This is a genomic window from Bacillus methanolicus PB1 (assembly GCF_000262755.1).
Lineage (GTDB): Bacteria > Bacillota > Bacilli > Bacillales > Cytobacillaceae > Bacillus_Z > Bacillus_Z methanolicus.
This window is the reverse complement of the sequence record NZ_AFEU01000001.1, coordinates 749,727-980,412: the sequence shown is the minus strand read 5'-3', so window position 1 is coordinate 980,412 and position 230,686 is coordinate 749,727. Positions and strand designations below refer to the sequence as shown.

Sequence of the window (230,686 nt, the reverse complement as noted above, 5' to 3'; positions counted from 1 at the left end):
GTAAAAACAGTCGGAATTATTAATCGGGATGAAGAAAATAAAGTTTGGGAAGTGGCTCAACCTGTAGGGATCGTTGCAGGAATCGTGCCATCCACAAACCCAACTTCAACAGTTATTTTTAAATCATTAATCTCAGTTAAGGCTAGAAATGCAATTATATTCAGCCCACATCCAGGTGCTGCAAAAGCTACAGCAGAAGCCGCAAAAATCATGCAAGAAGCAGCTGAGCGCGCAGGTGCTCCAAAAGGTTTAATTTCTTGCATCACTCAACCAACGTTGGCTGCAACAAATGAGCTAATGAAACATAAATTAACAGACGTAATTCTTGCTACAGGCGGACCAGGTATGGTTAAAGCTGCTTACAGCTCCGGAAAACCAGCATACGGCGTAGGTCCTGGTAACGTTCCTGTCTACATTCACGAAAGTGCAGATGCAGCAAAAGCTGTTGAACTAATCATTGAAAGTAAGACTTTTGACTACGGAACAATCTGTGCTTCTGAACAAGCTCTTATAGTTGATGAATCTATTAAAGAAAAAGTTGTTGCTGAGCTAAAACAACAAGGCGCTTACTTCTTGAATGAAGATGAAAAACGTAAAGTTGCGTCCATTATCATGGTGAACGGTGCATTAAACGCTAAAATTGTTGGTAAAGCTCCACAAGTGATTGCGGAAATGGCTGGAATTGAAGTTCCTGCTGACGCAAAAGTACTTGTTGCGGAAGAAACAGGAGTGGGTAAAGAATATCCATTCTCTATCGAAAAATTATCTCCAACTCTAGCATTCTATACAGTGAAAGGTATGGAAGAAGCAAGCGTTATTGCCCAGCAAATGCTTGATTTGGGCGGTCTAGGCCATACAGTTGGAATTCACGCTCAAGACGAAAAAGTCATTGAAGCGTATACAATCAATAAACCAGCTGGACGTATTATTGTAAATGCTGGTACAACATTTGGTGCAATTGGCGCTACAGTAAATGTAATGCCGTCCTTGACTCTCGGATGCGGTGCTATGGGTAACAACGTTACATCCGACAACGTATCAGTATATCAATTGTTCAACATTAAACGTGTTGCATTCGGAGTCCGTGAAATGCCAAAAAAAGATGAAGGCGCTCAACAAGAACCTGCCCTAACAAAATAAGAATGCAAAAAAGCAGCAGTCCTACCACAAACCCAATGATTAATCGGGTTTGTGGTTTTTTATTTCTCGGCGGGGTCTTACCTTAACGCATTAATGCTTTAACGCAATGCGGGCCAGACCCTCAGTGCATTAACGCATTAACGCAGTGCGGGCCAGTCCCTCAATGCATTAACGCATTAACGCAGTGCGGGTCTGACCCCATCCCTGCATTTGCTGCGATATTTCTCCACATTGATTTATTAATTATATTGTTTCCTTATCATACAGTTTTATGAATGCAAATCGGATATTTTTTGGGAGAATATGCATTTCAGAAAAGTGGATAACGACTTTATCAAGTGGTTACGTTAAACATGTGGAACGGTGATAATAAATGGTTAAATTGCAACTGGTACGACAGCGTATCCTATTGCTGATTTTCGTTCAGAGGACACTTGGGTAATGCAACCAGCTAATTTCGAAACCGTTCCCCCTCGAGTAAAAACAGTTTTACACTATTTATAATTCCTTAATAACAAGCAAATATTAGCTGAAATATTCCAAGTAAGGAACTTAGAGCTAAATGATGAACTTCCCACCCAGTTAGAAGATGAATCGTCAAATGAAAAATGTAAAAAGATCTTTCAGTAAAAAAATGCCAGAACAAATAGACATTAAGCTTACAGAGAGGTGGCATTCATTATGATAAGAGATAATGATTTACAATCCATTCAGGAAGTAAGTGACTATCTTGAACAAGCCAAATCAGCCCAAGACATCGTCGGAAAGATGTCGCAAAGCGAGATCGACCGAATTGTTGAAAGCATGGCGAAAGCTGGAAGAGATGAAGCGGAACGACTGGCGGCTATGGCAGTAGAAGAAACGGGCTTTGGCAAAGTGGCCGATAAAGTTGTGAAAAATCTGTTTGCTGCTAATGATGTATACAACGCAATTAAAGATATGAAAACCGTTGGGATAATAAATAGAGATGAACAAAATCGCGTATGGGAAATTGCTCAACCAGTTGGGATCGTCGCAGGGATCGTCCCGTCAACAAATCCAACTTCGACAGCAATTTTTAAATCGTTGATCGCAGTCAAGGGAAGAAACGCAATCGTATTTAGCCCTCACCCGTCAGCTGCAAAATGCACGGCCGAAGCGGTAAAAATCATGCAAGAAGCAGCCGAGCGCGCCGGTGCGCCAAAGGGTCTAATCTCTTGCATTACAAAACCGACACTGCCTGCAACGAATGAGTTGATGAAACATAAATTTACAAAAGTTATTCTTGCAACAGGCGGCAGCGCTATGGTAATAGCAGCTTACAGTTCCGGAAAACCGGCATACGGCGTAGGACCCGGAAACGTACCATCCTATATTCATGAAAGTGCGGATTTAGCAAGAGCTGCCCGACTTATCGTTGAAAGCAAGAATTTTGACAATGGAACGATTTGCGCTTCCGAACAAGCTCTTGTCGTCGATCAATCAATCAAAGAAAAGTTCATTTCCGAGTTAAAGAATCAAGGTGCTTACTTTTTGGATGACAATGAAAAACAGAAGGTAGCCTCTGTTATCATGGTAAACGGGAGGTTAAACGCCAATCAGGTGGGAAGATCTCCGCAGAAAATTGGGGAAATGGCAGGAATTGAGGTTCCGGCCGATGCGAAGGTGCTCGTTGCAGAAGAGACGAATGTAGGCAAAGAATATCCACTTTCCATTGAAAAACTGTCCCCAGTTCTTGCTTTTTATACTGTGAAGGATAAGCAAGAAGCAAGCGGTCTTTGCGGACAAATACTTGCATTTGGCGGACTCGGCCATACTTTGGGAATTCACTGTGAAGACGAAAAAGTAATAGAAGAATTCACCTTAGATAAACCGGTTTCACGTGTTGTTGTAAATGGCGGTACGACGTTTGGCGGAATAGGCGCCACTACGGCAATTTTTCCATCCTTGACACTGGGATGCGGAGCTATAGGCAATAACATATCGTCTGATAATATTGGAGCAAAGCATATGATCAATATTAAACGAGTGGCGTATGCGATCCGTGAGATGCCAAAACAGGATGAAGTTTCGGAAAAAGAACCTGCACTCACTATATAAGAAAGCAGGATAGTAAAAATTTATGAGGCTGACCCACACGTGTCTGGCTCCCGTCTGCAGTTATTAAATATTAAATTGCCCAAACATGCTTTTGATATTTAGTAACTAAGGGTGCCTGGCACTAAGATTTAGGTCAGCCTCATTCTTTTGAATCAATTCAAAATGCTTGATATTCGGTACGTACGGTTGAGTGAGTAGTCTTAATTCTTAACGGTGGCCTAGTTCCTGTAATGCTTCCTCGCTCATTCGCTCCGGTGTCCAAGGCGGATTCCACGTGATTTGTACATCAACGTCTTTAATCCCCTCAATGTTCGCCAGCGCTCGTTTTACACCACCGACAATGGAATCGTGGAGCGGACAGCCCGGTGTGGTGAGCGTCATCAAAATGAATACATTTCCTTCATTAATATTAATATTATAAATTAGCCCTAAATCGATGATGTTAATTCCTAATTCAGGGTCAATGACATAGCGAAGTTGCTCGATAATTTTTTCTTTCATATTTTGTTCAGCCTCCTTATTTGAATAATACAGAAAGGATCGAATTTGCAAACAAAAGTGAAAAGAGAACCATGCCAACTTGAGCAAAATAAAATAATGACAAGCTTGACAAGATGAACGCGCAAGCAACGCCGGTGAGGCTGAGAATGAACAAGCAGCATTGGAGTACTGCCCATTTTTCGTTCATCATTTGTTTTAATGTTGGCGCGTTTTCTTTGCCGATTTTTTTGCAGTAACGATGTGTCCACCATAAAAAAGGAACAATTTTATATAAATAGCCGATGATGCTTAAGATAATCCAGCCAAAAATGTATCCATACAGAAGGATGGCAAAACCGTACAGATGTGTATCAAAAGAAAGAAAAACAGCCGCTAAGTGCAGGAAAAAAGCAATCCCAATTGCCAGTAAGGCAAAGAGAAACGGACGGTCCAGCTTTTTCTTCACTTTTTTTTGTAAAATTGAGAACATATGATAAACAAACAATGCAAATCCAATAAACAGAAGAATTATACCAACAGGTAATAATGCGTCATCATTTTTTAAAAAGCTGAAAAAAGCAATGATGAGTCCGCTCATATAAAAAATGTATACATATCGAGCCGGCTTCATCGAAAATCCGTGCGCCAACGAAAACATCGGTGCCATTTTATAAGAAAAACCGATAATTAACAGCGTAAACCAGCCGGAAATTCCGAATAATAAATGCGCTTTCAAAAGAAATAGATGATTAAGTATTTCCGTACCGCTAAAAAAGTGAAACGCAAGAGCCAGGCCGAGAACTATGGTTAACAATAAGCAAACAAGCGCCGAGCTGACAAATAAAGTCTTTATATTTTTCTTTGATTGTTTACGTAATGTCATGAACATTTGAACGAAAAATAAAATTAGTCCAATTACAAGTAATAGACCAGGAATAAATGATAATTGCGGCTTAAACCGAATAGCATTCATGATTTTTTGGAAAGGCTCTATCTTCTTTTGTAAATCTTCGCGTACATCTAACTCGATAATTTTTCCCATTGTCCTCATCTCCTTTTTCTTTTTATGATAGTGAATTTCAATCTCAAATTTTGTGATTTTTATCACAGGAGAAAAAGAACAGTTACCTGTTCCTGATTTAACTAAAGAAGAAGTTGATTAAAGATAAAAAACAAAATGGGCTGACCAAAAGAAAGTATCAGACCTCAAAAACATAATAAATCTTATTGGTTATGCGTGAGGTCTGATACTAATGGTCAGCCTCCTTTTTTGCAAGGTTAGGGGTGTTCTTCTCATTTTTTTCTGAGCACTGAAAGCAATACAACCTTTTTTATCATCGCTCACGACACCGTTTAAAAATCCATCTATACAATAAATTTGTTTGCCGCATTCCGAACAAAATCCAACGAACTCTTCCAATTTTCATTCTCCTTTCGAGTATGTTGTGAATTATCACAACGAGTTGTGATGTATATCACTATAACAATTAAACTATGATAGTATGATGTAAATATAATAAATAGTATAATTTAAAGGAGGCATTTTTTGTGAGTCAATTTGCAGCAAGAATTAACGCGCCTGATTATGAACCGCGTGATAGACATCCGGCAATTTTCCGCTTATTTGATAGTTTAAAGCCTGGAGAAGTAATGGAACTAACAAATGACCATGATCCTCGTCCGCTTCATTATCAATTTATGATGGAACGGGAAAATCAATTTACATGGGAGTATTTAGAAGAAGGTCAGGAAGTTTGGAGAGTGGCTATTGGGAAAAAATGATAAGGATGGAGAGATTCCTGCTTAATAGGTGGGAATCTTTTTTTGTTTTGTTTACTGATACAATATAACAAAAATGTCAATTTGAAGAGTAACCGAAGTAATATATTGATCAGTTATTGAAAGGCGATGACAGACATATGTTGCTGTTACTTGACGATGGTCAAGTTGTTTGTACAAGATTTTTGGAAGATAAAATTGTTTTGGAAATGATAAATATTGTAATGTGAGTCACAATAAGGCCTCTCCCTATGTTTTACAATGAAAATGAGGAGGGAGTGTTCATAACTGAAGTAAGTAACTAAATTTAGCAGAACAGAAAAAATAGTCTAATTTGCTCCATAAGAAGGGGAACAAATTAGACTATTTTTTTCAGTGGATGAGTAGTTCAATTTTTTCTTTGGTATGTCTCACTGTGAAAAACACGTTCCAATGGATACATTTCCTTAGCGGGCGGTTCTTTGGCGGGAAATCCGAGACCAATGATGGAAACCACCCGGTAGTGATTGGGGACGGCAAGTCGTTCACGAACAAAATTTTCACGTCTGGATGATTCTTCCGGATCTTCCGAATGGTACACGGCTCCCCAGGCAGCGCCAAGTCCAAAAGATACGGCAGTCAACCACAAATATCCACCGGCAAGAGTAGCATCCTGGAGCCAGTATTTGCTCAGATCCGGATTTCCGATGATAATAACAGCCGCCGCTGTATTTTCAAGCCATTTCATATATGGAGTCGTTGGGGTTAATGCCTTCAATGTTTCACGATTGGTAACCAGTATAAATTCACGTGAAGGGAGATTATTTCCACTGAAAAAGATATAAAGATTTTACCAACTTGTCCAATACTTCATCAGGTATAGGATCCGGACTGAAGTGAGTGATCTCTCGGCGTTTCTCAATCGCTGTCAAAACATCCATAGAAATTCTCAAGAAGTTCCCCTCCTTGTTTTTATTGTAAGACATGAGGAGAGGCTTCACAGTTGCCGATGAATTCATTCACTATATTTCTCCCCAGGTTCGCATATTGGAGATGTATATCCTAGCGGATTGCTGCCGGTAAAAGCAGGTAACGTGCGCGAAACATCGCTGGCAGATATTTGTCGTCATTCACCTATTTTTCAAGATTTGAGAAACCCGGATAAGTATAAAGGAAAATGCAGCGTCTGTGAGTTTCGTTATGTTTGCGGCGGATCTCGTTCACGAGCATATGCGGTAACGGGAGATTATTTAGAAAGCGAGCCTTTTTGTGTATACATTCCAAAGGCGTTAAGAAAGGAAAGGAAGACAATTTCTACGAGCTAAGAAAAAAAGACATTAAACTGGCTTATTCATAAGAGCCAGTTTTTTTACGTTAAGAAAGCAAAAATTTTAGCAAAGAAGGAAGTTAATCCGTCCGATGTAGTGTAAATTTCTTAGGAATTATGAATAATCGGTTAGAAAAATCAACATTTTGCTTATAAGCTAACAAGAATAGTTGAAAATAAACTTTTTTTACAATATGTGACACTTTAAATTATTGTGATAAATTACACAAAATTTTCTCGATTAATTACTTATTCTGAAAATAACAACGCCTAGGTTTGTTGTAAGGATATAACAGCGGGGGGTTTTATAATGGATAAACAAAAAGCGCTTTTGCCGATAATGACTTTAGCGATGACAATTGCCTTTGCAGTATGGGCCGTATTTTCTCCGTTAGCGAGTTCGTTCCAACAGATATATGGGCTTACATCAACACAAAAAAGTATTTTAGTAGCAATTCCAGTCTTACTTGGATCGATCATGCGTATTCCACTAGGGATTTTAACGGGTCGTTATGGCGGAAGAAAACTATTTTCTCTTTTATTACTGTTCATTATTATTCCTTTGATTGGGGCAGGATTTGCTAATTCTTATGGAATGTTATTGTTCTGGGCTTTCTTTATTGGAATGGCCGGAACATCGTTTGCTATTTCTGTTACGTTTGTTTCGAAATTAACTCCACCAGAAAAACAAGGAACGGCGTTAGGGATTAATGCGATGGGTAACATAGGGACAGCGGTTGCTAGTTTTTCTGTACCAGCCATTGCAGCAGCATTAGGAGTAAAATGGGCGTTTTGGGGACTTATTTTCCCCGTTGTCATAATGCTGATTTTCGTTTGGTTTTTTACGCCTGACACACCTAAACCGGCATAAAAGAAAACCATACTCAGCTCATTATCCGTATTAAAGTATAAACATACATGGACATTATCGCTTTTCTATTTTGTCACATTCGGAGCTTTCGTTGCGTTTGGAATCTATTTACCGTCTTTACTCATTGATTTATACGGATTGACGCCTGTTGATGCGGGATTGCGAGCAGCAGGTTTTACCGTAATAGCAACGCTTGCGAGGCCTATTGGGGGAAATTTCGGCGATAAAATTGGCGCAGAACGTATATTAACGATTGTATATGCAGGGATTGCGATTGGGGCTCTTGTTATTGCATTTAGTATGGAAAATATCATAATAATGACAGCTTCTTGTCTTTTCATTGCAATTTTGGCTGGGTTAGGAAACGGTGCTGTTTTTAAATTAGTCCCGCAGCTTTTCCCACATGAAACGGGTGCGGTGACAGGAATTGTCGGTGCATGGGGAGGACCGATGATACGATTTATGCAGTTGGAAGGAAGATTCGCCATGGGTAAAAAAATGTGCCGGGTTGTTATCTTTCTTTCCCTCGGTGTGAATATCATTCTCCTTCAATGGACGGTAGAAGCTTATTATAGCTTAGAATATAAGTGGGTCCATGTTTTCACTTTGATTGCGTGTTTATCCGTGATGATAACGTTGGCAGCGTTTTTTAAGTGGAGGAAATTAGAATATAAAGAAAGAAAATAGAAGAAGTTATGCTGGCTCAAAAGAGATAAATTCCCTCAAACAGTGATGATCACAGGATATTTTAACAAGGAGACATAAATTGCAGGGGAGGGAAAGGTCTCTTTTTTTTTGAGCCAGTTATTCTTTTTTGAGCATTTTACGGCTACCATTTATTCGTTGGTTCGATTACTAAATATTCTCCATGAAATATTTGTTCTCCAAATGTAGTTATTAATGTACACTCATATACACAAGGCGATTTATCGAGCTTATAATCAAGCAGCAATCCGTTGCCAAGTTCTTTTCCCTTGCCATTGTATACAATTACTTTATGTCCTTCCAGCGATTTAAGTTTTGCTGTCAAGATAAAGTGAGACCATTTATTCCAATTCGTAATGATGTAAGCTCCTCTGCCATCAGGAAGGTAGCCCAGCAAACTATTTGAAACGTCAATGGTTCCTTTAATATGTTGTTGTAAGCTAATGATTATGTGATGAATTTGTTGGTATTCTTCAAAAGATAAATTTTTTGAAAATGAAAAGACGATTTTCTGTTCGTTTATTTCGTGTATAACATACAAGTAATTATTTCCTTTTAGTTGAATTTTCCAACCGTTTTCCGTTGCAACTCCTGATATGGTGGAGAAAATTTCATGTAAATGACTTTGTATTTGATAAGCGATGCTAGCCGTTAACATACTGATTCCTCCTGAAACAGTCAATATACAATATTATACGGATAGAAAAGAAAGTCAGTCTGTGAAACATGTCACAACTTGAACGAAATGAAATAAGCGGACTTACCTGAGAATAAGGTGCAAGTCCGCTTTTGCTTTTATACGTTTACGCTATTTTCGGCAAGGACGCGCGGGAATAATATGTTATTTTCCAAATGGATGTGCTCAAAAAGGTCCGTTTCCAATGCTTCCAGTCTTTTATAAACAAGCTGGTATGTTTTGCACGCATCTTGCGGTGGAGTGAAATCAGATGTAATCTCACGAATTTCTTTAATAATATCCCCGGCTGTATCGTGTTCTTGTACAAGATCCGCAACCACTTGTTTCATTTTTTCGTAATTTTCCATTGTTCGATTCTCTTCAAATTGTAAAATAAACGGGAAAGACTCTATTTCTTCTTTAATAGTATGTTGCTCCAACTCTGTTTTTAATTGATTATATAGCGTATGAATTTGTAACAAATGAGGGTGTCGGGCGCCGTGTACCCGCATTACTTTTGTCACATAAGGGCTTAGCTGTGGCAACTCTTCCGCCAAATAACGATGATGCTTTTGGATGATATGGTCAACTAACTCGGAGTATGAGGCTTGAGACCAATTTTTCACGTTTTTATTAGAATTAGAAGTTTGCTTGTACAGTTCAGTTAATTGCTTTAGTATCTCTTCTGCTGTTAAGTTTCTTTCTTTTAGGGCCTCCCCTAAAGGCCGGTTTCCTCCACAGCAAAAATCAATTTTATATGTTTTAAATAAATCTGCTGCTTTCGGGAAGCTAGTCACAATTTCACCAATGAAAGATTGCTCTGTAAACATTTTTTCCATTGAGAATCCTCCTCTGATTTACTATTAACACTTTAAGCATAAGCTCTTTAATTGATTGACGTTGTGACTTGTATCACATATTTATATATATTTTGAGAAATTTGTGTCTCTTCTTTTTGTCATTACAAAATTGTGATAAAAATCATAACAGGTATATTTATTTTTGATACAATGTAGACACCGGCAATCAGGTGTCGTTATGTAAAATGGTTGATGAATTGTGTGAGGGATGTTTTATCAGCAAGTAAAAGCACCTTACCCACTGAACGAAAGGTTTTTTCTTTGATTTACGTGCAAACCGGCATTCGACTAAAATTAATTCAACGAGATCATCTAAGAAGATTTTTTGAATGAAAATTTAAGTGTGTGATTTATCTCACAATCTCTTTATCTTAACTATCGTATAATAAAATTGGAAGTTAATTTGGTGAGGTGACAATCATGAAACCGCTTTTACCAAAACAACACGGTGCCTGGGCAATGCTGATCATCCCGTTTTTATTAGGGGCTTATTATGGGGGATTTTCTTGGCTTCATATTCCGCTATTTCTCGGGTGGTTATTGTTATACTTGGCAACTTATCCGTTTTTTATGGCAATTAAAAATAATAAAAGAAGGCAATATTATTTGAGATGGTTTATGGCCTACACTCTTCCAGCTGTGGTATTGTTGCTCATCCCGCTGGCAAATAATTTTAGCCTTTTATATTTTGGCTTTTCTATGATGCCGTTTTTTCTGATAAATATATATTATGCAAGAAAGAAAAATGAACGGGCTTTACTTAATGATCTTGCGGCAATAGCTGAATTTTGTATAGGAGGGCTCGCCAGTTTTTATATAGGAGAAGGAGAGCTAAATCTAAGAGCGGCAGAAATTTTTAGTTTTTGTTTTCTGTTCTTTACGGGAAGTTCTTTTTATGTCAAAACTATGATTCGAGAAAAAAAGAATGCCGCGTATAAATGGGCATCTTGGGGGTTTCATTTACTGTTAATCACTGGATTATTCATCATGGGATATCCATTATTAGTAATTGCGTATTTTCCAAGTATGATAAGAGCAATATACCTATACGGAAAATCTATATCGGTGCTGAAACTCGGTGTATTAGAAATTGCAAATTCCGTATATTTTCTTTTTGCGTTATTATTTATTCTCTAATATTTTAAAATTTAAAGGCGTTTACCGAAACTCGGCGAACGCCTGAATTTTTTCTGTATCGTTTTTGCAATCAACGAGCAATATTCCTTATATGGAGCTATTACTTGCTTTGCAAAAGTCACCAATTTTAGCGACTTTTATATCCGCTTTCTTTAATGCGGTAGAAATGTACTTTGCAAAGTCTATCGCATTTTCGCCATCTCCATGGATACAAATCGTATCTGCTTGAATTGAAACATCCGTTCCCTGAAGTGATTGCACTTTTCCTTCTTTTACCATGCGGATTACTTGGTTGACAGCAATTTCATGATTTTTTATAAGAGCATTCAATTCACGTCTAGGAGTTAAAGAACCATCTTTTTGGTAAGTGCGATCGGAAAATACTTCACTGGCAGTACGAAGTCCGATTTTTTTTCCTGCTTTGACAAGCTCTCCTCCTGCTAAACCAAAGATGATCAATTCAGGATCAACGTTGTAAACGGCTTCGGCAATCGCTTCAGATAGGGGAGCACTCTTAGCGGCCATATTATATAATGCACCATGGGGTTTTACATGTTGAAGCTTTCCGCCTTCGGATTTTACAAATGCATATAAAGCGCCAATTTGATAGACAACTAGATCGTATGCTTCCTGAGGAGAAATATCCATATTTCTTCTGCCAAATCCAGCTAAATCCTGAAGCCCGGGGTGCGCCCCAATCCCCACATTTTTTTCGAGTGCCAACCGGACGGTTTTCCGCATGGTTGACGGGTCTCCTGCGTGAAACCCACATGCAATATTTGCGGAGGTTATATAATGGAGAATCTCTTCATCTTGCCCTATTTTATAAGCGCCAAAGCTCTCTCCCAAATCACAATTTAAGTCGACAAAATGCATGGTTCAATCCCCCTGCCTAAATTTAAGAAAAATTCCTTGCTTCAGTTGCAGTATTTTTCTCTCCCTTTTTAATAAAAGGTGTTGTGCTTCATTGTGGGAAATTTCTGTAAACTTTATTGAATCTCCCGGTTTCGCTTGTGCTATCAATGGCAAATCAACTGTTGGAATTTGACCGATTTTAGGGTAGCCGCCTGTCGTTTGCCGATCAGCTAATAAAACAATTGGATTTCCATCAGAAGGAACTTGAATTGTTCCAAAATTAACTGCTTCCGATATTATTTCTGCAGTATTTTTTAATGTCAGTTTGGGTCCTTTTAATCGATATCCCATACGATCCGATTGAGCTGTAACCTCAAATGGTTCATGAAAGAACTTATCTTGGCTCTCTTTCGTAAATAAATGAAATTGTCTTCCCTTCATCACACGAATTGTAAATTTATTTTTATGGATGGGAATTAAGTCAGTGGCCACGGACCACTCCATTTCTACAAATTGTTGGTTTTCTGATCTTTTCCTTAGACGTTCAATAATTCGAGTCGAAAGGTCGCTGGGGGAGCCGAACTCCAATTGATCGCCTGCTTGTAATGCACGGCCGTTAAAACCGCCAATTTCTGCCCTCAGGTATGTGGATTTACTATTCATGATCGTTGGAACTTTAAAGCCACCTGCAACTGCAAGATAGGCCCGGCAGCCAATCTTACATGGCCCAAACCGCAATATGCTTCCTTTTTTTACGAAAACGGACCGCCATAATCGAACAGGTTTTCCATCGATTACAGGGGATAAATCACTGCCGCAAATGGATATAAGTGCATTTTCATTAAATTCAATCGTTGGTCCAAGCAATGTCAACTCTAGGGTTGGTTCATGTTCTTCATTTCCTGCTAATAAATTGGAGATTCGGTGTGAGAGTTGATCCATAACACCGCTTACGATTATTCCATATTTTTGAAAACCAAATCTTCCTAAATCTTGAACAGTTGTAAGGAGGCCCGGCTTGATGATTGTAATCATCTTTCGTCTTCCTCCATTTCTTTGTATACATTATAGCTAATTGGTACAAATTTTATTTTATCTCCCGTCATTAAAAGGCTTGGCGGCTCTTCATCAGGGCGGAACAGCTTTAGTGGAGTCCGGCCGATAAGCTGCCATCCTCCCGGTGTTTCGATTGTATATACACCTGTTTGCTTTCCTGCAATTCCAACCGATCCTGAAGGTATTTTCAACCGGGGAGTTTCTCTTCTCGGTGTAGCTATTTTTTCAGACATGCCTCCAATGTATGGAAAACCGGGAGCAAAACCGATCATATACACTAAATAATCACCGCTTGAATGAATATTAATGACTTCCTCAGTTGTTAAACCATTAAAGGAAGCAACATACTCTAAATCCGGGCCGAATTCACCGCCATAGCAAACCGGTATTTTTACAACCCGAGGTTTGATTGTTTTATCAGCCTTTAATCCAGCTAATAACTGCTGCAACTGACCACATACATAGTCATACGGAAGTATTTCATTATTTAGTAGGTTCGTTATTTTAAAAGGATCATAAAAAATAGTTGCAGTTGTAAATGCAGGTATGTATTCGATCATCCACTCGGGAGGGTTGTTATCCAATAATGAGGCTATCATTTTTATTATTTGTTGTGTCTCAATGTTTATATCTTCCCCTAGTTCGATAATGACTGCATTATCACCTAACGGTTGTAAACGGTAATCCATTGCTGCATCTCCTGTCTTTATTATTTTTAAATAGAAGATACCGTAAAAAAAAGAGTAAAAATTTTCAATAAATTATTTTTGGAATTGTGATAATAAAAGAGCGAGGTTATCCGCGATAATTTTCTGAATTTTAAACATTTAATTTCTATTATAATATAAATAATAATAGTGGACCTTTCCAAACGGAAAGCTTTCTTATGGCAAATAAATCAAGTTTGTTCCATTGCGGGACAGTCCTTTAACGCACTAACGCTTTAATGTAGAGCGGGCCTGTCCCTCAGTGCGTTAATGCGTTAACGTGACGGGGGACTGGCCCTTAACAATTAATTATGAAGGTTTCACATCAATTTGTTCTACTACGGCATGTTTCTTGGTGAGTTTGCTTAATGCCATTCCTAAACCAGTACCTGCAAGCGAGGGTACGATCCATTCCAACCCAACGGAGGAAAGGGGAAGAATGTTTCTCATGGTTTGAATCAGGCCCAAGTCCAAACCAAATGCATTTAATCCGCTAATCACGGCAAAAACTCCAGTAAATAAAATAGAGCTTCTGTATACTTTTTTCGAATCTTTAAAGAATTTGTTAAAAAAGGTGAGTATGATTAACACGATTGTTAATGGATAAGCTGTGACAAGGAACGGAACTGATATTTTAAGTATTTGGTTTAAACCCAGGTTTGATAACAAGAATCCTACAAGAGTAACAACTAATACAACTGATTTATAACTTGCTTTTGGAATAAGTTTTGAAAAATATTGGCCGCAAGCTGTAGTTAATCCCACTACTGTTGTGAAACAAGCTAATGTAAAAATTAGACCAAGCAGCGCTGTGCCACTTTGTCCCAATAAAAGTGTTGAAGCAGAGGAAAGGATGTCCGCACCGTTTTCAAACGATCCGTTTACAGCCATTTTTCCTCCGATCCATCCAATACTTACGTATACGAGTGCAAGCAATGCCCCTGCAATCATACCGGCCTTAAACGTATATTTAGTTAATTGCTTCTCCTCGCGCACACCTTTCTGCTGAATCGAGTTGAGAATGACAATTCCGAATGCCAATGCGGCCAGGGCATCCATTGTGTTATATCCTTCAATGAAACCTTTCGAAAATGCTCCATTTTGATATGCTTCTGATGGTGTTTGGAGCGGAGTGTCAAGCTTCACAAATCCGACAACACACAAGACGACCATCGATAAAAGCAGGATCGGGGTAATCCAGCGGCCCATGTATTTTTCCATTTTGGCAGGGTTTAAGCTTATTACATAGACAAGAAAAAAGAAAACAACACTATATAAAAATAAAGACAAAGTTGAGTTCCAAGATTCGCTAAGGAAAGGTTTCACACCCATTTCATACGCAACATTAGCATTTCTCGGAATGGCCAGGAACGGTCCGATACTTAAATAAACGACAACCATAAAGATCGTGCTGAATACGGGATGGACACGATTTCCGATCGTTTGAGCACCGCCCTTTACAAGAGAAACGGCAAGTAGTACTACAATTGGCAGTCCAACGCCGGTAAGAACAAACCCTGACATGGCCATCCAGTAGGAAGTGCCGGATTCAGCTCCTAAGAAGGGCGGGAAGATCAAGTTTCCAGCTCCAAAAAACATTGAAAATAACATCAATCCAATAATTAAGGTGTCTAATTTTTTCAAAGTAATCTCTCCTTTATATTTTTAGAATAATAAAAAACTCGTCCCCAAAAATAGGGACGAGTTTGCGATCGCGTTACCACCCTAATTCCGCAGCTTGCAAAAATAAGCTTACGGCTCTCAGCCAACGTACAATCATACGCGTTCCATTTTAACGGCGGACAACCCGTCAAAGCCTACTAGGATTTCAGCTTTGCATCTCAGAGACGATCTTCGGACAGGGCCTGACATCGGCTTTCACCAAACGCCGACTCTCTGTAGAACAGGGATCTTATCTTACTCTTCTCTTCATTGATTTTTATTATTTGAAAATAATTTAGCAAAGGAAAATTGAAATGTCAATATATTAAGATAGTTTATATTATTCTATTTAAATATTGATGAAACGCATCTTCGCCTTCAATATCTGGATGTAAAGAGTAAAAAAATATTAAGTTCTTTTGGACATTGTGTAAATTTGACAGACAATATTTCTTAATAAGGAAACATTTAGTAAAATATAAATAGAAATATGCCGCTTTATCAGGAAGGTAAAAGGAGGTTTCTGTAATGCAAAAACATAGCATGTGGTCATTTCGATTTTCAACCGCATCTCTCGTATTAATTCCGGCAGCTGTAGGGATCAATTATATTGGAAAGCTAATTGCAGGGTTGTTGAAGCTTCCGCTATGGCTTGACTCTATCGGTACAATACTGGCAAGCATGTTGGCAGGTCCGATTATTGGGGCTTTATCAGGCGCTATAAATAATATTATTTATGGTTTAACGGTAGATCCGATTTCATTTATTTATGGAATTACAAGCATAGCAATTGGTTTGGCTGCTGGAGTCTTATTTTATAAAGGCTGGATTTCCAGCTTGTCAAAAGCAGCAGCGGCTGGATTGATTGTCGGTCTGGTTGCAGCTGTAGTATCTACTCCTATCAATGTATCCTTTTGGGGAGGACAAACTGGCAACGTGTGGGGAGATGCATTATTTGCCGTGATTCTGGCAAAAACAGATTCTGTTTGGCTGGCTTCCTTCCTCGATGAGCTTGTTGTTGATGTGCCTGATAAATTATTGGTTGTGCTTATTAGCTACTGTATTTTTAGAGGATTGCCTCAAAATATTGTACAATTATACAGTAATAATAAATTGGAGACTCTTGATTAACGACAGGCTGCCTCTTTGCAATGAAAGATGGTGAAAATTGTTGAGATCAATCAGTTTATTTGCAGAAAGAACATCAGTCATCCATGACATTGATCCGATAAGCAAACTCTATTACATTCTTTTTTCCATATTGGTTCCAATTATTCTCCCCAGGTTCATTATATCTATTATATGCATAGGACTTAGTATTGCGCTTCTTCTTATTGCCAAAGTTTTCAGGAAAACACTTCCTGTCTTTGGCTTTGTTTTTCTCATACTTGTTACGGTGGTTATCATACAGGGGTTATTTAAACCTGATAATGAAACGGCACTCTTTCATATCGGCCCGTTTACCATATATAAGGAAGGGCTGCTGCATGCATTAAAGATTACCTTCAGGGTTATCAATATCGTTGGTGCATTTATGATCCTGGTTCTTACAACGAAACCTTCGGATCTCGTCGAATCCCTTGTTCGAAAAGGATTGTCTCCCAGAATCGGATATGTGATCATTTCAGTTTTTCAAATTATTCCGGAAATGATGGCGTCAATGTCAACGATTACGGATGCACAACGGGCAAGGGGAATGGAGACAGAGGGCAAATTAAGAGTACGAATCAGGGCTTTTTTCCCCTTAATAGGCCCCGTTGTCTTAGGATCGCTTATTAATACGAAGGAAAGAGCAATGGCGCTGGAAGTAAGGGGGTTTAACTCCCGGACGCCGAAAACCTATTTATATGATGAAAAAAAATATGCTTATAGTAAGGAAATACAGAGGGGAATATTGATAGTAATCGTAAGTGCTTTGGCCTGGAGGATATTCGCATGAAGAAAATCATCGTCGAAAATCTTAAATACAAATATCCTTTATCTGAAACGTTGGCCCTTGATAATCTGTCTTTTCAAGTAGAGCAAGGAGAATTTATCGGAATCATCGGGAAAAATTTATCGGGCAAATCAACGCTTTGCCAATCCATCGTGGGTCTCGTTCCCCATTTTTATAAAGGCGCTTACGGAGGAAAAGTAGTGGTTGACGGGCTGGAAGTTAAAAATCATTCCATTACTGATATTTCCTCAAAGGCAGGAATCGTTTTTCAAAACCCGTTTATCCAAGTCACGGGATCCAAGACGACCGTTTATGAAGAAATTGCTTTCGGGCTGGAGAATCTCGGCGTATCACGCACCGAAATGATTGAACGAATCGATTATGTACTGGACTTATTAAATATCACCCAAATTAAGGACCGGAATCCTTTTGACTTATCAGGCGGCCAAATGCAAAGAATGGCGATTGCGAGTATCATAGCAATGAAACCGGATATTATTGTTTTGGACGAACCGACTTCCCAACTCGATCCGGAAGGTTCCGAGGAAGTTTTTCGCGCTGTTCAAAGCTTGAGCAATCAGGGTATAACAATTATCATGGCTGAACATAAAATGGAGAAAATTGCACAGTATTGCAATAGGGTACTCCTGCTCAATGGCGGGAAAATGGTGGATTTTGATACCCCGGAAAAAGTTTTTTCCAGAGAGGATTTAGAGGAATATGGTGTAACAGCTCCTGTATATACAAAAGTATGCAAAGCTTTAAATATCAAAAAAGCTGGAACAGAATATTATCCTGTTACTCTGGAAGAAGCGTATAAGGCATTAAGGGGGAAAGATGTATGATCAGAGTAACCAATCTATCATTTTCCTATTCAAAAGGAATCCCTATTCTTTCCGATATAAATTTGGAATTTGACCTTAGATCTACAGCCATTATTGGTCAAAATGGCGCTGGAAAAACGACCTTCGTAAAATTGCTTAAAGGTCTTTTGAAACCATTTGACGGGGAAATTTTCATTCGAGATTATAATGTTAAAAAAACTACCGCAGCAGAATTGGCTAAGACTATAGGACTTGTATTTCAAAATCCGAATGACCAGATTTTTAAACGCAATGTATTAGAGGAAGTCATGTTCGGCCCGCTCAATATTAAACTTGATAAAAACACCGCAAAGCAAAATGCAATGGAAGCACTAGAAATGGTAGGGCTTACTGATAAACTGGACTTGAATCCCCATGATTTGAGCTTATCGGAAAAGAAGCTGCTATGCATTGCATCCGTTGTTGCCATGGATACGGATATCATTATTTTTGATGAGCCAACGATTGCCCAGGATTATGAGGGAAAGAAAAAGATCCGGAACATTATCAAGACATTAAAAGAAAAGAATAAGCTTGTGATGACGATCATTCATGACATGGATTTTGTCGCGGAGAATTTTGAAAGAACGATAGTGTTTAATGAGGGAAAGGTAATTCTTGACGGGGATACACGATATGTATTTTCTAAGAAAGAGATTTTGAAAAACGCCCATGTCGAAGCACCGGGGATTACTCGGCTTGGAGAAAAACTTGGTTATCATGAGATCTTTTTAACAGTTGAAGAGTTTATAGAAATGAAAGAAAAAGAAATGATGGGTTAAGGGTAAACATCAGAAAAACCACCAATAATGAATTAAAACAGCAAAAGAACGCGGAGAGCAATATTGAATGCCTGGCCGCGCCCGGAAAATGATTGATAACAGCAGGCCAGCAACCTGCTGATACATATATAACCCGTTGATAAGCGATATGAATTAATAGTGCCCGTTCTGTTTAATGAAGGGTAGCCTTACAGAAGGTTACCCTATCTGTTATGAAAGAATTCACTTTAAAACTCGTCTTCAATTTGAGTAAATGGTATATTCAGTCTGTTTTCCACTACACGAAGCCTTTGGTTTAATCTTCTCAGACGGCGTGTATGCCGTTCATCGTTTTGGTTTAATCGGCTGATTTCCTGGTTAATCCGGTTTATTTCTCTGTTTATACGATTAATTTCTTGATTTTGCCGATTGATTTCTCTGTTTTGCCGGTCCAGTTCTCTTGCTTGCTGTTCGTTTTGTCTTTCGAGCGCGTTTACTCTTCTTTCAAGTGCCTGAACCTGTGGGGGTTGTCTGTAAGGGTCATGTTGTTCTTGCGGCAGATACGAATAGTAATGATCATGCGGAAAATAGTCTGTTTGCGGCAGAAAATAATAACCATATGGATTCATCTGGGCAGCTCTCCTTTTCTTAAAAATCGATGTAATTCATTATAAAATATGTAGTTATAAGCGGAGTGACAGGGCAGAAACCCATAGACACCCATGTAAGAATATTAAAAGTGCTAAAGTGGTTGCAGATGTAAAAAACCTTAATAAGCAGGGATGAATGAAATAGGGGAAGAGCTGACACGGAGATTTAAAGTTGAATACATTAAGAATGTTAAACTAAGAATAATGGGAGTGTAAAAGGCAATGAGGCTTTCCGATTTTGATGAGTATATTGATGAGGTGATTCTTGAACGAGGGCTTGAATACTATCATAATGGTCAAGTTATTAGTTTAGAAAAAGAGGGTGGAAATCATTATATTGCCAAGGTCGACGGCTCAGATTTTAATTCAACATGAATATGCTTTATTATTTGAAATTGAAAAAGCTTTATCAACAAGAAGAGTGGAAAGAAGTTCTTAAAGGGATTGTTGAAAGGTTTGAAAAACAACAATACCAGTCGTTTGTGTATGAAAAAATTCTTATCGAGGAAATTTTGGTTGTTCAGCTGCTGGAATATTGCAAGCGGAATAATTCCCGAATAGCAGATCTGTATCAATATTTTATTAAGGATTTTTTTGATGAGGTTAACACGCTGTTTGTGAATTATATAAAACAGTCTGCAGAGGAAGCCGCAAACAGGCGACAGTATAAAAATGTATGCAGCATGATAAAAACTTTTAAAAAAGCCTGCGGTAAAACTAATGTGCACAGGCTAATAGAAGATCTAAAACAGCAAAACAAGAGACGTCCGGCATTTTTGGATGAGCTGAGGAAGATAAAGTAAAAATTAGTGACAGATACTTTTTTTAAAAATTGGTGCTGGCACTATGTTTTGAATTGGAATTGTACATGAAATGAATGTATATTAAGATTAAAAAAATATGTATCAAGAGGAGTAATTGTCTTGAAAGTCAGTATTTTAGGCGGAGGAAGCGAGGTAGGCGCTTCTTGTTTACATATTAATATGGCAGATACGAATATATTAGTTGACGCAGGGATGAGGATGCATGGAGAAGAATTGCTGCCTGCTCTAGGTATGCTGGATACACTTAGAAAACCGGATGTCATTCTCGTTACACATGCACATGCCGATCATATTGGAGCACTCCCCATCGTTCATTCTCTTTTCCCGGATGTACCTATGTATGCGACACCTCCAACTGCAGATCTTATGAAAATGATGATGAAAGATTCACTTAAGATTTTGGAACAGCGCTCCCGTGAGACCAATACGTTAGTTCCATATACGGAAGAACAGGTAAACTCTTTGCTTGAATCGCTTCTTCTTTTTCCTGAAAGTGGATCTTTACGGGTCGGCAATGTAAAAATAACTAGTTATCGCGCCGGCCATATTTTAGGAGCTGTTATGTTTCTTTTTGAAGGAGAAGGTGAAAGACTCCTTATTACAGGCGACTTGAGCTTTAAAGCGGGTAGAACAATTCCGGGGGCTCAAGTTCCTCATGATATTCAGCCTGACGTGGTCATTATGGAATCAACGTATGGAAACCGTGCTCATACCGACCGGAATACGGAAGAAAGACGTCTTGCTGAACATGTTTCAGAAGTAATTGCCGGCGGTGGTTTTGCACTTATTCCTGCGTTTGCTCTCGGAAGGGCACAGGAAGTGTTATTAATCTTGCAAGATTATATGGAAAAAGGACTAATCACGGAATTTCCTATTTATGTCGATGGTCTTGTAACACCTATTAGCAGAATATATAATCAATACCCCCATTTTTTAAAAGGGCCTGTAGCTCACCGTATTCGAAAAAATGGAGATGTATTTTTAACGGAAGGGCGATGCAAGGCTGTGGAGCCAAAAGAGCGCAACGAAGTGCTTAATGGTAAACCGGGCTGTATTGTTGCTTCTTCAGGGATGCTGACTGGAGGAGCAAGCTCGTGGTACGCAGAAAGGCTCATATCCGATGAAAGAAACGCGATTTTTATTACGGGCTACCAGGATGAAGAGAGTCCGGGCAGAAAACTGTTAAACGTTGCTGATGGCCTTGAAAACGAACTGGAATTGAACGGGACAAGCTATCAAGTAAAGTGCCGTGTTGGAAAGTACGGTTTATCTGCACATGCGGATGCAAATGAAATGAATCGTTTTATCCAAACATTAAATCCTACTTACACACTGCTTGTTCATGGCGATGATGAAGCTAGAAGTCAGCTCGGAAGTTTAATCGACCCAAGATTTCATCCGATTTTAGTAGAGAATGGTCAATCTTACGAGTTTGAAAAACGGAAATCAGGTAAAGGAATAGTTGGAAAAAGGTATAAATCAAACGAAAGTATGAAGCTCAGAGAGAAAATTGGAAGCCTGTTGCTCTACCAACCCGAAAATGAAAATAATTTTAAGCTGGTCATATGTACAGGAGTCCACGCAAAAACAAACTCGTTCATTTGCCAGACATTTAAAGGAAAGCAAGTAAGAGTTCATACGGGGCAAGTTGCAGAAACAGTCGGGAAATGGAATCGTTCGATCGAGGAGCTAAAAGAGGCGGCCGGACAAGTTTTTACGTTTGTTCGTCCTTTTCTTGAAAAAATAAATTGGGATGCTCTGCCTAATCAAATTTTAACGCTTGAAGACATTTTTGATGCGCTCCAAATCACTGGCATTGAAGATAAACTGGCTGTTGCTTTGGCTCTGCAAAGTATTCCGAGTGAAAACCGCCATAAAGAACAAGACGGAACAATCTATTACAAATTTGATCAAAACTTGAAGAGGCAGCTTATTCATTTTGAATTGCCGATTCAGGCACTTAAAGTGAATCCTGCTTCTGCAATGGAAACTGTCCGAAATCTATTAGCGTCCCATCCGCGGTTTATTCGCTGCGGGGTGGATGACTTAGGGACGAAAGAAGAAAGACTGACGATTTATTTTGACTTTCCGGATGCTGTGTCCGAAAGTGAGAGAAAAGAACTATATGACTTGATCAAGAAAGAAACGGGATGGACAGTCAGTTTTTCCAATTCTGTTCGCCAAGATCTTTTGCAAACCACGCTCTTAAGGTTATTTGGCAGCTCAATCGGATCGCCATCTATTCATATAAATGAAAGGAAAGTGGTTGTTCCTATAGATAGACCGAATGACGCTGAAAAATTGATAAATCAATTTAAAAAAGAAACGGGATTTGACTTGCAATTTAAAGGAGAATCTCTTCCGTCTTTACAGAATCACGTGCAAAAGGAATTGTATCAAGCGAATACTCCTTCAAAAAGGCTTGAAAACAATGAAGCAATCGAAGAAGCAAAAAAATGGGCTTTGGATCGCGGAATTACCATTTATAAGACGGGAATTAAACAACTGAACGGACAAACGATTATGGAAGTCCATTTTATCTCACCAGAAATCGCCATCCAGCATGAAACGGATTTAGAAGAACTCTCTTACAGAATAGGCATGCCGGTAACTTTTGCAAAAAATCCGAAGCAAAATGAAATCATTCGCATAACCTTTGAAACGATTCCTCATACTTGGGGATTAAAGAAAAACCCTTCCATTCATATCGATAAAAAGCTTGTGACTGTAAAGCTGGAATCATTGCCGGATGAAGCAGAACAGAGGGAAATTAGCGAAAAGATTAAGGGAGAGACAGGTTATTCTTTAGATGTCATTGTTTGAGTTTTAATGCGTTGTCAATTTTTGTAATTTGCGAAAGAACAAAATCTTAAATCATCTAGGACCGTTTACATGTCTTGGGGGAAAGGGCCAAAGCAACGCTTGCGTTTTTCGAAAACAGGAAACCAGTACATGGAAGATTTGTATTCTACGCATTATGTGCGAGCTAAAAAGCTCGGTAGCAAATCCGCACCCAATGATATAATGTAAATAAAACGGGGTGATTTATATGGGAATGCCGGAAGGAAAAAGAAAATATTCTTATGCCGACTATTTATCTTGGGATGAGGATTTGTCTTGCGAGGTTATTAACGGGGAAATGATTAGTATGTCACCCTCTCCTACTCCGAGGCATCAGGATGTGGTCGACGAACTAACTGCGGAATTCAAAATGTTCCTTCGTGGAAAAGAATGCATGGCATTTTCGGCCCCCATTGATGTTTGTTTATTTGCCACAAATGATACAAAGTATGATGAGATTAAAGACTGGGTCCAGCCAGATTTAATTGTAGTATGCGATGGAAATAAAATAGGCGAAAAATATATTACAGGTGCTCCAGACTTAGTAATCGAAGTTCTATCTCCATCAACAACAAGGAATGACCGATTGATTAAATATAAAAGCTATGAAAAAGCAGGTGTAAAAGATTATTGGATAGTCGATCCATACCATATGTCAATCGAGGTTTACAAATTAGATGGAACCGCATATAAACAAGCAGGCGTTTTTGTAAAAGACGATCGATTGGAAGTAGGTCTCTTTGAAGGTTTTTATATTGATTTGAGGAATGTTTTTAAAGGATAATTTTAAAATAAATAATTCATCATGAGCAGTGTTTAATAGAAAAGCAGGAACCAAATAAGGTTTCCTGCTTTAAATTATAATTAGAATGTATCATATTTTTTTACTTTATGGTATAATTTAACACATCAACTATTTAAGCACTCTTTTTCAATCTTGAACGCTGGCTGATAGCTTTTAATATAAATAACTTGTCTTGTAATGTCAGCATTCTCCAACATCTTACTTTGATTTTCATCAAAAATCCCTCCTCTTTTAAAATTCATTTCCAAACAATTACGCTGCTTAAGGACAACTCTACTTTTCAGACAATTTGTCAATCCTATTTTATTACGTTTTGCCGCAAATTTTTTAAAGTAAAACAACAAAAATTTCTACAAAAATAGACTAAACACTACGCAAAATCTATAAATTCTTAAATAATATGACGAAATTTAGATATAATGAAACTACCTAAACACGTTTATAGTGAAAAAAGAAAGGAGACAACTACTTGTTTGAAAAAGCACGGGAATTTTTACAATCCTATTTTGGTTTTCCCTCTTTTAGAAAAGGACAGGAACAGGCAATTCGCTTTGTATTTGAAGGTAAGAACTCACTTTGTGTGATGCCGACGGGCGGCGGGAAATCGATTTGCTATCAAATTCCTGCTCTCGTACTTCCAGGCACATCGATCGTCCTTTCCCCATTGATTTCGTTAATGAAAGATCAAGTTGATGCTCTATTGCAGCTGGGGATTCCTGCAACATTTATTAACAGCTCAATCAGTATAAGTGAAGTAAACGAACGGATGATGAAAGCCAAACAAGGACGATACAAGCTTTTATATATTGCTCCGGAAAGACTTGAATCCCGAGAGTTTGTGGAAAATCTGAAAAGCATGGAGATTCCACTCGTTGCTGTGGATGAAGCCCACTGTATTTCTCAGTGGGGGCATGACTTCCGGCCAAGCTACCGTCATATTCGCAGAATGGTAGACAATCTGACAAAAAAACCAATTGTTCTTGCTTTAACAGCCACTGCCACGCCAATAGTTCGAGAGGATATTTGTAAATCTCTTGAAATTGAAAAAAAGAATACAGTTATTACGGGATTTGAAAGGGAAAATTTATCATTTTCCGTCATAAAGGGTCAGGATCGTCTCGACTTTTTAAAAGATTTTTTGATAAAGAACGATAAAGAATCAGGCATTATCTATGCGGCCACCAGGAAAATGGTTGACCAGCTATATGAAAGGCTGAAAAAAGAAAATATAAATGTCGGCCGTTATCATGCAGGAATGAGCGATGTGGACAGGATGAGAGAGCAGGAGCAATTTTTGGCAGATAAAACGACGGTAATGGTTGCTACATCCGCATTTGGAATGGGGATCGACAAATCCAATATTCGTTACGTTATACATTTCCAGCTTCCTAAAAACATGGAAAGCTATTATCAGGAGGCGGGCCGTGCAGGAAGGGACGGGCTTGCGAGTGAATGCATCGTTTTTTACTCCCCGCAAGATGTACAAGTTCAGCGATTTTTGATCGACCAGTCAAGTGAACGGAGCCGGATATCACAGGAACTCGAAAAACTTCAGTTTATGGTGGATTATTGCCATACGGAAAATTGTTTGCAAGCTTATATATTGCAGTATTTTGGCGAAATAGAGACAAAGCCGTGCGGGCGGTGCGGGAATTGTACTGACTCCCGTGCAAGTGTGGATGTCACAAAAGAAGCACAAATGGTTTTGTCATGCATTGTCCGAATGGGGCAGAAGTTCGGAAAGACGATTACGGCTCAGGTTTTAACCGGATCAAAAAATAAAAAAATTACAAAGCTCCGCTTTCATGAACTTTCGACATACGGCATCATGAAGGAGAAAAGCGCTAAAGAAGTAAGCGATTTTATTGAATTCCTCATCTCGGAGGAATTAATTGCAGTGGAACACGGCTCATTTCCAACGATTTTTGTCACGGAAAAAGGCAAGAATGTATTGCTTGGAAAGCAAGAAGTTCGCAGAAAAGAAGCCGTTTTAACGAAGCAAGTGGCTAATGATGATCCTTTGTTTGAAAGATTGAGAACAGTCAGAAGAAATATTGCGGAAATGGAAAAGGTGCCGCCGTTTGTTGTTTTTTCTGATTCAGCCTTAAAGGATATGTGTGTAAAATTGCCTCATTCTGGCGAAGAGTTCTTGCTAGTAAATGGGGTAGGAGAAATTAGCTGAAAAAATATGGGGAAGCTTTCATCAGTGCCATTATCTCATTTTGTGAAGAACATCCAGAGCGATTGCTTTCTAAGTCAACTGAAAGCTCTCTGAAAAAGCCGGCAAAAAAAGCAGAACGGCACTCACACCTCGTGACGTACGAAATGTTTCGGAACGGTTTAACGTTGAAGGAAATTTCCAGGAAGCGGCAACTTGCCCTTTCTACAGTAGAGAATCATCTGCTTCACTGTGCAGAACAAGGACTTGATGTCGACCTCGGTGCTCTTATCCCCGCCGAATACATGCCGTTAATAAGAAAGGCAGTGGAGGAGGCAGGCAGTGACAGGTTGAAACCAATCAAGGAACTGCTCCCGGAGGAAGTCACATATTTTATGATAAAAACATTTCTGTTTCTAAACAGGCAAAAAGAAAAAGTATAAATAGATAGAAGACATTCCTTTAACACTTTAAATTAGTGAGGGACAGGCCCTCATCGTGGTAAAGCGTTAAAGTGCAAGAGGACCGTCCGTTTTTTTTTTTGTTTTTTGGGGGTTATGATAGCCTAATTCCGTACTTGTATAAAGAATTGCACTCATTATCTTATGGGGTTACTTTATTTGGAATCTTTTTTTTCTTGATGAACAACAAGACCTTGTATAAAATGATGATAGCTTATGAAAAATTTGTTACAAATTTATTCAATTTAATAATTTTCTGAAAAAGGAGGATTTTCATGAAAAAATTGCGTTTCGCAAGCATATTTTTTATTTTTTCACTTTTATTGGCTGCATGCGGCACTGGCAATGATAACAATGCAAATGGCAACGGGAAAGATAGCAATGAAGATAAGGTATACAAAGTTGGAATAGATACTACATATCCGCCATTTGAATTTAAAGAGGGAGACGAATATAAAGGAATTGACATTGATTTAATTAATGCAATAGCAGAAAGCCAAGGCTTTAAAATTGAATTATCTCCGATGGATTTTGGCGGAATCATACCTGCCTTGCAAGCCGGTCAGCTTGACGTTGCAATTGCTGGCATGAGCATTACTGACAAAAGAAAAAAAATTGTTGATTTCTCTGAACCGTACTTTGATGCGGGGTTAACATTAGTTGTTAAGAAAGACAATAAAGATATTAGTTCCGTTGATGACCTAAAGGGTAAAACAGTTGCCGTTAAAAAAGGAACGACTGGTGCAACTTTTGCACAAGAGAAAGCGAATAAGATTGGATTTAAAGTTGTGCAATTTAATGATAGCCCTTCCATGTTCCAGGAAGTGGCAAATGGAAATGCAGATGTTCTAATTGAAGATTATCCTGTCATTGCATACGCAATTGCCCAAAAAGATCTTGGCTTAAAAATCGTTGGTGATCGCCTCAACGGGGACCAATACGGCATTGCTGTGTTAAAAGGAAAAAATCAAGATCTGTTAGAAAAAATTAATAAAGGTCTTGCAGAGCTTAAAGAAAATGGCAAATACGATGAAATAATAAATAAATATCTGAAGGAATAAGCTGTTTTTACAAAAAGAAAGGCGCGCACCTGGCGCGCTTTCTTTTTGAAAGGAGATGAATAAGATGGATATTATTACTTCAGCCTTTCCTTATTTATTGAAAGGTCTCCAAGTAACCCTGCATATTTTCGTAATGGCGATAATTTTTGGTTTTATAATCGGATTAGTAATTGCATTGTTCCGATTAGCGCCGATAAAAATTTTAAATTGGTTTGGAAAAATATATGTTGATGCCATCCGGGGAACACCATTCCTCGTTCAATTGTATTTTATTTATTTTGGTATAAATTCATTGGATTGGATTTCGTTTAATAATACAACAGCAGGTATCATAACGGTTGCGATTAATGCAGGGGCATATTTTGCTGAGATTATCCGAGCCGGTATCCAGTCAATTGATAAAGGACAAACAGAGGCAGCGCGATCACTCGGCCTGTCCGCTGTTCAGAATATGCGTTATATCATTCTTCCTCAAGCCTTTCGAAGAATGCTTCCTACGATTACGAATCAATCAATCATTAGTTTGAAGGATACTTCCCTTCTTTCCATTATTGGAATTGCAGACTTGACGCAACAGGGGCAAATTCAAACTGCGGCAACATTTGAAGCATTTAAAATATGGCTGACAGTTGGAGTTATGTATTTCATTATCATTTATATACTATCTTTACTCTCCAATTTCCTAGAACGGAGGTTTGTACTGCGATGAGCATTATTCAAGTAAAAAACTTAAAAAAATCATTTGGAAATCTAGAGGTATTAAAAGATATTAATACGGAAATAAAGGAAAAAGAGGTTGTTTGTGTTATCGGTCCGTCCGGTTCAGGAAAAAGTACATTCCTTCGTTGCTTAAATCGCCTTGAGGAAATAACAGGCGGCAATGTAATCGTGAATGGTCACGACATTACCGATCCGAAGATTGATATTAACAAAGTAAGACAAGAGGTTGGTATGGTATTCCAGCAATTCAATCTTTTTCCTCATAAAACAGTTTTAGAAAATATTACGCTCGCACCTGTAAAAGTGAAGAAAATATCAAAAGAAGAGGCAGAAAAAAAGGCACTTGAGCTGCTCGATAAAGTTGGACTGCGCGAAAAAGCACAAAGCTATCCCGGAGAATTATCTGGCGGACAAAAACAGCGGGTGGCCATTGCCAGAGCGTTAGCCATGAATCCGAAAATCATGCTTTTTGATGAGCCAACTTCAGCACTTGATCCGGAAATGGTCGGTGATGTATTGGAAGTAATGAAACAGTTGGCAAAAGAAGGAATGACAATGGTTGTTGTTACCCACGAAATGGGATTCGCCCGCGAAGTAGGCGATCGCGTCCTTTTTATGGACGGCGGATACATTGTCGAAGAAAATGAACCGAGAGAACTATTCAGCAATCCGCAGCATGAACGAACTAAAGCATTTTTAAGCAAAGTACTCTAAAAACGAGGGATTTATCCTCGTTTTTTTTAATATTATTCAAAGAGAATAGATGATCAAAAGAATGTAGCAATGAATTTGACAGTTATTGGCATTTGCGGAGGGCATCTTTTTATGCTTCTGCTGTATGGAAAGGACTTTCTGCGAGGGGGAAATGGCGGTATATTTACACATTGAATAAAGATAAGAAACGAGAGGAGAGAACAGCGGTATGAAAAAGCAAAGATTGACAAAAGGGATGTATATAAACGGACAGCAGGTTTTAATGGAAGATGCTTTCATGGTTCAAAATCCGGCTACTTTCGAACCTGTAGGATATGTTCCGAACGGGACTGCAAAAGAAGCAAAGCTTGTTGTCGATGCTGCGTATGAAGCTTTTCTAACATGGTCTAAAACAACTGCTTATAAACGAGCAGATTTATTGGAAAAATGGCATCAAATAATACAAGATCGGTTAGATGATTTAGCTTTCATTATGACATTAGAGCAGGGAAAACCATTGTCTGAAGCAAAAGGTGAATTGAAATATGCCAACAGCTTTGTTAAATGGTTTGCAGAAGAAGCGAAACGAATTTATGGAGAAACAATCCCGGCTTCCGCCGGTTCCAAGAGAATTTTAGTTCAAAAACAGCCCGTTGGGGTCGTTGCCGCCATAACCCCTTGGAACTTTCCGGCGGCGATGATCACCCGGAAAGTAGCTCCTGCTCTTGCTGCAGGTTGTACAGTCGTTATAAAACCGGCTAAACAAACACCGCTTACAGCACTCTTACTGGCAGAATGTGCACATGAAGCGGGGTTTCCGGCAGGAGTTATTAATGTCGTAACTACTCAAAATCCAGCGGAAGTGGTAGATGTTTGGATGGAAGATCCGCGTGTAAAGAAAGTTACGTTTACCGGTTCTACTCCGATCGGAAAATTATTAATGAAGAAAGCCGCAGATACTGTAAAAAAAGTATCTCTTGAACTTGGCGGTCTCGCACCTTTTATCGTCGCAGAAGATGCTAATATTAAAGAAGCCGTGAAGGGTGTTGTACAATCAAAATTCAGGAATGCCGGCCAAACATGCATTTGTGCCAATCGGATTTTTGTACATGAATCAATTAAGGAAACTTTTCTATCAGCATTTCAAGAAGCTGTATTATCACTTCGAGTAGGCAATGGCCTTGATGAGAACGTCGATATCGGTCCGCTAATTGACGAAGAGGCAGTCAAGAAAGTCAAACACCAATTAGAAGATGCTGTAGCAAAAGGAGCCACTCTCCATGAAGGACCTTCAGCAAACATGGATAAAGGGTATTTTATAGAGCCGGCTGTGATCTCTGATGTAACAGATGATATGTTATGTATGCAGGAAGAGACATTTGGACCAATCGCACCGGTCAGCACATATTCAGACGATAAAGAAGTCATTCAACGAGCGAATAACACTCCGTTTGGGTTGGCTGCCTATGTTTACACCCAATCTTTGCAAAAGGCTGTTTTGTTTTCTGAAAATTTGGAATACGGCATAGTGGGAATTAATGATGGCGCCCCATCTGTTGCTCAGGCGCCTTTTGGCGGAATGAAAGAAAGTGGACTCGGAAGAGAAGGAAGCCACTATGGGATAGATGAATTCCTTGAAATCAAATATATTTCACTTCAATTAATATGAGACTAGTTTTACTAGTAAAAACGAGGCTGTCTCAAATGCCTAAGGGTCAGACCCCATAACACAATATATAGGACATAATGTTGGATAAATATGCTATATATTTTATAAATGCACGTGGGGTCAGACCCTTATGAGACAGCCTCGTTTTTTCTATATAGGGAATTTATGACCCTTGAGTCAGGCTCCAATATCCTTTATCGCTTCAGGCGTCTGTTCAACTGTATTTTCAATCCTGGTTGGCAATTCAATATTTACTTCCGTTCCTTTATTTTTTTCGCTGTTAAATTGTATCGTTCCATTGTGAGATTGGACAATCTTATAGCTTACGGTTAGGCCAAGGCCGGTTCCTTTTTCTTTTGAAGAATAAAAAGGTTCTCCGAGTTTTTTCAGCCGTTCCTTTGATATACCGCATCCATAATCTTTTACTGTAATCGAAACTTTTTCATTTTCTTTCTTGGTCAAGAAAACGGATACGCTGTCACCGCTAGATGATGCTTCAATGGCATTTTTGATGATATTAATAAACAATTGCTTCAATTGATTAGGCTCGCATTCAATCATATACTCATTGTCTTGAAGTACAAAATCAATTTCAACGTTGTGCAAGGATGCTTCTGTTTTTAGCAATGAAATTACGTCGGACAAAATATTTCGGAGATCAGCTTTTGTAAATTTTATTTTCTGCGGCTTCGCCAAAAGCAGGAGTTCACCGACGATATGATTAATACGATTTAATTCGTCCAGCATAATTTGATAGTAATATCGATGTTTTTCATCCTCAATCTGAAGAAGCTGTACAAAGCCTTTTAAAGATGTAAGAGGATTTCTGATTTCGTGGGCTACACTCGCAGACAATTCGCCCACAACAGAAAGTTTTTCTGCTCTTCTCAGCCGCTCCTCTGTTTTCCTTATTTCGGTTATATCTTTTCCGTATCCGATGATTCCGGCAATTTTCCCGTTAACAATGGTTGGAAGCGCCGTGCATTGCAGGGTAATGGGATCTCCGTTTTTATGATGGACATTAAGTTCAAATTTTTGCGGTTTCTTATCGGAAATGACATTTGAAATTAATTTTAATATATGTTCCTTTTGGTCAATTGGCAATAAGTCTTTTACATTTTTTCCAATGAACTTATCCGATTCAAAACCTGTGACCTCCTTGAATTGAGGGTTTAAATTTGTTATAATCCCGTCCAGATCAATCATGTAAACAATATTAGGATTGTACTCAAATAAAGATTTGTATTGTTGCTGGCTTTCCTCCAGCAATTTTTCTACATGTTTTCTCTCGGTTATATCTCTTCCTATAATAACTAATCCTTTTCGGCTTCCATCGGAATGGAAAAGAGGAACTTTAATCGTGTCAAAGGTTTTTACTGTGCCGTCCGGCAAAGGAATCACTTCTTCGATTCGTGTAATATCCCTGTTTTCCCACGCCTTCTCATCCGATACTTCACAGAATCTGAGAGCATCCGCGTAAAACTCTGAATACTCTGCTAATTCAGAGTCTTTTTTTCCTTTATAATCGACATTTTCCAGCTGAAACAACTTTAATCCGAATTCATTGGCTTCAATCCATCTGCCTTCGCCATCTTTAAAATTAACAAAGTCAACCATCGAATTGATAAGCGTTGACAGACGTTTTTCTTCTTCTTTTGAAGCGTTCAATTCTTCTTTCTTGTTTATGAAAAAAAAGAACAGCCACCCGGTCACTATAACATATAAAACCTCTTTAGCCCGTTCAAGAAAATGAATCAAAGGGGAAGGTTCAAACTGATAAATAAGATAGTTTGTTCCAAAAATCCAAAAGATGCTGGCGATGATATATATATATAATAGCTTTTTTCTGTTCATTTTTAACCCCTGTTCTTGGTATCTAAAACTATAAAAGCAGTTTCTTCTTTTTGAATAAAATTTAATTATATTATCAGTCGTTAACGATGACGTTAATTAAATTGTCTTCCTTCTTATAGTAGCACAGGATGAGGGAAAAGATTACAGTGAAATTTGAACATTTAGAGGAAGGGGATGGTAAAAAGGATTGCAAGATAAAGGAAATAATAGTTTAATATAGTAAATCGCTTTTAATTGTTCGGAAGATTGGCAGCTAATATACATTGGTGGAAAGGGAGAGGGTTTTGGGGAAGAAAAGTAACTGCCCCACATGCGGGGCACCGTTAGTAAGAGATTATTAGGATATTGTTGAAGAGCTCGGAAATGGAGAATATTTGGGTTGACGCCTTTGGAGCAATGGTGTGCAGTAATCGGTGCGGCTATTATGAACGGATCAATCATTCTCTGTAGAAAAAATTCACTATGCAATGAATCAATAAGGGGTCTATTAATACCCCTTTTCATAATCCACTAAGTTAACAGTTGGAGTTTTTCCCTCAAGATAGCTTTTTAAATTTGGGATAAAAATATCTTCAATTACCCGTTTATTATAATGTTCGGTGGAACCGGCGGTATGTGGTGTAATGATGACATTTTCCATATCCCATAAAGGACTACTTTCATCTAATGGTTCTGTTTCAAAGACGTCCAGCCCTGCACCGGCAATTTGCCCGTCTTGGAGCGCCTGAATAAGTTCCGCTTCATTTACAACTTCACCGCGCCCGATATTTATAAAAAATGCCGAAGGTTTCATCAGCACAAATTGCTCTTTTCCAAATAAATGGCGAGTATCTTTTGTAAGAGGCAATGTTACGGCAACATAATCACATTTTGGGAGAATTTGACTGAGATGGTCTGTTGTGAACATTTCATCGACAAATTCTTCAGGCTTGCCTGAGCGGCGCACACCTAAAACATTCATTCCAAATGCTTTTGCGATTTTTGCCGTTTCTTTCCCGATTGCACCTACGCCGATAATTCCTACAGTTTTTTGATGCAATTCAAGTTTAAGACCGGAATGGTGCCACGTTTTCGATTGCTGATTTCTGATATAGGTGTGAATTTTTCTCGTTAATGCAAGCATTAGAGCAAATATGGTCTCAGAAATCGGAAATACGTGTACTCCGTTGGCACTTGTTAGTAAAATTTTACTTTCCGCTAATTTTTCTAACGGAAGGTCATCAACACCTGCACTCCAACTCTGCAGCCAGCGAAGATGAATGTTTTCCTCAAGAAATTCCTCCATTTCTTTTTTCCAGCCAGCGATAATTTCGGCGTCTTTTAAATGATTTTGCCATACTGTACGGTCTTTTCCAATGACCAATTCCCATTCAGGTACCGTTTCTTTAATTTTTTGTATAAGGCATTCATCAAGATTATGAGTGATCACCATTTTCCTTTTTTGCATAATATTCCTCCAACCTGCAGTATTTAATTTGCATTTTAACATATTGATGGGCAGTAACTCATCTGCATGGAGCAATAAAGATGAAGATTAGAAGGACTGTCCTTTACCGCTTTAAAGCGGAGCGGGACAGTCCCTCTAAATTTAACAACACCTCGAAATTTTTCCGTCTTTACCGTTGAAGCGGGATTCCTGTGCTTCGCAGAAAAATTCTTTTCTTGATTTGATCGGTTCGCCCGGATGATGTGTTTTCATATGTTCAATGTATTTTTCATAACTTGGAACTCCAACTAACAGGCTGATGAACTGTTTTCTGTATTTCATGATTTCTTGCAGTTTTTTAAGCATACGTTCTTACATCTCCTTCGCTGCTGCGCGGCATATAAGGTGATTCGTGCAAGGTTACCTTTTTATTAGTTAAAACTTTATACCAGATGCCAAGGGCTGAAATCAAAACGGTAATAACGACAATCATGAAGATCGCACAAAGGGCAGCATCTACATAGTCATTGATGAGAACTTGCTTCATTTGTGCGGCATTTGCAGCTGGTGCCAGAACTTTTCCTTCATCCATTGCCCCTTTAAATAATTTAGCATGAGATAAAAAGCTGATTTTCGGATTTTCATGAAACAGTTTTTGCCAGCCGGCTGTCATTGTCACAATTAGAATCCAGGTTGTAGGAATAAGGGTGACCCATACATATCTTTTTTTGCCCATTTTGAATAAAATAGTCGTTCCTAAAAGCAAGGCAATTCCCGCGAGCATTTGGTTGGCAATTCCGAATAGCGGCCATAAGGTGTTAATTCCTCCAAGCGGATCGATAACTCCTTGATATAAAAAGTAACCCCATGCACCGACACATAAAGCAGTGGCAATGATATTCGGGTTTAGGGCTTCTGTTCTCGCAAATGGTTTATACGCTGTTCCGATAATATCCTGAATCATAAAGCGTCCGACACGTGTTCCTGCGTCAACTGTTGTTAAAATAAACAAGGCTTCAAACAGAATTGCAAAATGGTACCAGAATGCCATTAAAGCTTTTCCGCCGATTACTTTTGAGAAAATCACAGCCATGCCGATCGCAAGAGTAGGTGCTCCGCCGGTTCGGGACAGGATCGTTTCTTCTCCGACATTATCAGCGAGGCGTGTCAAATCATCCGGTGCAATTGTAAATCCCCAGCTGGAAACGGTCTGGGCAACGTGTACGGCATCAGTTCCAATGACGGCAGGCGGGCTGTTGATTGCAAAGTAAATTCCCGGTGTAAGTACACAAGCAGCAATCATCGCCATAACGGCAACAAACGATTCAGTTAGCATCGCTCCATAGCCGATTGGCTGTGCATGTGATTCGCGCTCAATCATTTTAGGCGTTGTACCTGAGGAGATAAGTGAATGGAATCCTGAGACGGCTCCACAGGCAATTGTAATAAATAAGAAAGGAAAAAGGTTTCCGGAAAATACCGGACCGGTGCCATCCACAAACTTTGTTACCCCCGGCATTTGCAGGTCAGGAGCTACAATCACAATTCCTAACGCAAGCGCGACGATTGTTCCCACTTTCAAAAAAGTACTTAAATAATCGCGCGGTGCAAGAAGAAGCCACACCGGTAAAACGGAAGCAACAAATCCGTAAATCATTAACATAATGGCAATCGTTTCGCCTTTAAAAGTAAATATGCCAGCAAAAGTTGGATTTTCAGCAACATATTGTCCCAGATATATTGAAAGAAGCAATAAAATAATTCCTATTAGAGAACCTTCCCCAACACGGCCAGGCCGTATATAACGCATGTAAATCCCCATTAAAACGGCGATTGGGATTGTAGCTGCAATTGTAAACATTCCCCACGGGCTTCCTGCCAGTGCTTTCACGACAACTAACGCTAATACTGCTAATAAAATAATCATGATTCCTAAAATTCCAACCATGGCAATCAGTCCTGTTACCGGGCCGATCTCTTCTTTTATCATTTCTCCAAGCGACTTTCCGTTTCGGCGCATGGATCCGAATAAAATGATAAAATCTTGAACAGCTCCTGCAAGCACAACTCCGACGACAATCCAGATGGTTCCAGGCAAATAACCCATTTGTGCAGCAAGAATCGGACCAACGAGCGGACCGGCCCCAGCAATCGCCGCAAAGTGATGCCCGAACAGCACCCATTTGTTTGTCGGCACATAATCTTTTCCATCGTTATTAATCTCGGCAGGTGTCATTCGAGAATCATCAAGCTCGAAAACTTTTCTAGCCATAAAACGACTGTAAAAGCGATAAGCAATTGCGTAGACAGAGACAGCAGCAGTTATCAGCCAAATTGCATTCACACTTTCCCCGCTATTTAATGCCATAACTGCAAAACCTGCAGCACCTAAAGCTGAAATTAGCCCCCAGATAATAATTGATTTTAAAGCTTTCAATTTAAATTTCCCCTTTCTGTGGTATAAATACATTATATCTAATTATTCTGAATTTTGAATATTTTTTTATTTTTTGAATAATTAATAATAAATTAATTAATATATGGCGTCAATTTTATCACGACAATCTCTCCTTTATTATATAAAATTAAAAAACTCGTCCCTACATATAGGGACGAGTTTGCGCTCGCGTTACCACCCTAATTCCGCAGCTTACGAAAAAAATTTGCGGCTCTCAGTCAACGTACAAATAATTATACTCGGTCCATCATAACGGCGGACAACCCGTCAAAGCTTACTGGATTTCAGCTTTGCATCTCAGCGGCGACTTCAGATAAGACTTGACATCGGCTTTCACCAAACGCCGACTCTCTGGTAGAACAGGGATCCTATCTTACTCTTCTCATCATTGATTTTTATTATATAACGATAATTTAGCAGAGGAAAATTGATATGTCAATATTTTTTGACAGTTTTAATAATTCTGTGTAAATAAAACAGTCTGCATAGTAATCTACAAACAGTAAATAGCGAGCGGCACTGGATACATAATAAACATTAGTCAGCTATCAATTTCACTTTATTATTGCGAGATGCTCATACACTTCACGCAAATTTTTAAAGCCCATTGATTGTGCCTTCTTCAGATAGAAGCTCCAAATTTGAGCGGTCATTTGTGCATCTCCGAGGGCATGGTGGCGATTCTTAATTTCTACACCACATTGCAGGCAAATTTCTTCCAATGGCAGTGATTTGACCGAAGGGTTAGTAAGGCGGATTAAAAAGGATGTATCAATAATGCGGTGTTCGAAATTAGTGCGCATTAAATCCCTGGTCATTTTCTGCATAAAGGATTGTTCGTGTTTTGCATGATGAGCAACAAGTAATCGGCTTTTTATAAATTTAAAAAATTGAATGAGAACTTCGGAAGCCGCTGGCGCCATACTCAGTTGTTCATCTGTAATATTGGTTAATAAGGATATTTCTTTCGATAGGGGAATATTTGATTTTACAAGTGAATAAAACGTTTGTTCACTTTCGATCATGGATCCGGTCATTTTTACGGCCCCTATCGAGATTATCCGATCTCCTTTATCAGGAAAAAATCCAGTAGTTTCAATATCGAATACGACAACTTCCAAATTTTTAAGAGGAGAGTCCATGTAGTTTTTTTCTTTCATTTCTTTTTGAAGCTGTCTTAAAAAAGAAATGTGATGCGGATTGGCTTGTCCTTGAACACCTGCATAAATATTTGAACCGAGTTTTCCGGACATTTGCCTGAAAAATTGAATCATATCGTTAAAGCCCATTTTAAACTTCCTTCCCTGCCAGCTTTCTTATCTCTTGATAAAGATGGGTACCGATTTTGATGATATTTTTCATTTCTCTTTTTTGCTCTTTCGATAGCTTTTCAATATCTAAGAAATGTCCTGATTCATAGTCGGAATGATTACATAAAGTCAGACGAAAGTTTAATAGTTTGATAAACTGTTCTTCAATTAATTTTTTGTGTTGAATCGGCATTACTTTTTCGGAAAGATTGTGCAGCCGGGAGAGAGTCGATGTTTCCATAATGTTTTCTTTTATGGCTAATAGTCGGATCGAATTTACGAAAGGGAAGAAGGCTGTTTCTTTCAAATTTATCATTCCGGAATGTATTCCGTGAGTTTCTACTAAAAATTGTCCTAAAATACCGACGCCTTTTTTCAGATGCATTGTGTTATCAAGCATTCTCGCCAGCAAATTCTCTTTTTGGCTTGAATGAAAGATAATTTCCTTTAGCTTTTTGATATACGATTGTTCGCCATGCAAGGACCGCCCGTCAATAAAGATTAGCAGGTTGCGGATCGATTCCCATGATGATTCCAAGATCCAGTCCGTTAATTGCTGCATCCATTCCGGAAAAGATTTGCACCATAAAGGATTGCTTGCCATTACACCCCCGTCGCAAAATGCGTAGCCTGCTTGAAAAAGCCCTTCCGATATCTCTTTTCCTAACGTTAAGAAGTATTCTTTCGCATTTTGGCTATTTTCGTCGTAGATGATCCCATGATCCTGATCACTCCAAATGCCTTGTTCGAAACGGCCTGCACTTCCCATGACAAAAAATGAAAATGGAGATGGGGCGGGCCCGAGATCTTTATTTATACGGCTAATCGATACCATTATGACCTGCTGCATGATGTAATCATGGAGATGGTTTAGCTCAATATGGTCGTGCAATACATTTTTTTTTGTTGATTCATGATGTCTCTTATCTCAGAGTAGCTATCGTGACTCATAATCGCTCCGCACCCTTCTATATATAAAATCTTAAAGGCGGTCATCCCTCGCTTTAAATGCTTAAGCGAGGTACCGCCTTAAGGAATTTTAATATATTCTTTTCGTCCGGAAAGACAGTAAGTTATGCATTAAGCTTTTGTTCCGGTCGAAGCAATTCCGGATACCCGTAGCTTCCGTGTTCACTCATATCCAAACCGATGATTTCTTCTTCTTCGGTTACTCGAAGCCCTTTCATCACAGCTTTCATTACAAATAAAATAGCAAATGAAACGATAAATGCATAGGCTCCTGATGTAAAAACTCCCAGTGCTTGAACTCCGAGCTGTTCAAATCCGCCGCCATAAAACAGACCAGGTTTTCCGATGGTTGCTAATTCTTTAGTTGCAAATAATCCCGTCGATAGCGTTCCCCAAACACCTGCTGTTCCATGGACAGACAGTGCGAAAATCGGGTCATCAATTTGTCTTCTTTCAAAGAATCGAATACTGTAAAATACGAGAATACCAGCTACAAAACCAATAACCACGGCTGCCCACGTTTCGACGAAAGCACAAGAAGCGGTGATTGCAACTAAACCAGCTAATGCGCCGTTTAGCATCATAGGCACGTCTGCTTTTCCAATTACAATCCATGAGATAATCATCGCAGCTACGGTTCCGGCAGCGGCTGCAAGGTTAGTATTAACTGCTACAAAACCGAAGAATGCCTTGTCAACCGATAACGTACTTCCTGCATTAAACCCAAACCAGCCTACCCATAAAAGGAGAACACTTAATGCTGTAAACACTTGATTGTGGCCTTCAAGATTATTGGCGGAGCCGTCTTTATTGAATTTTCCAATCCGAGGTTTTAATAAAATTGTTGCTGCAAGTGCTGCCATAGCTCCTGTTAAGTGTACAACTGTTGAACCTGCAAAGTCCTGCTTGCCATGCTCTGCCAGCCATCCGCCGCCCCAAATCCAGTGGGCAATTGGAGGATAAACAAAAATTGAAAATAATACTGCAAAAACGAGATAGGCAGATAATTTGGCCCGTTCCGCGAAACCGCCAAAAGCAATTGTTAATGAGATTCCTGCAAAAGCAAGCTGGAATAAAAAGAATACGGCTCCGGAAAGTGATAAGCTTTCTACATCATATCCAGAATAAAAGAAATCAGAAAATCCGATAAGTGCGTTGCCTTTTCCAAAGATCAATCCGTACCCGACAGCCCAAAAGACGAGCGACCCAATACTAAATGTAAGTATGGTTTTCCCGGCAATATGTCCTGCGTTTTTCATTCGGGTCGACCCTGTTTCAAGCAGGATGAACCCCCCAATCATTAAAATGACGAGAACAGCACTTACCATTACCCAAAGACTGTTCATTAAAAAAGTAGCATCCATAATTTTGCTCCCTCCAATTTTTTTGTAAAGTTTTATTACATTAAATTTATATGTATTGTTACATGCCACCGAATTCTGCGCCATTAGTTTGTTAGATAATCTGACATAATTTTTGATTTTTTTTATTATTATAAGGGGGGCAACTGTAGGAAAATACTATTATTACTAATTGACTAGCTATTTTCTGAGAATCAGCTGAATCATTATACATAAGTCCCCGGTAGTAATTACATATACATTCCAAGTCTATTTTGAAATATTTGTACTTGATGTAGAAAACGGAAAGGTAAGCAGCGGTAATATATCATGTAATTTCCCGCTTAAGGACCAAGAAACGGATAAAAATAAAATAAAAGGTATTCACGGATCCGGAGAACATAAAATTGATTTAGATGTCTCAAGCGGAAATACAAAAGTTTATTAAGGGTTCAAAATTTTTATGAAGAGAAATGATCTGCTGGATTGTAACTCTTTTTATATTGAAGTTTTATATTGAAACCGGCATGTGTTACGTTTTTATAAACAGTAATTTTCTTCCATTTAATAGGGGAGATCAACACATGAAATCTTTGTTTTTTTCCAATTAATGATACAATAAAAACATAGATTTATTTTATGAAAAAGGAGGTAACGGCAATGTTGCACAATCGTACGTTTATCGGTTATGTCGGCACTTATACAAAAGGGGAAAGCAAAGGGATTTATTCTTTTACATTGGATACGGAAAATGCAATCATGAGCAACGTAAAAGCCGCGGCAAATTTGGAAAATCCTACATATTTATCAATAACCAAAGACAATCAATATCTATACTCAGTCGCCAAGGAAGGGGAGTCAGGGGGTGCAGCCGCTTTTTCCATAAATAGCAAAACAGGAGAACTTACGAAATTAAACAGCCAAGTATCAAAAGGTGCTGCGCCTTGCCATATAAGTGTCGACAGTGAAAAAAGTTTAGTAGTAACAGCCAATTACCACAAAGGGACTGTTGAATCATTTCAAATTAATAAAGAAAATGGCTCATTGACCCCTGTTTTATCAACGATTCAACATGAAGGTTCAGGTCCAAATAAAGAAAGACAAGAAAAAGCGCATACACATTACGCTGGATTTACTCCTGATGAAAAGTATGTTGTTGCCGTAGATTTAGGAATTGATAAACTTCTTACATATGAAATAAGGAATGGAGAGTTAAAAGAAAAGAATTCCTTGTCAGTAAAGCAGGGAAGCGGACCAAGACATATTGCTTTTCATCCAAACGGCAAGTATGCTTATGTGATGACAGAGTTGAGTTCAGAAGTCATTGCTTTGGCTTATAATGCGGAAGACGGCAGCTTTACAGAGCTTCAATATATATCGACAATACCCGAAGACTTCAGCGAAAATAATCAAGGCAGTGCGATTCATATATCTTCAGATGGCCGCTTTGTGTATGCGGGAAATCGGGGACATGACAGTATTGCTGTTTTTAATGTGAATCAAGATACTGGTGAGCTTAGTTTTGTAGAACATACTTCAACTGAAGGATCATGGCCTCGTGATTTTGTCCTGGATCCTACTGAAAAATTTGTTATTGCTTCTAACCAGGAGTCTGGAAATCTTGTGTTATTTTTGCGGGACGAGTCAACCGGAAAGCTTAAACTCTTGCAGTCTGGTGTAAAAGTGCCAGATCCTGTATGCGTCAAGTTTTTACATGTAAAATGAATCAACATAAAAAATGGCTGACTCAATTGCAAAGGGACATACCCCTTCAACTATTTTCACTGTCGGAGGGAGCATGACCCTTATGAGTCAGCTAATTTTTTACAGTTTAAACGAGCTTTTCAAGGAAACAATCCGGTTAAACACAGTTTTATCCTTTGTTGAGTGTTTCGAATCTACGCTGAAATAGCCGTGTCGAAAAAATTGGAATTTGTCATATGGCTTTACATCTTTCATATTTGGTTCAATAAAGCCTTGGACGGTTTCTAATGAGTTTGGATTCACATAATCAAGGAATGTTTTTTCCTCATTTTCTTCTTCGTTTTCGTCTTCATCGGTAATGAGAGGCTCATACAGCCTGAATTCAGCTGGAATGGCATGTTTTGCGTCAACCCAGTGAATCGTGCCTTTTACTTTCCGACCTGTAAAGCCGGAGCCGCTTTTTGTTTCCGGATCATATGTGCAGCGAAGTTCAATAATTTCACCGTTTTCATCTTTAATAACTTCTTCACACCTTATGAAGTAAGCATGTTTTAAGCGAACTTCATTGCCGGGGAAAAGTCGGAAATATTTTTTCGGCGGATTTTCCATAAAGTCGTCCCGTTCGATATAGATCTCTCTCGAGAAAGGAATTTGGCGCATGCCCATTTCGGGATTTTCCGGATTGATTTCGGCATCGAGCAATTCCACTTGATCTTCAGGATAATTTGCAATCACGACTTTTAATGGCCGCAGTACTGCCATCGTACGCGGTGCTTTTAACTTTAAATCTTCTCTTACAAAGTGTTCCAGCATGGCAGCATCCACGGCCCCGGAACTTTTTGAAACACCAGTTGCTTTTACAAACTCGCGGATCGCCTCAGGTGTATAGCCCCTTCTTCTTAGTCCCGAAATGGTCGGCATGCGCGGGTCGTCCCAGCCGTCAACATACCCTTCATCCACAAGCTGTTTCAATTTGCGTTTACTCATAACTGTGTTAGTGATGTTTAAGCGGCCGAACTCAATTTGCTGCGGCTGGTTTTCCATTTCGCACTCTTTGATAACCCAGTCATAAAGAGGGCGGTGGTCCTCAAATTCTGTTGTACATAGGGAGTGGGTTACTCCTTCGATCGCATCTCCGATTGGGTGGGCAAAGTCGTACATAGGATAAATGCACCACTTGTCCCCGGTGTTGTGGTGTCTGGCATGGGAAATTCGGTATAAAACAGGATCGCGCATGTTAATGTTAGGAGATGCCATGTCAATTTTTGCACGCAGTACTTTGCTTCCGCTTTCGAATTCGCCGTTTCGCATCCGTTCGAATAAATCAAGGTTTTCTTCTAAAGAGCGGTTGCGGTATGGGCTTTCTTTTCCGGGTTCAGTCAGAGTTCCGCGGTATTCGCGGATTTGTTCAGGTGTTAAGTCATCGACATATGCTTTTCCTTTTTTAATCAACAACACTGCCCGGTTGTACATTTCTTCAAAATAGTCAGACGCAAAACACAGTTCATCCCATTCATAGCCGAGCCACTTTACATCTTCTTTGATGGCATCAACATACTCCTGATCTTCTTTCAATGGGTTTGTATCATCAAAACGCAAATTTGTTTTTCCATTGAATTCATCCGCAAGCCCGAAGTTGATAACTATTGATTTTGCATGTCCTATATGTAGGTAGCCATTTGGCTCCGGAGGGAAACGGGTAATAATTTCCTTGTGCTTACCTGTTTCGAGATCCTCTTTAATAATGCTTCTGATAAAGTTAGAATTATGATCCAATCTATCTCAGCCTTTCTTTTTATAATCAATTCCACATGTATTTCCTATTTTAATGAAAGTATTAATAATTTTCCACCTTAGAACGGCAATAAGGCGGTTAGAACAGCAATTTCCGTCGATAAGTCCAAAATTCCGGCTGATATGGCCTAGAATTAAGAATAATTTAGTAATGATTTATTACTACTTCAGGAAAAAATTCAGGCAGTACGTACAATAATAAAGGTTTACTATCCGATTCACAGATCAACCCTTTAAGACAGAAAAACTCTATTTTTATAGAGATTGGTTTTTTGTTTATTTTTTCTACATTATTTATTATTCATTTTTAAGACTTTTCATATTACAATTAAGAAAAATTCAGCCTTATTATTATTTTTCTATAAAGTTTATTCTTTCGTCATATTGCATGAATACACTTTCAAAGGTATAATTATTGCGGGTCAAAAAATAAAGAAAATAAATAGCTTGCTATTCTTTTATTATTTAAAAAATTTAAATTAAAAGGTGGTTATAAGATGAAAAAGTTTTCAATTCTTACGTTTTTTTTAATTTTTTCATTAATTTTATCAGCTTGTGGTACAAGCCAGTCTGTCGGGGAAAAAGAACCTGACGGTAGTTCGGGAAATGAAAAGAAAAAATTGAAAGTTGCCACGGATGCAAACTATGCACCGTTTGAATATATGGACAAAGGCGAAATTGTCGGCTTTGATGTAGATTTTGTAAAAGCAGTGGCAGAAGAAGCAGGTTATGAAGTTGAAATTGTGAACGTAGGATGGGATCCTTTATTTGTTGAAATTAAGGACAATATCTCTGACTTGGGGATGTCTGCTATTACCATTAATAAAGAGCGCAAACAAACGTATGATTTTTCTGTTCCTTACTTTTTGTCGACCAACAAGATTTTAGTTCCTGAAGGCAGTGATATTAAAAGTGCAGCCGACTTGAAAGACAAAGTAATAGCGGTTCAAAACGGCACGACAGGACAAGAAGCGGTTGAAAAGCTGCTCGGCAAAAACAACAAGAAAATTAAGAAATTTGAAAATAACAATCTGGCAATCATGGAACTGACTAGCGGCGGCGCTGACGCAGTGGTTGCTGATAATACAGTTGTAGAAGAGTATGCGAAAAATAACCCTGATAAAAAGCTGACTGTAATTGAAGATGATAACGCCTTTGAAAAAGAATATTACGGTCTAATGTTCCAGAAAGGAAGCAAACTCAAAGCAGATTTTGATGCTGCGATTAACAAAGTCTTTGAAAATGGCACATATGCAAAAATTTATAAAAAATGGTTTGGAACAGAACCTGATATAGAAACATTGAAAAAACAGCAGAAATAATTTCCAACTGAAAAATTGCGTAACCAATGATTGAAAAGTGTTACGCAATTTTCGGTTTCATAGGGGGATCATTATGGATTTTCGACTGGATATTTTAGCTGAATATGCTCCTTTTTTTTGGAAGGGGACATTACTGACAATTGGTTTGTCGATTGCAGGTATTTTGATTGGAACGGTTTTGGGATTACTTATTGGGCTGGGAAAAATGATTAGAAATAATTTTATTTCTTTCCCGTTTGAATGCTATATAACGTTTTTTCGGGGTACGCCGCTCTTTGTTCAAATATTAATCATTCATTTTGGCGTTGTACCGATTTTCAATGGAGAAACAAACGGAATAATTGCTACTATTATCGCCCTGTCTTTAAACTCTGCAGCCTATATTGCGGAAATATTCCGTGCAGGAATCCAATCGATAGACCGGGGGCAAATGGAAGCGGCCCGTTCATTAGGAATGAGCCATGTTCAAGCAATGAAATATGCTATTTTGCCTCAGGCATTTAAACGAATGATCCCACCGCTAGGAAACGAGTTTGTTGTCCTCATTAAAGAATCTTCCCTCGCTGCCATTGTTGCAGCTCCGGAACTTATGTACTGGGCTCGTGCCATGCAAGGACAGTATTATCGTGTGTGGGAACCGCTGCTGACCGCTGCCCTAATATATCTGGTGTTGACACTAACGTTAAGCTTTTTGTTAAGCCGTCTTGAAAGAAGGTTGGCAACAGAATAGTTCCGTGAAATTGGAATACTTGCTGTTAAATCGAAAAAATCAAGGAAAAAATCATCCAGCGCTATAAAAAGCTGCACAAATCCACAGACGGATTGTGCAGCTTTTTACATATTAAGCAAATAAATAACATAAAATAGCTGAAATTTTACACTCCGATAAAAAAATGTATTATAAATGAAAGCAACTTGAAACTTTCTGCAAAAGTATGTCTGATAGAATATTAAGGATAGAAACAGGAAAGTATTCATATTTTATAGAATACGGTATGTAAGAGATACTGATTAAATATATAGGTCGGGGGATAAAAATGACGTTAGAAAATCAACTGATCAAAAAAGCATTTTATGAAACATTTATGGAAGCGGGTGAAAAAAATCCTGTCCGTGTGCTCGGGGAAGCCTTTCTTTCCGGGCAAAAAGATGGGACAGCGGACCTTTCCGCGATCCGTTTTGCCCAAGGAGAAGTATATTTTCACAACAAAGATTATGAAGCAGCTATTTTTAAATGGGAAAACACCCATAATGATTTAGAACCGTGGGCGAAGAAAAATATTGCGGATTGTTATTATGAACTCGGGCAATTATCAACAGCCGAAGAGATTTATAAATCCATTGATGCGGAAAGCAGTGTTTTACAATCAGAAGCAATGCTGCAATTATTTTCACTTTACATAGACCAAGGCAGACTTGAAAAAGCTGATCAAGTAATTAAAAAAGTGGTATCGTTTAATCCTGATTATCCGAATGTTACCGACATTGCCCGAGCCTTTTTCGAAAAACACCAGGATTGGAAGAGCGCAATTGAATTGGCGGTAAATGAAGCAATCCGCACAGAGTCTCATCATTGGTTTGATATTTTAATAACGTATGCAGAACAAGGATTAACAAAAAGCTTTGCACCACATTATTTTTCAAAAAGCTTAGTTGTGTTATATGGAGCGGATCAGGCAAGATTTGAACAGATGGTCTTGGCATTATGGAATTCTTACAGAAACGCGAGTTCATATTTTTCATGGCTGCGGGAATTTAATCACCTTTTCCTAAGTATGGATGCAAACCGGGAACAATTTTGGAAAGAGCTGTCAGCACTTTATCAGGAAACTTATTTTGAATTGATCGATGGAAAGTACTTAATGAAAGATTTGGCGGAGATTATTCCGAACATTTTAACGAACTGGATTAAAATAGCCGATCGTTCTCATGTTTTATTTGCTTCCGCAGCGGTATTGGCATGGAGCGAGAAATTTCCCACCAGTATTAGTCCAGAGGTTATTAATGATGCCGAAAATCTTATTTTCAATTCCCGCAATGAAACAGACGGTTTGGAATACAGCCTTACTTTATTCGATTCAATCGTAAAATGGGCGGAAGCGCAGCATGTTGAACCGGGCCACCGCTTCAGATGGATCATTAGAGAACTGGTTGATTTCCAAACACATCGTTTATTTATAGCAGGAACTTCAGGAAATGGAAAGTCTGCTTTTATCAATTCGGTTCTTGGAGAAAATATCCTAACTGGTCCGACATCATCCGTTATTTTATTTAAGGGACATGACGAATCGGAGATTAGAAAAATATCCGATGAAGAATTATCGGCCGTTTCAAGTTTCCAGGAGTTTCAGGATCTGGTTGAGAGACGGTCGAATAAAAGTTTCGACAATGCGATTATTGAGTTCTCTCTTCCGTCGCCAATTTTACAGGAAAACAGCATAGCTCTTATTGATACGCCGGGATTTAATGAACGCAATCGGATTGAAAGTGAGGCGTTGAAATATCTTCATTTTGCCGACAGTTTATTATTTGTTCTTGATGCGAACGATCCTTTTACTGAAAGAGAACAAGAGATCCTTATGCAGATTCGGGAATACGCGCCAAATCTTCCAATTCATTTTCTGCTCAATAAAATTGATGAAATTTATGATGAACATGAAGCTGCCAAGATTGTTGAAGAGACTCGTTCAAGAGTTCGGGCATTTTTTCCGCAGGCGAACGTGTTTGCCTATTCATCCCAATTAAGAAGCAGAAAACAACAAAATGATCTGGCAGAGTTTTTGAAAAACTTCAACCGGCAAATTAATGAAGACGATCGAATTGAAAAAATATTAATCTTTATTCGTAAGTTAATCAGGCATTTATTGGATAAACGGGCAGAACTAGAAAACAGCTTGGCTGATTCAATTAAATGGAATGAAGAAATGGCTGCAAAACTAAGTGGTGCAATCAATCAATTAACTGATTTGGAAAAAGAAAAAGCGCGAATTATCACGAGAACGTTCCGTAAAGCTTTGGAGGAAATCAAATTAGATCTTTCCAAGAATATTCCTAAAATTTTACGAGAAAGTTCTGATATTATTCGAGAAGACAGCGATTTCCGCAAAATTCACCTTGAACTGAATGATGAGATGAACCGGAGAGTGCATGCCTATGTAAACGAGAAGGTCTTGCCTAATATTTATAGTTCTCTTCAGGAATGGATTGTAACGGCAAATGATGAACTTAATCACTGCCAATCATTCCTGGATGAAATCAGCGAGGGCTTTAATACGATGTACGGGGAAGAGAGGCTTAAGCTGAATTGCGACTTTAAAGTGCTTGATGATTGGCGGCGGGATGCAGACCGGATGACAAGCGGCGTGCAAATTGATAAGGTAAATATTTTTCTCCGCCGCACGCCATATCAAATGTTATTGAAAAGTGCCGGCAGGTTGTTTGGAAACTTTCCGCAAAACAATGCGATGTTATATAAAAAATACAAGCAATTTGTTGAAAATGAGGATTATTTGGATGTTACCGAAACAATTAGCAAAAAGTTGCTTATTCAATTCGAATTGTTTGAGAAATCGCTGGAACGTGATATTTCGATTTTCTTCAGAAACCCGTTTGCCGTATTGAATCAAATGGTAGAAGAAACGCAAAAGGAAATCAGTGAAAAAGAAAAAGGGCTGGAGAATATGAGAGCCAATCCTGAAACGTACCGCGATCCGTTAACACTATTTGAAGTAAAACTTCGGCTATATGAGTGGATCACGATCTCCGCAAAAGGAGTTCTTCAAGTATAACGAGTTTAGCAAAAAAAGGTCTGACTCCCTCCAACATGACGATATATAGAATGGTATGATTAGTGTTTAGTTTAAATGTTGGAATGGAGGGTCAGACCCTTTGTTTTTGAAAATGCACATATTTAAATTATCATTTCTAACCGATGACTAATTTAAGTTTTGTTGGATGGATGTTCGCGGGTATTGGGCTATTGTTTTTGATTTATTTAGCTGTTTTGTTCACCAAAAGGTAAATGAGGTGACTGCATGACTGATAGATGGTGTTTTTTGCAAAGATGAGAAATAATTTATTCGTTTTGGTGAAGGCCTTGCTTGACTTTGAAAACTGTTCAGCACCAGCGCCTAGGCCCTCGAGGTCACGTCACGCCAGCCAATGAAGTCAAAGAGCGACTTCACCGGCAGGACCTCAAGCAGCTGTCGGGCCTGATCAAGGCGCTTGCGCTATTCTTGAAAATATAACAAAAAGGCGCCCGATCAGCGCCATTAAAACGTATTATAAACATTTTCACACGTTTCGGCGGTTGGTTCATAAAAACAGTGAAGTTTGTAACGACCTACATGCGGCTGATTATACCATGTAGGAGGACAATCGCCCGGAGGCCTGAAATACCACAAACTGAATTTGGCCGGCCAATTTCTTTCTCCTTTTACTGAGCGTCGGGCTAACTGTTTTTCGCTTTCCCTTGCCCTCTGATAAAAATATCCTTTCGTGACGGCTTCAAAAGCATGCGGCTGAAAGACCATTTGCGGGATCGTACGTATCCCTTTGAAATCGGAACAGTTTGCTCTGATACGATTTATGCCGACATTGCCGACAAGCAGCATTCCCAATCTACCTTCTCCCTCAGCTTCTGCCCTTAACAATCTTGCCAAAAGATTAATGTCTGATTCTGTTGCCTTTACAACTGCCACAACATCACCTCCAATGTCTCATCACATTATCATATGTGTTCAGTCAGGTAGTTGATAGAAAAAAATTTTAGCGAGTTTTTTCGTATTGTCCCAATTATAAGCTGTTCTGCACTTTTCGCAGCAGTTCATAGGCATCATCGCCAGCGGCTTTGGCAAATTCTTCCCAAATTTCATCCCTCAATTGGTCAAGCTCTACAATTTTTTTCGCCATTTGGATTACTTCCTGCAAAACCATCATTAACTCATCCTCCTTTAACTTTGTATATTCGCATTTTACAATATTTCAAAAATGAATTCTTCAGAGATGTTATATTTCCTATCATATTTATATTTTAATGTCAGATTTTCTTACATAAATATGTTAACATCAAGTCTGTTATGTGTATAATTTTATTAAAGGTGTTGATTATGAAAGAGGTGTGAAAAGCGATGGCAATTGATCCTTCCTATAAAACAAGAAAAGTAATCACGATAGGAATCGTCAGTGAACTAACAGGATTATCAGAACGGCAAATTCGATACTATGAGGAGAGGAAGCTTATTTTTCCCGAACGTACGGAAGGCGGCAACAGAAAATATTCCTTTGCTGATGTAGAACAGCTTATTGAAATTGCCAATAAGCGGGAAGAGGGAATTCAAACATATGAAATCAGGCAGGAAATGCTAAAAGCAAAAGAAAAGCGAAAAGAAGAAGACAGAAAGGTGCGTAATCAAATGCTTCGGGGGCAAATAAACGCAAGGTTTGGGATTCAAAAAGAATAGAAATAACTCCCTGTATTTAATATATGGTTGAAATCCGCTTTTTTCGGGCAAAATATAAAATATTCGTTTTTAACCTTCTCAATGGGCTCATATAATTTATTACAGGAGCCGGACTAGGCAATACAAAAACTGGAGGAAAGCGGATGCCTGTTATAAAAGAGATTAATGAGATGTTATCAAAGCAGTTTTGGGAGTTTATGGGAGAAATAATTCGGAATACAAACCAAACAAAGAAGGTGCTTTACCACTATACAAGTTTGGATCGTTTTATGGGAATGATTGAAAGCAATAACCTCTGGATGTCCAAAGGAAATTTTCTTAATGATTCAAGCGAACTTATCTATATTGAAAAGGTTGCCAATGATACGATAAATAAGCTCGAGAACCGAATTATCGAAAAATATGGAAACAGCGGGACAGATGCTATAATAAGAAACGATTTTATTAAACAATTAAAGGTTGCGATCGGCAAATTTATTCATGATATCACTATTGATGACTTTGAAGTTTACGTACTTTCTTTAACACAAAATCAAGATTCTTTGACCCTCTGGTACCATTATTCTAAAGGAGACGGCTATAATATTGGTTTTTCGACAGAAGCATTGATCGATAGAATGAATGAGGTGAAAAAAAGAATTGAACATGAATTCAACATCTTCTATGGAAAAGTCTTTTACGATAAAGATCAGCAGGAAAAAATGTTAATGGAAGCATTAATCCGTTCATTTGACTGTGTTTATCAATTTAAAGACCGTTTTAGCTTTGAAGAAATGGCTGAAAATTTGTATCATCATTTCTTTTTGGTTATCACGTCTTTCTCAATCTTTTTTAAACACGAATCGTTCCGAAATGAAGAGGAGTATCGGATAGCCTTGACAAGAAGAAGAGATAGAAAACAGGAGACAGAAGTACTTTTCAGAGCACGAAATGGCATTGTCATTCCTTATATTCAGATTCATTTTGTAGAAAAACTTCCCGTACGCCATGTCACAATCGGGCCTAAAAATAATATTGCGATTGCCAAAAATGGTGTTGAATATTATTTGAGAAATAAAGGCTACAATTTGGATGAAATTACGGTCAGCAAATCGGTAGCCACATTAAGGTATTGAAAATGAAATTTTTAGTGTTTGAGGCCTCGTGAAAACGAGAGGCCTCATCTTTTGGATTGTTTATTTATTAAACTTTGCTCAGCCATTTTTACTAGTTCACGTACCATGCTGCCGCCGATATTTCCGCCAATTTTCCCTGCTTGGTGGGCAGTCAGGTTGCCATTATATCCTCTTTTCAGAGGAATTCCAGCTTCTTCTGCAATTTCAAACTTTGCTTCATCGGGATTTTTTGCCCCGCTGACCTTTGCTTTTAGTTTATTGAGTCCCTCTCTAGCTTCTGGAACGAGAATTTTATTTTTTCTTGCCATTTTGAATACCTCCTTTCATTTTAGTGTTTCCAATAGGGTACGGTAAAATTTTTTATAGTTTTTTCCTATTTTTAATAAAAGCAATAACGAGAAACAAAAGGGGGATGATTACTTGAAAAGGAAGATGCAAAACAAGCGGAACAACCTGTAATCCTTCTTTAAAGTGTTCCGAAAAATTGCTGGCAATTATGATGGATAAAAATAAAATGACAATTCCAATCGGATAAACTAACTGAGAAGTTTCTTTGACGTGAAATAAGTTTGCAGTGCCTGTTACAGCTGCATACATATATACGCTTATTTTAAAGAAGGCGCAGATCGTTAAGGCAATCATAAAAAAAACATCCAGACGTTCTAAAAACTCTGCTACTTGGATTGTTTGTATTGTACTGAGCAAAGGAAATTGCGAACGTGAAGTGAGATTAACACCGAGAACACTGATGTTAATAGCCATTACAAGAGCCAGGTTGATGCTGCTTAACCCAAGGGCCAATAATCCGGTGATTTTCGCCTTTTTTGGGTTATTCAAATAAGGGAAAATCATCGCAAAAACGATCGCTTCCCCAAACGGAATGTACCAGGTTTCAGTAAATACAGCTTTCATTACCGGCCAAAATCCCTCTTCAAGAACCGGTTTTAAATTATTAATATTTATTGAACCTGAAGCAACAATAAGAATAAAACCGGAAATAGCAAGTAAATATATGATTACAAAAAGCAATTCCCCTGTTCTTGCTAATACCTCGATTCCTTTTCGAATAGTATAAACAATTACAACCATCAATAATGCGTTCAAGATGAACAAAGGAGTTTCCGTATAGAAAAATGTTACGAGCATCTCTCCGAAATCTCGCAGCACCCTTGCAGCCAGATAGGCAAAATAGATTATGTAAAGAAAGGCAATTACCCGACCGAAAACTTTCCCCATTATTCTTTGCGCATATTCTGTTGGTAAGATATCAGGATAAAATTGATAGAGACGATGATAGACAAAAAATAATAAATAGCCGCCTGCCATTCCAATTAGAATGGCAAGCCAAGCATCTTGTTTCGCCTCAATCGCAATGGGGAGCAACAAAGCACTGCCTAGTTCAAATAATAAAATCAGGACAAACAGCTGGCCTGCATTGATTTTCGCTTTCTCCACTGATTTGTCACTTCCTTTTCATTAACGGTTCATTTCTATATCAGAAAGGTGCGGTTTATTTCTTAAACCGGTGCGGCGTATAAAAGCATCTACCGTTACTGACACTTCTAACTCAGGGAAGTGAACATCACTCCAATCGTGTTTCATCTTTTTCCATGCTTCCGGATCGGAACGGTGCAACGCTTCGCCGAAACCGAAAATATCCGATTTATTTTTCTGGGCGCGTTGAATGGCATCATGTATTTCTTTCTTGATTTCTTTTTCCAATGCTTTTTCTATGTTCGACAGTACGCGCGGATTGCTTAAATCAATAGGTACCGTTACCTCGCCAATGTCTCCTTCTGCACGGACATGAATAGAAATTTTCGGTTTTTCATTTTTCATGTTAGCAGAGACCTTCGTTTTTTGACGGATTACTTGATAAGCGATGGCCTCTTTTTTTCCTTCCCAGTTGATATTGATATCGGTTGCTTTGATTTTATCTAGTCCCCATATTACACCTCTTGCCGTTTCCCCTTGAAACCAGTCGATCAATTTCCCCTCTTTAAAAATGGCTAGACCGCTGGCTTCAGGGGATGCTTTAGGAGCGGTTTCTTGAATATTCTCGAGCTTTTTTGCATAACTGGCAGACCCGTCTAACTGAAATCCGGTGATAACTGGTTCTTTTCCGGGAGTTACGAGAGATTTCATAACTTCTTGAATATTGACTTTCATATGCTCTCCATATCTTTTTTCCGTAAACTTTAATGTTTTAATCACTTTATTTGCCGGAATTTTATCGATAGGCGTCAACGTTTTAACAATATCAGCTGCTTTTATATCACGGGCAATCACAACTGTCGCCGTGCTTCGGAATTCAGGATCACGATCAAGAGCATCAAAAATAGTGGTGATGCCTTGTTTTTTTGCCAGTTCATCACTGATGACGACAAGGTTTGTATGAGCAAAATACAGCCTTCGCGAAACCTTGGATGATGCACTTCGTCTCACTTCAAATATATTGTCTCCGGTAGCGGAAAACACATTAAATGGCGGGCTCTGATCGCTCCCACCGCCGCCTTGCAGGCCCCCTGCCACGTTTCCCGGATTGATAATTTGAAAGGTTCCGATATACCTGCCCTCTTCATTTATGTCAATGCCCAAGGCCGAAATAAATGCAAGATCGGTTAGCTCCTTTTTACTCCAGCACCCTGAGAGCAACAGTGTGATTGTCAATATTAAGAAAAGAAAAATTCTTTTATGATTCATTCCGGTCACCTTTTTCGATGTCACGATTGACCATCCCGGGTTTTTCAGGAGGCTGCGGTCTCTGATTTTTCCCTTCACGAACAGGGTTTTCATCGTTGAATAGTCTTGGTCTTTTTCTCAAAGCCCACCATGGAACTCGGACGAATGTATCACCTGCATTTGCCGGAATGAACGGCGCAATCGGAGACATATAGGGAACGCCAAATGAACGCAGGCTGCATAAATGAGCGGTCATCATGATAATTCCTATAATAATTCCATAGAAACCAAATGTTGCCGCACTGATCATAAACAAAAACCGAATTAAACGCGCAGAAATCGCAATCGCAAAAGAAGGAGTTGCAAAGTTGGCGATTGCTGTGATTGCTACGACAATCACCATTGCCGGTGAAACAATTCCGGCCTGTACGGCTGCCTGTCCGATCACAAGAGCGCCGACGATCGATACTGCCGAGCCTACGGCTTTTGGCAATCGGATCCCTGCTTCTCGTAAAATTTCAAACGATACTTCCATTATGACCGCTTCGACAAATGCCGGAAAAGGCACCGCTTCCCTCTGAGCCGCAATTGCAACCAATAACTGTGTTGGAATCATCTCCTGGTGAAATGTAGTGGCAGAAATATATACAGCAGGTCCAACAAGGGAAATAAAGAAAGTTAAAATTCGCAAAAAGCGAAGGGCCGTTGAGAGATCGAAACGAGCATAATAATCTTCGACGGATTGGAAAAACTGAATAAATACAGCAGGGGCTAAGAGCACAAACGGAGTACCGTTTACAAAAATGGCAATCCTTCCTTCAAGAAGATTGCCGGCAACGATATCCGGCCTTTCTGTATGGTAAAGTGTCGGAAATGTTGTCATCGTCTGATCTTCAATCAGCTGTTCAATATAACCCGATTCTAGAATGCTGTCGATATCAATCCTTTTTAATCGATTGCGCACTTCTTCGACGATTTTATCTTTGGCAATTCCATTTATATACATGATCGCAACATCTGTTTTTGTAATCTTGCCGATTGTCATCGACTCAAGCCATAAGTCCGGATTTTTAATAAGCCTACGCACCATTGCTGTATTTGTCCGAATGTTTTCCGTAAATCCTTCTCTTGAACCACGGACTGAAATCTGGGTACTTGGGTCCTGAATTGCTCGTTTTTCTCCGCCTTTTGTACTAGCGCTTAATGCCTTATTTATTCCATCGACTAAAATAATGGTTTCTCCTGACATTAGCGATAAAAATAACTCATCCCAGTCACTTACTGTTTTTACTTTGCCGATACCAACCATCTCTTCTGTGATGATTTCCAAAGCTTTTTTTCGAATAAGCTTTTCTTGTAAATCACGATTAATCGCCATGGATTCGATTATGAAATCGTTGATGAATTGAGTGTCTACAATGCCTTCCACATAAATAATTGCGGTTCTAATCTCAGAATGATTGCCGATTTTCAACGTTCGGATGACTAGATCTGAACTGTTTCCTGTTTTCTGTTTTATGATTTCAAGATTTGCTGACAATGAATAATCAATAGGATCAAAAAAACGTTTATTGGACTGTTCTTGACTGTTTTTCTCTTGTTTTTTTCGTTTAAAAAATGAAGGCATACCATAAAATACCTTTCTTTTTTTATAATATTTTTCGCAGTATTTACCTCAGTTATACATTTATATCTTAAAGGTATAACAGTTTGGTGAAGGAAAAAGATATGGATGGAGAGTGATCAGAAATGAAAAACATTGGTATTGCCATTTTGATGATGGGGCTTTTAATGGGATTGTCTTTAGGTATCGATATTCTTCTAGGGTTTGATATTACAACTGCGCTGCGCAAAGTATTTAATCCTTTTCTTTTGATGGAAGTTATTGAATTATTTATTGTAGTTTTATTTATTTTTTTATTAGTTATTGGATCGCTTCTTTCCTTTTTTCAAAAAAGAAGAGAACAGGCAAGTAAACCTCAGTCTGAAAAATAATAAAAGGGAACAGATTTGGTCTGTTCCCGGGATGTGTTGGATTCTGTACAACACGATAATTGGCTTACCGACTTTATCCTTTTAATACATATGAGTTTCCGTCTTCATCAAGGAATGTCGCAAAAGCTCCCCATTGCTTTTGCTTCGGTTCACTTTCGAATTGAACTCCATATGCCTTCCAGTACCCAAATTCAAGCATGCACTTATGAAGATTGACGTGAGGATTGTGGAAAATCCGCAAGCGTGCCTGGTTAAACCGTGCTACTTTGCTTAACTGTTTCGCAGACCTTCCAACTAAGTCTGAACAAAACCGTTCGGTGAAGGGGCCTGGCCCTCAACGCTTTAACGCTTTAACGTGGAGCGGGCCAGACCCTCAATGCTTTAACGCGTTAACGCTTTTATGCGAAGCGGGCCAGACCCTCAATATTTAAAAAAATCTGCGAAAAGAGCCTTTCTAAAAATTAAGATGAATTTAAGGTTGGCTGAACGTGGAGTTAAGATAAGGTGATTATATTCAATTTGTAAATAATGGAGGAGGAAGATTGTAATGGAGAATTTGATTATTGAAACTAGGAATCTTTCAAAGAGATTCGGAAGTTTTACGGCCGTGAACGATATTGATTTGAGAGTTCCAAAGGGCGAAATTTACGGTTTTCTTGGCCCAAATGGAGCCGGCAAGTCCACAACCATTCGAATGCTTCTCGGTCTAATCAAGCCGTCAAAGGGCATCGTCCACCTGTTCGGCAAACCAATTGACAAAAACAGAATGGAGATTCTCAAGAAAGTAGGCTCGCTCGTAGAAAGCCCTTCTTATTACGGGCATTTAACGGCATATGAAAACCTTGAGATTACAAGAAAAATTCTTGAGGTTGATAAAAAAGAGATTGACAGAGTTTTAGACATTGTGAAACTCTCAGATGTTAAAAATAAACTGGTAAAAAAATATTCGCTAGGAATGAAGCAGCGTCTTGGAATTGCACAGGCTCTTCTTGGAAATCCTGAACTGCTGATTCTTGACGAACCGACAAACGGCCTTGATCCGGCAGGCATTCAAGAAATACGCCATTTAATTAAAAACTTGCCGGAAAAAATGGGAATGACAGTATTGGTGTCAAGTCATATTTTAAGCGAAATCGAATTGATTGCAAACCATGTTGGAATTATCCATAAAGGAAAACTAATCTTTCAGGGAACGATAGATGAACTTCGCTCAAGAGGAGAGTCGCATATTAATATCGGAGCAAACCCGGTCTGCGAGGCTGCCAATTTTTTAAAAGAAAAAGGATATTCCATAAAGATAAATGAGAATGGAATTATTGTGAAAGATCACTCCGTCAATCCTGCACAAATAAACAGAGAGCTCGTTCTTGGTGAATTTGATGTTTATCACTTGGGCCAAAAAAAAGAGACGCTCGAGCAAATCTTCTTGAATATTACTGCAAAGGAGGACGGGAGATGAGGTTCTTAAACCTGGTAACAGCCGACTTTCTCAAGCAAAAAAGAGGGCTCATTTGGTTGTTTTTATTAGTGATTCCGCTCGGAACGACTTCTGCCATGTTTTTGGATATGTACATCAGATATGATGATTACCTATATTTCCGTGTGCAGGAAAAAGGGATTTCATCGTGGGAAATGCTTCTCGTCGAAAATCATTTAGTCTTAAACTGGGGGATGTTTTTGCCGGTGTTCGTAGGTGTAATCAGTGCTATCATCCATTATACCGAAGCAAAACAGGGTGCCTGGAAGAGCCTATTAAGTTTGCCGGTTTCAAGAACATCAGCGTTTCTATCTAAATTTTCGGTCATTGTTTTTTTTAGCTGCCTATTGATAACTTTGAATTCGCTTGGTCTTTTTCTTGTTGGAAAAGTCATTGGCTTTCCGGAGCCGTTTGAAGCCGATTTGTACATGAAATATGTTTTTTACCAATATGCCGGTATTCTTGGTTCAGCAGCCATTCATAATTGGGTAAGTTCTCTGTTGAAAAATCAAATAAATGCCATTTTGATCGGATTTCTCGGTATGGTCATTTCATTGATTCTATTATTTCAAGCACCGGATTTAAAGGAATTTTCACCTTATCTTTACCCTTATTTTGCTTATTCGCTTGAGGGAAATGAGCAAGCTACAGCTATTGTAGGCGGAGTTTTCTCTTGTGCCGTCTTTTTATTATTAGGAATTTTTGAATTTAAAAGAAGGGATATTTTATAAGGAGGAAGAAACATGTTAAAGGTCCTTAAGTTAGAATGGTATAAATTAAGGCGAACAAAATTAATTCTTACGGCAACATTGCTTCCGCTTCTTGCCGTTTTTCAAGGCCGGTTATTTGCCTTATCTAAGGAAGAAACTGAACCAAACTTATGGGGAACGATGTACACAGGAACCATGTCCCAATATACATGGCTTCTATTTCCGGTCTTGATTGCCGTTGTTATCGCGATTATGGCAAGAATGGAACACAGCAGTAACAGCTGGAAACAGCTTTTATCCTTGCCTGTAAAAAGAGAATCCGTCTATTTGTCAAAATTGATCATCAGCCTGTTCATTATTTTTTACAGTGTCTTTGTTTTGATAGCGGGAATGGTTTTAGCAGGAATTTCAATCAAGGCAAACGGGCCGATACCGATTGAAATGGTAGTTAAAAGGCCGCTTATATCTGCCATTGCTTCACTTCCTATAATTTCGCTGCAATTTTATTTAAGCTATCGCTTCTCTCATTTTGGAATTCCGCTCGCAGCAGGGATAGGCTTGAGCTTACCTTCGATGCTGGTTGCCAACTCAGAAAAGTATTGGATTTTTTACCCATGGACCTATCCGATTGTAAGCGGATTGACCGAGATGTTTGGAACAGACGGAAAAGGCCCGATCATGTTTGCGGTGTGCTTTGTATCGTTTTTGCTGTTTATTTTGTTTGGTCTACATCAATTTAGGAAAAAAGATATATTTTAGGGGCGGAAATTTTATGCATATTGAGGGAATTGCTGATCGGAAAATACTCTTGATTGATGATGAAGAGGATATTTTGGATCTTCTTGAAACAGTACTGTTAAAAGAAGGTTTTCAGCAAGTTTATAAGGCCGCAACAGGAGGGGAAGGCATTCAACTCTGCAAAGATTTAAAGCCGGATATGATTGTTCTTGATATTATGCTGCCTGATATTGATGGTTTTGAAGTTTGCAGGAGGATTCGGGAATTTTCATTTGTACCAATTATTTTTCTATCTGCCAGGTCGGATGACCTTGACAAGCTGCTTGGTCTCGGGATTGGCGGGGATGATTATGTGACAAAACCATTCAGCCCAAAAGAAGTTGCGTTTCGAATTAAAGTTCATTTCAGAAGAAAGCAGTATAACGGGCTGGAAGACGAAAAAGAAAATCGGAAATATGTGTTCGGAGATATTGAAATTGATCCAAAACGAGGCGAAGTGACAAAGAGTGGAAAACCCGTGATTTTAACAGCCAAGGAGTATCAGCTTCTCTTGTTTATGGCAGAAAATCAGAATCAAATATTAAGTAAACGGAAGATTTGCGAACAGGTTTGGGGAGAAGATTATTTTGGCTATGATAATACGATTATGGTTCACATCCGCCATTTAAGAGAAAAACTTGAGGATGACCCGGGAAATCCGGTTTATATTAAAACGGTAAAAGGGCTCGGATATAAGTTAGTTGCAAGGAGAGAATAACGTGAAGTGGAAAATTACAAGCAGGTTCCTTGCTGCAATTATTATTACAATCAATATCTCTTTATTTTGCATTATGTTTTTAAATATTATGATATTTTATAAGGGTCCGAAAGATCCGGAAAAGCTTTTAAGTGTAAATGCTTCTTCGATCACATTAGAGTATGGAGAAAATATAGAGTACCGGGATGGGAAAATTTACATACCAGAAGATAAACTTCGCGAATTAGGAAGTTATCAGAGCTGGATTCAGGTTCTTGATGAAAATGGAAATGAAATTTTTCAAAAAAATAAGCCGGCCCATGCGCCAAATCATTATACGCCTGGCAAGCTGATTTTTTACCATAAATATTCGGGGGCAATTAAGGGATATACGATCTTTGTAGGAATTTTAGATATTGATGGACGTAATCTTAGTTATATTATGGGATTTCCAGTTGAAACCGTTGCGAAGTCCTCATTTTATTTCAGCCCAAAGACAATAATTAGGGATATGTTTCTTTTTTTCGCTGGCACAACAGTTGTGATTATATTGATTTCATCGGTTGTCGGCTATTTATTTAGTGCTCAGTTAGCGAAACCAATTCTAAAGGTCATCAGCGGAATTCAGGCTTTGGCAGAGGGGAAATATGTAAAAAAAGAGGCTCCGAAAGGGATTTATAAGGATGTTCATAAGAGTTTGAACCATTTATCTGATACTCTGGAGCAAAATGAAATGGAAAGGCGAAGAACGGAAAAAATGAGGGAAGAATGGATTACAAACATTACTCATGATTTAAAAACGCCTCTTGCTTCCATTAAAGGCTATTCTGAAGTGCTCGTCGATCCTAAGTACGATTTGGCAAAAGAGGAGAGAACAAAGTACGCAAGTATTATTCTAAGCAAGTCGAAATATATGGAAAACCTTGTGGAAGATTTGAAGCTTACGTATCAACTTAAAAATGAACTTATTCCGCTGAACCGAAGCCGTGAGAATATCGTAGAAGTGGTAAGAGACACGATTATTGATATTTTAAACCATCCGCAATACGAAGAAGCACCTATATCTTTTGAAGCAGGAGCAGAGGAGATTATGTTTTTTGGGGATCAGATGCTTTTGAAGCGGGCAATATCCAATCTTATTTATAATGCGCTTGTCCATAATCCGAAAGGTACAGAAATAAAGGTAAGAGTTAAGAAAGATGAACAGATATTCCTCGAAATTGAGGACAATGGAAAAGGGATCGAGTCAGTTGAACTTGACAGGTTGTTTGACCGATATTATCGCGGAACGAACACTGGAGAAGCCCACAAAGGATCCGGCCTCGGCCTCGCCATCGCTAAACAAATCATCGAAATGCATGGTGGAGACATCCACGTCGAAAGCAAACTCAATTACGGCACAAAAGTAACTGTAATATGGGGGTCAGACCCTCAATGCATTAATGCATTAACGCATTAACGTGAAGCGGGTCAGACCCTCAACACGTTAACGCGTTAAAGCGGAGCGGGCCAGACCCTCAATGCTTTACAGTGTTAAAGTGTCTAGAGTATTCTTTTTGTTGTTTTTTCAAAGGGGTCTTGTCGAAGTAACATTGCTTCTTCCAGGGCTTTGTCTGTGATATCGGTTTCTCCACATAAATCTGATATGGTTCTTGCAAGACGAATGATCTTAATTTGGTGCCTTGTACTCAAATTTGCTTTGCTTGAAACTCGATTTAAAAATTTTTTTTGATACGGTGAGAGAAGGGATTTTTCTAAGAGTAAATCGATAGGGACTCTGGCATTGCTGATTGGAGATCCATATCTTGCATATTGAAGCTTTCTCGCAACCGTAACTCTTCGCTGAATAGAGGCGGAGTCTTCGTTATGCCTTTCGCTTTCTTCATCTATATTCACTGATTTTATGGTTAATAGTATGTCCATCCGGTCTTTAATTGGACCGGAAATTCTCCTTTGATATGCAAAAATTTGTCTGGTGGTACATACACAGTATTGAGTGTTAGAATTCAAATAGCCGCAAGGACAAGGGTTCAGAGCACCCACAAGAATAAATTTTGCCGGGTAAGAAACGGTTGATTGGACTCTACTTATCGTTACTTCCCCGGTTTCAAGTGGCTGCCGCAGCATATCAAGTGTTTTCTTTGAAAATTCGGCCATTTCATCTAAAAATAAAACACCATTATGAGCCAAAGAAATTTCACCGGGACGAGGAATAGAGCCTCCGCCAATAATAGAAACAGAGGAAGCTGAATGGTGGGGATTTCGAAACGGTGGGTCATGTATGAAAGGGTACTGTTGTCCTGCCAATTGATATAAACTCATTACTTCAAGACTTTCTTCCTCTGTAAGCGGCGGTAAAATGGCAGGGAAAGCTTCAGCGAGCATACTTTTACCGCAGCCGGGGGGTCCAATTAGCAGAATATTATGTTGGCCAGCGGCTGCAATTTCTAAAGCACGTTTTGCCTCTAAATGTCCATAAATATTGGAGAAATCTTTATTGTATGAATTTATCCCTCGCGTGGGAGGAAGAGGAACAGTATTTATTGGAAGTTCTCGAGGTTTTTGTCCTCGAAGATAAAGTATAGTCTCTTCTAATGAATTGATAAAAATCAATTCCACTCCACTCAACTTTTCAAACGGGATTGAGTTATCTAACGGGCAGAATATCCTCTTGATCCCTTGTTTTTTTGCTCCTATTATTGCAGGTAAAAGCCCCCTAACTGGCTGAACGGTGCCATCTAACGACAAGGAACCCAAAAAAGCACAATTTTCCGGGATTTCATCTTTTATAAAATGAATACTTTTTAATATACCGATTGCAATGGCCAAATCAAAAAAGGGTCCATTTTTCTTCTGTTCAGGTGGTGAAAGGTTCACGATGATCTTTTTTTCTAATAATCTTTCCGAGAAAGATGAAAGTATAGCTGCCAGCACCCTCTGTTTCGATTCCTTAACCGAAGCATCCGGCAATCCAACGATCTTAAACGAATGTGGACCATCAAAAACTTTTACTTCAACGTTAACAAGATATCCTTCCATTCCTTTCAAACCAAGACTTTTTATAACGACAGACATGTTTGATCAGCCCTTTTTATATAGAATTATGATTTTCTTGAAGCTTATTGTTATTGTAAGCAGAATTTTTGATAAATGGATTTTTGGCTAGTAAAGGAGCCAAAAGTTCACTGTTTCTTTCCTCTGAGTTCAAATAACGGATATAATTCTTATTTGAAGGTGAAGAAAAAAATGAAAGGATTCTTTCTGTGGAAATAAGAGGATTTGTTTTTTGAGGGGCAAAATAAGCTGCGCAGCTGCTCCAAGGGTAGATTTCGGGATTTTCAACCATATTTGCTTCAACAGGGTTTAAGTGAATGTATTTGCTTGCCTCCAACATATACCAATCGTCAAGAATTAATTGCGCCCAATATCTGTCTTGAAAGACATGTCCAATTAATTCATATTTCTTGTTAAAATAAATAGCATATCGGCTATTTACAATTCTCATAGTTTCACTTAAAGGGGTTTCTTTCGTTTCTAACTGGAGATGAATGTGGTTTGGCATTAGACAGTAAGTGTGGAGAGTAAATGGGAGTTTTTGCTGGGTTTCTTCCAGCAGTCCAAGATACTTTAAATAATCGTGGTTGTCATAGAAGATTTCGGATTTTCTATTTCCGCGCTGTGTGATATGGTAGGTAGCACCAGGATACCAATTTCTCGGTTTTCTGGGCAATGAAAACACCTTCCTTTCAAATATTTACAATATACTATTCTCCATTTATTAAAGAAATCCTTCTTACAAAGAGAAGAAAAAACAAAGGCCGGTATCAAAACACTAACACTTTAACACATTACCGCATTACCGCAAAGCGGGCCAGACCCTCAACGCTTTAACGCGTTAACGCAAAGCGGGCCAGACCCCTGAACTGAAAGGAATTGATTGATGTGATAGAGCTTTTGTTTTTGATGCTTGAGCGGGTTGGTATTTTGATTATAATGGCGTTTTTGCTTTCGAGGATGAAATCTTTTCGCCAAATCGTTCATAATGAACACAGGTTTAAAGAAAAAATGATCTTGATCGCCATTTTCGGGACGTTCGGCGTGATCAGCAACTATACGGGAGTTGAGATTGAGGAAGGATTGATTTCTTCCCGATCGTGGCAGACGGATGTCCATTTCGACGGCGCTCTGGCCAACACAAGAATCATGGGAGTAGCCATCGGTGGATTGCTCGGCGGACCTCTTGTCGGCTTGGGCGTTGGACTTATTGCCGGTCTTCATCGTCTGACACTTGGGGGCTTTACAGCTGCTGCATGTTCAATTTCAACAATTTTTGCCGGAATTGCGACCGGCCTGATTGGCAGGCGCTTCAACACTCAAAAAGAAAAATCACCATTGTGGGCCATGTCGATTGGAGTTTTGATGGAATGCATTCAAATGGGGATCATTCTTCTCATTGCAAGGCCTTTTGAATCTGCATTCGACCTTGTTGAAGTCATTGCTTTTCCTATGATTACCATCAATGGTTTTGGGACGCTTGTCTTCATATTAATCATCCAAACGATACTTTCAGAAGAGGAAAAAACCCGTGCATTGCACACTCATAAAGCGTTGAATATCGCTGAGCAAACCCTTCCTTTTTTTCGCCAAGGGCTGAATGTTAAGTCTTGCCGGGAAGCAGCAGAAATTATTTTAAAATATACGAACGCTGATGCCATAGCGATAACGAACGAACATCTTGTTCGAGCCCATGTAGGCATTGCATCAGACCATCATAAACCAATGGAAAGCCTGAGAACCCAATTAACAAAAAAAGTATTGGAGCAGGGCAAGATCATAAAAGCGAAATCGCGTGATGAAATCCAGTGCGTGAAAAATGATTGTCCTTTGCAGGCAGCCTTAGTTATGCCGCTTAAAGCTCACAACCAAACGGTAGGAACGCTAAAACTTTATTATTCTCATCCAGACAAGCTCGATCAGGCAGAGCAGGAGCTTGCGGAAGGGTTGAGCAGACTCTTTTCGACTCAATTGGAGCTTGCGGAAGCCGAACTGCAGCGCAAGCTGTTAAAAGATGCGGAAATTAAAGCTCTGCAGGCCCAGGTCCATCCGCATTTCTTGTTTAATGCAATTAATACAATCTCAAGCCTTATTCGAACAGACGCAGATAAAGCAAGAAAGCTTTTAATTCAATTGAGTGTGTTTTTTAGAAGCAATCTTCAAGGAGCCAGACAAATGCTTATCCCACTTGAGAAGGAGATTGAACATGTAGAAGCATATTTGTCGTTGGAACAAGCCCGTTTTCCGGACAAGTACACAGTCAGGATCGAAATTGATCCCCCCCTAAAAAAAGTATACATTCCGCCATTTACTCTCCAGCCTTTAGTTGAAAATGCCATCTGCCACGCTTTTGCAAAAAGCAAGAAAGGCGAAGTCACCATAAAGGGCTGGTCTGAAAACGGAAAAATGATTTTGACAACGGAAGATAATGGAAAGGGAGTTTCACCGGAATTGTTAAGTTCACTTGGGAATACAACGATAAAATCTTCTAAAGGAACGGGAACTGCATTATGGAACATAAAAAAGCGGATTGAAGAAATTTTTGGACAGGAAGGGGCTTTTATTATAGAAAGCGAGCCTGAAGCGGGCACAAAGGTAACAATTACCCTTCCACTTGTACAAACTAAGGAGAGTGAGGAATATGCTAAAGGTTTTTATCGTCGATGATGAACCTCTCGCTAGGGATGAACTCGCATATTTGCTGCGGAGGACCAAAGAAGTAGAAATAGTTGGAGAGGCAGACAATGTCGCATCTGCTTTGGAACAAATCAAATTGATTGAGTCAGATGCTATTTTTCTGGATATACAGCTCACTGACGAAAGCGGTTTGGACATTGCCCAAAAGCTGATTGAACTGGACCAACGGCCTGAAGTTGTTTTTGCAACCGCTTATGACGATCATGCTCTAAAAGCTTTCGAGTTAAATGCGGTTGATTATATATTAAAGCCTTTTGATGAAATACGGGTTCAACAAACAATCGAAAAATTGAACAAGCTATTTAAAAAACGGGAAGAAAAGCAGGAGGTTCTGCAAAAATCGTTTAATAAGGACCGGACGGAAAAGCTGGCTATAAACGTTGAAAATAAAATCGTTTTGATTAGCATTAAAGATATTTTATATATCTGCACGATTGAAGGAAAGACAGTGATTAAAGCAGATAAAAAAAAATATCAGGTTGCCGAGCCACTCGTTACCTTTGAGCGGAAGCTTCAAAACACCCCGATTATCCGTGTTCACAGGGCCTACCTTGTTAACCTAAATGCCATTACGGAAATTGAGCCGTGGTTTCATTCCACATATAATTTAATCATGCAAGATGGTGAAAAAGTTCCAGTCAGCAGGACATATACAAAAGAGCTTAAGGAGCTTCTTGGATTTTAATAAAGTGCGGCTAAAAAATATTCACTATTCACAACAAATTTATGAAAAAAGAGAGTATTGCCTCTAAGCAAAAACTCATTTTTGCATTTCAATATTACAATCTTGCTTTTCAGCCTTCCATTTTAGCATTTTGACATGAAAATAGTTTATGAAGGTTTTCATCAGGTATGATGAACTTAAAGAAAAAATGGAGGTTAAAGAAAAAATGAATGCGGTTACAATCGTTATCGGTTCTATTTGTATTTTAATGATCGCTTACCGTTTATACGGAACATTTATGGCGATGAAAGTCTTGAAGCTTGATGACTCAAAAGCCACTCCGGCACATGAGTTAAACGATGGCAAGGATTATGTTCCAACAAATAAATGGGTTACGTTTGGGCATCACTTTGCAGCAATTGCTGCAGCAGGTCCGCTTGTTGGGCCGATTTTGGCAGCGCAATTTGGATATTTGCCTGGACTCATCTGGCTTTTAATCGGTGCGGTAATTGGGGGGGCCGTTCATGATGCGGTCGTAATATTTGCATCAATGCGGAAAAAAGGAAAATCACTTTCTGAGGTCGCAAAAGAAGAACTGGGGCCTGTGGCCGGTTTTTGTACAGGTCTTGCCATGTTGTTCATCATCACGATTACTATGGCCGGTCTTTCTATGGTGGTGCTCCACGCTCTTGAAAATAACCCTTGGGGGACTTTCGCCGTTGGAATTACGATTCCGATCGCAATGGGAGTAGGAATATTTTATAAAAAGACAGGCAATTTAAAACTTGCTTCAACTATCGGATTTATACTTCTAATGATTGGGGTCTTGATGGGTCCTTCCATTCAAGAAACGGCTCTTGGGAAAATGCTGACTTTTGACTCAAAAACACTAGCACTTATTCTTCCTGCTTATGCATTTTTTGCGGCAGCTCTGCCGGTGTGGTTATTGCTTGCTCCGCGTGATTATTTAAGCAGTTTTATGAAAATTGGTGTATTTATAGCATTAATTGTCGGTGTATTTATTATTAATCCATCGATTGAAATGCCGGCTGTTACTCAGTTTATAAACGGCGGCGGTCCTATTTTGGCCGGTCCTGTCTGGCCGTTTATTTCGATAACAATTGCGTGTGGTGCGATTTCCGGTTTCCATGCTTTTATAGGTTCCGGGACGACACCGAAAATGCTTGACCGCTGGAGCGACATTAAAGTTGTTGGGTTTGGCGCAATGCTTGTTGAAAGTTTAGTTGGGATTATGGCATTAGTCGCTGCAACGGCGCTTCAGCCTGCTGATTACTTTGCAATTAACTCAGCTCCGGAAGTATTTAAGACACTTGGAATGAATGTTGCTCATTTGCCGGAATTAAGCAAGGAAATTGGTTTGGATCTTGAAGGCAGAACTGGCGGTGCTGTTACACTGGCCGTTGGGATGACGTATATTTTTACAAAAATACCATGGTTCAGCCATCTTGCTTCTTATTTCTTCCAGTTTGTCATTATGTTTGAAGCGGTTTTCATTTTAACAGCAATTGATGCCGGAACACGTGTTGCCCGTTATCTAATTCAGGATTTCTTCGGTGAGCTGTATAAGCCGTTGAAAAAAGTTGACTCGATTCCTGGTTCCATTTTTGCCAGCGCATTGGCATGCTTTATGTGGGGATACCTCCTGTATTCAGGAGATATTGGTTCCGTTTGGGCCTTGTTCGGGGTTTCAAACCAGCTGATGGCATCAATCGGTTTGATTGTTGGAGCTACTGTTATTTTAAAAATTGCAGATAAACGAAGATATATGCTTACATGCCTCGTTCCGTTAGCTTATTTATTCTTTACTGTAAACTATGCAGGGTATTGGATGATAACGAACGTCTACTTGAATCCGGCTGCAGCTGGATACAGTGTGTTAAACGGAATATTATCCATCATCATGCTGGTTCTTGGAGTCATCATCATGGTAACTGCCATCAAAAAATGGATTGAAATCTGGAATTCGCCGCAAGCTCGATTGGAAGCAAAAGCCGCGTAATTTAATTGAAAAATGAATCTTAGGCAGCAGGTGCTTTATTGCACCTGTTTTTTTATATGTAAATAATTAATATATATTAGTAATAACATATTATTTTTGAAAATATTAACTATAATTTGAACTTTGTAAAAAGTTATTGATTTTTTACAAAAAAATTATTAATATTTCGATATAGGTTTTTGCGAAAATTATCGAACTGTGTTTTCAGAAAATTATGACACATACTCGGAGGTCTTTTATGAGTTTATTTAGAAAAAAATCGATTGATGCTCTTTTAAGAGAAACTGACCAAAAGGAAGTTTCTTTGAAAAAAGATTTAGGTGCTTTTGATCTGACAATGCTTGGGATCGGCGCCATCATTGGAACAGGTATTTTCGTTCTGACCGGGGTTGCAGCTGCTGAACATGCAGGACCCGCACTAGTCCTTTCTTTTATATTATCAGGATTAGCATGCGTATTTGCTGCTCTTTGTTACGCTGAATTTGCTTCAACGGTTCCGGTCTCGGGAAGTGCATATACGTACAGTTATGCAACATTTGGTGAATTAATTGCCTGGGTATTGGGATGGGATCTTATTTTAGAATATGGTCTTGCTTCGTCAGCCGTCGCCAGCGGGTGGTCAGGATACTTTCAGGGGCTTCTTGCAGGATTTGGTTTAGAGCTTCCAAAAGCTTTGACGAGTGCTTATGACCCGGCGAAAGGAACTTTTATTGATGTTCCCGCTATTTTGATTGTCTTTTTTATCACATTTCTTTTAACACAGGGTGTCAAAAAGTCAGCACGCTTTAATGCGATTATGGTTATAATCAAGGTCGCTGTAGTCTTATTGTTTATCGGTGTCGGTGTTTGGTATGTAAAACCGGAAAACTGGGTGCCTTTCATGCCGTTCGGCTTTTCAGGAGTCACTGCAGGCGCTGCAACTGTATTCTTTGCATACATTGGCTTTGATGCGGTATCAACGGCAGCGGAAGAAGTACGAAACCCACAGAGGAATATGCCAATTGGAATTATCGCTTCTTTAGCAATCTGTACGTCACTTTATATTATTGTTTCCTTAATTTTGACGGGTACCGTTCCTTATGAACAGCTCGGTGTAAAAAACCCGGTTGCATTTGCACTTAATTATATTAACCAGGATTGGGTTGCCGGTTTTATTTCTGTAGGTGCTATTACAGGGATCACTACAGTGCTGCTTGTGATGATGTATGGACAAACCCGCCTGTTTTATGCAATCAGCCGTGATGGTTTACTTCCAAAAGTTTTATCACGTGTTGATAAAAAGAAACAAACACCTGTTATTAATTCCTGGATTACGTGCATTGTTGTATCGTTTTTTGCAGGTGTTATCCCATTAAGCAAACTTGCTGAATTAACAAATATTGGAACATTATTCGCGTTTATGACTGTGTCAGTCGGCATTTTGTATCTTCGCAAAGCGAATATCTCTTCAGGTAAAGGATTCAAAGTGCCATTTGTTCCGTGGATTCCTATTCTGGCATTTTTATTCTGCGGATATCTAACCCTACAATTGCCGTCTACGACATGGATTAGTTTTATTTCATGGGTTGTAATTGGTCTAGTAATTTATTTCGTATATGGAAGAAAACACAGCACATTAAACAAAACAGCCGTCCTAGAAAGAAAAGTCGGCTAAACCAAAAAAGCTTGCAGAACCATTTCTGCAAGCTTTTACTATAAAGGGGGTCAGGCCCTCAATGCAGTACCGCGTTAAAGCATCGCGGGCCAGACCCTCACCACTGTACCGCGTTAAAGCAGCAGGGGTCAGGCCCTCATTCGTTTAATGCGTTAATTGATTAAGGATTGCAGTGGGGCAGGGATTCTGCCGCCGCGTTGAATGAGTTTTTCTGAATGAAATGGATTTACACCTATTACCGGGGCACGGCCGAGAAGGCCGCCAAATTCGACGATATCTCCTTCACGTTTACCTGGAACAGGGATGACTCTAACAGCTGTTGTCTTTTTGTTGATCATTCCGATCGCCATTTCATCAGCGATAATTGCGGATAGGGTGGAAGGAGTTACATCTCCTGTCAATGCTATCATGTCAAGGCCGACAGAGCATACGCAAGTCATCGCTTCAAGTTTTGACAAAGATAGCGCGTCGTCAAGGATTCCCCGGATCATTCCATTATCTTCACTGACTGGGATAAATGCGCCGCTTAACCCGCCAACGTAGGAGCTTGCCATCGCGCCGCCTTTTTTCACCGCATCGTTCATGAGTGCCAAAGCTGCAATGGTTCCATGTGTTCCAACTCGTTCAAGGCCAATCTCTTCTAAAATTTCTGCGACACTGTCATTCATCGCATTTGTCGGTGCAAGGGATAAGTCCATAATGCCAAAAGGAACTCCCAAGCGTTCAGCGACGACCCGCCCGATTAACTCTCCTGCTCTCGTAATTTTGAAGGCTGTTTTCTTAATAATTTCAGATACTTGGCCAAGATCTGCTTCAGGATGGCGTTTCAATGCATTTAATACAACACCCGGTCCGCTGACCCCTACATTTATTACGGCTTCTCCTTCACCGGCGCCATGGAATGCTCCGGCCATAAACGGATTATCCTCAACAGGATTGCAAAAAACTACGAGTTTTGCACAGGCGATCCCGTTCCGATCGCTTGTTTTTTCTGCGGCTTCCTTAATAATTAATCCAAGCTGGCGCACTGCATCCATATTGATGCCGGTTCTGGTGGTTGCGACGGATACGGAAGCACAAACACGTTCTGTTACACTCAATGCCTCCGGAAGGGCAGCGAGCAGTGTTTGATCTCCTTTCGAAAAACCTTTATGTACGAGCGCTGAAAATCCACCGATGAAATCAACTCCAAGGTTGCGAGCAGCAAGGTCAAGCGTTTTTGCAAGCTCAACGGCCTGTTCAACTGAAGCATTTCCAAGAATTTCTGCGATTGGAGTAATAGAAATTCGCTTATTAATAATCGGAATGCCAAATTCTTTTTCCACTTCCTCGGCAGTAGATTTCAAATTCTGGGCAAAACTCATGACTTTCTTATAGACAAGTTGATTCATTTTTTCGAAATTAGAATCCGTACAGTCACGAAGGCTGATTCCCATTGTAACGGTCCGAATATCGAGGTTTTCCATTTGAACCATTCGGATCGTTTGGAGCATTTCATCTATTGCAATCGTCATTAGAATCTCTCCTTAAAAGTTATATCCGATGCATTGCCTGAAAAATTTCTTCAAGTTGAATATTTATTTTTAAACCCATTTCATCTCCCAGATCATTGAATTGCGTGCGCAATGTATCTAAATTTTCGATTCCGGAAACATCAACTATCATCATCATCGTAAAAAATTCCTGAAGGATCGTCTGACTGATGTCGAGAATATTAATTCTATTCTCGGCGAGAATCGTTGTCACTTTTGCAATAATACCAACCTGGTCTTTCCCGATAACACTTACAACAGCACGTCTTTTTTCCATAAACTCCACCTCTTCACTTTTTTTAATAACAAAAAAGATTGGATGATTCATCCAATCTCAACAAATAAGAAGAGTGCAGTTTTCCACTCTTCTGTCCTTTTGCCTGAGATTGTGAATCCTTCGGCGCCGCAATCGTGCGGTCTCTCCAGAAGCTGCTCCAGTTATAGTTTTACCCACAACCTTCATCGCCTGTTTCATTAATTTAATAATAATAAAAATAGTATCAGTATAATGCAGGTTAGGTCAATAAAAATTTTACCGCAATAATATAATGCGGGCCAGACCGCCAGACCCCTCTTCCTGGATCCCTTTCCTCTGGCCTTTTCCTTCTTGCATTTTTGAGGGTGGACGAGTAGACTTAGAATTAATTGAATAGTTTACCGGGAGCCTGCGGAAGCAGGCTGAGAGTGCGGCTATTCCGCCGCAGACCGTTTGAACCTGTTGGATAATGCCAGCGTAGGGAAAAGTGCTGAGGATATTTTCGGCTGTTATTTCACATCATTCTCTCAGTCTATTTAGTGACACTTTGCTTACGCGGAGTGTCTTTTTCGCTATTAGAGGCAACCTTCCATTTGCAAAACGTATTGGAAAAAGAGAATAAGAAATTCAAAGATCAAAATGACTTGTCCATATTATTCGCTGGCGGCTCATCAGGTGATTTTTTACCAACTTTCTAGAAAGGGATGCATGATCAAAATGAATACTGAAAACATTGCTGCTATACTTGAGAAAGTGAGAAAAGCGAATCCGCTCGTACATAATATTACGAATATCGTCGTTGCTAACTTTACTGCGAACGGCTTGTTGGCTTTAGGAGCTTCCCCGTTCATGGCAGACGCAAAAGAAGAAGTTTCGGATATTGCGAACTTAGCAGGAGCACTTGTTTTAAATATTGGCACGCTGAATCCTGAGACCGTCGAGGTAATCATGATTGCCGGAAAGGCTGCAAATGAAAAAGGCGTTCCGGTCATCTTGGATCCTGTCGGAGCGGGAGCTTCCCCTTACAGGACAGCTGCAGCGAAGCAGATTGTCAATGAACTTAAAATTTCCGTCATCAGGGGAAACGCTGCAGAAGTCGCAAATGTGATCGGTGAAAACTGGGCGATTAAAGGCGTTGATGCCGGGGAAGGCAAGGGGGATATTATAGAACTGGCCAAAAAAGCTGCCCAGCAATTGAGAACAACCATTGCTGTTACAGGAAAGGAGGATGTTGCTTCCGACGGCGAAACGACATACCTCATACGTAACGGTCATCAAATCTTAACAAAGGTTACTGGTACAGGGTGTCTGCTGACTTCGATTATCGGCGCCTTTTCTGCCGTAGAAAAAAACTTTTTAGATGCTTCTGCCGCTGCATTAGCTTGCTATGGAGTGGCAGCGGAAATCGCGGCGGATAAAACATCTGACAAAGGACCGGGCAGTTTTCAAATTGAATTTTTAGACCAGTTAGCCAAATTTTCATCTGATGATATAAGAAACTTAGCTTCAGTTGAACGAGTGTAAAGGAGGCCAGAATCTATGAAAAAAGTACACAAAGCATTAACGATTGCCGGTTCGGACAGCGGCGGCGGCGCCGGGATCCAAGCCGATTTAAAGACTTTTCAGGAACTAGAGGTTTTTGGCATGTCTGCGTTAACAGCCGTTACGGCTCAGAACACTTTAGGTGTTCAAGGTGTATACCCTCTTTCTGTCCAGGCCGTCGAACAGCAGATTGAATCGATCGGTACAGATCTTGGCGCTGATGCGGTGAAAACGGGCATGCTGTTCAACAGTGAAATCATTGAGGCGGTTTCCGGCAAAATTAAAAAATTTGGCTGGAAAAATGTTATTGTCGACCCGGTTATGATTGCAAAAGGAGGAGCGCCGTTATTACAAAATGAAGCTATCAGCGCTTTAAAAAATCGCCTGCTCCCGCTTGCGGAGGTTGTTACCCCAAATATTCCGGAAGCAGAAGCAATAACAGGAATTAAAATTGAAACCATTGAAGATCGTTTTGAGGCTGCGAAGTATATCTTTGAACTGGGAGCCAGAAATGTTGTCATTAAAGGCGGACACGAAATCGCCAGTGAAGCGGTTGATGTGTTATATGACGGTCGGGAGTTTTACTATTTTAAAAGCAAAAAAATTGAAACTAAGAACACACATGGAACCGGCTGTACGTTTGCTGCTGCAATTGCTGCTGAACTGGCAAAGGGAAATACGGTACAAAATGCAGTCCAAACAGCAAAAGATTTTATCGCAGCCGCAATTGAAAATCAACTGGGAATCGGACTAGGACACGGGCCGACAAACCACTGGGCTTACCGGCAAAAACTAGTATCTGAAAAAAGGTGATATCATGGCTGGAATTTCAAAAGAAAATATGCGGGAGCTGTTAAAAGTTTATTTTATAATGGGGAGCAACAATTGTCTCAAAGACCCTCTTGAAGTTGTATCGGAAGCACTTCAGGGAGGAGCAACCTTGTTTCAGTTACGCGAAAAAGGAAACGGTGCTTTGACCGGAGAGCTGAAAAAGGGTTTTGCCAAGAAAGTTCAAAGCATTTGCAAAAAATTCGGCGTACCTTTTATTGTCAACGATGATGTCGACCTGGCAATGGAGCTGGGTGCAGATGGGGTCCATATTGGCCAGGACGATGAATACGCCGAAACTGTCCGAAAGAAAATAGGCAATAAGATTCTTGGCGTCTCTGCCCACAATCTCGAAGAAGTCCAGTCTGCAATTCAAGCAGGCGCTGATTATGTAGGTATCGGCCCTATCTTCCCGACAAAAACAAAAAAAGATGCTAAAGAAGTACAGGGCACCGCACTGCTCCGTTTACTTCGAGAGAAGCGAATCGACATCCCGGCAGTCGGGATTGGCGGGATCAACGCACATAACGCCGCACAAGTTGTGGAAGCCGGGGCAGATGGCGTCTCTGTCATTTCCGCGATCAGCATGGCCGATTCTCCTCTTGAAAGCACAAAGCAAATAAAATATGCAGTAGTTACTTTAGCAGGATTACAAAAATAAATACTTATGTTCGAGGTAAGAGTGCTTTTTATGAGGCACTCTTTTTTCAACTCTCCTTTCGATATTCAAAAAGATGTGGAATAATACTCTCTATAAAATATAAATAAGGAGATCCAACATGTCAGAAGAAAAGTCAATCATTGCAACATTACAACCGTTTATACAGGAAGGATGGAATAAATCAGGCTTTAAAAAGCCAACGACAATCCAAAAGCAGTCAATTCCTCTTATTTTACAAGGGAAAGATGTGGTCGCAGAATCACCGACTGGAACAGGAAAAACGCTAAGTTACTTGCTGCCCTTGCTCCATAAGATCGATCCGGGTAAAAAAAGCGTACAAGCTTTGATTTTGGCACCCTCACAGGAACTTGTGATGCAAATTTTCGGCGAGTTCCAAAAATGGTCTGAAGGTAGCGGAATAAGAGGCGCTTCGTTTATTGGGGGAGCCAACATGAAGCGCCAGCTTGAAAAATTAAAGAAAAATCCACATGTTGTTATTGGTACGCCGGGTCGTACATTTGAACTAATCAAACAGAAAAAGCTGAAAATGCATGAAGTAAAAATGGTCGTCCTTGATGAAGGCGACCAGCTCCTCATTCCTGAACATGCCGATATCGTTAAAAATATTATAAAAACAACGTTGAGTGACCGGCAAATCGCACTCTTTTCAGCAACACTTACATCCAGAACAGAAGAAGGGGCTAAGAGTCTTGCGAACGAACCGGAAGTCATCCGCGTTAAAAAGGATGAAGCAATCAGCTCCTCGAATGTTGACCATATTTATTTTGTTTCAGAGCAGCGGGATAAGATCAAACTACTGGAAAAAGCAGCCCGGCTAAAAGGGATAAGAGCACTTGTTTTTGTGAAAGATATCGGAAACTTACAAGTGCTGGCAGAAAAACTTCACTACAAAAAATTGCAGGTAGAGGTGCTCCACAGTGAGCTGAAAAAAATCGAACGCCAAAAAGCATTAAAAAACTTCCGATCAGCAGAAAACAACTTATTGCTGGCAACGGATGTCGCTGCTAGAGGCCTTGATATTAAAGGAATTACGCATGTGATTCATTTCGACTTTCCGAAAGACGTGAATCAGTACGTTCACCGTTCCGGCAGAACCGGAAGATTAGGCGAAAGCGGCACTGTCATTTCGTTTGTGACAGACAGAGAAGAGCGGGAATTGAAGAAATTCGCCAAAGAGTTGAAAATACCGGTTCATAAAAAAGTTTTTTATAAAGGCGAAATAACTGACGAACGTTCGAAAACTGAAAAGGAAAGTTAGGCATCCAGGTGCTTGGCTTTTTTTGGTGAAATGAACGAATTGCTGTAAAATCGAAAAAATATCCAATTTATCTCAGTTAAAATAAAATATTCGCAATAATATCCGAAAAATTGCAATTAAATTGAAAGAATCGAGGCTGTCTCAAAAGCCTAAGGGTCAGACCCCATAACACAATAAATAGGACATAATGTTGGATAAATGTGCTATATATTGATAATGCACATGGGGTCAGACCCTTATGAGACAGCCTCGTCTGTAATTACAGCGAACCAATAATATTGCTATGGAAGGGAACGAAAGCAAGAAGAGCACCTAATTTGGAACAGCTTGCCGGGAATATTAAATATTCGAAAAACCAATACTATATTTGAAAAATAAAAAAGGAGTCGAGCTAGAATGGGGCGTACAAAACCGGCAAATGCTAACGCACAAAGAAATAACAATAAGAAAAAGGGAAACAATACGAGCGAAGAGCTGGTTGAATTTACTTCGCCAAAAAACAGGAAGAATCAAGATAATCCTAAAGACTAATTGGAGTGAACCGAAAGAGGATTCGTTCAAACGGACCTCTTTTTACTTAAGATCCAGTTGACGGACCAACCCGTTTTTTGTTATACTCCACCTAATATTATGAATTTAGAAATTATACTCTTATCCGGAGAGGCGGAGGGACAGGCCCTGTGAAGCCCGGCAACCTGCATGGTTCATTGCAAAGGTGCCAAATCCTGCAGACAGAAGTTCTGGAAGATAAGAGGAGGATATGAACTTTACGCCTCTTCTTTGTGAAGAGGTTTTTTATTATCATATTCTAAACACCCGAAAGACCATCACCTGTATTGGGAAGGTAACGGTCGTTTGGATCTGATTTTTTTATGAGTGGCGATAAAGTTTCAGTTAATTGAAGAAGGTGGATATGTTGGCGGATAGGTTTGAAACGAAATTATTGCATAGTGTAAAAAAACAAAAACTCCCTATCAAAAGTAAAGTTACCCCGATTTATCAAACTTCCGCGTTCACGTTTGAAGATCTTGATGATCTTGAACGATTTTACAGGGGAGAGGGCAACTATTTGTATACCCGTTCCGGCAATCCGAATACAGATGAACTCGGTGAAGCAGTGGCAGCTATCGAGGGTGCTCCTGCAGGAGTTGCGACATCTTCCGGGATTTCAGCGATTCTTGCCGGGGTGCTAGCTGCTTGTAAAAGCGGTGATCACATTGTTGCAGCAGATGACCTGTATGGAGGAAGCTTTCATTTATTAAAAAATGAACTGAACCAACTTGGAATTGAGACCACTTTTGTACCCTTTTCAGACCTTCAACAGGTTGAACAGGCGATTCAGTCTAATACAAAGCTCCTTTACACAGAGTCAATAACTAATCCGCTGTTGAGAGTTGAAAATCTTGAAGCTGTTGTGGACCTTGCCAAAAGGTACAGCCTTGTTACGATTGTAGATAACACATTTGCAACTCCTTATCATTGCAATCCGTATATACTGGGAGCAGATTTAGTTATTCATAGTGCGACAAAATATATTGGCGGGCACAGTGATATTACGGCCGGTGTTGTTGTCGGCAAAGAAGGGCTGGTTGCCAAAGCGAGGAAAAAAGTGGTAAATCTCGGTGCAAATGTCAGTCCGTTTGAAGCGTGGCTTACATGCCGTGGATTGAAAACTCTCGCTTTAAGAATGAAAAGCCAGACTCAGAATGCAAGGAAGCTTGCCGAAGCTCTAATGACAAATGAAAATGTGGAAAAAGTATACTATCCTTTTGACCATTCAGAAGAAGGCTTTGGGGCGATCGTTACAATCGAGCTATCGAAAAAAGTGGATGTAAATAAGTTTTTCCGTGCACTTTCTTGGGTGAAAATTATCCCTACGCTTGCCGGAGTGGAAACGACTGTTTCACACCCGATGTCAACTTCCCACCGTGCACTGCCTCCTAAAGCAAGAGAAGCATTAGGAATTACGAAAGAGGTTGTCCGCATATCAGTCGGAATTGAGCATTCGGAAGACATCATTCAAGTATTTGAAAGAGCGATTGAAAATTCTGTTTAATGAAAATTATGTTTGACTAGATTTATAAACTAAATTATAATCCTTTATAAAGTTAACGAATTAATATTTTAATTGATTATAATTAGAATACCAGTATCTCTTATCAAGAGTGACGGAGGGATCAGGCCCGATGAAGTCCGGCAACCTTCAAGCAATGCTTGAAAAGGTGCCAATTCCTGCAGACAATTCATTGTCTGAAAGATAAGAGGAGGAGCCCCCTCTTCTTATGAAGAGGGGGTTTTTTCGTAAAGAGATTTCGGAAAAGTAAAAATACATAAACAATATATAAGTATTAAACCGACTAAACCAATAAAATTAATTATCTTTAGGAGGAAAAACAATGGCAAAACATTTTGATACGTACGATGTAGAGACGATTCTTTTGCATGGAGGGCAAGCGCCGGATCCAACAACCGGTTCAAGAGCTGTTCCGATTTATCAAACAACCTCATATGTATTGTATTTCATAATACCGAACATGCCCAGAGCTTATTTTCGCTCGATGAACCTGGAAACATTTATTCAAGAATAGGAAATCCAACAGTCGATGTCCTCGAAAAGCGAATTGCCCTGCTTGAAGACGGAGTAGCAGCAGTTGCCACTTCATCAGGAATGGCTGCAATTGCTTTATCCATAATGAATATTGCTCAGGCAGGTGATGAAATTGTTGCAGCATCCAATCTTTATGGCGGTACATACAATTTATTCGCTGTTACACTTCCGAAATACGGAATTAATGTTCATTTTGTCGATCCAAAAGATCCGGAAAATTTCCGCAAAGCGATTACACCAAAAACGAAAGCTCTTTATGGAGAGATTATCGGAAATCCGAGCCTTCATGTTTTAGATATTGAAGCGGTGGCAGAGATTGCGCATGAAAATGGAATTCCATTGATAATAGACAATACGTTTGCCTCCCCATACCTTTGCAAACCGATTCAATGGGGAGCGGATATTGTCGTTCACTCGGCAACTAAATGGATTGGCGGACACGGCACAGCGATTGGCGGCCTTGTTATTGATGGGGGGCGCTTCAACTGGAATAATGGAAAATTTCCTGGATTCACAGAACCTGATCCAAGCTACAACGGCATCAGATATGCAAATGATTTTGGAACGTTAGCCTTTAGTACAAAGCTGAGAGTTCAGCTTTTAAGGGACTTTGGTTCTTGCTTAAGCCCGCAAAACGCATTCCTGTTGCTGCAAGGGCTTGAAACACTTCATCTTCGGATGGAAAAACATACAGAAAATGCGTTAAAGATTGCTCAATTTTTGAAATCTCATCCGGCAGTAGAGTGGGTATCATACCCTGGCCTGGAAGAGCACCCTGCTCACGAACTTGCGAAAAAATACTTGAGAAACGGCTTTGGTTCAATCGTGAATTTCGGAATTAAAGGCGGCCGGGAAGCGGGTAAAAAAGTAATCGACCATATAGCTTTATGGTCCCACGTTGCTAATGTCGGGGACGCGAAGTCACTCATTATACATCCTGCATCAACGACACATCAGCAGTTGAGCGCTGAAGATCTTAAGAAAACTGGTGTCAGTGAAGAATTGATCCGTTTGTCTGTAGGGCTTGAATCGGTTCGGGATCTGATAAATGATTTAGATCAGGCTTTTTATCAGGCGACCGGAATTTCTTCAAAGGGTGCTGAAAAAGGAAATACGGCAGTAAATGACGAGGGGGTTATCCGCTGGGCTCTCCAATCGCCATTTGTCCGGGAAGTTGTTGATGGGAAAGAATTGCAGCGCCCAAAAACGCTGGCAATTGTCGGTTTAAGCAGCAACCCGGGGCGTCCGAGCAATCGTTTGGCAAGGAAAATGAAGCGGCTTGGATATAAAATTGTTCCGGTAAATCCGAGAGAAACAGAAGTACTTGGAGAACAGGCATATCCTGATTTAAAATCAGTTCCATTTAAGATTGACATTGTGCAAATCTTCCGCAGCCCGGAGGCAGCAATTGAGATTGCAAAAGAAGCGGCAGAAGTTCAGCCAAAAGTTTTCTGGCTTCAGGAAGGCGTTATTTCTCCAAAAGCAGTGGAAATTGCTAAAGAAGCAGGACTCGAAGTTGTTCATAATCGCTGTACGTATAAAGAAGCGCAGCGCCTCCGCGGAACAATTGTCACTTATGCATGCGAGATTTAAAGATTAAGAGAGAAGAAAGGAGATTAGTGAGATGAAGAAATGGTTTGGAATATTGGCAGGGTTGCTGCTATTGTTCGGAGTTTCCGGCTGCTCGAATAGCACGGGTGCAAAAGGAGATAAGCCTGAAAAAATTGTACTTGATTATGCTTACTATTCCCCAACGAGCCTTATTTTGAAAGAGTTTGGCTGGGCTGAAGAAGCTTTTGAAAAAGAAGGTATTAAAGTGGAATATGTTCTCAGCCAAGGCAGCAACAAGGCGCTTGAGTTTTTAAACAGCAAAAGCGTGGATTTCGGATCAACAGCAGGAGCAGCAGCCTTAATGGCAAAAGCAAAAGGCGCACCAATTGAATCGGTTTATATTTTTTCCAAGCCTGAATGGACGGCCCTTGTAACGAACAAGGATTCTTCAATTCAGTCAGTTAGTGATTTGAAGGGAAAGAAAGTAGCTGCAACTGTTGGTACAGACCCTTACATTTTTCTTTTAAGAACATTGGATGAGGCGGGACTTTCTGCTTCAGATGTACAAATCGTAAATCTCCAGCACAGTGACGGCGCAAGTGCATTGACGACAAAACAGGTGGATGCTTGGGCAGGGCTTGACCCTCATATGGCAAAATTGGAACTTGAAGCTGATACAAAGCTCTTTTATAGAAACGCAGATTTTAACACATACGGAACTTTAAATGTTCGCAGCGAATTTGCCAAAAAATACCCTAACTACGTCAAGAAAGTCATTGAAGTTTATGAGAAAGCCAGAAAGTGGGCATTAGAAAACCCTGATAAAACGGCAGAAATTCTGTCAAAAGAAGCGAAAATTAACCTTGATGTGGCGAAAAAACAGCTTGAGCGGACTGATTTTTCTAACCCCGTGCCTGGAGAGGAACAAAAGCAGGCGCTAAAATCGGCCGGAAAAGTATTGCAAAAGGATGACATTTTTAAAGGAGACGTAAAAATTGATTCGCTTGTCGACGAACTCATTAATCCGAAGTTTGCCGAAGAAGTAATTAAATAAAGCAATACAAGATGACGTTTTAAAAACAGCTTCTTTCAGAAAGGGGGACCATTCAAATGAATAGCAAGTACACAACCGTTACGACACATATTCCTGTAAAAGAGAAAAAAAATTTATCGATTCAGCCAAAAATAAAAGCGGCCGTTTATGGGACAATTGTCCCGCTAGGATTGGTAATTGTTTGGGAGTATTTAAGCAGAATCGGGGTTTTCCCGCAGCATTTACTTCCTGCTCCAACTGCTATCCTTGATACAATTGGAGGAATGTTTCAGGATGGAACTTTATGGAGCCACCTAGGAATCACATTATATCGACTGATATTTGGATTTCTAATAGGAGTCACTGCCGCGGTATTACTTGGGGCGTCCGCAGGTTATTTTAAAACAGTAGAAAGCTTGATTGATCCGTTGATTCAGGCTTTCCGCTCTATTCCATCTTTAGCGTGGGTGCCGCTGTTTATTTTATGGATGGGAATCGGCGAGCCTTCAAAAATTGTTTTGATCGCAGTCGGAGTATTTTTCCCTGTTTATTTAAATATTGTTTCCGGTATTCAAGGTGTGGACCGGAAACTGATCGAAGTCGGCAAGGTTTATAATTTCAACTCGTGGCAATTAATCCGCAAAATCATTTTGCCTGCATCCATGCCTTCATTTTTAGTCGGAATACGCAGCGGCCTTGGACTGGGCTGGATGTTTGTTGTGGCTGCTGAGTTAATGGGAGCAAGTAAAGGGATCGGGTATTTGCTCGTGTACGGACAGAATACGTATTCGCCGGAGCTTATTATTTCTAGTATTGTTCTGTTTGCGATTTTAGGAAAACTGTCAGACTCTCTGTTAAAAAGCCTGGAAGCAAAAACCCTTCACTGGCAAGATACATTTACGAAAAAAACGTAAAGGAATGAATAATATGCTGGCTATCGAGAATGTTTCCAGAACGTTTGCAAATGGTGAAACAGGCTTAAAAAACATTAATTTAACCGTGCAAAAAGGAGAGATTATCGGAATCCTCGGAACAAGCGGCTGCGGAAAAAGCACACTTCTGCGTGTTTTGTCAGGCCTTGATGAAGGATACGCAGGCACTGTTAAAATTGACGGAGATATTGTCCGTTCTGTCCATGAAAAGATTGGTATCATCTTTCAGGAACCCAGGCTTCTTCCGTGGCTGAATGTCATTGATAATGTTGCATTCGGTCTCAAAAATAATGATCAAAAGATGGAAATAGCCAAAAAATATATCTCTTTAGTAGGTTTAGCTGGCTTCGAAAATCATTATCCGAAAGATCTTTCCGGCGGTATGGCCCAGCGGGTAGCCATTGCAAGAGCCCTTGTCACCGCTCCGGAAATATTGCTGCTTGATGAGCCATTTAGTGCATTGGACGCTTTTACAAAAATGCAGCTTCAGGATTTGCTCCTGTCAATCTGGGAGCAGTACCAATCTACGATGCTTCTTGTCACACATGATGTAGATGAGGCTCTCTATTTATGTGACCGAATTATCATTCTCCGCGGACAGCCGGGTGAAATCTGCGACATGTTAACGATTGAACAAAAACGGCCCCGCGCAAGAGGAGACGCTTATTTAGGACAATTAAAAGAAAAAATTATTAATCTTTTAGATTTATCAACGAATTCATAAAGGAGTTTTTTCCATGACTGTTTTAAATGGATACCATTTGCCCCCTGAAATAGGGGATTACAACCTAAAAGATTATAAGCAAACATACAGCCATTTTGATTGGTCAGAAGTAGAAAAACGCTTCAGCTGGAAAGAGACAGGACTTGTTAATATGGCCTATGAATGCATCGACAGGCATGTTGAGGAAGGTTATGGAGAAAAAACTGCTCTTTATTATTTGAACGGTGATGAAGAGTATAAACTTTCTTTTCGCGAAGTTAAAGAAAAAACAGACCATCTGGCAACTGTTTTGAAAAAGCACGGGGTGAAAAAAGGAGATATTGTTTTTATTTTTCTCCCTAAACACCCGGACTGCTATTTGGCAATGATCGCCGCCATTAAAATCGGAGCGATTGCAGGCCCGTTATTTGAGGCCTTTATGGAAGAAGCCGTGAAAGACAGAATTTCAGATTGTGAAGGCAAATTTTTAATAACGGACCATATTCTTGGAAAACGGGTTCCGAAACATGATCTTCCATCATTGGAAAAAATTTTTATTACAAGCGGACCGGAATATTGCAAAGAAGGCGAAATCTCCCTTGAAGCAGAACTAGAAAATACAGTTCGTGAGGAAAATATCATTGAATGGGTCGATTTAGAAGCAGGTTTAAATATCCATTATACAAGCGGATCTACCGGGAAGCCAAAGGGAATTGTACATGCGCACCGCGCGATGATTCTACAATACCAAACAGGCAAATGGGTGCTTGACCTAAAGGAAGATGATATTTATTGGTGTACAGCTCATCCCGGCTGGGTAACCGGCACCGTTTACGGAATATTTGCTCCATGGCTTAATCGTACAACTATTGTTGTGAATGGAGGAAGATTTCAGGCTCACTCATGGTATAGAACAATAGAAAAGGCTAAAGTAACGGTTTGGTACAGTGCTCCGACTGCTTTCAGAATGCTGATGGCTGAAGGAAAAGCTGTCCAGAAACAATACGATTTGAGTTCGCTTCGCCATATTTTAAGTGTAGGCGAACCGCTGAATCCTGAAGTTATTTATTGGGGTAAAGAAACTCTCCGATTGCGGATTCATGATACATGGTGGATGACAGAGACAGGTGCACAGTTAATCGTGAATTTGCCATCGGAAACGATTAAGCCGGGTTCGATGGGACGTCCGTTCCCTGGAATTGAAGCGGCGGTATTAGATGGCAATGGAGTACCGCTTCCTCCCGGTGAAGTTGGCCATCTTGCCATAAAGGCTCCATGGCCCTCAATTATGAAGGAAGTTTGGAAAAATGAACAAAAGTACCAATCCTATTTTCCGTTTCCAGGATGGTATGTTTCCGGAGATCTTGCTGTTATGGATGAAGACGGATATATATTCTTCCAAGGCCGAAGCGATGACATGATCAACTCTTCCGGAGAGCGGATCGGTCCGTTTGAGGTTGAAAGCAAGCTAATCGAACATCCGGCAATTGCCGAAGCAGCAGTGATTGGAAAGCCTGATCCTCTACGCGGGGAGATTGTAAAAGCATTTATTGTTCTCAGGAAAGGGTATCAGGCGGAAAATCAGCTGCTTGAAGAGATTATTAGATTTGTAAAGCAGAATCTCGCAGCCCATGCAGCTCCTCGTGAGATCGAAATTGTCGATTCACTCCCGAAGACAAAAATCAGCGGAAAAATATTAAGAAGAGAGCTGAAAGCACGAGAGTTGCAAAAAATGAGCCAAGGCCGAACAACATAAAAATCGGCTTCACTTTATATAAAACAAAAAAATTGGGAATATACAGAGCAGAACACTATGGAAGGGAGCTTCTTTCGCTTGTGGAAAAACACGGTGTTTCAGTAGGATTTGAAGCGACCGATAATTCAAACGTTAAGGAAGCTTTTAAACGTAAATCACATCAAAAAAGTTCATGAAATTTTAAATGGGACTTCAAATTTTATTTTAACAAAAATGTGGGTGGAAGGTCTTTCGTTTCATAAACATATGAGGTTGTCTCAAACCTCCATGGCATATCAGACACCGCGATGAATGAAAATATTTTCGACCTTTGACCTGCAATTTATAATGAAATTAGCGGGTCAAAGGTCGTTGCTTTTTTTGCTTTTTACCGGACGTTTTCGTATAAAAAGCCAAAGGGTCAGACCCCATTACACAATATATGGGACATAATATTGGATAAATGTGCTATATATTAATAAACGAACATGGGGTCAGACTCTTATGAGACAGCCTCTGATGGTTTTTTAACGAACTTGCTAATTATGATTTCTTTGTTTGCTCTTCCTCTTCAGGTAAAAGGTCCACGATAATTGAATCCTCTACGTTTAATGCTTGCCGTACAAAGTAGAAATGGACTCCGCCGACTATCCCTAAGCAAATGACAAATCCAATTGTGGTAATCCATAATATAGCTATAAAAATCCCTCCCTTTGTTAGAAAGGTATGCGCCGTTTTGAATCTTTTTTCCATGTAAATTCATAAAAAAAGGGTTATTGGCAATTGTAAAGAAATTATATAGATAGAATTAAGGAAAGGGTGACTGAAAAAAATTCTCTGATGAATATGCTTCAAGATTTCATTCACAATTTACGAAAGGAGAAATAAAAATGAGCTTTAAAACAGCTGATTTGTGTGATGATTTTTCAAATGAACTGGAAGTTTGCACTCTGGAATTTAAATCCTATGGGAAAAAGACATCCTTTTACGGTCCAATTTATACCGTAAAGGTTTTTGAAGATAATGTTCTTGTAAAGGAAGCTTTACAGGATGTACCCGCAGGGAGTGTACTGGTTGTCGATGGAGGAGGATCGAAGCGCTGTGCACTTCTTGGAGACCGTCTTGGAGAAATCGCCGAAAGCAGGGGTCTTGCCGGTGTCATTATAAATGGATGTGTTCGCGATACTGCTGAACTGAAAGACTTAAATGTTGGGATTCTGGCAATAGGCAGCAACCCATTAAAAAGCAATAAGGAGGGTAAAGGTGAAAGGAACGTTTCCGTTGCTTTCGGGGAAGTAGAATGGTCGCCTGAAAAATTTGCGTACGCAGATGAAGATGGCGTGATTGTTTCAAACAAAAAGTTATTTTAAAAAGTTTATTTGATAGGGGGTCTGGCCCGAGCGAGCCAGACCCCCTAAGTCTTAGGTCTTAGTTGAAAATAAAGCTCGGGATCGTTATAGAATGTTGTTTCCAAAGGTAAGATGAAGTCATAGAAAGGAGGAAACGAAAAATGAAAAAATTCGGATTGATTGTAGCAGGCGGGATCGCTGTGATGGTGCTGATTGCACAACTTGGCCCGATGATTGGTTTGGCTGCCAGCTTACTAATTCTGTATTTAGTTGTAAAACAATTTCTAAAAACGGAATCAACAGTAGGAAAAATCGGCTGGGGGATCGTCGGGTTTGTGGCTTTGATGGCTTCCGCATCAAATGTTCCTGCTATTCTTGGAGTCGCAGCTGCTTATGTGTTGTACATTGTCTACAAAAAATGGAACGAAGACAAAATGGTGGTAAAAGAAGAAAACGACCCATTTGCCAATTTTGAAAAGCAATGGGCGGAATTAAATCGTTATTAATGGATAAGGAGGATTCAAAATGACAAATTTAATAACACGTATTAAAAATTCAGTTATGGCAGATCTTCATGAGGTATTAGATCAAAAAGAGCAAAAAAACCCGATTGCATTGCTTAACCAGTATTTGCGCAAGTGTGAACATGAAACTGAAAAAGTTCGCAAATTGCTGGAAAGACAATATACATTAAAAGAAGAGTTTACACGTGAATATCATCATGCCCTTGAATTAGCAGAAAAACGCAAACGCCAGGCGGAAATTGCTTCAAAAGCAGGAGAAACCGAGCTTTATGAATTTGCTTCCCGAGAACAACATCAATATGAGGAACGTGCGGTAAGACTTAAGGAAGTAATGCAAACTGCATTGAAGCAGCTAAGTGAACTTGAACAAAAATATGAAGAAATGAAGCACAAATTAAAAGACATGAACATTCGCAGAATGGAGCTTATGGGACGAGAAAACGTAACCCGCGCCTATCACCGAATGAATAAAGTCCTTGAAAACAATGCTTATTCAAATAAAGCTTATTCACGATTCCATGAAATTGAATCCTATCTTGATCGATTGGAACACCAAGTAAACAGCTCTTATTACCGCAGCACAATTGATGCCCGCATCGCCCAGTTGGAAAAAGAAATGAAAAAAGAAGAACCGCATTCTCAATTGTAAAAGAAATTGGTATTCTAAAGGCGTAGAGCTCTGCGCCTTTTTTCATTAACCAATTTTTCCTAAGCCAGAAGAAGGGAGGAAACCACTATGATAAACAAAATTAAAAGCGATTATATAAGCTGGATTCTGATTATTGGTTTCGTATTGCTTTTTCTAGAAATCTCTTTTTTCAATAAAGGAATTATTTTCTCTCTTCTTGTGGCAAGTGGAATGATCTATCTAGGACGAAAAATAATGCCTGGAAAATTTGGAACTCTTCTGTTCTGGGCAGGCTTGATTTTTTTCGTTGCAAGCATATTTGGGATGATCACGTTTCGCTTCTTTCTTCTTGCCATTCTGATTCATTTAATCATTCAATTTTCGCAGTCCAAGCGCCATCCGGAAAAAATAATCCCCGTCATAAAAGAAAATGAAAAATCTTCTACAGGGGATAAAACGGTAATTAGAAGGAAGCCTGTCCTTGAAAATATTTTTTTTGGACAGCAAAAAACGCCTGAACATGTTTATGAGTGGAATGATATCAATATTCAAGCAGGATTTGGCGATACAGTCATCGATTTAAGCTATACGGTACTGCCAAAAGGCGAAACAGTGATTGTTATTAGAAAAATGATCGGGAATGTTCAGTTGCTCGTGCCTTATGACCTGGAAGTGAGTGTGAATCATTCAAGTTTAGCCGGTTCAGCGAGCATCTTTGATCATAAAGAAGAAAAGATATTTAATCAGAACCTGCACATCCAAACACCGGATTATGATAATCAGGAACAAAAGGTGAAAATCATCACCTCTATCATTGTAGGAGAATTAGAGGTGAAGCGGGTATGAATATCGTTCAACGCCAAATTATTTGGGGAGCAGGTTTCTCGATCATTATTTTCCTTTTTATTACAGCGGCAATGATTGCTTCATTTCCATTGCCGGATTGGTCGCAATTATGGAAACGTGAATTAATGGATATTCCCTTTATTGTTTTTTTACCGAGTGTCTGTATTGCAATTGGCATCATTTTTGGGCTTATTTCCGGATTATATTGGCGCAAACAAATTCAGACTGTTGATTCCTGCCTGCATCAGATAGAAGAAGGCAGGTCTATAGATGAGATAAAACAAAGCTCATTAATTGAATTTGAAGTAATTACTCAAAGAATTCAAAAAATCCAAAAACAGATTACTGAACAAACGAAGCTTTCACAGCGGCTTGCAACGGAGAAAGTAGAGGATCAGGAAAACAGAATTCAGGAAATCATTTCACAAGAGCGAAATCGGCTGGCCAGGGAGCTGCATGATTCAGTCAGCCAGCAGCTTTTTGCAGCGTCCATGCTCATGTCCGCCATCAATGAGGGTAAACCATTATCGGATGATCGGGAAACAAAACAATTAAAAATGGTGGAAGAAATGATTCATCAGTCCCAGCTGGAAATGCGTGCCCTTCTTCTCCACTTGCGTCCTGTTGCGTTAAAAGGAAAATCGCTTAAAGAAGGAATTGAAGAACTATTAGTCGAATTATCCCAAAAAGTAACAATGAAAATCCACTGGAAACTTGAGGAATTTCCAATGGATAAAGGTGTTGAAGACCATTTGTTTCGCATTTTACAGGAGTCTGTATCAAATACCCTCCGCCACTCAAAGGCAACGAAGCTTGAGGTTCTACTGATTCATCGGGATGATCTTATTATTCTCCGCGTCACGGATGATGGAGTCGGGTTTGATGTAGAAGAAACAAAAGCAGGCTCTTACGGAATCCAAAACATGTATGAACGGGCAGTAGAGATTGGCGGGACGTTAAAAATTGTCAGTGTTAAACAGAAAGGCACACGTCTGGAAGTAAAAGTTCCTATTATGATTGAAGGTGGTACCTATGATTAAAGTGTTGTTTGTAGATGATCATGAAATGGTTCGGATCGGGGTTTCCTCTTACCTGTCTGCCCAGCCGGACATTGAAGTCATTGGAGAAGCAGATAACGGAAAAATGGCAGTTGAAATGGCTTTAGACTTGCGTCCGGATGTTATTTTAATGGATCTGGTAATGAAAGAAATGGATGGGATTGAGGCAACGAGAAAAATCATTGAAAGCTGGCCCGAGGCCAAAATCATCATTGTAACCAGCTTTTTAGACGACGAAAAAGTGTATCCGGCTCTGGAAGCAGGTGCGACGAGTTATATGCTGAAAACTTCGAAGGCAAGTGAAATCGCCAATGCAATCCGGGCTACATACCACGGCCAATCCGTACTTGAACCAGAAGTAACAGGAAAAATGATGATGAAAATGAGGAAAAAAAATTCGCGTGAACCTCATGACGAATTAACAAGCCGTGAAAGGGAAATTCTGCTCTTGATGGCTGAAGGAAAAACAAACCAGGAAATCGCAGATGAACTTTTTATTGCATTAAAAACAGTAAAAACCCACGTAAGCAATATTTTAAGTAAACTCCAGGTTCAGGATCGAACCCAAGCAGTTATTTATGCATTTAAGCATTCGCTAGTTAAATAGTTTTTTTAAAATAACAAAACTGCCTGTCCTATTTAGAGGAGGATAGGCAGTTTTTTATTTTGAATTGTAAATATCTAGGGAACCCCTTCAAAAAATTTGTCCTTTTTGTTCGTAGACATCATACAACCTCCTTTTAAAACATATTACATAATACAAAAAATGTATTTTTAAAATAGTATTTCAGTATTACAACAAATCCTAAAAAGCATACCTTTTCCTCTAACCGTCATAATTAATTTGTGTAAAAAAGTGAAAAATTCATGAACAACACCTCAGCTCATCTTACAAAGTTCAAATAATCTTGATACTTGTCTCATATGTATATAACGAATCAATCTTTTTTAAGGAGAGACAACATGAGTTCTTTTTTTAAAGGAACGCTGCTGTTAGCAGCAGCGGCTTTTTTTAGCGAGTGTATCGAATTTCTTGTGAATATGATTCTTGCAAATGAACTGGGGGAACGAGGGATGGGCCTTTATATGACCATTCTCCCTTCTATCTTTTTTATCATTTTGCTTGCAAGTCTGGAATTGCCTATATCCATTTCAAAATTCATAGCGGAGAGGGATAGCAAATACCATAAAAGCATGCTTCAGCATGCGATCCGATTAACTATCATATTTACCGCTTGCTTGTTTATTTTAACGGCTGTCCTTATCCCGCATATTCCAGTATTTCAGCATTACCATCCGCTCTTAAAATGGCTTGTCATTTTACTTATTCCAGTGGTCTCATTTTCTTCTATTGCAAGAGGATATTTTATGGGAAAACAACAAATGGGGAAAATAGCTGTTTCCAATTTTTTGCGGAAAGTGGTCCAACTCGGCCTGCTTGTACTCGTTTATCAGTTATTTCAGTTTGAAATGGAAACGGCGCTTCTTGTTGCGTTTTGCACCCTGGTTGGAAGCGAGTTTATCGTTTTTGTGTATTTGATTCACATGTTTATCGTTCAGTTTCAACACTTGAAACAGGGGCCACAAAATCTTATTAGTAAGAAAACCGTTTTGCAAAACTTGATGGCCGTGTCAATTCCGACTACTGCCATGCGAATTTTTCATGCTTTTACCAACGCTATTGAGCCGTTTTTAATCAAGACAGCATTAGTTCGCTCAGGCTTCAATGAAAATCTGGCAACAGAGCATTTTGGGATGTTAGCAGGGGTCGTAATAACGATTGGATTTTTTCCGGCATTTATTGCTCATTCACTGCTTACTATGCTAATTCCAACCGTTTCAAAAGCATATACAAAAAAAGAAACGCATCGGCTGCAAAGACTGCTGCAGCAGGTGATGGTTCTAACACTTTTATATGGGTCTCTTGCAGTGACCATTATGTATTTCTTTGCCGAGCCTCTTACCAGTTTGTTTTTTCATTCCGCAACTGCAGCGGGATATTTGCAAATGCTCTGGCCATACTTTTTATTCCACTTTTTTGTTATTCCCATGCAAGCGTATTTAATCGGACTTGGCCTTTTGAAAGATACATTTATTCATTCCATATGGTCTACCGTGATTTCCTTTTCGCTTATGTATTTTCTCGGATCTCTTCATGATTTCCAAATGGGAGGAATTATTATCGGTATGAATACGGGAGCAGTATTATTAGCGCTCATGCATTATTTGACAATATGTAAAAAAATCGGCATTTCATGGAGCTTGAGAACCTATCCAAGGAATATTTAATTGCTTCAAAATTAAAAAGGTGCAGATCCAATTGACCGCACCTTTTTAATCATTACTGAAAGGATTCCAAAGATTCTCAAAAATGTGCAGCATTTCTCTTTGTTTCGTTAGCGTTCAGGATATTAATAAATAAGTTAACAAAATCAAAATATAGGTTTAAGGCCATTAATGGGACTTCTTCAGGACTAACTCCGTAATGCTTCATCCGATTAAAATCAAATAACACATGTCCACTGAAGACTAAAACACCGATGAAAGAATAAGCAAGCATTCCGGTTGAGCTTAACGGCCAGAAGATATTAAAAATCCCAATTGCAATCAAGGCAAGCAGTGCTGCAAACAGCATCCCGCCTAAGAAGGATAAATCGCGTTTTGTAACAGAAGCATAAACAGCAAGCCCCGTGAATACAACGGTTGTTGTTCCGATCGCCATTAAAACTGCATTCGCTCCAACGGTTGCAAGGTAATGCTCGACTACTGGATAAGCCGTAATTCCGGAAATAAAGGTAAATGTATAAAGGAACGTATACGAAATCGCTTTTCTCCGGCGTAAGAATAATACTCCAATTAACATGGCTGGTTCAACAAAAACGAGAGGAAGAATTAATGACGGCGGAACATAAATTCCTGCTGCCATACCAAGGACGGCAAAGGCTAATGAGAGAGCAAAAGCTCTTAATACGGAAGGCAAATACTCTTGTTCGCTATGAGCATACATATTTTTTCACCTCGAGAAATATTGTTGATAGAAAAACGAACGCCAAGACTCCAAGGTTTCAATTTCCGAAAAAATTATAATTCTATGATCCATTCTTCAGGTAACTGATACAATTCCCTTAAACGATGAAGAGTAGCAGGAATGAAATAGGTTTTCCTCTGCTTGTTGTATCTTGCATCAAGCTTCTTTGCTTCCTTAATCGGTCAATGTAAGTTCTATTTCTTTATACGGAAGGTTTGGAAGCATATTCCTTCATATACTGTCTTTTTGTTTTGCGGTGATTGGTGATTGGAAGGGAATAGGAGAAGGGTTTGCCGTAAGTGGATTATAGCCTGAATAAAATTCATCTTCTCTTCAAGCGGTATTTCGTTTTCCTTAAAGTATGTATCCATTCGTTTGAAGCTTCTCTGAAGTTCTTCATAAGATAATTCCAAGGGGTGATATTTGCTTTTCATGGTTTCACTTCCTTTGTTCGAACGTTAAAGGGCATAAAAAATCCCTAACAAGACACATGAGTTGGAGGAATTAACATATTGTCGATAGGTTATTCCCTCATGTGCCTTATTAGAGATTTTTGAGGGAACAAAACGATAGTAACAAAGTTAAAATCGCCTTGTTCTGCCATTAGTTTGTGAAGGCGGCCTTTTTCTAAAATTCATTCCACATTTTTTCCCCACCTTTTCAATCACTAAACGCTATTATACTATGCCAGCATGTAGAACGCATCCGGCTATTCAGAGGTGTTTTTTTCTTGTTGACATATGCCCTGTTTTTTCCTATAGTTACTACTGACAATTCTTTGAACCTCTCGTCACTTAACATCCTTGCAGGTTGTCTGAAGTGGGAGATTCCTACGAACACCGAAGTATCCTTCGGTTATCTTAGTAGGCTAGCCCCGCAGTCCCTGCAGTTAAAAGTCTTATGGCTTCATTTTTAAGATTGATACTTGCGTTAATATCTCGATTATGAGGGTTCCGCAGAAGATGCCTACAAAGAAAAATGGATTTGGCACTCGTACTCAAACTATTTTTCATTTATTGTAAGTTTCTCTCGAACAGTCGGACAATCGAGATGGCAAATAGCCATCCCTTGTCCGAAGGCGATTCATCTCCCACCTACTTATTAGGATAACGCCCTGTACATTCCTTGAGGTGGGAGTTTTCTAGCCTAGATAAAGATAAAAGGGAGGCTTTTTTTATGTCCGGAAGAAAAAAGGAAGAATTGAAAGATTTAACGCTGCTTGGTAATCAAGGGACTAAGTATGTCTTCGATTATGCACCGGAAGTGTTAGAGGCTTTTGATAATAAACATCCGAATCGTGATTATTTTGTAAAATTCAATTGTCCGGAGTTTACGAGCTTGTGCCCGATCACTGGCCAGCCTGATTTTGCGACCATTTATATCAGTTATATTCCTGATAAAAAAATGGTCGAAAGCAAATCTTTAAAACTATATTTGTTCAGTTTCCGCAACCACGGAGACTTCCATGAAGACTGTATAAACATTATTATGAATGATTTGATTGACTTAATGGATCCGAAATATATTGAAGTGTGGGGGAAATTTACCCCGAGAGGCGGCATCTCCATTGACCCTTATGTAAACTACGGCAGACCGGGAACAAAATATGAACAAATGGCAGAATATCGCCTGATGAACCACGATCTTTACCCGGAAAAAATCGATAATCGCTAAAAGAAAGATATTAATGGATGCTGGGATCCAGGTTTGTCATGGAAGATGAAAACAAAAGGAACAAAGTGGATCGCTTTGTTCCTTTTAATATTTAATCGTAAAAGATGTAAAACCGCTGATTTCGTTTGTTTCTGCTGTTTCTATTCGGCTTACCCTTGAAAAAGGGTTTCCATCCTTAATGCTGTTAAGAAAAAGAACTAAATCTTCCTTATTTCCTTCTGCGATGATTTCTACATTACCATTAGGCAGATTTCGTACCCATCCTGTTATACCATACGTATTGGCCTTCATTTGTGTAAAATACCGAAAGCCAACTCCTTGAACTTTTCCTGAAACAATTATCCGTAATTGTTGTACCATAACGTTTCCCCTCCGATTATAAAAATACGGATATTTAAGGATTTCATAAAGAGGCAGTAGCATTTATCGTCCCATATTCACAAGAAAGTTGTAATGACTCTTGTTACACTGCAGGGGGCTTTTTGAAAAAAAGATCATGCCAAAAAGAGTGCATGATCTTTTCAAAGGTGTTTTTAAAAAGCCCAGCCGCCTCTCCTGAACACAGGCTCTGATTTTCCGTCAGCCGTTATTCCGTCAATATCCATTTCTGCTGAACCGATCATAAAATCGACGTGTGTTATGCTTTCATTTAAACCATTTGCTTTTAATTCATCAGATGACATAGCCTTTCCGCCTTCAAGACAAAACGCATACGCACTTCCGATTGCAAGGTGGTTAGAGGCGTTTTCATCAAACAGAGTATTATAGAACAAAATGTTTGATTGGGAGATCGGCGAGTTATGCGGAACAAGAGCAACTTCACCAAGGTAGTGGGAGCCTTCGTCCGTATCGATCAGCCGTTTTAATATTTCTTCTCCTTCTTCCGCTTTTACTTCAACGATTCTTCCGTTTTCAAAAGTAAGCGTAAAGTTATTTATAATGTTTCCGCTGTAGCTCAAAGGCTTTGTGCTTGAAACATAACCGTTTACTCCATTTCTGTGCGGAACGGTGAATACTTCTTCCGTTGGCATATTGGCCATGAAATCGATGCCTTTTTCATTTACGCTGCCTGCACCTACCCAAAGGTGGTTGACCGGCAATTCGATTGTTAAATCTGTGCCGGGAGCTTTGTAATACAGTTTTTTATACCGTTTGTTATTCAAATATTGTACTTTTTTGTGAAGGGTCTCATTATGTTTTTTCCAGGCTTTAACAGGGTCTTCCAAATCAGTGCGAGTCGCTTTAAAAATAGCATCCCAAAGCATTTGGACCCTTGTTTCTTTAGGTTCATGATGGAATACTTTTTCAGCCCAAGCCTCTGATGGAGCAGCGATGACAGTCCAACTGATTTTATCGGATAAGATATATTTGCGATAGTTTTCGAGTGCTTTACCTGCTGTCTTTTGAAAATTGGAAATACGCTCAGGATCTACTCCTTTTAATAAATCAGGGCTGGAAGAAACAATTGACATAAAGGCCGCACCTTTTTCTGCTAATTCTTCGGTTTCCTTTGCCCTCCACTTAGGGTATGTAAGAAAAGCTTCATCAGGAGCCAAATCATATTTGATTCTTGTGACAATATCGTCGGACCAATTAACGACCACATTATCCGCACCGGTTTCGTAAGCTTTTTTTACAATAAGCCTTACTAATTGTGCAGCATCGATGGCTGCGTTAACTACGAGCGTTTGCCCTTTTTGAATATTGACTCCGACTTTGACTGCCAGTTCAGCGTATTTTTCTAAATTCGTTTGAAAATCATTCATTTTTTTATTCTCCTTATCAGAATCTTTTTTATTATTGTACTCGATTCCAGTCTGAAAATGAAACTTGGTTCTAAACCGTTAGCAACTTACACAGCCATTGATAAAAACAATGTCTAATAGAATAGGTGCATAATTGTATTGAAAATTTATAAAGGAAAAAAAGACCAGGCGAAAAATCGCCTGGTTAAATGATTAAGGATCATATTTTGGACTGAAGGCTCATATACGAAAATGACGGCTTATAAATCGAAATAAAGGCTCATATATCAGAACGACGGCTTATAAATTCGAATAAAGGCTCATAAATCCAAATAAAGGCTCAAAAATCCAAATAAAGGCTCATAAGCCTAATTATAAGCTCATAACCAAACTGGATTCATCATTTATTCTTTGTCTTCCAAAGCCTGCTTCAATAAATCTCCCAAACTTGTTCCAAAGGACTCATTTTTGCTGTATTTCTGAATCAGTTTCCGTTCTTCCCGTTTAGTTACAGCTTTTTTCTTTTCTTCAGCTTTTTCGACGACATTACAAGTGCGGCATTGGAAATAGGCGCCGGCTTTGCCTTCGTGAATTTCCATCCGCTTTTTGCATTGCGGGCAGCGCCGTTTTGAAAGTTTCGGATCTTTATGTTTACGGAAGCGGCACTCCATATTCGAACATACTAAAATTCGGCCATCTTTTGTCGTCCGTTCTTTTAAGAACGAACCGCATTCCGGACATTTTGAACCGGTCAGATTATGGGCACGGTAGGAACGATCGCTTTTCTTAATTTCAGAAACAAGATGCTCTGTTTGTTTGCGAATATTTTGCAGGAATGTTTTCGGGTTTCCTTTGCCGCGGGCAATCGCTTCGAGCTCTTTTTCCCAACGGGCGGTCAACTCCGGAGATTTAAGTTCGTCGTTCACGAGTTCAATCAGCTGTTTTCCTTTCTTTGTCGGGTAAAATCTTCCGTTTTGTCGTTCAACTACCTCTGTTTCGACAAGCCTTTCGATAATGTCCGCCCTTGTTGCAGGTGTTCCGAGGCCGTATTTCTCCATCAGTGAAAGAATGTCAGCTTCTGAATACCGAAGCGGGGGCTCGGTCAGTTTCTTATCCATTTCTATATTTTTAACCGTATAAGATTGGCCTTTAGCTATGTCACCAAGCTGCCCGCTGTCCGGCTCATCGTCATTTTTGCTAAGAATTGCTTTAAACCCGGCATCGACAACAACGGTTTCACGGGAGGAAAGTGTTTCGCCGTTTACGTCAAAGACAGCATGGACGGTTTCATATTGGAATGCTGGATAAAACAGCGCTAAAAAGCGGCGGGCAATCAGATCATAAAGTTTTCGTTCGTCGGCGGAAAGATCGCTAATATTTAATCGTTCTTCCGTCGGGATAATGGCATGGTGATCGGTGACTTTTTCATTATTAAACACCCGTCTGGCGATGACTCGCCCTTTGTTAGCAAGCAGAGGTCGTACTTCCTCTTTGTACCCTGACGACATTGCCTGAAGGCGGTCAAGCATAGTAGCTTCCATGTCCGTTGTTAAATAGCGGGAGTCTGTTCTTGGATAAGTCACAAGCTTATATTGCTCATACAGTCTTTGCAATACAGTCGATGTTTTCTTCGCTGAAAAGCCGAAACGTTTATTGGCATCCCGCTGAAGTTCCGTTAAGTCATAGGGAAGAGGCTGCTGTTCGCTTTTTTTCTTTCGGTCAATTGAGACAACAATCGCCTTATTGCCTGCAAGTTTATCGTGAATTTTTTCAGCCGTCTCTTTTGAAAAAATCCGCTTTTCACCGTTTCGTTCCCACGATGCGGAGAGGGAGCCGATCTGTGCTTTGATTGTCCAATATTCTTTAGGCACAAATTTCTGGATTTCTTTTTCCCGATCCATCATCATGGCAAGTGTAGGAGTTTGCACGCGCCCTGCTGAAAGCGGATCATTATACTTCGTAGTAAGCGCTCTAGTCACATTAAGCCCGATCAGCCAGTCGGCTTCCGCCCGGCAGACGGCAGAGTCATATAACGCATCAAATTGTTTCCCGGGCTTTAAATGGTTAAAGCCGTCGCGGATCGCTTTGTCTGTCTGAGAAGAAATCCATAAGCGAAGGATCGGCTTTTTCCAATGAATTTTTTTTAAAATCCAGCGGGCAACAAGTTCACCTTCCCGACCGGCATCGGTCGCGATAATACAATCCTTAATATCCGGGCGTTTTGAAAGGTTTTCAATTCCTCTGAACTGGTGGCTTGTTTGTTTGATCACCTTCAAGCCCATCTTCTCCGGGATAATCGGCAAATCTTCAAGCCGCCATGTTTTATATTTTGTATCGTAATGCTCCGGCATTTTTAATTCGATTAAATGGCCGAGAGCCCATGTAACGATATATTTATTTCCTTCAAAATAATGTTTATGCTGTTGTTTGCAGCCGAGTACCCGGGCAATTTCACGGGCGACGCTCGGTTTTTCTGCAAGAACGAGAGATTTCATAGCTTCTCCTTTCTATTAGTAAGAGGGTTGCTTTATAAGTATAACGAATATAGAGGAATTTTTACATCTATAGCGAAATAAGTTCCAGCAAGGGAGGAGAAACCGTGGCTGGTTTTATAAAGGAAATAAATATTCTTGACGAGGACACTGCAAAACACGTTTTATCACTTCAACTGGAAGCTTATAGAATCGAGGCCGATCTAATCGGTACAATGGATATTCCGCCTTTAAAAGATAGTTTGCAAGAACTGATGGTGTGCGGCGAAGAATTTGTCGGGTTTTTTGAACAAGAAGAATTGATCGGAGCCACTTCATATAAAGTTGAGAATGGACAGCTCGATATACACCGGTTGATGGTCAAGCCCGGTCATTTTCGAAAGGGAATTGCAAGAAAACTATTAAATTATCTGGAAAAAGCGAACCCGGAAGTGCATGAAATGATTGTTTCAACAGGTGCTGCCAATCTGCCTGCTGTTCAACTTTATCAAAAACTTGGCTTTAAGAAAACCGGAGAGCAGAAGACAAAGGAAGGAATTTTTCTTGTTCAATTTAAAAAAACAGTGCTAATATCAAAAAAAGCAGGGAAACATCAATAATTTCCCTGCCGCAAATACTAGTACTGATCCTTAACGAAAACAGCTGTTCCTGTTGCAACGCACATCATCATGCCGTCCCGGAGTGTTTCAAAATCGAGGTCGACTCCGACGACAGCATTTGCTCCCATCCGGCGCGCTTTTTCTTCCATTTCCCTGATGGCAACGTCACGTCCTTCTGATAGCTTATTCTCGTAAGCACTGCTTCTTCCGCCGATGATGTCAGTAACACTTGCCAAAAAGTCTCGGACTACGTTGGCTCCCATAATCGCTTCCCCTGATACAATTCCAATATAACGCTCAATTTCTTTTCCCTGCAAAGTGGGGGTTGTGGAAATAATCATTTATTTATCCTCCTTTATCTTTATACCATTTCTTACGTTTTACACAGCAGCTTAGTTTCATTCATGTCGTGAATTTTTAAAAAACAGTTTAGTTAACTGCAGTGGTGCATTTTTAGTATACAAAAAATTCAAAAAATATTGATAAGACAATCCGGATGAAAATAAAATAAATTTTAAGAAGATTTTTAGAATGGATGATTGATGTGAGACATCATAAAAATAACTTTCACATAAATAAAATCAAAGCAAAAGGGGCTGTCCTTAAAGAACAGCCTCTTTCTTTATTCTGATAAAGTGGTAGAGGGTGAATCTAATGGTTATTTTAACAGGGAAAGATTTGACTTTAAACGAAATAAATAGAGTCATTTTACAACGGGAAAAGGCTGCTGCTTCCTCCGAAAGTTTGGCAAAGACAGAGAAAAGCCATCTTGCAGTAACAAAATAATTCAACAAGGAAAAATTGTCTACGGAATAAACACCGGTTTTGGAAAACTCAGCGATGCGTTGATTGATGATTCTGATGTAAAAGATTTGCAGTTAAACTTAATCCGATCCCATGCGTGTGGAGTAGGAGAGCCGTTTCCTGAAAATGTTTCAAGAGCTATGTTGCTTCTGCGAGCGAATGCTCTGCTAAAAGGTTATTCGGGAATCAGACCGGCAATTGTGAACCGCTTATTAGAATTTCTTAACAAAGAAATACATCCGGTTATTCCCCAGCAAGGGTCTCTAGGAGCGAGCGGTGATTTGGCTCCGCTGTCGCACCTTGCCCTTCCCATCATTGGAGAGGGTGAAGTATTCTATAAAGGAAAAAGAATTCAGGCAAACGAAGCGCTGGCAAATGAAAGATTAGAACCGATAACCCTAGAAGCGAAAGAAGGGTTGGCACTAATCAATGGTACGCAAGCGATGACAGCTATGGGAGTAATTGCTTATTTAGAGGCTGAACAGCTTGCCCGCATAAGTGAAATCATTGCTTCAATGACAATCGAAGGCTTAAATGGCATCATGGATGCCTTTGAGGAAGAAATTCATCTCGTGCGAGGATATCAGCAGCAAATTGAAACGGCAAGAAGAATAAGGACTTATTTAAAAGGAAGCAAGTTGACAACGAAACAGGGAGATCTTCGTGTCCAGGACGCTTACTCTCTTCGCTGCATCCCCCAGGTTCACGGGGCATCATGGCAAGCGCTGGATTATGTAAAAGAAAAACTTGAAATCGAAATGAACTCGGCCACCGATAACCCGCTGATATTTAATGGCGGAGATAAAGTGATTTCCGGAGGAAATTTTCATGGCCAGCCGATTGCACTTGCGATGGATTTTATGAAAATAGCCGTCGCCGAGCTTGCCAATATTTCTGAACGGCGAATTGAAAGGCTGGTCAATCCGCAGTTAAATGACTTGCCGCCATTTCTTAGCCCAAAGCCGGGGCTGCAATCTGGAGCCATGATTATGCAATATTGTGCAGCTTCCCTTGTGTCTGAAAACAAAACACTCGCCCATCCGGCCAGTGTTGATTCCATTCCATCCTCTGCCAACCAGGAGGACCATGTCAGCATGGGAACCATTGCTGCCAGACATGCATACCAAATCGTGCAAAACGTCAGAAGAGTGCTTGCCATTGAATTGATTTGTGCAATGGAGGCAGTGAAGCATAGAGGAATTGAAAAAATGGCGGAGTTTACGAAGCAGTTTTATCAGCAAGCCAGACAAATTGTACCTGACATTGAAAAAGACCGGATCTTTTCAAATGACATCGAACGTGCAGCCAAATGGCTAAGTGAGCTTACTTTGTAAGACAAGAGGCTATCTCAAACCTCCATGGCATATCAGCCACCACGATAAATGAGTCTTCTAGATAAGACACCGTATAAAAAGCCTAAGGCCCGGACCCCATAACTCAATATATAGGACATATTGTAGGATAAATATGCTATATATTGATAAATGCACATGGGGTCAGATTCTTATGAGGCAGCCTCATTTATATCTTAGTCGCTTTCGACGCGATTTTTAAATGCTTCCTGGGTAACGATTAGTTCTTCATCCTCTATTCGTTCTTTCGTGTGTTTTTCCGCAATGCTGTTTTCAGGAAAATTTCCGGGATGACCTTTTTTCTTATGATTAAATTCTTTTCCTCTTGCCATTTTCCCACTCCTTTCTTTTACAGATGTATCATTCCCAATATTTCAAGAATTATTTTCGAAAGCGCACCTCTTTCAAGTTTGTTCAAAAAAAGTTTATAATTAAAGGGATTATATGACGCTTGCACAAGGAGGGGATCGGAATCGATTTTTCAGTTATTTTGTCAGAAGAAAGAATCCGCAAAGCTTATGAGAATGGCGAATTTGAAAACTTGCCCGGATACGGAAAACCCCTTAAGCTTGATGATTTATCGTCAGTACCCGATAATTTGCGCATGGCTTATCGGCTTTTGAAAAATGCAGGCTATTCTCCAGAGGAAAACCGCTTGAAACAAGAAATGATGACAATCGAAGACTTGTTGAAAACCTGTGATGACCAAGAGGAAAAAGAAAGGCTTCAAAAGAAGCTAAATGAAAAAATAATTCGCTTCAACAGCCTTATATCAAAACGGAGAATTCAAACAAATTCAAGCGTCTTTAAAAATTACTCCAGCAAAATTAACAGCAAATTCAGCTAATCATAAAGAGGCTGTCTCAAAGCCTAAGGGTCAGACCCCATAACACAATATATAGGGCATAGTGTTGGATAAATGTGCTATATATTGATTAATGCACATGAGGTCAGACCCCTTATGAGACAGCCTCTTGATTTTTATACATACACAAACTAAATAAACTGAATATATTGTCGAAATAAAAAGAGAAGCGTATTTTACAGGCCCAATCAGCAAAAAGCCGGTTGATTGCTATCAATTAAAAAGGCAAATATGATAGATTCATAAAGTATAAGATAAGACAGGTGAACTACATGGATAAAACTACATTAATCGGATTGATATTAGGTATTGTAGCAGTTGGAGTTGGGATCGTTTTAAAAGGTGTAAGCCCTAATTCACTTATTAATCCAGCAGCAATTTTGATTATCATTGGCGGAACGGCCGGGGCTGTAACGATCGCTTTTCCCAGCAGTGAGATAAAAAGAGTGCCAAAATTGTTTGGCGTTCTTTTTAAAGAGCAACAGTATATGCAGCCATCCGAACTGATTAAGCTGTTTTCTGACTGGGCTCAAATTGCCCGGAAAGAAGGGTTGCTGGCTTTAGAGGTAAAGACGAATGAAATCGAAGATCCATTTTTAAGAAATGGTCTTTCACTTGCAGTGGACGGGCAAAGCGCAGACTACATTCGGGATGTGCTTACGGAAGAAATTGAGGCAATGGAAGAAAGGCACCTAACCGGGGCAGCCATTTTTACTCAGGCTGGGACGTACGCTCCTACACTTGGAGTGTTAGGGGCAGTTGTCGGGCTGATCGCAGCTTTAAGCAATATGGAAAATACGGACGAATTGGGTCATGCTATCAGTGCTGCTTTCGTCGCTACCCTTTTGGGAATTTTTACAGGATATGTTTTATGGCATCCTTTTGCCAATAAGCTGAAACGAAAGTCAAAGCAGGAAGCAAAAATAAAATACATGATGATAGAAGGTATTTTGTCCATTCTTGAAGGCGAGGCGCCAAGAGTTATTGAACAAAAACTTGCATCTTACCTTCCGGCTGGGGAACGAAATGCATTTCTCGAGGAAAGCAGCGTGAAGAAGGATGAGTAAGCGCAAAAGGAAACATGATCTTGAAGACCACCTTGATGAAACATGGCTCATTCCATATTCCGATCTCCTCACATTATTATTGGCTTTGTTTATTGTTTTGTTTTCAATGAGTTCTGTCGATGCCCAAAAATTTCAGATATTTTCCAAAGCATTCAATGATATTTTTACTGGCGGTACGGGAGTTACCGAGTTTCAAAGCCCTATGCCTGAAGGGCAAATGGAATCACCTGATGAACGAAAAAAACACCAGGAGAAAGTTGAGAATCAAAGTACACAAAATGTAGATAAACAGGAACTGCAAAAAATTGAAAATAAAATAACTGATTATATTAAGGAAACCCATCTAACGAACAAACTCAATACTTCACTAAACGATGAAGGACTGCTGGTTACCATTCGCGACAACGTATTATTTGATTCTGGAAGTGCTGAGGTCAGACCGGAAGATGTGAAAATAGCAAAAGAAATCGCCGAACTTCTTGCTATTGACCCGCCGAGGAATATTATTATCAGCGGCCATACCGACAATGTTCCGATTCATACAGCAAATTTTGAATCAAACTGGGAATTAAGCGTCATGCGTGCTGTTAATTTTATGGAGATCATTCTGGAACATGATAAACTAGATCCCCGCTGGTTCAGTGCAAAAGGTTATGGAGAATTTAAGCCGGTGGCTTCAAATGAAACAAAAGAAGGAAGAGCGAAAAACAGGCGCGTGGAAATATTAATATTGCCGCGAACTGGAGGTTAAGCTTTTTATGCTTAGCCTTTTTTGCAATTTGCAGAAATAACAAATACTCTAAGAAAGGAACGTGAACTGTTTTGTATAAATTGTCGAAGCATGCTGAATAGAAATTAAATTTATCGCAGCAGGTTTTTTGTCATTAAAGGGTTCATATCATTTTAGTCGAACTTTTATTTGTTTCATATTCGCCATTACTCGGGAAATTTCGCTACTGGAGAACTTAAATAATGTTGTCATATATTTTCATTAACAATCATTGTTATTCTCTCTATATTTTCAAAAAAAATTTCAAATCTCCAATTGTTGGAAATGGAAAGATTCATTACGATTGTTGATGCAAAAAATTACGATGCGACTTTGTTTTAATATACTGAATCAAGACACAGGCCGGACAAGATTTCGCGTTGTTAATTTCGCAAAAAGGATTAATATTGTTTCTATCTAGACGGAAAGACTAGGCTAAAATGTTTTACTGCAACTTTGGGGCTGCACACAAATTTTTTGAAAAACGTTTCTTTCAACGGTAATATAATGAGGATAAGAAATATAATCGATAAATGATCATTACCTTCGAAAGGCAGGATACTGGATGATTGTCTTAAAATCACCACGGGAAATCGAAATGATGAAGAAGTCGGGGGAAATTCTCGCAGCATGTCATAAAGAATTGGCAACAATGATAAAACCGGGAATAAGCACATGGGAAATTGAAAATTTTGTTGATCAATTTATTAAAGAACATGGTGCTCTACCGGAACAAAAAGGATATAAAGGATACGAATTTGCAACATGTGCAAGCATTAACGATGAAGTTTGCCACGGATTTCCCCGAAAAGATCCTTTAAAGGAAGGGGATATTGTCACTGTTGATATGGTTGTAAACTATAATGGTGCCTTGGCTGATTCAGCATGGACGTATGCTGTGGGGAACGTCTCGCCAAAAACAGAAAAGCTTTTGGAAGTTACGAAAGAAGCTCTTTATAAAGGAATAGAACAGGCACAAATTGGAAACCGGATTGGTGACATCGGCCATGCTATTCAAACATATGTAGAAAGTGAAGGTTTTTCTGTTGTCCGTGATTTTATTGGCCATGGCATTGGAGCAGTCATTCATGAAAAACCTGATGTTCCTCATTTTGGGTTGCCGGGAAAAGGACCGCGCATTAAAGAAGGGATGGTTTTCACAATTGAACCGATGGTCAATGAAGGCACCTATCATACACGAATGGATGGAAACGGCTGGACAGCACGTACAACTGACGGAAAAAACTCTGCACAATACGAACACACGATAGCGATTACAAAAGATGGGCCAATCATTTTAACCGACCAAGAATCGATTTCTTAAACAGCCTGTGAAAGAATACCGGTTTTCTTTCGCTTGAAAACGATTTAAGAAGAATCCGCTGTCAAAAGGAAGGCAGCGGATTCAAGTTTTTTCTTATTTTTTTCTCAAACTTCCCAATTCCTCAGCAAGTGCCTGCATCTCACTCGGGCTAAAAGTGCATTTTTTCATGACCATTTCATAAATTTCTTTTAATTCCTCATACATTTCTTCATTAAAATGAGCAGGTTTAATTGCGCCGAAATTTAATACTTTTAATTTTTCCTTTATTTTTTCAATCATATATTCGATGTTTTCAGCTGATTTTTGCGACAGATCCATTCCGTTCATCCTCTCAGTTTTTTTTTCATCTTTTCATGTATTTAGTTAGTTGTCAATTGTGTTTTGGATGAAGAATGAAAGATTAAAACCAAACCTCTTGCATGAAAGTATGAGAATGAATGAAAATGAAGAAAGAACTGTTTTGTTTCCCCTATAGGAGGGAAATAAATACAAGCATGGAATGTAGGAAGGAGAAGAATTTATGGGAGATTCTAAATTTTTTTGGAAAAGCGTTTTATTCGGTGCAATTGCCGGGGGAGCTTTAAGCTTGCTAAATAAGGAAACGCGCCATGCGGTAATGAATGATTGCAAAAAAACAGCAAAAAATATTTCTTATATAGTCAAACACCCGGACGAAGTGGTTGATCAATTAAGACAAGTTTCAAGCAAGGTCCGCGCTACTGTAGAGGAAGTAAGCGAGGACGTTTCTTACATAACTGAAAAAGTTGCAGAACTTCGAGAAGCAGCTCCGCAAGTAGCCGAAATGGCAAGGGATACGAAAGAAGCATTCAATAAAAATGGACAATCTTAAAGGATCGGTTGTCAATCCAGCTGAAGCGGAGAGTATTTGAGGTGCGGGCATGGGACGAAAAAATTCGCTTTTTATTAGACAACTATGGATGAGAATTCAGAGAAATGATGTTCCAGGGCTGGCTGCACAGCTGGCTTATTTTTTCTTGCTCTCTTTATTTCCGCTACTGATTTTTTTTGTAACGCTTTTGCCGTATTTGCCAATCACCGAGGACGATTTACTAAGGTTAATAGAAGATTTTGCTCCCCGACAAACGATGGTGTTAATTGAATCAAATATAAATCAAATCATGAGCAAGAATGGAAAGCTTCTTTCTTTTGGAATTATTGCCGCTTTCTGGTCCGCATCCAATGGACTGGATGCCATCGTCAAAGCCTTCAATAATGCATATGAAGTTAAGGAAAGCCGGCCGTTTCTAATCGCGAGAGGAATGGCTATCTTATTGACAGTTGGAATGATCATTGTTTTTATTGTTGCATTACTATTGCCGGTTTTTGGCAGACAAATCGGTTTATTTTTATTCTCTGAGTTTGGTTTATCAAGCGAATTCCTTGTAACTTGGAATGCGATTCGCTGGTTCGTCAGCTCTATCATCCTCTTTGTAATTTTTACCGTGCTTTATTGGATTGCCCCTAACAAAAAATTAACGTGCATTAGTGCGGTTCCCGGTGCGTTGTTTGCAACTGTCGGCTGGATTTTGACATCGCTGGCTTTTTCTTATTATGTAAGCAATTTCGGGAATTACTCTGCTGCTTATGGAAGTATTGGAGCGGTCATTGTCTTAATGATATGGTTTTATTTAACGGGCTTTATAATCATCATTGGGGGAGAGATTAATGCCATATTCAGCAGGCAAAAAGAAGGATGTTAGCAAACGAGTTTTGCCTTAAGTTTCCTTACTGAAATGCAGAAAATTGGCCACAATAGTAGACGGGGGATCAATGTAAGATAAGGAGGCTTTCAAATGGCAAAGCAATCAAAGAAAGACGGCGGAACTAAGCAAAAAGGAAAAAACAAACCTAAGCATAAGACATCAGGTTCCGCTAACGGACAAAACGGATATCACTGACTTAAATATGGGGGGCCAGACCCCTCCAATATTGCCATTGCCGGAGGGAGTCAGACCCTTATTAGCCAGCCTCTATTTTAGTAAACGCAGACTGTTTAAAATAACTAAAATTGTACTTCCTTCATGGCCGATTACACCGAAAGGAAGATCCACAAGCTGCAAAAAGTTAGACGCAATTAAAAGCATGATGACACTAATTGAGAACACAACATTTTGTTTCACAATACGGTTCATCCTATGGGAAAGGTTTATTGCCTCTGCGATTCTTGGGAGATCGTTTTTCATTAAAACAATATCGGCTGTTTCAAGAGCTACATCTGTTCCTTCTCCCATCGCAATTCCGACGTTAGCTGTTGCAAGTGCTGGAGCGTCATTGATGCCATCTCCCACCATGGCAACATTGCCAAACTGTTTCTTTAATTTTTTGAGTTCTTCAACCTTTTTTTCAGGCAAACATTCCGCGACAAAGTCATTAACATGGCATTCATTTGCTATTGCATTTGCTGTTTTTTTACTATCTCCCGTCAGCATAATCGTATAAATTCCTTTTGTTTTCAAGCTGTCAATAGCTGATTTTGTTTCCTTCCTCACTACATCTTTAAGGGCAATAATAGCGACAATTTCATTGCCTCTTTGAACAAACACAATTGTTTTTCCTTCATCGGCAAGTAAACTGGCAGCTCCATCAGCAAACTCATCTGCAAAAGCTTTCCCGACAAATTCTGCTTTTCCGACTTTCCATTCTTCGTTATTAATAAACGCCTTGATTCCCCATCCCGGCACGTCTTCAATTTTTTCAGGTTCTGGCAGTTTTTCGTCAAGCTCGTTTTTTACATAGTTTACAATTGCATGGGCGAGGGGGTGATTGGAATGCTTTTCGATCGCCCCGGCAGCTAATAAAATACCATTCCTGTTTATGCCTTCTTTCGTTATCACGTTTGTTACTTCCGGTTTTCCTTTCGTCAAAGTACCAGTTTTATCAAAAGCAATTGCTTTTAAATGGCTTAGGTTTTCAAGATGGATTCCGCCTTTAAACAAAATTCCGTGCCTTGCGCCGTTTGAAATCGCAGATAAAGTGGCAGGCATGATCGAAGCCACGAGTGCACATGGTGAGGCCACGACAAGAAGAATCATGGCGCGATAAAATGTTTCATTCCAGCTCCAGCCCAACACATAATGGGGCAAAAACATCATCAAGATAACGACAGCTAATACAATTTTTACATACGTTCCTTCAAATTTTTCAATAAAAAGCTGGGAAGGAGATTTTTCACTTTGAGCATTTTGAACAAGCTGAATGATTTTTTGAAACAGAGTTTCGCTGTTCGGTTTTGTGATTTCAATTGTAATTGAGCCGTTTAAATTGACCGTTCCTGCAAAAACATCTTCGCCTTCTGTTTTTGAAACAGGTATGGATTCTCCGGTAATCGCTGCTTCATCAATTGTTGTCTGTCCCTTTGAAATTCGCCCGTCTGAAGGAACTCTTTCTCCTGGTTTGACAAGGATTTTATCGCCGATATTTAACTGTGAGACATGGACTTTTTCTTCCATTCCGTTATTGAGCCTTAAAGCTTCTTCAGGCTGAAGTTCCATTAAGGAGGAAATTTCTTTTCGGCTTTTATTAAGAGTATATGTTTCGAGAGCACCGCTCACCGCAAAAATAAAAATTAAAATCGCGCCTTCTGTCCAATAACCAATAATCGCAGAACCGATAGCGGCAAAAATCATCAACATTTCCACATTTAATTCTTTATTTTCAATGGTTTCCTCAATTCCCTCTTTTGCTTTGGCAAATCCGCCGATAAAAAAAGCAAGCAAAAATGCCGTAACAGATGCGTTTTCCATACCGATTTTTTCAAAAGTCCACCCGGCTGCAATCAAAAACCCGCTAATTATGGCTGCAATTAACTCGGCATGGGGCTTTATTTTTTTAATAAAACTTTCATTATTTTCCGCTTGTCTGGCTGCTAGAATTTTTGCTTCAGCATTCATTGTTTCTCCTCCTAATCCTCTTTTAGAAATCCGCCTTTCATTTTTATTGAGAAAAATAATCAGATTCAATATCTCCATTAAATGACGAAAGCTGCCACCATAGCGATGACAGCGAAAAGCTCCGAAATTATGGTATTTATTTATTTTTAATAATATTACCATACAGCATATGAATGTGGAAAGAATTATGCCTCTAATATTTATTTGAACTACTCACCGCTTAACGACCTTACGATCTGTTTGAAGCGGGAGATTCCTACGAACACCGAAGTAACCTTCAGTTATCTTAGTAGGCTAGCCCCGCAGTTCCTGCGGTTAGAAGTCTTATGGCTTCATTTTTAAGATTGATACTTGCGTTAATATCTCGATTATGATGGGTTCCGCAAGAAGGACAGTCCCATTCACGCAATCCAAGATTTTTAACGTCTTTGTTTTGATAGCCGCAAAAAGAACAAAGCTGACTGGAAGGAAAGTTTTTTGCAACGGTCACAACTTGTTTGCCATACCATTTTGCTTTGTACTCAATCATGGTTTTGAATTGCGACCATGATGCTTCACTAATTACTTTGGCAAGAGAATGATTCTTTAGCATATTAGCTATAGACAAATCTTCCATTCCGATAATGTCGTGGTTTTTGACAATATCGGTTGAAACCTTGTCTAAAAAATCCCTTCTTGCATTGGCTATTTTTTCGTGTATACGGGCAACTTTCTTTTTAGCCTTGTGCCAATTTACACCGCCAACGGTTCGTCTACTCATAATCCGTTGTGCTTTCGCTAATTTTTCCTCTAATGAGCGGAAAAATTTTGGATTGGAGTAAGTTGTTCCATCGGAAAGAATAGCAAAGTCTTTGATTCCTACGTCAACCCCAATAGCTGAACGGGTTTTTGGCCATTCAGATACTTCTGCCTCCGTTCCCAGAGAAACAAAGTATTTGCCCGAAGGATTACGCCGTATAGTTGCATTTAGGATACGTCCTTCTACTTCGCGGCTTTTGGCAAAACGAACAAGTCCAAGTTTAGGAAGTTTAAAATAATTGCCTTCAACAGTTATATTTCCATTTACATGTTTCGTTGTGTAGGATTGAACCGGATTCTTTTTAGACTTAAATCGAGGTTGTTTGTTTTGTTTGTTGTAGTATCGAACATAAGAGTCAGCAAGATTTTCAACTGATTTTTGCAACGCAATACTATCCACTTCCTTCAAAAATTCATACTGTTTTTTTAATTCGGGAAGTGATTTTTTGGTTTCTTTCTTGTTGAAGTATTTACCCTTCCAATTATTTATTGGAAGTTGACCATTTTGGACCATTTCTTCACAAATATACCAAAATGCGTCCTTTTCCTTCTGTTTAGCAAGAAAGAAGTTGAACACGAATCTTGAACAGCCAATCGTTTTGTTAATGAGTTCCATTTGTTTTTTGTTTGGATAGATACGAAATTTATAAGCTTTGTGAACGATGATGACGTTCACCTCACTTCCTTTGGGAACATTTGTTCTTATTATATCATAATGAGGAAGGTTTTGGCTATCGCCAACCGACATTCTTCTCCCACTTACTCATTGGGCTTTGCCCTTCACTATCCTTGAAGTGGGAGACTTCTGTCGGGAAACGATAAAATTGCGGAAAAAACAAAATAACCGAGGAAAGAATAAAATATGTTTAAAAAATTTACCCGGCCAAATTTAAGCAGACCGGGTTTTTCCTTGCAATGCACCTTTTGGCTGATAGACAGCCAACGCGATGAATATCAAAAGAAGCATGGAGCTGATGACATAAAAAAAGCTTGCTCCTTTCAAGTACTCGATGGCAAGGCCTCCAATAAACGGACCGCTGATGCTTCCAAAGCTGAAGAAGATTCCGCACATTAAATTTCCTGCAGGCAAAAGCTGTTTTGGAATAAGGTCCGCCATATAACTGATTCCGAGAGAAAAAGTTGAACCAACAAGCATGCCTGCAATAAAAAAACATACTGCAAGGCCAATAGCTGATTCTTTGAGAAGTCCGGGTGCCGTAAAGCAAATAAACCCTGCCAACATTACGGAAATTAATATGTTTTTTCTTCCGTATTTGTCGCTTAACATTCCCAGTGGTAATTGGAATACAATACCCCCAATAGCAAAAGAGGGCAAAATAAAGGATACCGAATTTATGTCAATTCCTGTTCTAAGTGCATAAACAGGAAAATTTCCGTTTAATGAAGCTTCAAGAAATCCATACCCAAACGGGGGTAATAAAGCAACCCATGCATATTTCCATACTTGGCCAAAGCGCTTTATTGTTCCGAAAAAAGAACTCGTTTCTAAATCTTGTTCAGGAAATTCATTTTTTAAAAATAAAATGGCAAACCAAGCAGCTAAACTAATAGCGGTTGAAATAAAAAAAGGGAGAGATTCATTTATTTCTACTAATCTTGTCATAACCGGCCCGGCTGCAAATCCCAGCCCGAAAAATAAGCCGTATAGTGAAATATTCCGTCCGCGTTTATTTTCTGGCGAAAAGGTCGTAATCCACGTTTGCGTACCAAAATGAAGCATATGATCGCCAATCCCGATTAACAGTCTCAGGATAAACCAAAACCAAAATGACTTCCAAATGGCAAACAGTCCTAAGGAAACAGCAACAGCAAGCGCACCAAATAAAATGATTGGCTTAAATCCAAATTTTCTTAGCGGCGCTTCCATTAAAGGCGAAGCAAAAAGAATACCGATATATAGGGCGGTAGCATGGAGGCCGTTGACGGAAGAAGAGATGCCGTCTTTTTCAAAAATAATCGCAATGAGGGGAAGCAGCATTCCTTGTGAAAACCCGGAGATGGCTACAATTCCTATTAAGATCCAAAACCGCAAATTTTGTGAATATTTCATGTATACATTCTCCCGGAAAAATATGATCCAAAATGATGGTAACGGGAAAGAAATGGTTTTGCAAGAAAAAGAAATGTTTTTTCTTGTTTTATTACGGGGAAAAATATTGTAATCTCTAAATAGAAAAAACTGTGGTGTTAACTCGGAAGAATTGTCCCGCGGTTTAATCTGTTAAAAGGGTTATTGCTGCCAGAGAAACGTTAGACAAAAAAATTGATAAAATGGAGGAGTTTATATGACAAACAAAATTTTTATGCTTCTTGCCTTTGCAGGGGTTCCGTTATCTGTAATTGGAAGCTTGCTGCATTGGCCAAGCACACTAATGTTCGTTATTTATTGTATAACGATTATTGCGCTGGCCAGTTATATGGGAAGGGCGACTGAAAGCCTGGCAATTGTTGCTGGTCCGAGGATTGGAGGTTTATTAAATGCCACTTTTGGTAATGCCGTAGAATTAATCATTTCAATTTTTGCATTAAAAGCTGGCTTGATTGAAGTAGTTCTTGCTTCATTGACAGGTTCTGTTCTTGGGAACCTTTTGCTTGTTGCCGGATTATCTTTTTTCGTTGGCGGGATAAAGTTCAAAAGGCAGAAATTCAACGAGTTTGATGCAAGACACAATTCAGGACTTTTAATGTTCGCTATTATTGTTGCATTTGTCATCCCAGAAGTTTTTTCGTTGACAATGAATGAAACAAAAACTTTATCCCTTAGTGTCGGGATTGCTATTATTTTAATTGCTCTTTACTTAGCTGCTTTATTTTTCAAACTTGTTACTCACCGCGGGGTTTATCAGCAAGGGAGTGAAGGTGCAAACCATCATGAAGAAGAGCCTGAATGGGGAAAAAATAAGGCAATATTCATTTTGGCAATTGCAACTGCAGCTGTTGCTTACGTATCGGAAAATCTGGTTCATACTTTCGAAACAGTTGCAAAGTCGTTTGGATGGACCGAATTATTTATCGGGGTCATTATAGTAGCGATTGTCGGAAACGCGGCGGAGCATGCATCTGCGATTATAATGGCTTATAAAAATAAGATGGATATCACTGTTGAAATTGCAGTAGGTTCTACTTTGCAAATTGCGATGTTCGTAGCACCTGTGCTTGTGTTAGTTTCACTTTTCTTTCCCGTATCCATGCCGCTTGTTTTTTCTCTTCCTGAATTGATTTCAATGGTATCTGCAGTGCTATTAATGATCATCATTTCTAACGATGGAGAAACAAACTGGTTTGAAGGCTTGACATTGCTTGCTGCCTATTTCATCATGGGCATTGGATTTTATTTGTTGTAGAGCCAAAAACTAAAAAAGGAGGCTGTCTCAAACCTCCATGGCATATCAGCCACCACGATGAATGAAAATGTTTTCGACCTTTGACCTGCAAATTTTTAATGAAATTAGCGGGTCAAAGGTTGTTGCTTTTTTTGCTTTTTACCGGACATTTTCGTATAAAAAGCCTAAGGGTCAGACCCCATAACTCAATATATAGGACATATTGTAGGATAAATATGCTATATATTGATAAATGCACATGGGGTCAGACCCTTATGAGACAGCCTCTTTAATTTAAATGTATAATCAATTCATTCATATTAGGGTTACTAGCCATAATTCGCTTTTTTCTAGTTATCATCACCAACTTTCATGAATGTCTTTGCACCGTTGACAATATTTTAGCAGGTGTAATTACCTTCTTTGTAAAGCGAACGATTAACAGCCCTCCTTTTCTGAAAGTACGTTTATTATATAATGATTTTTTAATTTTTTGAATATTATGATTATTTAAATTTCATTACATTTACTCTCAAAAAAGTGAGCATTAATTTTGTAGGAATGGATAATATTTGCGGACTCCGAAAAAACTATAAACAAACAAAAATATGTTGGATGATTTGAAAGGAGTTCGTACCATGAAGAAATGGTTATCTTTTGGTATTATAAGTCTAGTCTTTTTGCTGCTTTTCTTACCACCTGCCTTTGCAAAGCAGGGGGCTGAAAAGAACAATAATCCCAAGCCTGCCAGTCAATATAAAGTGCCAAGTTCTGTTCTGAACATAACAAAAGAAAACACATATCCGAACCCGGTGCAGGACATGCCGCTTTTGCAGCCAAGCGAGCTGACGCAGCAGCTAATTAATTCATCCCGGATAAAAATTGAAAATCCAGATTTAATTCGTATGCTAAATGAAACAAGTATTAACAGTACACCTTTTGCATTTGGGTACAGGGCGATTATTTACTTGGGACAATGGCCATTAAGATATGATTCAACGGAAACATCTCCAAATTGGGAGTATCAAAAGATCAATACGAATTATTTTGATAATCGAGGAGGAAATTCACCTTATAGAATTCACTATGTTCAAGAAGCGCAAAAAATAGTCCGCGGCGGTTTAACAGCAAAAATACCGAATGCCGAAAATGTGAAAAAAATGATGCTGCATAAAGCTATGGAAAAAACAAAGCTGCCTCTTTCATTTGAAACAATTATCGGAGGAGGAACGAAGAAAGACCAGGTTTACAACATTCCGCCAAAAAGGCTTGGATATTTATATGCATATGCACCGGCCGTTAATGAAAAAGGGAAGGTAACATATGGGGAAGTCTACATTATGCTAAAAGGGAACAAAAAAATGATCGTAATCAAAAACGTTACTTCCCAAGGAATTGGTGCGTGGATCCCTGTTCAGGATCATGTTTCCTTCGGTTTCATCGCTGCCGATAGGCCGCGTTAATTCATAATAAAATAAGGTCTGACTCCCTCCAACAATGACTATGTTTTGAATGGTTTTTGTTGGAGGGGTCTGACCCCAGAGAGGAATTTTCACTTTATGTTTGCTTTACGGGTTTTAAAGTCTACGTCTTTATAATAGCTGTTTTTTACGAGAACATTTGGCCCCAGGCAGCGTACTTCGGGACAATGGCAGTTTAAGGAGGAAGCCAGCTCCGTATTCATCCATTTCTGATAAACATCCTCTAACCTATCAGTTTTTATATTTCCGAGCGGAGGAGTATCTCCGAAATCTGTGACAATTACATCCCCAGTAAAAATATTCACATTAAGCCGTGATCGGCCATCCGGATCATTTCTGACCGTTACATTTTTTTCAGAATTAAGCCTTTTCAAAAGCTCCAAATCTTCTGTTTTTCTGCTGCAGGAATAGAACGGCAAAGTTCCGAACAGCATCCATACATCTTTATTGCGGATATCAAGCAGACGATGGATTGCAGACCTGATTTCATCTAAAGATAACGTATCAAGGAATGAAGCAAAATCAGAAGGATACATCGGGTGGACTTCATGTCTTTTGCACTTCATTTCTTCTGTAATCTGTTTATGAATTTTTTCAATGTGCGGCAAGGTGCGTTTATTGAGCATGGTTTCTGCAGATACGAGCACGCCGCTTTCAGCAAGAACACGGCTGTTTTCGATCATTCTTTTAAACAGTGTTTCCCTTTGCTTTACGCTCGGTTTTCGATCCATCATAGCAAAGCCGCCTTCAATAAAATCTTCAGGCGTCCCCCAGTTATGGGAAATATGCAAGACATCCAGGAAAGGAATGATTTTTTCATAGCGGCTTATGTCAAGGGTTAAATTTGAATTTAACTGGGTGCGGACTCCCCTTTCTTCGGCATATTTTAAAAGAGGCAGTACATAATTCTCAACAGATGTTTTTGACAGCATAGGCTCCCCTCCGGTAATGCTCAATGACCTTAAGGCAGAAATTTCATCGAGCCTTTTAAGGAGAAGGTCAATCGGGAGAGCATCAGGGTCCACTGTTTGAAGTGTGAATCCGACTGCGCAATGCTCACAGCGCATATTGCAAAGCGTTGTTGTTGTGAATTCTATATTGGATAAAACAAGTTTTCCGTATTGGTCAATATCCAAATAAGCTTCCCATGGGTCATAAGTGTGCGTAATTTCCAAACTTTTTTCAGTAATCATAACTTATTAGCTCCTTCTTATCGAATCATAAGTCATTATTAAAGGTAGAATCAAAAATGTCAATTCCTTTATACTTGGAAGCTGAAAAGAAAGTGGAAATATTTGCGGGGAATTTACGAAACGGGAGTTTATCAATATCTCTAAATTGACAAACCCTTTAATACTTTAAAGTGTTGAGGGACAGTCCCTCTTTCAATCACATCGTTTAGAGAATATAATAAGGAAAGTCAAACGAAAAAAAAGCAGCTAAGGGAAAGGGGAAACAAAAGTGAACATTGAAAAGTTTCTGGAAAGTATGTACAGGCTGATTGTTGAAACTTCAACAATACTTCCAAAAGATGTTCGCCGTGCAATAAAGACAGCAAAAGAACGTGAAAATGCCGGTACACGTGCAGCCATGAGCCTTGCTACGATTGCTGGCAATATTAAAATGGCAGATGAAAACGCTTCACCAATTTGTCAAGATACAGGTTTGCCGACTTTTAAAATTAAAACTCCTGTCGGGGCTAATCAAATTGAAATGAAAAAAGCAATCCAAAATGCAATTGCTCTTGCTACAAAAGATGGAAAACTGCGGCCGAATTCGGTTGATTCATTAACCGGAGACAACAGCGGTGATAATCTTGGGGAAGGTACACCTGTAATAAAATTTGAACAATGGGAAAAAGATTATATAGATGTTCGGCTGATTTTAAAAGGGGGCGGCTGTGAAAACAAAAATATCCAATACAGCCTTCCATGTGAATTGGAAGGATTGGGCCGTGCAGGTCGTGATCTTGATGGAATTCGCAAGTGCATTCTTCATTCTGTTTATCAGGCGCAAGGTCAAGGGTGTAGTGCCGGCTTTATCGGAGTAGGAATTGGCGGAGACCGTTCTTCTGGCTACGATCTTGCAAAAGAACAGCTTTTCCGTTCAGTTGATGACATTAATCCTAATGAAGATCTGCGCAAACTTGAAGAATACATTATGGAAAATGCCAACAAGCTTGGAATCGGTACAATGGGATTTGGCGGAGAAACAACTCTTCTTGGCTGTAAAATCGGTGTCATGAACAGGATTCCTGCCAGTTTTTACGTGTCTGTAGCTTATAATTGTTGGGCGTTCCGCCGCCTTGGTGTTTGTGTTGATCCTCAAACGGGAGAGATTAAGGAATGGATGTATCAAGATGGAGACATGGTGGATTTTGAAAAGTCACATGCCGCTCAGGAAACCGCCGCAGCTGCAGAAACCGTTTCTGAAGTCATCACTTTACATGCTCCGATCACTGAGGAACAAATCCGCTCCCTTAAAGTTGGAGATGTCGTACATATTGACGGCATGATTTATACTGGCCGTGATGCCATTCACAAATATTTAATGGACCATGATGCACCGGTCGATCTGAACGGACAAATTATTTACCACTGCGGCCCGGTTATGTTAAAAGATAATGAAGGCAAATGGCATGTAAAAGCTGCAGGCCCGACAACAAGTATCCGTGAGGAGCCTTACCAAGGCGACATCATGAAAAAGTTCGGCATTCGTGCCGTGATCGGAAAAGGAGGAATGGGTTCGAAAACGCTTGCAGCATTGAAAGAACACGGAGGAGTGTACTTAAATGCCATCGGCGGTGCAGCCCAATACTATGCAGACTGTATTAAATCGGTTGAAGGCGTAGACCTTTTGGAATTCGGAATTCCTGAAGCAATGTGGCATTTAAGAGTAGAAGGGTTTACAGCAGTTGTAACGATGGACTCGCACGGAAACAGCCTACATGAAGATGTAGAAAAATCTTCATTTGAAAAACTGGCTCAATTTAAAGAACCTGTTTTTAAGTAATTGTAATTAGGGACAGGCCCCTATCGCATATGAGGGTCAGGCCCGCTCCGCTTTAAAGTGTTAACGCATTAATGTATTGAGGGTCAGACCCTCATTGCTTTAAAGTGTTAAAGTATATTTGTGTTGTACCAGGGATAGAATTTTTGTTCGATCCCTTTTTTTGCTTTTTTTATGAACGAATGTTTTTTCCTGACTAACAAAAACTATGGAAAAAGCGTGAAAAGGAGGAGCAGCGGATGAAAAGAACCTGCCGTGTTCTGATCACTATTATTTCCATGTTTTTGTTTTTATCAGGAACTGCTTATGGAAGTCCCTCTAACTCGGCCATTCATTGGGGATTTAAGAAAGGCGGAGATGGAAAGCAAGCCGAGGCAGGGAAAACATTAGATGATCTGCTTGAAAAGTATGGAGCTGTTTATAAAGGAGATCCAAATAAAAAAGATATCTACTTAACATTTGATAATGGTTATGAAAACGGCTATACGGCTAAAATTTTAGATGTTTTAAAAAAAGAGCATGTGCCTGCAGCCTTTTTTATTACAGGCCATTATTTAGAAAGTGAACCTGAACTGGTAAAGCGGATGGCTAAAGAAGGACATATTATCGGGAACCATTCATGGTTTCATCCCGATTTAACGCAAGTAAGCGATGAAAGACTGAAAAACGAACTGGAGAGAGTCCGCGCCGAAACCGAGAAACTAACCGGTCAAAAGCAAATGCCGTATTTACGCCCGCCAAGAGGGATTTTCAGTGAAAGAACACTTGAACTTGCTAAACAACAAGGCTATACACATGTATTCTGGTCGCTTGCTTTTATTGATTGGCACATTGATCAGCAAAAGGGATGGAAGTATTCATACGATTCGATCATGAAGCAAATCCATCCGGGAGCTATCCTCCTTCTTCATACCGTCTCAAGAGACAATGCTGAAGCTCTTGAAAAGGTTATTAAAGATTTAAAACAGCAGGGCTACCAATTTAAAAGCCTTGACGACCTAATGATGGACAACACATTAGGAGAAAGAATGCTATATTAAATTGCACGAGGCTGTCTCAAAAGCCTAAGGGTCAGACCCTTATGAGACAGCTTCTTCTCTTTTTAGGGGCCAGACCTTCACTACAATAACGCATTAACGCGCTATTGTGGAGCGGGCCAGACCCGCTCTCGTTTAAAGCTTTAAAGCAGTAAATAAATTGTTGTTTCTTGTAAGTGTAAATGTTGCTAAATCCCTCTAGAATAATGCTATAATACGGGAAAAATAATAAAGGAAGGATGGCGTGTTGGAAAAGCTTCAAGTTAAGGGCCCTTACAATTTTGACCTAGTGTTGGACAGGCTTTCGCTTGATCCTCTGAATGCAGTCGACAAGCCGAATCGCAGTGTGAAAGTGCCTTTACTAATTGACGGGCAGCCGATAGTAGCCGAGGTGACGGCTACCGGAACGACTGAGAAGCCGGAATTTAACATAGCCGGAATAGAAGACCCTTACAAGGAAAAAGCCATAAAAAGGCTGACTCACATATTCCAATGGAATATCCCTCTTGTGAACATTCATGCTCATTTTCAAAACACCGCATTAAAAAAGATATTTGACGAGCACTACGGGACACCGCTTGTTCTCGATTTTAATCCATATAACTGTTTACTGAAATGCATCATTCATCAGCAATTAAATCTTGCTTTCGCCCATACTTTGACAGAACGCTTTGTTAAGACTTTCGGTTTTCAGGAAAAAGGGGTTTGGTTTTATCCTCTCCCTGAAAAGTTAGCTTCGTTAACAGTAGAACAGCTGCGGGAACTGCAATTCAGTGGACGCAAAGCAGAGTATGTGATCGGGATTGCTAAAGAAACTGCAAAAAGAAGGCTTCGATTTGACGAACTGGAAAAGAAATCAGATGAAGAAATAATGGAGAAATTAATAAAACTGCGAGGTGTCGGCCCGTGGACTGTCCAAAACTTTTTAATATTTGGGCTGGGCCGTCCGAACCTTTTTCCAACGGCTGATATTGGAATCCAAAATGCTTTAAAGAAGCTGTATAATTTAGAAAGAAAACCGACTTTAGAAGAGATGAATGAATATAAAAAAAACTGGGCTCCCTATTTAAGCTATGCATCGCTGTATTTATGGAGAAGCATTGAATGAGAACCAAAAACAGAGATCCGCTGTTTTTTCAAAAACTTTATTAATGCCCGGTGCCGGGTGTCTTATACGGAGTGAACACCATGAAAAAAGATAAAACATTGAAAATAAATGTGAAACAAACCTTCCCTTTGACAATTAAGAGGCTTGGTATAAACGGTGAAGGGGTAGGATACTTCAAAAAGCAAGTGGTCTTTGTACCCGGAGCATTGCCGGGAGAAGAAATTGTCGCAGAGGTTACAAAAGTTCATCCTAAATTTGCAGAAGCCAGAATAAAAAAAATCCGTAAAAGATCTGAGTATCGTGTGAAGCCTTTATGTCTTATTTATGAAGAGTGCGGCGGATGCCAGCTTCAGCATTTGAGCTATGACCAGCAGCTGAAAGAAAAACGGGATATTATTATCCAATCATTAGAACGACACACAAAACTGCAAGTGGATCAAATAGAAATCAGAGTTACGATTGGGATGGAGAATCCGTGGGGGTACCGGAACAAGAGCCAATTCCAGGTTGGATCGAAGGATGGGAAAGTGCTGGCCGGTTTGTACGGGTTAAATTCCCACCGCCTGATCAACATCGAACAATGTGCCGTTCAGCACCCTTTAACTAGCAAGGCAACGGAGACGGTGAAAAATATTTTACAAGATTTAAACATTCCTATTTATAATGAGAGAACAAAAAAAGGAATTGTGAGAACGATCGTTGCGAGGGCAGGAGTAACGACAGGCGAGCTGCAAATTGTATTGATTACATCTGTTAAAGAGTTGCCTAAAAAAGAGCTGATTATTCAGGAAATAAAAAAGCGATTGCCTGAAGTAAAGTCAATAGTCCAAAACATCAACAGCCAAAAAACATCGCTAATCTTTGGAAAAGAAACTGATACACTAGCGGGAAAAGATTTTATCCAGGAAACATTAGGCGACCTTTCCTTTGAATTATCGGCACGAACATTTTTTCAATTAAACCCTGAGCAAACAGTCAAACTTTACAATGAAGTGAAAAAAGCTGCTGATCTAACCAGCAAGGAAAAAGTCGTTGACGCTTATTGCGGTGTCGGAACCATCGGTTTGTGGCTTGCTGATGGTGCTAGCGAAATTCGAGGCATGGACGTGATTGAAGAATCGATTGCCGATGCAAAGAAAAATGCTGTCCGCCACGGTGTGAACCACGCGACATATGTAACAGGAAAAGCAGAAGAATGGCTTCCAAAATGGCTGAAAAATGGCTGGAAACCGGACGTCATTATCGTTGATCCACCGAGAACCGGCTGTGACGACCGTTTTCTTCAAACGGTATTAAAAGTCAAGCCACAGACATTCGTATATGTATCCTGCAACCCGTCAACATTGGCGAAATACATTCAGACCCTAAGCAGTAAATACAATGTCGAATATATCCAGCCGGTGGACATGTTTCCGCAGACGGCGCACGTTGAAACGGTAGTATTGATGTCAAGGGTAGATAAATAGCAGGGCTGAAAATACCCATAAACAAAGGGTTTCCAGACATTGAGTCTTTCTTGCGGCTACTTTGCCGGAGGTACCAATGTAGGGAAACCCTTATTTTTATTGTTTGAGGTAACATATCAACTGCCCTTAAGGTGATAGGGTTGAGTTGACAGCTTAGATAACGCCTATTTTTATAGGGGTTGAGGAGACAGAATAGATGTAAAATAAAGCTCAATTATCTTCACGGTTTTCTATCTCTTTTAGTGAAACCCCGTCTTTCGTTTTCCATTCTGTCAGTCCGTTTACGTGACCACCAATGACAAAAGCAGCAGCATATGATGGGCTACGGACTAAGATGTCTTCTTGCAAAATTCCGTTTTCGTCTATTTTGGCTTTTTGTCTACGCTCTTTAATTCCGGGCGGAATGCTTTCAGAATCAATAGTTTCAATACGGCTGCCTTTTAAGACGACAAAGCCCTCATTTGTTTGTTTACAGCTTGCCTCAATAACAAGTCCGCTTTTGCGGCTTTTTCGCTTCAGAAAGAGAAGCAGTTCCTCTTCAGAAGACTCTGTGGTAACAGCTAGTTTGGGTTTATCTGTCAGCGGTTCAAATAACTTGTGACCCAGAGCCCCCATTACAATCTTGGCGTAATCAATGAACTCTTCGAGCTCGCTTTCTTTTTCCTCTGTTATGTTACCAGGAGTGGGATCATTACCGTTTTTAACTATATATCTACCGGCATCCACAGCAAGCCCACAGAAACGGTTCTCAAGATAACTTATCTCTGTTGGGCCAAATGAGTTATTGGATGTAGTAAATACAACGGCCTCTGTCCAATAATCCTTATCTGGATTTCGTTTGTGCTCAATCAAGCGACAGAGAAGACCCTCTCCATTTTTACGAACTCCGGCTTGTCCAATATATACCACATTATCATCAGTTTGATCTGATGTGCCAAATAAAAAGTATACGCCGCTCTGGGATAGATCGTCGCGTCCTTTGCACTTATCAAGTTCTGTGCGTGGGATTTTATAAGCTACACCTGTCCAATTTGCCAGAGTACACTTAATCCTACCGTTTGGTGTGCCATCCATTAAAAATAGATTTATGCTTTTTCCTCTTGTAGCCAATTTTCTTACCCTCCTGTCTGAACAATCTATACCAGACCGAGATACTTCTCAAAGAATGCCATTAACTTCTCAATGACACTTTGCTTTTTAGCAGCGCGGCCTCCACCTCTGCCTCCAAAACGTGAAACAGGAGGTAGAATCTTATCAATATCTGTCCCGGTAGTCTTTAATGCCCCATCTCGGAACGAACCTGCTATGAATTTTCGTGTTTCATCTGGTTTTAGTTTCTCATCGTTAATAATCGCAGCTAAATCATTTTCCTTTTGCTCAATGACGAATTTACGCCAATCATCATCCACTTGTGTGGAAGTATTGACTTGGTTTATAAAACTTTCAATAAGTTCTTTTTTACTGCGAAGCTCAATGCTTGAGTTGATTGCTTTATCAATAGTTGTAAGGATACTCTTATCTGTACAGTTAGATTCATGATACTTCGCTACCAGCATTAGAATGTAGTCGATATTGACTTCAATTTGTTTAATCAACTCAATTTCAAATACAATATCATCGTTTATATTCTCTTTGTCAGCATCTTTGTCTTTTCGGAAGTCTTGGTATAGATCGATATAGATGCTTTGGTAGTCTTGAAAATCACGTTCACTTAATATCTCATTGCCTTCAAAATCATCAAATGCAGTGAGGATATTTTTCATTCTTAAGATTGCACCGAAAAGCCGTATGAATTCCTTTTGTGTACCTTCTCCTAAAATTGGTTGTCCCAATGGATACAATGATTGAAGAGACTCAATCAATTCTGAATATCCAGGATTGTGTTTGCCATCTTCGTCAAAGCCATTGTAGTAATCATCATAGGTTTTTAGAAGAACGATGCCGCCTGCTTCTTTGTCTCCAAAGAGGGCAATGGCATCATCAGTTGCTTGCTTAAGATCCCGGAAACAAACAATGTTACCGAAGGTTTTAACAGAGTTCAAAATACGATTGGTTCGAGAAAAGGCTTGAATTAGACCATGGTGCTTCAGATTCTTGTCTACCCAAAGCGTATTTAATGTTGTAGCATCAAAACCAGTCAAGAACATATTGACAACAATAAGCAAGTCTACCTCACGATTTTTTACTCGTTGTGAGAGGTCTTTATAATAGTTTTGAAACTTATCCGCTGAAGTGTCAAAATTCACATTAAATGTCTGGTTGTAGTCAGCAATGGCCGCATCTAAGAAGTCACGAGATGTCTTATCAAGCTTGTCTGTTTCAAAACCTTCTTCCGGTAAAGCATCTTCTGGATCATCTTCATTTGCACTAAAGCTGAAAATCGTCGCAACAGTAAGATTGCGGTTCCGTTCTTCTAGTTGCCGCTTGAATTCAGTATAATACTTCATCGCCATTGGGATTGAAGCCACAGCAAAAATTGAGTTAAACCCTGCCATGCGCTGTCCTCTTAGTGAATAAAAGCTATTACGTTTTGTTTTTTGGTCAAAGTGGTCAAGAATATAGCTCGTAACTTCTCGGATTCGCTCGGGTGCAGACATGGCTTTTTCTACATCAATCGCGCGAACCTTCGTATCGTTAATATTATCTTTTTCCTTAACTGTATTTATAAAGTCAATACGGAAAGGCAGCACATTACCGTCGTTTATCGCATCGACAATGGTGTAGGTATGAAGCTTATCTCCAAATGCTTGTGGTGTTGTTCGCATTAGGGGATTACCACTGCTTCCTGCATTAACTGCAAAAATTGGTGTTCCAGTAAAGCCAAAGATATGGTAATTTTTGAATGCCTTAATAATCTTCTGGTGCATCTCCCCAAACTGTGAACGGTGACATTCATCAAAGATCAAAACAATGTGTTGTTTATAAACATTATGGACTTTATTCTTAGTTATAAATTTATCTAGTTTTTGTATAGTTGTGATGATAATGCGTGCATCCGGATTTTCCAGTTGTTTCTGTAAAACCTTTGTAGAAGTATTACTATTTGCAGCGCCTTTTTCAAATCTGTCGTACTCTTTCATCGTTTGATAGTCAAGGTCTTTTCTATCAACAACGAATAGCACTTTGTCTATAAAAGGAAGTGCAGTAGCAAGCTGCGCTGTTTTGAAGCTGGTCAGTGTTTTGCCAGAACCAGTCGTGTGCCAAATATATCCGCCTGCTTCAATCGTGCCTACCTTCTTATAGTTGGTAGATATCTCGATTCGGTTTAGTATGCGCTCTGTTGCCGCAATCTGATAAGGGCGCATGACGAGTAGCAGGTCTTCTGATGTAAAGACACAGTAGCGAGTCAAAATGTTTAGAAGGGTATGTTTGGCAAAAAAAGTCTTAGTAAAATCGACCAAATCAGTGATCACACGATTGTTGGCATCTGCCCAATAACTGGTAAATTCAAAGCTATTACTAGTCTTTTTACTTTTGCTTCTCTTGTTGTCGGAGGATTCTTTAATGTGCTGGCTACGGGTCGTATTAGAGTAATATTTTGTATGGGTCCCATTAGATATTACAAATAGCTGTACATACTCATATAGTCCTGAAGAAGCCCAGAAGCTATCGCGTTGATATCTTTTAATTTGATTAAATGCCTCTCGGATTGCTACACCTCGGCGTTTTAATTCAACATGAACAAGTGGTAGGCCATTAACAAGTATGGTCACGTCATACCTTGTTTCGCGAGTACCTCCTGCTTCTTCATACTGATTTAGAACCTGAAGACGGTTGTTATGAATATTATTCTTATCTATAAGTAAGATGTTCTTTGTGCTGCCATCATCCCTTTTTAAAATTTGCACGTGGTCTTCTTGTATCTTACGAGTCTTTTCTACGATGCCCTCGTTCGTACTGGCGAGGTTTTGCGTAAAAAATCTTCTCCATTCGTCGTCAGAGAAGTTGAAGCGATTTAGTAATTCAAGCTGATGACGTAGGTTAGCGATTAAATCAGCTTCAGTAGAGACATTTATATGTTCATAGCCTTGTCCACAAAGGAGATTGATAAATTCTTTTTCTAATGCAGCCTCGCTCTGATAATCTACTGCACGATATGGTTCCGGCGCATATTCTGCAACAACGGTGGCTTCATTTGTAGAAGCCACTATATTATAGTTAATCATGAAGCCACCTCCTTAAAACTTAATAGCTTATCACGATAATATTCGTATTGCTTACGTCTCGCTTCAATTTCCGCTGATAAGCCCTGAGTAATATCATTAATAAGCGCATCAAAGCGGTCAAGAATGGCAACGATTCGTTCTTGTTCCTCAATTGGAGGAATAGGAATTCTAATTTCCTTCAATGCTGGAATACTTGAGTGTACGACTTTGCTTTTTACTTTTCCTTTACTTTTTTGTTTTTGTGCTTCGGTCGTGGACAAAGCATACGCTAAATACTTCGGATTTTCATTATGCTTCATGACAACAATATCACCACCTGCCAAGCATTTATCATGCCCGACATAAACGCAGGACTTTGCAATTTCATCAACGCTTTCACCTGTAATCGCAAAGAGTATATCACCATGCTCGAAATACTTTTTATTCGATATATCCATAGCATTCGTGTGTGATACACAAGTATCAAACCAGATATTATAGGTAGTATATATCTCACCATACCGAACACATGGTGTCCCTGTTTCAGTAACTTGGTCACGCTTAATTCCAGAGCCTCTGTACATGTCCGTTGCAATTTCATCTAGTGTCTTCGTCTCCACATTATTGCCGAAAGTGAGCAGAATATCTCTATAATACTCATATTGTTTCTTTCTTGCCTCCAGCTCCGCCTCTAGCTCCGCCTCCAGCTCCGCCTCCAGAGAGGTGAACTTATCAAGGATTCTTACAATCTCTTGTTGAACAGGGAGTGGAGGAATGGGGACAGATATTTTTGACATTACATTACTCATTAATTTAGGGTTTCCCATGCCCGAATTAACATAAGATTGAGCAACTACTTTAAGCACATAAAATAGAAATTTTGTAATGATTTCATCGCTGTTCACACGAAGCAATCCACACACATTTGTAATGCTAAATTTTTCATCACAGTGATAGAATACTGAGCCGGCATTTGCACCATCAGTAGTCCAGGTTATCGATTCAAAATCATAATCGTAAGAATTTATATAGCCGAATATACCATTGTTTGCGGTCTGAGAGGAATAAACTGGATATTCGCCTGCATTTTCGCGAAGATAGTCTTTAGACATTACCCTTCCACGACTAATCATGCAAATTTCATCAATGACTTTGTATTTCACTCCATTTGGACAGAGCTCAGTAATTAAATCATCTAGTTTGCTCATGCGTCTACCCCCTCTATTTCTGCAATTATTGCAGCTATTTCTCGTCGAAGTGCATCTCCTCGGGCAACGATGTTTTCAATTTCCGCATTTAGTTTAACGATGTCTATAACCTCACGAGTGTCTTCTTGCTCCACATAAGTGGAAACTGAAAGATTGTAGTCTTGTGCCGCAATGTCGTCATTATTGACAAGGCGAACAAAGTAGTCAATATTTTCACGTTTCTCATAAGCAGCGATAATTTTTGAGATGTTTTCATCTGTCAGCTTATTGCTGTTTGTAACTTTGATATATTCACGTGATGCATCAATAAATAGAGTGCTATTTTCGCTTTTTGATTTTTTTAGCACCATAATACATGTAGCTATGCTTGTGCCAAAAAACAGGTTGTCTGGCAATTGAATAACACAATCTACATAGTTATTGTCAATTAGGTATTTTCTAATTTTTTGCTCAGCGCCTCCGCGATAAAGTACACCAGGGAAGCATACAATTGCCGCTGTACCATTTGTTGCAAGCCACGAAAGACTATGCATAATAAAAGCAAGATCGGCTTTTGATTTTGGTGCAAGTACTCCTGCTGGTGAAAAACGCGGATCATTGATTAACAATGGATTGCTATCACCATCCCACTTAATTGAGTAGGGAGGATTTGAAACTATAGCCTCAAAGGGCTCATCATCCCAATGGAGAGGATCAGTTAGCGTATCGCCATGACCGATATCAAACTTGTCATAGTCAATATCGTGCAAAAACATATTGATACGACAAAGGTTGTAGGTTGTAATATTTATTTCCTGCCCAAAGAAGCCCTGACGCACATTCTCTTTTCCTAAAATCTTGGCAAATTTAAGTAGCAAAGAGCCTGAACCACAGGCTGGATCATATACTTTATTAACTTCAGTTTTGCCTACTAAAGTAAGACGAGTTAACAATTCTGAAACCTCTTGTGGTGTATAGTACTCACCTCCGCTTTTTCCTGCATTGGATGCATACATGCCCATTAAAAACTCATAGGCATCGCCAAAAGCGTCGATGGTATTATCTTTGTAATCTCCAAGCTTCATATCACCAATACCGTTCATAAGCTTGACTAGTTTGTCGTTACGCTTAGCAACTGTTCCTCCTAATTTATTGCTATTTACATCGATATCATCAAATAGCCCTTTGAAATTTTCCTCGTTACTTGTACCTTGAGCTGAGGCTTCAATGTTCTTAAATATCCTCTCGAGGGTTTCGTTTAAATTGTCATCGTTTGCTGCTCGACGACGAACATTTTCGAAAAGCTCGCTTGGCAGTATAAAAAAGCCCTTTGTTGCAACAAGGTCCTCACGGGCCTGTTCAGCATCCTGATCAGATAATTTTGCATAATCAAAGGTTTTATCACCGGCTTCCCATTCTCCCATATTGATATATGCTGTTAGATTTTCTGAAATGTAACGGTAGAATAGCATGCCTAAAACATATTGTTTAAAATCCCAACCGTCTACGCTTCCACGCAGCTCGTTTGCTATATTCCATATGGTGCGATGCAACTCCGCACGTTCTTGTTCTTTTCTGTTATCAGCCATTATTTTAATCTCCTTTGCAGTAATAATTGTTATTTTATTTTTCGTTAGATTCTTCTGAATCACTTTTTTCAGCTGCTCCGCCTGAACGAATCCATTCATCAACTTCTGAAATTTTAAATTTCCAGAGTCGTCCTACCTTATGGGCAGGCATGTTTCGGTTGTTGATCCATTGCAGTACAGTTTCGCGGCTTACACCAAGGTAATCAGTGATCGTATCCATTGAAGACCACTTTTCTATATTTTGATCTTTGCTCATTTTATAAGCCTCCATTTCTTATTGGCGAACGCCATTCAAGAATCCGTAGCGTCCATGTGACTCATCTTTAGTAAACTGGATCACATTTGCGTTGCTGTAATCTAAATCAGGAATATCATTTTCAACAATAATAACTTGACCGTGAGTCTGGTTATCCAATAGGTATTGGAATAACGCGGCTTTCATGGTGTCAGAAGCTACACCGTCTCCTTTTTCCTTCAAAGAAAGAATAGGGGAATCAATAATCAATAGCTCTGGAGCATATTTGCCTTTATCAGATAGATACTCCATAAGCGTTACAGCGAGTACCGTATTTAAGAAGGCACGATATCCCTTACCATATGTGTTTTTAGGAGTTCCATTAATAATAATGTCAAACGAGCTCGGATCTAAATAAGCTGAGCTATATGCGTCAAACTTACAAGATTCAAGTACTCTGTTTAGATAGCTATCCAATGCGGCTATGATGTCGCGACTAAAGTAGCTCTTAATTTTGAACTCTACCTCAGATTCTTCTTCAGCCATTGTTTCAAATAATTCAGCTTTCATAGTTGTTTCAAATTTACTAATAACCACTGATTCGTTACGGATTTCAATGGCTCTTCGATAATCATATAAAGTTGCTTTAAGTGCAGCAATTTTTGGTTTTAATTCCTCACTGAGGAGTAACTCAACATCTGATTTTTCCTTATTTAATCTAGCTATTTCAGATTCAAGAACTGACCGTTCCTTTATCAGGTCTTGCTCAGCTTCTACTAAATCATCTAATTGAAGTTGAATCCTATGAAGTTCAGCGTGGGATGCCTCTGCATACTTAGCTTCTTTTTGAGAAGAGGGGATACTGCTGTCACAAAATGGGCATTTAGAATTTGGATGCACTTTTCCTTTATGCAACTCGCCCTCAACAATAAAAGTCAATCTTTTAATGTCTGATGTATATTGACTCTTCAAAGCCTGATATCGATTATATAGAGTATTGCACTCGGCCAATTGCTCGCTGACAATATAAATTTCCTTTAAAAGTTGCTTGCTTCGGTTGACGGAATCAGTTATTTTTCCTTCTGTTTCGGCGATTTCAGCAAGTACATTCTCTACTTTCTCTTGAAGGTACTCTTCATCCCCGACAGGGAGTTTATTCAGTTCATTTTTACGATCAGCAAAATCAGATAATCTTTTGTTAATGTAATCAATAACAGCCTTTTTTCGAGCTTCTTTTATCTTTTTTTCTTCCTTTGGATCGGAGTCAGCAAAGTCTTGACCGGTAATCAAGAAGAAGAGGGCAGAAAGAGCTGCGGTATGTGCTGTATTTTGCTTTGGCAATATAATAGAAGGCTCTTGAAAAACAACGGATTCCTTTATGAGAAACATGTGTGAAAAAGTTCTCCAGGTAAGACGTTGTTTATCATACCTTGAGTTTTTTATAATAAAATGCTCCTCGTCAATACCTATAAGCTTTAACCATACATCACTGATATTTTTCTTCCCACTGGTTCTATAGTCTCCAGACTCTATTTTGTGATCATTACTATGGACTTGTATTTTATTCGAATCTATCTGGCGTTCAAATGTAATGCTTCCATTTTCTGTATCAACAATTATTTTGATATTGTTGTAGCCTGTGTTTCTATCAAAACGAATTTTATCACTTCCAAATAAGTAGTCGATACATTCTAGGATATAGCTTTTTCCAGTATTTGATGGCCCGCAGATAATATTTAATCCATCATCAAATTCTAAAACTGAGGGCTCTTTACCATTACCGGAAACGATCAGCTTTTTTATATAAAAGTTAGTCATTTCATTAATCCTCCCGTAGCGAATATATGGAGCGTCTATTTATAAACTCTAGAACTTCACGCTCGGTTTTATCAGATGTGAATTCCCGCACTAAGCTTACAGCTCGACGGTATGCGGTCGCATAATCACTTGATAAATATTCGCTATAATTCAAGCCTTTTTGGTTAATGGAATATGTAAAACCATTTTTGGTTGGATGTACCTTTATAAGGTCATCAAGCACCAGTTGTTTAATTGCCTTCTTTATGAGTTCACGACGTAAGGTGAACTCACTGAATTTATAGTTATTCTCCCCATGCAGATTTTCATCAGAAATACCAAATTCTTTTCCGTAAATTGAAATAAAATCTATTGCAGCAAGCATGTCTGCACTAAAACTTTGATTTCTTGAAGTCTCTAGTATAAGCAAAATACGTAGGGATGCTTCGAATGGCGTATTATACAATTTACTCATCAGTTTCAACCCACTCCCTTAGTTTGCCGTCATTTACAAGCATGTGGCAGACACCTTTCTTTTCACTAGCACCAATCCAATTAGGAATCTGGCTATATACGCATTTATCAACTCGAATAAGAGCGGCTTGAGACATAACCCCTTTTAATCTAGCAAGTCCATGAGGATACTCATTTTCATAAACGTCTATGATACCATCGTATGTTTCTTCTTTTAATACATCAAACTGATCCGGATTCGTTTCTCCAAATACATCTCTTGCCCCGCGTCTAATACTTTCAGCAGCATAGTAGTCTTTTCTTCTACGCTTAAAATCTTTCTGATACTTTGGAAAACTTTCTAATGATTCTTTTGGCAACTCATCAAGACCCTCCGCATCAGCGTAAGCGGCTAATAATTCTCTGACATAAACCATCTCATGTGATTCGATTTCTCCGGGTGGAGCAATAGGTGCTGGCATTCCTGGATGGATTTTTTCAATAAGCTCCTTTAATTTTTTTACATCACTAAGAATAGAAGGCATTCTATTATTCAAGGGAGCCGGTGACTCTTTAGAAAGTTTGTTGTCCTTTTTTATTACGTACAAAAATAAGACAGACAAAAAGACATGAAGAGAGGCCGGATCAGCAAATCGCAAGAATTCTTCTTTTTTATCTTGTGGAACAGTATCGTCACTGGATATGAGATCAGCTAATTCGGCAATCATGTCTTTTATCATTTCAGGCATAATTTCAGGCAGGACTACATCCTCAAAGTAGTCATGCGCTGCATTAATTATTGTTTGGGAGCTAGATGCTTCCTTTATTTTTTTACGCATATTAATTTTGCAGTTAAATAAGTCACTGGCAAGTTTGTCAGTAACCACAAAAGGCTCACCTTCTTGGTTTGTAACATCCTCATTGTCAGTAATTAGCCCTAACAACAATTCAGTGACACGTTTTTGACCATTAGGCTCTTTAATTGATTTTTGAACAATCTTGGCATATGTCCCAAAGCATAATCTACTCATGCGACCATCCCTTTCTGCAGAACCATAAGGTCAAAAAAGGGTCAAAAACCGGTCAAACCGAAGGGAAATACTTATAGGTTTAAAGCTTGTATCCTTTTCTTGTAAGCAATACAGGAAAGGGATTTTTTATTTTGTGGCTATGGTCTTTGAGTGATGTTATTCCCCGAAAAGACAACCCTGGTAAACCAATTGATCCTGCTAACTACATTTTATAAATTATATCACTTAAATTGGTATAATTCAATTCCTTTACCTGTAACAAAAAGCTAAACTATTTAATTCAACTTAAATACTTATAAATACCTGTTATCAAAAGAAGAGAGGATGAAAAAACAAGATGAGTGAAGTACGAAACCTAGATGGAAAACTTGTTTGTCGAGTGGATGAAGCTACGGGTACGGTAGAAATCAAGATTAAAGATTGCATCACTTTAATCAAACGAAATGCAGATGGCACAACCGAGGTTGTTAATCTTAAAAACTAATTATTTCAATTAGCCAAGTTAATAAATCCGCGAGACCGCAAGACGGCAGTGCGGAATACCTGAAAAGGTGTTCCACTGCCGTCTTTTTTTGTCTCACGGATGATAAGCGGCTCCCGCGGATTTCAAAGCCAAATTTTGAAAACCAAAGGAGCCAAAACATGTCAAGAGAGTACAAAACGAGTAAAAAGAACAGAACCAATTACATTTATTACACTGCTGAAGGAACAAAGATTGTTATTACCCCTGGTGAAGACGGAGTCACCGAAGCCGACATCGATCTATTACATTCTATGGATGATAACGAAGTAGACGAGCAGCGCCGCTACAACTACCGCGTTACATCTCATTTGGATGCTTATCACGATGGTGAGAGTGAAGCGGCAACAGATCGTAATAAGTATCTGGCAGATGAAAGTGCAAATCCAGAACAGATTTACATAGAAGGCGAAGATAAAGTTGAACATCTGGATTCGCTGGACAAGCTTGCTGAGGCTATGGGTTGTCTCTTGCCTCAGCAAAAAGAGCTTTTCAAAAAGGTTTATTTGGACAAACGTTCCAACACAGATATAGCTGCTGAAGAAGGAGTGACGGAAGCGGCTATCCGTAACCGCCTGAAAAAGATACACGAAAAATTAAGAAAAATTCTTTCTTGATGGGGGGTTCGAATGAACCCTTTTTTTCGCTTATCGGTGAGGGGCAGGAAAACCGCCCCCGGAAAGGAGACAGAATATGAGCCTTAAACACAAAGTCACAATTAATGTGGCTAAACCCGGTGGCGGACGAAGCCCTGTAATTCAAAGCAGCAGACAGACAATCCGAAGTAAACTCCTAGATTTGTTGTTTGGTAAAAAGGTGAGCCTGCTTGTAATTACGCCCGGTGACTCAGTCGAAACGGTAGAAATCAAGGAAATCAGGGAAGGAGGTGTGGAGCATGAGCAAAATCAAGCTTCTTCTCGATGTGGTCTCAGATCTTAGATCACTGGCAGACAGCGTTCAGGCTGTTGCAGACGCAATAGCAAGAAAAGCGCCTGATGAAATGCCAAAACCGGAGCCACCTGAGCCGGAAAAACAGCCAGAAGAAAAGCAGATTACCTTGGAAGAGGTAAGGGCTGTGCTTGCGGAAAAGAGTCATGACGGATTTACAGCAGAAGTTAGGGCTCTGCTACAAAAGTATGGAGCATCTAAACTTAGCGAGATTGATCCAAACAAGTATGTAGCTCTTCTTAAAGATGCGGAGGGGTTGAAATGAGCAAACATGCACTTCTCTCTGCATCCGGAGCCCATCGCTGGATGAACTGTACACCGTCAGCAAGGCTGGAACTTGAGTTTGATGATAATAGCGGTGAAGCTGCAGCTGAAGGTAGTGCTGCTCATGCATTAAGTGAACACAAGCTTCGCAGGGCGTTGAAGATGCGGTCAAAAAAGCCGGTTTCACCTTATGACTCTGATGAGATGGATACCTTCACTGATGGCTATGTTGAATTTGTACTTGAAGTCATTGAACAGGCAAAGCAGTCCTGCAATGATCCGCTTGTCTTAATCGAACAGCGTTTGGACTTCTCAAAATATGTCCCAGAGGGTTTTGGAACGGGTGACTGCTTAATTATCTCTGATGGAACCCTTCATATTATTGACTTCAAGTATGGTCAAGGTGTTTTGGTAAATGCAGAGGAGAATCCGCAGATGAAGCTCTATGCCCTTGGTGCACTGGAGCTATTCGATGGCATCTATGACATTGATACGGTTTCAATGACAATCTACCAACCACGCCGGGAAAATGTCAGCACATACACAGTAATGAAGTATAGCTTGTATCAGTGGGCAGAGGAAGTTTTAAAGCCCAAAGCGGAGTTGGCTTTTGCAGGTGACGGCAATTATTGCCCTGGTGAATGGTGCCAATTTTGCAGAGCAGCGGTGAAGTGTAGAGCTAGAGCAGAAGCAAAAATGAAACTGGCTACTTTTGAGTTTGCTTTACCGCCACTGCTATCAGATGAAGAAATCGCGGAGATTCTTTCATCTATCGGAGACCTTACCAGCTGGGCAAACGAAATTATAGCCTATGCAACAGATGCGGCTGTCAATCATGGAAAGCAGTGGCCGGGATTTAAGGTAGTCGAAGGCCGCTCTAACCGTAAATATACAGATGAAGAAGCAGTTGCTGAAGCGGCGAAGAATGCAGGTTATCGCGATATTTACAAGCAAAGTCTCATCACTATCACTGAAATGGAAAAATTGATGGGCAAATCCAAGTTTAATGAAATCCTTGGTGGACTAGTCATGAAGCCACCGGGAAAACCGACGCTAGTGCCTGTTTCAGACAAGCGTCCCGAAATGAATACATCATCAGCAAAAAATGATTTTATGGAGGTTTAATACTATGTCAAACACAGCAAAAAGAACTAACCCTACGAAAGTGATCACTGGAATTGTGAGACTCTCTTATGCCAACGTCTGGGAACCAAAATCCATTAATGGGGGCGCTGAAAAATACAGCGTGAGCCTGATTATTCCTAAGAGCGATACCAAAACCCTTAATGCCATCAATGCAGCAGTGAATGCCGCAATTGAAGAAGGCAAAGGTAAGTTTGGCGGCAAAATTCCGAACAAAGCCGCACTCAAACTCCCTTTGCGAGATGGCGATATTGACCGTCCAGATGATGAAGCTTATGCAAACAGCTATTTCATCAATGCCAATAGCAACACTGCACCTCAAATTGTAGACAGGAACGTTAATCCGATTCTTGACCATTCTGAAGTTTACTCCGGTGTGTATGCAAGAGTAAGTATCAACTTCTATGCCTTCAACTCCAATGGCAACAAAGGTATTGCATGTGGCCTTGGCAATATTCAGAAAATCCGAGACGGTGAGCCTTTAGGCGGCAGAACGAATGCTGCTGAAGACTTTGCCACCGATGTGGATGACGACTTTTTATCATGAGAACCCTCAGCATAGATATAGAAACATATAGTAGCGTAGACCTCGCCAAAAGCGGGGTCTATCGCTATGCTAAAGCTCCGGATTTTGAAATTTTGCTTTTTGGCTATAGTGTGGATGCTGGACCGGTGCAGGTAGTTGACTTGGCAAGTGGTGAAATGATTCCACGAGAAATAGAAAATGCCGTTTTAGATAGTCAAGTAACAAAGTGGGCATTCAATGCACAGTTTGAACGCATCTGTTTGTCCCGGTACCTTGGTATTTGGCTGGAACCTAATTCGTGGCGTTGCACGATGGTTTGGTCTGCGTATCTTGGACTTCCGCTTTCTTTAGAGGGTGCAGCCTTGGTTACCGGTGCTGATAAACAAAAACTTACTGAGGGTAAGGAACTGATTCGATATTTCTCCGTCCCATGTAAACCAACTCAGACAAATGGCAGACGTACCAGAAATTTACCGGAACATGCCCCAGATAAATGGGAACGGTTCAAGGCATATAACGCCCGAGATGTAGAAGCAGAACTGGCGATACAGTCGCGGCTTGAAAAGTTCCCGATGCCTGAACATGAGTGGCAGAACTATATCCTAGACCAGCAGATTAACGATAGGGGTATCCAGTTAGATTTGGAATTAGTAAAGCAAGCCATTCGATGCGATGATCAGACGAGAGAAGTGCTTACGAACCGTATGCGTGTTCTTACTAAACTAGAGAACCCAAACTCAGTTGCCCAGATGAAAACCTGGCTTTCCGAGAACGGTCTGGAAACAGAAAGCCTAGATAAGGCATCAGTTAAAACATTACTACGAACAGCACCGGATCGTCTAAGTGAAGTGCTGGAACTGCGGCAGCTACTGGCTAAGTCCAGCGTAAAGAAATACACAGCAATGGAAAATGTCGTTTGTGCTGGGCACGCGGTCTATTGCAGTTTTATGGAGCTAATCGTACAGGTCGATTTGCAGGAAGACTCATTCAGGTGCAAAACCTTCCGCAGAATCACTTGCCTGACTTGGAACAAGCACGAAGTCTTGTTCGCAGCGGACAGTTCGAAGCATTAGAGATGCTGTATAATTCTGTCCCCGGCGTATTGTCTGAACTTATCCGTACTGCATTCATCCCTAAAGAAGGATTCAAGTTTATCGTGGCTGATTTCAGTGCCATTGAAGCGAGGGTTATTGCCTGGCTTGCAGGCGAAGCATGGCGAAATGAAGTGTTTGCTACCCATGGAAAAATATATGAAGCATCAGCTGCCCAAATGTTTCGAGTTCCCATTGAAGAAGTGACAAAAGGAAGCCCGCTAAGGCAAAAAGGTAAGATTGCAGAGCTGGCCCTAGGTTACGGCGGCTCTGTTGGCGCACTGAAAGCAATGGGTGCTCTGGAAATGGGTCTTTCCGAGGAAGAACTAAAACCGCTGGTAACTGCATGGCGAAATACTAATCCCAATATTGTACGGCTGTGGTGGGATGTTGATAGATCCGTGAAAGAAGCGGTAAAAGAGAGAACCAGAACTGAGACTCATAGAATCCAGTTTGAGTATCGAAGTGGAATGCTTCTGATATGGCTTCCATCAGGAAGACAACTGACCTATGTAAAGCCCCGAATGGGAATAAACAGCCTTGGAAGTGAGTCGGTGACATATGAAGGCATAGGTGCAACAAAAAAATGGGAGCGGATTGAAAGCTATGGACCAAAGTTTGTGGAAAACATTGTGCAGGCAATCTCAAGAGATATTCTGTGTTTTGCTATGCAAAATCTAGATAAAGCAGGGTTTCAAATCGTGATGCATGTCCACGACGAGACTGTGTTGGAAGTGCCATTAGGAGTATCCTTACAGGATGTTTGTACTCTTATGGGTAAAACTCCGCCTTGGGCAAAGGGACTTTTACTTCGTGCTGATGGTTATGAATGCAACTTTTATAAAAAAGATTGATTTTAGGGGGTTCGACTAACCCCCTTTTTTTGCTTATAGCTGAGGGCAGTTCATGCCGCCCTACAACGATAAGCTGGAGGTTCTATATGAACGAATTAACTATTTTTAACTACGAGGGAAGCACAGTCAGAACAGTTCTGAAAAATGGGAATCCTTGGTGGGTGCTGAAAGATGTATGTGCTGTATTAGAAATCGGGAACAGTCGCGATGTTATGGCCCGTTTGGACAACGATGAAAAGAGAGTCGATATTATCGACACCCCTGGCGGCAAACAGGAAGTATCTATTATCAACGAAAGCGGCCTGTATAGCGTGATATTGGTTTCTCGAAAGCCGGAAGCCAAAAAGTTCAAACGATGGGTAACCCACGAGGTTCTTCCTTCTATTCGTAAACATGGGTTATATGCCGCAGATGAACTGCTTGCCAATCCCGATCTTTGGATCAAGGCGTTACAGGAGCTTAAAGCAGAGCGTGCAAAAAATGCTAAGCTATCTGCCACCATAAGCATTCAGGAACAGCAGATCGCTGAAATGAAACCTAAAGCAAGCTATTACGACGTGGTTCTTAATTGTAAGGATGCGGTAGCCATTACGACAATTGCCAAGGATTATGGGAAGTCTGGTCGCTGGCTTAATGAATATCTTCATGATCTGGGTGTTCAATTCCGTCAAGGGAAAATATGGCTCTTGTATCAGAAACACGCCCAGCATGGCTATACCGTAACCAAAACCCATAGCTACCCCGGAAATGATGGGACGATGCATTCGAAGGTCCATACTTATTGGACTCAGAAAGGCCGCTTGTTTATCTATGAATTGCTTAAAGCGCAGGGCATTCTTCCGCTAATAGAGCAAGGGCAGGAATTTGAGGTGGTATAGCGATGGACAAATATAATTCTGAAGGATATCCGGACCCAACAGCTGCGGAAGCATTGGAGAATGTAATGCGCGAAGAAAAAGCGAAAAAATATAAGCCTTGCGTTTTCATCTGCTCACCCTTTGCTGGAGATACAGCTAGAAACCTGGAGAATGCCAGAAGATACCTAAAATTTGCAGTGGAGCAAGGAGCCATTCCCTTCGCTCCCCATCTGCTATATCCACAGGTGATGGATGACTGCGATCCTGACCAGAGAAAGCTAGGTTTGTTTTTTGGCATGGTCTGGCTCAGAAAATGTGATGAGCTATGGGTATTTGGCAGCTACATCTCAGCTGGAATGCAAGCAGAAATCGACAAAGCTTCAAAGCACCGCATCCCTATCAGATATTTTACTGAAAAATGCGAGGAGCATTCCTGTAATGAAGAAATTTGAGGTTTGAAACAAAAAGAGCCCTCTTGGTATAGTACAGGGTGTCAATGCATTGACCCCGAATTAATAAGTTACCAAGGAGGACTCGATATGAATTATACGCAAAATCAAAAAATCTCGCAAATCACACCATCAACATTAATTATCGGCATTGATATTGCAAAAGACAAGCACGTTGCACGAGCACAAGATGATCGAGGAATTGAATTTGGAAAACGCTTGATCTTTGAAAACCGCATACATGGTTTCCAAATGCTTTTAGATTGGGTGAAGCGACACCAAAAAGAAAATGATAAGAATCATGTGATTTTTGGGGTTGAACCAACCGGGCCTTACTGGTTAAATCTCGCTTATTTTCTTACCGCAAAGGGCTACGACTTTGTATTAGTCAATCCAATGCATGTAAAGAAAAGCAAAGAGTTTGATGACAATTCTCCAACAAAAAACGATACAAAAGACGCCAGAGTGATTGCACAGCTGATTAAAGACGGCCGATACTCCGTACCAAATCTCTTAGACGGCATTTACGCGGAACTAAGAGAAGGCGTCAAAATAAGAGATCAGCTCACTCAACAGCTTGCCATCACAGAAGGGCGTATTCAGAATTTGATTCAACGTTATTTTCCGGAGTTTTTCGATGTTTTCGGGGATTGGGAAGGAAAAGCAGCTCTTTGCACGCTAAAACTGTTTCCATTTCCTTCTCAAATTAAAGAAATGACACCTGAAGAGGTTCTCTCAAAGTGGAAGCCATTTGTACAACGAGCAGTTGGAATAAAGCGAGCAACGAAACTAGTAGAAACGGCCAAAAAGAGCATTGGAATTCAAATCGGGATTCAGTTTGCCAAACGTGAAATGGAATATCTGATTGACCAATATGAGCTTTATCAAACGCAGTTGGAAGAGTTGGATCAGGAGCTAGAAGCTCTTGTAGAAACGATCCCAGGTGCTAAGCAAATGATGAATATTCCTGGGTTAGGTGTTACAACAGTCGCTCTATTCTTCGCTGAAGTGGGTGATCTCACAAAGTACAGTCACCCTCAGCAATTAGTTAATCTGGCAGGCCTTTCATTACGTGAGCATAGTTCTGGAAAATTTAAAGGACAAACCAGAATAACGAAACGGGGACGAAGTAGGCTGCGTAAAGCTCTGTACTTAGCGATTCGGCCACTCGTTGCCCATAATCCAACTTTTAAAGCTTTACATCAATACTATACAAAACGATCTGAAAGGCCTTTAAAAAAGCAACAGTCCCTCATCGCCCTGTGTTGTAAGCTATTACGTGTCTTATTTGTCATTGGTCAAAAACAGTGTGAATTTGATGGTTCAAAATTATTGCGAGGATTGCCTCAAATTACATTACAAGCTGCTTAAACCGATTTATTAACCAACTTATTAACCAAATTACTATCGAATACTTCAAGTATTTCTAAAGACAAACACCAATAGTGCCGAGTCGGAGTTTATTTTTACCATACGGGCTTATGACCCAGCCGAGGAGCTTATCCGACCTCCACCTCATGGATACGCAGGACGAAGGAATGTATGGATCCCAATCCGGTGATACATGGGAGGGTTAGCGACCGTGAGATGAGTGGAGATTTTGCGCACGGTCATAACTGTTATTACCAAACAATACCAGTTTGGTTGATAGGATGGCCCCCCATCTGTAAGGAATTTAAAGAAATTCAATTTATAACCATGATTTTCGGTGGATCAACTATTAGGTGTTAATGAAATTTAGAGAAAACGGGAGTATTCGGGAGAAAATTAAAGTATATAGAGGGAGTATATAGAGGGAGGTTTTGAAGCCCTGAAACCTCAGGTCAGGGAAAAGAAAGGCAGCCTTCGGAAACAGGATCCCGAGGTACTGAAGCGTGCCATTGAACTCAGGAAAGAGCTTCCAAGCCGAAGTGTGGAACAAATTATCCGCATCCTTGAGCTAGAGGGGAAGGTGCCGGTTGGATTCCTGAAACCCCGTACTCTTTCCCGATATTTTCAGGAACAGGGCTTGAGTAAGAGAGATCTTCATCACGCAGTAAAGAAAGAGTTCCGGCATTTTGAACATGAAGCACCAAATGATTGTTGGCAGGCTGACACCCAGCACACCCTTTATTTGCCGGATCCAAAAAATCCTGAAAAACGCAAGAAGGCCTACCTGATTGCCATTATCGATGATCATAGCCGGCGTATCATGCATGCGGAATTCTTTTTTGAGGAACGGTACCCCAGATTAGAAAGGTGTGTTCAAAAAGCCGTCTTAAAGTATGGAGCCCCTCATCTTTTCTTCTGTGATAATGGTTCCGTATACAATGCCAAACAATTCAAAGTGATTTGTGCCCGTATGGGCACTAAGCTGATCCACGCGAAGCCTTATTCGCCGGAATCAAAGGGTAAAATTGAGAAGTTTTTTCAATATGTAGATTCCAGTTTTACAGGCGAAGCCAACCTTTTAATCAATCAAGGAAAGCTTACTACGCTGAAGCAGTTAAACGAGTATCTTCGTTCGTGGTTGGAAGCCTACGATAACCGGGTTCATCGAAGTACAAAACAGACACCTAGAAAACGGTTTGAAGCCAACCAGGAAAATCACCGTCTGATCCCCGCAGAAATGTTAAGGGAAATTTTCCTGTGGGAAGAGGAACGCACAGTGCGCAAAACCGCCGTAATAGAGTTGGAAGGAAACATGTATGATGTCGATTCATCTTTGCGGGGGAAAAAGATTCAAATCCGCTACAATCCGTTTGACCTTTCGTACATACAAGTTTGGAAAGATGGGCAGCGTTTTGATGATGCCAAACCAGCAGAACTCCTAAGTCAAAGCCATTCTAAACTGCCGGATGAATCGGTTGACGACTCTTCTTCCACATATGTCTCCAGCTTCCTGGAACAACTAAAACAGAGGCAAGAAGAGGAAAAGCGTAAACAGCTAGGTACACCTAGTTTTGTGCAGTGGAAAGAAAAACAGTCAGGGGGGCAGGCCTGATGTTAGAATTTTTCGAAATGAAGGATGTCCCATTCACTCGTGAAATTTCACCAAGTCAGTTATTTGTAGCTTCCAGTCACACAGAGGCTGCAGCCCGGCTGGAGTACACGGCTCGCCACAGGCAGTTCTGCCTGTTGACAGGAGAGGCCGGGATGGGGAAATCAACCGCGGTTCGAGCTCTAATCCATCAATTGGATCCCATGCAATATCGGTATTTGTACATCTGTGATTCTGCTCTGACTCCAAAGCTCTTTTACAGGGAAGTCCTACAGGACTTTGGCATACAGCCTGCCTTTCGGTCAACCGATGTCAAACGGCAGTACCAATCATTAATGCTCGATATTTATGAAAATGAAAAAAAGATTCCCGTCGTGATTCTGGATGAGGCTCATCATTTTTCTGAATCGATGTTGCAGGAATTGCGCTTTATCCTTAATTTCCGGGAAGATTCAATGTCTCCATTAGCTCTCATTATCGTGGGACAGCCAAGTTTAAGAAACCAACTCAAGTCCAAACATCTGGAGGCAATCGACCAACGGATCCAGATGAGATATCAACTAAGTGGGTTAACTGAAAAGGAAACATATGCATATATTCGTCATCAGCTGGATGCGGTAGAAACCCCTCAAGAAATTTTTTCAGAAGAGGCCATCCAAGCGATTTTCAACTTCAGTCATGGGGTTCCAAGGAAAATCAATACCCTGTGTAGCCAAAGCTTGTTGGATGCCTTTGTTCAGGGACATAAAATTGTGGGTGAATCACACATTCATCGGGTGATAAACGATCTTTAAAAGAGGGATGGGCATTGAAGAGACTTGAAGAGTATTTTGTACAACTGCAGGATGGCATTGCAGAAATGGAGGCTGTAATCGAAGTACTTAGATGATGAAATTTCTGAATTGAGGAACAAAGGGATACACTACTAAAATTAATTATTAATTACACTACTAAAAAAAGAGCTAAAGAATTTGTTATTCTAGTAGGTCGATATCGACATAGAATTAGACCATTACAACTGCCAGTGGCATTGTGGGTGACTGATATTCACTTGCCATGTCATTGCCACTGGCAAACAATCCGACATCGAAGGTGTCTGCGGACAGTACAGCCAGCAACTATATGATCTACTTACCACCATTTATTAAATTCATTTTTGCATTAGAGCCTGCATGGAATGACTTAAAACAATTAAAAAGACATCATATGGAGCAATACATCCAATGGCTACACGACTATGCTAAGAATCATTTAAAGTGGAAAAACGCAAATCCCGAGCATTATATTTCGAAGGGATTAAGTATAATTCAAAAGTTCTTAGAAGACATTCAACGATATGGATACAACATCGCCCCTGAAACACATGTAAGATTATTAATATTTCCAGAGGACAAACCGAAACAAAAGAAGAAATCAATTGACCAAATTGACTATATTCCCGATTATATTTTAGAGCAACTATTCACTCATATAAATGACCTTCATAATGATGTTCAGCCTGTCATATGGATAGCATTTAAAACAGGCTTGCGTATTTCTGATGTATTAGGATTAACACAAGATTGTTTATTCAAATTGAATGAAAAATATTATATTGAAACGGACATTGAAAAAACATATGTAAAAGAACACCGTATTCCGATTGATGACGAATTAGCCAGTATTCTTTCGGTGTTAATTAATAAGTCCATTCAAAATAGCAATAATGACAACAACCCTGAAAAATATATCTTTGTTCGTTATCGTGGTTCTCGAAAAGGAAAACCATTTGAACAAAAATGGATTCGTAAACAACTAAACATTTTAGCAAAAAACAAGCATATTACGGATGAAAATGGACAAGTATTTCATTTCAAAACACATCAATTCCGCCATACCTATGCAGTTAAAATGTTAAATAGTGGTGCAGATATTCTAACTGTTCAAGAACTATTAGCACATGCTTCTCCTGAAATGACCTTGCGATACGCCAAGTTATTAGATAATACCAAACGTAAAGCATTTGAGGAAGCAATAAAACAAGGGGTATTCAGTTTTGATCTAAATGGAGAGGTTCAAAAAGTAAATCCCAATGAGGATATTCCAGTAGATATTTTAGAAACATTATGGCGTGACCATAAATTAAATGCGATTGACAACCCTTATGGAACTTGTCACGCAAGAATCAATGGAAATTGTCCTTATGCCGAAGAACCACCATGTCTGACGTGTAACGGTGGAAGTCCATGTAAGGACTTAGCCATCGGCTTTTCTAACTTGGATTTCCAGAAGTATGAACTATTAATCAAGACAACGGCAAAAACGATAGAAGCCTTAAAACAACGTGGGAGAAATGACATTGCCGAAAAGAATAAAAAGAATTTAGAACGGTATGAAAAAATATTGAAGACAATTAAAGAAGGCAGCATCATCTTCGGGAGATTAGAACGGATCAAGAGAAAGCAAGGTGTCTCCAATGACTAACTATGACCGCAGAGAACATTTAAAAGCCATTCACGCCTCAAGGAAGGTTCTTACCTATCAGAAGGTGGATGAAGCGATAAAAAGGCTCATACGAGCCAATGAGAGCATTAATTTTAATAGTGTAGCAAATGAAGCAGGCGTGGCAAAAGCGACTTTGTATAACCATCCTGAGCTGCGTAAGCGTATCGAAACCTTACGTGAACAGCAGGAACAAGCCCCCACTGCAAAACAGATAAAGCGAGAAATGAATGAAAACAATAAAGATGCTCTTATTGAATCATTGAAACGAAAAATTAAAAAATTAGAAGAAGAAAACAAACACTTACGGGATCAATTGAAAGTAGCATACGCAGAGGTATATAAAAAGTTATAGCGACAGTCTAATGAAAAAGGACACTACATATTAGTCATATAAAATATGTAATGCCCTTATATTTATTTATCTTTTTTTATTTAGGTCTTGATAAACTTTTAGGTGGGGATTATTTGACGCTTACATTGATATGTTCCCTCATACCTCGGTTTTCAGAAAAACAGCCTAAAACCCATTGATATGTTTCCGCATACGTAAGGTTCAAAAATCAGCTCAAGACATCAATGCCATCAACTCAAGCCATGTGGAAGCCGTAGCGAAACTGGTAAGAAAAACAAAAATCTCGCATATAAAACAAACTCTTCCGATTTCTCAACAAAAGTGAGAATAAAGTAAAAAGCGTGAAAAAAGCCCAAAAAAACAGGGCTTAAGTTTTTATTCAGATGAAACTTGCTGTTTTCGGTGGAGTAAAATAACAAAAAGCAAATTTATTTTAAAATTTTGTGCATTTACTCTGTTCTAATTGTTGTTCAACTTTAGATGCGTTCACTTCAAAAGAAGGATTCGGAAAATTTGCCCCATAGGTCAGGTTAATTCTAAATATAAACAAATAAAAAGGACATATGTCCTTTTTTTGTTTTAGAAAATGCTTTTTAATTAACATAAGTAAACTCCTATTCATACTTTCAGGAGGTATTCATAGATGAAAAAAATATTTAATCAAAAAGTATTAACATCGTATTTACAAGAGCATAAATTAGATGAGCTATTTAATGATGAAGTGATTAAAGGAATGGAATTGTATCAATTAAGCAGAGGTGAAATTCTATGTTCTAATGGGGATAAATTAGAACAAATGTTTTTTTTGGTGAAAGGTAAATTAAAGATTTTTACAACATTGCCAAATGGGAAATCGCTCTTATTGAGGTTTAACACCCCTTTGTCAATTATTGGTGATATTGAGTTTACAACTCGATACGAAGTTAAGGTAAACGTAGAATCAGTATTTGAGAGCAAGCTAATAGGAGTTAGTTTTGAGTTATTACATAAACACTTTTACAATAACCCAGAATTTCTCCGCTTCATCCTTGAAAAAGTTAGCTATAAGTTATATTCATTTTCTAATATTACAAGTTTAAATCTTTTATACCCACTAGAAAACAGACTCGCTAGTTATCTTCTCTCCATTATGTACCATGAAAACAACTTCCTTTTTTATGAGGATATGAGATCTGAAAAATTAACTGATGTTGCAGATTTGCTTGGTACTAGTTACAGGCATTTAAATAGAGTGATAAAAAAAATGTGTTCCGAGTCAATTATTGAAAGAACAAAAGAAGGGCTTTATATTAAAGACTTACATAAATTAAAGGAATTATCTATCGGTAATATATATGAGTAGAATCTGGGAGGAGATGGTATGTTAGGAGTTTTATTTTCTTTAATAGCAGGTATTTTAATCAGTTTACAATCTATTTTCAACACAAGGGTAAGTGAAAAAATTGGTTTGTGGGAGACAAATACAATTGTGCATGGATTAGGGTTTATAGTATCTCTAATTTTGCTTTTTATTTTAAGGGATGGCAGTATAAATAAAATGAACGAAGTAAATAAAGTGTACCTGCTAGGAGGAGTATTTGGGGCTGTTATTGTTTACAGCGTTATGAAAGGAGTGACATTGCTTGGACCCGCTTATTCGGTTTCAATTTTACTGATATCTCAACTAATTATTTCCTTAATAATTGACATCTTTGGCTTGTTTGGAACAGATAAGATAATATTTTCTGCTTACAAAGCAATAGGAATAGCAATGATGATTATTGGAATTATTTTATTTAAACTTAAATAACTTATGTTTATTGCAAAATAAAAGTACATAGTTTTGCAAGATATTTGTGCAGAACTATTACTGCATAAAAAAAGGCTTGCCAGCTTATCCAATAACCCCTACTGTTGAGTTTGAGCAGAGCTTAACAGAAGGAGGACAAGAAAGGATGCTAGCAATGCCTGAAGTTAATTATATCAAACATTTAAGAGAAGTCGAAGGTATGTCTATCTCTGAGATCGCTAAAAAAACAGGTCGAAATTGGAGAACGGCAAAAAAATACGCAGACGGTGAAGTACCAGTAGAATCACTCCCTTTTCGTCGAAGGGGAATGATGTATGAGGAAGGATACGGAGAAATTGTAGATTGTTGGCTTGAGGAGGACATGAAGCTCAAGAAAAAAGAGAGAAGAACTAATAAAAAAATGTTTGAACAACTTAGAGAAGAACATGGTTTTAAAGGTTCTTATCGAACCGTTAGTGAGTATATTCAGCATCGTAAACCACAAATTAAAGAAGAAAGTACCAGAAGATACGAACGCTTGGAGCACCCTCCGGGTGAAGCCCAAGTGGATTTTGGAAATATGACAGTTGTAAAAGACGGCGCATACAAAGATATCAAATCTCTTATTCTTAGTTTTCCATATAGTAATGCGGCTTTTTCCTATCCTTTACCGGCAGAAAACACGGAGTGTTTTCTAGAGGGCTTGAAACAATTATTTCACCAGGCTGGTGGTGTTCCGACATATTTACGAATTGATAACCTGTCGGCGGCTGTCGTAACGGTAGGCAAGGGAGAAAAAAGAACCTATACGGATTCTTTCTTACGCTTTCAGTCCCATTATGGATTTGAAGTACAACCATGCAATCCCGGTAGCGGACATGAAAAAGGGAATGTAGAGAAAAAGGTTGGCTATACAAGGAATAACTTCTTTGTAACAGCTCCAATAATGGAGGATTTTTCTCAACTGGCTCAGTGGTTGGAAGAGAAAATGGTAAACGATCGAGAGCGGCTACACTACGAAAAAGGAGTACTGATAGAAGAATTGTGGGCTGAGGAACAGAAGCATCTAAAAGCTTTACCAATTAGTGATCTTCCGATCTTTTCAATCGACTCAGCTACTGTAAATAAGTATGGCGAGATTTTAGTTGATGGAGAAAAATTCGTTATCCATAAAGCGAGGATCAAACAGACTTTAGTCATTAAAAAGGAATGGGATAAGTTCACCTGCTATACGAATGACGGTGAAATCATTTATCAAGACTTACGTCCCTATATGTTGACAACAAGGCCTATACCGTGGAACGACATTCTGGTTGACTGGGAGAAAAAACCTCGTGCTGTTAAATATTCTCGTTTCTTTAAATACCTTCCCGAAAGAGTACAAACTTATCTTACGATAAAACCTGATGAGATTAAAAAACGGGTGGCAGGCTTAAAAAAATTGTTGGAGGTGCATACTTTACAGGACATCGATAAATGCTTGGAGATAGAGCAATATATGGAAAAAGAGCCACACGAATTGGGTTCCTTATTGGAAGCTAAGAAAGCAACTTATCCGGAAAAAATGACAGAAGCCCATACCCCTTCTGTATTACTGGACTATGAAACTGATTTAAGCATGTATGATCAAAGGCTATGTCCAACCTTAGAAGGGAGGGATTTCTAATGTCCGTTCGTGATCTGAAAGAAGTGTGTAAAACCTTGCACCTTGCCTATATAGCTGAAAGGTATGAAGAAATCGTCTTTGAGAATAAAGAACAGTTTTTATATGATGTATTACTGACTGAAGTCTCATCGAGGCAATCTGCCAAGGTTTCGAGACTAATAAAAAAAGCCAAATTTAGAGAATTAAAATGGTTAAAAGATTATGAATGGAATGGCCAGATACATCTACCAGCCACCACGACAAAAGAAGAGATTTACGACCTTCGTTTCCTGCATGGGAAGCAAAATTTACTGCTTCTGGGCTCACCAGGAACAGGCAAAACCCATTTAGCAACAGCACTTGGATTAAAAGCCTGCGAGGAAGGGTTTGAGGTTCGTTTCTTTCGCGTCGCAGATTTGGTAGGACAATTAGAGGAAGCGTTAAAAGAAGGTACTTTACAACGAGTAAAACGTCAAATCGATAAGTGTGATTTACTTATACTAGACGAACTGGGTTATGTTCCTTTCCAAAAACAAGGATCAGAATTATTGTTTCACATCATAGCGGACTGTTATGAACATAAAAGTGTTATTGTCACATCGAATTTAGAGATTGGTCAATGGAATCGAGTGTTTGGAGATAACCGCTTAACTTCTGCTTTAGTGGATCGCTTGGTACACCATGCCCATATCATTGCATTCACAGGAGAAAGTTACCGGCTGAAAAATGCTCTTTCTTCTGTGAAACTTAAAGGAAATTAATGTAAAAAAGAAAGCTGCAAGCCTATGTATTTTTCGCTGCAATTCTCTGCACTTTTTGCTTGCAAAAAACAAACTCAATCTCATTGAACTATTGATACATAGAAAAATGGGGGATAAAAATGGATTATCAAACGTGGATGGCAGTTATGGTGGTTGGTTTTCTAATTGTGCTTTCTCCAGGTCCACAGTGGGCTATAACAATAAAAAATAGTTTACTTTCTAGAGAGTACGGTTTCATTACTGTTATGGGCATGTGTACGGGAAGTATAATTCACATCACCTATAGTTTATTAGGAATCGGGGTCGTTATATCTCAATCAGTTATGTTATTTAATTTAGTAAAATGGGTAGGGGTTGCTTATTTAATTTTTATAGGATTAAAATCGTTTTTGACTAAAAAGAATCCGTACAAATTTTTTGGGAAAGAAGAAGTTGTTAGTAATAAATCTAGAGGCTGGAAATATTATAGAATGGGATTACTTACAAGCCTGTTAAATCCAAAAGCTACTTTATTTTATTTATCACTGTTTACACAAGTAGTTCAACCTGATACATCCATTACTATACAATTTATTTATGGTGTATCGGTTGTAGGAATAGAGATACTTTGGTATTGCTTGATGGTTATGATTCTTTCCAACTCTTATTTACGAAAAAAATTTTTACATGCTTCTAATTGGATAGAACGTATCTCAGGCGGTTTTCTTGTTCTGTTTGGGATTCGCCTAGCATTTGTAAAGGCAAACCAATTCAATCTACCTAAGATATTTCTGTTCCTCATCCGCTGAAGAAATATTAGAAATTTATAAAGATATTGATTGTAAATATTAATAGACTGACAGGCAGTTTTTTTTATTGCAAAATAGAAATGGAGCATTTTGCAAAATAAAAATCCTGCAGTAAGAAAAAAATTATTGCCAGCATCCCTCTTCTCTACTAACCTACTAATTGGCGATAAAATTCAGTTAGAGGAGGAAGATGGATGCTTTCAATGATTCAACAACATCATATCAAATATTTGCATCGATCAGGGGCTTCAAGAGGACATGAAAGCTCCAAAGAAACTACGCCATACTGTAGCCCGTGTTTTTCATCGCCTAAAAGCCATGTTTGGGGATGACTTTAATGTTTGATTTCGGACCGTTCAATATTAAGTAAGAAAACCGATGTTCATGAATTTTTTACTGCCAAAAGTGAAATTTATCTTGACAAATTTATAACAACTGGAATAAAGTAAAAATAAACGACAGTAAGTACTGACAGTCTATTAGGGAGGTGTGAAAGTATGAGCATCAGTAATAATTTAAGAAACGATGATAAGCTGCTGTTGGCAGCGATCGATCTAATAGCGGAGAAAGGCTACAATGGTGTATCTACCAAGGAAATCGCTGCCGCAGCCGGTTTAAGCGAAAAGACATTGTTTCGCCATTTCGGCAGCAAGCAAAATCTTCTCGAAACTGCATTTGACCGGTTTCATTATACCGAAGAGATGAAAAACTTATTTGACGAGAAGCTTGTGTGGGATTTACATACAGATCTGCTCCTGATCAGCCGAACGTACCATAAAATTATGAATCGTAATCGGAAAATGATTCAGATCGCAATCAAGGAAGAAGGTCATTTGCCAGGATTTCGAGAAAGAACACAGGAGCATCCTCGACAATTAATCAAATTCTTGACGAATTATTTTAAAACGATGTCTGAGAAAGGTAAACTGATCCGGACGAATCCCGAACTACAGGCATTGTCGTTTATGATGATGAATTTTGGGGCGTTTATGAACAACTTGGATGACGATAAGAACTTTCCGACCGTATCGCTGGAGACATTTATAACGGTTAGTGTTCAGATATTTACAAGGGCTTTGACCCCTTAATTTTTTTAAGCATAATGACAGTAAGTACTTACTGTCATTATCGGTTGGAGAGTTCTCTCCGTAGCAATGCATAAAACAGGTAGAATTTTTAAATTTCATGGGAGGAATCAATCATGATCAAGATCGCAATCATTATTGGCAGTACACGTCCGGGGCGAAATGGTGAGACTATCGCCCGCTGGGTGTACGAGATCGCTAAGCAGCGCAATGATGCCGCGTTCGAGCTTATTGACATCGCGAATTCTAACCTGCCGCTGCTCGATGAGCCAAAGCCCCCGTTATTTGGTAAATACGTGAAGTCACATACCTGGGGTTGGTCACGAAAGATTGCTGCATTCGACGGCTATGTCTTTGTGACGCCCGGATACAACCAAGCAACATCCGGGGCGCTAAAGAACGCCATCGATTTCTTGTATCGAGAGTGGAACAACAAGATGGCCGGGTTCGCAGGCTACGGTATGTCTGGAGGTACCAGAGCAGTGGAAAATTTACGGCTGAACATGGGTGAACTTGCGGTCGCCGACGTGCGTGCTGAGGACAACATCTCCCTTCATATCGATTTTGAGAATTTCAACGGCTCCCTTTCAAGAGGAAAAGGTTTATGCCATGCTGGATCAGGTTGTCGCTTGGAGTGGTGCGTTGAAGACTCTGCGGGATCATGAAGACAGGAAGGGGGGAAATGAAAATGGAGCACGAACTTCAGCAACAAACAGGGGAGAAGTTGATGCGCATTGTTATGTTCACGCTGGTCCTTTCATCGATGAGTGTACTGATGTTCAACTTCGTCCTTCCCGAGATTGGTAAAACCTTCGATCTTACAAATGCTCAGGTGAGCTGGGTTACTTCATCCTACGCTCTGATTTATGGGATAGGAACGGTCATTTACGGGAAGCTCGCAGACCGTTACAAGCTCAAAAATTTGTTGACGTCAGGATTGTCATTTTTTGCTCTCGGTTCACTTATCGGCCTCTTCTTCCAAACTTTCTGGATGGTGCTTGTCGGAAGGTGTTTGCAGGCAGCAGGGGCTGCGGTGATCCCGGCAACAGCCATGCTGATCCCCTTGCGTTACTTTCCCCCGGAACGAAGGGGGGCAGCCATGGGTACAGCATTCGTCGGTTTGGCTCTCGGAAGTGCACTTGGTCCGGTTATTTCCGCATTCATTGTGGGGATCGCTCACTGGCGCTGGTTATTCTGTGTCCCTTTATTAATCTTAATCACGCTACCCTTCTATCGTAAATATTTGGGAGATGAGAGGGGATCTCTCGGAAGATTGGACTGGGTAGGGGGTGGGTTATTGGGGATGACCGTGACTTTGTTGCTTCTTGGGGTTACGAGTGGAAAGTGGAGGTTTGCTATTGTCGGATTGCTTGCTTTAGCGCTGTTCATAGCACGAATTCGTTCCGTTTCCGAACCGTTTGTTCAACCTGGGCTTTTTACAAATAAGAACTATACTCTCAGACTAACGATAGCTTTTCTAATAAGCGGAATTGGTCTTTCCCTTTACTTTCTAGGTCCATTGCTTTTGGCTCATGTACATCAACTGCCACCTAGCTGGATCAGTTTTGCGATGGTTCCTGCTGCAGTAGCCTCGGCCATTCTTGGTAGAAAAGGCGGTAAACTGGCAGACTTGAAAGGAAATTCGTATCTCTTTTTTATTGCATCTGGATTGTTATTGACCTGTTTTGTCTTACTTTCAACCTTTATTGGAATTTCTCCAGTATTCATTTCGATCTTTTTGATATTTGGTAATGTAGGGCAAACCTTTATGATGATTGCTATGTCTAATTCAATTTCTATAGCCCTACCAAAGGAACAGGCTGGAGTTGGAATGGGATTATTATCGATGCTGAATTTTATTGCAGGGGGAATGGCTTCTGGGGTTTACGGTAAGGTGGTGGATCTTGGCTCCGATGTTCATTGGAACCCGGCAAATATCTATCCAAACGGCATCATTTACAGCAATATATTCCTCGTTCTAGCTGGTTTGCATGTAGTCATTTTGTTGTTTTATTATTTGCAGTTTGGAAGAGCAAAAAGAAAAAGTAATCAGTTGGAGGGCTGAAGTTAATTAAGATCTAGTTTTACAATCATTTTATTTGGAGGAGATTAATATGACAACTTTTTTTGTAAAAGCGAACAATCGTCAAGGATCTGTTACCGGGAAATTGTATGATGCATTTTTGGAAAGCTATAAAACCTCACATCCGAATGATTCGGTGATTGAACTCGATTTATATAATAGTCAAATCAATTGTTTATTGAACATTTTCCCTAAGAAAAGCCCGATTCCTACTTAGTTTAGAGAAATCGGGCTTTTCTCTTCCAAAAAAGGTTTTAGCGTATAATATCAGCTTTTTGTCGACAGGACCCCAACCAAAGATATTTCTAAAGATAAAAGGAATGTGGATGAAGATCGGGAAACGGAACCCGCCACATTAAACGGAAAGTGTTTAAGGTGGAAACAGGTACTTTTTATTGGTTGCTGGAAAGAGAAAGACTAAGGTAAGGAAAAGCCTTGCTAATAAATCAGGGCTTTTTTCTTTTATGTTAACGTGTAATTTATACACAGGGTTTTCGATTTCTACACGTTTTTTAGCTTCTATTGTAAAACTAGGTGCTTGTTAGAAAGGAAAACATTTGCTATTTCTTTTCTTCAGAGGGGCAATTTGCTTTAATATTCAAAAATAATGTCAGGCTATCTAACGAAATAATGGCGTATATTCCTAATACATGTAACAATAAATATAGATTAATGTTATAAAACTTTACATAAAATGAAAGGAGGGGAAAGTAGTTATGGCTAAAATAAGAAATGAAAAGTTAAACAAAGCCGTTTTTGGAGGACACAAGACAGTACGTGTAGCAGCAGTACAAGGACCCCAAATTGTCTTAAAAAAAGAAAAGTCTATTGAAGTAGCTTGCAACAGAATCAAAGAAGCAGGGGCAAACGGTGCGAAATTAGTTGCGTTCTTCGAAACCTACATTCCTGTCTTTCCAGCATACTGGTATGCGAGCCAAATAGATGAATGGTATGCGTGGAATGTAGCGCTTCAAGATAACTCTATAGCCATACCAAGTGAAGACACTGAAATCATTGGAAGAGCATGTAGGGATGCGGGAGTCTATTGTGTAATGGGAGTTAACGAGATCGATGATACGGATGGAGCACGCACATTATATAATACTCAAATTCTTTTTGGTCCTGACGGTTCAATACAGGACGGCACCGTAAATTAATGCCTACTTTTAATGAGCGTCTTTACCACGGGCTTGGGGATGATAGCGATTTAGATGTGTGTCAAACCGATATCGGACGAATTGGCATGCTCATTTGCTGGGAACACCATACCATTTTAGTTAGAGCAGCTCAAATGTTGATGGGTGAAGAGTTCCATATCGCTAATTGGCCTGGGACTTGGACGTTCGGACAAAAGACAAGCAATGGTGAAAGAAAAGGGCGAATATTCCACGGAAGAGATCCTTGTGATTTGCAGTTTGCCATTAGAGAATACGCTTTTGAGTCGGGAAGTTTTGTCATCAGCGTAGCCGGTTTGTTAAGAGAACAAGACTTTGAACCTGAACATAAACATTTTATCGATAGTCCTGAGATGGATTTTAGTTGGGCTGTAGGTGGTGCCGCTATCGTAAATCCATTTGGTGAATATATTGCTGGACCAGTTTATAACAAAGATACCATTGTCTACGCAGATTGCCATGCGAATGAGCTTAAGGCAGCGAAAGTTGTATTTGACGGATTGGGGCATTATTCAAGACCGGATGCTGTTAAAATATTGTTACATGATCATGAACAAAAAAATCTTCTCCGCAGCTCAAAAGGGTTTTCTTATCAAGATTTGAAAAATATTTCAGAAAGCACAGAGGTACCACTTGAAAAATTAGAAAAAGTTATGGAAAAGGTTGAGGAGAGAGAATCAAAATTAGTAAAAAGTAGTTCATAAAACATTTAAAGTGGATTCAATACATTTTGCATTGTGTTTTTCGCTAATAATTCGATACTGAAGGAGCCTTCAGTAATCTATTGCTTGTTCCACACATAAGTCGCAAGTACTTAGTGGAACAACATATACTGAGAGGCCCGTTTTTTGAAGTTACAATCTCTGTTTGCTTTAAATAAATTAAAGTAAGAGTGATTCGCAGGGGAAGAGTGATGAAGAATGAAAAAGTATTATTGTGATCGATGCTGCCGTTTATACAATGAAAAGGAAATTTGTACAACTTGTGGATTATTAGCGTCAAACTCAATCTGGATTGAAGTCCAAAAACAAAGCGAAAGAAATCAGTCATGGTTTTTTATAACAGATAATCAGGATGATATGCGATCATGTTAAGCCCCTAGTGGTGTTATTGATTAGAAAAGAAGTCAAACAATACACCGTTGTCCAGACTAAAAGTTTTTTTTAGTTGGCTAGGTATCACAATGTTACTCAACTCGAAACGAAGTGTTCCCAACGCTGCATTCCATTACCGATATTGCCCCTGTGGGCAGTGTGGTTATTTTCGATTTCTTTGTATTTGTTGGAGGACGATAAATAAACCATTTTCAATCTCTTTAAATGTTGGGCAATTTTCGATTGATTGTTCCATGAGGGTTTTTCCTTTTTGTCTAGGTTCTTTTCAAACTCAAAAAGAGGACCCTCTTTTCTTGTATTTTTCTCCATTTACTGCGCTATCGCTTGGTGGCCACTTCATAAGGTGAAAGATGTGCCCTCCTTCACCTTATGAAGTGGTTATTTTCTTTTACTTACAAACATTTTACTCATACATCAGTGAGTGACCATATCTTTATAACCTTTTCCATCTTCATATTCAAAGAAAACACTTGGTAATACTCTATTTTGTAGTTTTCTTGCAATTTCCTTGTTTTTTATATATTTAAGGTAGACGGTAATAAGCAATATTCATCCATTTCATTAAAAACCTTTTTCATTCGTTTGCTGGTGCCGCAACTCGGAATCGAAGTAATTTTCATAATTTGTGGTGAAGCTCGCTTCACGGCAACTGGACAGTTTAACGAATAAGCTATTAACTTGAGAAAGAATGATTTTACTGGAAATATCTTCACATGATAAAATTCTATTAAAAAGGAGAGTGGTGGCGAAAATGGACCATATCCCAACTATATGGAAAAAAGATGACTTTTCAATTTCTACTGAAAAAAGTCACTTGGATATGGATGTAATATTTAATTTCTTGAATAAGGAATCATATTGGGCAAATGGAATCCCTATAGAAATTGTTATGGAATCAATTAAAAATACTCCTCTATGTTTTGGAATTTATAAAGGAGACCCAACAATTGGTTCAGCACAGCTGATCGGCTTTGGTAGAGTTATTTCAGATTTATCTACGTTTGCATATTTAGCTGATGTTTTCGTTCTAAAGCCTTTTCGTGGGTTAGGTTTATCAAAATGGTTAATGAGTATAATTAAAGAACATCCCCAGCTTCAAAGAGTCCGTAGATTTATGTTGGCAACGAACGATGCACATTCTTTGTATGCACAATATGGCTTTGAACCATTGGATAATCCATCGACTATTATGCAGATTGTTCGTAAAAATATATATCAGATTCGTGAGTAGTCACGGTAGCGGAGTTAAACAGCTCTATTTTTTGTTTATTTTTCTAACAAGGTTTGATAGTTGAATAAAATAAGTACAAAGAACGATTACCTTATTATTAATAAGTGGCTTATCATTAGGCCGATATTCAACAATTAACGATCAAAAAGATTAATTTGATTTTGGGGGAGATAAGGGAACAGAATGAAATATCATTCTTTCTCTTAATCTCTATATCCTGTTATTATGTAAGGCATTAATAAACTCCTGTCAAAATCAATATAAATATTTGACAAATGTCAGTTAGAATAATGATAAATTATATTTTTGATAAAATTTATTTTTGGTGGTCCGAAAATGCTGATCAAATGGATTATGTGCAATGTACCTGAAAATAAAAAAGAAATGTTTTCTCAGGCACAAGAGCAATGGGCTGTTCTGAAAAGCTTGGATGGGTTTTTAGGACGAGTTGGAGGTTGGGATACAAATAATACTTTAAAAGCCGGAATTAGTTGGCGACGAAGCATGTATATTTATTGAGTTCTCGGCTGGCACGAATTACTACAACGGCTAACCGCCACGACATAAATTACAGTACTCTTGTGATACACGACTGGTTGCAAGCTGCGTTCGGAAATCGTATAAATAAAGTTAAACTGTTTAGAAAAAGATGAATTGGAAAACCCGTTTTAAATAAATTCTTAAAACGGGTTTTTATTGTGCTGAATAGAAAGTATTGTTAGAACTTCATATGGAATTGCTCGAGTTAATAAGAGAAAATGCAATTCGACGAAAGCATATATTTTGAATGTGTTTAAATTTAAACAAAAATAGTTAACTTAATGGGGGATAAATATTATGAGTGGATTTGCTAAAACTCCTGAACCACCGTATTTTGCAGTAATTTTTGTTTCACAGCGAACTAAAGGTGACAGAGGATATGCGAGAATGGCCGAGAAAATGCTAGAGTTAGCCTCTAAACAGAAGGGCTTCTTAGATGTGGAAAGTGCACGTGTTGAGGGATTGGGAATTACTGTTTCATATTGGGACTCATTGGATGCAATAAAGAATTGGAAGGAAAATTCAGCTCATAAGGTTGCACAAGACAAAGGAAAAATAGAGAGGTACAAAAATTTTGCATTAAGAGTTTGCAAAGTAGAGAGAGACAAATTTTTCGAAAAATTATACAACGTACAGCTTCTACTAATTGGTACTAACTACAAAAAGGGTATCGTCTTTTTCTCATTGAATAAACGAAGCAGGATTATTGAATGGCTATTTCTTGAATTTTGTTGCTTTAATACGAACAAGAGGAGGAGGGATAATCATTCAGCCCCCATCTTCCCGAATCCTTCACCAAATTTTATGGAGTGAAGTGTGCCATAGGAAGCCCAACTATCCCTACAGGAAGGTATGAATAAAATGCATTAAATATGTTCCAGATAAATTTCGCATAAAGTAGTTCATGATCGATAAAACTTATTCAGATATTTATCCACAACTAAAAATTAATTTTTTGCAATATTCCACAAGTTTTTCCACATTACCAACAGTTCGAAGGGAGTTTCCCATGTTATTTTACAATCCTTATTTTATAAAGGATTGAGAGGTGCGCCAAATATTTATCCACTTTATCCACAACCCAGTGAATGAATGTAGTTCATAGATTGTTTAAAATCAAAACATTTTTTATGGAAAAATTGTGAAATCCATGGTTTCTCAATAGGGAATGGAGTATATTATTAGTGAAGGAAGATAGTGAAACAATTCACAAATAACAATTAATCTTTCTTCAAAAGCTGGCTGGCTTTTTTTAAAAAATTTTTCGATTAATTTGTGAATCAATTCACAAAATATTGGAGATGATAATCCATGAAATGGTGGAAAACCCCGAAAGCAGCAGTAGCGTGGACATTTTTAAGAATCTGGTTAGGTATCCAATGGATTGAAGCAGGTTGGCATAAAGTAGCAGGTGATTTTGATGCAAGTGGATTTATGGCAGGTGCAATTGCGAAAGCAGGAGGCGAGCATCCTGCGGTGCAAGGCTGGTATGCGGCGTTTCTTGAAAACATCGCATTGCCGAATGCTGGATTATTCAGCTCCTTGGTAGAATGGGGAGAAATTTTAGTATGTATCGGACTTATCCTTGGTGCAGCAACTACTCCGGCTTTAATTGCAGGTGCATTTATGAATCTGAACTTCTTAATGGCGGGGACAACAAGTACTAATCCAATACTGTATACAGTTGCAATCATTCTTCTATTCACAGGAAGTGGCGCTTACTACTGGGGCGTTGACCGCTTTGCCATTCCATATATAAAAGATCGTATGCATAAAGGCGGGCACGGGAAAGATAAAAAAGCAACATTGAGTCATTAAGTTGCTTCATAATTTGAGTATTATTGAAAAAGCAGGGATCATCTTCCTGCTTTTTTTATGGTTAGGGAATTGTTATGAGCCGTTATTTTTATTTATGAGCCCTTAATTTCATATATGAGCCTTTATTTAGATATAAGAGCCTTTATTTTAAAATATGAGCCGTCATTTAAATAAATGAGCCTTTATTCAGATTTATGAGCCTTCATCCCAGTATATGAGCCTTCCACGTGATACAGTCATGAGCCTCCATCCCAACATATGAATTATCCGCACCTCAGCATCTGTTCTGTCGTATTTCCCATATGACCTTTTTAGACAGAACCTTTTCCAGTTACTCCCGGAAGTTTGTTGATAAATAAAAGAAGGAGAGCCGCCCGCTGATTATAGTGCAGCTCTCCTTCATAATACCAAACAAAATTCTTGGCGTGAAAGGTACCTATTGATTTTTTGTTTTTTCTTTAACACGCTGGTTTGCTGCATTTGCCCGAGCAAGAGCTTCCATATCTTCCTGATCAGCCAGTTCGATCGAAAACTCTTCGTCTATACCATCTGATTTAAGGTTTTTTGGAACTTGTGGAAGTGATGCTTTGTTTTTATCTCTTGTTCTTTGGCCACGTCCCCGACCCATTTTTAAAACCCCTTTCGGACAAAAAGTACGGAAAACAAAAGCTTTCCGTACTGATATCATTTGCTTTATAAGGGGCATGTATAATTGGTAAATGCTTAATGTTTTCTTCCTCTTTCAGTAAAACCGCCTGCACGATCTGCCATTTTAAATTCACGTTTATATGTAACCTCTTGAGCGCTTGACAGTGTACTTTTCATTTTTTCTCTTTTCTTCTTTTCCATTTTTCAACCATCCTTTCATTGTGCTAATTTCTTTTCCTAGTTTTTCCTTATTCGAAAGGATTCATACAGATCATTGATAAATATCGGTTAATGCATTTTTTAATTCAGGAAAAAGAAAGGTAAATCCGTTTTCTACCAGTTTTTCCGGCAAAACCTTCTGGCCTTCAAGGACAAGTATGCTCATTTCTCCTAAAAGCAATTTTAATGCAATTTCGGGAATCGGCAGCCAGTGAGGACGATGAAGAACAGTACCAAGCGTTTTTCCAAACTCTTTCATTGTGACAGGATGTGGAGCAGTAAAATTAACAGAACCTCTAAGCCGCTCATTTTCTATACAGTATTGTATTCCTCTAATAACATCTTTAAGATGAATCCAAGATACCCATTGTTCTCCGGATCCGACTGTTCCACCGGCAAATAATTTATAAGGTAAAGCCATTCTCGGCAAGGCGCCGTCATTTTTATCCAGAATTATGCCAAAACGGCATAAAACTGTTCGTATACCAAAATCATAATAGGCTTTTATAGCCGTATTTTCCCACGCATGAACCGTTTCTGCCAAAAAATCATTACCTGTTTCTTTTGATTTTTCTGTGAAGATTTTCTGATTGGAGATGCCGTAAATTCCTACTGCACTTGCATTAATAAGGGTAGTTGGCTTTTTGTCTAATTGGCTGATTATGTTGAGAATGCTTTCAGTAACGTGCAATCGGCTATTTTTTATTTTCTTTTTCTGTTCGGCCGTCCATCTTCCGCTATTAATCGACTCACCTGCAAGGTTTATGATAACATCTGTTCCTTCTACGTCTTTTACAGGGTTGTCTCCTTCATTGAGCCATTGGATAAAGCGGCAGTTTTTACTATTATCTTTTTGATCGGCGTTGCGAGTAAGGACAAGTATTTCATGTCCCTCTTTTGCCAATTCAGCCGCCAAAGCTTTTCCGACAAATCCGGTACCGCCGATTATCGTAATTTTCATTTACTTCGCCACCTTCTTTTTCTTTAAGGTTAAATTTACGATATTCGGCTAAAGAAAACCTTTTTTTATATGGTACATTTAAATAGAGGTGATTTTTATGGCTGTGATTACGAAAATAACCGTCCAGCAAAAAAATCAAGAACGTTACAATATATATATGGATTTTGGCAAAGGCGAAGAATATGCATTCAGTGTTGATAAAGATACATTAATAAAATTCAAGTTAAAAAAAGGGTTTGAAGTGGATCCGTTTCTTTTGACAGAAATCCAATATCAGGACGATATCCGAAAAGGATATCATCTTGCGATAAATTTTTTGGCGAAAAGTATGAGGTCAGAAGGAGAAGTCCGAAATTACTTAGCTGAAAAAGAGATTGATGAGCCGATTATTAAAGAGGTTATTTTAAAACTATACGAATACAAATTTTTAGATGATCGAGAGTATGCGAAGGCATATGTCAGAACACAGAAGAATACAACTGATAAAGGGACTGAGCTAATTCGCAAAGGATTAAGGGAAAAATGGATTGGAGAAAATTTGATTGAGGAAGCCCTGAACGAATACTCTTCCGAAGAGCAAATAGACACAGCAGTGAAAGTGAGCGAAAAATTTCTTTCTAAAAATCGTCTTGAATCGGAAAGAACATTAAAATTAAAACTTGAACAGCTGCTATTAAGAAAAGGTTTTTCCATCGATGTGATTCAAGCTGTTCTGCGTGAAGTAAATTTTGATAAAAAGGAAGAAGAGGAAATGGCTGCAATACGGCATCATGGTGAAAAACTAAAACGAAAATACAATAAATTTACAGGATATGAGTTTGAACAAAAAATGAAACAGGCATTATATAGGAAAGGCTTCTCCATTGATTTAATCGAACATTATTTGAGTGAATTAGAATTATCTGATAATAAATCTTGACAGAGGAAGTCATGATTTTTTATCGGAGTTGATTTTGATTGTTTCCTTTTCCATCTCACCATGATCAGTTCAGCAACCTCTTTTAGAACGGAGCAGGCTTCTTTATTTATTTCTTAAATTTCAATATATTGAAAATAAGCAACTAATAAATAAAAACACAAGCAGCACCAAGGAGTGAAACAATGCAGCAAAAGCGTTATAGTGAAATGTCTGAATATGAATTGAAACAGGAGATAGCAAAACTCAATGAAAAAGCGCGTAAAGCGGAACAAATGGGCATGGTCAATGAGTTCGCTGTGTTGGAAAGAAAAGCTGCCATGGCAAAGTCATATTTATTAAATCCTGAAGATTTTAAGCAGGGGGAAATTTACCAAATTGAGGGCGATCCTGGAGCGTATTTCAAGATTAATTATTTAAACGGTGTTTTTGCTTGGGGATACAGATTAAGCGGAACTGGCAAAGAAGAAGCACTTCCTATTTCGATGTTAAAAAAATTAGAATGAGGCTGTCTCATAAGGGTCTGACCCAATGTGCATTTATCAATATATAGCACATTTATGCAATATATGTCGTATATATTGTGTTATGGGGTCTGACTCTAAAGCTTTTGAGACAGCCTCAAACATGTGATAACTAAAAGCTTTCGCTTTTCCAATGTCTTGAAGCGACAAGTTCCGGCTTATCTAGACGTCAGCTACGGAAATTGGGATTTCCTGTAGGAGAAGCTTTTTGCTTGTCGGGGCTATTCAAGTCGCTTCCGCTTTTCGTTATTACGATTGTTTTCTTGTTTGACGTTGTAAAATAATAGTTTTCTGCGTTAGTTGGGTTTCGCCGTTTACTTGAGAATAGGCATGTTTTGGATTATACCATGGAGCCGCAAACGAACTGGAATTAGAATTGTTGTCAAAATTTTTTTTTATATTTCTCATTGTGTATCCACCTCACCTTTAGGACAATTCGGCTTTATCTTTGTTTCGATGGGAAGAAGCATTCATCCGTTCTTGCGGATGTGTATTAATTGATCCATCTGCTCTTGTAGAGGCATATTCAGCTTTCGCTCGAGGTTCACCCTCTAATTTGATCGTTTTTGGAGTTGGATAATTCCTTGCTTTATTCCGCATTTGAAACCCTCCCAAAGACAGTTTGCAACGCGATTTAACAAATCATGAAATTTGCTGCTCACGTTAACAATAGTATTTGATGGAGACAGTTAAGATAAAACGCTAAATAAATGGTAATGGGGTGACTCATTTGAAGGATTATCAAGAAAGGCTTGCAGAAATATTAGCAGAAAAAAATCCGCATTTAACATATGTACAAGCTTTAACATGGGTTGAGCTGCTTTGGGATGATTTTGAAACGACATATGCCAAAGCAGGAAGGGAATATAAAGGAAGCGAGATGACCAACAGAATTGTCCGGCAGTGGATCGAAAATTACGGAGATCGGCTGCATGAATTTGTTGCAAGAAATCCAAAATATAAGCATTTGCTTGAGTTGGGGCAAAAAGAGGTTCATTAATAATTAGGGGCCAGGTAATCTTTAAAGTGCCTGGCCTCTCTTTTTAACACTTTAAAGCGATGAGGGTCTGGCCCTCAATGCGTTAATGCGTTAAAGTGGTGAGGGCCAGACCCCGATCTATCCGTGAATAATGTCGAGCTTTTTTCTCAGCTTTTCCTCACTGAAAATCCAACCTGTATAGGAACGGAGAATTTTCAAGTTTTTGTCAAGCTGTACGACAGCAACAAAAGGATAATGTCCGTTGCTTCGGTAGCGCAAGTCGATAAAACGAACCTCATAATAATCGTCATATTCATCAAGTTCCCACCGGTAAACCGGTGAAAACGAAAGAAAAGCGGAGAGGTTTTTATCTTTTTTGGCAGCTTGCAAAACAGGAGATTCTGGAATGGGCACCCGATTGAACCGGTCAAAAATGGAGACTTGGTTTTTATAAGCTACTCCCACAAAAAATTGGTGTTTATTCATGACAGCTATCCGCCATTGATGGAATCTCATCGTTGGTGCTATGATAATTTCCGTTGCATCAGGCACCACTTTTTTCACAGCTTTTAGGATCATTTGTTGGTACTGAAAACGGATGATATAGTACACAAGAATTACTGCATAGATAGCAAGAAACGTGTAACCCGGATGTGCGCCTAACGCCCATAGTAATAAGCCCATTACATGAATGGAGAAAATAAACGGATCGAATGTATTAATAATCCCCAGTGCGACCCATTTCGACGAAAAAGGACGCAAAGCTTGTGTTCCGTAGGCATTGAATATGTCGACAAAAACATGAAGGAAAACAGCAGCAAATGTCCAAATCCATAAATGAAGCAAATTAACGTCAGGGAAAAAAGGATAAATAAGTGCAACAATGGCAATAGGCCACATGAGAACAGCTGGTATTGAATGTGTAATTCCCCGGTGATTTCGGATATAAACAGCATTATTTTTGAGCTTTAATAAAGTATCTATATCAGGAGCCTGGGAACCGATGATAGTGCCGATTAATACACTGCTAGCTGTCGCTGTGTTTTCCATTACAGCAGGGTCAAGAGTAGACAGTCCGCCGAGTGCCAGTCCCATAACTACGTGAGTGCCTGTATCCAAGAGGAAAATGCCTCCTTTTAAAATTAGTCATAGTGAAATGTATGTCGATTTAATCAAAACTGTATCAAAGGAGATGTAAATATTGAAAAATCAGCTCCAAATGATTGTTTATTATCAGGTTAAAGATTCCTATTTTTCTCAATATAAAGAAGCAATGGATCAAATAGTTGCTTTGCTGCCCTCGTTTGGAGCGGCGGAAATTAAATGGCGGCAGATTGATTCAGACCCTTATCGTATAGTTGAATCTTTCCTTCTTCCCACTGAATCACACTATTTTGCTTTAAAAAAGCTGAGAAAATCAAAGTACCATACTGTTTTCGGCTGCCTTGACAGATTCATTTCCGGAGGGCTGCAGAAAGTAGAGTGTTGTGCTTTAATAAAGGAACTGTAATATAATATGTCCATCTTTCAGTAAAGATTAACATCTTGGAGGAACGAAAGTGTCAAAAATACATTTAGAAACGATTGAGAAAATGGATATTAAATCCTTTCAGCAAGACTTAATCAGCTGGTTTGAAAGAGAACAACGGAATCTTCCATGGAGAAACGAGCGGGATCCATATAAAGTCTGGGTTTCCGAAATTATGCTTCAACAGACGAGAGTAGAAACAGTGATTCCTTATTATAACCGTTTTATAGAACAATTCCCAACGATTGATGCTCTTGCGGAAGCAGATGAAGAAAAAGTATTAAAAGTCTGGGAAGGGCTCGGCTACTATTCAAGGGTTCGAAACTTGCAGGAAGCTGTTAGAGAAGTTAAGGAAGTATATGGCGGAAAAGTGCCTGATACACGAGAAGAGATTGCATCGCTTAAAGGTATAGGGCCATATACAGCCGGAGCTATTTTAAGTATAGCATACGGTGTACCGGAACCGGCAGTTGACGGAAATGTAATGAGAGTATTATCAAGAATTTTAACAATTTGGGAAGATATTGCAAGACAGGCGACCAGAAAAATTTTCGAAGAGGCCGTCAGGATGCTGATTTCGCATCAAAATCCTTCTTACTTTAATCAAGCTCTAATGGAACTGGGGGCGATGATTTGCACTCCTACTTCTCCATCATGTTTGCTTTGCCCGGTTAGAGAACATTGCCAAGCCTTTCATGAAGGCGTTCAAGAAAACTTGCCGGTAAAAACGAAAAAGAAGAAGCCAAAAAATGTTCAGCTTGCTGCTGCTGTGCTTACAGATCAGGATGGAAACATTCTTATTCATAAACGGCCAAGCTCCGGCTTGCTCGCTAATCTTTGGGAGTTTCCAAATACTGAAATCAATCTAACAATAAAAAATGACAAGCAGCAGTTATCGCAGTTTCTTAAAAGCGAATACGGAGCAGATACCATTATAAGAGAACCAATCGGCCAAATTGAACATGTTTTTTCACATGTAGTGTGGAATATTAACGTGTATAAAGGCACTATATTAAATAATCTAAAACAAAATAACGATTTAAGACTCGTCTCGCCTGATCATCTCAAGGAATTTGCATTTCCTGTCTCTCATCAAAAAATGTTTATGCAATTTTTAGAATCAAAAGGGAAAACGCTTTAGCTTAAGCGTTTTCCCTTTGATGAACGATCAATCGAAAGAGGTTTTCGTTCCATGAGAATAATCTGCTTCTGTACGTTCAAGTCCACCGCGCCGTTCAATTTCTTCTACAATTTCATGATGGATTGTCTGTCCTTCTGCATTTAAATAAGGCATGATCTGCTGAAGCGAATGATGAAAGAAGGCCAGTTCACTGTTTTTCCATTCCGTTTTCGGCATCATTGAAAGCTCGGTCATATTACGGCCAATATACATGGCAAACACCCTTTCACCATATTTTTATGATCTAAAACTAGTTTTTTTCGAACATTGTTTTCTATACATGGAAAAGTTAAAATATAAACAAAACTTGTGAAAAGAAAGGATTTTTGATATGAGTCAAAAAGTGGCCTTAGTAACAGGAAGCAGCCGCGGAATCGGCAAAGCAACTGCACTGCGGTTAGCAAAAGAAGGGTATGATATTGTTATAAACTATGCAAGAAGCAAAACAGCAGCACTTGAAACGGCAGGCGAAATCGAGCAATTAGGCAGGAAAGCGCTCGTTGTAAAAGCAAATGTTGGTGACGTTGAGAAAATTAAAAATATGTTTGAACAAATTAACAACGAATTTGGCAGACTCGATGTTTTTATCAATAATGCAGCTTCCGGAGTGCTCCGTCCGGCGCTGGAGATTGAAGAGTCTCATTGGGATTGGACAATGAATATCAACAGCAAGGCTTTATTGTTCTGTGCCAAGGAATCGGCCAAATTAATGGAAAAAAGCGGGGGCGGCAAAATCGTTAGCATCAGTTCGTTAGGATCCATTCGCTATTTGGAAAATTATACAACTGTCGGTGTTTCAAAAGCGGCTTTAGAAGCCTTAACAAGATACTTGGCGATTGAATTAGCACCAAAAAATATTGTTGTCAATGCAGTATCCGGAGGAGCGATTAATACGGATGCTTTAAAACATTTTCCAAATCGGGAAGAACTTCTTAGGGAAGCAAAAGCAAAAACGCCTGCTGGCAGAATGGTCGAAATTGAAGACATTGTGAATACAATCATGTTTTTAATTTCAGATGAAGCTAGCATGATCAGGGGCCAAACGATCATTGTAGATGGAGGAATCTCCCTGTTAGTTTAATTTTAACTGGTTTATTTCTGTATGAAAATGTCGAATAATTTCCGCCACGAATGGATAGATTAATGTTCGTGGAGGTGATTACAATGGCAAACAATCAACAGCCAAACAAAACGAAAGCTGGTACTAACATTCAAGAAGTAAGACAACAAAACGCTCAGTCTGGTCAAAGCCAAACAGCTGGCCAAGGACAATTCGGCACTGAGTTTGCAAGCGAAACTAATGCTCAACAAGTAAGACAACAAAACCAACAAGCTGAAGCGAAAAAGGCACAAAATTCCGGCCAATCCGGACAAAGCAGTTAATAACAAAATAACAAAAGTATTGGAGGCTGACCAATAAGTGCCCGGTGCCCGTCTGCAATTACTAATATAGAAACAATGATCATGTTTCTATATTAGTAATTAAGGTGCCTGGCTCGAGTCAGCCTCTTTTTTATGATTTTTTTCAAAATTTTTCTTCCTTTATAAAAGAAGTTTTTTTTTAATTTTTCTGAATTTACTCTTCTTTTTTCAAAATTTCCGTTATTTTTTCCAAAAAAATATCTTTTGTGAAGGTTAATAAACGATTCGACAAAACTTCCTCTCCATCAACATAACTAGATAAAGGAGTTTATGAGCTATCCACGAATAAATAAATTGAACAAAATAATGGGACGGTGATTGATATGCAGATGTTTAACCGTTTAGTAAATGAACAGATGAAAACAATGGAGAAGTTATTGTATTTACAGAGAGAACTTGAGCGCTGCCAAGAAATTGAACAGGAATTAATGATCATGCAGGAAGAAGCCGAACTTGAAAGCATTCAAATGGAAATAGCAAGAATGAAAAAGGAACTGAAGGAAATACACAGAATATTTGAACTGCAGACAGAAGAGGTTATTCGGTCATATCAAGCTTCAAAAATTACATGTTAATGTAAGTTTTTGTTTTCAATGTCTCAAGACTATCCTTTGTCAAATATCAAAAGATATTTTTGAAGGGTCATTGAAAAATGGCTCTTTTGTTTTAAATTCTTTATTTAACCGTTATAATAATATAGAATAGGAATCGTTCTTTGTTGTTTTTTTCGATTGTTTTCCTTGTATACAAGAGCCTCAAATTTAGAAACATTCGAAGACCAATCGGAATTTTTTCCATCTGCCAGATTTACACGTTCAGGTGACTGGACGTATCTACTTGTATAGTTTGCAAAAGCGTCCGGGATGAAAGTAGGGGAGATAAAAATGGGCGTACCCAACGAAGGTGAATCAATCCAAATTCAAAGTTATAAGCACAATGGGCACATCCATCGCGTCTGGGAAGAAACAACTGTTTTAAAAGGGACGCAAAATATTGTTATTGGCGGAAATGACCGTTCAATGGTTACAGAAGCAGATGGAAGGACTTGGATTACTAGGGAGCCTGCCATTTGTTATTTCCATTCACAGTGCTGGTTTAATATTATTGGAATGATCCGGGAAGATGGAGTTTATTATTACTGTAACTTAAGTTCACCTTTCATATATGATAATGAAGCGTTAAAATATATTGATTATGATTTGGATATTAAGGTATTTCCCGATATGACATTTCATATATTGGACGAAGATGAGTATGAGCGTCACAGAAAAGAAATGAAATACCCGGAAGTGATCGACCAAATTTTGAAAAGAAATGTTGCCAAACTGATCCGGTGGATCCGCCAGCGAAAGGGTCCATTTTCACCAGATTTTATTGATATTTGGTATGAACGCTATTTGACATACAGACGCTAATTTGGATGAGTCCTAAATCGCTGCCTGTTGATGCCGATTCAACAGGTTTTTTATGTGTATGAAGAAAAGAGATTTACTGTGCCGGAGGGGGAGAAGGCTTGGACAGTATTCGAAGGTATTTACACTTTGTAAAACCGTATCGTTTGCAAATTATTGGAACGATCATTATTGGAGTGATCAAATTTGCCATTCCCTTGTTAATTCCGTTATGTATTAAATATGTCGTTGATGATATTGTTTCAAATGATGTTCTTACACAAGGGGATAAGCTTTATAAATTGTATTGGATTATGGGTTTGATACTCGTCGTGTTTGTCGTTCTTCGCCCTCCGATCGAATATTACCGCCAATATTTTGCTCAGTGGACTGCAAGCAAAATTTTATACGATATTCGGGACCGTCTTTTTACGCATCTTCAAAAATTAAGCTTTAAATATTATGCAAATACAAGGGCAGGAGAAGTAATTTCCAGGGTTATTAACGATGTTGAGCAAACAAAGACTTTTGTCATTACCGGTTTAATGAATTTATGGCTTGATATGGCTACCATTATCATTGCAATTGCAATTATGTTTACGATGGATGTTTCTTTAACGATTGTGTCATTAATATTATTACCGTTTTATGCTTTATCAGTAAATTATTTTTTTGGAAATTTGCGCAAGCTTACAAGGGTTCGCTCGCAAGCTCTCGCAGAAGTCCAAAGTTATTTGCATGAGCGTGTTCAAGGCATGTCGGTTATCAAAAGCTTTGCGATTGAAAATTTTGAACAAACTCAATTTGATAAACATAACAGAAACTTTTTAGCAAAAGCTTTAGACCATACGCGCTGGAATGCAAAAGCTTATGCCGTTGTTAATACGATAACCGATATTGCACCTTTGATTGTAATTAGCTATTCAGGTTTTCAGGTGATCCAGGAAAATTTATCATTAGGAACAATGGTTGCGTTTATTGCCTATATTGACAGGCTTTATAATCCTTTAAGGAGGCTTGTTAATTCTTCGACATCTATTACCCAATCAATTGCTTCAATGGACAGGGTTTTTGAATTCATTGATGAAAAATATGATATAGAAGATTCTCCAAATGCAATCGAATGCAATCATGTTTATGGGGATATTACTTTTGAAAGTATTAGCTTTTCTTATTCTTCACAAGAAGAACATGTTTTGAAAAACATAAATCTTGAAGTGAAAAAGGGAGAAACAATTGCCTTTGTCGGTATGAGCGGAGGAGGAAAATCATCTTTAGTAAGCTTAATTCCAAGATTTTATGATGTGACAAAAGGCAGAATATTATTGGACGGGAAGGATATACGAACCTTTAAGGTAAGGAGCCTCAGAGATAAGATAGGGATGGTTCTTCAGGACAATATTTTGTTTAGTGAGTCCGTTAAATTGAACATCCTGCTTGGCAAGCCAGATGCCTCTGACGAAGAGATCATTGAAGCTGCTAAGCTTGCAAATGCTCATGAATTTATTATGAATTTACCTGATGGTTATGACACAAGAGTGGGAGAAAGAGGTTTCAAATTGTCCGGAGGGCAAAAACAAAGAATCGCGATCGCAAGAGTTTTCCTTAAAAATCCGCCAATACTGATTTTGGATGAAGCAACCTCTGCCCTGGATTTGGAAAGTGAGCACTTAATCCAGGAGGCTTTAGAAAAATTAGCAAAGGACCGAACCACATTTATTGTCGCACATCGGCTCTCGACCATTACACATGCTGACAGAATTGTTTTAATTGAAAATGGGGAAATAACCGAACAAGGAACTCATGAAGAACTAATGAAGAAAAAGGGCGGTTACTATAAACTATTTCAAGTACAGCAGTTCGGCAATTAATAGAAGAGGACCTTTTTCTGGCTAATCATTGCGAAAGGGACCGAATTTTGAGGAAAAAAGCTCCTCGAATTCAGTCCCATTACATATTCTATCATATTCTAATTATTCTGTTGAAACAGATGGATCTGCTTGTTCTTTAACCGGAACGATTTGTACAAAGTGTTCTTCCGGATTTTCTAAAAGAAGAGCAAGCTTTCTAGCTTCAGATTCTTGCCCTTCCTGTTCAAGCAATTGAACATATTTACCAAGCAGCTCTGTTACATCCTGTTTTCCTTTATCGGAAAGAGGAGAAGCGGAAACTTTCGCTCCTTTTGCAATCCGTCTTTGAATGGCTTCTTTTGTTAAGCCCATTTCAGGCTGATGGCGCAAATAAACGGCACCGCCTGTCATACCTGCGCAAATCCATGGCCCCGGATCTCCCAGAACGAGCCCTCTGCCGTTTGTCATGTATTCAAATGCAAAGCCTTTAATATTTGCTTTCGAAGCGATATTTCCCATCTCTTTTTCTGGAATCGGCTGTTTTAACTGTCCGCCGATAATCATATCTGCACCGGAAAGTCGGATTCCGGCGCGGGCATCCGCATTTCCTTGTGCCACAAGCAAACCTTTTTGTGCGCCGTAGCCAAAACCTTTTCCGACAGAACCGTTGTAATAACGGCCGTCTTTTCCTTTCGATTTAAAGATAAGAATACTTCCGCCGAAGGACGTTTTACCGACGCCATCTTGTCCGCCTCCGTCAACTTCAATGTGAATGCCTTCACTGTTGTAGGCACCAAGCCCATTTCCTAAAATGGAGCTTCGGTATTTCAGTTTGACAGGAGGGAGGCTCCGGTATGACCCATCGAGGCGCCCTCGTACCCGATGACAGGAGACGCGGCTGCCAAGTACCCGCTGTTCCGAAGTAATGCTTATGAACTCGCGGGACTGTTGCAGTTTTTCTTCCACTGCATCAAGGTATTCTGCACCTGCTGCAATTTGAAGCTGCCTTGTTTCGAGAGAAGCAGCTGCTTCATATTGTGCAATCTGTCCGATTTCAAGTGTTTTTAACAAATATTCTAAATCTAATTGGTCTTTTCCTCTTATTTGTTCAAGCAGATCTGATCTTCCGACTGCATCTTGCAATTTTTTAATTCCGATTGAAGCAGTGAGAGCTTTCAGCTCATTACCGAAGGCCGTAAATAAATTTACAATTCCTTGAACAGCTGTATCAAACTGGCGCGGAACAAAGCGGCGAAGGCCGTGTTCTTTTGCCTGGGCTTCTGATTCAATCTGTGTTGCGATACCGACATGGCAAGTATCTAAATGGCAGCCGCGACATGTAGTACAGCCGATGGCAAGCATGGAAAGTGTACCAAAACCAATCCGGTTTGCGCCGAGCAGCATAACTTTTAAGACATCGAGTGCACTTTTTATTCCGCCATCTGCCCATAATTCCACTTTATCGCGCAAACCGGCTTCAAGCAGTGCATTATGAGCTGCTTTTACCCCGATTTCAACAGGAAGGCCGACATGTTCAAGGGCGTGGATTCTGGCTGCACCGGTACCGCCGTCAAAACCGCTCAGAGTAATGATATCTGCACCGGCTTTGGCGATTCCGACTGCGATTGTTCCGATATTAGGAACGATCGGAACTTTAACGGCTACCTTTGCTTTATCGTTTGCCGTTTTCAGTTCTTGTATCATCTGTGCGAGATCTTCAATTGAATAAATATCATGGTTATTGGAAGGCGAGATTAAATCAGAGCCAATTGTTGCGTTCCTTGCTTCCGCAATTTTTGCTGTTACTTTTGAACCTGGCAGATGACCGCCTTCTCCGGGTTTTGCCCCTTGCCCGATTTTGATCTCAAGCAAGTTTGATGAATTTAATAGTTCGGCATTTACCCCGAATCGTCCCGACGCAACTTGCTGACCGCGCGTTCTTGGATATTTTCCTAACATATCTTTGATTTCTCCGCCTTCACCGTTTAAGCTGACCATATTCAGACGGTCTGCTCCTTCGGCATAAGCACGGAAGGCAATTTCATTTTGCGAACCGAAAGACATCGAAGCAATGACAAACGGCAGGCTGTGTTCTCCGACGCTAATATCAACCTCATTCGGTGAAAGAGGTGAAGAAACTTTCTTTAATCCGGTTAAATGGCGAATGGTGGTCGGATTTTGTTCCTCCTGCTCGCTGATTTTTTCGCGATAGACTCTGTAATCTCCTGTTGCTGCCACCTCTCCGATTGCTTTCCAGATTCTAGGGAATAGATGGAATGTTTTCACGATTCTCTCTTTGTCATTGTGGTAGTCTTGAGCCCTCTGAATCGCATCTTGTTTCATTGCTTCAAAGTTGTAGGCGAGCTCTTTTGATCCGAAGAAATTGACGATGTTCAAGTATTCCGCTATTTGTTCATTTAAGCCGATTGCTGAAAATAAACGTCCATATCCCCTTAGTTCATGTATTCCAATCGTAGAGATCACTTTTTCAAGACCTTTTGTTAAAGCACTATATAGATTTGTTAATGGTTTAATTGATTTGTCCCAAACGGTCATAAACATATAGTATGGGCTGATTAAATCTGCTCCCAAGCCAAATGCTACAACAATGTCATGTAAAGAGCGGATGGCTGCTGACCTTAGAAGCAATGAACATTCTCTTCTTAGTTCGGCTTTTACAAGCGCTTGGTCGATGGCGGACGTCACTAGATGCGGATCAAGCCAAAAAGTGTTATCGAGATGTGCATTTGCATCATCCAATATCAGCAAAGTTTTTCCATCTTTAACAGCCGCAACAGCCGATTCGGATAGGCGAGAAAGCGCTTCTTCTATCGTTTCTTCTTTTGTAAATGTCATAGATAAATAGACCGCCAACTGTTGTTTTTGAAAATAATAAACAACCTGATCATAGCTAGGCTGCTGAAGTTCTTTCGAACACTCGCAGCCAGCTTTTCCTTCAATCAATAAAGGAGTTGACAGTTCCATTACGGTTGATGTTTCCTGTTTTTTGAAAAGGTCCGGCCGCCGGCCGATTACAGTCCGGGTAGAAAAATGTTCCATTTCCCGTTCCCTGTCGATGGCGGGGTTCGTAACGACTGCTACGCTTTCTTTGATAAAATCAGCTATGTTTTTCCGTTCGGGATTAAGGGCAGCAAGCGGAGCATCGTGTCCAAGAGAGCGAATTGGCTCGACACCTTTTTCAGCCATTTGCTCAATTAGCTGGACATGGTCACGTTCCCAGCCGAATGCTTTATATTGTCCGTTATGAATTTTATCCGGATAATTCATGATAATTGTTTTTTCAAGAGTTGGAGGAACCAATCTCTTGCGTACATTATCCAGATTTACTTTTTCGGAAAAACTGCGATACACTTCTTCTTGGTATTGTACCTGCTCAAAAACTTGCAAACTGCCGCCGTTCCATTTTAGCCCTACTTTTTCTCCGGGAGCGAGCGGTTTAGGGTCATTCACATATTCACTTGAAGGAATAATCCCCGGCTCTGATGAAAACAGGTAAGAAGATTCTGTTTCGATCATCCATAATGGACGGAGGCCTAATGCATCTACGCTGAAAACAGCTTCATCTCCAAAACGGGAAATAATACCCGCAGGTCCTTGGGCAAAATGGCCCCATGCTTCCCGGATATATGTGTATAAATCTTGAAGATGCTCCGGGTACGCCTTAATTTCATTGATAATCGGAGGGAACAAGATGTCCATCGCTTCAAAAAGAGAGCAGCCGTCACGGCAAATGAATGTTTCAATTGTCCGGCTTAAATCTTGTGAGTCACTTCCGTCTTTCACAAGCGGAACTCCGATCATTCTTGCTTCATCACGAAGCTTTGCAATGGTGTTTATTTCTCCGTTATGACCAAGTATACTAAAGGGCTGGACACGGAAAAAGCTCGATAATGTATTTGTAGAATATCGGTTGTGCCCTAAAGTCATCGTTGAAGCAACAAGGGGGCTCGCCAGATCTTTATAGTATTTAGGAAGGATGTCGCCTGCTCCCATTACTTTGTAAACAGCATGATATTGGCTTAGAGAAGCTACGTGGACATTCTCATCTAATTCAAAATCAACAATCAGCTCAAACAATGTTTTCGACAATTCCTGGCCGGCAAGGTCAGATGAACAGGCGAACTGCCAAAACACCGGGTTTTCCTGAATCGCAATTGGACCAAGGGCAGAGGAGTCCGTTACTTCATCCGTTTGATATAGAATTTTAAAATTTAAGGCTTCTAGCTTAGAAGAAAGTACTTTTTTAATGGAGGTTGTATCTGTATTTCTATTAATAAATACATGTCCGACGACAAAATTGTCTTTTTCAGCTTGTTCAGGGTCCGCTCCTGCAAATTGCAATTTTTCCTTCCATAGCTTTCGAGGGATGTCAATGTGAATTCCTACCCCATCGCCCTCGCCGTTAATAAACCCTGCGCGGTGATTCATTGTAAGGAGAGCATTAATACAATTGTAAATATTTTCTCTTGTCGGAATTCTCTTTTTTTCCATGCAAGCTACAATACCGCAGGCATCATGTTCTTGGCGATGAAAATCTTTAAAAACAGAAGGACTCCATTGCTGTGTCATTGATTGTCGGCTTCGTTTGCGGAGGATAACTCCCTAAAGCCGGTACACCTCCTAAGTAAGAATTATTAAAAATCATCAAATGAGGAGATTCAAATCAGAGCTGGAAGTTGTAGAAAAAATGGTGGGGACAAAATACACTAAAGAAACGAATTTTCAAAATTGTACTTTAATTTATATTATCATGATAATATATGGAAATCAACATAATTATGCATAGATTTGGATAGTAAAATTGTTTGTACAATTGGAAAGAAGTCCTGTAAACACAAAAATGAAATCGATTCCATTAATAAAAATAAAAATGATGGAGGACTATTTGTCCCCCTGTAATGTATAAAAAATGAATATTTAATTGTTTGCTAATGAATAAAAAGCATTTTGAACTGCATGAATTGTCGTTTTAATATCTTCTTCATTGTGAGCGAGTGTAATAAACCATGCCTCATATTTTGAAGGAGCAAGGTTTATGCCTTGTTTAAGCATTAACTTGAAGAACTTTGCGAACGTTTCACCATCAGTGTTTTCGGCTTGTTCATAGTTTTCAACCTTTTCATTTGTAAAATAAACCGTTAATGCGCCTTTAAGACGATTTATTGTGATCGGAATTCCATGTTCTTTTGCTGCAGATAATATGCCTTCTTCAAGCATTGCTCCAAGCCGGTCTAAGTGTTCATAAACTCCTTCCTGTTGCAAAACTTCAAGACAAGCGATACCTGATAAAATAGATGCCGGGTTGCCGGCCATTGTTCCGGCCTGATAGGCAGGGCCAAGTGGAGCAACTTTTTCCATGATTTCTTTTTTTCCGCCATATGCTCCGATTGGCAGCCCTCCGCCGATAATTTTTCCGAGTGCAGTTAAATCAGGTTTAATACCTAGCATATCTTGTGCGCCTCCATACATGAAGCGGAAAGCTGTTATAACTTCATCGTAAATAACTAGTGCACCTGCCCTATGTGTCAGTTCATTCACTGTTTCAAGAAAACCCGGTTTTGGTTCAACAATTCCAAAGTTGCCGACAATCGGCTCCACTAATACTGCAGCAACCTGATCTCCCCATTTTTCCAGCGCTTGTTTAAACGGTTCAATGTCATTAAAAGGTACGGTAATTACTTCCTGGGCAATGCTTTTTGGAACCCCTGCAGAGTCGGGAGTGCCTAATGTTGAAGGCCCTGAGCCTGCCGCAACAAGCACAAGGTCAGAGTGGCCGTGATAACACCCGGCAAATTTAATAATTTTATCTCTTCCGGTATAGGCTCTTGCCACACGAATGGTTGTCATAACCGCTTCCGTTCCTGAATTGACAAAGCGGACTTTTTCCAGCCCGGGCATCGCTTCTTTCAGCATTTTTGCGAATTTCACTTCATGAGGTGTAGGCGTGCCGTAAAGAACACCCGTTTCAGCTGCCTTTTTTATTGCTACCGAAATGTGTGGATGGGCATGCCCGGCAATAATCGGACCATATGCGGCCAAGTAATCAATGTATTTGTTTCCGTCGACGTCCCAAAAATAAGCTCCTTTTGCCCGCTCCATGACAACAGGTGCACCGCCGCCGACAGCTTTAAATGAACGCGAGGGACTGTTAACACCTCCAACTATATGTTCTAATGCTTCTTTATGTAATTGTTGAGATTTAATAAATTGCATACTATGCCTCCTCAAATATTGCTGCAACTCCATTTTATCATGTTTTTCATATATGAATGATTTATTCACTTTACGGGATGATGCATGGAATTTGTCTTCATTGGCTCGATAGAGTAAACTTTTTTCTTAGGAATTTTAAAGGCAGGAGGAAATACAATGGATGATGTGATTGTAGTTCGCAATTTACGCAAAGAATTTAAAGCTTACTCAAGCCGGAGTGGACTGAAGGGTGCTTTTCGTGACCTCTTTACAAGAAATTATAAAATCGTTCCAGCTGTAAATAATATCAGTTTTCGAGTGAAACAAGGAGAAATGGTTGGCTACATCGGGGAAAACGGGGCCGGCAAATCGACGACAATTAAAATGCTTACAGGGATATTAACCCCGACTTCTGGAATGGTTTCTGTCAACGGAATGGATCCGCATAAAGAGAGGGAAAAATTTGTCCAAACAATTGGAGTTGTATTTGGTCAGCGATCACAATTATGGTGGGATATCGCTGTTCAGGAATCGTTCCGGCTTTTAAAAAAAGTTTATAAAGTTTCAGATGCACAATATAACGAACATATGGATCATGTCATAAAATCGTTGGATATCGAACCGTTATTGGACAAGCCTGTTCGCAAGCTGTCCCTGGGGCAAAGAATGCGCTGCGAATTGGCCGCTGCCTTGATCCATAATCCCCCGCTATTATTTTTGGATGAACCGACAATCGGTCTGGATGTTCTTGTTAAATTAAAGATTCGCGAATTTTTAAAGGAGATAAATAAAAAATACAATACTACGATATTGCTCACAACCCATGACCTTTCTGATATAGAAGCCTTGTGTGAGCGGGTTATTATGCTGGATGAAGGCCGAATCATTTATGACGGCTCGTTAAGAAATCTTAAAGATCAGTGGGGAGAGGGAAAGGAAATTCAGTTCCAATTTATTGAAGAAGCACAACTTCTCGATTTAGAAAGGCTGACTTCCGGCTTGGGTGCTAAGTGGAGTAAAGATGAGAAAGATCGAATCTTTATTGCACATATAGAAGACAACGATGACAAAGTTTCGCAACTAATTTCTATTGTTGTTTCTTCCTATAAGATTAAAGATATTAAAGTAAATGAAGTATCGACGGAAGAAATAATTCGTAATATTTATGAAAGAGGCATTTTGTGAGGAGAAGGTCAATGGAAAAATATTTGGAAATGATACGTATTCGATTTTTAATGATGCTGGCCTATCGAACGAATTATTATACGGGAATTCTGATCTATACTATTAATATAGGAGTATATTTTTTTATTTGGAATTCAATATATAGCGGAAAAAGCAATATAGAAGGTCTGTCGGCTGCTCAGATGACAACTTATGTCGCAATTGCCTGGATGGCAAGAGCTTTTTATTTTAATAATATTGACCGCGAAATGGCGATGGAAATTAAAGAAGGGAAAGTAGCAATTGAATTGATTCGCCCTTACCATTACCTCGGCATGAAAACGATGCAGGGATTGGGAGAAGGGATTTTTCGTCTGTTCTTTTTTTCAATACCGGGGATGGTAATCGTATCTGTTATTTTTTCGCTTAAATTTTCTGCTGACCTGTCAATATGGTTCTTATTCGCAGTCTCAATTATATTAAGTTTTTTCATTAACACACAAATCAATTTATTAACGGGAATTACTACCTTTTTCTTATACAATAATGCAGGACTAATTCGGGCAAAACGGGTTGTTATAGATTTATTTTCCGGACTGATTTTGCCGATCAGCTTTTTTCCGGCATGGGCGCAAGATATCATGAAGTTTCTTCCGTTTCAAGGAATAAGTTATATACCGAGCATGATTTTCACTGAAGGTTTTTCAAGAAGTGAAACAATCAATGCATTAATTTTTCAAGGTGTTTGGGTACTTGCCCTTATTATTCCAATTCAGATTCTCTGGATTGCTGCGAAAAAACAACTCATCATTCAGGGAGGGTGACAGATGTTTTACGTATCGATATTTTTTCAATATGTTGCCCAGTATATGAAGACAAGGCTGGAATACCGTGTGGATGTATTTGTTGAGTTGATCTCCGATTTATTGCTCCAAGCTGTGAATCTTATTTTTATTTTAGTGGTTTTTGGGCATACTGATTTTTTGAACGGATGGAGCAGAGATGAAATTATCTTTATTTATGGTTTTTTTCTAGTGCCTTATGCTATTTTTTCAGCGTTCTTCAATATATGGGATTTTAATGAGAGATACATTGTGAAGGGGGAATTTGACAGAGTTTTAACACGCCCCGTTCATAGCTTATTTCAGATCATTTTGGAAAGAATTGAACTTGAATCTTTATTTGGAGCGGTAACCGGGCTTATCGTTATGTTTTATGCTGGAGTAAGGCTGGATTTGCAAATCAGCTGGTATGATCCGCTTTTATTTGTTCTGTTTGTTGTCGGCGGAGTGTTTGTTTATGCAGGGACGTTTATCATGATTGCATGTATAAGTTTTTTCGCTGATGCTAACACATCGATTATGCCGATGATGTACAATATCGGAAATTACGGCAGGTATCCAGTTGATATATACAATCGCGCAATCCGTTTTATTTTAACATGGATCTTCCCGTTTGCTTTTGTCGGTGTTTATCCGGCTGCTTATTTTCTTAAGAAAACGGAATGGTATGCTTATTCCTTTTTGACTCCTCTCATCGGGGCAGTTTTCTTCAGTTTATCAGTGCTGTTATGGAATGCGGGCGTAAAAAGATACAGGGGTGCAGGGAATTAAGGGGTTGACTCAAAATGAAAGGGTCAGCCCCTTTTTCTAATTGTCCAGTTCCGCCTCCTATCCTCCCGAGGTCGCTTCGGTCATGCTAAGTAGCAAAGAACCGTTTTATCGCCAGGCCTGCAAGCAGCTGTCGGGGATAACCGGCAGCTCCGTATTACTATAATGAAACAAGCTTGCATATCCAATTCTCCATTCGCGTATAGATGAAATAAGTAATGCAGAAGCGAGGGAATAAAATGGCGTTTTATATTTTGTTATCAAGTGTTATTTTCTGTATCGCAATGAGTCTGCGTACTTTATTTTTACCAAATACAATAAAAGGCAAGCTTGTTTCATTGGAAAACTTTTTATTTTTGGCAGTCCTATATGCTACGATCATGATCGGATTTGGATTAATATTTATATTGTTAGAGTTCAACGGAAATGCTGTCATATTGGAAAACGGCAGAATCTTGCAAGGCAGCTTCTTCAAAAAATTGGTAACATCAATATATTTCAGTACGATTACACTTTTTTCGGTTGGGTATGGAGATATCGTACCAATTGGGATCGGGAGAATAGTGGTTGTTCTTGAGGCATTGGTAGGATATACAATTCCGGCAGCTTTTGTAGCTAAAGCGGTCCTGGATGTAGAAAAATAAAGTGAAACTTCATTTAGAATAGTTGTTTTTTACAGATATATTGGATAGGCTTAAGAATAAGAACTAATTATTGAGAATTGGAGGGATCGTTTTGCCAGTTTTAATAGGAGAGCTTGCTCCGGATATTGAACTCCCTGCAAGCAACGGGAAAACAGTAAAACTGTCAGATTTTCGCGGTAAAAATGTCGTTCTTTATTTTTATCCGAAAGATATGACCCCCGGCTGTACAACAGAAGCTTGTGATTTCAGGGATGCGTATCAGGAATTCTCCGATGTCAATACGGTAATTTTAGGGGTAAGCCCTGACCCTATCAACAAGCATGAAAAGTTTATTGAAAAACACGGGCTTCCTTTTCTTTTATTAGCCGATGAAGAACATAAACTTGCAGAAGCATTTGGTGTTTGGAAGTTAAAGAAAAATTTCGGCAAAGAATACATGGGTATTGAAAGGTCAACATTTGTCATTGATAAGGACGGTAAAATAATCAAGGAATGGCGAAATGTTAAAGTGAAGGGACATGTTGAAGAGGCATTGCAATATCTCCGTGAAAAATTATCATTATGAAGATAGAGCCTATTTTTTTATAACGAGGCTTTTGTCCATTCATGATAATAAGTTTTGAATATTATTGTATTAGGGCATACCTCCTCAGATAAGTTTTTTTGCGGATCCTTATGGGTCCGCTTTTTTTGTAGCGGACTGCAATGAAAAAATCATTTGGAAATTCAAGAACAGATTCTTTATCAAGAATAAATGAAAATCCATTTATCCAGCTTCGGAATGTTGACAAAAGCAGTTAATTATTAGTACACTAATTATAAAGATTATAAAGTAAGAATTTTTGTTAGAAAAGAGGTGCATGGCGATGGAACACAAGCATCTAAAAGAAGCGCTGGAAACCTTAAAAGAAACGGGAGTTCGCATCACTCCACAACGTCATGCGATACTTGAATATTTAATAAACTCAATGTCACACCCGACAGCTGACGAAATATATAAGGCTTTAGAAGGGAAGTTCCCAAATATGAGTGTGGCAACAGTTTACAATAATTTAAGAGTATTTCGTGAAGTTGGCCTCGTTAAAGAGTTAACTTATGGAGATGCATCAAGCAGATTTGATTTTGTCACAACTCATCATTATCATGTAATTTGTGAAAGTTGCGGAAAAATTGTCGATTTTCATTACCCTGGCCTTAATGAGGTTGAACAGCTCGCTTCCCATGTAACTGGATTTAAAGTTAGTCACCATCGTATGGAAATCTACGGAACTTGTCCTGAATGTTCAAGTCAAGAAGCTCATTAATTCGTAATTGAAGCCGGTAGCATTTGCTATTCGGTTTTTTATATTTATAAGAGTTTGAAAATGGCCTCTCGAATAAGGAAAAGGCCAATTTTCATTTCTTTCTATTGTACTTTTCATCAAATTCTTTCCCCTCAAGCTCAGGATCAAGGGTTAAAGGTTCGCGGCAGTACATGCACATATCCACTCTGCCCAGCATTTTTGTTGGTTTATTGCAATTAGGACAAACGACTTGAATGGCTTTTGTTGACAACATGCCGATCCAGAAATAAACGATTGTACTGGCAATAATAAAGAACAAGCCGAGAATCATAAAAATCGTCATGATCAGGGGATGATTTCTGAAGTAAATCCCGCCGTACATAACGACAAAGCCGATAAAAATTAAGCTTAATGCAAAACTTCGAATTTTATTTATTTTACTTGTATACTTAGCCATCACTCTTCCCTCCTAAAAATTAACTATACCATATTAATTCTGTAAGAATAAATGTTATTGTTTGAAAGTGTCGAAAATTGTCCTTTGATAAAGAAGGAGATATTTTTTGAGATGTCGAATATATTTGCTAATAATATTATGGAGGAATGATTATGGAAGACGTCCTTCGGCCTATCTACCAGGAACGTGCCAGTCATCAGGATACACTCGGTGTGCTATTGATTGAAAAAAAACAAAAGGCAATTCCGACAACCGATACATTCGACAAGGTTTTACTAATAATTGTAAAAAATGCTGAGATGCCCGTTTTTATAAAACATTACACGTTTGAAGAGAAAAAAGCGGCTATGCATATTGTAACTCAAAAACAATTAAATGAGTGGCTGTTATTCGGATCAAACCGAAAAGTAGTTGAATGGATTTATGACGGAAAAGTTCTTTTTGACCGAAATGAATACATTCAAAGTTTAAAAAATGAGCTCAGAGAATTTCCTTTCAATGGCCGGAAAATGAAAATGGGAATAGAATTTGCCAAATTAATTAGAAGATACATGGATGGCAAGTCGTTTTTTAAAAATCAACACTATTTAGATGCCTATAATCACGTTGTACATTCACTTCATCATCTTGCCCGACTTGCTGTGATAGAAAAAGGATTTCACCCGGAAGTAACTGTCTGGAACCAGGTCAAGCAAATTGATCCGGAGATTTTTAAACTTTACGAGGAGCTTGTAAATAGTGAAGAAACACTTGAAAAGCGTTTGGAATTGCTGTTTTTAGCAAGTGATTTTTTAATTTACTCCAAGACGAATCTGGGAACTTCCCATCTGTTGGATATTCTAAGAGAAAAATCATTTTGGTCGTTCAATGATATTATGGATCATAAAGAACTTTCTTCCTATTCGGTAGATCTAGGAGTTCTTTTAGAGTATCTTATCGAGAAGAATTTAATTAAAGTTGTTAATAAGGAAACAAAAGGCCAAGGAATTTTCCATAGATATTACAAGGTGGCAGAAAAAGTTTTATAAAAAACTGTTGACCTTTTTAAAAATACTTGTTATATTATAATCCGTCGTTTCAAAAGAAATAAAAAACTTTCGTTGATGACGGATTTATTTTAAAAAAGTGTTGACTTAATATCCCCTGCATGATATATTAAAAAAGTCGCTTCTGAGCGACGTGCTAAAATGTTCCTTGAAAACTGAACAAACAAAAGCGTCAACGTTAATTCTATTATTGTATGAGCTTATCTTACTCTTTTTTGGAGAGTTTGATCCTGGCTCAGGACGAACGCTGGCGGCGTGCCTAATACATGCAAGTCGAGCGGACTGATGGGAGCTTGCTTCCTGAAGTCAGCGGCGGACGGGTGAGTAACACGTGGGCAACCTGCCAGCAAGACCGGGATAACTTCGGGAAACCGGAGCTAATACCGGATAATCCTCTTTCCCGCATGGGAAAGAGCTGAAAGATGGCTTCGGCTATCACTTGCAGATGGGCCCGCGGCGCATTAGCTGGTTGGTGAGGTAACGGCTCACCAAGGCGACGATGCGTAGCCGACCTGAGAGGGTGATCGGCCACACTGGGACTGAGACACGGCCCAGACTCCTACGGGAGGCAGCAGTAGGGAATCTTCCGCAATGGACGAAAGTCTGACGGAGCAACGCCGCGTGAGCGAAGAAGGCCTTCGGGTCGTAAAGCTCTGTTGTCAGGGAAGAACAAGTACCGTTCGAATAGGGCGGTGCCTTGACGGTACCTGACCAGAAAGCCACGGCTAACTACGTGCCAGCAGCCGCGGTAATACGTAGGTGGCAAGCGTTGTCCGGAATTATTGGGCGTAAAGCGCGCGCAGGCGGTTCCTTAAGTCTGATGTGAAAGCCCACGGCTCAACCGTGGAGGGTCATTGGAAACTGGGGAACTTGAGTGCAGAAGAGGAGAGCGGAATTCCACGTGTAGCGGTGAAATGCGTAGAGATGTGGAGGAACACCAGTGGCGAAGGCGGCTCTCTGGTCTGTAACTGACGCTGAGGCGCGAAAGCGTGGGGAGCAAACAGGATTAGATACCCTGGTAGTCCACGCCGTAAACGATGAGTGCTAAGTGTTAGAGGGTTTCCGCCCTTTAGTGCTGCAGCTAACGCATTAAGCACTCCGCCTGGGGAGTACGGCCGCAAGGCTGAAACTCAAAGGAATTGACGGGGGCCCGCACAAGCGGTGGAGCATGTGGTTTAATTCGAAGCAACGCGAAGAACCTTACCAGGTCTTGACATCCTCTGACAATCCTGGAGACAGGACGTTCCCCTTCGGGGGACAGAGTGACAGGTGGTGCATGGTTGTCGTCAGCTCGTGTCGTGAGATGTTGGGTTAAGTCCCGCAACGAGCGCAACCCTTGACCTTAGTTGCCAGCATTCAGTTGGGCACTCTAAGGTGACTGCCGGTGACAAACCGGAGGAAGGTGGGGATGACGTCAAATCATCATGCCCCTTATGACCTGGGCTACACACGTGCTACAATGGATGGTACAAAGGGCTGCTAAGCCGCGAGGCCTGAGCCAATCCCAAAAAACCATTCTCAGTTCGGATTGCAGGCTGCAACTCGCCTGCATGAAGCCGGAATCGCTAGTAATCGCGGATCAGCATGCCGCGGTGAATACGTTCCCGGGCCTTGTACACACCGCCCGTCACACCACGAGAGTTTGTAACACCCGAAGTCGGTGAGGTAACCTTTAAGGAGCCAGCCGCCTAAGGTGGGACAGATGATTGGGGTGAAGTCGTAACAAGGTAGCCGTATCGGAAGGTGCGGCTGGATCACCTCCTTTCTAAGGATTTTAAACATGAAGTTGCTCGCTTTTGTTTGTTTAGTTTTGAGGGAGCAATTCCTCACAACTTCGTTCTTTGAAAACTAGATAATCGTATTGAAGAAGGCAAAAGAAGAACCGAGTATCGCCATTTTAGGTTTCAAGCCTTTTAGGTTAAGTTAGAAAGGGCGCACGGTGGATGCCTTGGCACTAGGAGCCGATGAAGGACGGGACTAACACCGATATGCTTCGGGGAGCTGTAAGTAAGCATTGATCCGGAGATTTCCGAATGGGGAAACCCCCTATCCGTAATGGGATAGGATCCTAACCTGAATCCATAGGGTTAGGAGGGCAGACCCGGGGAACTGAAACATCTAAGTACCCGGAGGAAGAGAAAGCAAACGCGATTCCCTGAGTAGCGGCGAGCGAAACGGGAACAGCCCAAACCAAGAGGCTTGCCTCTTGGGGTTGTAGGACACTCTGTATGGAGTTACAAAGGAACGGAGTAGACGAAGAGGTCTGGAAAGGCCCGTCAGAGAAGGTAACAACCCTGTAGTTGAAACTTCGTTCCCTCCTCGAGTGGATCCTGAGTACGGCGGGACACGTGAAATCCCGTCGGAAGCAGGGAGGACCATCTCCCAAGGCTAAATACTCCCTAGTGACCGATAGTGAACCAGTACCGTGAGGGAAAGGTGAAAAGCACCCCGGGAGGGGAGTGAAAGAGAACCTGAAACCGTGTGCCTACAAGTAGTCAGAGCCCGTTAATGGGTGATGGCGTGCCTTTTGTAGAATGAACCGGCGAGTTACGGTCGCATGCGAGGTTAAGTTGAAAAGACGGAGCCGCAGCGAAAGCGAGTCTGAACAGGGCGAATGAGTATGCGGCCGTAGACCCGAAACCAGGTGATCTACCCATGTCCAGGGTGAAGTCCAGGTAACACTGGATGGAGGCCCGAACCCACGCACGTTGAAAAGTGCGGGGATGAGGTGTGGGTAGCGGAGAAATTCCAATCGAACTTGGAGATAGCTGGTTCTCTCCGAAATAGCTTTAGGGCTAGCCTCAAGTGCAAGAGTCTTGGAGGTAGAGCACTGTTTGGACTAGGGGCCCTCATCGGGTTACCGAATTCAGACAAACTCCGAATGCCAAAGACTTATCCTTGGGAGTCAGACTGCGAGTGATAAGATCCGCAGTCAAAAGGGAAACAGCCCAGACCGCCAGCTAAGGTCCCAAAGTATACGTTAAGTGGAAAAGGATGTGGAGTTGCTTAGACAACCAGGATGTTGGCTTAGAAGCAGCCACCATTTAAAGAGTGCGTAATAGCTCACTGGTCGAGTGACTCTGCGCCGAAAATGTACCGGGGCTAAACGTATCACCGAAGCTGTGGGTGGACACCGTCGGTGTCCGCGGTAGGAGAGCGTTCTAAGGGCGTTGAAGCCAGACCGGAAGGACTGGTGGAGCGCTTAGAAGTGAGAATGCCGGTATGAGTAGCGAAAGATGGGTGAGAATCCCATCCACCGAATGCCTAAGGTTTCCTGAGGAAGGCTCGTCCGCTCAGGGTTAGTCGGGACCTAAGCCGAGGCCGAAAGGCGTAGGCGATGGACAACAGGTTGATATTCCTGTACCACCTCTTTTCCGTTTGAGCGATGGGGGGACGCAGGAGGATAGGGCAAGCGCGCTGCTGGATTAGCGCGTCCAAGCAGTTAGGCCGCTGACGAGGCAAATCCCGTCAGCATCAGGCGGAGCTGTGACGGCGAGGGAAATATAGTACCGAAGTTCCTGATTCCACACTGCCAAGAAAAGCCTCTAGCGATGGAAAAGGTGCCCGTACCGCAAACCGACACAGGTAGGCGAGGAGAGAATCCTAAGGTGAGCGAGAGAACTCTCGTTAAGGAACTCGGCAAAATGACCCCGTAACTTCGGGAGAAGGGGTGCTTTTCTGGGTGCATAGCCCGGAAAAGCCGCAGTGAATAGGCCCAGGCGACTGTTTAGCAAAAACACAGGTCTCTGCGAAGCCGCAAGGCGAAGTATAGGGGCTGACGCCTGCCCGGTGCTGGAAGGTTAAGAGGAGGGGTTAGCTTACGCGAAGCTCTGAATCGAAGCCCCAGTAAACGGCGGCCGTAACTATAACGGTCCTAAGGTAGCGAAATTCCTTGTCGGGTAAGTTCCGACCCGCACGAAAGGCGTAACGATCTGGGCACTGTCTCAACGAGAGACTCGGTGAAATTATAGTACCTGTGAAGATGCAGGTTACCCGCGACAGGACGGAAAGACCCCGTGGAGCTTTACTGCAGCCTGATATTGAATTTTGGTACAGCTTGTACAGGATAGGTAGGAGCCTGAGAAGCCGGAGCGCCAGCTTCGGTGGAGGCGCCGGTGGGATACTACCCTGGCTGTATTGAAATTCTAACCCGCGCCCCTGATCGGGGCGGGAGACAGTGTCAGGCGGGCAGTTTGACTGGGGCGGTCGCCTCCTAAAAAGTAACGGAGGCGCCCAAAGGTTCCCTCAGAATGGTTGGAAATCATTCGCAGAGTGTAAAGGCATAAGGGAGCTTGACTGCGAGACCTACAAGTCGAGCAGGGACGAAAGTCGGGCTTAGTGATCCGGTGGTTCCGCATGGAAGGGCCATCGCTCAACGGATAAAAGCTACCCCGGGGATAACAGGCTTATCTCCCCCAAGAGTCCACATCGACGGGGAGGTTTGGCACCTCGATGTCGGCTCATCGCATCCTGGGGCTGTAGTCGGTCCCAAGGGTTGGGCTGTTCGCCCATTAAAGCGGTACGCGAGCTGGGTTCAGAACGTCGTGAGACAGTTCGGTCCCTATCCGTCGCGGGCGCAGGAAATTTGAGAGGAGCTGTCCTTAGTACGAGAGGACCGGGATGGACGCACCGCTGGTGTACCAGTTGTCTTGCCAAAGGCATCGCTGGGTAGCTATGTGCGGAAGGGATAAGTGCTGAAAGCATCTAAGCATGAAGCCCCCCTCGAGATGAGATTTCCCATAGCGTCAAGCTAGTAAGATCCCTGAAAGATGATCAGGTTGATAGGTCTGAGGTGGAAGCGTGGCGACACGTGGAGCTGACAGATACTAATCGATCGAGGACTTAACCTAGTCATATGATGGTGATCTTCGTTCTTCATCCTTCTCATACATTATCTAGTTTTGAGAGAATGAAAATTCCTCTTGAAAAAATCAAAAAAGGCATTATAATAATGTGTGTCTTTGATCACTTAGTCTGGTGGCGATGGCGAGAAGGTCACACCCGTTCCCATACCGAACACGGAAGTTAAGCTTCTCAGCGCCGATGGTAGTTGGGGCATTGCCCCTGCGAGAGTAGGACGCTGCCAGGCTGAATATATAATTTACTATTCCGCAGTAGCTCAGTGGTAGAGCATTCGGCTGTTAACCGAACGGTCGTAGGTTCGAATCCTACCTGCGGAGCCATTAGGAGAGCTGTCCGAGTGGTCGAAGGAGCACGATTGGAAATCGTGTAGACGGTTACCGCTGTCTCAAGGGTTCGAATCCCTTGCTCTCCGTCATTGATAACTTTCTATGGCCCGTTGGTCAAGTGGTTAAGACACCGCCCTTTCACGGCGGTAACACGGGTTCGAATCCCGTACGGGTCACCACTTATTTTGGAGGATTAGCTCAGCTGGGAGAGCACCTGCCTTACAAGCAGGGGGTCGGCGGTTCGATCCCGTCATCCTCCACCATCCGAAAGAAAAGAAAGTGCTGGAAAACCTAATATTATAAAATTGGCGTGGCGTGGAGCCACGACTCGAATAAGATTCTTTGAATCTTCTTAAGCGCATCATTTGAGCCGCTCCTTGAATATGCTTACTGAAATCGGGGCGACGATTACTTCACCGAATAAACTGCGAGTTGTACCGACCGAACGGCTTCTTGGTTTAGCCCACTGAGGTCGGACAGTCCTAAGCAAAAATAAGCGTATGGACTATTAAGATTAAATAATATTACCGCGGGGTGGAGCAGTCCGGTAGCTCGTCGGGCTCATAACCCGAAGGTCGCAGGTTCAAATCCTGCCCCCGCAATATGGTCCCGTAGTGTAGCGGTTAACATGCCTGCCTGTCACGCAGGAGATCGCGGGTTCGATTCCCGTCGGGACCGCCATAACATCTCATACATAATGCTAGTTTTTAAATAATAAGAAATTAGGCTCGGTAGCTCAGTCGGTAGAGCAAAGGACTGAAAATCCTTGTGTCGGCGGTTCGATTCCGTCCCGAGCCACCATTTTAGCCGGTGTAGCTCAATTGGTAGAGCAACTGACTTGTAATCAGTAGGTTGGGGGTTCGATTCCTCTCGCCGGCATCGCTAATATTTATTGTTCCAATGAAATTTTCATGTTATAATCATATTCTCTTGGAGGGGTAGCGAAGTGGCTAAACGCGGCGGACTGTAAATCCGCTCCCTCAGGGTTCGGCGGTTCGAATCCGTCCCCCTCCACCATTGAAATAGGGGTATAGTTTAACGGTAGAACAGAGGTCTCCAAAACCTCCGGTGTGGGTTCGATTCCTACTACCCCTGCCAATCTTATGGCGGCTATGGCGAAGTGGTTAACGCATCGGATTGTGGCTCCGACATTCGTGGGTTCGATTCCCACTAGTCGCCCCATATAATTTGTACAATTTGTTATTACTGGGCTATAGCCAAGCGGTAAGGCAACGGACTTTGACTCCGTCATGCGTTGGTTCGAATCCAGCTAGCCCAGCCAATATGCGGAAGTAGTTCAGTGGTAGAACACCACCTTGCCAAGGTGGGGGTCGCGGGTTCGAGTCCCGTCTTCCGCTCCAATTTTGATGGCGGCATAGCCAAGTGGTAAGGCAGAGGTCTGCAAAACCTTTATCACCGGTTCGAATCCGGTTGCCGCCTCCATTTAATATTTTTTATAATAAATGCTAGGCATATATGGAATACGCCGGGGTGGCGGAACTGGCAGACGCACAGGACTTAAAATCCTGCGGTAGGTGACTACCGTACCGGTTCGATTCCGGTCCTCGGCACTGCCAATTAAATAATTTAATATGCCGGTGTGGCGGAATTGGCAGACTCGCACGACTCAAAATCGTGTGGGTTTATCCCGTGTCGGTTCGACCCCGACCACCGGTACCATACATAACGAAAAAACATGTAAAGTCAATGCTTTAAGTAATTCATAGCATTGGCTTTTTTGTTTTTTTATGTATTAAAGCCAATGACAAATCGTCTGGACAACAAAACAACATGCTTAAGCTTTCTTGATGAATAAGGGAGAAAAGAGGTTAAACTATCTCCTTTATTCAAACGCGTTTTGCTTTGTTTTATTCTTCGTAATTTTACTATGAGCAAATTCCTTTCTTAAAGTAGACGCTCAAAATTTGCGTTCATAAAATCTTGCAATTGATCATTGGATCGTAAAGGTATGAGAGGAAACATTTAACAAACTATTAATCTAAAATTTATAAAGTTAAAAATATATCAATAATATCTTAACAGAAGAATACTATAATTACGTTTGTACTAAGACTATAGTCGGTAGAAGAAGAGGTGAGTGAAGGAGGTTTTCAATAAAATATGTCTAATCTATTAGTACAGTAAACATCATTAAAGGAGGAGAGGATTTGAAGAAAACAACCACAGGATTAGTTATTGCTTTGGCTGTTTTAGCAGGAAGCGCCTATGCACCAATTTCCATGAATCATGCCGAAGCAGCAGCTGTTCAGCAATCATTAGCAGTTCAAAAAGAAAAAGTGCTTGTGAATGGCCAATTAAAAGAGGTCAACTATATTAATTGGAATAAAAAGAAGCTTTATTCATCGGCAGATATATCAAAAATGATGGCTGCTAAGATTACGACCAACCAAAAAAATAAGTCAGCTATCATTGAAAAAACGATCGGCAAGAAAAAAGTGAAAATTAGTCTTAAAGCAGATACAAATACAGCTGTCAGCAATGGAAAAACGGTAAAGCTTGGAGCTTCTACGAAATTGGTTGGAAAGACGTTATTCGCAGATGCCAAACCTATCATCCAATTGTTGGGCGGAGATTCGATTGCTGATAAGAATCTTCTTATTTCAACAAATGGTTCTATTAAATTTGAAACAGCAGCTTTAAATGTAGAAGGAAAACAACAGAAAGTGCAAGTCTTAAAAGCGAATGGAAAATCATTATATTCTGTTCAACAGATAGCAAAACTGTTTTCAGCTTCTACAAGTATTACAAAGGATCAGCGAATCCTGATTACAAAAAACGGAAAAACTATTCAACTGAAGCTTTCTCAAAATACGGCAATTATGAAAGGAAAAACTGTAAAATTGCGTTCTTTTCCTATTATTGCCAAAAACCAAGCTTATGCTGACATATATGATTTAGTGACGGCACTTGGCGGTGACGTGATCCCTGTACAAAACAGCCTTTTTGTTTCGACAACAGGACTAATAAGCGGGGAAACATTTAATCCGGTATGGATCGACAAGTCAATTCTTTTAGTTACGAATGAAACGGAAACAGGAGCAGTTTCATATTTAGTGGACGTTAATAGTAAAAAAGCTATTGCCAAAATAAATGGTACTGAACTTTCTGTTTCTCCGGATGGGAAACAAGCTATCTATTCTGATGAAACTGGTGTTGTGTATATTGTTGATCTCGTCACTCATAAAGTGAAGAAGATTAATGATCAGGATGACTCCGCGAAATTTGAATTTGTTTGGGCGCCAGACGGAGAAAAGGTGTATTTTGTTCAAGGAGATAAAAGCGATAAGATTTCCTTAATGAATGTCAAGGACGGGACAATTACCGAGGTTTATAAAGATGGACTTGCATATAAATATGATTTGCACCTTTCATTTGATGGGAAGAAGCTCCTTTACGCAGTTGGAAAAGAAGGAAAAACGGAATATACGGAAGATAATTCTGACGTGAAAGACATTGATGTAAAGGATACTGAAGTTCAATTATTTGAACTCGATTTGCAACAGAAAGAAATTAAGCCGGTACAGTTGACATCTACAGCTGACAATAAAGTATTTCCGGCATATCTAAAAAATGGAAATATCGTGTATGTTTCTTATGATGTGGAAGGAAATATTTCTCCTGTCCTTACAATGATTGATACAGCACGAAAAACAACTCCATTGCTTTCAGACAAAGAGATTATTGCCAGTACAGTAAATGCGCAAGGGAAAATAGTCCTTTTAGTTGCTGAAACAGACGGCAATTATGTTGTGTATGAAATGGATCCGGATAGTAAGAAACTGACAAAACTGGCCCAAACAAAAATGGAACTTCAATCAATTTCAGTTTCCAAGGACGGAAAATCGATTGCCGCAACAGCTCCTGGTCAAGAAGGAGAAAAAGTATTAATTATCAAAAATGGATTTTTTGAAGCAGTAACTAAATAAATAATTAAGTAAGGGAGAGATTCACAATGAAATTGATTAAAAGACTCGCTTTGACAATTTTAACTTTTGCAACGATTGTTGGGTTTTCATTTTCAGCCTTTACTCATTCTGCAGAGGCTGCTTCTAAAGTTTCAGGTAAAGTAGTAATTGCAGGATCTACTGCTTTACTTCCATTAACACAGCAAGCTGCAAAAGAATTTAAGAAAATCCATCCTAAGGTATCGGTGACAGTTTCAGGTTCGTCTTCTATTGCTGGACCACAGTCGGTTATGAAAGGCGCTGCCACAATCGGTGCGTGTGACTGGGATGCTACAAAACCAGTTGCAGGTTTCAATGCTTTTAAAGAATTAAAAGCTCATAAAATAGCAGTAATTCCATTCGCAACCATTGTTCATAAGTCAAATCCGGTAAAAAATTTAACAACAGCTCAATTACAAGGCATTTTTTCTGGAAAAATCACTAACTGGAAACAAGTAGGCGGAAAAGATGCGAAAATTGTTGTAGTAAACAGAAAGCACGGTTCCGGTACACGCGTTAACTATCAGATTAAAGCTTTAAAGAATGCAAGCTTTATGACAAAAGGAGAAAATTACAAAGAAGTGGGTAAAAGCGGTGAAATGCTTTCTGCCGTAGAATCAAATCCTAATGCGATTGGCTACATTGACTTAGCATATGTAAAAGGAAATGTTAAAGCGGTTAATTATAACGGCGTAGCTGCAACAACTTCGAACGTGATCAATGGCAAATATACGGTTTGGGGCTATGGATACTTATTGACAAAAGGTACTCCTAAAGGAGCAAATGCTGAATTCATTAAATATATCCAAAGCAATAAATTCCAAAATGGATCACTAACAAAGTTAAAATTTATTCCTATTAATAAAATAAAATAAACAACCCCTTGCAGGGAAAAAAGAAAATGAAATTGAGGGTGACTAATGGCTGGGAACACTTATTAGTTACCCTCCTTTTCATACTATATGGAGGAATTATGGCAAAAATAGAACAAGAGTTTCACCTGCCTTCATACAAAGTAGGTGATTTATTCAACAAACAATCAAAACGTAATTATATGAAAAATCATGTATTTAAAATAATTTGTTTTACAAGTGCTTTATTACTCGGAATAGTACTCTTGGCTATTACAGTTTTTGTTGGAAAAACTGGATTGCTTGTATTTAAAGATGTACCCGTAAAAGAATTCTTCTTTTCAAAAACTTGGGAACCATATGAAGACAAGTATGGTGCCGCAGTTTTTATTATAGGAACCCTCTCTTTAACTGGATTGACGATGCTGTTTTCTGTTCCAATATCGTTAGCTTTCGCTATTTTCATTTCTGAGATATCACCAAGCTGGATTAAAAAATTAGTAAGATCGATGTTAGATTTATTAGTCGGGATTCCCTCCATTATATATGGCTATCTTGGATTGACCATCCTTGTTCCTTTCTTAAGAGACATTACAGGGTCGTTAATGGGAGATGGATTGCTTGCTGCATCACTTGTACTGACCCTCATGGTACTCCCGACTATTACTAGGATAAGTGATGAAGCCATTTCAACGGTACCTGAAAATCTAAAGGAAGGCAGTTATGCTTTAGGGGCAACTCGTTTTCAAACCGTATTTCGGATCGTTCTTCCTGCTGCGAGAACAGGAATTTTAACCGCTTCGATTTTGGGAATGGCCCGTGCTATAGGTGAGACGATGGCAGTTGTGATGGTCATTGGAAATACACCACAGCTTCCGGAGAATTTGGTCACTCCAACTGCGGTGCTAACAAGTAACATTGTCATGCAAATTATCGACGTACCATTTGGATCAACGTGGAATAACGCCTTATATATGATGGCATTCATTCTGCTACTCATTTCCACTTTTATTATTCTCATTATCCGGAGCATACGTTCAAAAGGAGTAAAATAATGAAAGAATTAACCTTATATCAAAAGAAAAGAAAGTGGACATTAAATTTTTTAGTAGATAAGCTTTTTACTGTCGGATTATGGATCGTGAGCCTCTTAATTGTTGCTCTCATTTTTTGGCTCCTTTATCGTATAATATCCAGGGGATTGCCTTTGTTAACATTTGATTTTCTGATCGGTATACCCGATGAAGTGATGGAGGGCGGCGGTATAGGACCATTTTTATTTAACTCTTTTTATATTCTTATCATTTCTCTGATTATTTCTTTGCCAATTGGTATAGGATCCGGGATATATTTAGCTGAATATGCGCCTGATAATCGATTGACGGAAGTCATAAGGGCATGTGTGGAAAGCTTGGCATCTGTACCGTCTATTGTGTTTGGATTATTCGGATACGTGTTATTTGTTGATGTGTTCCAAATTGGATTGACAATTCTTGGAGCATCAGTTGCATTGTCGCTGCTTAATTTGCCGGTACTAACGCGTGTGACAGAGGAAGCATTACGTTCAGTACCAATGGATGTGAGAGAAGCATCTTATGCTCTCGGTGCAACGAAATCTAAAACTATTATCAAAGCAGTTTTTCCAGCTGCCTTATCCGCGATTGTAACAGGTATAAGTCTCGCAGCTTGCAGAGCATTCGGAGAATCGGCTGTTATTTTGCTCGCCGGAGGAACTGGTACATCTGGAGAAATGTGGGATTTCAATTTGTTGTCACCAGGGGGAAATCTTCCAGTCTATTTATGGTATGTACAATCTGAAGCATTGGTCCCCGATGCAAAGGAAATTGCTGAAAAGTCAGCAGCAGTGTTAGTATGTATTATTTTATTAATGAGTACCTTACTGAGAATTCCGGTTTGGTTGAGGGATTTTCGATTAAAACGGTAAAAATTAATTGAGAAAAAAGTAAAGTATATCAAGAACTTGTCACAAAAGTTTGACACAATCCCACTACATGTGGATAGCCAAGTGTTATAAACACAAAGGTTATCCACTTTTTTAATGGAATTTCTGATGATCATCGAGGGGCTTGCCAAATTTTCAGAGCGTTACTTCGAAAGAATTCATGGTCAGGGCTCTTCTTCGTCCATCTCCTTAAAATGGACAAAAGAATTTGGACCGGCACCGTGTCAAACTTGAGTTAAAGAAGTAATCAGTGAATAAGTAGGAAAGAGGCATTTAGATATTAATATTTTTTATAATTGTTTAGCATAGAATTTTTTAGAAAAAGTATGTGATAACGAGGGGTTAAAAAAATTGAGAAAAGTTATTTTAACTGGCAATGGCATATCTGTGGGTCTTAAAAGCTCCTTTATTTTACAAAATAGAGTTTTATTTATGCGGTTTTACCTAAAAGGTTTGCGATACTTCGGAAGACACAGGTATGAATCAGTTAATATGGCTAACACTAAAGTACTTTTTATATTGTTTAGGTGTTAAATGTGTAAATTTTTTAAACTCCTTAATAAAATGGGCTTGATCATAATATCCATTATCGTAAATGATATCTAATATGTCGGATCGATCCCTTTCTAAAAACATGTCTAAGGAATTTTGAAATTTAACAACTTGGCAAAATTGTTTGGGCGAAAATCCAATATACTCCTCGAACTTTTTGCGAATATACTGTTGAGAATATCCAATGGAATCCGATAATTCACTAATATTCAACATGCCGCCAGAGGAATAAATTTTTTGAATAGCATAACCAACCATATTTTGGTCTTTTCCCATATTGAAACGAGCTTTTATTAAAAATTTTTCGAACTGTTCGATTCTCTCACTGAAAGATTTCCCCGAAGCTATTAATTCAATAATGGATTTATCTCCATTCATCACCTCAAATAGCGGAATTTTCCTATCAAGAAGTTCACTCATAGGGTAATTTAACTTGATGATACTTTGTTCGGGAAAAAATCTGACTCCAAAATATTCACAGTCCCTATGAAATTCTGGCTGCTTTTTTCGATGGAAAGGGCTGGTCCATAGGAAGGCAGAAGAAAGCGTTGGATGGCAGCAAAATAAAATATCAAAACAGCCATCAGGTATTAGTGAAAGGGTCGTAGGTGAACTATTAACTGTTTTAAATTGGTAGAATAATGCAATATCTTGACTATACCAAAATCCTGCTGGTTTTAATTCTTTGTAAGAATATGTATTTTTTTGGATTTCGGGTTGAAAAGGAAAATAATTTTTCATTTTTAATTCCTCCTTGTTTATTTGATTCCAGTTAAAAAATGAAATAAGAAACTTAAATTAATAAAAATTAAAACCGTAAAATTATTATAAAAATATGACATATTTATGCTTTTATCAATAAAGATGTTAATATATCTAACATGAAAACTGTAAAAAATATAACATAATTTCGGTTTTTACAATAATTACGATAAAAAACTAGTTATTCTTAAAGAGACATGAACACAAATGAAAAATCAGAATATTAAAAGGAGGAAATATTTATGCAAACACATGAAATGAAAGTAAAACAAATTTCTCATCCGTTAGAGCCATTAACAGCTGAAGAAATTAAAAAGGCAGTTGAGATTGTAAGAAAGGAGAAAAATTTAAGCCAATCGGTTAGGTTTGCACAAGTAGTTTTAAAAGAGCCTTTGAAAGAAGTGGTCTTACAATATAAAAACGGAGATCCTATTAATCGGGAAGCCTTCATAATCCTATTAGATAATGAAACCGAAAAAACGTATGAAGTCGTTGTATCCATAACAAATGAAGAAATCGTAAGCTGGGAGCACATACCGGATGTACAGCCTGGATTTATGCTAGACGAATTTGAAGAATGTGAACAAGTTGTAAAAAATAATCCAGAATATCAGGCAGCCCTTTTAAAAAGAGGTGTGACCGATCCGGATTTAGTCATGATTGACCCTTGGTCAGCTGGATACTTTAATGTAGAGGAAGATGAGGGCAAAAGGGTAGCGAGAGCATTGGCGTGGGTAAGAAAATCACCTAACGACAATGGTTATGCTTACCCATTAACTGGATTAATAGCAGTAGTAGATTTGAATAAAATGGAAGTTATGCGTATTGAAGATTATGCTGTAAAGCCTTTACCTCCTTTAGATGGAAACTATTCTCCTGAAACGTCAGATTCAATCGAATTTCGTAAGGATTTAAAACCCTTAGAAATTATTCAACCGGAAGGTCCTAGCTTCGAAGTAGATGGGCATCATGTCCGTTGGCAAAAATGGGATTTCCGTTTTAGCTTTACACCAAGGGAAGGGCTCGTTCTGCATAACATTGGTTATGAAGATAAAGGAAAGATTCGTCCAATACTATATCGTGCATCTTTAGCTGAAATGGTTGTACCTTATGGGGAAGCAACTGAAATGCACAGCCGTCAAAATGCATTTGATGCTGGGGAATATGGTATAGGCCAATTAGCTAATTCATTAACTCTTGGTTGTGATTGTCTAGGTGAGATTCGATACTTCGATGCAGTAATGACTGACAGTAAAGGGAATGTAAGAACGATACCTAATGCGATTTGTTTACACGAAGAAGATTATGGGGTTGCATGGAAACATACAGATTGGAGAACAGATAAAGTCGAAGTGCGCCGATCACGAAGACTAGTTATTTCTTTCTTTGCAACTGTGGCAAACTACGATTATGGATTCTATTGGTCATTCTATCAAGATGGAACAATAGAAGTAGAAGTAAAACTGACTGGTGTGTTAAACACTGGTGCGCTTGATAAGGGCGAAATACCTAAATACGGAAATTTAATTGCTCCACAATTAAATGCGCCATTCCATCAGCACTTCTTTAACTTCCGACTTGATATGCAATTAGATGGGATGAATAACTCTGTAGTAGAAATAAACACAGTATCTGAAGAAAAAGGTCCAAATAATCCATATAGTAATGCATTCTATCCAGTCACTACAACCTTTAAAACAGAAAAAGAAGCAGTACGCAGAATGGATCTTGCATCTGCTCGTACTTGGAAGATTATTAACCCAAATTCGCTAAATGCTGTTGGCCAGCCGGTTGGATATAAAATTATGCCGGGTGAGAACTGTCTTCCATTCGCTTATGATGATTCTAGCTTAATGAAACGTGCAGGATTTATTAAGAATCATTTGCATGTTACAAAATTTGACGAAAAAGAATTGTATGCATCTGGAGCATATCCGAATCAGCATAAAGGTGGAGATGGGTTAACGAAATATGTTCAAGCTAATCGTAATATTGAAAACGAGGATATTGTCGTATGGTATACAATGGGTCACCATCATATTACCCGACCAGAAGATTGGCCAGTAATGCCAACAGCTTATATTAACTTTCAATTAAAACCAGTAGGATTCTTTGATCGCAATCCGGCATTGGATATTCCACGTCCGACTCCAAAAACAGCTGCATGCCATACTACTAAAGGAAGTTCCTGCCATTAATCAAGCTTACAGGGAGTTGATTTCTTAGCCAACTCCCCCTATAAAAATTGGAGGTAAATGATGCTACTGTTTATCAGCACAATCATGATCGTTTCCTATACCATTTATTTTTGTATACATGCAGGGGCAAAAAAACAGTTTGTAAGCCCAGTTTCTGGTAGGTGTATTTCGATGTCACTAGGAATGGTAAGTAGTACAACTATTGGTCTCATTCTTGCTCTTTTACTACGAGGTGAACTAGCTTATTCTACAGTCCTGTCGATTATAGTCAGCTTTATTGCCGCGTATTTTATAGGTAATATTTTCGGGTTGTCGGGAATTATTGAGGCAATGGCTGCAAGTTTTATGGGGGGCATGATGGGGGCCATGCTTGGTGATATGATGCAGGAAAATCGTGAAGCTTTTATGATCATTGCGATGGATATCATTTATTTAGTTACCGTCATATCCCTAATGCTCATGCTGAATAAAGAAGCAGTAAAAGAAAATCAAGTGCTTAAAAAGGCAAGAATAGCTCCACTTTTTCTATTATCTGTTGTCTCATTATTAGTTATCGGAATTGCAGCAACTTTTGAAGGTAGTGCTCAGGATGTCAACGAAAATCCCAAAAGTAGTCATGAGCACCATCATTAACATTAAATAAATGAAACGCGGACGAGGAGGTATCTCTATGCTTCGAAAAAGAAGAAATCTTTTCTTACTCACTTTGCTGGTCCTTTTCTTTACTATTCCGACAATCACTTTTGCTGCTGAAACCGCTCCGAAAATTGATACAGGGAATACGACCTGGATGCTTGTTGCTACAGCCATTGTCATTTTTATGCATGTTCCAGGCCTCGCGCTCTTTTATGGAGGATTAGTAAGTGACCGGAATGTTGTTTCTACGATGATGCATAGCTTTGTTAGTCTATTAATCGTCACCATAGCCTGGGTTTTATGGGGGTATTCTCTTAGTTTTGGACCAGATATAGGAGGAGTTATCGGAGGACTGGAATACTTGGGATTTAACGGTGTCGGAGGTGAGGCGGCTTTTGGCACATACAATATTCCACATTATTCATTTGCTATTTTCCAATGTGCTTTTGCCGCTATTACAGTTGCCATCATCTCAGGGGGGATTGCAGGGCGTATATCCTTTCCGGCTTGGGTCATCTTTTCCGTAATATGGGTTACGTTTATTTATGCACCAATGGCTCATTGGGTTTGGGGCGGTGGATGGCTAGCTCAAATAGGTGAACTCGATTTTGCAGGTGGAACTGTCGTCCATATCCTTTCAGGTGTAAGTGCTCTTACGGCAGCATTGGTAATTGGTCCTAGATTTGAGCACTTAAAGAAAGAACACACTCCCCATAATATTGTTCTTTTTCTAGTCGGTGCAGCCAGTCTTTGGTTTGGTTGGTTTGGATTTAATGCGGGGAGTGCTCTTGGAGCTAATGATGTCACAACTCTTGCCTTTGCCAATACTCTAATAGCGGCCGCAGCAGGTGGTTTGTGTTGGCTTATTATTGAATGGATGGTTCGTAAACGACCGACTTTAGTTGGAACAGCGACAGGAGCGATTGCTGGTCTAGTTGGTATTACTCCTGCAGCGGGATATGTCACGGTTCCTTCCGCTTTAATAATAGGTTTAATCGCTGCACCTGTTAGTTATTTTGGCATTAATTATGTTAAAGCTCAACTCAAATATGATGATACGTTAGATGCTTTTGGAGTACATGGAATTGCAGGGATTTGGGGGTCAATTGCCACAGGTATTTTTGCAACAACAAGTGTAAATCCAGCCGGAAAGAACGGGTTTCTTTATGGAAATCCAGAACTGCTGCTTCATCAATTTACCGGTGTAGCAACAGCTATCATTCTAGGAACTGTAGGGACTTTTATCATACTAAAACTAATGGGTATGTTTATCCCTTTACGCGTGAGTAAGGAAGAAGAATTAATGGGATTGGACTTAAGTTTTCATGAAGAACCAGCATATAATCCCACGGAGCAGACACGAAACTTACTAGAATCTAATCATAATGTGTCATAGTCGTTTCTTGAATGTTGAAAAGCATTTATTTAATGGTTCAGGACATTAATACTAACTCAACTTTCGCGAAGTAATCTGTTGATTAGCCATACAACGATTGTGTTTACTCGCTTTATACTCCTAGAGTGGAGCGTAGACAAAAACAACGATCCTAAGACCATTAGTTAGAAACCTCTTTTTTCTATTATGTGAAGACGTAATAGACATGAATCTAGAGAGAGTGCATTGAATCAATAATTAGTGATCTTTTAAGGGGCTGTCTCATAAGGGTCTGACCCCATGTGCATTTATCAATATATAGCACATTTATCCAACACTATGTCCTATATATTGTGTTATGGGGTCTGACCCTTAGGCTTTTGAGACAGCCCCTTGTTTTAACATGGAATTATTCAAAAGTAAAGTACAAGAATGGTTTGTGACGCAATACCAAACAGTTTATCAATCAGTTCTTTTTGATTTTGGGTAGAGTTCACCTGTTGATGAAGTCTGCCCAAAATTAAATTGAGTTAATACATAAGATGTTCGAAATGCCATTATTATCTGTGAGTTAACAGATTATATAGGTACAATTTTTTATCGAATTATTTTCGCGCCTAAACCAATAAATCTATTTGTATGTTAGTTTTTATTACATGAAATTTGGCTTAATCCCGATATTTAGGAAAATTCGGTTTATTTACGAATTAGTTTGTGTGAATATAAAGTCATACTAATAAGATTATTAATAGTTTTGTTACTATTCCTAACATTAAAGGAGGGGGTTTTGGGAAGTAAGACTGGTTGAAAAAATATAAGAAAGACAAAAAATACTTAGATGAAAAAATGTGTAAGAAAACATTAACAAAAACAGAATTCAATTATTTAAGCCAAAAATCAGGTTCCAGTTAATTAAAGCGGGTACTTATGCAAAGAAAGAACTAAACGGGTTACTGGGAATTCCGGCATTAAAAAGCCATATTATTGATGTTCCAGTGATATCCAAAGAAAATGCATTATCGTTAGGTTACTTTTCCATGCAGTCTTCGGAAGATTTTGAATTCACCTATACGTACTTAGAGGTAAAGGTGGTTTTAAAGGGCAAGATTGTGGTGCGTGATGATCAGGGAGAAAAATATGTGGCAGAGGCTGGAGATGTTTTAATCTTTACTCCGGACACAACGGTCATTTTTGATAAGGAAAGTGACGGGGAAGCTTTTTATACAGGTCATCGACTGCCTGAGTCATCCTTTATGTAAAATAAATAGAACATGACCTGGCTTATACAAGCTTGAAAATTTATAGAAAGATTTATAGGGCAGGGAAGGCGACAAGAATTTACTTAAATTAATTTCCTGAACCTTCTTAAATATAAACCAAAATTGCTAAGGAGTGAATAAAAATGGCAATCAATAACACAGTATTAAATGAAGGAATCATGCAGATTCCAAGCTGGTGGAGATGTCCGGCGGGGCATGAGAAACTGCGTGAAAAGGCGCACGCGATTGGAAAGAATGAGTTGCTTCCCCGGGCTTCTATTTCCGATAAGGAAGGCCGTTATCCTCGCGAAAGTTTAAAGGCAATCGCTGAAGCGGGATTTGGTGCAGTTACCATTTCGGTTGAGGATGGTGGTCTTGGAGCAGGGCTTACCGGATTTGCTGTGTTAGCTGAGAGCTTCGCACAGTACTGTGCTTCATCTACTATGTGTTGGGTCATGCATACAGCAGCAGTACAAACACTTTATTCAGCAGGGTCCAATGAACAGCGTCAGCGGTATATCCCTGGTGTGCTTAAAGGAGAGATTGGTGCACTGGCCTTCAGTGAACCTGCAACTGGAAGTCACTTTTGGAATGTTGTTAGCTCTGCTCCTCGAAGAGGAAACGGATATTTATTAAATGCAGAGAAATCATTTGTCACAAGCGCTGGTGAAGCTGATTGGTATATTGTTTGTACAAATTATCCGGACAGTATCGAATCGGACAAATTAATGTTTTTAATTGTAGATAAGAATCAGGATGGGGTTGAATATTTTCCGTTTTCAGCTATGGGACTGCGCGGGAATGCCAGCGGTCCGATGAAATTTAAAGATGTTTTAGTACCAATCTACAATCGCCTTGGTAGTGAAGGTGGGATGAACTTTTTTAATGATAATGTTATCGATCCATTGTTTTTATTGGGAACTTCTGCCTGTTGGATTGGTATTGCTCAGGGAGCACTGAACGCTGCGATTGACAGTGCCAGGAAAAAGGTTCATCAAGATACCGGGCAATCTGTTGCCGGCTATCAGGTTATACGTCACGAACTGGCAAAAGCCCAAATTTTGATCGATAGTGCAAGAAATATGCTTTATCGAACAGCTGAAGGCATGGATCAGTGTATAGAAAACGGTCAAACATTGTCCACATGCCTTTATCCGCTGTGGGAGCTAAAAACACATGCCGCCGATATTGTCATCCAGGTAACAAATCAGGCGCTGCAAGTTTCGGGTGGAAGGGGCTATCTGACAGGTCAGGTAGAAAAATATTTACGCGACGGCCGTGCCGGGGCATTAATGGGACCTACAAATGAAATTTTACGTGAATGGATCGGCCGTACATTAATTGAAGTTCCGTGGTTTGAATAGGCAGCGACTTCTATTGTGCTGAAAGATATTCTGTCAATAGCCATCACTATATTGTAAGGAGATTATAATATGAGACATTTATTTAAAAGGAGAGTTCCGCTGTTATTAATGTCCACATTATGTTTTTCGTTATTTTCTCCACTAGCCGCATTTGCGCAGGAAAACACAGTTAAAGTTGACACAGGAGATGCAACATGGATTTTGGCTGCCACTGCCATTGTATTGTTTATGCACGTACCGGGTCTTGCCCTTTTTTACGGAGGGCTAGTCAGTCAAAAAAATGTAGTATCTACAATGATGCACAGTTTTACCAGTCTTTTGGTTGTAAGTGTGGTTTGGGTACTGTGGGGATACAGCCTTACGTATGGAACTGATATTGGTGGTATTATTGGCGGTTTTGACTACATTGGCTTTAAAGATGTCGGGGCGGAAGCGACTTTCGGTACTTTAACGATCCCGCATTATATTTACGCCATCTTCCAGACCACTTTTGCTGCGATTACAGTTGCGATTGTTTCGGGAGGGATTACAGGCCGCATCGCATTTCCGGCTTGGATCATATTTTCAATTTTATGGTCTTCCTTGATTTATGCTCCGATGGCTCACTGGGTGTGGGGAGGCGGCTGGCTATCTAATCTAGGAGAACTAGATTTCGCCGGTGGAACTGTTGTTCACGTTCTTGCTGGAGTTAGTGCTCTGGTGGCAGCATTGATTATTGGCCCTAGGCACGATAAACATGAAAATGCTCCGCACAATCTTGTTTTGTTTCTAATTGGCGCTGCTACTCTTTGGTTTGGTTGGTTGGCATTTAATGGCGGCAGTGCACTTGCCTCCGGAGGATTAGCATCACTTGCCTTTGCTAATACGCATGTGGCCGCATGTGCAGCGGGGATTAGTTGGCTTGCTATCGAATGGATAATCCGAAAACGTCCGACTCTTGTTGGTGCTGCAACCGGAGCGATTGCCGGATTGGTTGCAATTACCCCGGCAGCTGGCTATGTGACCGTTCCTTCTTCTTTAATTATTGGTTTTACCGGTAGTCTTGTTTGTTACTTCGGCGTTAACTTCGTGAAAGTCCGTTTTAAATATGATGATACATTAGATGCCTTTGGTGTACATGGAATAGGTGGTATTTGGGGAGCGCTTGCTACTGGTATTTTTGCAAGTAAAGAGGTAAATCCAGCTGGTAATAATGGCTTGCTTTACGGTAATCCTGAACAACTTCTTCCTCAGATGATGGGAGTAGGAGTAACAGTGGTCCTAGCCGTCGTAGGGACATTGGTTATCTTAAAAGTCATTAGTTTGTTTACTCCATTACGTGTGAGCAAGGAAGATGAATTGATAGGCTTGGATTTGAGTTTTCACGAAGAACCCGCATATATGACTACTTACCAATCACTTAATACAAATTCAACGATTATACATCCGGCCAAAAGTGTAGGTTCGCTTTCAGAGCGCCCATTAGAGAGCTAGAGTAAATAATCTATAGTTGGCATATGGTATAAAGTATTTTTATTGTTTTATGATAAGTAAAATGCAATACGACTCCCTCCTCAAAGCAGAAAGCGAATCAAAACAGAATAAGAGGTTCCATTTATTTTAGTAGCATGCTGGTAAGCATGCTTTTTCTTATATAATTGATCTAATCGCAATGACATAAGTTGAATTTCTATTATCCAATTAAATGAATTGATACGTCCACTTTGTTATTTTTTGATATAGACTTTAGATCATTATCAAAGCTTTATATTTTAGTAGTTAGGTAATAAAAAAATGTATGTTAGATTTTATAACATAAAATCTAAAATTATCTCAAAATACGGGAATAACAAGTAGGTTTTTCTCACTTTTTATGTAATTATATGGTTACCATACGATAGAAAATAAATTTTTTTGTAACATTTTTTTACATGGAGGTGTGGTGACTAATAAAAATCGTAAGATTGAAATGTAAATATCATGTAAGCAGGCGGTATAAAAATATAAAGATTGAGTTGAAGAAAATGAGTGAAAAAGGATCAACCAAAAGGAAGTTTACTTATGGAACTTTCATGGTTTCAAAGGACCTACTTGTTATCCACTCGTAAGAATGATGGCATTGTGGATAGAAAACTTGAAGGAGTGATTTACATGCGAATACATACTGAGCGAACTTTGCAACTTCCCGCATCAGTACTGACTATTGGAGCGTTAGATGGCGTTCACCTTGGTCATCAGACTTTGATTTCTCGTGCAAAAGAACGTGCAAAAGAACTCGAGGTTCCCTTAGTCGTGTATACTTTTGACCCGCCGCCGCGAGTGTATTTTAAGAATACCCTGCTGTTGACACCACTAACAGAGAAGATAAAAAGGCTCAGATTTCTTGGAGTAGACCATGTTATTGTAGCATCCTTCGACGCTGACTATGTTACAAGAGGAGCCAGTTCATTTCTTGATGAACTTACAGACTTGAATCCTTTAGAGATATGGGCGGGTCCGGATTTTCAGTTTGGAAGAAATAAGGAAGGGAACATAAACACCTTACGTGAACGTTTTACTGTACATGTTTTGGATCCGATTCGCTGCGATTTAGGAGAAATCATTTCTTCTAGTCGAATTCGTACTCTTATGATGCAAGACATGTTATACCAGGCCGAACGGCTCTTGGGCTGGCAAACTTTATTCCATGATAGTAAGGAGGACAAATATATAACCAATAAATAGTAAACCACTGCAATCGATCATGCAGTTGACTTTTAAGGGAACGCCGGTTGTTTTTAAACTATTGTAAATTAAATATCTATTTCATAGTTCCGATAACACTTATTTACACTATAAGGGGGTTACAATATGATTCATTTATTTAAAAAGAAAGGTTCTTTATTAGCGTTTGTATTAGGGCTTATGATAATTTTTCCAATAAATGCATTTGCTGCGGGAAACGAACCTAAAATCGACACAGGAGACACGACTTGGATTCTTATTGCCACTGCCCTTGTTTTATTCATGCATGTCCCTGGTTTAGCACTCTTCTATGGCGGATTGGTTAGTGACCGAAATGTAGTGTCGACAACTATGCACAGCTTTGTTAGTCTTCTAATTGTCAGCGTTGTCTGGGTTCTATGGGGATATAGCCTTAGCTATGGTACAGATATTGGAGGTTTCATAGGAGGGCTTGATTATCTTGGCTTTAATGGGGTTGGGGCAGAAGCGGCATTCGGGACGTTAACGATACCGCACAATCTGTTCGCAATGCTGCAGACTGTCTATGCTGCTATCACGGTGGCCATCATCTCAGGTGGGATTGCTGGCCGGATTTCTTTTTCGGCATGGGTAGCGTTTGCTGTTCTATGGCCTACCATTGTTTACGCCCCGATGGCTCACTGGGTGTGGGGAGGCGGATGGCTTTTTCAACTGGGGGAGCTTGACTTTGCCGGTGGAACTGTCGTCCACATTTTGTCGGGAGTGAGTGCTCTTGTAGCAGCATTGATGATTGGCCCAAGACAGGAGCATCTCTCTCATGAACATCGTCCGCATAATATTGTCCTATTTTTGATTGGTGCTGCTACCCTTTGGTTTGGCTGGTTTGGATTTAACGGCGGCAGTGCACTTGCTTCGGGGGGAATCACATCTTTGGCCTTTGTAACTACTCATGTTGCTGGAGCGGCCGCTGGGGTTGGCTGGCTTGTGATTGAATGGAAGTTCCGTAAACGTCCATCTCTAGTAGGAACAGCTACCGGAGCAATTGCTGGATTAGTTGCGGTTACACCCGGCGCAGGGTATGTGACGATTCCTTCAGCTTTGGTGATCGGCTTAATTTCCGCTCCGGTTTGCTACTTCAGTATTAACTTCTTGAAAGCCCGCTTAAAGTATGATGACACGCTAGATGCATTCGGAGTACATGGAATGGCTGGTATTTGGGGTGCTCTTGCCACAGGCATTTTTGCTACAAAAGAGGTGAATCCGGCCGGAAAAGATGGATTGCTTTACGGTAATCCAGAACAACTGCTTCATCAGCTTACAGGTGTAGCAGCAGCAGTAATCTTAGCTATAGTGGGAACATTTGTAATCTTAAAACTCATTAGCTTGTTTACACCATTACGTGTGAGCAAAGAAGAAGAGTTACTTGGTTTAGATTTGAGTTTTCATGAAGAGCCAGCATACTATACTACAGCTCAATCAGTTAATTTAAACAAACTAAGTTCAATATCAGAACAAGGCGCTTCCCAAAGAGGTGTGTTGTAAAAAAAGAGGGAGCTTAGACTTAAAGCAAAATTAAGCTTTTGAGTCTCAGCTCCTTTTTGATTTTTATTTTACAGCTGTTAATGAAAAAAGGACTTTAGCCTATAAGCGCTAGTTCTTATCCGCAAGTTATAATTTATCAGTATTCGTGATTTGGTGGAAATGATGGAGGAACGCGGCTTATCCATGGCTTAAACAAACGATTATGCGTTCATCAATATGGGCCTGAATTAGATAAAAGAGTACGGTGTTATCTTAAGCCAACAAAATGACTCCTTGAGAGTTGATGATACAAAAGGTCATTGGACGTTTCTATTTCGTGCAGTGGATTACGAAGAAAACACCATTATTTGTTTATAAGTGAATCGAGAGATAAACAAGCAGTCAAGCGTTCTTTCAATGTTTCCAGTCATCGAGTCATAACAGTGGATAAAAACCCAGCCTATCCTGTAGTAATTGAAATTAGAAGAAGAAAGACGTATACTTGTAGGTATATAAATAAGGCAAGTTAGATATCTCAACAATATGGTGAACAAGACCATCGTTTCATAAAGAAGCGAGTTCGTTCCATATTAGGGTTAAAATCCTTTCTAATAGCCCCTTGGATGATAACTGGCATCGAAGTCATGCATATGATGAAAAAAAGGAAAAAAAATGAGATTGAATTCATACATATGATGTTTGGTATCATATCTTAAAAGTTAGCAGATAATATGGGTTCTATTTTCTTATCAATTATTTTCGCACCAGAACCACAGTTTCTCATAACATAGAAATATAGTGACTTGTAGTAGGGCCTGGACCAGTGGAATACGTGAGCATTTGGATAGCGTTAGCTATCTCAATCCGACGATAAGTTTCTATCACACGGCCATTGACAATTAGTGCCTCTCGTTCTCGTTGTAACTCCTCGTATGTTTTTTTTAACAGCTTTCTCGATCTCTTAAACGAGGCAAAAACGAACCGTTCTGCAGCAGAACAACTCGTGATGCTCACGTCGCCATGATGAACTCGCCCGGTTGGAGAGTAAGCTAGAGCGCTGACAATCCGGTGTTCAGCGCTGCTGATTGTTTCATGTAAAAATGTCGCGGGCGATGGTGTAATGTCTTCAACGAGCAAACGGGTTATACCACGGTCGTTAATTGCCTCTAGAATTTGCTCGGGATCATCCTCCACAATAACCTCTTTGTTTGGCGTCCACACATCCATCCAGTAATGGTCCATATGCTTCTTTCCCACATGGAAGATGAAGAATTCTGGGTAAATTCGCAGTTTGTCAGGTTCGTCTGCGAGCCATGGGCGATAAAAATCATAGAATCTCGTTACTGCTGCCATGAGTAGGGCACTCGCACCGGCGCTTCCACCAGGTTGCCGTACTACAATTCCTAGACGATCTTGCACATTGAACCCCGGGAATAAATCCTCTAGAGAGCCCTTGTCACCGTTAATCATGAAATCGAAATCATTAGTGCTCATGACCTTTGTAGTGTGCATTTTTAATAGCTCCTTTTTTATGTGTTTCTTCAATACTATAGGACTATAGGTCCAAAATAAGATATCCAGATTTTGCTCTTGAAACACATGTTAACATGACATTACCTTCTTTTTTCTCAGTATCAGAAAGGTAGAAATCTCTGTGATCAATTTCTCCTTTCAGTACGTTGACTTGACAGCTTCCACATCCACCAATTTTACAAGAATACGGTGCTTGAATATTATGTGTTAACAGAGTTTCCAGCAGGGTTTTTCCTTCCTGCACATCAAGCACTTGATTGCTTTTATTTAGCTTTACCTGGAAAGCCTGTAGTGGACCAAAATCAGGAGGGGTAAAGAGTTCAAAGTGGATACTTTTTTCGGGATAACCGAATGCTTTTGCAGCCTCGGCATATTCTCTTATCATCGCTTCAGTTCCACAAAAGTAGACATGTGTTCCTATCGGTTGATTTTTCATTAAATCCGTTGTCATTTTTCGTTTTTCTTTTGAGAAATAAAAATGAGTTTCGTCTGGATAAATAGAGAGTAGAAAGTCATGAAAGGCACACAATTCCTTTGAAGGAGCTGCATAATGCAATTCAAATGACTTCCCTTTCTTTTTTAGGTCTGCCGCCATCGCAAGAAAAGGAGTAATTCCGATACCGGCAGCAAAAAACACATGGTGTTTGGCTCTGAAGCTAAGTGGAAAATGGTTTTTTGGATAGCTGATATAAAGTTTATCTCCTATTTTTATATGATCATGCCAATAAATGGATCCTCCTCTTGACTGATCACTACGGCGAATGGCAATTTGATAGTAGTCTGTTATGTCAGGATCAGTTGTTAGTGAATAGTGACGTTCGATTAGCCCGTATTCGGTTTGTACATATGTCGTAATGTGAGATCCTCCACTAAAACGTGGCAATGACGAACCGTTTGCTGCCACCAGCTTAAAACTTTTAACTGTTGGGGATTCACGTTTAATTTCTTCTACAACAACTTCAATTGTACTAGTAGCCATTTAGTTCTCACCTCTTCTCTACATTTCCTCTACCTTATACAATTTTGATATAACCAAGATATGCATCAAGTCTTCTTGAAAAGTGAGTAGAAACGTCGAGAATAGTGTTACAATTTTCACATGTTGTTTCATATTCGTTTTTCTTTCTATTTAGGTTGTAACACTTCACACAAAATATTTTCTCGTTTTTTCGTCCTATTCCTTTGTATTGAATTTCTTCATCTGTAAAGCCCGCAGCGTAAGCGATTTCTTTTACCTTTCTAATCATAGGCCACATGCCGGAAATGAAAAGTTTTGTACCCATTACTTGTTTATCAAGAATAGGAGATACTTCCTGGTAGGAAAAAGACGATACACACTTAATACGATTTGGAAGGAGGTGCTGAAGATAACTAATTGTTTCCTCCTGCTTTCGATCTGTTTTTATATAAAGATATGTTTCTATCTTATTTAAAGATAGGGAATGGATAATGGCCAAACTTTCAAAAATAGCTAATTCATCGATGAACAGTAACACTTTTTTAGGATTCGATTGTAGTTGGAAAAGAGAATAATCTGAGACTTCCAACTCAATAAGTTGATTTTGAAAATCGCCCATTAATAGCAAATAGTCATTTTCCCTACCAGTTGAATTGTGAAAAAAGAGACGGTACGTTCCTTTGTTCATGCAAGTTTCCACATAACGAATGGGAATTTGAAAAAGGTCATCTTTGTACTGAATTTTTTTAATAACACCGACTGTTTGAGGAAGAAAACCGTCTATTACCTTTATTTCTGCCGTATAAACATCTTTAAATAGTCTCTCTTCACGAATCAGCCGACATTTGATCTTGCTCACTTTATCACACCTTCTTTGGTTTTTATGATCTTCTCTAAATAACTGATGATTTTATCTTTATAGGAAATAAAGCCTTTATATTGAGCGATATAATCCGGTAAATCGGTTAAGACCCGGTAAAAACGGTTTATCCATTCTTCATTCTTCCTTAGTTCATCAAGGGAAATTAAATGGGTGTGAATACTAAATAAAATACCGTTGCTGCGTGGGAGACGGAATAACCTCTGGTCTTCTACTCTTAAGTGAACAAGCTGACCCGCGTTCTCAGAGGTAACTTTTTCTTTTTTTGCTCCCCATTCATCAAACGTTTCAGGGAATGTGTCAAGAATTGGTTCCACTGTTAACGTCCAGTTCAATCGGGTCCAAGGTTTTCCCGCTTCTATCCTTAAAAGAAAATTACGCACTTTTTCAGCTAAGCCACTGTCCGAAAAATAAGGAACAGGTGAGTGAAATTCTGTATAAGTCATTCCAAGATTAAAGGCAATCGACCAGTTAGCAGGAAAGCACAGCTGCCCGGCGTCCATATAAAGGTCTCCGTCTCTTTGTGCAATATAAATTAAATCTTCTTGAATATGTCGTCCAATAAAATCTAATGGTTCATATGGTAAACTTGAAGAATTACCGAAAATAAAGGATTGTTCTTCTTTTAATAAATGATTGCAGAATGTCCAGTGGTTCTTATTTTTCTTTAAACTAAAATAGTTTGGATATAATGAAGTCATTTCATTAATAATCATCTCTAAAATCTCCCATTGCCCTTCAAGAGAATGTGAGAATGATTGATAGCATTGTTCTTTCCTAGTTTTTAATAGATGTCGTTTTTGTTCAATTTCCTTAAAATATTCGGGTGTAATATCAAGTAGAAATGGCGGTTCGAGTGCCTCGGAGTTATTGGAATAACGATATGAGTCTCCTTTAAAAGGAAAAGGAAAACGTTCTATTAAAGGAGAATGTGAAATAATTTTAGAATTATTTATCATTTTTTGTCCTCCTGACAAAAGGATGTAATAGAATTTTGGTCATGTTTAGAAATGATATATAAAGCATTCTGGAGGAAGGGGATCTCTCCTCCAAAATGCTTAGTCTGCTGTAAATAGTTTACTGTTTCCAGAAACCTTAGCTTTTAAACAGACACTTATTTTTAATTATCATCTTACATAAAGGAAGGCTCAGGCAGTCGATGACCTGTATAAACAGCTTCCCCGTCACTTTCCTTGTCAAAAATGACCGTTGTGTCCGGAGTAAAGATTAAAACATCTCCAGCCTCTGCCACATATTTTACTCCCTGAGCATCACGCACCACTATCTTGCCCTTTAAGACCACCTTTACCTCTAAGTACGTATAGGTAAATTCAAAATCTTCCGAAGGCTGCATGGAAAAGTAACCTAACGATAATGCATTTTCTTTGGATGTCACTGGAACATCAATAATTTGGCTTTTTAATGCAGGAATACCCAGTAAACCGTTAAGTTCTTTCTTCAAATAAGTTCCTGCTTTAATTAACTGGACACCTGGTTTTTGGCTTAAATAATTGAATTCTGTTTTTGTTAATGTTTTCTTACTCATTTTCTTCACCTCAAATAAGTTTTTATTTTAATAAAGTTTTCTTATAATGACATTTTCATATCATTGCGTTACTTACTAGTTAGTAATTTTTGACGAAGAAATGCCATATAATCAAACTTTATTAAGTTGAGACACCTATATAATCACACAAAAAATAAGAAAAACAATTCCATTTTCCCGATTATTGGGATATTTGTGGATTCTATGTTATATAATCTAACATATAATTTTCCGTGTTATTTAACTATTAAAATAGAGTTGTGAAATTTTAAACTTCTTATACTCAGACGACATCTGTAATAAGGTAAAAGGAAAGCTGTTAAATTGAATCGTTGGGTTAAAGAATACAAAGAAGGTAAATATGACGGAATCCCAGGAGTGGAATCGACTCCACTTGAAACAAAGAAATAAAGGCTTCATGTCAAGCCACTTGGCCTTGCACAAATTCCAGGATAGAAAACAATAATAAAAAAGTGAGAAAAGAAGAGAATAAGAGAGCATTTGTCCAAAATTAGGTGGTTAATCCGATCAACTATCCCCCTAGTTTTTCGTGTGTTTAAAAAGAATAGTTAAATCATAATCAAGGGAACGAAGACTAAAAAAGAGATGTTAATCTCTGCATCTTCCCTAGCATATCCTGTGCGTAGTAAACCCTAACTGATTGAGAGAGCGCTTTATATATTTTCGTTTTTTACAATTAATAAACGCAAAAAACATTTATTCTTAAAGAGAAAACTATAACCAATTTTTCTTAATAGTAGTTTGGTAGCAAAATAATTTTTATTAGAAGATAGCAACAAGATAAACTTAGACTGTTAAAGAAAGGAGAGGGAAGAGAAGATTGTCGGAGGTAATTCGGAAGACTATTACACTATTAACTGCAATTAAACCGAATGAAGAAAAGGAAGAGTGGAGTGCAACGGAGATTAGTCGGAAGCTTAATATCCCTGTTCAAACCGTACACAGACTGCTTTCATCTCTTGAAGAATATGGCTTTGTATTTAAGGATAAAGAAACAAAGAAATTCCGATTGGGATTGACTCTTATGCAGCTAGGCTTCTCAATAAGAGATAATTTAATAGTCCGGAACAATGCACTTCCGATTATGGAAAAACTAGTGAACCAAACGAGGGAAAGTGTTTATTTAACAGTTCCAGAAGGAAGCGACGGTATATTTGTTGACTGCATTAATGCGCCGCTGTTGTTAAAAGTTTCTGAGCTTATTGGATTAAGAGCTCCTTTATGTGTAGGTGCTTCTAACAAAGTAATTTTAGCTTATATGAATAGAAGTAAAAAACAGCAAATTATACAGGATCTTATAGGAAAAGGTAAAATTAAAGATATAAAAAAGTTAGAAGAAGATTTAAAATTTATTAAGGAATGGGGGGGTGCTATATCATTTGGGGAAATAACAGAAAGAACTGTGAGTGTAGCCGCTCCAATTTTTTCTTGGGAAGATAAGGTGATTGCTTCTATAAGTGTTATTGGTCCGGACACAAGGTTTACAGAAAATCAAATAAGAGACTTTATAAGTCTTACACAAAGAGCAGCTGAAGAAATCTCAGAAGAATTAGGTTGGATAAAACGGAGATAGTTTTTTGTTTAAATGAAATATAGATTTTAATGTGTGTCTTTTGTAATATTAAGCATGCTCCTTTATTAATATGGGAGTTAACGGAATATCCGCCCTCTTGGAAGTAGATCGTTTTCAATTTGGTGGTTTTTTTATTTTTCTCTCAAGTTTGACACCATCCCATTACATGTGGATAGCCAAGTGTTATAAATACAAAGGTTATCCACTTTTTTAATGGAACTTCTGGCGATCATCGAGGGGCTTGCCAAATTTTCAGGGCGTTACTTCGACCGAATTCAAGGTCAGGGCTCTTCTTCGTCCATCTCCGTAAAATGGACAAAAGAGTTTGGTCGGCACCGTTTCAAACTTGAGTGTCAGAAGAGGATACGAGAAAATTTTAACATATTATCAATTTCAGTAGTGATATAAGAACATATTAAACATTATATTTTCTAACTGAAAAAATAAAAATCCACGGGGCTGACTTATAAGGGTCTGACTCAATACAACAATGACAATATATACAATGGTTTTAATAGTGATTGTCTATATGTTGTATAGGGATCTGGTTCTTTGATTTTGAGTCGTCCCTGTTGATTACTATTTTTCTGGAAACAAAAAAATTCGACAAGATTTATGAAAAGGCCTTGACGATTATAAAAAAAGTGTGTAAGATGTAGGGGTCGATTCAAAGAATAACGTTATATTATCAGGTTATGCTGTTTTTATTTTAAGAATTCATTCGACAAAATCTAACATATTTTTGCCATGCGGGTGTAGTTTAGTGGTAAAACCTCAGCCTTCCAAGCTGATGTCGTGGGTTCGATTCCCATCACCCGCTCCATACATAGGTATCAACGCAGTGTTTCGTTTCAAAAAGAACGAGGCGTTGCGTTTTTTCTTTTATAATAAAAAAGGATGCTGATTAGCATCCAACAATTTTATACTGTGATTTGCCGCCATGGATCTGGACGAACATTTTCATGAGAGACTCAGTTAATTTATGTTTGCTGGAATCATCGATAGAAGGCTGTAAATAAATAATTTGAATAGCATTTTTTGTATGAATTTCAACAGCCGTCCGCTCGGAGTCTACAAAAGGGCTGCCAAACGGCCCAATATTGTCTGCAGAAATAATCAGATTGTGCAATGAATTCTTTCTTCCATTAAGGCCGGTATATTCCTCATTTTCTTGTCCAAGCCGTATTGTAATATCTCCAGACAATTTATCCGTATCATAAATTCCAATCGGAACTTGATATTGGAGAGAAAAGAAGTTATTAATATCAATAGCACTATGTACAGATTGTAAATAATTCTGTTTCTTTATTCTTCGGTATAGGGCTTCAGCCGAATGCCTGTATCGATTTGGATCTTTGCCTGTTTTTTTGAAAATTTGCCTCCATTCATTAATTCCGTCCAATTCAGTTACGTTTTTCGATTCCAGTTCGAAAAATATTGATTCCTGAAAGAGTTGAAGTCTCCCTTTAACCATTTGCGGAGAAGGCCCTACTTCGATCCCTTTGTATTCAATAACACCGACTTTAAAATTGGGGACTAAAGCACAGAGCTCCGGTGAGATATGAATTTCCAAACATTCCACCTCCAAATTTTCTTAAAAATAGTTTATCATATTAGGCGTTGCCTGAATAATCATGACCTTTATTATAGATGAATTTAAAAAAGAAAGGAGGGAAAAGCATGGATGTACGTTTATTAAAAAAAGAAATCATCGCATACAGCAAGACGATAGGAATCGATAAGATCGGCTTTACAAGTGCAAGTCCATTTACAGAAATGAAAAATCGCCTGAGGATCCAGCAGGTACTGAATTATCAATCCGGATTTGAAGAGCCGGACATTGAAAAACGGGTTACTCCCTCTCTTTTATTGGATTCCCCGCAATCAATCATTTCGATAGCTTTGGCATATCCTTCAAAAATGAAGGAACGTGTGATCGGCAAAAAAGGAGAACGAAGAGGGATTTTTTGCAGAGCCTCATGGGGAACAGATTACCATATCATTTTAAAAGATCGTTTAAAAAAGCTTGAGGAATTTATTGCCAAAAAGGTACCGGGAGCACAATTTAAATCAATGGTTGATACGGGAGAATTAGTGGACAGGGCTGTTGCACAAAGAGCCGGAATTGGATGGAGCGGAAAAAACTGTTCAATCATCACACCTGAATTTGGTTCTTATGTGTATCTTGGAGAAATGATTACCAACATTCCTTTTGAACCGGATACACCGATGGAAGATCGTTGCGGTTCATGTAATAAATGTGTGGAAGCGTGTCCGACAGGGGCGCTTGTTCAGGGCGGACAGTTAAATGCAAAGCGCTGCATTGCATTTTTGACTCAAACAAAAGATTTTTTGCCAGAAGAGTTTCGAGAAAAACTTGGTAACCGCTTGTATGGCTGTGATACATGCCAGACTGTATGTCCGGAAAATAAAGGAAAGGATTTTCACCTTCATCCTGAGATGGAACCGGATCCTGAGATTGCAAAACCTTTGTTAAAGCCTTTGCTTCACATGAGCAACCGGGAATTTAAGGATAAATATGGTCACATTTCAGGTTCATGGAGAGGAAAAAAACCGATCCAAAGAAACGCAATTATTGCCTTAGCGCATTTTAAAGATGAAACTTCTATAAGTGATCTCATACAGGTTTTGAATGAAGACCCGCGTCCGGTAATCCGCGGAACAGCCGCGTGGGCACTTGGAAAAATTGGTGGAGAAAATGCAAAAAAAGCTCTATTGAAGGCTAAGAAAACCGAAGCAGATCAGCTAGTTTTGAACGAAATTGAAAAGGGATTAGAATTATGTAGTTGAAACAGGAATTGACTTCATTCATGTTTTCTTTTTTTAAAAACTTGCTTATATTGCACTCTTCTTCATACAAATGGTGATGAGAGGAGTGAATGAAAAGTGCGGGAACAGTTGCAAAATTTATTGGAAACTCGGGTTCAGCAATGTGTTTCTTATAAGAATAGCAAAAGCAAATGTGCAAAGATTGAAAGGAAAAAAGAATGTCTTTCAAAAAGAGGTGCGGAAATCGTAAAAGCAAAAGCAAGGGGAAAAATCATTTCAAGCAAAGAAGTAAATGATGTAACGAAAGTCTTATATGAAGTACATTTTCAATATTTGACTAAACAAAAAGATACGTTTTTTCTTGAAGAAGAAATTGAACAAAGAAATGCAGATTTTTATAAAGGGATTTTAGTGGAAGATCATGAGATTAATCCTTTTGAGAAACAAAATCGTTCTGTACCGGAAGAAGAATTGCTTCGAATGGAACAAGTAGATGCTTCAGATCGATTGTCATATCAATATGACCGCCTGAAAGCCGTTCAATATGCAGAACGATGGTGGAATGATTATAATCCTGCATATAAAAAGTTTGAGGTTGATTGTACCAATTTCATTTCCCAGTGTCTTCATTCCGGCGGAGCCCCTATGACAGGATTTCCAAACAGGTCAAGCGGCTGGTGGATGAGAAATAATAACTGGAGTTACAGCTGGACTGTTGCTAACTCCCTTCGCCTGTATTTGTCCCGGGCCAAAACTGGACTCAGAGCAAAGGAAGTAAAGAGCCCGGATCAACTGTTATTGGGAGATGTCATCTGTTATGATTTTCAGGGTGATGGACGTTTTGATCACAATACGATTGTGACAGGAAAAGATGTCAACGGGATGCCGCTGGTTAACGCCCATACTTACAACTGCCGTATGCGTTACTGGGCATATGAAGATTCCACAGCATATACTCCTAAAATTAAATACAAATTTTATTCGATTGTAGACGATCGGTAAAGCATTGAAAACCTTTATAATTGCATGGAACCTCGGCTGAGATATACGTTCTTGTATGGGAAATGAAGAGTGGTATAATAGCTTTTAGAGTTTAAATATGAGGTGAAAAATGTGGCATTGCACGTTGTTTTATACCAACCAGAGATACCGGCCAATACGGGAAATATCGCAAGAACTTGCGCAGCAACCGATACAACTTTGCATTTAATCCGCCCGCTCGGTTTTTCTACTGATGACAAGATGTTGAAGCGCGCGGGACTTGATTATTGGGAATTTGTAAAAGTGATTTATTATGATTCATTAGAGGAATTTTTCAAAAAGAATGAGGGTGGAGAATTTTTCTATCTGACAAAATTTGGTTTACGTCTTCATACTTCTTTCGATTATAGCAGAATGGATAAAGATTACTACTTTGTTTTCGGCAGGGAAACAACCGGATTGCCGAAGGACCTAATTGATCAGAATAAGGATCGAAGTCTTCGCATTCCGATGAATGACAATGTCAGGTCGTTGAATTTATCAAACACTGCGGCTATCTTGATTTATGAAGCATTGCGCCAGCAAAATTATCCAGGATTAAAGTAGACCCGAGTGAAATCAAGATTGTATATGAAAAATTTGTTCAGAGTATAAAAATAAACCTTCAATGAAAAGGAAAAAGAGGCCCTCTCAAAAGCACAAGGGTCAGACCCCATAACACAATATACAGGACATAATCTTGGATAAATGTGCAATATATTGGGGTCAGACCCTTACGAGACGGCCTCTTTTTTTGTCAGTGCTTTTCAAGACATTTTTCGCTCTCCTTACTTATTAATCCCCGGTTTATCATTGTAACCGGCTGTAAAGATCGCAGCAAGGAAAGCCACAACTACACCTAAAATTAAAACAGTACCCATCTATGTAAGCCTCCTTTTTTTCATTAAAAAAGTTCATATTCTTTAAATGCTACATAAAATTATTATAGCCCAAAATGACAGGGCTGTGAATTGAAACTGTGCAGATTTTTTGCATCTTAAAGATCAAATAAAAAAGATATACACAACATCTCACAGTTTAAGCATGTTCAATTGTCCAAGCGCATACAGTATATTAATCGTCTCTGATTAAATACAGGGGGAGGTCCTTATGGATATTTTAAGAAAAATTGAAATGCTTCGAGAAGCAGAGGAAAAGTTAAAATGGGAAGGGACATTTGCAGATTACTTGCAAATTGTTAAAAAGAAGCCGTGGGTAGCTCAATCAGCACATTCAAGGGTATATAACATGATTAAAGATGCAGGAGTTGAAGAAGTCAACGGGAAAAAGAAGTATCGGTTCTTTTCCAATCAACTTTTTGGTCTCGAAGAAGCGCTAGAAAGACTTGTAGAAGAATATTTTCATCCGGCTGCAAAACGCCTTGATGTTAGAAAACGAATTTTGTTATTAATGGGCCCGGTCAGTGGCGGAAAATCTACATTGGTTACTGCATTAAAAAGAGGTTTGGAAGCATACTCCCTTACTGACAGAGGAGCTATTTATGCGATTAAAGGCTGTCCGATGCACGAAGATCCGCTGCATCTTATTCCACATAATCTCCGCCAGGATTTTTACGAAGAATATGGGATACGAATCGAAGGAAATTTATCGCCGCTAAATATGATGCGCCTTGAAAAAGAATATGGCGGAAGAATTGAAGATGTATTAGTTGAAAGAATTTTCTTTTCCGAAGATAAACGTGTTGGGATTGGGACATTCAGCCCGTCGGATCCGAAATCTCAAGATATTGCCGATCTGACTGGAAGCATTGATTTTTCGACAATTGCCGAGTATGGATCAGAATCTGATCCTCGTGCTTATCGTTTTGACGGGGAGCTGAACAAGGCTAATCGAGGAATGATGGAATTTCAGGAGATGTTGAAATGTGATGAAAAGTTTTTATGGCATTTGCTCTCGTTAACACAGGAAGGTAATTTTAAAGCTGGACGATTTGCGTTAATTTCAGCTGATGAGTTAATAGTAGCTCACACAAATGAAACAGAATATCGCTCATTTATCTCGAATAAGAAAAACGAAGCGCTCCATTCTAGGATTATTGTGATGCCGATCCCTTACAATCTTAAAGTTTCAGAAGAAGAGAAAATTTACGAGAAAATGATTCGAGAAAGTGATGTGTCCAATGTTCATATTGCTCCGCATACGTTGAAAGTAGCGGCCATGTTTACAATTTTAACCCGGTTAAAAGAGCCGAAAAAAGGTGATATCGATTTAGTTAAAAAAATGCGCCTGTATGATGGAGAAAGTGTCGAAGGGTTCAACTCAGCGGATGTTGAAGAATTGAAAAAAGAATATCAGGATGAAGGAATGAGCGGGATTGATCCGCGTTATGTCATCAATCGGATTTCCTCGACGATTATTCGCAAGGAAATTCCGTCCATTAATGCGCTTGACGTTCTCCGGTCGCTTAAAGAGGGATTGGATCAGCATCCATCTATTACAGCTGAATTAAGAGAACGCTATCTAAATTTCATTTCATTGGCACGCAAGGAATACGACGAAATCGCCAAAAAAGAAGTACAAAAAGCATTTGTTTATTCTTATGAAGAATCGGCCAAAACGCTGATGGATAATTATCTTGATAATGTAGAAGCTTACTGTAATAAAGCGAAACTTCGCGATCCATTAACCGGGGAAGAAATAAATCCGGACGAAAAATTAATGAGATCGATTGAAGAGCAAATCGGAATTTCTGAGAATGCAAAAAAAGCATTCAGGGAAGAAATTTTGATCAGGATTTCTGCCTATGCACGAAAAGGGAAACGGTTCGATTATAATTCACATGATCGTTTGCGTGAAGCTATTCAGAAAAAATTATTTGCAGATTTGAAAGATGTTGTTAAAATTACGACTTCAACGAAAACGCCGGATGAACAGCAATTGAAGAAAATCAATGAGGTGGTCGCACGGCTAATTGATGAATATGGCTACAACTCTACATCTGCAAATGAATTGCTGCGCTATGTTGGAAGTTTGTTAAACAGATAAAAAGTAGAGAGCTGACAAAATGCGTTGGTCAGCTCTTTTTGTTTAAATTTTAGATATGACTTTGAATAAGTTTCTGACAGGACGGTTGAATTTCGAACGAGTGCACTGAAATCCGATGATTTTCCGGAATGATAACCGATTGTAAAATAGGCTTGTTTGTTTTTATTGGGCGATTGTCTTATTAACAAAATAATTTGTCAATTATTTTGTCGTTCTGCATAGGATAAAGTAATAAATGTTTCCCATATCTCATTCGACACTCGCGATATTGTATGCATGGATGAGTTTATGTGTGCAAGAAACTGAGTATTTTTACAGGAGGGGTATTAAATGACCAATGCAAATAACCATCAGTTTGTGATTTCAAAAGAAGACTGGTCCCTCCATCGGAAAGGTCACGATGACCAACAGAGGCATCAGGAAAAAGTCCAGGAAGCGATCCGCAATAATCTCCCAGATCTTATTACAGAAGAAAGCATAATTATGTCAAATGGTAAAGAAGTGGTAAAAATTCCAATTCGTTCTTTGGATGAATACAAAATTCGTTATAATTATGATAAAAACAAACATGTTGGCCAAGGAGATGGAGACAGTCAAATCGGTGACGTAGTAGCCCGTGACGGTTCCAGCGATCAAGGCAAAGGGCAAGGAGCCGGCGATATGCCGGGAGAGGATTATTTTGAAGCAGAAGTCTCTTTAATGGAACTTGAAGAAGCACTGTTTAAACAATTAGAATTACCAAACTTGCAAAAAAAAGAGCAGGATAAGTATTTAGTTGAAAACATTGAATTTAACGATATACGAAAAACTGGTTTAATGGGGAACATTGATAAAAAAAGAACAATGATGACTGCTTTTAAGCGAAATGCGATGAACGGAAAACCGTCATTTTATCCGATTTATCGCGAGGATCTGAAGTTTAGAACTTGGAATGAAGTGGTTAAACCCGATTCTAAAGCAGTTGTACTTGCCATGATGGACACTAGCGGTTCGATGGGAGTTTGGGAAAAATATATGGCCAGAAGCTTTTTCTTCTGGATGACAAGGTTTCTGCGAACAAAATATGAAACTGTTGAAATTGAGTTTATTGCTCATCATACAGAAGCAAAGGTCGTATCGGAAGAAGATTTCTTTACAAAAGGAGAAAGCGGCGGAACAATATGTTCATCCGTATATCGCAAATCGCTCGAATTGATTGACGAGAAATACAATCCAAGACGGTATAATATTTATCCTTTTCATTTTTCTGACGGTGATAATCTAACTTCAGATAACGCGCGCTGTCTAAAATTAGTGGAAGATTTAATGAAAGTATCCAATATTTTCGGATACGGCGAAGTGAATCAATACAATCGTCATTCTACTTTAATGTCTGCATATAAAAACATAAAAAACGAAAAATTCCGCTATTATATTCTAAAGCAAAAAGCCGATGTCTTCCATGCGATGCGAAGTTTTTTTAGTAAGGAAGAAAATAAGGTCTATGCGTAAGATAATAAAAATTCGATCATAAGAAATGTTTACAACGTTTTGGAATAACTAAAAATAAAAAGTCTCTTATCAATACGGGTAAGAGATTTTTTCTGTGCGGAGTGCAGTTAAACTATTTACAAAAAAGCAAATATTTGGCACAATAATTTTAAAGGGAATTTTAAATCATCCGAAAATTGGTGATTAAAGTGTTATTAGAATGGTTAAATGCTAAAATTCATATTATTAGCGTTTTTTGGCTATTTCCTATTTTGTTTATGTTTCATGACTTTGAAGAAATTCTTACTGTGGAGAAATGGACCAAACAGAACAAAGAGCAAGTTTTGGCTGTTTTGCCTCAATCGGTCCGCAAGTATTTTTATAGTAGTTTTAAAATGACAACACTTCAATTTGCACAAGATGTATTTTGGGTTTTCCTTAGCATAACAGCCGGAACCATATTAGCCGTAATTTTCTCTTTTTACTATATTTTTTTAGTATTTTTAGCTATTTTTTTTGCGCATGTATTCACGCATATAGGGCAAGCCATTTATCTGAAAAAATATACTCCTGGAGTGATAACTTCAATCCTTTTGGTGTTGCCTTACTCTCTATATGCTTACTACCGGTTGCTAATAGAACAAGTTATTAGTGGTGGAGATATTCTTTGGAGCGTCCTTGGTATGTGTATCGTTGTTCCAATTCTTTTTTTCTTCTTAGTCAGTCAGCGAAATCGAGCGGCTTAGAATCTAATAATGGATCAGACCCTCCAATCCGACTGATAGGCATAAACTAATAATCATTTTATATATTGTTATTGCCGAAGGAGTCAGGACCCTTTCCTTGAGATAAAAGGGTTTTCGGAAATCCAAAACCTCCACGGGTAGTCTTTTGCTTCCCCCGAATTGTCGATTCCAATTCTTTTACCTTGAGATATTTTTTCGGGCTGAAAACCCTTTGAAATAAACAAAGGAGGTCCAGAAAGACAATGCCCGTAATTTTCTATCGTGATGCCTAAAGCTTTTGTCAGTTTTCCAGGACCGTTTGTAAGATTTTTGATATTTGTCATACCCCGTCTCATTTTCATCAAATTTATTCCTGTAAAAGGCTCTATTGCCCTGATGAGAACAGCTTCAGGCTTTTCCGGTCCTCCGCTGACGATATTGACAAGACAGTGGGTATGCATGACATAAGTATAGACAAGGCCCGATTCCCGAAACATAACTTCTGTCCGTTTTGTTCTTCTGTTATTAAAGGAGTGTGCTGCGCGGTCTTCAGGTCCTATATATGCTTCGGTTTCAACTATAAAGCCTGAAGCAATTCCCTTCTCCGTTTTTTTTATTAAAAGACAGCCAAGCAAAGATTTTGCCAGTTCCAATGTAGGTTTATCATAAAAATGTCCTTTCAAAGGGCTGATCTTTATTTGTATCGGTCTTATCAGTTCCCCTTCTAAAAAATGGTTCATTTCCAGAAACCTCCTGCATATAGTGAGTTTTATACATTGATACCCTCTCAAAGGTGACTTTCAAATAATTTTTTGTTACATTTACACTATGATTATCCAGAAGCGGAGAGTTTTGTTATGTGGAAAAAATGGTTATGGATTTCTGTTGTTGTTCTTGTCGGACTGTTCTTGGTCCCTTACAGTTTGCCGTTAATTTTTGCTTTTATTACCGCCGTTATGCTTGAAGGACTTGTTCAGTGGCTGATGACAAAATTGCGTTTTAACAGGTTGCAATCTGTAATTACCGTATTTACTGGCTATGTCCTGTTAATGACAGTCATCGGCTACAACCTAATATCGATTATAGCCGAGCAAACTGTTGCATTGTCCGGAAAAACGCCAAATTTTATGAACAACCTTTATATTTCTGTCATCTTGCCTCTAATACGGAAATGGGAGTTCTACTCAAAAAATTTACCCAAAGACGTAATCATTTCAATCGAAAAAACTTTAGAAAACAGCATCAATTCTCTCGATAGCTTTTTGCAGGGTGTCTTTCAGAATACGGTTAACCTGTTAACAGCAATTCCGGGATTTCTAATTGAGTTTTTAATCTATTTAATTGCTTTATTTTTAATAAGCCTAGAATTGCCTCGTTTGAAAGCTAAAGTGGAATTGCATCTTAAAGAACAAACAAAGCGGAGAGTCTATTTAGTTGCCAATCAGTTAAATAAAGCAGGTATTGGGTTTATTAAAGCGCAGATTATTTTAAGTTTGCTTACATTTATTATGGCATTTATCGGCTTGTCTATTTTAAAAGTGCCCTATACTGGACTTTTATCTTTACTGATCGTAATCGTTGATATTTTGCCAATACTTGGAACAGGTTCCGTTCTCGTTCCATGGGCGGTTATTGCGATTTTGCAAAACAACCACTTTCTTGGAATTGGTTTAATCATTTTGTTTCTGATCATTACTGTTGTCCGAAGAATTATTGAACCAAAAGTATATTCAACAAGCCTTGGCATTTCTCCGTTGGCAGCGCTTATCAGCCTTTATATAGGTTTTAAGCTCTTAGGGGTCGTCGGAGTAATCCTCGGGCCAGCACTTGTGATTGTTTTTGACACATTAAAAAAGGCCAATGTTATTAAAATGAAGTTTAAGATTTAGATGACAAATTTTGTCTATTAATTAAGCAATTTATAAGAAAAAAAAGATTAAAATAGAAAAAATTTACTGATTACATAGATGTTTTATTAATACACCGCCCTGATCCTTTTATGGATTCTGAGGAAACAGCAGAAGCTTTTTCTCTGCTTAAAAGAGAGGGTAAAGTACGCCATTTTGGTGTTTCCAATTTTATCCCTTCACAGTTAAATATGTTAAATAGCTAGGGCCAGACCCCTCCAACACAGTATATAGAAAATCACTAATAAAAACCATTCTATATATTGTCATTGTTGGAGGGACTCTGGCCCTTATAAGTCAGCTCTTAACCTAATAAACTTAAGTTTTCCGCAGGAGTTTCTTTGCTCTGCCGCTGTTTTTTTGATTTCCTGAAGTGCAGCAATTCATACACTACCGGAATGACAACGAGTGTCAACAAGGTTGCAACAGCTAATCCGCCGATCACTACAACGGCAAGGCTTTGCGAAACTAGGCTTCCCGTTTCGGCTTTTTTGAATAAAAGCGGAAGCATTGCACATATTGTGGCTACGGCAGTCATCATGATTGGACGCATTCTTACAACAGATGCTTCAACAATGGCATCACGCATGATCATTGTTTTTTCATTTTGTTTCACTCTATCTAACAACACGATTGCGTTTGTGACAACGATCCCAATTAGCATTAAAGCGCCAAGCAATGCAGTCACATCAACGGAAATCCGGCTGATTAATAAACCTAAGATGGCACCGATAGCCGCAAGCGGCAAGGAGAATAAAATGGAAATTGGAGCACGGATCGTTTTAAATGTAATGACCATGATTAAGAAGACAATTCCGACCGATACGAGCATGGTTATAAATAAATCAGAAAAGTCGTCTGCTTGTTGAACATTCGCTCCACCTATATAAACGTCAACACCATTTGGAATATCTATACCCTCTTTTTTCTGGTCGCCAAAAATTTTAGCGTTCATTTCTTTTGAGATCTCTGATAATTTAGCCGGATCAATATCAGCGGTAACGCGGATATAGGCATCTCCATCTTTATGGAATATATTAGTTGGTTTTTCTTCTTTTTCAAGAGTTGCAATTTGTGAGACTGGAACCATACCGGAAGAGGTCACAATGTGTACATTTTTTAGATCCTCAGGTGTTTTTGGATCTAAAACCGGTTCAAGGAATACGTTCGTTTGCTGTTCTTCTAATTGAACTGTACCTAGAGGGGTGCGATTCAGCATCACTCCCAATTGTTGAGCAATTTGTTCCGTATTCGCCCGGGCAGGATTAACATTTATTGAGTAGACGGTCTTTTTCTCTTCCTGGTTGGTTGATATCGATTTAATTCCGTCGATATCTTTAATGGAATCTTTTATTTTGTTCGATGTTTCTTCGAGGTCTTCAAGATTTTCTCCGATCACATCCACAGTAATCGTTGTTTTTGAATTGCTCATGACAGAGCCTGCATCTACTTTAAAATCTGCACCAGAAAACTCGCTTTTTATTTTCTCTATTTCTTTTATGACTTTATCGGTTTCATCTTTATCTTTTAATATAACCATAAAACTTGTTTCGGTTGGAGAGCCAATGTCGCCATATTTTGCAGCATTCTCATTATTGCCCATCTCCAAAAACAAATGTTTGACTTCGTCTTGCTCCAGAAGATATTTTTCAAGCTTGAGGCTTTTTTCTTTTACTTTTTCAATTGGCGTATCGTTAGGATAGCTTAGTGTTGCTTGAATAAAATCAGCATTCGAATGGTCGACTGCACCTTTTGGCATCGTAAAGTAGGCAGCGATTGAACCTGCGAATAGCAAGAATGCTAATGATAAAACAACCAACTTATGGTTAAGGGACCAAATTACAAGCTTTTTAAATGGAACAGGATTCTTGTGCTCCGGAAGCTTTGTATTTTTTAATAAACCGGCACTCATTAGTGGCACGACCGTTAAGGCAATCACTAATGAAGAAAGAAGGGAGTAGGTGACTGTTAAGGCAAATGGCAGCAAGAAATCTTGCAGGCCGCCCCCGACTAAACCGATTGGCAAAAATACGGCAACCGTTGTTAAGGTTGAGGCAGTTATTGCTGTTCCCACTTCCTTTGTAGCATCGATGACCATTTGTACAGAAAATTTTTCTTGCTGCATCTTCCGGAAAATATTTTCGATTACGACAATACTGTCATCCACAAGCCGTCCTACGGCAACGGCTACTCCTCCTAGCGTTAAAATATTTAATGTCACACCAGATCTGTCAAGCAAGAACAAAGTAAAGGCTAATGATAACGGAATCGATACAATCGTTATAAAAGTGGCACGGACATTCCGCAAGAAAAGCATAATGACGATCGTTGCAAACAGTGCCCCAAGCAATACTTCTTTTATCATAGAATGCACGGACGTTTCAACCATTTCAGCTGTAGTAAATATAACCTTTGCTTCCGTATTGTCATACTTTTTATTAATTTGATCAGCAGCTTTTTTTACTTCTTTGCTGATGCTTACAGCATTTGAGATGCTATCTTTTGTTACAATAAATAACAAACCTTCATTTCCGTTAATTCGTGTCAAAGTATCTTCTGGTTTCGCAATTTCAATTTTTGCAATATCACCCAGTGTTACATCCGAACCTACTGATAAATCTTTCACTTTTTGAAGCTCGTCAATATTTCCAACCACCTTAATATTGCTTGATTTACCGTCAATGACTTTTTCACCGATAGCTAAGGAAGTGTTTTGCCCCTGAAGAATTTTCATAACATTAGGGAGCGATACATGTTTTTGAGCCATTAATTTGTTATCAATTTTAACGGATACATACGAATCGACATTTCCGTACATTTGCACGCTTGCAACGCCCTTAATATCCTTAAAGTAAGGTTCAATCTTTTTCTTTGCAAATTCAATATTCTTTGGAGTTAATCCCTCTTTAAAAGTTACAGCTACGTCTGCGATTGGAATCATTGAGGTGTTTAACTGAACGACCATTGGTTTTGATACATTTTGCGGCAAAGTTAACGAGCTTAAAGCTTCTTGAACTTCCAATTTGGCTTCTTTCATATCTGTTTTTGATTCATAGAGGATATCAACTTTCGAAAAACCATCTCCGGTTGTGGAAAAAATATTGCTTTTTCCCTTTACTCCGACAACAGCGTTTTCAATCGGAGAAGTGACTTGTTTTTCCATTGTGTTTGAGTCGGTACCCTGACCCATTACAACAATAGATATTTGAGGCTGGTCTGCAGCGGGAAGAAACTCCATTGGAAGGGTAAAATAACTGATAATCCCCATAAGTAAAATTAGAACGGACATAATCGTGACAGCAGCCTTATTGCCAAAAGACCATTTTGTAAACCAAGACATAAAAATCACTCCTTTAATCGAAATATTTGGAAAAAAATGCACCTAGACAACTCATATCATGTTTTGAATAAAATTGATCACGCCTTCCGCTATTGCTTCCTCCTCCTACGTTTTCATCTTACCTTTGCAATTTCCTTCCCATAACGCACCTGAGCTTTATTTCCAACTCAGACCTAAGACTTAGGGGTCTGGCCCGCTCTTCGTTAAAGCGTTAAAGTGATAAAGAGATAATAGTTTATCATTTTGTTGAAATTTAGCGATTTTGCATTACCTCCTATTTGTGCTGCCAAAAAGAATTGTAATAAAAAATGGCAGGGGTGAAGAAGTGACTGGAGTCATTAAAAAAGTCATAGAAAAAAGCTCGCCGAGAATGCGAGCTTTGAAGATTGTTAATGAGGATGGGCAGTATTGATACCCGTTAAACGTAATCCAATAAACGCAATAAATAAACCGATCCTGGATGTAATGCCATGTTTTAAATTTTCTGGAATGGCTTCAATCAATTGTTTGCGAAATGGAGTTAGAGAGAGAATGACAAAAATTATCCCGGCAACAAAAACGGCTGAAAACGCAGTTTGATAATCAATGTTTCCGTGGGTACCAACAACTGAATAAGCGAAATGACGATTTAAGTATTTACTAAGAATATAAAATCATTCCTCCCAACATATCTGATTTTTTTATATTAGCGTTAAGCAAAAAAAGAGCCCGATCCCGACTCTTCTTTTTAAAAAAAGATATTTAAAATAACGTACGATATGCTGGCTAACAGGGCTGATATTGGCAAGGTAATGACCCAGGTGACAATCATTCTTTGCGCTGTATCCCACTTAACGCCTTTCAAGCGGTGGGCTGCACCGACGCCGAGAATGGAAGATGAAATTACATGTGTTGTACTGACAGGCAAATGAATATACGTTGCTCCAAAAATAATCATTGCACCGGTTAAATCAGCGGCAACCCCATTTACAGGTCGGATTTTCATTATTTTAGCGCCGACTGTTTTAATGATTTTCCATCCTCCTACAGAAGTTCCAATACCCATTGCTAACGCACAGGAAAATTGCACCCAAAATGGTATTTCAGTAGATGATACATAGTTATTTGCGATAAGAGCCATTGTAATAATCCCCATCGCTTTTTGGGCGTCATTTGTTCCGTGGGTATAAGCTTGCAATGCAGCAGTAAAGATTTGAAAGATACGAAAGTTTCTATTTGTCTTTGTTAAATTAAGATTTTTAAAAGCAATTTTAAAAATGCTGTAAACGGTAAATCCTACCCCGAAGGCAAGAACAGGCGAGAAAATTAATGCCTCGATTATCTTAATAAATCCTGTGTAATTTAAAGTTTCAAATCCGGCAGCAGCGATCGCGGCTCCTGCAATTGAACCGATAATGGCATGAGAGGAACTGCTGGGAATTCCATAGTACCATGTTAATAAATTCCAAAAAATAGCTGCAATCAATGCGGCTAGTATGACAATAGAACCGTTTTCTAATGTGAAAGGATCCACGATATCTTTTGTAATGGTTTTCGCTACACCTGTAAAAGTCATGGCACCCACAAAGTTCATAACAGCGGCCAGAATGATTGCTTGGCGTGGCTTTAAAGCTTTTGTAGAAACGGAAGTAGCGATTGCGTTGGCAGTATCATGAAAGCCGTTTATAAAATCAAACGCAAGTGCACCAATGACAATTAATATGGTTAAAATAAACATTCCGTCCATTTTTAAGACTCCTTATGCGTTTTTCATTATGATGGTTTCAAGAGTATTGGCAACTCCCTGACAGCTATCTGCAATATCTTCAAGGTTTTCGTAAATTTCCTTATATTTAATGAGCCGGATAGGATCTTTTTCAATTGAGAACAAATGCTTAATTGACTGGCGCTGAATGTTATCGCATTTTGATTCATAATCCTTGATTTTTATAGCATGATCTCGAATTTTAAGCAATTTTTTCGTTGAGAGCAATTCAATAGATTGTTCAATCTCATAAGAACAGTTTCTAATGGCATCCACGAATTTTCGCATATACTCATCTGTATTCGTGATCGAATACATTTCAAATAAAGCAGCGCAGTGTTCCAATCCGTCTAGTACATCATCCATGCTCATAGCCAAATGAAGGATATCTTCGCGTTCAATCGGGGTGATAAATGCATTATTCAATTCCTTAATGACTTCATGTACATACGAATCGCCTTTTGATTCAAAATCCTTCATTTTTTCTGAAAAAATCTTCAAATCGCTTACGTTTTTCAGTTTGTAATCAGCAAAAAAATTTGTTGCATCTTTAAGATTAGCGGCTATGTTACTTAAAAGAACAGCAAACTTGTCCTTTTTTTTAAAAACCATGTTGTTACCTCCAATAAGTATTCCGATGAAAATGTTTCAAACGAGAATATTTTATACGAAATATCTTGAATAATAAATAAGATTCTAAAAAATTTCTCTTCCATGGGCCAGTCCCGCTCCGCTCTAAAGCATTAACGCTTTAAAGCCGAGCGGGACGGCCCCGCAAATAAAAAAACGTTTGAGCATGATAAAAATGTTCGTCAGTGGAAATACTATAGCCAATGTTATTAACGATAAAGTAAGTAACAGATTGAAGGATCTTTCCTTCTGTAGTACTTGAACCTTTTTCTTAATAAACAAAATTTGACTAAAAAGGAGTGTTCAGATGTTTAGCTTTTTATGGTCTTTAATTATTGGAGGTATTATCGGATGGATTGCCGGCATGATTGTAGGAAAAGACGTCCCAGGAGGTGTTATTGGTAATATTATAGCAGGTTTTATCGGCGCATGGATTGGATCTGCAATATTAGGGGACTGGGGTCCTGAGGTAGCTGACTTTGCCATTATCCCTGCTTTAATTGGTGCAGTTGTCCTTGTCTTCTTATTAAGCTTGATCATGAGAGGGATGAGAAAAGCAACAGATTAATCACAAAAGCTCATTTGGAGAAGATTATTAAGAAAGAGCTGGTCTCTGATTAGACCAGCTCTTTCTTATTTAGACTCATCCTTTCTTAGATTGAATAAGGATCAACATCCTTGAAAATCGGCGGTTCATCGATAAATGGCGCATGACAAATAATTTTTTCTCTCGTAAACGGATGAATAAATTCTAGTTTTGCCGCGTGCAATGCCTGCCGTTTAAAAATCGGTTTTCCGCCATATAACACATCACCTGCAAGAGGATGGCCAATGGCGCTGAAATGGACGCGAATTTGATGGGTTCTTCCGGTATCAAGTTGGCATTCTACAATGGTTAATTTATCTTCTCTTAAGATATGTACAACCTTATACCTTGTGACTGCCGGCTGGCCCGTGTCAGAGACCCTTCGCCTTGTCGGATGATGTCGGTCCCTCCCGATAGGAAGATTAATGATGCCGGACTTTGTTTGAAGAATGCCTTCTGCCATTGCCAAGTAGGTCCGTTTTATTAACCGATGTTCAAGCATGCGGTCTAAAATCGAACCGGCTAAGGCATGTTTTGCAAACAGGACTGCACCTGTTGTATCACGGTCAAGCCGGTGTATATGCCTTATTTTTACAGCCTCTCCTTTAGCCTGCAAATAAAACGCTGCTGCATTGGCAAGTGTATTTGTCTGTCCGGTTTCGTTTGGATGTGTATCCATACCGGCAGGTTTGTTAAATACAATTAAATGTTCATCTTCATAAATAACCTGAACATCAAAATAGGTTGGCATATATCCATAATCTTCAGTTGGCTCAAAAAGTTTGATTTGGAGCAGGTCGCCTTCACGAAGAGGTGA

197 protein-coding genes, 17 tRNA genes, 3 rRNA genes, 13 pseudogenes, 4 riboswitches and 2 other annotated features (2 of these 236 only partly in view) are annotated in these 230,686 nt (G+C 39.4%); of the genes and pseudogenes, 158 read left to right on the top strand and 72 right to left on the bottom strand.

The genetic code is table 11. The features are described from left to right. Both PB1_RS04565 and PB1_RS04560 read left to right on the top strand, forming a co-directional pair. Positions 1 to 1,140 carry the 3' portion of an acetaldehyde dehydrogenase (acetylating) gene (locus PB1_RS04565; RefSeq protein ID WP_003351037.1) on the top strand. Its footprint begins 258 nt before the window's first position, so 1,140 of the gene's 1,398 nt are visible here — the last part of the coding sequence; the start codon falls outside the window, past its left edge; it ends in the stop codon at positions 1,138 to 1,140. Positions 1,141 to 1,821: 681 nt separating this feature from the next. After that, complete coding sequence (locus PB1_RS04560; protein ID WP_003351036.1) at positions 1,822 to 3,219, top strand: acetaldehyde dehydrogenase (acetylating); 1,398 nt, start codon at positions 1,822 to 1,824, stop codon at positions 3,217 to 3,219. 207 nt (positions 3,220 to 3,426) lie between these two features. On the opposite strand, the gene PB1_RS04555 is transcribed toward PB1_RS04560, so the two are convergent. From PB1_RS04555 to PB1_RS17650, 3 genes are all read right to left on the bottom strand, one after another. Continuing rightward, positions 3,427 to 3,720, bottom strand: coding sequence for a metal-sulfur cluster assembly factor (locus tag PB1_RS04555; RefSeq protein WP_003351035.1), 294 nt, complete (start codon positions 3,718 to 3,720; stop codon positions 3,427 to 3,429). Between the two features lie 16 nt (positions 3,721 to 3,736). After that, on the bottom strand, positions 3,737 to 4,741 hold the full coding sequence (locus PB1_RS04550) for a hypothetical protein (protein ID WP_003351034.1): 1,005 nt from the start codon (positions 4,739 to 4,741) through the stop codon (positions 3,737 to 3,739). Positions 4,742 to 4,930: 189 nt separating this feature from the next. Then, the gene (locus PB1_RS17650) at positions 4,931 to 5,119 is read right to left on the bottom strand and encodes a hypothetical protein (RefSeq protein WP_003351033.1); all 189 of its coding nucleotides are present in this window, start codon (positions 5,117 to 5,119) and stop codon (positions 4,931 to 4,933) included. 128 nt (positions 5,120 to 5,247) lie between these two features. Between PB1_RS17650 and PB1_RS04545 the strand changes: the two genes are divergently transcribed. Further along, positions 5,248 to 5,481: a DUF2249 domain-containing protein gene (locus tag PB1_RS04545; RefSeq protein ID WP_003351032.1), complete on the top strand. Its 234-nt coding sequence runs from the start codon at positions 5,248 to 5,250 to the stop codon at positions 5,479 to 5,481. 385 nt (positions 5,482 to 5,866) lie between these two features. Here PB1_RS04545 and PB1_RS18020 read toward each other — a convergent pair whose 3' ends face one another. Together PB1_RS18020 and PB1_RS18280 are read right to left on the bottom strand one after the other, a co-directional pair. Beyond that, a complete protein-coding gene (locus PB1_RS18020; protein ID WP_003351031.1) occupies positions 5,867 to 6,205 on the bottom strand; it encodes a nitroreductase family protein in 339 nt (112 codons plus the stop codon). 73 nt (positions 6,206 to 6,278) lie between these two features. Beyond that, the gene (locus tag PB1_RS18280) at positions 6,279 to 6,410 is read right to left on the bottom strand and encodes a hypothetical protein (protein WP_274413080.1); all 132 of its coding nucleotides are present in this window, start codon (positions 6,408 to 6,410) and stop codon (positions 6,279 to 6,281) included. A gap of 87 nt (positions 6,411 to 6,497) precedes the next feature. Between PB1_RS18280 and PB1_RS04535 the strand changes: the two are divergent. Further along, positions 6,498 to 6,782 (top strand): annotated as a pseudogene (locus PB1_RS04535) (SPASM domain-containing protein); the annotation flags it as partial. 312 nt (positions 6,783 to 7,094) lie between these two features. Then, a pseudogene (locus PB1_RS04530) lies at positions 7,095 to 8,102 on the top strand (MFS transporter); the annotation flags it as partial. 382 nt (positions 8,103 to 8,484) lie between these two features. Here the strand turns inward: PB1_RS04530 and PB1_RS04525 are convergent. Both PB1_RS04525 and ric read right to left on the bottom strand, forming a co-directional pair. Next, positions 8,485 to 9,018, bottom strand: coding sequence for a botulinum neurotoxin N-terminal receptor binding domain-containing protein (locus tag PB1_RS04525; protein ID WP_003351026.1), 534 nt, complete (start codon positions 9,016 to 9,018; stop codon positions 8,485 to 8,487). Positions 9,019 to 9,155: 137 nt separating this feature from the next. Then, on the bottom strand, positions 9,156 to 9,875 hold the full coding sequence (gene ric / locus PB1_RS04520) for an iron-sulfur cluster repair di-iron protein (protein WP_003351025.1): 720 nt from the start codon (positions 9,873 to 9,875) through the stop codon (positions 9,156 to 9,158). Between the two features lie 441 nt (positions 9,876 to 10,316). Between ric and PB1_RS04515 the strand changes: the two genes are divergently transcribed. After that, positions 10,317 to 11,033, top strand: coding sequence for a YwiC-like family protein (locus PB1_RS04515; protein ID WP_003351024.1), 717 nt, complete (start codon positions 10,317 to 10,319; stop codon positions 11,031 to 11,033). A gap of 87 nt (positions 11,034 to 11,120) precedes the next feature. Here PB1_RS04515 and PB1_RS04510 read toward each other — a convergent pair whose 3' ends face one another. From PB1_RS04510 to brnQ, 4 genes are all read right to left on the bottom strand, one after another. Then, positions 11,121 to 11,909, bottom strand: coding sequence for a LamB/YcsF family protein (locus PB1_RS04510; protein ID WP_003351023.1), 789 nt, complete (start codon positions 11,907 to 11,909; stop codon positions 11,121 to 11,123). 3 nt (positions 11,910 to 11,912) lie between these two features. Further along, positions 11,913 to 12,923 carry a 5-oxoprolinase subunit C family protein gene (locus PB1_RS04505; RefSeq protein WP_003351022.1) on the bottom strand — a complete coding sequence of 337 codons (1,011 nt, stop codon included), beginning with the start codon at positions 12,921 to 12,923 and terminating at the stop codon, positions 11,913 to 11,915. Beyond that, positions 12,920 to 13,633 carry a 5-oxoprolinase subunit PxpB gene (pxpB, locus tag PB1_RS04500; protein ID WP_003351021.1) on the bottom strand — a complete coding sequence of 238 codons (714 nt, stop codon included), beginning with the start codon at positions 13,631 to 13,633 and terminating at the stop codon, positions 12,920 to 12,922. The genes PB1_RS04505 and pxpB overlap by 4 nt, the downstream gene beginning before the upstream one ends. 327 nt (positions 13,634 to 13,960) lie before the next feature. Next, complete coding sequence (gene brnQ, locus PB1_RS04495; RefSeq protein WP_003351020.1) at positions 13,961 to 15,295, bottom strand: branched-chain amino acid transport system II carrier protein; 1,335 nt, start codon at positions 15,293 to 15,295, stop codon at positions 13,961 to 13,963. A 49-nt stretch (positions 15,296 to 15,344) separates the two neighbouring features. Further along, positions 15,345 to 15,593: a binding site (T-box leader), on the bottom strand. Positions 15,594 to 15,841: 248 nt separating this feature from the next. On the opposite strand from brnQ, the gene PB1_RS04490 reads away from it, so the two are divergent. The 4 genes from PB1_RS04490 to PB1_RS04475 are packed head-to-tail and all read left to right on the top strand — an operon-like array spanning position 15,842 to position 18,894. Then, entirely contained in the window at positions 15,842 to 16,444 is a 603-nt protein-coding gene (locus tag PB1_RS04490; protein WP_003351019.1) for a hypothetical protein, read from the top strand. Positions 16,445 to 16,484: 40 nt separating this feature from the next. Then, positions 16,485 to 17,252, top strand: coding sequence for an energy-coupling factor transporter transmembrane component T family protein (locus tag PB1_RS04485; protein WP_003351018.1), 768 nt, complete (start codon positions 16,485 to 16,487; stop codon positions 17,250 to 17,252). Further along, the gene (locus tag PB1_RS04480) at positions 17,249 to 18,094 is read left to right on the top strand and encodes an energy-coupling factor ABC transporter ATP-binding protein (RefSeq protein WP_003351016.1); all 846 of its coding nucleotides are present in this window, start codon (positions 17,249 to 17,251) and stop codon (positions 18,092 to 18,094) included. Before PB1_RS04485 ends, PB1_RS04480 begins: the two co-directional genes overlap by 4 nt. Next, the gene (locus PB1_RS04475) at positions 18,091 to 18,894 is read left to right on the top strand and encodes an energy-coupling factor ABC transporter ATP-binding protein (RefSeq protein ID WP_003351014.1); all 804 of its coding nucleotides are present in this window, start codon (positions 18,091 to 18,093) and stop codon (positions 18,892 to 18,894) included. The genes PB1_RS04480 and PB1_RS04475 overlap by 4 nt, the downstream gene beginning before the upstream one ends. A gap of 227 nt (positions 18,895 to 19,121) precedes the next feature. On the opposite strand, the gene PB1_RS04470 is transcribed toward PB1_RS04475, so the two are convergent. Next, entirely contained in the window at positions 19,122 to 19,502 is a 381-nt protein-coding gene (locus PB1_RS04470; RefSeq protein WP_003351013.1) for a hypothetical protein, read from the bottom strand. Between the two features lie 243 nt (positions 19,503 to 19,745). Here PB1_RS04470 and PB1_RS17350 point away from each other — a divergent pair, with 243 nt between their 5' ends. The 9 genes and pseudogenes from PB1_RS17350 (at position 19,746) to PB1_RS04425 (ending at position 30,755) form a co-directional block, all read left to right on the top strand. After that, positions 19,746 to 19,898: a hypothetical protein gene (locus PB1_RS17350; RefSeq protein WP_003351012.1), complete on the top strand. Its 153-nt coding sequence runs from the start codon at positions 19,746 to 19,748 to the stop codon at positions 19,896 to 19,898. After that, positions 19,895 to 20,326: a hypothetical protein gene (locus PB1_RS04465; RefSeq protein ID WP_003351011.1), complete on the top strand. Its 432-nt coding sequence runs from the start codon at positions 19,895 to 19,897 to the stop codon at positions 20,324 to 20,326. The genes PB1_RS17350 and PB1_RS04465 overlap by 4 nt, the downstream gene beginning before the upstream one ends. Positions 20,327 to 20,446: 120 nt before the next feature. After that, positions 20,447 to 23,170 (top strand): MBL fold metallo-hydrolase, encoded by a 2,724-nt coding sequence (locus PB1_RS04460; RefSeq protein ID WP_003351010.1) that lies wholly within the window; start codon positions 20,447 to 20,449, stop codon positions 23,168 to 23,170. 226 nt (positions 23,171 to 23,396) lie between these two features. After that, positions 23,397 to 23,972, top strand: a complete 576-nt coding sequence (locus tag PB1_RS04455; RefSeq protein ID WP_003351008.1) for a Uma2 family endonuclease — start codon at positions 23,397 to 23,399, stop codon at positions 23,970 to 23,972. Between the two features lie 490 nt (positions 23,973 to 24,462). Continuing rightward, a pseudogene (gene recQ / locus PB1_RS04445) lies at positions 24,463 to 26,594 on the top strand (DNA helicase RecQ). A 293-nt stretch (positions 26,595 to 26,887) separates the two neighbouring features. Then, complete coding sequence (locus PB1_RS04440; protein ID WP_003351006.1) at positions 26,888 to 27,673, top strand: transporter substrate-binding domain-containing protein; 786 nt, start codon at positions 26,888 to 26,890, stop codon at positions 27,671 to 27,673. A gap of 64 nt (positions 27,674 to 27,737) precedes the next feature. Continuing rightward, positions 27,738 to 28,382 carry an amino acid ABC transporter permease gene (locus tag PB1_RS04435; protein ID WP_003351005.1) on the top strand — a complete coding sequence of 215 codons (645 nt, stop codon included), beginning with the start codon at positions 27,738 to 27,740 and terminating at the stop codon, positions 28,380 to 28,382. Further along, on the top strand, positions 28,379 to 29,107 hold the full coding sequence (locus tag PB1_RS04430; RefSeq protein ID WP_003351004.1) for an amino acid ABC transporter ATP-binding protein: 729 nt from the start codon (positions 28,379 to 28,381) through the stop codon (positions 29,105 to 29,107). The genes PB1_RS04435 and PB1_RS04430 overlap by 4 nt, the downstream gene beginning before the upstream one ends. Positions 29,108 to 29,315: 208 nt before the next feature. Further along, entirely contained in the window at positions 29,316 to 30,755 is a 1,440-nt protein-coding gene (locus PB1_RS04425; protein WP_003351003.1) for an NAD-dependent succinate-semialdehyde dehydrogenase, read from the top strand. A 177-nt stretch (positions 30,756 to 30,932) separates the two neighbouring features. Here the strand turns inward: PB1_RS04425 and PB1_RS04420 are convergent, their stop codons facing one another. The 7 genes from PB1_RS04420 to PB1_RS04390 all read right to left on the bottom strand — a co-directional run bounded on the left by PB1_RS04420 (position 30,933) and on the right by PB1_RS04390 (position 40,136). Next, complete coding sequence (locus PB1_RS04420; RefSeq protein WP_003351002.1) at positions 30,933 to 32,609, bottom strand: PAS domain-containing sensor histidine kinase; 1,677 nt, start codon at positions 32,607 to 32,609, stop codon at positions 30,933 to 30,935. A 487-nt stretch (positions 32,610 to 33,096) separates the two neighbouring features. Then, complete coding sequence (locus PB1_RS04415) at positions 33,097 to 34,056, bottom strand: D-2-hydroxyacid dehydrogenase (protein WP_003351001.1); 960 nt, start codon at positions 34,054 to 34,056, stop codon at positions 33,097 to 33,099. 141 nt (positions 34,057 to 34,197) lie between these two features. After that, the gene (locus PB1_RS04410; RefSeq protein ID WP_003351000.1) at positions 34,198 to 34,401 is read right to left on the bottom strand and encodes a YbdD/YjiX family protein; all 204 of its coding nucleotides are present in this window, start codon (positions 34,399 to 34,401) and stop codon (positions 34,198 to 34,200) included. Further along, the gene (locus tag PB1_RS04405) at positions 34,394 to 36,472 is read right to left on the bottom strand and encodes a carbon starvation CstA family protein (RefSeq protein ID WP_003350999.1); all 2,079 of its coding nucleotides are present in this window, start codon (positions 36,470 to 36,472) and stop codon (positions 34,394 to 34,396) included. Before PB1_RS04405 ends, PB1_RS04410 begins: the two co-directional genes overlap by 8 nt. A gap of 168 nt (positions 36,473 to 36,640) precedes the next feature. Continuing rightward, positions 36,641 to 36,891: a binding site (T-box leader), on the bottom strand. Positions 36,892 to 37,047: 156 nt separating this feature from the next. Beyond that, a complete protein-coding gene (locus PB1_RS04400) occupies positions 37,048 to 37,782 on the bottom strand; it encodes an exonuclease domain-containing protein (RefSeq protein WP_003350997.1) in 735 nt (244 codons plus the stop codon). 1 nt (position 37,783) lies between these two features. After that, positions 37,784 to 38,638 (bottom strand): DUF294 nucleotidyltransferase-like domain-containing protein, encoded by an 855-nt coding sequence (locus tag PB1_RS04395; protein WP_003350996.1) that lies wholly within the window; start codon positions 38,636 to 38,638, stop codon positions 37,784 to 37,786. Between the two features lie 238 nt (positions 38,639 to 38,876). Beyond that, positions 38,877 to 40,136: an ammonium transporter gene (locus PB1_RS04390; RefSeq protein ID WP_003350995.1), complete on the bottom strand. Its 1,260-nt coding sequence runs from the start codon at positions 40,134 to 40,136 to the stop codon at positions 38,877 to 38,879. A gap of 199 nt (positions 40,137 to 40,335) precedes the next feature. Here PB1_RS04390 and PB1_RS18680 point away from each other — a divergent pair, with 199 nt between their 5' ends. Both PB1_RS18680 and PB1_RS04385 read left to right on the top strand, forming a co-directional pair. Beyond that, positions 40,336 to 40,560 carry a DUF4097 family beta strand repeat-containing protein gene (locus PB1_RS18680; RefSeq protein ID WP_337999016.1) on the top strand — a complete coding sequence of 75 codons (225 nt, stop codon included), beginning with the start codon at positions 40,336 to 40,338 and terminating at the stop codon, positions 40,558 to 40,560. A 212-nt stretch (positions 40,561 to 40,772) separates the two neighbouring features. After that, entirely contained in the window at positions 40,773 to 41,837 is a 1,065-nt protein-coding gene (locus PB1_RS04385) for a lactonase family protein (RefSeq protein ID WP_003350994.1), read from the top strand. Between the two features lie 99 nt (positions 41,838 to 41,936). On the opposite strand, the gene PB1_RS04380 is transcribed toward PB1_RS04385, so the two are convergent. Then, positions 41,937 to 43,592, bottom strand: a complete 1,656-nt coding sequence (locus PB1_RS04380; protein WP_003350993.1) for a glutamine--tRNA ligase/YqeY domain fusion protein — start codon at positions 43,590 to 43,592, stop codon at positions 41,937 to 41,939. Positions 43,593 to 44,107: 515 nt separating this feature from the next. Between PB1_RS04380 and PB1_RS04375 the strand changes: the two genes are divergently transcribed. From PB1_RS04375 to PB1_RS04365, 3 genes are all read left to right on the top strand, one after another. Beyond that, complete coding sequence (locus tag PB1_RS04375; protein WP_003350992.1) at positions 44,108 to 44,932, top strand: basic amino acid ABC transporter substrate-binding protein; 825 nt, start codon at positions 44,108 to 44,110, stop codon at positions 44,930 to 44,932. 73 nt (positions 44,933 to 45,005) lie between these two features. Then, positions 45,006 to 45,662 (top strand): amino acid ABC transporter permease, encoded by a 657-nt coding sequence (locus PB1_RS04370; protein WP_003350991.1) that lies wholly within the window; start codon positions 45,006 to 45,008, stop codon positions 45,660 to 45,662. Between the two features lie 307 nt (positions 45,663 to 45,969). Continuing rightward, positions 45,970 to 48,720, top strand: a complete 2,751-nt coding sequence (locus PB1_RS04365; RefSeq protein ID WP_003350990.1) for a dynamin family protein — start codon at positions 45,970 to 45,972, stop codon at positions 48,718 to 48,720. A 483-nt stretch (positions 48,721 to 49,203) separates the two neighbouring features. Here PB1_RS04365 and PB1_RS04360 read toward each other — a convergent pair whose 3' ends face one another. Together PB1_RS04360 and PB1_RS17345 are read right to left on the bottom strand one after the other, a co-directional pair. Then, positions 49,204 to 49,632 carry a cell wall hydrolase gene (locus PB1_RS04360; protein ID WP_003350989.1) on the bottom strand — a complete coding sequence of 143 codons (429 nt, stop codon included), beginning with the start codon at positions 49,630 to 49,632 and terminating at the stop codon, positions 49,204 to 49,206. A gap of 94 nt (positions 49,633 to 49,726) precedes the next feature. Further along, the gene (locus tag PB1_RS17345) at positions 49,727 to 49,870 is read right to left on the bottom strand and encodes a hypothetical protein (protein WP_003350988.1); all 144 of its coding nucleotides are present in this window, start codon (positions 49,868 to 49,870) and stop codon (positions 49,727 to 49,729) included. A 191-nt stretch (positions 49,871 to 50,061) separates the two neighbouring features. Between PB1_RS17345 and PB1_RS04355 the strand changes: the two genes are divergently transcribed. Together PB1_RS04355 and PB1_RS04350 are read left to right on the top strand one after the other, a co-directional pair. Then, positions 50,062 to 50,394, top strand: coding sequence for a MerR family transcriptional regulator (locus PB1_RS04355; protein WP_003350986.1), 333 nt, complete (start codon positions 50,062 to 50,064; stop codon positions 50,392 to 50,394). Positions 50,395 to 50,537: 143 nt separating this feature from the next. After that, on the top strand, positions 50,538 to 51,509 hold the full coding sequence (locus PB1_RS04350; protein ID WP_003350985.1) for a DUF2971 domain-containing protein: 972 nt from the start codon (positions 50,538 to 50,540) through the stop codon (positions 51,507 to 51,509). 44 nt (positions 51,510 to 51,553) lie between these two features. On the opposite strand, the gene PB1_RS04345 is transcribed toward PB1_RS04350, so the two are convergent. The 4 genes from PB1_RS04345 to PB1_RS04330 are packed head-to-tail and all read right to left on the bottom strand — an operon-like array spanning position 51,554 to position 55,818. Next, complete coding sequence (locus PB1_RS04345) at positions 51,554 to 51,817, bottom strand: alpha/beta-type small acid-soluble spore protein (RefSeq protein ID WP_003350984.1); 264 nt, start codon at positions 51,815 to 51,817, stop codon at positions 51,554 to 51,556. Positions 51,818 to 51,869: 52 nt separating this feature from the next. Next, positions 51,870 to 52,964, bottom strand: coding sequence for a GerAB/ArcD/ProY family transporter (locus PB1_RS04340; RefSeq protein ID WP_003350983.1), 1,095 nt, complete (start codon positions 52,962 to 52,964; stop codon positions 51,870 to 51,872). Between the two features lie 21 nt (positions 52,965 to 52,985). Further along, entirely contained in the window at positions 52,986 to 54,212 is a 1,227-nt protein-coding gene (locus PB1_RS04335; protein WP_003350982.1) for a Ger(x)C family spore germination protein, read from the bottom strand. Continuing rightward, positions 54,202 to 55,818, bottom strand: coding sequence for a spore germination protein (locus tag PB1_RS04330; protein ID WP_003350981.1), 1,617 nt, complete (start codon positions 55,816 to 55,818; stop codon positions 54,202 to 54,204). Before PB1_RS04330 ends, PB1_RS04335 begins: the two co-directional genes overlap by 11 nt. Before the next feature lie 122 nt (positions 55,819 to 55,940). Here PB1_RS04330 and PB1_RS04325 point away from each other — a divergent pair, with 122 nt between their 5' ends. The 6 genes from PB1_RS04325 (at position 55,941) to PB1_RS04300 (ending at position 61,306) form a co-directional block, all read left to right on the top strand. Continuing rightward, a complete protein-coding gene (locus PB1_RS04325; protein ID WP_003350980.1) occupies positions 55,941 to 56,186 on the top strand; it encodes a YczF family membrane protein in 246 nt (81 codons plus the stop codon). Between the two features lie 547 nt (positions 56,187 to 56,733). Continuing rightward, positions 56,734 to 57,645, top strand: a complete 912-nt coding sequence (locus PB1_RS04320) for an ABC transporter ATP-binding protein (RefSeq protein ID WP_003350978.1) — start codon at positions 56,734 to 56,736, stop codon at positions 57,643 to 57,645. Then, on the top strand, positions 57,642 to 58,394 hold the full coding sequence (locus tag PB1_RS04315) for an ABC transporter permease (protein WP_003350977.1): 753 nt from the start codon (positions 57,642 to 57,644) through the stop codon (positions 58,392 to 58,394). The genes PB1_RS04320 and PB1_RS04315 overlap by 4 nt, the downstream gene beginning before the upstream one ends. Positions 58,395 to 58,406: 12 nt before the next feature. Then, positions 58,407 to 59,132, top strand: coding sequence for an ABC transporter permease (locus tag PB1_RS04310; RefSeq protein WP_003350976.1), 726 nt, complete (start codon positions 58,407 to 58,409; stop codon positions 59,130 to 59,132). Between the two features lie 13 nt (positions 59,133 to 59,145). Further along, entirely contained in the window at positions 59,146 to 59,868 is a 723-nt protein-coding gene (locus tag PB1_RS04305; RefSeq protein WP_003350974.1) for a response regulator transcription factor, read from the top strand. Between the two features lies 1 nt (position 59,869). Beyond that, positions 59,870 to 61,306 (top strand): sensor histidine kinase, encoded by a 1,437-nt coding sequence (locus tag PB1_RS04300; RefSeq protein ID WP_003350972.1) that lies wholly within the window; start codon positions 59,870 to 59,872, stop codon positions 61,304 to 61,306. 83 nt (positions 61,307 to 61,389) lie between these two features. Here the strand turns inward: PB1_RS04300 and PB1_RS04295 are convergent, their stop codons facing one another. Next, on the bottom strand, positions 61,390 to 62,922 hold the full coding sequence (locus PB1_RS04295; RefSeq protein ID WP_003350971.1) for a YifB family Mg chelatase-like AAA ATPase: 1,533 nt from the start codon (positions 62,920 to 62,922) through the stop codon (positions 61,390 to 61,392). Between the two features lie 16 nt (positions 62,923 to 62,938). Continuing rightward, positions 62,939 to 63,586, bottom strand: coding sequence for an REP-associated tyrosine transposase (locus PB1_RS04290; protein WP_420796281.1), 648 nt, complete (start codon positions 63,584 to 63,586; stop codon positions 62,939 to 62,941). Between the two features lie 203 nt (positions 63,587 to 63,789). On the opposite strand from PB1_RS04290, the gene PB1_RS04285 reads away from it, so the two are divergent. The 4 genes from PB1_RS04285 to PB1_RS04270 all read left to right on the top strand — a co-directional run bounded on the left by PB1_RS04285 (position 63,790) and on the right by PB1_RS04270 (position 69,936). Continuing rightward, positions 63,790 to 65,568, top strand: a complete 1,779-nt coding sequence (locus PB1_RS04285; RefSeq protein WP_003350969.1) for a sensor histidine kinase — start codon at positions 63,790 to 63,792, stop codon at positions 65,566 to 65,568. Continuing rightward, on the top strand, positions 65,543 to 66,283 hold the full coding sequence (locus tag PB1_RS04280; RefSeq protein ID WP_003350968.1) for a LytR/AlgR family response regulator transcription factor: 741 nt from the start codon (positions 65,543 to 65,545) through the stop codon (positions 66,281 to 66,283). Before PB1_RS04285 ends, PB1_RS04280 begins: the two co-directional genes overlap by 26 nt. A gap of 205 nt (positions 66,284 to 66,488) precedes the next feature. Then, the gene (gene cstA, locus PB1_RS04275) at positions 66,489 to 68,282 is read left to right on the top strand and encodes a carbon starvation protein CstA (protein WP_034644867.1); all 1,794 of its coding nucleotides are present in this window, start codon (positions 66,489 to 66,491) and stop codon (positions 68,280 to 68,282) included. A gap of 238 nt (positions 68,283 to 68,520) precedes the next feature. Continuing rightward, positions 68,521 to 69,936, top strand: coding sequence for a branched-chain amino acid transporter BcaP (locus PB1_RS04270; protein WP_003350966.1), 1,416 nt, complete (start codon positions 68,521 to 68,523; stop codon positions 69,934 to 69,936). A gap of 152 nt (positions 69,937 to 70,088) precedes the next feature. Here the strand turns inward: PB1_RS04270 and PB1_RS04265 are convergent, their stop codons facing one another. Both PB1_RS04265 and PB1_RS04260 read right to left on the bottom strand, forming a co-directional pair. Beyond that, a complete protein-coding gene (locus PB1_RS04265; RefSeq protein WP_003350964.1) occupies positions 70,089 to 71,450 on the bottom strand; it encodes a PFL family protein in 1,362 nt (453 codons plus the stop codon). 19 nt (positions 71,451 to 71,469) lie between these two features. Further along, positions 71,470 to 71,745: an ACT domain-containing protein gene (locus PB1_RS04260; protein WP_003350963.1), complete on the bottom strand. Its 276-nt coding sequence runs from the start codon at positions 71,743 to 71,745 to the stop codon at positions 71,470 to 71,472. 81 nt (positions 71,746 to 71,826) lie between these two features. Continuing rightward, positions 71,827 to 71,904, bottom strand: a riboswitch (glycine riboswitch). 211 nt (positions 71,905 to 72,115) lie between these two features. After that, a riboswitch (TPP riboswitch) is annotated at positions 72,116 to 72,225 on the top strand. A 216-nt stretch (positions 72,226 to 72,441) separates the two neighbouring features. On the opposite strand from PB1_RS04260, the gene thiM reads away from it, so the two are divergent. The 19 genes and pseudogenes from thiM (at position 72,442) to PB1_RS04170 (ending at position 91,290) form a co-directional block, all read left to right on the top strand. Continuing rightward, positions 72,442 to 73,248: a hydroxyethylthiazole kinase gene (gene thiM / locus PB1_RS04255; protein WP_003350962.1), complete on the top strand. Its 807-nt coding sequence runs from the start codon at positions 72,442 to 72,444 to the stop codon at positions 73,246 to 73,248. Between the two features lie 15 nt (positions 73,249 to 73,263). Beyond that, positions 73,264 to 74,079, top strand: coding sequence for a bifunctional hydroxymethylpyrimidine kinase/phosphomethylpyrimidine kinase (gene thiD, locus PB1_RS04250; RefSeq protein ID WP_003350961.1), 816 nt, complete (start codon positions 73,264 to 73,266; stop codon positions 74,077 to 74,079). 4 nt (positions 74,080 to 74,083) lie between these two features. Then, a complete protein-coding gene (thiE, locus tag PB1_RS04245; protein WP_003350960.1) occupies positions 74,084 to 74,755 on the top strand; it encodes a thiamine phosphate synthase in 672 nt (223 codons plus the stop codon). Positions 74,756 to 74,873: 118 nt separating this feature from the next. Continuing rightward, a complete protein-coding gene (locus PB1_RS04240; protein ID WP_003350959.1) occupies positions 74,874 to 76,034 on the top strand; it encodes a DEAD/DEAH box helicase in 1,161 nt (386 codons plus the stop codon). 396 nt (positions 76,035 to 76,430) lie between these two features. After that, positions 76,431 to 76,565 carry a hypothetical protein gene (locus tag PB1_RS18275; protein WP_003350958.1) on the top strand — a complete coding sequence of 45 codons (135 nt, stop codon included), beginning with the start codon at positions 76,431 to 76,433 and terminating at the stop codon, positions 76,563 to 76,565. 117 nt (positions 76,566 to 76,682) lie between these two features. Further along, positions 76,683 to 76,788: riboswitch (SAM riboswitch) on the top strand. A gap of 159 nt (positions 76,789 to 76,947) precedes the next feature. Continuing rightward, positions 76,948 to 78,090, top strand: coding sequence for a trans-sulfuration enzyme family protein (locus tag PB1_RS04235; RefSeq protein WP_003350957.1), 1,143 nt, complete (start codon positions 76,948 to 76,950; stop codon positions 78,088 to 78,090). A 97-nt stretch (positions 78,091 to 78,187) separates the two neighbouring features. Further along, positions 78,188 to 78,298: riboswitch (SAM riboswitch) on the top strand. Positions 78,299 to 78,430: 132 nt separating this feature from the next. Continuing rightward, positions 78,431 to 80,235 (top strand): annotated as a pseudogene (locus PB1_RS04230) (PLP-dependent aspartate aminotransferase family protein). 31 nt (positions 80,236 to 80,266) lie between these two features. Then, a complete protein-coding gene (locus tag PB1_RS04225; RefSeq protein ID WP_003350956.1) occupies positions 80,267 to 81,247 on the top strand; it encodes an aliphatic sulfonate ABC transporter substrate-binding protein in 981 nt (326 codons plus the stop codon). 56 nt (positions 81,248 to 81,303) lie between these two features. Beyond that, the gene (locus PB1_RS04220) at positions 81,304 to 82,140 is read left to right on the top strand and encodes an ABC transporter permease (protein WP_003350955.1); all 837 of its coding nucleotides are present in this window, start codon (positions 81,304 to 81,306) and stop codon (positions 82,138 to 82,140) included. 13 nt (positions 82,141 to 82,153) lie between these two features. Continuing rightward, positions 82,154 to 82,882, top strand: a complete 729-nt coding sequence (locus PB1_RS04215; RefSeq protein WP_003350953.1) for an ABC transporter ATP-binding protein — start codon at positions 82,154 to 82,156, stop codon at positions 82,880 to 82,882. Positions 82,883 to 82,895: 13 nt separating this feature from the next. Then, positions 82,896 to 84,617, top strand: a complete 1,722-nt coding sequence (acsA, locus tag PB1_RS04210; protein WP_003350952.1) for an acetate--CoA ligase — start codon at positions 82,896 to 82,898, stop codon at positions 84,615 to 84,617. A 108-nt stretch (positions 84,618 to 84,725) separates the two neighbouring features. Beyond that, on the top strand, positions 84,726 to 84,908 hold the full coding sequence (locus tag PB1_RS16825) for a hypothetical protein (RefSeq protein WP_238533083.1): 183 nt from the start codon (positions 84,726 to 84,728) through the stop codon (positions 84,906 to 84,908). A 578-nt stretch (positions 84,909 to 85,486) separates the two neighbouring features. Continuing rightward, positions 85,487 to 85,966, top strand: a complete 480-nt coding sequence (rraA, locus tag PB1_RS04200; protein ID WP_003350949.1) for a ribonuclease E activity regulator RraA — start codon at positions 85,487 to 85,489, stop codon at positions 85,964 to 85,966. A 140-nt stretch (positions 85,967 to 86,106) separates the two neighbouring features. Then, positions 86,107 to 86,451 carry a lmo0954 family membrane protein gene (locus PB1_RS04195; protein ID WP_003350948.1) on the top strand — a complete coding sequence of 115 codons (345 nt, stop codon included), beginning with the start codon at positions 86,107 to 86,109 and terminating at the stop codon, positions 86,449 to 86,451. A 19-nt stretch (positions 86,452 to 86,470) separates the two neighbouring features. Then, on the top strand, positions 86,471 to 87,118 hold the full coding sequence (locus tag PB1_RS04190; RefSeq protein WP_003350947.1) for a PspA/IM30 family protein: 648 nt from the start codon (positions 86,471 to 86,473) through the stop codon (positions 87,116 to 87,118). A gap of 87 nt (positions 87,119 to 87,205) precedes the next feature. Continuing rightward, a complete protein-coding gene (gene liaF, locus PB1_RS04185; protein ID WP_003350946.1) occupies positions 87,206 to 87,943 on the top strand; it encodes a cell wall-active antibiotics response protein LiaF in 738 nt (245 codons plus the stop codon). Beyond that, positions 87,940 to 88,983, top strand: coding sequence for a sensor histidine kinase (locus tag PB1_RS04180; RefSeq protein ID WP_003350944.1), 1,044 nt, complete (start codon positions 87,940 to 87,942; stop codon positions 88,981 to 88,983). The genes liaF and PB1_RS04180 overlap by 4 nt, the downstream gene beginning before the upstream one ends. Beyond that, positions 88,976 to 89,608: a response regulator transcription factor gene (locus tag PB1_RS04175; protein ID WP_003350943.1), complete on the top strand. Its 633-nt coding sequence runs from the start codon at positions 88,976 to 88,978 to the stop codon at positions 89,606 to 89,608. Before PB1_RS04180 ends, PB1_RS04175 begins: the two co-directional genes overlap by 8 nt. 356 nt (positions 89,609 to 89,964) lie before the next feature. Continuing rightward, positions 89,965 to 91,290, top strand: coding sequence for a polysaccharide biosynthesis protein (locus PB1_RS04170; protein WP_003350942.1), 1,326 nt, complete (start codon positions 89,965 to 89,967; stop codon positions 91,288 to 91,290). A gap of 76 nt (positions 91,291 to 91,366) precedes the next feature. On the opposite strand, the gene PB1_RS04165 is transcribed toward PB1_RS04170, so the two are convergent. Beyond that, a complete protein-coding gene (locus tag PB1_RS04165; protein WP_003350941.1) occupies positions 91,367 to 92,008 on the bottom strand; it encodes a Bax inhibitor-1/YccA family protein in 642 nt (213 codons plus the stop codon). 1,197 nt (positions 92,009 to 93,205) lie between these two features. Between PB1_RS04165 and queF the strand changes: the two genes are divergently transcribed. Then, complete coding sequence (gene queF, locus PB1_RS04155; protein ID WP_003350939.1) at positions 93,206 to 93,703, top strand: preQ(1) synthase; 498 nt, start codon at positions 93,206 to 93,208, stop codon at positions 93,701 to 93,703. Positions 93,704 to 93,787: 84 nt separating this feature from the next. Here queF and PB1_RS04150 read toward each other — a convergent pair whose 3' ends face one another. The 3 genes from PB1_RS04150 to PB1_RS04140 all read right to left on the bottom strand — a co-directional run bounded on the left by PB1_RS04150 (position 93,788) and on the right by PB1_RS04140 (position 97,943). Continuing rightward, positions 93,788 to 94,063, bottom strand: coding sequence for an acylphosphatase (locus tag PB1_RS04150; protein ID WP_003350938.1), 276 nt, complete (start codon positions 94,061 to 94,063; stop codon positions 93,788 to 93,790). A 173-nt stretch (positions 94,064 to 94,236) separates the two neighbouring features. Then, complete coding sequence (locus PB1_RS04145; protein WP_003350937.1) at positions 94,237 to 95,469, bottom strand: aminopeptidase; 1,233 nt, start codon at positions 95,467 to 95,469, stop codon at positions 94,237 to 94,239. A gap of 383 nt (positions 95,470 to 95,852) precedes the next feature. Continuing rightward, a complete protein-coding gene (locus PB1_RS04140; protein ID WP_003350935.1) occupies positions 95,853 to 97,943 on the bottom strand; it encodes a DNA topoisomerase III in 2,091 nt (696 codons plus the stop codon). A gap of 104 nt (positions 97,944 to 98,047) precedes the next feature. On the opposite strand from PB1_RS04140, the gene PB1_RS04135 reads away from it, so the two are divergent. Beyond that, positions 98,048 to 98,539 carry a GNAT family N-acetyltransferase gene (locus tag PB1_RS04135; protein WP_003350934.1) on the top strand — a complete coding sequence of 164 codons (492 nt, stop codon included), beginning with the start codon at positions 98,048 to 98,050 and terminating at the stop codon, positions 98,537 to 98,539. 17 nt (positions 98,540 to 98,556) lie between these two features. Here the strand turns inward: PB1_RS04135 and PB1_RS04130 are convergent, their stop codons facing one another. Next, on the bottom strand, positions 98,557 to 98,880 hold the full coding sequence (locus tag PB1_RS04130; protein ID WP_003350933.1) for a YbjQ family protein: 324 nt from the start codon (positions 98,878 to 98,880) through the stop codon (positions 98,557 to 98,559). Between the two features lie 313 nt (positions 98,881 to 99,193). Between PB1_RS04130 and hutH the strand changes: the two are divergent. Then, positions 99,194 to 100,677, top strand: a pseudogene (gene hutH, locus PB1_RS04125) (histidine ammonia-lyase). A gap of 194 nt (positions 100,678 to 100,871) precedes the next feature. Here the strand turns inward: hutH and PB1_RS17780 are convergent. Further along, positions 100,872 to 101,027, bottom strand: a complete 156-nt coding sequence (locus PB1_RS17780) for a hypothetical protein (RefSeq protein ID WP_003350930.1) — start codon at positions 101,025 to 101,027, stop codon at positions 100,872 to 100,874. Positions 101,028 to 101,146: 119 nt separating this feature from the next. On the opposite strand from PB1_RS17780, the gene PB1_RS04120 reads away from it, so the two are divergent. The 4 genes from PB1_RS04120 (at position 101,147) to map (ending at position 104,720) form a co-directional block, all read left to right on the top strand. After that, positions 101,147 to 101,542, top strand: coding sequence for a DnaJ family domain-containing protein (locus tag PB1_RS04120; protein WP_003350929.1), 396 nt, complete (start codon positions 101,147 to 101,149; stop codon positions 101,540 to 101,542). A 290-nt stretch (positions 101,543 to 101,832) separates the two neighbouring features. Then, positions 101,833 to 102,627, top strand: coding sequence for a flagellar motor stator protein MotA (gene motA / locus PB1_RS04115; protein ID WP_003350927.1), 795 nt, complete (start codon positions 101,833 to 101,835; stop codon positions 102,625 to 102,627). After that, complete coding sequence (gene motB / locus PB1_RS04110; RefSeq protein ID WP_003350926.1) at positions 102,620 to 103,378, top strand: flagellar motor protein MotB; 759 nt, start codon at positions 102,620 to 102,622, stop codon at positions 103,376 to 103,378. The genes motA and motB overlap by 8 nt, the downstream gene beginning before the upstream one ends. A 583-nt stretch (positions 103,379 to 103,961) precedes the next feature. After that, positions 103,962 to 104,720 carry a type I methionyl aminopeptidase gene (gene map / locus PB1_RS04105; protein WP_003350925.1) on the top strand — a complete coding sequence of 253 codons (759 nt, stop codon included), beginning with the start codon at positions 103,962 to 103,964 and terminating at the stop codon, positions 104,718 to 104,720. A 93-nt stretch (positions 104,721 to 104,813) separates the two neighbouring features. Here map and PB1_RS04100 read toward each other — a convergent pair whose 3' ends face one another. Beyond that, on the bottom strand, positions 104,814 to 105,038 hold the full coding sequence (locus PB1_RS04100; protein ID WP_003350924.1) for a DUF1128 domain-containing protein: 225 nt from the start codon (positions 105,036 to 105,038) through the stop codon (positions 104,814 to 104,816). Positions 105,039 to 105,240: 202 nt separating this feature from the next. Here PB1_RS04100 and PB1_RS04095 point away from each other — a divergent pair, with 202 nt between their 5' ends. Together PB1_RS04095 and PB1_RS04090 are read left to right on the top strand one after the other, a co-directional pair. After that, the gene (locus PB1_RS04095; RefSeq protein WP_003350923.1) at positions 105,241 to 105,570 is read left to right on the top strand and encodes a YtxH domain-containing protein; all 330 of its coding nucleotides are present in this window, start codon (positions 105,241 to 105,243) and stop codon (positions 105,568 to 105,570) included. A 49-nt stretch (positions 105,571 to 105,619) separates the two neighbouring features. Next, on the top strand, positions 105,620 to 106,441 hold the full coding sequence (locus PB1_RS04090) for a YihY/virulence factor BrkB family protein (RefSeq protein ID WP_003350922.1): 822 nt from the start codon (positions 105,620 to 105,622) through the stop codon (positions 106,439 to 106,441). A gap of 270 nt (positions 106,442 to 106,711) precedes the next feature. Here the strand turns inward: PB1_RS04090 and PB1_RS04085 are convergent, their stop codons facing one another. From PB1_RS04085 to PB1_RS04075, 3 genes are all read right to left on the bottom strand, one after another. After that, complete coding sequence (locus tag PB1_RS04085) at positions 106,712 to 108,631, bottom strand: heavy metal translocating P-type ATPase (protein WP_003350920.1); 1,920 nt, start codon at positions 108,629 to 108,631, stop codon at positions 106,712 to 106,714. 286 nt (positions 108,632 to 108,917) lie between these two features. After that, the gene (gene tnpB / locus PB1_RS04080) at positions 108,918 to 110,096 is read right to left on the bottom strand and encodes an IS200/IS605 family element RNA-guided endonuclease TnpB (protein WP_034644860.1); all 1,179 of its coding nucleotides are present in this window, start codon (positions 110,094 to 110,096) and stop codon (positions 108,918 to 108,920) included. 222 nt (positions 110,097 to 110,318) lie between these two features. Next, the gene (locus PB1_RS04075; protein WP_003350917.1) at positions 110,319 to 111,500 is read right to left on the bottom strand and encodes an MFS transporter; all 1,182 of its coding nucleotides are present in this window, start codon (positions 111,498 to 111,500) and stop codon (positions 110,319 to 110,321) included. A 235-nt stretch (positions 111,501 to 111,735) separates the two neighbouring features. On the opposite strand from PB1_RS04075, the gene cax reads away from it, so the two are divergent. Together cax and PB1_RS04065 are read left to right on the top strand one after the other, a co-directional pair. Continuing rightward, entirely contained in the window at positions 111,736 to 112,794 is a 1,059-nt protein-coding gene (cax, locus tag PB1_RS04070; RefSeq protein ID WP_003350915.1) for a calcium/proton exchanger, read from the top strand. 617 nt (positions 112,795 to 113,411) lie between these two features. Then, positions 113,412 to 114,236, top strand: coding sequence for a YfkD famly protein (locus PB1_RS04065; RefSeq protein WP_003350914.1), 825 nt, complete (start codon positions 113,412 to 113,414; stop codon positions 114,234 to 114,236). A gap of 89 nt (positions 114,237 to 114,325) precedes the next feature. Here PB1_RS04065 and yfkAB read toward each other — a convergent pair whose 3' ends face one another. Continuing rightward, a complete protein-coding gene (gene yfkAB / locus PB1_RS04060; protein ID WP_003350913.1) occupies positions 114,326 to 115,447 on the bottom strand; it encodes a radical SAM/CxCxxxxC motif protein YfkAB in 1,122 nt (373 codons plus the stop codon). A 268-nt stretch (positions 115,448 to 115,715) separates the two neighbouring features. Between yfkAB and PB1_RS04055 the strand changes: the two genes are divergently transcribed. The 4 genes from PB1_RS04055 (at position 115,716) to rlmD (ending at position 120,874) form a co-directional block, all read left to right on the top strand. Next, positions 115,716 to 117,266, top strand: coding sequence for a fumarate hydratase (locus PB1_RS04055; protein WP_003350912.1), 1,551 nt, complete (start codon positions 115,716 to 115,718; stop codon positions 117,264 to 117,266). Between the two features lie 236 nt (positions 117,267 to 117,502). Beyond that, entirely contained in the window at positions 117,503 to 118,303 is an 801-nt protein-coding gene (pdaA, locus tag PB1_RS04050; RefSeq protein ID WP_003350911.1) for a delta-lactam-biosynthetic de-N-acetylase, read from the top strand. Between the two features lie 244 nt (positions 118,304 to 118,547). Next, positions 118,548 to 119,408: a DNA-3-methyladenine glycosylase family protein gene (locus tag PB1_RS04045; RefSeq protein WP_003350910.1), complete on the top strand. Its 861-nt coding sequence runs from the start codon at positions 118,548 to 118,550 to the stop codon at positions 119,406 to 119,408. Positions 119,409 to 119,488: 80 nt separating this feature from the next. Beyond that, entirely contained in the window at positions 119,489 to 120,874 is a 1,386-nt protein-coding gene (rlmD, locus tag PB1_RS04040; RefSeq protein WP_003350908.1) for a 23S rRNA (uracil(1939)-C(5))-methyltransferase RlmD, read from the top strand. 210 nt (positions 120,875 to 121,084) lie between these two features. Here rlmD and PB1_RS04035 read toward each other — a convergent pair whose 3' ends face one another. The 8 genes from PB1_RS04035 to PB1_RS04000 are packed head-to-tail and all read right to left on the bottom strand — an operon-like array spanning position 121,085 to position 131,311. Further along, on the bottom strand, positions 121,085 to 121,984 hold the full coding sequence (locus PB1_RS04035; protein ID WP_003350907.1) for a GIY-YIG nuclease family protein: 900 nt from the start codon (positions 121,982 to 121,984) through the stop codon (positions 121,085 to 121,087). Between the two features lie 26 nt (positions 121,985 to 122,010). Then, complete coding sequence (locus PB1_RS04030; protein ID WP_003350905.1) at positions 122,011 to 125,040, bottom strand: type I restriction endonuclease subunit R; 3,030 nt, start codon at positions 125,038 to 125,040, stop codon at positions 122,011 to 122,013. Continuing rightward, positions 125,037 to 126,227, bottom strand: coding sequence for a restriction endonuclease subunit S (locus PB1_RS04025; RefSeq protein ID WP_003350904.1), 1,191 nt, complete (start codon positions 126,225 to 126,227; stop codon positions 125,037 to 125,039). Before PB1_RS04025 ends, PB1_RS04030 begins: the two co-directional genes overlap by 4 nt. Next, a complete protein-coding gene (locus PB1_RS04020) occupies positions 126,224 to 127,795 on the bottom strand; it encodes a type I restriction-modification system subunit M (protein WP_034644766.1) in 1,572 nt (523 codons plus the stop codon). The genes PB1_RS04025 and PB1_RS04020 overlap by 4 nt, the downstream gene beginning before the upstream one ends. Positions 127,796 to 127,829: 34 nt before the next feature. Continuing rightward, positions 127,830 to 128,051 carry a helix-turn-helix domain-containing protein gene (locus PB1_RS04015; RefSeq protein WP_003350902.1) on the bottom strand — a complete coding sequence of 74 codons (222 nt, stop codon included), beginning with the start codon at positions 128,049 to 128,051 and terminating at the stop codon, positions 127,830 to 127,832. An 18-nt stretch (positions 128,052 to 128,069) separates the two neighbouring features. Beyond that, a complete protein-coding gene (locus PB1_RS04010; protein WP_003350901.1) occupies positions 128,070 to 129,848 on the bottom strand; it encodes an AAA family ATPase in 1,779 nt (592 codons plus the stop codon). A 4-nt stretch (positions 129,849 to 129,852) separates the two neighbouring features. Continuing rightward, positions 129,853 to 130,302, bottom strand: a complete 450-nt coding sequence (locus PB1_RS04005) for an ABC-three component system middle component 2 (protein WP_003350900.1) — start codon at positions 130,300 to 130,302, stop codon at positions 129,853 to 129,855. Further along, positions 130,295 to 131,311 carry an ABC-three component system protein gene (locus PB1_RS04000; RefSeq protein WP_003350898.1) on the bottom strand — a complete coding sequence of 339 codons (1,017 nt, stop codon included), beginning with the start codon at positions 131,309 to 131,311 and terminating at the stop codon, positions 130,295 to 130,297. The genes PB1_RS04005 and PB1_RS04000 overlap by 8 nt, the downstream gene beginning before the upstream one ends. Before the next feature lie 337 nt (positions 131,312 to 131,648). On the opposite strand from PB1_RS04000, the gene PB1_RS17775 reads away from it, so the two are divergent. The 28 genes and pseudogenes from PB1_RS17775 (at position 131,649) to PB1_RS03860 (ending at position 157,788) form a co-directional block, all read left to right on the top strand. Continuing rightward, entirely contained in the window at positions 131,649 to 131,795 is a 147-nt protein-coding gene (locus PB1_RS17775; protein ID WP_003350897.1) for a hypothetical protein, read from the top strand. Positions 131,796 to 131,953: 158 nt separating this feature from the next. Continuing rightward, entirely contained in the window at positions 131,954 to 132,448 is a 495-nt protein-coding gene (locus PB1_RS03995) for an RNA polymerase sigma factor (protein WP_003350895.1), read from the top strand. Between the two features lie 76 nt (positions 132,449 to 132,524). Continuing rightward, a complete protein-coding gene (locus PB1_RS17645; RefSeq protein ID WP_003350894.1) occupies positions 132,525 to 132,770 on the top strand; it encodes a hypothetical protein in 246 nt (81 codons plus the stop codon). Continuing rightward, positions 132,727 to 133,044, top strand: a complete 318-nt coding sequence (locus tag PB1_RS03985) for a hypothetical protein (RefSeq protein ID WP_003350893.1) — start codon at positions 132,727 to 132,729, stop codon at positions 133,042 to 133,044. Before PB1_RS17645 ends, PB1_RS03985 begins: the two co-directional genes overlap by 44 nt. Continuing rightward, positions 133,041 to 134,168: a DUF2800 domain-containing protein gene (locus PB1_RS03980; protein ID WP_003350892.1), complete on the top strand. Its 1,128-nt coding sequence runs from the start codon at positions 133,041 to 133,043 to the stop codon at positions 134,166 to 134,168. The genes PB1_RS03985 and PB1_RS03980 overlap by 4 nt, the downstream gene beginning before the upstream one ends. A 4-nt stretch (positions 134,169 to 134,172) precedes the next feature. After that, positions 134,173 to 134,733, top strand: coding sequence for a DUF2815 family protein (locus PB1_RS03975; RefSeq protein ID WP_003350891.1), 561 nt, complete (start codon positions 134,173 to 134,175; stop codon positions 134,731 to 134,733). After that, positions 134,730 to 136,657: pseudogene (locus PB1_RS03970) on the top strand (DNA polymerase). The gene PB1_RS03975 and the pseudogene PB1_RS03970 overlap by 4 nt, the downstream one beginning before the upstream one ends. Before the next feature lie 86 nt (positions 136,658 to 136,743). After that, the gene (locus PB1_RS03965; RefSeq protein ID WP_003350890.1) at positions 136,744 to 137,535 is read left to right on the top strand and encodes a phage antirepressor; all 792 of its coding nucleotides are present in this window, start codon (positions 136,744 to 136,746) and stop codon (positions 137,533 to 137,535) included. 2 nt (positions 137,536 to 137,537) lie between these two features. Next, complete coding sequence (locus PB1_RS03960; RefSeq protein WP_003350889.1) at positions 137,538 to 137,966, top strand: DUF7768 domain-containing protein; 429 nt, start codon at positions 137,538 to 137,540, stop codon at positions 137,964 to 137,966. An 87-nt stretch (positions 137,967 to 138,053) separates the two neighbouring features. Continuing rightward, entirely contained in the window at positions 138,054 to 139,334 is a 1,281-nt protein-coding gene (locus tag PB1_RS03955; protein WP_003349981.1) for an IS110 family RNA-guided transposase, read from the top strand. 415 nt (positions 139,335 to 139,749) lie between these two features. After that, positions 139,750 to 140,946, top strand: a pseudogene (locus PB1_RS03950) (transposase); the annotation flags it as partial. Continuing rightward, entirely contained in the window at positions 140,946 to 141,737 is a 792-nt protein-coding gene (locus PB1_RS03945) for an ExeA family protein (protein WP_003350381.1), read from the top strand. The pseudogene PB1_RS03950 and the gene PB1_RS03945, both read left to right, overlap by 1 nt. 316 nt (positions 141,738 to 142,053) lie before the next feature. Beyond that, positions 142,054 to 143,406, top strand: a pseudogene (locus tag PB1_RS03940) (tyrosine-type recombinase/integrase); the annotation flags it as partial. Next, entirely contained in the window at positions 143,399 to 143,779 is a 381-nt protein-coding gene (locus PB1_RS03935) for a DUF6262 family protein (protein ID WP_003350885.1), read from the top strand. The pseudogene PB1_RS03940 and the gene PB1_RS03935, both read left to right, overlap by 8 nt. Positions 143,780 to 144,422: 643 nt before the next feature. Further along, a complete protein-coding gene (locus PB1_RS03930) occupies positions 144,423 to 145,121 on the top strand; it encodes a cyclic nucleotide-binding domain-containing protein (RefSeq protein WP_003350883.1) in 699 nt (232 codons plus the stop codon). Between the two features lie 18 nt (positions 145,122 to 145,139). Next, positions 145,140 to 145,568 (top strand): DMT family transporter, encoded by a 429-nt coding sequence (locus PB1_RS03925; protein ID WP_003350882.1) that lies wholly within the window; start codon positions 145,140 to 145,142, stop codon positions 145,566 to 145,568. Between the two features lie 145 nt (positions 145,569 to 145,713). Further along, positions 145,714 to 147,213 carry an IS21 family transposase gene (gene istA, locus PB1_RS03920; protein WP_003350881.1) on the top strand — a complete coding sequence of 500 codons (1,500 nt, stop codon included), beginning with the start codon at positions 145,714 to 145,716 and terminating at the stop codon, positions 147,211 to 147,213. Beyond that, positions 147,213 to 147,953: an IS21-like element helper ATPase IstB gene (istB, locus tag PB1_RS03915; RefSeq protein ID WP_003350880.1), complete on the top strand. Its 741-nt coding sequence runs from the start codon at positions 147,213 to 147,215 to the stop codon at positions 147,951 to 147,953. Before istA ends, istB begins: the two co-directional genes overlap by 1 nt. A 119-nt stretch (positions 147,954 to 148,072) precedes the next feature. Continuing rightward, the gene (locus tag PB1_RS03910) at positions 148,073 to 148,741 is read left to right on the top strand and encodes a LysE family translocator (protein ID WP_003350879.1); all 669 of its coding nucleotides are present in this window, start codon (positions 148,073 to 148,075) and stop codon (positions 148,739 to 148,741) included. Positions 148,742 to 149,238: 497 nt separating this feature from the next. Beyond that, positions 149,239 to 149,829 (top strand): TetR/AcrR family transcriptional regulator, encoded by a 591-nt coding sequence (locus tag PB1_RS03905; protein WP_003350876.1) that lies wholly within the window; start codon positions 149,239 to 149,241, stop codon positions 149,827 to 149,829. A gap of 113 nt (positions 149,830 to 149,942) precedes the next feature. Further along, entirely contained in the window at positions 149,943 to 150,491 is a 549-nt protein-coding gene (locus PB1_RS03900) for an NADPH-dependent FMN reductase (protein ID WP_003350875.1), read from the top strand. Positions 150,492 to 150,514: 23 nt separating this feature from the next. Further along, entirely contained in the window at positions 150,515 to 151,891 is a 1,377-nt protein-coding gene (locus PB1_RS03895) for an MFS transporter (protein WP_003350874.1), read from the top strand. Positions 151,892 to 151,940: 49 nt separating this feature from the next. Further along, positions 151,941 to 152,126 (top strand): NAD(P)H-dependent oxidoreductase, encoded by a 186-nt coding sequence (locus PB1_RS03890; protein ID WP_003350873.1) that lies wholly within the window; start codon positions 151,941 to 151,943, stop codon positions 152,124 to 152,126. A 499-nt stretch (positions 152,127 to 152,625) separates the two neighbouring features. Continuing rightward, positions 152,626 to 153,788 (top strand): annotated as a pseudogene (locus PB1_RS18015) (carbon-nitrogen hydrolase family protein). Between the two features lie 1,162 nt (positions 153,789 to 154,950). Then, positions 154,951 to 155,430 carry a GNAT family N-acetyltransferase gene (locus tag PB1_RS03875; protein WP_003350869.1) on the top strand — a complete coding sequence of 160 codons (480 nt, stop codon included), beginning with the start codon at positions 154,951 to 154,953 and terminating at the stop codon, positions 155,428 to 155,430. Positions 155,431 to 155,766: 336 nt separating this feature from the next. Then, entirely contained in the window at positions 155,767 to 155,949 is a 183-nt protein-coding gene (locus PB1_RS03870; protein WP_003350868.1) for a DUF4937 domain-containing protein, read from the top strand. A 318-nt stretch (positions 155,950 to 156,267) separates the two neighbouring features. Next, positions 156,268 to 156,588 (top strand): annotated as a pseudogene (locus tag PB1_RS03865) (antibiotic biosynthesis monooxygenase family protein); the annotation flags it as partial. Positions 156,589 to 157,281: 693 nt separating this feature from the next. After that, on the top strand, positions 157,282 to 157,788 hold the full coding sequence (locus tag PB1_RS03860; protein ID WP_003350865.1) for a DoxX family protein: 507 nt from the start codon (positions 157,282 to 157,284) through the stop codon (positions 157,786 to 157,788). Positions 157,789 to 158,224: 436 nt separating this feature from the next. Here the strand turns inward: PB1_RS03860 and PB1_RS03855 are convergent, their stop codons facing one another. The 3 genes from PB1_RS03855 to PB1_RS03850 all read right to left on the bottom strand — a co-directional run bounded on the left by PB1_RS03855 (position 158,225) and on the right by PB1_RS03850 (position 159,616). Beyond that, positions 158,225 to 158,416 carry a YfhD family protein gene (locus tag PB1_RS03855; protein ID WP_003350864.1) on the bottom strand — a complete coding sequence of 64 codons (192 nt, stop codon included), beginning with the start codon at positions 158,414 to 158,416 and terminating at the stop codon, positions 158,225 to 158,227. A gap of 95 nt (positions 158,417 to 158,511) precedes the next feature. After that, positions 158,512 to 158,637, bottom strand: coding sequence for a YfhE family protein (locus PB1_RS16810; protein WP_003350863.1), 126 nt, complete (start codon positions 158,635 to 158,637; stop codon positions 158,512 to 158,514). A 70-nt stretch (positions 158,638 to 158,707) separates the two neighbouring features. Beyond that, a complete protein-coding gene (locus PB1_RS03850; RefSeq protein ID WP_003350862.1) occupies positions 158,708 to 159,616 on the bottom strand; it encodes a TIGR01777 family oxidoreductase in 909 nt (302 codons plus the stop codon). 97 nt (positions 159,617 to 159,713) lie between these two features. Here PB1_RS03850 and recX point away from each other — a divergent pair, with 97 nt between their 5' ends. Both recX and PB1_RS03840 read left to right on the top strand, forming a co-directional pair. Beyond that, entirely contained in the window at positions 159,714 to 160,535 is an 822-nt protein-coding gene (gene recX / locus PB1_RS03845) for a recombination regulator RecX (RefSeq protein WP_003350861.1), read from the top strand. 182 nt (positions 160,536 to 160,717) lie between these two features. Next, entirely contained in the window at positions 160,718 to 161,038 is a 321-nt protein-coding gene (locus PB1_RS03840) for a YfhH family protein (protein ID WP_003350860.1), read from the top strand. 267 nt (positions 161,039 to 161,305) lie between these two features. Here PB1_RS03840 and PB1_RS16805 read toward each other — a convergent pair whose 3' ends face one another. Continuing rightward, positions 161,306 to 161,464, bottom strand: coding sequence for a YpzG family protein (locus PB1_RS16805; protein ID WP_003350859.1), 159 nt, complete (start codon positions 161,462 to 161,464; stop codon positions 161,306 to 161,308). An 18-nt stretch (positions 161,465 to 161,482) separates the two neighbouring features. Continuing rightward, positions 161,483 to 161,656: a small, acid-soluble spore protein K gene (locus PB1_RS03835; protein WP_003350858.1), complete on the bottom strand. Its 174-nt coding sequence runs from the start codon at positions 161,654 to 161,656 to the stop codon at positions 161,483 to 161,485. Between the two features lie 130 nt (positions 161,657 to 161,786). Here PB1_RS03835 and PB1_RS03830 point away from each other — a divergent pair, with 130 nt between their 5' ends. Beyond that, positions 161,787 to 162,056 carry a YfhJ family protein gene (locus PB1_RS03830; RefSeq protein WP_003350856.1) on the top strand — a complete coding sequence of 90 codons (270 nt, stop codon included), beginning with the start codon at positions 161,787 to 161,789 and terminating at the stop codon, positions 162,054 to 162,056. Between the two features lie 117 nt (positions 162,057 to 162,173). Here the strand turns inward: PB1_RS03830 and PB1_RS03825 are convergent, their stop codons facing one another. Then, the gene (locus PB1_RS03825) at positions 162,174 to 163,154 is read right to left on the bottom strand and encodes a metal-dependent hydrolase (RefSeq protein WP_003350854.1); all 981 of its coding nucleotides are present in this window, start codon (positions 163,152 to 163,154) and stop codon (positions 162,174 to 162,176) included. Between the two features lie 82 nt (positions 163,155 to 163,236). Between PB1_RS03825 and PB1_RS03820 the strand changes: the two genes are divergently transcribed. Further along, a complete protein-coding gene (locus PB1_RS03820; RefSeq protein ID WP_003350853.1) occupies positions 163,237 to 163,545 on the top strand; it encodes a hypothetical protein in 309 nt (102 codons plus the stop codon). A 49-nt stretch (positions 163,546 to 163,594) separates the two neighbouring features. After that, the gene (gene mutY / locus PB1_RS03815) at positions 163,595 to 164,704 is read left to right on the top strand and encodes an A/G-specific adenine glycosylase (RefSeq protein WP_003350852.1); all 1,110 of its coding nucleotides are present in this window, start codon (positions 163,595 to 163,597) and stop codon (positions 164,702 to 164,704) included. A gap of 27 nt (positions 164,705 to 164,731) precedes the next feature. On the opposite strand, the gene PB1_RS03810 is transcribed toward mutY, so the two are convergent. After that, positions 164,732 to 164,956, bottom strand: coding sequence for a hypothetical protein (locus tag PB1_RS03810; RefSeq protein WP_003350851.1), 225 nt, complete (start codon positions 164,954 to 164,956; stop codon positions 164,732 to 164,734). Between the two features lie 118 nt (positions 164,957 to 165,074). Here PB1_RS03810 and fabL point away from each other — a divergent pair, with 118 nt between their 5' ends. The 5 genes from fabL (at position 165,075) to PB1_RS03785 (ending at position 169,427) form a co-directional block, all read left to right on the top strand. Continuing rightward, complete coding sequence (gene fabL, locus PB1_RS03805; protein ID WP_003350850.1) at positions 165,075 to 165,824, top strand: enoyl-[acyl-carrier-protein] reductase FabL; 750 nt, start codon at positions 165,075 to 165,077, stop codon at positions 165,822 to 165,824. An 83-nt stretch (positions 165,825 to 165,907) separates the two neighbouring features. Beyond that, positions 165,908 to 166,126 carry a gamma-type small acid-soluble spore protein gene (locus PB1_RS03800; protein ID WP_003350849.1) on the top strand — a complete coding sequence of 73 codons (219 nt, stop codon included), beginning with the start codon at positions 165,908 to 165,910 and terminating at the stop codon, positions 166,124 to 166,126. 362 nt (positions 166,127 to 166,488) lie between these two features. Continuing rightward, positions 166,489 to 166,740, top strand: a complete 252-nt coding sequence (locus PB1_RS03795) for a YgaB family protein (RefSeq protein WP_003350848.1) — start codon at positions 166,489 to 166,491, stop codon at positions 166,738 to 166,740. A 309-nt stretch (positions 166,741 to 167,049) separates the two neighbouring features. Beyond that, entirely contained in the window at positions 167,050 to 167,580 is a 531-nt protein-coding gene (gene ntdP / locus PB1_RS03790; protein ID WP_003350846.1) for a nucleoside tri-diphosphate phosphatase, read from the top strand. Positions 167,581 to 167,678: 98 nt separating this feature from the next. Then, positions 167,679 to 169,427 (top strand): ABC transporter ATP-binding protein, encoded by a 1,749-nt coding sequence (locus tag PB1_RS03785; RefSeq protein WP_003350844.1) that lies wholly within the window; start codon positions 167,679 to 167,681, stop codon positions 169,425 to 169,427. Positions 169,428 to 169,529: 102 nt separating this feature from the next. Here PB1_RS03785 and PB1_RS03780 read toward each other — a convergent pair whose 3' ends face one another. Next, positions 169,530 to 173,996 carry a glutamate synthase-related protein gene (locus tag PB1_RS03780; protein ID WP_003350843.1) on the bottom strand — a complete coding sequence of 1,489 codons (4,467 nt, stop codon included), beginning with the start codon at positions 173,994 to 173,996 and terminating at the stop codon, positions 169,530 to 169,532. Positions 173,997 to 174,344: 348 nt separating this feature from the next. Continuing rightward, complete coding sequence (locus PB1_RS03775) at positions 174,345 to 175,640, bottom strand: glutamate-1-semialdehyde 2,1-aminomutase (protein WP_003350842.1); 1,296 nt, start codon at positions 175,638 to 175,640, stop codon at positions 174,345 to 174,347. Between the two features lie 156 nt (positions 175,641 to 175,796). Between PB1_RS03775 and PB1_RS03770 the strand changes: the two genes are divergently transcribed. The 6 genes from PB1_RS03770 to perR all read left to right on the top strand — a co-directional run bounded on the left by PB1_RS03770 (position 175,797) and on the right by perR (position 180,341). Next, positions 175,797 to 176,804, top strand: coding sequence for an ABC transporter ATP-binding protein (locus tag PB1_RS03770; protein ID WP_003350841.1), 1,008 nt, complete (start codon positions 175,797 to 175,799; stop codon positions 176,802 to 176,804). Between the two features lie 11 nt (positions 176,805 to 176,815). Further along, positions 176,816 to 177,607: an ABC transporter permease gene (locus tag PB1_RS03765; protein WP_003350840.1), complete on the top strand. Its 792-nt coding sequence runs from the start codon at positions 176,816 to 176,818 to the stop codon at positions 177,605 to 177,607. Between the two features lie 3 nt (positions 177,608 to 177,610). Then, positions 177,611 to 178,396, top strand: coding sequence for an ABC transporter permease (locus tag PB1_RS03760; RefSeq protein ID WP_003350839.1), 786 nt, complete (start codon positions 177,611 to 177,613; stop codon positions 178,394 to 178,396). Positions 178,397 to 178,632: 236 nt separating this feature from the next. Beyond that, on the top strand, positions 178,633 to 179,037 hold the full coding sequence (locus PB1_RS03755) for an ion channel (RefSeq protein ID WP_003350838.1): 405 nt from the start codon (positions 178,633 to 178,635) through the stop codon (positions 179,035 to 179,037). A 91-nt stretch (positions 179,038 to 179,128) separates the two neighbouring features. Further along, positions 179,129 to 179,602: a thioredoxin-dependent thiol peroxidase gene (gene bcp / locus PB1_RS03750; RefSeq protein WP_003350836.1), complete on the top strand. Its 474-nt coding sequence runs from the start codon at positions 179,129 to 179,131 to the stop codon at positions 179,600 to 179,602. Positions 179,603 to 179,903: 301 nt separating this feature from the next. Further along, entirely contained in the window at positions 179,904 to 180,341 is a 438-nt protein-coding gene (gene perR, locus PB1_RS03745; protein ID WP_003350835.1) for a peroxide-responsive transcriptional repressor PerR, read from the top strand. 91 nt (positions 180,342 to 180,432) lie between these two features. Here the strand turns inward: perR and PB1_RS03740 are convergent, their stop codons facing one another. Then, a complete protein-coding gene (locus PB1_RS03740) occupies positions 180,433 to 180,780 on the bottom strand; it encodes a YgzB family protein (RefSeq protein WP_174269842.1) in 348 nt (115 codons plus the stop codon). Between the two features lie 149 nt (positions 180,781 to 180,929). Between PB1_RS03740 and PB1_RS03735 the strand changes: the two genes are divergently transcribed. From PB1_RS03735 to pstA, 24 genes are all read left to right on the top strand, one after another. After that, entirely contained in the window at positions 180,930 to 181,805 is an 876-nt protein-coding gene (locus tag PB1_RS03735; RefSeq protein WP_003350833.1) for a nucleotidyltransferase-like protein, read from the top strand. A gap of 230 nt (positions 181,806 to 182,035) precedes the next feature. After that, positions 182,036 to 183,588 (top strand): 16S ribosomal RNA (locus PB1_RS03730). A 151-nt stretch (positions 183,589 to 183,739) separates the two neighbouring features. Then, a 23S ribosomal RNA gene (locus PB1_RS03725) occupies positions 183,740 to 186,673 on the top strand. 123 nt (positions 186,674 to 186,796) lie between these two features. Further along, a 5S ribosomal RNA gene (gene rrf / locus PB1_RS03720) occupies positions 186,797 to 186,912 on the top strand. Together the 16S, 23S and 5S rRNA genes with 16 tRNA genes alongside form the textbook arrangement of a ribosomal RNA operon. A 19-nt stretch (positions 186,913 to 186,931) precedes the next feature. Further along, positions 186,932 to 187,006 (top strand) — tRNA-Asn (locus tag PB1_RS03715). Between the two features lie 3 nt (positions 187,007 to 187,009). Then, a tRNA-Ser gene (locus PB1_RS03710) sits at positions 187,010 to 187,098 on the top strand. Positions 187,099 to 187,116: 18 nt separating this feature from the next. Then, a tRNA-Glu gene (locus PB1_RS03705) sits at positions 187,117 to 187,191 on the top strand. A gap of 8 nt (positions 187,192 to 187,199) precedes the next feature. Continuing rightward, positions 187,200 to 187,275 (top strand) — tRNA-Val (locus PB1_RS03700). Between the two features lie 265 nt (positions 187,276 to 187,540). Continuing rightward, positions 187,541 to 187,614: transfer RNA gene (locus tag PB1_RS03695), tRNA-Met, on the top strand. Between the two features lie 3 nt (positions 187,615 to 187,617). Continuing rightward, positions 187,618 to 187,693: transfer RNA gene (locus tag PB1_RS03690), tRNA-Asp, on the top strand. 44 nt (positions 187,694 to 187,737) lie between these two features. Then, positions 187,738 to 187,813: transfer RNA gene (locus PB1_RS03685), tRNA-Phe, on the top strand. A gap of 5 nt (positions 187,814 to 187,818) precedes the next feature. Further along, positions 187,819 to 187,891: transfer RNA gene (locus PB1_RS03680), tRNA-Thr, on the top strand. Between the two features lie 53 nt (positions 187,892 to 187,944). Further along, positions 187,945 to 188,029: transfer RNA gene (locus PB1_RS03675), tRNA-Tyr, on the top strand. A 7-nt stretch (positions 188,030 to 188,036) separates the two neighbouring features. Beyond that, positions 188,037 to 188,110, top strand: a tRNA-Trp gene (locus PB1_RS03670). 8 nt (positions 188,111 to 188,118) lie between these two features. Next, a tRNA-His gene (locus tag PB1_RS03665) sits at positions 188,119 to 188,194 on the top strand. Positions 188,195 to 188,219: 25 nt separating this feature from the next. Then, positions 188,220 to 188,294 (top strand) — tRNA-Gln (locus PB1_RS03660). Positions 188,295 to 188,298: 4 nt separating this feature from the next. Then, a tRNA-Gly gene (locus tag PB1_RS03655) sits at positions 188,299 to 188,373 on the top strand. Between the two features lie 8 nt (positions 188,374 to 188,381). Then, positions 188,382 to 188,455: transfer RNA gene (locus tag PB1_RS03650), tRNA-Cys, on the top strand. Between the two features lie 42 nt (positions 188,456 to 188,497). Continuing rightward, positions 188,498 to 188,583: transfer RNA gene (locus tag PB1_RS03645), tRNA-Leu, on the top strand. A gap of 23 nt (positions 188,584 to 188,606) precedes the next feature. Beyond that, a tRNA-Leu gene (locus PB1_RS03640) sits at positions 188,607 to 188,692 on the top strand. A 488-nt stretch (positions 188,693 to 189,180) separates the two neighbouring features. Beyond that, positions 189,181 to 190,959 (top strand): stalk domain-containing protein, encoded by a 1,779-nt coding sequence (locus tag PB1_RS03635; RefSeq protein ID WP_003350832.1) that lies wholly within the window; start codon positions 189,181 to 189,183, stop codon positions 190,957 to 190,959. 26 nt (positions 190,960 to 190,985) lie between these two features. Next, positions 190,986 to 191,852, top strand: coding sequence for a phosphate ABC transporter substrate-binding protein PstS family protein (locus PB1_RS03630; protein WP_003350831.1), 867 nt, complete (start codon positions 190,986 to 190,988; stop codon positions 191,850 to 191,852). Between the two features lie 98 nt (positions 191,853 to 191,950). Continuing rightward, entirely contained in the window at positions 191,951 to 192,883 is a 933-nt protein-coding gene (pstC, locus tag PB1_RS03625; RefSeq protein ID WP_003350830.1) for a phosphate ABC transporter permease subunit PstC, read from the top strand. Beyond that, the gene (pstA, locus tag PB1_RS03620; RefSeq protein WP_003350829.1) at positions 192,883 to 193,773 is read left to right on the top strand and encodes a phosphate ABC transporter permease PstA; all 891 of its coding nucleotides are present in this window, start codon (positions 192,883 to 192,885) and stop codon (positions 193,771 to 193,773) included. The genes pstC and pstA overlap by 1 nt, the downstream gene beginning before the upstream one ends. Positions 193,774 to 194,274: 501 nt before the next feature. On the opposite strand, the gene PB1_RS03615 is transcribed toward pstA, so the two are convergent. Continuing rightward, positions 194,275 to 195,084 carry a helix-turn-helix domain-containing protein gene (locus PB1_RS03615; RefSeq protein WP_003350827.1) on the bottom strand — a complete coding sequence of 270 codons (810 nt, stop codon included), beginning with the start codon at positions 195,082 to 195,084 and terminating at the stop codon, positions 194,275 to 194,277. A 263-nt stretch (positions 195,085 to 195,347) separates the two neighbouring features. On the opposite strand from PB1_RS03615, the gene PB1_RS03610 reads away from it, so the two are divergent. The 9 genes and pseudogenes from PB1_RS03610 to PB1_RS18010 form a co-directional block, all read left to right on the top strand. Continuing rightward, positions 195,348 to 197,303: a primary-amine oxidase gene (locus PB1_RS03610; RefSeq protein WP_003350826.1), complete on the top strand. Its 1,956-nt coding sequence runs from the start codon at positions 195,348 to 195,350 to the stop codon at positions 197,301 to 197,303. A 60-nt stretch (positions 197,304 to 197,363) separates the two neighbouring features. Beyond that, entirely contained in the window at positions 197,364 to 197,936 is a 573-nt protein-coding gene (locus tag PB1_RS03605) for a hypothetical protein (RefSeq protein WP_003350825.1), read from the top strand. 133 nt (positions 197,937 to 198,069) lie between these two features. Next, entirely contained in the window at positions 198,070 to 199,335 is a 1,266-nt protein-coding gene (locus PB1_RS03600; RefSeq protein WP_202946735.1) for an ammonium transporter, read from the top strand. Positions 199,336 to 200,351: 1,016 nt separating this feature from the next. Beyond that, complete coding sequence (locus PB1_RS18395; RefSeq protein ID WP_003350822.1) at positions 200,352 to 200,573, top strand: cupin domain-containing protein; 222 nt, start codon at positions 200,352 to 200,354, stop codon at positions 200,571 to 200,573. Between the two features lie 143 nt (positions 200,574 to 200,716). Next, positions 200,717 to 201,937: an acyl-CoA dehydrogenase family protein gene (locus PB1_RS03590; RefSeq protein WP_003350821.1), complete on the top strand. Its 1,221-nt coding sequence runs from the start codon at positions 200,717 to 200,719 to the stop codon at positions 201,935 to 201,937. Between the two features lie 69 nt (positions 201,938 to 202,006). Next, positions 202,007 to 203,410 carry an ammonium transporter gene (locus PB1_RS03585; protein ID WP_003350820.1) on the top strand — a complete coding sequence of 468 codons (1,404 nt, stop codon included), beginning with the start codon at positions 202,007 to 202,009 and terminating at the stop codon, positions 203,408 to 203,410. Positions 203,411 to 204,067: 657 nt separating this feature from the next. After that, the gene (locus PB1_RS03580; protein ID WP_050979088.1) at positions 204,068 to 204,640 is read left to right on the top strand and encodes an FAD synthetase family protein; all 573 of its coding nucleotides are present in this window, start codon (positions 204,068 to 204,070) and stop codon (positions 204,638 to 204,640) included. 228 nt (positions 204,641 to 204,868) lie between these two features. Further along, positions 204,869 to 206,161 carry an ammonium transporter gene (locus tag PB1_RS03575; protein ID WP_202946734.1) on the top strand — a complete coding sequence of 431 codons (1,293 nt, stop codon included), beginning with the start codon at positions 204,869 to 204,871 and terminating at the stop codon, positions 206,159 to 206,161. A gap of 135 nt (positions 206,162 to 206,296) precedes the next feature. Further along, positions 206,297 to 206,856 (top strand): annotated as a pseudogene (locus PB1_RS18010) (DDE-type integrase/transposase/recombinase); the annotation flags it as partial. A 64-nt stretch (positions 206,857 to 206,920) separates the two neighbouring features. On the opposite strand, the gene PB1_RS03570 reads toward PB1_RS18010, so the two are convergent. The 5 genes from PB1_RS03570 to PB1_RS03550 all read right to left on the bottom strand — a co-directional run bounded on the left by PB1_RS03570 (position 206,921) and on the right by PB1_RS03550 (position 211,057). Beyond that, on the bottom strand, positions 206,921 to 207,652 hold the full coding sequence (locus tag PB1_RS03570) for a hypothetical protein (protein ID WP_003350815.1): 732 nt from the start codon (positions 207,650 to 207,652) through the stop codon (positions 206,921 to 206,923). A 43-nt stretch (positions 207,653 to 207,695) separates the two neighbouring features. Continuing rightward, positions 207,696 to 208,652, bottom strand: a complete 957-nt coding sequence (locus PB1_RS03565) for a PDR/VanB family oxidoreductase (protein ID WP_003350814.1) — start codon at positions 208,650 to 208,652, stop codon at positions 207,696 to 207,698. Between the two features lie 34 nt (positions 208,653 to 208,686). Next, positions 208,687 to 209,490 carry a dimethylamine monooxygenase subunit DmmA family protein gene (locus PB1_RS03560; protein ID WP_003350813.1) on the bottom strand — a complete coding sequence of 268 codons (804 nt, stop codon included), beginning with the start codon at positions 209,488 to 209,490 and terminating at the stop codon, positions 208,687 to 208,689. After that, complete coding sequence (locus tag PB1_RS03555) at positions 209,487 to 210,470, bottom strand: heme-dependent oxidative N-demethylase family protein (protein ID WP_003350812.1); 984 nt, start codon at positions 210,468 to 210,470, stop codon at positions 209,487 to 209,489. Before PB1_RS03555 ends, PB1_RS03560 begins: the two co-directional genes overlap by 4 nt. 173 nt (positions 210,471 to 210,643) lie before the next feature. After that, the gene (locus PB1_RS03550) at positions 210,644 to 211,057 is read right to left on the bottom strand and encodes a cupin domain-containing protein (protein WP_003350811.1); all 414 of its coding nucleotides are present in this window, start codon (positions 211,055 to 211,057) and stop codon (positions 210,644 to 210,646) included. An 841-nt stretch (positions 211,058 to 211,898) separates the two neighbouring features. Here PB1_RS03550 and PB1_RS03545 point away from each other — a divergent pair. Further along, positions 211,899 to 212,651 carry an IclR family transcriptional regulator gene (locus PB1_RS03545; RefSeq protein WP_003350810.1) on the top strand — a complete coding sequence of 251 codons (753 nt, stop codon included), beginning with the start codon at positions 211,899 to 211,901 and terminating at the stop codon, positions 212,649 to 212,651. A 749-nt stretch (positions 212,652 to 213,400) separates the two neighbouring features. Then, positions 213,401 to 213,474, top strand: a tRNA-Gly gene (locus PB1_RS03540). An 81-nt stretch (positions 213,475 to 213,555) separates the two neighbouring features. Here the strand turns inward: PB1_RS03540 and PB1_RS03535 are convergent. Continuing rightward, positions 213,556 to 214,224 carry a B3/B4 domain-containing protein gene (locus PB1_RS03535; RefSeq protein WP_003350809.1) on the bottom strand — a complete coding sequence of 223 codons (669 nt, stop codon included), beginning with the start codon at positions 214,222 to 214,224 and terminating at the stop codon, positions 213,556 to 213,558. A 107-nt stretch (positions 214,225 to 214,331) separates the two neighbouring features. On the opposite strand from PB1_RS03535, the gene queG reads away from it, so the two are divergent. From queG to PB1_RS03505, 6 genes are all read left to right on the top strand, one after another. Beyond that, complete coding sequence (queG, locus tag PB1_RS03530) at positions 214,332 to 215,462, top strand: tRNA epoxyqueuosine(34) reductase QueG (RefSeq protein WP_003350808.1); 1,131 nt, start codon at positions 214,332 to 214,334, stop codon at positions 215,460 to 215,462. 96 nt (positions 215,463 to 215,558) lie between these two features. After that, positions 215,559 to 216,443 carry an amidase domain-containing protein gene (locus tag PB1_RS03525; protein WP_003350807.1) on the top strand — a complete coding sequence of 295 codons (885 nt, stop codon included), beginning with the start codon at positions 215,559 to 215,561 and terminating at the stop codon, positions 216,441 to 216,443. Positions 216,444 to 216,545: 102 nt separating this feature from the next. After that, positions 216,546 to 217,028 carry a tRNA (uridine(34)/cytosine(34)/5-carboxymethylaminomethyluridine(34)-2'-O)-methyltransferase TrmL gene (gene trmL, locus PB1_RS03520; protein ID WP_162139914.1) on the top strand — a complete coding sequence of 161 codons (483 nt, stop codon included), beginning with the start codon at positions 216,546 to 216,548 and terminating at the stop codon, positions 217,026 to 217,028. Between the two features lie 543 nt (positions 217,029 to 217,571). After that, on the top strand, positions 217,572 to 219,467 hold the full coding sequence (locus PB1_RS03515; RefSeq protein ID WP_003350802.1) for a PrkA family serine protein kinase: 1,896 nt from the start codon (positions 217,572 to 217,574) through the stop codon (positions 219,465 to 219,467). Positions 219,468 to 219,797: 330 nt separating this feature from the next. Next, complete coding sequence (gene yhbH / locus PB1_RS03510; protein WP_003350801.1) at positions 219,798 to 220,958, top strand: sporulation protein YhbH; 1,161 nt, start codon at positions 219,798 to 219,800, stop codon at positions 220,956 to 220,958. A gap of 188 nt (positions 220,959 to 221,146) precedes the next feature. Further along, entirely contained in the window at positions 221,147 to 221,683 is a 537-nt protein-coding gene (locus tag PB1_RS03505; RefSeq protein ID WP_003350800.1) for an HXXEE domain-containing protein, read from the top strand. 83 nt (positions 221,684 to 221,766) lie between these two features. Here PB1_RS03505 and PB1_RS03500 read toward each other — a convergent pair whose 3' ends face one another. Next, positions 221,767 to 222,402, bottom strand: coding sequence for a DNA-3-methyladenine glycosylase (locus tag PB1_RS03500; protein WP_003350799.1), 636 nt, complete (start codon positions 222,400 to 222,402; stop codon positions 221,767 to 221,769). A gap of 117 nt (positions 222,403 to 222,519) precedes the next feature. Between PB1_RS03500 and ytvI the strand changes: the two genes are divergently transcribed. Both ytvI and PB1_RS16795 read left to right on the top strand, forming a co-directional pair. Then, on the top strand, positions 222,520 to 223,551 hold the full coding sequence (ytvI, locus tag PB1_RS03495) for a sporulation integral membrane protein YtvI (RefSeq protein ID WP_003350798.1): 1,032 nt from the start codon (positions 222,520 to 222,522) through the stop codon (positions 223,549 to 223,551). Positions 223,552 to 223,616: 65 nt separating this feature from the next. Further along, positions 223,617 to 223,772, top strand: a pseudogene (locus PB1_RS16795) (aldo/keto reductase); the annotation flags it as partial. A 101-nt stretch (positions 223,773 to 223,873) separates the two neighbouring features. Here the strand turns inward: PB1_RS16795 and PB1_RS03490 are convergent. From PB1_RS03490 to PB1_RS03480, 4 genes and pseudogenes are all read right to left on the bottom strand, one after another. Next, entirely contained in the window at positions 223,874 to 226,909 is a 3,036-nt protein-coding gene (locus PB1_RS03490; RefSeq protein WP_003350797.1) for an efflux RND transporter permease subunit, read from the bottom strand. Positions 226,910 to 227,310: 401 nt separating this feature from the next. Continuing rightward, a pseudogene (locus PB1_RS16790) lies at positions 227,311 to 227,541 on the bottom strand (solute carrier family 23 protein); the annotation flags it as partial. Positions 227,542 to 227,636: 95 nt separating this feature from the next. Beyond that, positions 227,637 to 228,635, bottom strand: coding sequence for an inorganic phosphate transporter (locus PB1_RS03485; RefSeq protein ID WP_003350795.1), 999 nt, complete (start codon positions 228,633 to 228,635; stop codon positions 227,637 to 227,639). A gap of 12 nt (positions 228,636 to 228,647) precedes the next feature. After that, a complete protein-coding gene (locus PB1_RS03480; protein WP_003350794.1) occupies positions 228,648 to 229,265 on the bottom strand; it encodes a DUF47 domain-containing protein in 618 nt (205 codons plus the stop codon). Positions 229,266 to 229,590: 325 nt separating this feature from the next. On the opposite strand from PB1_RS03480, the gene PB1_RS03475 reads away from it, so the two are divergent. Continuing rightward, positions 229,591 to 229,851, top strand: a complete 261-nt coding sequence (locus PB1_RS03475; RefSeq protein WP_003350793.1) for a GlsB/YeaQ/YmgE family stress response membrane protein — start codon at positions 229,591 to 229,593, stop codon at positions 229,849 to 229,851. An 85-nt stretch (positions 229,852 to 229,936) separates the two neighbouring features. On the opposite strand, the gene PB1_RS03470 is transcribed toward PB1_RS03475, so the two are convergent. Then, positions 229,937 to 230,686, bottom strand: the 3' portion of a protein-coding gene (locus tag PB1_RS03470) for an RluA family pseudouridine synthase (protein WP_003350792.1). It continues 174 nt past the right edge of the window; 750 of the gene's 924 nt are visible here — the last part of the coding sequence; its start codon lies beyond the right edge, outside the window; it ends in the stop codon at positions 229,937 to 229,939.

Bases quoted from the DNA above. Each gene is read 5' to 3' on its own strand.
- PB1_RS04560 (WP_003351036.1), top strand. From the start codon at position 1,822: ATGATAAGAGATAATGATTTACAATCCATTCAGGAAGTAAGTGACTAT.
- PB1_RS04555 (WP_003351035.1), bottom strand. From the start codon at position 3,720: ATGAAAGAAAAAATTATCGAGCAACTTCGCTATGTCATTGACCCTGAA.
- PB1_RS04550 (WP_003351034.1), bottom strand. From the start codon at position 4,741: ATGGGAAAAATTATCGAGTTAGATGTACGCGAAGATTTACAAAAGAAG.
- PB1_RS18020 (WP_003351031.1), bottom strand. From the start codon at position 6,205: ATGAAATGGCTTGAAAATACAGCGGCGGCTGTTATTATCATCGGAAAT.
- PB1_RS04525 (WP_003351026.1), bottom strand. From the start codon at position 9,018: ATGTTAACGGCTAGCATCGCTTATCAAATACAAAGTCATTTACATGAA.
- ric (WP_003351025.1), bottom strand. From the start codon at position 9,875: ATGGAAAAAATGTTTACAGAGCAATCTTTCATTGGTGAAATTGTGACT.
- PB1_RS04515 (WP_003351024.1), top strand. From the start codon at position 10,317: ATGAAACCGCTTTTACCAAAACAACACGGTGCCTGGGCAATGCTGATC.
- PB1_RS04510 (WP_003351023.1), bottom strand. From the start codon at position 11,909: ATGCATTTTGTCGACTTAAATTGTGATTTGGGAGAGAGCTTTGGCGCT.
- PB1_RS04505 (WP_003351022.1), bottom strand. From the start codon at position 12,923: ATGATTACAATCATCAAGCCGGGCCTCCTTACAACTGTTCAAGATTTA.
- pxpB (WP_003351021.1), bottom strand. From the start codon at position 13,633: ATGGATTACCGTTTACAACCGTTAGGTGATAATGCAGTCATTATCGAA.
- PB1_RS04490 (WP_003351019.1), top strand. From the start codon at position 15,842: ATGCAAAAACATAGCATGTGGTCATTTCGATTTTCAACCGCATCTCTC.
- PB1_RS04480 (WP_003351016.1), top strand. From the start codon at position 17,249: ATGAAGAAAATCATCGTCGAAAATCTTAAATACAAATATCCTTTATCT.
- PB1_RS04475 (WP_003351014.1), top strand. From the start codon at position 18,091: ATGATCAGAGTAACCAATCTATCATTTTCCTATTCAAAAGGAATCCCT.
- PB1_RS04470 (WP_003351013.1), bottom strand. From the start codon at position 19,502: ATGAATCCATATGGTTATTATTTTCTGCCGCAAACAGACTATTTTCCG.
- PB1_RS17350 (WP_003351012.1), top strand. From the start codon at position 19,746: ATGAGGCTTTCCGATTTTGATGAGTATATTGATGAGGTGATTCTTGAA.
- PB1_RS04465 (WP_003351011.1), top strand. From the start codon at position 19,895: ATGAATATGCTTTATTATTTGAAATTGAAAAAGCTTTATCAACAAGAA.
- PB1_RS04455 (WP_003351008.1), top strand. From the start codon at position 23,397: ATGGGAATGCCGGAAGGAAAAAGAAAATATTCTTATGCCGACTATTTA.
- PB1_RS04440 (WP_003351006.1), top strand. From the start codon at position 26,888: ATGAAAAAATTGCGTTTCGCAAGCATATTTTTTATTTTTTCACTTTTA.
- PB1_RS04435 (WP_003351005.1), top strand. From the start codon at position 27,738: ATGGATATTATTACTTCAGCCTTTCCTTATTTATTGAAAGGTCTCCAA.
- PB1_RS04430 (WP_003351004.1), top strand. From the start codon at position 28,379: ATGAGCATTATTCAAGTAAAAAACTTAAAAAAATCATTTGGAAATCTA.
- PB1_RS04425 (WP_003351003.1), top strand. From the start codon at position 29,316: ATGAAAAAGCAAAGATTGACAAAAGGGATGTATATAAACGGACAGCAG.
- PB1_RS04420 (WP_003351002.1), bottom strand. From the start codon at position 32,609: ATGAACAGAAAAAAGCTATTATATATATATATCATCGCCAGCATCTTT.
- PB1_RS04415 (WP_003351001.1), bottom strand. From the start codon at position 34,056: ATGCAAAAAAGGAAAATGGTGATCACTCATAATCTTGATGAATGCCTT.
- PB1_RS04410 (WP_003351000.1), bottom strand. From the start codon at position 34,401: ATGCTTAAAAAACTGCAAGAAATCATGAAATACAGAAAACAGTTCATC.
- PB1_RS04400 (WP_003350997.1), bottom strand. From the start codon at position 37,782: ATGGGCTTTAACGATATGATTCAATTTTTCAGGCAAATGTCCGGAAAA.
- PB1_RS04395 (WP_003350996.1), bottom strand. From the start codon at position 38,638: ATGGTATCGATTAGCCGTATAAATAAAGATCTCGGGCCCGCCCCATCT.
- PB1_RS04390 (WP_003350995.1), bottom strand. From the start codon at position 40,136: ATGGATGCTACTTTTTTAATGAACAGTCTTTGGGTAATGGTAAGTGCT.
- PB1_RS04385 (WP_003350994.1), top strand. From the start codon at position 40,773: ATGTTGCACAATCGTACGTTTATCGGTTATGTCGGCACTTATACAAAA.
- PB1_RS04375 (WP_003350992.1), top strand. From the start codon at position 44,108: ATGAAAAAGTTTTCAATTCTTACGTTTTTTTTAATTTTTTCATTAATT.
- PB1_RS04370 (WP_003350991.1), top strand. From the start codon at position 45,006: ATGGATTTTCGACTGGATATTTTAGCTGAATATGCTCCTTTTTTTTGG.
- PB1_RS04365 (WP_003350990.1), top strand. From the start codon at position 45,970: ATGACGTTAGAAAATCAACTGATCAAAAAAGCATTTTATGAAACATTT.
- PB1_RS17345 (WP_003350988.1), bottom strand. From the start codon at position 49,870: ATGATGGTTTTGCAGGAAGTAATCCAAATGGCGAAAAAAATTGTAGAG.
- PB1_RS04355 (WP_003350986.1), top strand. From the start codon at position 50,062: ATGGCAATTGATCCTTCCTATAAAACAAGAAAAGTAATCACGATAGGA.
- PB1_RS04350 (WP_003350985.1), top strand. From the start codon at position 50,538: ATGCCTGTTATAAAAGAGATTAATGAGATGTTATCAAAGCAGTTTTGG.
- PB1_RS04345 (WP_003350984.1), bottom strand. From the start codon at position 51,817: ATGGCAAGAAAAAATAAAATTCTCGTTCCAGAAGCTAGAGAGGGACTC.
- PB1_RS04335 (WP_003350982.1), bottom strand. From the start codon at position 54,212: ATGAATCATAAAAGAATTTTTCTTTTCTTAATATTGACAATCACACTG.
- PB1_RS04330 (WP_003350981.1), bottom strand. From the start codon at position 55,818: ATGCCTTCATTTTTTAAACGAAAAAAACAAGAGAAAAACAGTCAAGAA.
- PB1_RS04325 (WP_003350980.1), top strand. From the start codon at position 55,941: ATGAAAAACATTGGTATTGCCATTTTGATGATGGGGCTTTTAATGGGA.
- PB1_RS04320 (WP_003350978.1), top strand. From the start codon at position 56,734: ATGGAGAATTTGATTATTGAAACTAGGAATCTTTCAAAGAGATTCGGA.
- PB1_RS04315 (WP_003350977.1), top strand. From the start codon at position 57,642: ATGAGGTTCTTAAACCTGGTAACAGCCGACTTTCTCAAGCAAAAAAGA.
- PB1_RS04310 (WP_003350976.1), top strand. From the start codon at position 58,407: ATGTTAAAGGTCCTTAAGTTAGAATGGTATAAATTAAGGCGAACAAAA.
- PB1_RS04305 (WP_003350974.1), top strand. From the start codon at position 59,146: ATGCATATTGAGGGAATTGCTGATCGGAAAATACTCTTGATTGATGAT.
- PB1_RS04295 (WP_003350971.1), bottom strand. From the start codon at position 62,922: ATGTCTGTCGTTATAAAAAGTCTTGGTTTGAAAGGAATGGAAGGATAT.
- PB1_RS04280 (WP_003350968.1), top strand. From the start codon at position 65,543: ATGCTAAAGGTTTTTATCGTCGATGATGAACCTCTCGCTAGGGATGAA.
- cstA (WP_034644867.1), top strand. From the start codon at position 66,489: ATGAATGCGGTTACAATCGTTATCGGTTCTATTTGTATTTTAATGATC.
- PB1_RS04270 (WP_003350966.1), top strand. From the start codon at position 68,521: ATGAGTTTATTTAGAAAAAAATCGATTGATGCTCTTTTAAGAGAAACT.
- PB1_RS04265 (WP_003350964.1), bottom strand. From the start codon at position 71,450: ATGACGATTGCAATAGATGAAATGCTCCAAACGATCCGAATGGTTCAA.
- PB1_RS04260 (WP_003350963.1), bottom strand. From the start codon at position 71,745: ATGGAAAAAAGACGTGCTGTTGTAAGTGTTATCGGGAAAGACCAGGTT.
- thiM (WP_003350962.1), top strand. From the start codon at position 72,442: ATGAATACTGAAAACATTGCTGCTATACTTGAGAAAGTGAGAAAAGCG.
- thiD (WP_003350961.1), top strand. From the start codon at position 73,264: ATGAAAAAAGTACACAAAGCATTAACGATTGCCGGTTCGGACAGCGGC.
- thiE (WP_003350960.1), top strand. From the start codon at position 74,084: ATGGCTGGAATTTCAAAAGAAAATATGCGGGAGCTGTTAAAAGTTTAT.
- PB1_RS04240 (WP_003350959.1), top strand. From the start codon at position 74,874: ATGTCAGAAGAAAAGTCAATCATTGCAACATTACAACCGTTTATACAG.
- PB1_RS18275 (WP_003350958.1), top strand. From the start codon at position 76,431: ATGGGGCGTACAAAACCGGCAAATGCTAACGCACAAAGAAATAACAAT.
- PB1_RS04235 (WP_003350957.1), top strand. From the start codon at position 76,948: ATGTTGGCGGATAGGTTTGAAACGAAATTATTGCATAGTGTAAAAAAA.
- PB1_RS04225 (WP_003350956.1), top strand. From the start codon at position 80,267: ATGAAGAAATGGTTTGGAATATTGGCAGGGTTGCTGCTATTGTTCGGA.
- PB1_RS04220 (WP_003350955.1), top strand. From the start codon at position 81,304: ATGAATAGCAAGTACACAACCGTTACGACACATATTCCTGTAAAAGAG.
- PB1_RS04215 (WP_003350953.1), top strand. From the start codon at position 82,154: ATGCTGGCTATCGAGAATGTTTCCAGAACGTTTGCAAATGGTGAAACA.
- acsA (WP_003350952.1), top strand. From the start codon at position 82,896: ATGACTGTTTTAAATGGATACCATTTGCCCCCTGAAATAGGGGATTAC.
- rraA (WP_003350949.1), top strand. From the start codon at position 85,487: ATGAGCTTTAAAACAGCTGATTTGTGTGATGATTTTTCAAATGAACTG.
- PB1_RS04195 (WP_003350948.1), top strand. From the start codon at position 86,107: ATGAAAAAATTCGGATTGATTGTAGCAGGCGGGATCGCTGTGATGGTG.
- PB1_RS04190 (WP_003350947.1), top strand. From the start codon at position 86,471: ATGACAAATTTAATAACACGTATTAAAAATTCAGTTATGGCAGATCTT.
- liaF (WP_003350946.1), top strand. From the start codon at position 87,206: ATGATAAACAAAATTAAAAGCGATTATATAAGCTGGATTCTGATTATT.
- PB1_RS04180 (WP_003350944.1), top strand. From the start codon at position 87,940: ATGAATATCGTTCAACGCCAAATTATTTGGGGAGCAGGTTTCTCGATC.
- PB1_RS04175 (WP_003350943.1), top strand. From the start codon at position 88,976: ATGATTAAAGTGTTGTTTGTAGATGATCATGAAATGGTTCGGATCGGG.
- PB1_RS04170 (WP_003350942.1), top strand. From the start codon at position 89,965: ATGAGTTCTTTTTTTAAAGGAACGCTGCTGTTAGCAGCAGCGGCTTTT.
- PB1_RS04165 (WP_003350941.1), bottom strand. From the start codon at position 92,008: ATGTATGCTCATAGCGAACAAGAGTATTTGCCTTCCGTATTAAGAGCT.
- queF (WP_003350939.1), top strand. From the start codon at position 93,206: ATGTCCGGAAGAAAAAAGGAAGAATTGAAAGATTTAACGCTGCTTGGT.
- PB1_RS04150 (WP_003350938.1), bottom strand. From the start codon at position 94,063: ATGGTACAACAATTACGGATAATTGTTTCAGGAAAAGTTCAAGGAGTT.
- PB1_RS04145 (WP_003350937.1), bottom strand. From the start codon at position 95,469: ATGAATGATTTTCAAACGAATTTAGAAAAATACGCTGAACTGGCAGTC.
- PB1_RS04140 (WP_003350935.1), bottom strand. From the start codon at position 97,943: ATGAAATCTCTCGTTCTTGCAGAAAAACCGAGCGTCGCCCGTGAAATT.
- PB1_RS04130 (WP_003350933.1), bottom strand. From the start codon at position 98,880: ATGATTATTTCCACAACCCCCACTTTGCAGGGAAAAGAAATTGAGCGT.
- PB1_RS17780 (WP_003350930.1), bottom strand. From the start codon at position 101,027: ATGGCAAGAGGAAAAGAATTTAATCATAAGAAAAAAGGTCATCCCGGA.
- motA (WP_003350927.1), top strand. From the start codon at position 101,833: ATGGATAAAACTACATTAATCGGATTGATATTAGGTATTGTAGCAGTT.
- motB (WP_003350926.1), top strand. From the start codon at position 102,620: ATGAGTAAGCGCAAAAGGAAACATGATCTTGAAGACCACCTTGATGAA.
- map (WP_003350925.1), top strand. From the start codon at position 103,962: ATGATTGTCTTAAAATCACCACGGGAAATCGAAATGATGAAGAAGTCG.
- PB1_RS04100 (WP_003350924.1), bottom strand. From the start codon at position 105,038: ATGGATCTGTCGCAAAAATCAGCTGAAAACATCGAATATATGATTGAA.
- PB1_RS04095 (WP_003350923.1), top strand. From the start codon at position 105,241: ATGGGAGATTCTAAATTTTTTTGGAAAAGCGTTTTATTCGGTGCAATT.
- PB1_RS04090 (WP_003350922.1), top strand. From the start codon at position 105,620: ATGGGACGAAAAAATTCGCTTTTTATTAGACAACTATGGATGAGAATT.
- PB1_RS04085 (WP_003350920.1), bottom strand. From the start codon at position 108,631: ATGAATGCTGAAGCAAAAATTCTAGCAGCCAGACAAGCGGAAAATAAT.
- PB1_RS04075 (WP_003350917.1), bottom strand. From the start codon at position 111,500: ATGAAATATTCACAAAATTTGCGGTTTTGGATCTTAATAGGAATTGTA.
- cax (WP_003350915.1), top strand. From the start codon at position 111,736: ATGACAAACAAAATTTTTATGCTTCTTGCCTTTGCAGGGGTTCCGTTA.
- PB1_RS04065 (WP_003350914.1), top strand. From the start codon at position 113,412: ATGAAGAAATGGTTATCTTTTGGTATTATAAGTCTAGTCTTTTTGCTG.
- yfkAB (WP_003350913.1), bottom strand. From the start codon at position 115,447: ATGATTACTGAAAAAAGTTTGGAAATTACGCACACTTATGACCCATGG.
- pdaA (WP_003350911.1), top strand. From the start codon at position 117,503: ATGAAAAGAACCTGCCGTGTTCTGATCACTATTATTTCCATGTTTTTG.
- rlmD (WP_003350908.1), top strand. From the start codon at position 119,489: ATGAAAAAAGATAAAACATTGAAAATAAATGTGAAACAAACCTTCCCT.
- PB1_RS04030 (WP_003350905.1), bottom strand. From the start codon at position 125,040: ATGATTAACTATAATATAGTGGCTTCTACAAATGAAGCCACCGTTGTT.
- PB1_RS04025 (WP_003350904.1), bottom strand. From the start codon at position 126,227: ATGAGCAAACTAGATGATTTAATTACTGAGCTCTGTCCAAATGGAGTG.
- PB1_RS04020 (WP_034644766.1), bottom strand. From the start codon at position 127,795: ATGGCTGATAACAGAAAAGAACAAGAACGTGCGGAGTTGCATCGCACC.
- PB1_RS04015 (WP_003350902.1), bottom strand. From the start codon at position 128,051: ATGAGCAAAGATCAAAATATAGAAAAGTGGTCTTCAATGGATACGATC.
- PB1_RS04010 (WP_003350901.1), bottom strand. From the start codon at position 129,848: ATGACTAACTTTTATATAAAAAAGCTGATCGTTTCCGGTAATGGTAAA.
- PB1_RS04005 (WP_003350900.1), bottom strand. From the start codon at position 130,302: ATGAGTAAATTGTATAATACGCCATTCGAAGCATCCCTACGTATTTTG.
- PB1_RS04000 (WP_003350898.1), bottom strand. From the start codon at position 131,311: ATGAGTAGATTATGCTTTGGGACATATGCCAAGATTGTTCAAAAATCA.
- PB1_RS17775 (WP_003350897.1), top strand. From the start codon at position 131,649: ATGAGTGAAGTACGAAACCTAGATGGAAAACTTGTTTGTCGAGTGGAT.
- PB1_RS03995 (WP_003350895.1), top strand. From the start codon at position 131,954: ATGTCAAGAGAGTACAAAACGAGTAAAAAGAACAGAACCAATTACATT.
- PB1_RS17645 (WP_003350894.1), top strand. From the start codon at position 132,525: ATGAGCCTTAAACACAAAGTCACAATTAATGTGGCTAAACCCGGTGGC.
- PB1_RS03985 (WP_003350893.1), top strand. From the start codon at position 132,727: ATGAGCAAAATCAAGCTTCTTCTCGATGTGGTCTCAGATCTTAGATCA.
- PB1_RS03980 (WP_003350892.1), top strand. From the start codon at position 133,041: ATGAGCAAACATGCACTTCTCTCTGCATCCGGAGCCCATCGCTGGATG.
- PB1_RS03975 (WP_003350891.1), top strand. From the start codon at position 134,173: ATGTCAAACACAGCAAAAAGAACTAACCCTACGAAAGTGATCACTGGA.
- PB1_RS03965 (WP_003350890.1), top strand. From the start codon at position 136,744: ATGAACGAATTAACTATTTTTAACTACGAGGGAAGCACAGTCAGAACA.
- PB1_RS03960 (WP_003350889.1), top strand. From the start codon at position 137,538: ATGGACAAATATAATTCTGAAGGATATCCGGACCCAACAGCTGCGGAA.
- PB1_RS03955 (WP_003349981.1), top strand. From the start codon at position 138,054: ATGAATTATACGCAAAATCAAAAAATCTCGCAAATCACACCATCAACA.
- PB1_RS03945 (WP_003350381.1), top strand. From the start codon at position 140,946: ATGTTAGAATTTTTCGAAATGAAGGATGTCCCATTCACTCGTGAAATT.
- PB1_RS03935 (WP_003350885.1), top strand. From the start codon at position 143,399: ATGACTAACTATGACCGCAGAGAACATTTAAAAGCCATTCACGCCTCA.
- PB1_RS03930 (WP_003350883.1), top strand. From the start codon at position 144,423: ATGAAAAAAATATTTAATCAAAAAGTATTAACATCGTATTTACAAGAG.
- PB1_RS03925 (WP_003350882.1), top strand. From the start codon at position 145,140: ATGTTAGGAGTTTTATTTTCTTTAATAGCAGGTATTTTAATCAGTTTA.
- istA (WP_003350881.1), top strand. From the start codon at position 145,714: ATGCTAGCAATGCCTGAAGTTAATTATATCAAACATTTAAGAGAAGTC.
- istB (WP_003350880.1), top strand. From the start codon at position 147,213: ATGTCCGTTCGTGATCTGAAAGAAGTGTGTAAAACCTTGCACCTTGCC.
- PB1_RS03910 (WP_003350879.1), top strand. From the start codon at position 148,073: ATGGATTATCAAACGTGGATGGCAGTTATGGTGGTTGGTTTTCTAATT.
- PB1_RS03905 (WP_003350876.1), top strand. From the start codon at position 149,239: ATGAGCATCAGTAATAATTTAAGAAACGATGATAAGCTGCTGTTGGCA.
- PB1_RS03900 (WP_003350875.1), top strand. From the start codon at position 149,943: ATGATCAAGATCGCAATCATTATTGGCAGTACACGTCCGGGGCGAAAT.
- PB1_RS03895 (WP_003350874.1), top strand. From the start codon at position 150,515: ATGGAGCACGAACTTCAGCAACAAACAGGGGAGAAGTTGATGCGCATT.
- PB1_RS03890 (WP_003350873.1), top strand. From the start codon at position 151,941: ATGACAACTTTTTTTGTAAAAGCGAACAATCGTCAAGGATCTGTTACC.
- PB1_RS03875 (WP_003350869.1), top strand. From the start codon at position 154,951: ATGGACCATATCCCAACTATATGGAAAAAAGATGACTTTTCAATTTCT.
- PB1_RS03870 (WP_003350868.1), top strand. From the start codon at position 155,767: ATGCTGATCAAATGGATTATGTGCAATGTACCTGAAAATAAAAAAGAA.
- PB1_RS03860 (WP_003350865.1), top strand. From the start codon at position 157,282: ATGAAATGGTGGAAAACCCCGAAAGCAGCAGTAGCGTGGACATTTTTA.
- PB1_RS03855 (WP_003350864.1), bottom strand. From the start codon at position 158,416: ATGGGTCGGGGACGTGGCCAAAGAACAAGAGATAAAAACAAAGCATCA.
- PB1_RS16810 (WP_003350863.1), bottom strand. From the start codon at position 158,637: ATGGAAAAGAAGAAAAGAGAAAAAATGAAAAGTACACTGTCAAGCGCT.
- PB1_RS03850 (WP_003350862.1), bottom strand. From the start codon at position 159,616: ATGAAAATTACGATAATCGGCGGTACCGGATTTGTCGGAAAAGCTTTG.
- recX (WP_003350861.1), top strand. From the start codon at position 159,714: ATGGCTGTGATTACGAAAATAACCGTCCAGCAAAAAAATCAAGAACGT.
- PB1_RS03840 (WP_003350860.1), top strand. From the start codon at position 160,718: ATGCAGCAAAAGCGTTATAGTGAAATGTCTGAATATGAATTGAAACAG.
- PB1_RS16805 (WP_003350859.1), bottom strand. From the start codon at position 161,464: ATGAGAAATATAAAAAAAAATTTTGACAACAATTCTAATTCCAGTTCG.
- PB1_RS03835 (WP_003350858.1), bottom strand. From the start codon at position 161,656: ATGCGGAATAAAGCAAGGAATTATCCAACTCCAAAAACGATCAAATTA.
- PB1_RS03810 (WP_003350851.1), bottom strand. From the start codon at position 164,956: ATGTATATTGGCCGTAATATGACCGAGCTTTCAATGATGCCGAAAACG.
- fabL (WP_003350850.1), top strand. From the start codon at position 165,075: ATGAGTCAAAAAGTGGCCTTAGTAACAGGAAGCAGCCGCGGAATCGGC.
- PB1_RS03800 (WP_003350849.1), top strand. From the start codon at position 165,908: ATGGCAAACAATCAACAGCCAAACAAAACGAAAGCTGGTACTAACATT.
- PB1_RS03795 (WP_003350848.1), top strand. From the start codon at position 166,489: ATGCAGATGTTTAACCGTTTAGTAAATGAACAGATGAAAACAATGGAG.
- ntdP (WP_003350846.1), top strand. From the start codon at position 167,050: ATGGGCGTACCCAACGAAGGTGAATCAATCCAAATTCAAAGTTATAAG.
- PB1_RS03780 (WP_003350843.1), bottom strand. From the start codon at position 173,996: ATGACACAGCAATGGAGTCCTTCTGTTTTTAAAGATTTTCATCGCCAA.
- PB1_RS03775 (WP_003350842.1), bottom strand. From the start codon at position 175,640: ATGCAATTTATTAAATCTCAACAATTACATAAAGAAGCATTAGAACAT.
- PB1_RS03770 (WP_003350841.1), top strand. From the start codon at position 175,797: ATGGATGATGTGATTGTAGTTCGCAATTTACGCAAAGAATTTAAAGCT.
- PB1_RS03765 (WP_003350840.1), top strand. From the start codon at position 176,816: ATGGAAAAATATTTGGAAATGATACGTATTCGATTTTTAATGATGCTG.
- PB1_RS03760 (WP_003350839.1), top strand. From the start codon at position 177,611: ATGTTTTACGTATCGATATTTTTTCAATATGTTGCCCAGTATATGAAG.
- PB1_RS03755 (WP_003350838.1), top strand. From the start codon at position 178,633: ATGGCGTTTTATATTTTGTTATCAAGTGTTATTTTCTGTATCGCAATG.
- perR (WP_003350835.1), top strand. From the start codon at position 179,904: ATGGAACACAAGCATCTAAAAGAAGCGCTGGAAACCTTAAAAGAAACG.
- PB1_RS03735 (WP_003350833.1), top strand. From the start codon at position 180,930: ATGGAAGACGTCCTTCGGCCTATCTACCAGGAACGTGCCAGTCATCAG.
- PB1_RS03630 (WP_003350831.1), top strand. From the start codon at position 190,986: ATGAAATTGATTAAAAGACTCGCTTTGACAATTTTAACTTTTGCAACG.
- pstC (WP_003350830.1), top strand. From the start codon at position 191,951: ATGGCAAAAATAGAACAAGAGTTTCACCTGCCTTCATACAAAGTAGGT.
- pstA (WP_003350829.1), top strand. From the start codon at position 192,883: ATGAAAGAATTAACCTTATATCAAAAGAAAAGAAAGTGGACATTAAAT.
- PB1_RS03615 (WP_003350827.1), bottom strand. From the start codon at position 195,084: ATGAAAAATTATTTTCCTTTTCAACCCGAAATCCAAAAAAATACATAT.
- PB1_RS03610 (WP_003350826.1), top strand. From the start codon at position 195,348: ATGCAAACACATGAAATGAAAGTAAAACAAATTTCTCATCCGTTAGAG.
- PB1_RS03605 (WP_003350825.1), top strand. From the start codon at position 197,364: ATGCTACTGTTTATCAGCACAATCATGATCGTTTCCTATACCATTTAT.
- PB1_RS18395 (WP_003350822.1), top strand. From the start codon at position 200,352: ATGCAGTCTTCGGAAGATTTTGAATTCACCTATACGTACTTAGAGGTA.
- PB1_RS03590 (WP_003350821.1), top strand. From the start codon at position 200,717: ATGGCAATCAATAACACAGTATTAAATGAAGGAATCATGCAGATTCCA.
- PB1_RS03585 (WP_003350820.1), top strand. From the start codon at position 202,007: ATGAGACATTTATTTAAAAGGAGAGTTCCGCTGTTATTAATGTCCACA.
- PB1_RS03580 (WP_050979088.1), top strand. From the start codon at position 204,068: ATGCGAATACATACTGAGCGAACTTTGCAACTTCCCGCATCAGTACTG.
- PB1_RS03570 (WP_003350815.1), bottom strand. From the start codon at position 207,652: ATGCACACTACAAAGGTCATGAGCACTAATGATTTCGATTTCATGATT.
- PB1_RS03565 (WP_003350814.1), bottom strand. From the start codon at position 208,652: ATGGCTACTAGTACAATTGAAGTTGTTGTAGAAGAAATTAAACGTGAA.
- PB1_RS03555 (WP_003350812.1), bottom strand. From the start codon at position 210,470: ATGATAAATAATTCTAAAATTATTTCACATTCTCCTTTAATAGAACGT.
- PB1_RS03550 (WP_003350811.1), bottom strand. From the start codon at position 211,057: ATGAGTAAGAAAACATTAACAAAAACAGAATTCAATTATTTAAGCCAA.
- queG (WP_003350808.1), top strand. From the start codon at position 214,332: ATGGATGTACGTTTATTAAAAAAAGAAATCATCGCATACAGCAAGACG.
- PB1_RS03515 (WP_003350802.1), top strand. From the start codon at position 217,572: ATGGATATTTTAAGAAAAATTGAAATGCTTCGAGAAGCAGAGGAAAAG.
- yhbH (WP_003350801.1), top strand. From the start codon at position 219,798: ATGACCAATGCAAATAACCATCAGTTTGTGATTTCAAAAGAAGACTGG.
- PB1_RS03500 (WP_003350799.1), bottom strand. From the start codon at position 222,402: ATGAACCATTTTTTAGAAGGGGAACTGATAAGACCGATACAAATAAAG.
- ytvI (WP_003350798.1), top strand. From the start codon at position 222,520: ATGTGGAAAAAATGGTTATGGATTTCTGTTGTTGTTCTTGTCGGACTG.
- PB1_RS03490 (WP_003350797.1), bottom strand. From the start codon at position 226,909: ATGTCTTGGTTTACAAAATGGTCTTTTGGCAATAAGGCTGCTGTCACG.
- PB1_RS03485 (WP_003350795.1), bottom strand. From the start codon at position 228,635: ATGGACGGAATGTTTATTTTAACCATATTAATTGTCATTGGTGCACTT.
- PB1_RS03480 (WP_003350794.1), bottom strand. From the start codon at position 229,265: ATGGTTTTTAAAAAAAAGGACAAGTTTGCTGTTCTTTTAAGTAACATA.
- PB1_RS03475 (WP_003350793.1), top strand. From the start codon at position 229,591: ATGTTTAGCTTTTTATGGTCTTTAATTATTGGAGGTATTATCGGATGG.